Source organism: Mycobacterium sp. NTMscope_MAC_12 (assembly GCF_976985675.1).
The window spans coordinates 974632-1205317 of the sequence record NZ_CDRJYY010000001.1 but is presented as its reverse complement, the minus strand read 5'-3'; the positions used below and the strand labels follow the sequence as shown (position 1 = coordinate 1205317).

Genomic DNA, 230686 nt, shown 5'->3' with positions numbered 1-230686 from the left:
GGTGTCGCGGCCGCGCAGCAGCGATTGCAGCGCCGCGGAGTCGAACGGCTTCGCCGACTGGGCCGCCTGAATCTGCGAGCGTGCCGCGTCGTCGTAGGTGGGCCTGTTGATGTTGCGGAAGATGCCCAGCACCGTGTGCTCGAGGTTCTGATCCGACAGCCGTGACAGGGCGAAGGCGTAGGCCGAGTTGTCGCTGTGGGCGTCGTGCACCACGATTTCGTCGACGGAGACGTCGGCGGTCTTGGCCACCTCCAGGCCGAACCCGGACTTCACGACGCAGTATTCGCCGTTGGCGCCGAACACAATTGGTTCGCCGTGGCGGACGTTGATGACCCGCTCCTCGGCGCCTTCCTTGCGCAGCGCGTCGAACGAGCCGTCGTTGAAGATCGGGCAGTCCTGCAGGATTTCGACGACGGCGGCGCCCCGGTGCCCGGCGGCCGCGCGCAGCACCTCGGTCAGTCCGTTGCGGTCGGAGTCCAGAGCGCGGCCGACGAAGGTCGCCTCGGCGCCCAGGGCCAACGACACCGGGTTGAACGGGTGGTCCAGCGACCCCATCGGAGTCGACTTCGTGACCTTGCCGACCTCCGAGGTGGGCGAGTACTGGCCCTTGGTCAGCCCGTAGATCCGGTTGTTGAACAGCAGGATGGTGATGTTGACGTTGCGGCGCAGCGCGTGGATCAGGTGATTGCCGCCGATCGACAGGGCGTCGCCGTCACCGGTGACCACCCACACCGACAGGTCCTCGCGGGCCAGCGCCAGGCCGGTGGCGATGGCGGGGGCGCGCCCGTGGATCGAGTGAAATCCGTAGGTCTCGAGGTAATACGGGAAGCGGCTCGAGCAGCCGATGCCGCTGATGAACACGATGTTCTCGCGGCGCAACCCGAGGTCCGGCAGGAAGTTCCGGATGGTGTTGAGGATGACGTAGTCCCCGCAGCCCGGGCACCAACGCACCTCCTGGTCGCTGGTGAAGTCCTTGGACTTCTGGGGCTGGTCCTCAGCGGACAGCGTGGGGACCCCGTCGTTCTTGGTCAACTTCGGGGTCACACCGAGGTCTTTGCCCGCCAAATTGCCGATCAGGTCAGTCACGAGCGCCGCTCCTCCTCATCGCTTCGCTCTGCATTGACGCCGGCGCGAATCATGCGCCGGCCCCAACCGTTGCCGCCGCCATTTTGGCGACCATCGTCTTGTCGTTCTCGACTTCGGCCAATGTCCCGCCCAGCGCGGCGCGGATGACGCGGCCGATCTCGTCGGCCAGGAATGCGACACCCTGCACCTTGCTGACGGACTGGACGTCCACCAGGTACTTGCCGCGCAGCACGAATGCCAGTTGGCCCAAGTTCATTTCGGGCGCCACCACCTGCGGGTAGCGTCGCAGCACCTCGCCGAGGTTGGCCGGGAACGGGTTGAGGTAGCGCAAGTGCGCGTGCGCCACCTTGATGCCCTTGCGGCGCGCGCGCCGGCAGGCCTCGCCGATCGGGCCGTAGGAGCTGCCCCATCCGATCAGCAGCAGCTCGGCGTCACCGGTCGGATCGTCGACCTCCAGGTCGGGAACGGAGATGCCGTCGATCTTGGCCTGGCGCAACCGGACCATGAGGTCGTGGTTGACCGGCTCGTAGGAGATGTTGCCCGAGCCGTTCGCCGCTTCCAGACCGCCGATGCGGTGCTCGAGCCCCGGGGTGCCCGGCACGGCGAACTGCCGGGCCAGCGTCTCGGGGTCGCGCGCGTAAGGCTGGAACGGTTCGTCCGGCTTGGCGAAGGCGTGCGTGATGCGCGGCAGCGTGCTGACGTCCGGAATGCGCCACGGCTCAGAGCCGTTGGCGATCGCGCCGTCGGACAGCACGATCACCGGGGTGTGGTAGGAGACCGCGATGCGCGCGGCCTCGAGCGCGGTCTCGAAGCAGTCGGACGGTGACCGCGGCGCGAGGATCGCCACCGGTGACTCGCCGTTGCGGCCGTACAGCGCTTGCAGCAGGTCGGCCTGCTCGGTCTTGGTGGGCAGCCCGGTCGAGGGGCCACCGCGCTGCACGTCGACGACGAGCAACGGCAGTTCGGTCATCACGGCCAGCCCGAGCGCTTCGGACTTGAGTGAAATGCCCGGCCCCGACGTGGTGGTGACCCCCAGCGCGCCGCCGTAGGAGGCGCCGATCGCCGCGCAGATGCCGCCGATTTCGTCCTCGGCCTGGAAAGTGAGGACGTTGAAGTTCTTGTGCTTGGACAGCTCGTGCAGGATGTCGGAGGCCGGCGTGATCGGGTAGCTGCCGAGCAGGACCGGGATGTCGGCGAGCTGGCCGGCCGCGACGATGCCGTACGCCAGGGCGGTGTTCCCCGAGATCTGGCGGTATTCGCCCGTCGGCAGGGTCGCCCGGGACACCTCGTAGGTGGTGCCGAAGGCCTCGGTCGTCTCGCCGTAGTTCCAACCGGCCTTCAGCGCCAGCACGTTGGTCTCCGCGACCTCGGGCTTGCGGGCGAACTTCTCCCGAATGAACTTTTCGCTGGTTTCGATCGGCCGCCCGTACATCCACGACAGCAGCCCCAGCGCGAACATGTTCTTGGCGCGTTGGCCATCCTTCTTCGTCGCGCCGATGGCCTCGACCGCCCCGAGCGTCAACGTCGTCATCGCGACGGAATGCACGACGTAGTCGGACAACTCGTCGGTCTCGAGCGGGTTGGTGACGTAGCCCACCTTGGTCAGGTTGCGCTTGGTGAACTCGTCGGAGTTCGCGATCACCATGCCGCCGCGGGGCAGGTCGCCGATATTGGCCTTGAGCGCGGCCGGGTTCATCGCGACGAGCACGTCGGGCCGGTCGCCGGCGGTCAAGATGTCATAGTCGGCGATCTGAATTTGGAAGGACGAGACGCCGGGCAGGGTGCCTGCAGGCGCACGGATCTCGGCGGGATAGTTCGGCTGGGTCGCCAGGTCGTTTCCGAAAAGCGCTGCCTCGGAAGTGAACCGGTCACCGGTGAGCTGCATGCCGTCGCCGGAGTCACCGGCGAAGCGGATGACGACCTGTTCGAGGCGCTGACGGACAGATCCGTTCGGGGGAGCCCCGTTCTGTGAGTCTGATCCGGCTCCGCTGCCGTTCGGATCCACGTCTTTGCCCTCCATTTGTTCACCGGACAGACAGTTCGCGCAGCTTCAGGTTACGCGTCGGCGAAGGGAGTCTCCGGCCATCACGGTTTTATGTCACTGGCGGTACCAATTATGGCACTGATTTGCGATCGCCATGGCCGTCTCTGCGGCGTCATCTCGGCCGCGTTCGCAGTCAAAAGGCGACGTCAGCGCCATCTACTGATGAGTAGCTCGGCAAACTGTGGCGTTGGTCACGTCTCGCGCGTTATCAACCGTCGTTCGTACCGTGTCGGCCTCCGGATGCCGCGTTTTCCGCGCCGAGTTTGGCCGCCGCCGTTTCCGGCATCGCAACCAGATACAAGACGAACCCGGCCGCGGCCAGAGCACCCAAAAAGACGAATGCGGCGTCGTATCCGGCCGCGACCACGATCGAGCCCGCGACGAGGTTCGACACCGCGGCACCGATGCCCGTCGCGGCCGTCACCGCCCCCAAGCTGACATTGAAGCGACCGGTTCCATGCGTCACGTCCTGCACGACGAGGGGAAACAGCGCGCCGAACACGCCGGCCCCAACGCCGTCCAGCAACTGCACGCTCACCAGCCAACAGGAGTTGTCCGAGAGGGTGTAGAGAAATCCACGGGCGGCCAAGACCGCGAATCCGACCAGGAAGATCGGCTTTCGGCCCCAGGAATCCGCCTTGGCGCCGGCGACATAGGCCACCGGCACCATGACGACCTGCGCGGCCACGATGCAGCCCGCCATCAGGGCGGTCCCGACGTCCTTGTTGTGCAGCGCCAGCCGTTGCCCGACCAGCGGCAGCATGGCCGCATTCGCGAAGTGGAAGGCGATGACCGTGGCGGCAAAGATCATCAGCCGGCGATTGCCCACCAAGGCCGCCAGCCGCGACGGGCTCGGGTGCGGTTGCCCGGGATCGTGGTCCATGCCCCGGGCGACGTCGTGGTCGATCGCGTCGCCCGGAATCCACAGCGCCGCAACCACGCTGGCGGCGGCCATGACCGCGAGCACCCAGAACACGACGACGGGCCCGAAGAAGTAGGCCAAGCCGCCGGTAATCGCCGCCGCCGTGGCGTTCCCGGCGTGGTTGAACGACTCGTTGCGCCCGATCCGGCGGGAGAAGCGACGGGAGCCGACCAGCCCCAGGGTGATCGCGGCCAGCGCCGGGGCGAAGACGGATCCGGCGATGCCGGTGAGCGCCTGCAGCACCGAGATCGAAGAAAACCCGGGAAACAACGGCATCGCCAACGACGCCGCGGTGATCGTCAGCGCGCCGCCGATGACCAGTGCCCGCTTGGCGGTGCTCCGGTCCACCAGGGCGCCGGCCGGGGCCTGCGCGACGATCGCGCCGATGCCCCCGACCGCCATGACGAATCCGATTGAGCCCTGGTCCCAGTGGTGGGTCAGCAGCAGGTAGATCGACAGGTACGGGCCCAGCCCGTCACGAACATCGGCGAGGAGGAAGTTCAGCAGGTCCAGCCCGTACGCAACACGCGGTGGGATCACGTCAGCGCTGTCACGCGGCGTGCTGGGAGGCTCCCGGATCTAGTTAGGCGCTCTTATCGCGGCGCTCGGTGCGCGACGGCTTGCGCGGCACGATCGTCGGCAACACGTTGTCCTGCACGGTCTCCTTGGTCACCACGACCTTGGCGACGTCGTCGCGGCTCGGGATGTCGTACATCACGGGCAGCAGGACCTCTTCCATGATGGCGCGCAGGCCACGCGCCCCGGTGCCGCGGTGGATCGCCTGATCCGCGATCGCTTCCAGGGCGTCATCGGTGAACTCGAGCTCCACGCCGTCCATCTCGAAGAGCCGCAGGTACTGCTTGACCAGCGCGTTCTTCGGCTCGGACAGGATCTTGACCAGCGACTCGCGGTCGAGATTGGTGACCGACGCGACCACCGGCAGCCGGCCGATGAACTCGGGGATCAGGCCGAACTTGATCAAGTCTTCGGGCATGACCTCGGCGAAGTGGTCGGTGGTGTCGATCTCGGCCTTCGAGCGGACCTCGGCGCCGAAGCCCAGGCCACGCTTGCCGACGCGCTCGTAGATGATTTTCTCCAGGCCGGCGAACGCCCCCGCGACGATGAACAGCACGTTGGTGGTGTCGATCTGGATGAACTCTTGGTGCGGGTGCTTGCGGCCGCCCTGCGGGGGAACCGACGCCTGGGTGCCCTCCAGGATCTTCAGCAGGGCCTGCTGCACGCCCTCCCCGGAGACGTCGCGGGTGATCGACGGGTTCTCGCTCTTGCGGGCGATCTTGTCGACCTCGTCGATGTAGATGATGCCCGTCTCGGCCCGCTTGACGTCGTAGTCGGCGGCCTGGATGAGCTTGAGCAGGATGTTCTCGACGTCCTCACCGACGTAGCCGGCTTCGGTCAGGGCGGTGGCGTCGGCGATGGCGAACGGGACGTTGAGCATCTTGGCGAGCGTCTGGGCCAGGTAGGTCTTGCCGCATCCGGTGGGTCCGAGCATCAAGATGTTGGACTTGGTCAGCTCGACCGGCTCGTGCCGCGAGTCCCGGCCCTTCTCGCCGGCCTGAATCCGCTTGTAGTGGTTGTAGACCGCGACCGCCAGCGTCCTCTTGGCGGTGTCTTGCCCGATGACGTAGCCCTCGAGGAACTCCCGGATCTCGATGGGTTTGGGAAGTTCATCGAGCTTCACGTCGTCGGCGTCGGCGAGCTCCTCTTCGATGATCTCGTTGCAGAGATCGATGCACTCATCGCAGATGTATACACCGGGGCCAGCAATGAGCTTCTTGACCTGCTTCTGGCTCTTCCCGCAGAACGAGCACTTCAGCAGGTCCCCGCCGTCTCCGATGCGTGCCATGGTGCGTCAGTGCCTACTTCCTCTTCGCCGTTGGACTTCCCTGTCCCGCATGTATTCACCGACGCTACCCGCTTGATCGGGCCCGCCGCGACCATAAACGCCGAATCGCGCCGATGGTATTTGCGGGAGTTCATGCCCCTTCCGTATGGAGGAAAGATATAGCCACACGATGCCCGTCGCTCGCGAAAGGCGCGCTTTGCGTGTCTTTGGCGTGTCGCGGTCGTAATGCGACCGAGTCCGGCGCCCGTCCCATCCCACCTCCGACGGAGGTGCCGACCCAGCCCCGGATAGTCACACGAGGCCTGGGCGAATCCCCCACGAAATCACCCTACAGTGGCCACGTGGGTTTGGCCGTGGGCTTCGCCTGGCCCAGCGGAACCGTGGTGCTCGATGGCGGGTTGGCCACCGAGCTCGAAGCGCGGGGTCATGACCTGTCCGACCGGTTGTGGTCGGCCAGGCTGCTCGCGGACGCTCCGCGCGAGATCGTCGCCGTCCACGCCGCCTACTTCCGCGCCGGGGCCACCATCGCGACGACGGCCAGCTACCAGGCGTCATTCGAGGGTTTTGCGGCGCGCGGATTGGATCGGCGGGAAACCGTCGGGCTGCTGCGCCGCAGCGTCGAGCTCGCGAAGGCCGCGCGGGACGAGGCCGGCCGTGGCGAACCCGCGGGTCTCCTCGTCGCCGCCTCGGTCGGACCCTACGGCGCTGCGCTGGCCGACGGCTCGGAGTACCGCGGGCGCTACGGCTTGTCGGTCGCGGCGTTGGCGCGATGGCATCGGCCCCGACTGGAGACCCTGGCGGACGCCGGAGCCGACGTCCTCGCCTGCGAAACCGTGCCCGACGTCGACGAGGCGGAAGCGTTGGTCGGCCTGGTCCGCTCGGTCGGGATGCGGGCGTGGCTGAGCTACACGATCGACGGGGACCGGACCCGTGCCGGACAACCGCTGGCCGACGCGTTCGCGGTGGCCGCCGGCGTCGACGAGATCGTGGCCGTCGGGGTCAACTGCTGCGCGCCCGACGACGTGTTGCCGGCGATCGCGAGCGCATCGGTGCTCGGCAAGCCCGTCATCGTCTACCCGAACAGCGGGGAACGCTGGGACGGTCGCGGGTGGGCCGGCCCGCGCACGTTCGCGACGGGGCTTGCGTCGCAATGGGTTTCGGCGGGCGCTCGCATTATCGGCGGCTGCTGCCGGGTGGGGCCGGCGGACATCGCCGCCGTGCGCCGAGCGTGCAATCAGGGCGAAGAATCAGCCGAAAATTCGCCGTGAGTGCACGTTCGGCGAAAGGGGCTAGGCGCTCTGGGCGGAAAGCTTGCGGTACTCCAGCACGGTGTCGATGATCCCGTAGTCCTTGGCCTCATCGGCGGTCAGGATCTTGTCCCGGTCGGTGTCCTTGCGGACCGTCGCGGCGTCCTTGCCGGTGTGGCGGGCCAACGTGGTCTCCATCAGGGTGCGCATCCGCTCGATCTCGGCGGCCTGGATCTCCAGATCGGAGAACTGGCCCTGGATCACACCCTGCAGCGACGGCTGGTGGATCAGCACCCGGGCGTTGGGCAGCGCCATCCGCTTGCCCGGGGTCCCGGCGGCCAGCAACACCGCGGCCGCCGAGGCGGCCTGCCCCAGGCACACCGTCTGGATGTCGGCCCGCACGTACTGCATGGTGTCGTAAATCGCCATCAGCGAGGTGAATCCGCCGCCGGGCGAGTTGATGTACATGGTGATGTCGCGGTCGGGGTCCAGCGACTCGAGCACCAGCAGCTGCGCCATGATGTCGTTCGCCGACGCGTCGTCCACCTGGACGCCGAGGAAGATGATGCGCTCCTCGAACAGCTTGTTGTAGGGATTGGACTCCTTGATCCCAAAGCTGGAGTGCTCGATGAACGACGGCAGGATGTAGCGCGCCTGAGGCTGGGTTTCGGGGTTCATCGGGCTTCTCCATTGGTGATGTGGGCGGCGCGGGTGATGATGTGGTCGACGAAGCCGTATTCGAGGGCCTCCTGCGCGGTGAACCAGCGGTCGCGGTCGGAGTCGGCCTCGATGCGTTCGATCGACTGGCCGGTGAATTCGGCGTTGAGCCGGAACATCTCCTTCTTGATGACGTGGAACTGCTCGGCCTGGATGGCGATGTCGGCCGCGCTGCCCGTCACCCCGCCGAGCGGCTGGTGCATCAGGATGCGGGCGTGCGGCAGCGCGTAACGCTTGCCCTTGGTGCCCGCCGCCAACAGGAACTCACCCATCGAGGCGGCCATGCCCATCGCGTAGGTGGCGATGTCACACGGCGCCAGGACCATGGTGTCGTAGATCGCCATGCCGGCGCTGATCGATCCGCCGGGCGAGTTGATGTAGAGCGAAATGTCTTTGGTGGAGTCCTCGGCGGCGAGCAGCAGAATCTGCGCGCACAGCCGATTGGCGATTTCGTCGCTCACCTCCGAACCCAGGAAGATGATGCGCTCGGACAGCAAGCGCTCATAGACGGAGTCCGTGAGGTTGAGACCCTGCGAGTTTGAACGCATGTCAGTCACGACCGGGTTACCTGCTTTCTGTCAGATCTGTCTTCACCGACACTAACCAACCGGGCCCGCCGTTTCGCGGCCACGCACCCCCGAAACGGGCGCGTTCGCTCACAGCGTCATCGCACGGTCACTCCCCGGCGTCGGCCGCCGTGGGTTCTTCGACGTCACCGGCGACGTCACCCGAGGCGTCCGCCTCCGCGCGCTTGCCGAAGAACTCATCGGTGTCGACGGTGTTTCCGGCGGTGTCGGTGACCGTCGCCGCGCGGATCACCTCGGCGATGGCCAGCGCCCGGCGCACATCGGCGAACATGGCCGGCAGCTGGTTGTTCTCCTGGAGGTAGGCCAACAGCTGCTGGGGCTCGATGCCGTACTGGCGAGAGGTCGCGACCAGCCGCTCGGTCAGGTCGTCCTGGCCGACCTGGACCTGCAGCTCGTCGGCGAGCGCGTCGAGCAGCAGCTGTCGTTTGACGTCCGTCTCGGCGGCGGTGCGCGTCTCGGTCTCGAACTCCTCGCGCGACTTCCCCTGCTGGGCGAGCACCTCGTCGAGCTTGGATTCGTCGTGGTCGAGGCTGTGCAGGGCGTTGTGCAGCGCGCTGTCGACCTGCGCCTTGACGATCGCTTCGGGCAGCGGGATGTCGACCTGCTCGAGCAACGTGTCGATCGCGGCGTCGCGAATGCTTTCGGCCTGCTGCGCGCGCTTGGTCTGGCCGACCTGCTCGCGCAGGTTGGACCGCAGCTCCTCGATGGTGTCGAACTCGCTGGCCAACTGGGCGAACTCGTCGTCGGGCTCGGGCAGCTCGCGCTGCTTGACCGACTTCACCGTGACGGTCACCTGCGCGTCTTTCCCCGCATGCTCGCCCGTCGCCAACTGCGCGGTGAACTCCTTGGATTCATCGACGGACAAGCCGACCAGCGCCTCGTCGAGGCCCGCGATCAGCCGGCCGGAGCCGACCTCGTGGGACAGCCCCTGCGCGGTGGCGCCCGGGACCTCTTCGCCGTCGATAGTGGCGGACAAGTCGATGGAGACGAAGTCACCGTCGGCGACCGGGCGCTCCACCCCGGTCAGGGTGCCGAATCGGGCACGCAGAGACTGCAATTCGGCGTCGACGTCGTCGTCGCTGACCTCGATGGGGTCCACCGAGATCGTCACGGAGCCCGGGTCCGGCAGGGTGAGCTTGGGGCGGATGTCGACCTCGGCGGTGAACGCCAGCTCCTCGCCGTACTCCTTCTTGGTGACCTCGATCTCGGGCTGGCCCAGCGGGTGCACCTCGGACTCGGCGACCGCCTGTCCGTACCGCGCGGGCAGCGCGTCGTTGACGACCTGGTCGAGCATCGCCTCCCGGCCGAAACGGGCCTCCAGCAACTTCGCCGGCGCCTTGCCCGGCCGGAAGCCGGGCAGGCGCACCTGCCGGGCCAGCTCCTTGTAGGCCCGCTGGAAGTCCGGCTCGAGTTCGGAGAAGGGGACCTCCACATTGATGCGCACCCGGGTGGGGCTCAACTGCTCGACGGTGCTCTTCACGGGTGTGCTCCTCGGTGCTCGTTCCTGGTGGTCGGTGGGCCGCGCGCAGCGCGCGGGCCGGTCGTGCTGGTCGGGGTGACAGGATTTGAACCTGCGGCCTTCCGCTCCCAAAGCGGATGCGCTACCAAGCTGCGCTACACCCCGCGCTGACCTCGATGATCCTAAGGCCCCGCAAAGCCAGGTCCGTCACAGGCTTGGGCAGCGACCTCGCGGACCTCACACAGAGATCACAAAGCCGCGTCGATTAGATTTGATCTTCGTCGCCAGCTACAGTCACGCTCGACTAACTACATGCGGGCGTAGCTCAATGGTAGAGCCCTAGTCTTCCAAACTAGCTACGCGGGTTCGATTCCCGTCGCCCGCTCGGGCTAACTATCTGCTCGATAGAGAGGCGCCATGAGCGACCTGACGACGGACGCGTCGATCCACGGCTCATGCGCGTCGGATTTCGTCGGGGTTCGCGACGCGTTCGAGCGCAATTTCACGCAGGGCAACGACGTCGGCGCGGCCGTCGCGGTGTGGGTCGATGGGTCTCTCGTCGTCAACCTGTGGGGCGGCTGGGCCGACGCAGCCCGCACCCGGCCCTGGCAGCAGAACACCCTGACCACGGTGCTGTCCGGCACGAAGGGCCTGTCGGCCACCTGCGTGCACCAACTGGCCGACCGCGGCGAGCTGGACCTGCAGGCGCCGGTGGCCCACTACTGGCCGGAGTTCGCCCAAGCGGGCAAACAGGACATCACCCTGGCGATGGTGATGAGCCACCGCTCCGGCGTGATCGGGCCGCGCACCCGGATGCGCTGGGAACAGGTCGCGGATTGGGACTACGTCTGCGAACAGCTCGCCGCCGCCGAGCCCTGGTGGAAGCCGGGCACCGCCCAGGGCTACCACATGACCACCTTCGGCTTCATCATGGGCGAGGTGTTCCGCCGGGTCACGGGCCGCACGATCGGCCAGTACCTACGGACCGAGATCGCCGAACCGTTCGGCGCCGACGTCCACATCGGGTTGCCGCTGGCCGAACAGCGCCGCTGCGCCGAGCGGATCAACAAGCCGCACGCCCGGGACCTGCTGGCCGACGCCAAGGCCCCAGGCCGGCCGACCAGCCTGGCCGAGCACCCCAAGGCGGGCCTGTCCATCTCGATGGGGTTCGCCCCCGACGACGAACTCGGCTCACACGATCTGAGCCTGTGGCGCGAACTCGAATTCCCGGGCACCAACGGGCAGGTGTCGGCGCTGGGATTGGCGACGTTCTACAACGCGCTCGCCCAGGAGAAGGTGCTCAGCCGCGAGCACATGGACCTGGTGCGGGTCTGTCAGGGCGGGCTGGAGACCGACCTGGTGCTGGGGCCGCGGGTCGCCGACCACGGCTGGGGGCTGGGGTACATGCTCAACCAGCGCTGCGTCAACGGACCCAACCCGCGGATCTTCGGCCACGGCGGGCTGGGCGGCTCGTTCGGATTCGTCGATCTGGAGCACCGCATCGGCTATGCCTACGTGGCGAATCACTTCGACCCCACCAAGGCCAACGCGGACCCGCGCAGCCTGGTCCTGTCGAACGCGGTCTACTCCGTGCTGGGTGTCAGCTAGCGACGCCGTTAGTGGCCGCCGCCACCGCCGTGTCCACCACCGCCCGGACCGCCGCCGCCGGGACCACCTGGCCCGCCCAGCCCACCGGGACCGCCGGGTCCGCCGGGGTTCAGGTACGGATTAGGTCCGGATCCGCGCCAATTGTCGTGGCAGTTCCCGGTGTCCCAGTTGTCGCCCCAGCCCGGGTCCCAGAAATCACCGGGGCACCACTGCGGGAACGGACCGGGACGCGCCTGCGCGTCGATCGCGACGCCCAGCCCCGCCAAGCCCAGACCCGCGATGGCGGAAATCGTTGCAGCCGATCGAGCGAGAGTCTTCATGGACTCAACACATGCCCACCCCGTTTGAATTCAAACCGGAGGCGGCGATGTTTCCCCGTTATTTTTGGCAGGTCGGGCACCAGAACACGTTGCGGCCCTCCAGCACGGTCGTGCGGATCGCGTCTTTGCACACGCGGCACGGTTCGCCGGCACGCCGGTAGACGTAGGTGCGGGGGCGGTCGGGGCGATACGACGGCGCGCCGTGATCGTGTTCGGGCCGCACCACGATGATCTTGCCGCGGCGCAAACCGACCTTCATCAGTGCCACCAGATCGGTCCAGGCCGCATCGAACTCGTCCTCGCCGACGTCGCGGCCGGGGCGGAACGGGTCGATGCCGTGGCGGTACAGCAACTCGCTGCGGTAGACGTTACCCACGCCGGCCATGACGGCCTGATCCATCAACAGCGCGCCAATGGGCCTGCGCGACTTGGCAATTCGTTTCCACGCCCACGACGGATCGGCGTCGCCGCGCAACGGGTCGGGACCCAGCCGGGCCAGCACGTCGCTGACCTGCCCTTCGTCGATCACTTCGCACACCGTCGGGCCGCGCAAGTCCGTGCCGTAGCCGGCGCCGATCATGCGCATCCGCACCTGACCCACCGCCTCGGGAAACGACCCGTCGCCGGGACGTTCCCATTCGGTGAAGGCGCCGTACAGGCCGAGATGCACATGCACGATCGGGCCGTCGGCGTAGTGGTGAAACAGGTGTTTGCCCCAGGCGCTGGTGCGTTGCAATACCCGGCCGTCGACCGCCGCGGCCGCATCGGCGAAGCGGCCCTGCGGGCTCGACACCGACACGGGCGCGCCGGCGTAGCGGCGTTGATGCAGCCGGGCCAGCCGGTGCAGGGTATGCCCTTCGGGCACGCGCAGACCTTTCCGGCGTCAGCCCGCCGCGCCGGGCACCGGCGGGGCTTGGTGGGTGCGTTCGTATTCGGCGAGGATGTCGATACGCCGTTGGTGGCGTTCGGCTTTCGACCACGGCGTGGTCACGAAGGCGTCGACGATTTCCAGCGCCTCCGCCACCGTGTGCATGCGGCCGCCGATGCCGATCAGCTGCGCGTTGTTGTGTTCGCGGGCCAGCGTCGCGGTTTCGACGCTCCAGGCCAGCGCGCACCGCGCCCCGGGGACCTTGTTGGCGGCGATCTGCTCGCCGTTGCCCGACCCGCCCAGCACGATGCCCAGGCTGTCCGGGTCGGCCACCGTGCGCGTGGCGGCGGCGATGCAGAACGCTGGGTAGTCGTCGTCGGCGTCGTAAGTGAAGGCGCCGCAATCGATCGGCTCGTGGCCTGACTTCACGAGGTGCTCGATGATCTGCTGCTTGAGCTCGAATCCGGCGTGGTCAGAGCCGAGGTAGACGCGCATGGACGCCATCCTTACACAGCCGCGCGACGGCCCGACCGCGCTAGGCGAAGTCGGGCTTCTCGGTGCGGCTGCGCTTGAGCTCGAAGAAGTGCGGGTAGGACGCGAAGGCCACCGAGGCGTCCCACAGCTTGCCCGCTTCCTCACCGCGCGGAATCTTGGAGAGCACCGGACCGAAAAACGCCACATCGTTGACGTGGATGGTGGGCGTGCCGACGTCATCGCCGACCGCGTCCATCCCGGCGTGGTGGCTCTTGCGCAGCGCCTCGTCGTAGGCGTCGCTGTTCGCGGCGTCGGCCAGCTCGGCCGGCAGGCCCACCTCGGCCAGCGACTGCTTGATCACGTCATCCAGTTCTTTGTTGTCCTCGTTGTGAATCCGGGTTCCCATCGCGGTGTACAGCGGTGCCAGCACCTCGGCGCCGTGGGCCTGTTCGGCGGCGATCGCCACCCGCACCGGACCGAATGCCTTCGCCAACCGTTCACGGTATTCGTCGGGCAGGCCCTCGCGGTTTTCGTTGAGCACCGCCAGGCTCATCACGTGGAAGTTCACCTCGATGTCGCGGACCTTTTCCACCTCGAGGATCCAGCGCGAGGTGATCCACGCCCACGGGCACAGCGGGTCGAACCAGAAATCGGCTTTGTTCTTCGCGGGCGCGTTGTCGGGCATGGCGAGTCCTCTCGTCGGTTGCAAGTCTGGTCTGCACAACCGTAGGCCTCTCGCTCCTGTTCCCGGGTTGCCCAACCCGTAAGTTGGACACGTGGCACTCCCCAACCTGACCCGCGAACAAGCCGTCGAGCGCGCCTCCCTGATCACCGTCGCCAGCTATCAAATCGATCTCGATCTCACCGACTCCCACGGCGGTCCCGGCGAACGGACCTTCCGCTCGGTCACCACGGTGGTGTTCGACGCGCTCGCCGGCGCCGACACGGTCATCGACATCGCCGCCGACACGGTGCGCGCCGCCACGCTCAACGGCCGCGACCTCGACGTCTCCGGATACGACGAATCGACCGGCATCGCCTTGCGCGGGCTGGCCGACCGCAACGTCGTCGTGGTCGACGCGGACTGCCGCTACTCCAACACCGGCGAGGGTCTGCATCGGTTCGTCGACCCGGTCGACGACGAGACCTACCTGTACTCGCAATTCGAGACCGCCGACGCCAAGCGCATGTTCGCCTGCTTCGACCAGCCCGATCTCAAGGCGACCTTCGACATGCGGGTGACCGCACCGAAGCACTGGAAGGTGATCTCCAACGGCGCGACGGTGTCGGTGAACGACGGCCTGCACACCTTTGCCACCACCCCGCGGATGAGCACCTATCTGGTTGCCCTGATCGCCGGCCCGTACGCCGAGTGGAAGGACGCCTACACCGACGAACACGGCGAAATACCGCTGGGCATCTACTGCCGGGCGTCGCTGGCGCCACACATGGATGCCGAGCGGCTTTTCACCCAGACCAAGCAGGGATTTGGCTTCTACCACAAGAACTTTGGCTTGCCCTACGCCTTCGGGAAATACGATCAGCTGTTCGTCCCCGAGTTCAACGCCGGCGCAATGGAAAACGCGGGCGCGGTGACCTTCCTGGAGGACTACGTCTTCCGCAGCAAGGTCACCCGGGCGTCCTACGAGCGGCGCGCCGAGACCGTGCTGCATGAGATGGCGCACATGTGGTTCGGGGACCTGGTCACCATGGCATGGTGGGACGACCTGTGGCTGAACGAGTCCTTCGCGACGTTCGCGTCGGTGCTATGCCAAAGCGAGGCAACCGAATTCACGGAGGCCTGGACGACGTTCGCCACGGTCGAGAAGTCGTGGGCCTACCGCCAGGACCAGTTGCCCTCGACCCATCCGATCGCCGCCGATATCCCGGACCTGGCCGCCGTCGAGGTGAACTTCGACGGCATCACCTACGCCAAGGGCGCTTCGGTGCTCAAGCAGCTCGTCGCCTACGTCGGGCTGGAGCACTTCCTGGCCGGGCTGCGCGACTACTTCCGCACCCACGCGTTCGGCAACGCCACGTTCGACGATCTGGTCGCCGCGTTGGAGAAAGCGTCGGGGCGCGACCTTTCCGACTGGGGTCAGCAGTGGCTGAAGACGACCGGGCTCAACACGCTGCGGCCCGATTTCGACGTCGACGGTGACGGCAGGTTCACCCGGTTCGCGGTGACCCAGAGCGGGGCCGCCCCGGGCGCGGGCGAGACCCGGGTGCACCGGCTGGCCATCGGCATCTACGACCTGGATGCTTCAGACGGGTCGGGAAAGCTGGTCCGGGTGCGCCGCGAAGAGCTCGACGTCGAGGGCCCGGTGACGGAAGTTCCTGCGCTGGTTGGTGTTTCGCGGGGCCAGCTGGTTCTGGTCAACGACGATGACCTGACGTATTGCTCGTTGCGGCTGGACGCCGAGTCGCTGCGCACCGCGCTGGGTCGCATCGCCGACATCGCCGAGCCGTTGCCGCGCTCGCTGGTCTGGTCGGCGGCCTGGGAGATGACGCGCGAGGCCGAACTGCGGGCCCGCGATTTCGTGGCCCTGGTAGCGGGCGGCGTGCACGCCGAAACCGAGGTCGGGGTGGCGCAGCGGCTGCTGCTTCAGGCGCAGACGGCGCTGGCGTCCTACGCCGAGCCGGGCTGGGCGCGCGAGCAGGGCTGGCCGCAGTTCGCCGACCGGTTGCTGGAATTGGCGCGCGCCGCGCAGCCCGGATCGGATCACCAGCTCGCCTTCGTCAACACGCTGTGCTCGTCGGTCCTGTCGACTCGCCATGTCGTGGCGCTGGCGGATTTGCTCGACCGCTCCCCCGCCGACCTGGGACTGCCGGGCCTCGAGATCGACACGGATCTGCGATGGCGGATCGTCACCGCGCTGGCCACCGCCGGCGAGATCGACGCCGAGGGACCGGCGACGCCGTTCATCGACGCCGAGGTTCAGCGCGACCCGACCGCCGCCGGCAAGCGGCACGGCGCCCAGGCCGCGACGGCGCGGCCCCAGCTGCAGGTCAAGGAGGCGGCGTGGACCACGGTGGTCGAGGACGACACCCTGGCCAACATCACCGCCCGCGCGATCATCGCGGGCATCGCCCCGCCGGCCCAGCATGAATTGCTCAAGCCGTTCACCACGCGGTATTTCGAGGCGATCTCCGGGGTCTGGGCGCGCCGATCCAGCGAAGTGGCCCAGACGGTGGTGATCGGCCTGTATCCGCACTGGGATATCAGCGAGGACGGCATCGCCGCGGCCGATGAATTCCTGTCCGACCCCGAGGTCCCGGCCGCGTTGCGGCGGCTGGTGCTCGAGGGCCAGGCCGGGGTGAAGCGTTCGCTGCGCGCGCGCCGTTTCGACGCCGCCGAGGCTTAGGCCGGGGAGATCCCCGCGCTCAGCACCCGGATCGCGCTGACCAGCCCGTCCACCAGATCGCCGCGCTCGAATGCCGAGGAGGCGGCGGCGACACCCAGCGGTGCGGCCGACTCGGCGCCGCGCCCGCGGACGGCGGACCCGTAGACCACCTCGATGACCCTCTGGTCGGGCGAGACGGCCAGCAGCACCGCATTGTCCGGCGTCGGCACGTCGGCCAGGATCTCGCGGGCCCGCGCGGCCGTGTCGCTGCCCAGGTCGCCCAGGTAGATCGCAAAGCGCGTCTTGGAGGACCGCGACCCGAATTTCAGAGCGTCGTCCACGGCCACGAGATCTTTGGTCGAAAACGGGAAATGCACCGAGAGTTCGCCGGGCTCGGTGACGCCGGAGATCCGTCCGCTGGTGGTGATCACCGAGCCGTACGGCAGCTCGGCGGGTTCCCTCGTCGCTACCTCACCACGTGCCACTGGCGCCACCTCCGACCGAGAATTCCGACGTGCCGTGCCCCCCATGCCCGCCGTGGGGGTGGCCGACCTCTTCACCGATGGCGGCCCACAGGATCGGCGGATGCGTCCACTTCTCGCCCAACTTGTAGGACGCCGGGTGCGGCCCCTTGCGGGACCAGATCAGCACCGACAGCGCGACCACCAGCAACAGCGGTATGCCGACGATGAACAGGTGAAGATGCATAGGACTCACGACGCAAACCGTATCCCACCACGCGATCCGCCGGCGCGACCGGACACCGGATTGGCGGTCAGGCGGCGCCTTCACCGAGGTATCGGGCCCAGGCCGGGTCCAGCTCCTTGACCGTCGACAACAGCCGCCAGTGCTGCCCCGTCGGCGGCATCGGCGCCCGGCGCAGCGCCCAGCCGAGCTCGCTGAGCAGCTTGTCGCCCTTGCGGTGGTTGCAGGTCGAGCAGCAGGCGACGCAGTTCTCCCAGGAATGATCGCCGCCGCGGCTGCGGGGCACCACGTGGTCGACGGTGTCCGCCTTCGCCCCGCAATAGGCGCAGCAGAACCGGTCGCGGTGCATCAGCGCGGCGCGGGTCATCGGGACGCGCGCCCGGTAGGGGACGCGGACGTACGACCGCAACTGAATCACCGACGGCACCACGATCGAGCTGGTCGCCGAGTGGATGACCGGGCCGGCCGGGTCGTGGTGCACCACGTCGGCCTTGCCGCAGATCACCATGACGATGGCGCGCCGCATCGGCAGCGCGGTCAGCGGTTCGTAGGTGGAATTCAGCAGCAGCACCCGCCGCCGACTCCAGATGGAAGCGCCCTCCGGGCGGGCGGGCGGATGGATCTCAACACTGTGCAGCGATGACACGGTTGTGGGCCCGGTTAACCCTGCCGCGGCCACCTGACTACTGCGGTGGCTGCGGCGTCTTTTGCCCTGCGCCATAGATCCTCCGCGAACAGTCCACCATGATTCGTCGCCAATCGCACCCCTATTGCAGGTGAAACGCCGTGTCCAGCCGGTGAACAGCGGGAGCGTGATCGGGCCGCCTCCGCTCGCCGCCGCGGCGATGCCCCACAATGGACGGCGATGGATGAGGTAGGACAGTCCTTCTACGACGCTGTCGGCGGTGCCGAGACTTTCCACGCGATCGTGTCGCGCTTTTACGCTCAGGTGCCCGAGGACGAGATTCTGAGCGAGCTGTATCCGCTGGACGACCTCGAGGGCGCCGAAGAGCGCTTGCGGATGTTCCTCGAGCAGTATTGGGGCGGCCCGCGCACCTATTCTGACCTGCGGGGACACCCCCGGCTGCGGATGCGGCACGTCCCGTTTCGGATCACTCCGCTGGCGCGCGACGCGTGGCTGCGCTGCATGCACACGGCCGTCGCCTCCATCGATTCGGCGACACTCGACGACGAGCATCGCCGCGAGTTGCTCAGCTATCTCGAGATGGCCGCCGACTCACTGGTCAACTCCTCGTTTTGAAGCCCAGCGAACCGAACGGAGCGGCATGAGCCCGGCAGCGTGGTGGTCGAGCGCGGTGTTTTATCAGGTGTATCCGAGGTCGTTCGCCGACAGCGACGGCGACGGCGTCGGCGACCTGGACGGGCTGACGGCCCGCCTGGATCACCTCGAGCGACTCGGCGTGGACGCGATCTGGCTCAACCCGGTCACGGTCTCCCCGATGGCCGACCACGGTTACGACGTCGCCGATCCGCGCGACATCGACCCGTTGTTCGGCGGGATGGCCGCCATCGAACGGCTGATCGCCGCGGCGCACCGGCGGGGCATGAAGATCACCATGGACGTGGTGCCCAACCACACCAGTTCGGCCCATCCGTGGTTTGCCGCGGCGCTGGCGGCCGGCCCGGGCGCCGACGCGCGGGAACGGTACTTCTTCCGCGACGGCCGCGGCGCCGACGGGGAGCTGCCGCCCAACAACTGGACCTCGGTCTTCGGCGGACCGGCGTGGACCCGAGTGGTCGAACCCGACGGCCATCCCGGCCAGTGGTATCTGCACCTGTTCGACACCGAGCAGCCGGACCTCAACTGGGAGCACCCGGACGTCTTCGACGATTTCGAGAAGACGCTGCGCTTCTGGCTGGAACGCGGCGTGGACGGATTTCGCATCGACGTCGCGCACGGCATGGCCAAGCCGGCCGGCCTGCCGGATTCGCCCGACCTCGAGTCCAAGGTGTTGCACCACACCGACGACGACCCGCGCTTCAACAACCCGAGCGTGCACGACATCCACCGCGACATCCGCAGGGTGATCAACGACTATCCCGGGGCGGTGACCGTCGGCGAGGTCTGGGTCACCGACAACGCCCGCTGGGCGGAGTACCTGCGGCCCGACGAACTGCACCTCGGGTTCAATTTCCGGCTGACGCGGATCGACTTCGACGGCGCCGCGATCCGTGACGCGATCCAGAACTCGCTGGCCGCCACCGCCCTGCAAGACGCCGTACCGACCTGGACGCTGTCCAACCACGACGTCGGCCGCGAGGTCACCCGCTACGGCGGCGGCGACCTGGGGCTGCGCCGGGCCCGCGCGATGGCGATGGTGATGCTCGCCCTGCCGGGCGCGGTGTTCATCTACAACGGCGAGGAACTGGGGCTGCCCGACGTCGAGCTGCCCGACGAGGTGCTGCAGGACCCGACGTGGGAGCGCTCGGGACACACCGAGCGCGGACGCGACAAATGCCGGGTGCCGATCCCGTGGTCGGGCGACGACCCCCCGTTCGCGTTCTCGTCGTGTGCCGACACCTGGTTGCCGATGCCGAGGCAATGGGCGGCGCTGACCGTCGAAAAGCAGAGCGCCGATCCCGACTCGACGCTGTCGTTCTTCCGGCGCGCGCTCGGATTGCGCAAGCGGCGAGTCGAATTCGACGGCGACGGTGTCGAGTGGCTCGACGCGTCCGGCGATGCGGTGACCTTCCGACGTCCCGGCGGCCTGGTGTGCGCGCTCAACAGCAGCGCACAACCCGTGCCCCTGCCGCCGGGGGAACTCATCCTGGCGAGCGCGCCGCTGCTCGACGGGAAACTCCCCCCGGACTCCGCGGCCTGGCTGGCGTAGCCGGCTCGGGGCTTACCGGCCCGGGACCCGGTGGGCGTTTCGCCGCGCACTGCTCTATATGTGGTGCATGACTTCCTACGCGTGGGCAGTGATCGGTGCCGGGCCGGCGGGCGTCGCCGCGGTGGGGCGGCTGCTCGATCACGGGATCGCGGCCGAAAGGATCGCCTGGGTCGATCCCGCCTTCGCCGGCGGCGACATCGGCCAAAAGTGGCGGTCGGTGTCGAGCAATACCCACGTGGGCCTCTTCCTCGAATACTTCAACGGCTCCAAGTCATTTCGATTCGAAGAGGCACCACCCATGCCGCTGCGGGAAATCGACCCCCGGGAAACCTGCGCCCTGGGGCTGGTGGCCGAACCGCTGGTGTGGATCACCGGGCATCTGCGTGAGCAGGTCGCCACGTTCACGACGTCCGCGACGGCGCTGTACCTGGAAAACCGGCGGTGGCGGATCGAGACCGAACACGACGACATCGTCTCCACAAACGTGATCCTGGCCGTCGGGGCGACCGCCAAGAAGCTTTACCACCCCGAGCTCGACGAAATTTTGGTGGAGGTCGCCCTCGATCCCGAGAAGCTCGCGCGGGAGCCGCTGCAGGGCGCGACGGTCGGCGTGTTCGGCTCATCGCACTCGTCCATGATCGTGCTGCCGAATTTGCTGCGCCATCCCGTCAAGCGGGTGATCAACTTCTACCGAAGCCCGCTGAAATACGCTGTGTACTTTGATGATTGGATCCTGTTCGACGACACCGGGCTGAAGGGCCAGGCGGCGGTGTGGGCGCGGGAAAACATCGACGGGGTGCTTCCGGAACGACTGGAGCGGTGCTGGGTGTCGAGCCCGGAGTTCTCCGGGCAGCTGGCCCGGTGCGACCGGGTGGTTTATACCGTGGGCTTCGAACGCCGACGATTGCCCGAGACACCGCAGTGGGGCCCGCTGGACTACAACCGCACCAACGGAATCCTCGCTCCCGGCCTGTTCGGGGTGGGCATCGCGTTTCCTCAGTACGCGCAAGACCCCTACGGGTACGGGCAATTCCGGGTGGGGCTGAAGAAATTCATGGACTATCTGGACGCCGTTCTGCCGCTGTGGCTGCGCTACGGGCCCTGATCTTCGGCGACCGCCGGAGCGCCGGCGGCCGCTTTAAACTCAGGCTGATTTCGTTCGTCTCCCCGGCGGGCCTTGAACTCAGCCCAGTAGCAGCGCGGGATCGCCGCGGCGGCGATACACCGAACCGAACCTCGCGTCCACACGCAGCCACGTCGGCGTGATGCGGACCCGGATCAGCTCTTCGGCGTCGACCGCATCGGGTGACTGCGGCAGGAAGCCCATCGCGGTCAGTGCGAACACGCAGCGCATCGGCAACCCCACGTGGACGTCGGCGGCGCTCACCTGAATGACCTCCTGGTCGAGCAGGGAAACCGGCGGGCCGTGAGAGCTGCTGTGCTCCTTGGCAAGTCGCGCGCCGCTTTGCGCCAGGCCGAGCACCACCCTGGCCGGGATGTCCTCGATGTGAGTGAATCCGGATTCCGGCGGCAACGCGCCCCGCCACGCCGAGTCCATCGCGAAGCCGGGATCGACGTAGCCGGAGTCGTCCATAGCGGACAGGCCGCGCGCCAGCGCGTCCGCGCCCACGGACAGATCCCCGGGCCGGACCTCGCCTGCCACCACCCTGCTGGCCAGCACGTCGAAACCCGTTGCGACCCAGGCGGTCAGAAGCCCCTCGGATCGGGTCCGCAAGCGGATGATCGCCGCCTCATCGAGTCGCAGCGCGCGGTCGAGGAACGCGGCCAGGTCCCTGCGGTGCTCGGCCCTGGATTGCGCGCCCAGCCACAGGCCGCGGTCGGCTACCTGATCCACCGCTGCAGGTACTCCCGATGCTGTGGCGAAAGCCGCACCAGCCGCTCCTCCTCGATGTGGACGGCGGCCAGTTGCGACTCGGCGATGACGGCGGGCTTCGAGTCCGGATCCGCGCTGACCGAACGGACTTCGTAGCCCAGCGTGAAGTCGACCGCCCGCAACCGCTTGGTCCACATCGTCACCTGCAGCGGCGAATCGACCAGCCGAAGCTGACCCTTGTAGATCACCTTGACCTCGGCGATGAGCAACCCGATCGTCAAGATGTCCACCTCGAATGCCTCGCGCAGGAACTGGACCCGCGCCTCTTCGAGGATCGTGACCATGGTGGCGTGGTTGATGTGCTGGTACATGTCGATGTCCGACCAGCGCACCAGCACGGGCGCGACGAAGCCGATGCTCAACTCGATGAACCTCTTCCGCTCGTGCGGGTCATGCGACGGATTTGTCGCGCGGCGACGGACAGCGTCGCGAGATCCTTGTCCCCGCTTTCCTGGATCTCGATCAGTGTCCGGCGGGCCCGCTCGACCCTGGAGGCGGACAGGTGTTCCCACTCGGCGATCTTCTCTTCACCGCTTTCGTCGGGCTCCCCCACGGCGAGCACATCGAAGCACAGCGAGCGCAGCGAGGCGTAGATGTCGTCACGGATTGCCAAGCGCGCCAACGAATGCCAGCGGTCCCTTCGTGGCAGCTCGGACACCGCGGTCAGCAGGCCGTCGGTGCCGAGCCGGTCCATCAGGGCGAAATAGGTGTCCGCGACCTCGGCGGCGTCGATGTCGTTGATGTCGCCGATATCGATGATGTCGAGCAGGCTGAAGTGGTAGAGGCCGGCGGCGACCGTGTAGGCCAGGTCTTCGGGTGCGCCCTGGGAGGCGAATTCCGCGGCTTCCTTCTCCACGATGGCCTTGTCGTCACCGCGCAGCCATTCCGACATGCGCGGCGTCAGCGCCTTCACCTTGGCGGCGAACCGGTTGATCTCGGCGCCGACCGCCAAGGGCTGCGGACGGTAGTTGAGCAGCCAGCGTCCGGCGCGGTCGATCAGCCGCCGGGTGTCCAGTGTGAGCCGATCCGACAGGGCGACCGGCAGATTCGCCGCGCGGATGCGCCGCCAGATCTCCCCCACGCCGAAGATGGCGTCGGTGGCGACGTAGGTGCGCACCGCGTCGACCGATCCGACGCCGACGTCCTCGACGATCCGGAAGGCGTAGCTGATGCCGGCGGCGTCCACCAGGTCGTTGATCAGCATGGTGGTGACGATCTCGCGGCGCAGCTGGTGCGTGCGGATCTCCGGAGTGAACCGTTCCCGCAACGGTTTCGGAAAGTACAGGGGTAACCGGGAGGCGAACACGTCCTGTTCGGTCAGTTCGGTTTCGAGCATCTCCTCTTTGAGCCCCAGCTTCACGTGCGCCATCAGGGTGCACATCTCCGGTGAGGTGAGCCCGATGCCGGCGTCGGACCGGCGCTGGATCTCCTTTTCCGAGGGCAGCGCTTCCAGCTCCCGGTTGATGCCGCGCTCGTCCACCAGGTACTGGATCAGCCTGGCGTGCACCGGAAGCAGGCTGGCCGCGTTCGCGCGGCTGGTGCCGATCAGGTCGTTCTGGTCCTCGTTGTCGGTGAGCACCAGTTGGGCGACCTCATCGGTCATCGACTCCAGCAGCGGTTTGCGTTCCTCCGGCTTGACCTTGCCGGCGGTGATCAGGGAGTCGATCAAGATCTTGATGTTGACCTCGTGGTCGGAGCAGTCCACGCCGGCCGAGTTGTCCATCGCGTCGGTGTTGATCCGGCCGCCGGCAAGATCGAATTCGACGCGGCCCAACGCCGTCACCCCGAGGTTGCCGCCCTCGCCGATCACCTTGGCGCGCACCGCAGAACCGTTGACGCGCACCGGATCGTTGGCGCGGTCACCGACGTCGGAATCCGATTCGGACTCGGCCTTGATGTAGGTGCCGATCCCGCCGTTGAACAGCAGATCCACCGGCGCCTGCAGGATCGCCTTAATCAGGTTGGGCGGGGTCATTTCGGTGACCTCACCGCCGATGCCCAACGCGTCGCGGACCTGGGGGCTGACCGGAATGGACTTGTGCTCCCGGCTGTACACCCCGCCGCCCTCGCTGATCAGCGACTTGTCGTAGTCGTCCCAGCTGGACCGCGGCAGGTCGAACATCCGCTGGCGTTCGTCCCACGAGGCCGCGGTGTCGGGGTCCGGGTCGAGGAAGATGTGCCGGTGGTCGAAGGCGGCGAGCAGCCGGATGTGCTTGCTCAGCAGCATGCCGTTGCCGAAGACGTCGCCGCTCATGTCGCCGATGCCGACCACGGTGAAGTCCTCGGTCTGGGTGTCGACGTCCATCTCCCGGAAGTGCCGTTTGACCGCCTCCCACGCCCCCTTGGCGGTGATGCCCATGGCCTTGTGGTCGTAGCCGACCGACCCGCCGGACGCGAACGCGTCGCCCAGCCAGAAGCCGTAGGACTTGGCGACGTCGTTGGCGATGTCGGAGAACGTGGCGGTGCCCTTGTCCGCGGCCACCACCAGGTAGGCGTCGTCGCCGTCGCGGCGGATGACTTCCGTTGGCGGGCTGACCTTTCCGGTCGCGTGGTCGACGTTGTCGGTGACGTCGAGCAGGCCGGAGATGAACAGCTGATAGCAGGCGACGCCCTCGGCGCGGGTGGCGTCCCGATCGGCGGCGGCGTCCCCGGTGGGCAGGGGCGGCCGCTTGAGGACGAACCCGCCCTTGGCCCCGACCGGCACGATGACGGCGTTCTTGACCGCTTGCGCCTTGACCAGACCCAGGATTTCGGTGCGGAAGTCGTCTCGACGGTCCGACCAGCGCAGGCCGCCGCGGGCCACCGGGCCGAACCTCAGGTGCACGCCTTCGACCCGCGGTGAATAGACGAAGATCTCGTACCTGGGGCGCGGCAGCGGCAGCTCGTCGACCAGCTGGGCGTCCAGCTTGATGGCCAGCACGTCGCGGACCCGGGCCGAACCCTCGCGTGTCACAAAGTAATTGGTCCGCAGCGTGGCCTGCACCAGCGACGCGAAGGCGCGCAGGATGCGGTCGGTGTCCAGACCCACCAGCGCGTCGATGTCGGCGGCGACCGCGGCGGCGGCCGCCTGCGCGTCACGACCCGTAGCGGCACTCGACGGGTCGGGGTCGAACAGCGCCTCGAAGAGCGCGACCAGCGACCGCGCGGTCGAGGGGTGTTCGTTGAGCACCGATTCGATGTAGGACTGGCTGTAGGGGAAGTTGGCCTGCCGCAAGTACTTTGCGTAGGCGCGCAAGAGCACGACCTGTTGCCATCGCAGCCCCGCGCGCATCACCAGTTCGTTGAAGCGGTCGATCTCGAGGCGTCCCTGCCAGATCGCGGTGACGGCGTCGGCGAATCGCTCGGCCATCGCGTCGCGCTCGGCTTGCGTCGACGCCAACCTGATGGTCGGGTGCGGGGAAATCTTGAACTGATAGATCCACACCGGCAGCCCGTCCGACCGGGTGACGGTGAACGGCCGCTCCTCGAGCACCACCACGCCCATGCTCTGCAGCATCGGCAGCAGCTGGCTCAGCGAGGCGGTGCGCCCGCCCAGGAACCAGGTCAGCTGGGCGGATCCGTCCTCGCCTTCCAGGAACACCAGCTTGACCGAATCGTCGTGCAGCTCTTTGATGATCCCGATCTGTTCGATGGCATCGGCCGGCGTGACGGCCTGCTTGTAGACCTCGGGAAACGCGTCGGCGTAGTACTCCGCGTCCGCGTGCCCGACGGAGCCTTCGGCGGCGGCGGCGATCATCCGGTCGGTCCAGGTGCGCGCCGCCTCGCTCAGCAACCCCTGGATGCGGATCCGGTTGTCCTCGGAGACGTCGACGTGGATGGCGCCGGGGTCATCGGAGGGCAGGCGGACCATGAAATGCATGAGCGCCCACGGTGATTCGCTGACCCTCGCGGTGAATTCCAGTCGCGTGCCGCCGAATTCGTGGACCAGGATGTCTTCGATCTGCAGCCGCACCGCCGTGGTGTAGCGGTCGCGGGGCAGATACACCAGGCAGGAAACGAAGTACTGCAGGCTGTCGGCGCGCAGGAACAACAACGCGTTGCGCTGCGGGCCGAGATCCACCACCGCTTTGGCCATCGCCAACAACCGTTCGGCGCTCAGCGTGAACAGTTCCGAGCGGGGAACGGTTTGGATGACGTCGAGCAGCAGCTGGCCGGGGTGGATCGGGTCGCTGTCGGCCATCGCGAGCGCGTCGCGGACCCGCCGCGAGATCGTGGGGATCTCCAGGACGTCGGCGTTCATGGCGGCGACCGTGAACAGCCCGACGAAGCGGTGCTCGAGCACGCCGCCGTCGGCGTATTCGCGGACCGCGATGGCGTACGGGTAGGCGCCGTACCGCAGGTAGCTGCCCACCACGGATTGCGCCAGGACCAGCAGCCGGTCGTCGTCGGTCAGCCGGGGGCGGGAGCCGGTGCGGGTGCGCAGCACGCCGAGGCCGGGGGTCCCGTCGCCGGACACCCGCCCGTCGTGCACGTGGCAGCGTTGATAGCCCAGCAGCAGGAAGTTGCCGTTGCCCAGCCAGCGCAGCAGCGCCGCGACGTCGTCGCGGTCCGGCGCCGAGAAGCGATCGTCGGGGTTGGATTCGACCTGTGCGGCCAGATCGGTCAGGGCGGCGATCAACGCCGACGCGTCGCTGGCGACCTGTTGCACATCGGCCAGAACGCGGGGCAGCAGCCGTTCGACCTCGGTGAGTCCCTTGCTGTCGACGGTCGGCAGGAGCTGCACGTGTATCCACGCCTCGCCGGCGTATTGCGACGCGCCCTGGGGCTTCGCTTCGACGCTGAGCAGGTCGCCGGCGGGGTTGCGGCGCACGTCGAACACCGGCGTCATGATCGCCGTGTACGGAACGCCGAGCCGGTGCAGCAGCACGGTCACCGAATCCATCAGCATGCCGCCGTGGTCGGTGACGACCTGCAGCGCCGGCCCGAACCCGGCGGGGTCCTCCGCGGGGTAGACGGCGACTCGGCTCTCGCCGTCGGGACGGTGCTGGCCGAGCCGGTAGTGCGCGCTCAGCATGGCCGGGGTGACGATCGCCGCCGGGACGGTCAGGTCGATGGGCCTGGTCTCGGCGCCCCCGGACTGGTCGTTATGCGGACCGCGATAGCTCTCCACATAGGCTTTCGAGATCCACTTGGGAATGTCCTGCTGCTGGGTGAAGGTCGTCCATGGCTTGAGATCCTGTTTGGCTCCGGGATCGATCGTCATGCCGACTGCTCCCAACTGGCGACGGTTGTCAATGCGCTCAAACGCCCCGGTCCCGCGCGGCGGGGGCAGAGCCGACACTAGTCGCGCGTCAGCTTGCGGTGGGTCACTCTGTGCGGCCGGGCGGCCTCGGCGCCGAGCCGTTCGACCTTGTTTTCCTCGTATGCACCGAAGTTGCCCTCGAACCAGAACCACTTGGCCTCGTTGTCGTCGTCACCCTCCCACGCCAGGATGTGCGTGCAGGTGCGGTCCAGGAACCACCGGTCATGCGAAATCACCACCGCGCAGCCGGGAAATTGCTCGAGGGCGTTCTCCAGGGAGCTCAGGGTTTCGACGTCGAGGTCGTTGGTGGGCTCGTCGAGCAGGATGAGGTTGCCGCCCTGCTTGAGCGTCAGCGCGAGGTTGAGCCGGTTGCGCTCGCCGCCCGAAAGCACACCGGCCGGCTTCTGCTGGTCTGGGCCCTTGAACCCGAACGCCGAGACGTAGGCGCGCGACGGCACCTCGGTCTGGCCGACGACGATGTGATCCAGGCCGTCGGAGACGACTTCCCAGACGTTCTTTTTGGGATCGATGCCGGCGCGGGTCTGGTCGACGTAGCTCAGCTTGACCGTCTCGCCGACCTTGACCGTGCCGCTGTCCGGCTGCTCGAGTCCGACGATGGTCTTGAACAGCGTCGTCTTACCGACACCGTTGGGGCCGATGACCCCGACGATGCCGTTGCGCGGCAGGGTGAACGACAGGTCCTTGATGAGGGTGCGGCCGCCGTAACCCTTGTCGAGATGGTCGACCTCGACCACCACGTTGCCCAGCCGCGGACCGACCGGGATCTGGATCTCCTCGAAGTCGAGCTTGCGCGTCTTCTCGGCCTCGGCGGCCATCTCCTCGTAGCGCTGCAGCCGCGCCTTGCTCTTGGCCTGGCGCGCCTTGGCCCCGGAGCGCACCCAGGCCAACTCCTCGGTCAACCGCTTCTGCAGCTTGGCGTCCTTGCGCCCCTGCACCGCCAGCCGTTCGGCCTTCTTCTCCAGGTACGTGGAGTAGTTGCCCTCGTACGGGTAGGCGCGGCCGCGGTCCAGTTCCAGGATCCATTCGGCGACGTTGTCCAGGAAGTACCGGTCGTGCGTGACCGCCAGGATCGCGCCCGCATACGAGGCGAGGTGCTGCTCGAGCCACTGCACGCTCTCGGCGTCCAGGTGGTTGGTGGGCTCGTCGAGGAGCAGCAGGTCGGGCTTGGACAGGAGCAGCTTGCACAGCGCCACCCGGCGGCGCTCACCACCGGAGAGCTTGGTCACCGGCTCGTCGGGCGGCGGGCAGCGCAGCGCGTCCATGGCCTGCTCCAGCTGCGAATCGAGGTCCCACGCGTCGGCGTGGTCGAGCTCCTCCTGCAGCCTGCCCATCTCCTCCATCAACTCATCGGAGTAGTCGGTGGCCATTAATTCGGCGACCTCGTTGAAGCGGTCGAGCTTGACCTTGATCTCGCCCAGGCCCTCTTCGACGTTGCCGCGAACGGTCTTCTCCTCGTTCAGCGGCGGCTCCTGCAGCAGGATGCCGACGGTCGCGTCGTTGGCCAAGAAGGCGTCACCGTTGTTCGGCTTGTCCAGGCCCGCCATGATCCGCAAGACGCTCGACTTGCCGGCGCCGTTGGGCCCAACGACACCGATCTTGGCGCCTGGATAGAAGCTCAACGTGACGTCGTCCAGGATCACCTTGTCGCCGTGCGCCTTGCGGACCTTTTTCATCGTGTAGATGAACTCAGCCATGCCGCGGTTGTGCCTTTCTGGTTGCGAGTGATCTCGCGGACCATCCTAGGCATCGCCCGGCGGGCCCGGGCCCGCAGCTAAGCCGACAGCGACAGCGGTGCTGCGTCGTCGGACTCGTCGCCACCGTCGGCACCGGCGCCCTCACCCGCGGTGTCGGCCGCAACCGCCGGCGTTGCGTTGGCGTCGGCGGGAGTCGGACCGGTGTAGCCCGGCCGCTCGATGCGCACGATCGCGCGGGACACGTCCGGCCCGACGGAGGTCGCCCGCATCTCCAGTGACGAGCGGCGGTTGCCGTCGCGGTCCTCATACTCGCTGGTGTAGACGTGGCCCACCACGATCACCGGTGCGCCCTTGCCCAACGCGGCCCCCACGCCGGTGACCAACTTGCCCCAGCAATTGACGTTGATGAACAGCGAGTTGCCGGCCTCCCAGCCGCCGTCAGCCGTGCGCCGGCGCGAATTGCTGGCCACGCGGAACTTGATGACCTCCTGGGTGCCGACCTGCCGACGCTCCGGGTTGTTGACGATATGGCCCACGACGGTAAGCGGTGTTTCGAACATTGGCTGATCCCTTCTCGATTGCTTGCTGTGACTCGATGGCCACCAGTAAGCGCGGCGGTACCGACGGGTCGGCGGCGCGACGGGCGCCGGCCCACCGGTCCTGTGGAAGGAACCGGGACTGTGGATCGATCCGCCCGCATGATGCGAACGCGGGCATGCGGACCAGGCTGAGCGGTACCACACCTAGTCGGTTGCGGACTCCTCGCGCGGCTTGTCACGCGCCGGTCCCGACCGCTCGCGCTGCGCCAGCCGGCTCAGCATCGCGTTGTAGGCCGCCAGCTCGGCGTCATCGTCGCGGTCGGCGGCGCGGTCCAATCGTTTGGCGGTGCGACGGTCGCTGCGTGCCCACTGCACCAGCAGCGCCAGCATCACGATCACCAGCGGGAATTCGCCCGCCGACCAGGCGATACCGCCGCCCAGCCGCTGGTCACCCAGCAGATCGGTGTGCCAGCTCAGACCCAGTGAGCGGTAGTAGTCGGCGCCGAGCACCTTCTTGGTGCCCATCAGCACCACCCCGAAGAACGCGTGCAGCGGCAACGAGGCGAACACCACAGCCACCTTGGCCAGCGGCGGGATCGGTCGCGGCGTCGGGTCCACGCCGATCACCACCCAATAGAACAGGTAGCCGCTCAACAGGAAGTGCAGGTTCATCGCCAAGTGCCCGGCGTGACTGCTCGCGGTGATGTCGAAAAGGTCGGACAGATACAGCCCGTAGAACCCGGCGACGAACAGCACGGTGGCCACCACCGGGTGGGTGAGGAACCGCGAGAAGCGGCTGTGCAGCGCGGCCAACAGCCACTCCCGCATGCCCGGCGGATCGTCCCGCCCGGCCGCGGGCAGCGCCCGCAACGCCAGGGTGACCGGAGCCCCCAGCGCCAACAGGATCGGCACCAGCATCGACAGGCACATGTGGACCACCATGTGCATGCTGAACATCGCCGGCATGTAGCGGCCGACACCCGACGACGTCACGAACAGCAACGCCAGGCAGCCGAGCAGCCAGGAAGAGCTCCGGCCCGGCGGCCACTTGTCGCCGCGCCGGCGCAGCCGCACCAGCCCCGCCACATACAGCGCCGCCAAGACGATGGCCGTGGTGCCGAAGATCAGGTCGAAGCGCCAATGGAAAAGAATGCGCGCCACGGTCGGGGGCCCGTCGAAGTCGTAGCCGATCTCGGCTTCGGCAACCGAGGGCAGCCGGGCCGGCGGGGGCGGCGGCGCGGTGCGGCTCAGCCCGACGGCAATACCGAACGTGAGGCCGAACAGCGCCGCCTCGATCAGCGCCAGCCTCGCCAGCGCGGCGCGTGCCCGCGGCGGGCCCGGATCTGCCTGCAGCCCAGCCACACTCACGCGCCGCTGGCGCCAGCCGACGCCGCCCAACAGGCACAGCGCGACGAACTTGGCGACCACCAGGCGCCCATAATCGGTGGTGAGCAGGTCGCCCGGCTGGACGCGCACCAGGGCGTTGACCAGTCCGCTCAAGGCCATCGCCACCCAACACCACAGCGCGATCGACGAGAAGCGCCGCGCCGCCAGGCCCGTGTGAGCGCCGCCGCGCAGGGCGTGGGCGAGCAGGGCGAGCAGGCCGCCGGCCCACAGGCTGGCGGCGACCAGGTGGATCAGCAGGCCGTTGGTGGCCAGGTCGTGCGAACCGCCGGCCGACGAATGCCCGGTCAGGCCGAGCGGGATCAGCGTCAGCACCGACGCGGCGAGCAACACCGGGGTCCAGGACCAGCGCAGCACCGGCAGGCTCGCCACCGTGATCGCGGCGGCCAGGATTGCGGTCCAGCGCCAGGCCGAGGCGGTGGCGATCAGACCCGCCAACGACCAGATCCGCGCCGGGCTGATGTCGACGACCGCGTGACCGGACACGTCGGAGATGGTCAGCGGGACCAGCAGCGCGGCACACACCGCCCACACACCCGACGCCACCGTCCCCAGTCGAAGCGCTCGGTAGCCGTCGGCGTCGAGGACGCCGCTGCGTTGCGGCGGCACCAGGAAGGCGGCGAACAGAAACGACCCGACCGCGAGCACCGCGCCGATCTCCCCTGCCGCCCGAACGAACGGCAACCCCAAGGTGGTCACCGGACCCGGGTCGGGCAGACCCGTCGCGGTCAACACGCTTGCCAGCGAGAGCGTCCCGATGCCGGCGGCCGTGCAGCCCGCCAGCACAGCCACGCCGCCCAGCACCGGCCACACCAACGCGCGGCGCTGGGATGAGGCCGCGGTCGGGGCGTTGCCGGCCGGCGGGGCGACGGTCATGCACCCAGGGTATGGGCGGGCGGGCCGGCTACAGAGTTTGGCTGTCCAGCCGGTCCTGACGCGCCTTGAACTCGCGGGCCACGAACTGATCCCGCGCGATCCGTCCGACGTAGTTGGAGTCCCGCAGGATGTCGCGCAGTTCGTGCAGGAAGGCCACTCGTCTTTCGGCCAGGTCCGGGGCGGCGGCGATCAGGTCCTGATCGTCGACGACCTGGCGCGCGGTGGCGAACAGCAGCGTCGACACCGATTCGCTGCTGCGGATCCGGGTCTGCGCCACGTATTGCCGCCCGACGCCCAGCGCCAAGTCGGTCAGTTCCCGGTGCCCGATGTCCGCCGGGGCGTCGCGCAGCACGTCGGCGACGATCTCGTAGGCCTCGAAGAACACCCGCAACATCGCGTCGGCCATCAGCGGACGCTTGGCGAACAGCAGCCCTTCGATCTCCTCGCCGCCGGCGGCGACGTGGTCTTCCCAATTGTCGTGCCACGCCATCTCTTCGGCGATGTGGTCCCGGAAGGTCGCCGAGTCCGCGAAATAGAAGTCGAACTTCAGCAGATCGCGCAACCGCATCGCCTGCGCCCAGAACGCCGCCATGCGGTCGCCCTCGGCGTGCCTGGCGTGTGCGAGCGCGAGCTCGACGATCGAGGTCTCCAGGAAGGCGTGGATCACGGAGTTGCGGTAGAACGCCGCGGCGTGCTGCTCTTCGGACGCGATGTGCCACACCGGCTCCCGGCCGCCGTCGACCCGGGTGATGGGGTGCCCGTTGGAGAGCGCGTCGACGGCCGCACGGACGCCGTCGTGCGAGCGCAGCCGCAATGCGCTGGTCGACATCGGATTCTGTTTGCGTTCCAGATAGTCCAGCGAGTCCTGCAGCGTGTGGTGCAGCTGGTCCAACGTCAACGCCGCGCCGCGCGTGGTCAGCAGCAGGGCGCACACCAGACCCGTCGCCGTCACCGGTGTGGCCTGCAGTATCCGCCACGCGACTTCGAACGACATCTTCTGCAGCGCAAGCCGTTTGGCATCCGGGTCCTGCGACAGCGGGCCGTGCGGGGCGCCGAGGTACTGGCGCATCGACACGGCTTCGGGGAACCGGACGTAGATCTTGCCGTAGTTGCGTTCGCCCTGCGCCCTGATGAAGTTGTACAACCAGCCGACACCCTCGGGTGTCTTCTCCCCGCCGCGGGCGTAGGCGGCGTACTCGGCGGTCTCGTGCAGCTGATCGAAGCTGATCGAAACCGGTTGCAGCAGAATGTCTTCGCTGCGACCGTCCAGGTAAGCGTCGGCGACGTAGGCCAGCAGACCGAGCTTGGGCGGCAGCATCTTTCCGGTGCGCGAACGGGTGCCCTCGATGGACCAGCTCAGGTTGAACCGCTTTTCGACGATGTAGCCGACGTATTCGCGCAGCACGTACTTGTAGAGCTGGTTGTTGCCGATGTTGCGGCGGATGAAGATGACACCGGAACGCCGCAGCAGCGGGCCCATCGCGCCGAACGACAGGTTGATGCCGGCGAACACGTGCACCGGCGGTAACCGGTTCTCCTGCATGGCCACCGGCACCACGGCGCCGTCGATGTAGGAACGGTGGGAAAACAACAGCACCGCCGGGTGGGCGTCCAGACCGGTGCGCATCGCGGCAACCTGGTACGCGTCATAGTCGATCTCGGGATCGAACCCGCGGCTGATCATCCTGCCGAGCACCGAGACCAGGTCGACCGACGCCCTGCTCCACCCGGTGGCGAGTTCGTCGAGCATCTTTCCGGCCTCGTCGACGGTTGCGCCCGGGATCTTGGCCAGGCCGGCGCGAAACCGGCTGGACGCCAAGATCTCCGGCTTCACCAGCCGCGGCGATTTGTACTGCGGCCCGAGGATTCGGTACTCGACGCGCTCCATCGCCAAGATGGCGCGGCGGATCACGAATTGGGCGAAGTCGCTCTTGTCGTCGCCGACGGTGGTGTCACGCCACTGCCGGCGGAGTTCGGAGACGGTGGCCGATTCGCCGGCCACCACCCGCGCCCGCTGGGGAGCGCTGCGCAGGATCTGTGTTTGCAGGCGCTGGTTGGGGTGGTAGGGATCCCGGCCGGGCAGCAGCCCGGCCAGCCTCGCGAGCCGCCCGCGATCCGGCGGGGGCAGCCAGAACACCCGCACCGGCACGATCGAACGGCCTTCTCCGGACTCGAGCTGCTCGGCCAGGGATGTCATCGCTTCCGGCGGCGCGTCGAGCGCGGGAAGTGGGACCAGGTCGAATTTCGCGCCCGGGTGGCCGGCACGTTGTTGGTCCAGCCACGTCGTGACCAGTTCCATCTCGAGCGGAGAGGCCATCGACGCCAAGACCAGCGAGTCGGTTCCGGCAAGGATGGCGCTGGTATCTGCCGCCGGTTCGGTCACGGATGCCCTCGGGGCGGCGATTCCGGTGATTCGGCGCCGACGGTTCCGCCCGCGGCGGGCTGTTGTACCTCACCGTCCTTGAGCGCAACCTCGGATGCGTTCGGATTCGCCTTGGGCGCAGCCTTTTTCGCGCGGGGCTTGCTCGCCGACTTCGCTGGGGCCTTTTTCGCCGCGGCCTTCTTGGCGGTGGTTTTGGTGGCCCGGCTGCGGGCTTTGGTGGCCGCCTTCTTCTCGGCGTACAGGTCGACCTCGGGCAGTTCGCCGACGGGCCAGTGGGCGAGCGTGTCCAAATACAGCTGGCGGACCTCGGCGATGCGCTCGGTAAGCGTGTCAACTGTCCAGTCCTGCACCGAGATCGGAGGAAAGACCGCGACGTCGACGGTGCCCGGATTGATGATGGCCGAGTTCCTGGCGGCAACGAGCTCGGCGTTGCGGATCACGATCGGGACGATCGGGATGCCCGCGGCCATCGCGAGTCGGAACGGCCCCTTCTTGAACGGGCCGACCTCGGTGGTGTCGAGCCGGGTGCCCTCCGGAGCCATCAGAATGGAAAGGCCGTTCTTGGCTCGCTCTTCGACCGTGCGCATCGTCTCGAGCGCCGAGGCCGAATCGTCGCGGTCGATGAACACTCCGTCCAACGCCTTACCGAGCAGGGCCATGATCGGGTTCTTCTGCAGTTCCTTCTTGGCTACGGCCACCCAGTTGTCGTTCACCAGCGCGCCGGCGATGACCGGGTCAACCTGGTTGCGGTGGTTGTAGATAAAGACGGCCGGACGTTGCGCGGTCAGATTCTCTTTGCCGACGACATTGAGATGCACTCCGGTGGTCGCGAGCACCGTTTGGGAGAACACGGAGGTGAAGAAGTTGGCGCCGCGGCGCCGGCTCCCGGTCAGCACACCCATTGCCACCGCGCCGGCCCCGACTGGGACGATCGAGCCGAGGCCGGCAAGCGTGCGCACCTGCCGCCGCAAACCCACCGGACCGCGGCTGCTGAACCGCAGGATCGGCCAGCCGCGGCGCTTGGCCACCGCGGCCATCTTGCCTTCGGGATTCGTCGGCCGCGGATTGCCGACCAGATACATCAGCGCGACGTCCTCGTCACCGTCGGCGTAGAAGTAGCTGTCCTTGAGATCGATGTCGTGCTCGGCGGCAAAGCGTTGCACCGCAGCGGCTTTGCCCGGGCCCCACAGGATCGGCTTCTCAACGCCACCGGTGAGTATGCCGTCTTCGGTGGTCTCGAATTTGTTGGTCAGCGTGTTGGGGATGCCGAGGAACCGCGCGACCGGATTGACCTGAATGGTCAGCGCCGACGAGCTGAGCACCACGGTGTGGCCGCGGGCCATGTGGGCGCGCACCAGCTCGCGCATCTCCGGGTAGATCCGCGACTCGATGCGCTGGACGAACAACCGCTCGCCGATCTCGTCCAGGTCGTCGAGCAGCCGACCCGCCAGCGCCGCGGCGGCCTTGCCGATGAGGTCCTCGAACTCGATGCGCCCCAGCGTGTGGCTCAGCCCGGCCTGCACCATGCCGAGCAACTCCCCCACACCCATGTCACGGCGCAGCAGCCGCTCCTGGGTCAGGATGACCGCGGTGAACCCGGCGACCAGGGTGCCGTCCAGGTCGAAGAACGCACCGATTTTCGCGCCGGCCGGGCTGGCCATGATCTCGGCCACCGAGCCGGGCAGCCGCATGTCCGCCCCGCTTTCTGGGGTGTCGTCGGCCCGTTCTTTGGACGCGCTCATGAGCCCGACGCCGATCGAGACGACACGGCGGACTCGGTGAACGAGGCGGGTACCGCGCGCGTCGGAGGATCACCGGCCAGCGCCAGGATTTCGTCGAAGCCGTCGAGCAGGCACTGGGCGAACAGCGCGTCGTTGCGCACCGAGGCCCTGTCGTAGCGCACGGTGATGGTGCACCACCCGCCACGCGAGATCAGCACCACCATCATCGCCACGCCCGGCAGCGGTCCGATACCGTACTGCCGCAAGACTTTTGCGCCAGCGAGGTAGGTGTCTCCCGGAAAGACCGGGAGATTGCTGGCCTGCACGTCCGAGCCGATCACCGAGCCGGTGAGTCCTTCCAGCACGGCTGTGGGCAAGACGCTGAGCACCGGGGCAAAAGAACCGATGATGTTCATCGCGGGCTCGTCGCGACGCTGGGTCATCTGCGCGCGGATCTTCTTCATCCGGGAGACCGGGTCGACGGTGCCGATCGGCGCGGCCAGGTTGACACCGGTGAACCGGTTGCCGCCGGCGTTGTCCGCTTCGGCCCGAAGGTTGACCGGCACCGCCATCGGCAGCGTGCTGATCGGCACGCCGAACGCCTCGTGGTAGCGGCGCAAGGCTCCGCACAACCCGGCGAGATAGGCGTCGTTGATCGATCCGCCGCCGGCTTTGGCGGCCTTGTGCAGGTCGGACAGCGGGATGTCGATCGCTTCGCTGCGGGTGGTCAGGCTGCGGCGGCGCAGCAGCGGCGACGGCTCGGCGGCCCGGTTGAGCACCCGCATGCCCGACATGGCGTACCCGACGATTCCCGAGACGGTGGCCGTCGGTTCCAGCACCACTCGCCCGGCCGCCGACACCGCCCCGGACAGCGCGGCCAGGACGCCGCCGACCACGGCGAGCGGCAGGTGGTTAATGCCTTGGCGCATCAGGTCATTCGACGTCAGGTCCTGCGGGATGGGCAGCGGCAGCGTCGGCTTGGCGGGCGGGTCGCGCTCGAGGTCATAGATTTCGGCGAACATCTGGACCCCGCCGACACCGTCGGTGACGGCGTGGCTGACATGCAGCAGGGTCGCCGCCTTCCCGTCGGCCAAGCCCTCGACCAAGGTGGCCGTCCACAGCGGCCGGGAGATGTCCATCGGTGACTGCAGGGTGACCTCGGCGAGGTCGAACACGTCACGCAGCGTGCCGGGTTCGGACACGCGCACCCGGCGCACATGGAAATCCAGGTTGAAATCGGGATCGACTACCCAGCGCGGCGCCGCCGTCGGCAAGGTCGGCACGACCACCTTTTGCCGGAGGCGCAGCACCCGTCGGGAGGCGTTTTCGAAGCGGGCCCGGAACTGCTGCCAGTCCGGGGTGGTGTCCAACAGCTCCAGCGCCATGATCCCCGAGCGGGTGCGAGGATTCGCTTCGCCCCGATGCATGAGGTAGTCGACCGGCCCAAGCTCGTCGGACAATTTGATCGCCTCGACGGACTCAGTCATGGCCATCAACTCGACGAACCAACCTTGTCACCGTCGATCACGCCTCCCGCCTTGCACCCGCGAACCCTGATGGTCACCACAACGCTAGTCGGGTTACCCCGCTGGTGAAAGCAGCGGCGAGGACTTATGACCCCGCGCTCACCTGGCCCTCAACTGGCGGAAGTGGCCGACAGCGGCAGCGAATCCAGGACGGAGCTGACACGCCGCCCGTAGACGACACCCAGGAAATCGGCGACGGCGTCGGCGGCCAGCCGCGACCGAACCGTCGGGGTGATGTCGAAAGCGTGATGCGCGTTGGCCAGTTCGGCGTGGGCCACCGTGGGGGCGCCGGCCGCGCGCAGCGCCGCGCAGAACGCGCGGGCCTGGCCGCTGGGAACCAGTTCGTCTTTCTCGCCGTGCAGCACGAAGAACGGCGGCGCGTCGGGGTGCACATAGGAAATCGGTGAGGCCGCGGTGAACCGTTCCGGCTCGTCGGCGTAACGGGCCTTCACCACGAACTGCTCCAGGAACGGCAGCATCAGTTCGTGCATGTTCTCGAAGTCGGTGAAATCGTAGACACCGTAATAGGGGGCGACGGCCTGGACGGTGGTGTCGGCGCCCTCGAAACCGGGCTGAAAGTCGGGATCGTTCGGGGTGAGCGCTGCCAGGGAGGCCAGGTGCCCGCCCGCCGACCCGCCCGTGATCGCGATGAAGTCCGGGTCCCCGCCGTAGTCGGCGATGTTCTCCCGGACCCACGCGATCGCCCGCTTGACGTCGATGAGATGCGCGGGGAAAGCACTGCGCGGGCTCTTGCTGTAGTCGATCGACACGCAGATCCAGCCGAGTTGGACCATGCGGCTCATCAGCGTGTAGGCCTGCGGGCGCCTGCCGTTCAGCGCCCACGCCCCGCCGGGCACCTGGATCAGGACCGGTGCCCGGCACCCGGGCGCCAGGTCGTCGCGCCGCCAGATGTCGAGCAGGTTGTCGCGGCCGCGGGGGCCGTAGGAGATGTCGGAAGTCTGTGCCGCATACCGGCGGTGCGGGCCGGGCCTGCCCAACAGGCCACCGCGCGGGGCGCACACCGCCCCCACCGCGGTCGGGTGACATACCTGGTCACGGAAGTCGGGCCCGAAGGATTCCTCGAGCGCGGTGGTGAGGGTCTGATCCGCCCGCTGGGCGGCCAGCGTCTTGCCGACGCGGCCGATCGACGGGTGCGCGACCCGCGACAGCGCGTGACCGGTGACGACGTGCGGGGGAAACTCCGTGAAAAGCCAGCCGGCGAAACAGCCCAGCGCGAACGGGCCTCCCCGTAGCAACAGGGCGCCGGTCTGATAGGCGCCCCTGGCCTCGGCCGCCAGGCGTGATGCTTGGGCATTAGCCCAGGAATAGCGCGAAGTCAGGTTACTGGCCACGCTCATGACTACGTCACCCCTCGACGTCAGGCACACGCCTCGTTGCGGTTAACGGCCGATGGCCGGCCGATGTTGTACGTGTGTCGAGGCCCATCACGATAACCGATAAACGCGGCGGGGGAAGGCTTTTCGCGCGCGTGGCGGCGGGGAATCGGGCCGGCGGGGGCGGTTGGATAGACTGACCTGCGCATTGCCTCCGTAGCTCAGGTGGATAGAGCAAGGGCCTTCTAATCCCTAGGTCGCAGGTTCGAATCCTGCCGGGGGCACAGTTGTGAGGCAAGGTGTGCGGGCGCGCAGGAATCCCGCCATGACATCAGCGCCCGACGTCCGGGCCGCTCCCATTCCTGCAGCGCTGGCGATCAGCAGCCGACCGGGCCGCCGCCGGCCGGGCAGGTGGGTATGTCAATAGGTATGCAGCTCACCGACGTCGTTGAGACGGCGAACGCGAGCAGCAGCGAAAGCAAGACCTTCTTCCCCCTGGTCATAACCGGAGAGCGTACGCCCGGCCGGGATCCCCCACGGCGGTGTCCGCAGAAATAGGCACAAAATTTTCCAGGATCCGCGAGGCTGGCGGCGCTCCTTCGTCCTTGCCCAGGCGGACGTCGAGGGAATCGTGAGCGAAATCTGTTACGCCACTTGCCGTTGTGGCGTCAGCGCTCCGCAACATACCGCCAGACCGCTTCTCGATTTCCGTTCAGCGCCGGAGTGCACGACATGGTGCCGCCGGTCGCGTTCGGCACCGAACACGGCCGTCCGACCGCCGGTCGATTGAGGTAAGCAACGCCGATGCCGAGACCGACCAGCCCGGCCGTGGCGGCAGCGACCAGGAACAGGCGCAGGCATCCGAGCCGCCGATCGTTCGTCCTCTTGTCCGCCGCGGTCCGCATGGGTCGCTCCTAGCGTCGATGCCGAATGGGCGCTCTCGCGAGCTGAGATGAGCGTGCGAAGTCGGCCTTGGCGGAATCTCAATGAATCCTTGGCCGCAGTCCCGCTCCTCCCGCTGCGGCCGACGGGACGGCGCGTCCCGGCGGCCCGCCCAGAATGGCGTAGTGATGCAGGTCACGGCGTTATTCGCAGATGAAATCGCGGCTTACCAGGCGCCGGATAGGACCGGCGGTAATGGCTATTCGGGCCGGCCCGCATACGTCGGGTGCCCGGGCTTAGTCAAAGTGACTATCCAAAGTTCGAGGATTCAGTATTCTTGGAACAGCGTGTCACGACGAGCAGTTGACGCCCTCGGGGAGATCATTAGTTAGGGCGTCTTCTCTTCGAGGGGTTGGCGATATATGGCGTCGAATGACTGGCAGCCGGTAGTCCGCGTCGGGGAGCCGAGGTTCATAGCCGGCGTGGGTAGTCGAATCAAAGTCGAAGTGAAGACGAGGGGTTGGCTGAGCCGAGATTGGCGATGTTACTTCGGATCTCAGGTTTCGCAGCAACAACTTGATGCCCGGTACTCGTCCTATCCTTGCTGGGACGAAGTCCAGCGGATCGAGGGGTCCTGCTCGGAGCATGACGCGGAGCGCTATATCGAAATGATCGATGCCGCAATCCATTACGCCAACATCAAGTTGCGTAGCAATGCCTTGCCGAGGCCCGCCCTGCAGGGGGCGGGCCGGGATCGGCGGGCGTGTGCGGTGCGTGAGCGTCAGGCCGAACTCGATGAGCTAGCTAAGAAGTTGGCGAAACCCGAGTCCTAGTTTGTCGCAAGTCTCCGCGGATGCCGGGCGAACCGGTGACGGCCGCAATCCCCGCCTGCCCCAAAGCTGGCAGGTTATGCGTTTGCGCTGGTCTTTCCGGGGAGCAGACGAAGAGTCCCAAAGTTGCAGATAATGGCTTCATAAACACAGCATTAGTTGTAGATTCCGAATCCCTCGTGCACCCGCAAAGATTGGCGGGTTTGCGCCACTTCGGGCCGCAGATACTGAGGTGAGCCGTGAATGGCGTTCGGCCGGGGAGATGTCCAATAAGAGCGGTGGCCGTTGTTTCCTTGACGACCCATTCCTGCGCACCGTGCTAATCGCGTTCACACCGGCGATCCCACCCAGCCGGGCGCGCAGTACCCTTACCTCGCCCGTCACGCCGCCGCCGGACGAACCGGTGGGTCAGGCCCGGCCGCAACCCAAACCCCAAGCCGGAGGTGCCCGATATGGCCCAGTCCGATCTGGTCTTGCTCGACGTTGACAACCGCGTCGCGCTCATCACCGTCAACGATCCCGACCGCCGCAACGCGGTGACCGCCGAGATGTCGGGGCTGCTGCGCGCGGCCGTCGAACGGGTCGAAGCCGATCCCGACGTGCACGCCGTGGTGGTCACCGGGGCCGGCAAGGCGTTCTGCGCGGGCGCAGACCTCAGTGCCCTGGGGGCCGCGGGCGGCGGAGCGGCCGAGACCGGCCTGCAGCAGCTTTACGACGGCTTTATGGCCATCGGCAGTTGCCGACTCCCCACCATCGCCGCCGTCAACGGCGCGGCCGTCGGGGCAGGCCTGAATCTGGCCCTGGCGGCCGACGTGCGCATCGCCGGACCCGCCGCCCTGTTCGATGCGCGATTCCAGAAGCTGGGGCTTCACCCGGGCGGGGGCGCGACCTGGATGCTGCAGCGCGCGGTGGGCCCACAGGCCGCCCGCGCGGCGTTGCTGTTCGGCATGCGCTTCGACGCCGACGCCGCCGTGCGGCATGGCTTGGCGCTCAGTGTCGCCGACGATCCGGTGGCCGCCGCGCTGGAACTGGCTGCCGGGCCGGCGGCGGCGCCGCGCGAGGTGGTGCTGGCGACCAAGGAGACCATGCGCGCCACCGTCAGTCCGGGGTCGCTGGACCACGAGCAACACCAGCAGGCCATGCGCGCCGAGCTTGGGCCGCAGGTCCACTCGATCCAGTCACCAGAATTCGCGCAGCGGCTCGCCGCGGCGCAACGCAAGTAGGTTGGGGCGCGCGTCACAAATCCAGCAGCGCGATCTCGGGTGACTCGATCAGATCCCTTAACTCGCAGACAAATTGGGCCGCCTGTGCGCCATCGGCGATGCGGTGATCGAACACGCAGGTCAGCGACATCGTCGGGCGCACCACGATCTCGGCGCCCAGGGCCACCGGCCGCGGCTTGATCGCTCCCATCCCGAGGATGGCCGCTTCGGGGTGATTGATCACCGGCACGCCGTCGTCGACACCCAGCGCCCCGAAGTTCGACACGGTGAACGTCGAACCCGTCAGCTCGTTCGGCGTCAGGGTGCCCGCACGCGCGCCGGCGATCAATTCGGCTGCGCGAGCAGCTAATTCGCGTGTCGTCTTGGCGTGGGCGTCGGCCAGCACCGGGACGAGCAGCCCGCGTTGGGTGGCCGCGGCGATGCCCAGGTGCACTCGGTGGTCGACGCGCAGCTGCGGGCCCTGCGGCGAGTCGACCCAGGTCGAGTTCAGAATCTCGTTGTGGCGCAACGCGATGACCAGCAGCCGCAGCGTCAGCACGAAGGGTGTTATTTTCTGATCCTTCGTGCGGAGCCGATCGGACAGCCGCACCAACTCGGTGCAGTCCACCTCGACGGTGACCTTTGCGGGCGGAATCTCCTTGTGCGACAAGGCCATCTTCTCCGCCATCCGGGCCTGCACGCCACGAATCGATCGGACATCGGCCCCGTTCCCGGTCCCGCCGGCCGCCGCCAGCACATCCTCGCGGGTGATGACGGCCCCGGCGCGGTGCGGCAACGACGCCAGGTCGACCATCAATTGTTTGGCGAGTTTGCGCACCGGAGGGGCGGCCAGCGGACGCCCCGTCCGCCGGCTGCTGTCGACGCCGGCATCGGCACCGTAGCCGACCAATGTGGGCGGCGCCGTCGCGGCCGCCGGCGGCTCGCCGCTTCCCGGTGCCGTGTCGATCTGCACCAGCACCGCCCCCACCTTGAGCACATCGCCCTCGGCGCCGTTCATTTCGACGACCCTCCCGGCGTGCGGGCTGGGGATCTCCACCTCGGCCTTGGCGGTCTCCACCGTGCACAACACCTGGTTGAGCTCGACGTCGTCGCCCACCGCGACGTTCCAGTGCGTCACCGTCACTTCTTCGAGCCCCTCGCCGAGGTCGGGGACCCGAAACGGCTTGACCCGCTCTTGCGCGGACGGGCCGGTCATGGCTGTTCCAAAGCGCGCTCGACGCAGTCCAGTAGCCGGTCGGGGCCCGGCAGCCACCACTTCTCCAACCGGGCCGGCGGGTAGGGGGTGTCAAACCCGCACGCGCGCAACACCGGCGCCTCCAGCTCGTAGAACATTTCCTCTTGTATGCGGGCGGCCAGCTCCGCCCCGAACCCGAGGGTGCGCGGGCCCTCGTGCATCACCACGCAGCGCCCGGTCCGGTGGATCGACGCGGCGACGGTGTCGAAGTCCAGGGGCGCCAGTGACCGCAGGTCGATGACCTCCAGGCTCCAACCACGCTGGCGCTGGGCCTCGTCGGCGGCGCCGACGGCCGTGCCGACCAAGCTCCCATAGGTCACCACCGTCACGTCGGTGCCCGGCCGGCGCACCATCGCCCGCCCGATCGGTGGTTCGGGCCGGGTGGCGTCGACCAGGCCGCGGCCCTGGTAGCGCCGCTTCGGCTCCAGGAACATCACCGGGTCCGGGCAGGCGATCGCGTGGCGCAGCAGCCAATACGCGTCGGAGGGGCTGGACGGCACCACCACCTTCAACCCGGCGGTGTGCGCCCAATAGGTCTCGGTGGAATCCGAATGGTGTTCTGCGGCACCGATTCCCCCGAACGACGGGATCCGGACGGTCACCGGCATGTTGATCTGGCCGCGGGTGCGGGTACGGTACTTCGCCAGGTGGCTGACCACTTGGTCGAAGGCCGCGTAGGAAAACCCGTCGAACTGAATCTCGGGCACCGGCACGAAGCCACGCAACGCCAGCCCCACCGCGATCCCGATGATGGCGGACTCCGCCAGCGGCGTGTCAAAGCAACGACTCTCGCCGAACGCCTCGGCCAGTCCCTCGGTCGCGCGGAACACCCCTCCCGCGACCGAGACGTCTTCGCCGAACACCAGCACCCGATCGTCGGCGGCCATCGCGTCGTGCAGGGCGCGGTTGAGCGCCTGCACCATGGTCAACGGCTGCGCACCAAGCGCCACGCTTTCCACTGCCGCGGTGCGTGTTTCGTCATGGCCGGCCGGACGATCAGCGAGCTGAGTCATTGACGCCTCTCAATCACTTCCGTCGAGTTCGGCCCGCAGCTGCTGGCGCTGCGCCTGCAATCCCGGCGTGATATCGGCGTACACCGAGGTGAACACCTCGTCGATGTCGAAATCGGGCGCATCGACCATCGCGTCGCGCAGTTCGGTGCGCATTCGCTGTGCCCGGCCAATGACCCGTTCCTCCAAGCGTTCTGACCACAGGCCCTGGGCCCGCAGATAGGCGCGGTACCGCGGTATCGGGTCCAGCGCCAGCCAGTGATCGACTTCGCCTTGTGTCCGGTACCGGCTGGGGTCGTCGGAGGTGGTGTGCGGGCCCAGGCGGTAGGTGACCGCCTCGATCAACGTCGGGCCGCCGCCGGCGCGGGCGCGGGCGGCGGCCTCGGCCGTCACGGCGTAGCAGGCCAGGACGTCGTTTCCGTCCACCCGAATTCCGGGCATGCCGTAGCCAATCGCCTTGTGCGCCAGCGAGGGTGCGGCGGTCTGCTTGTCGATCGGCGTCGAGATCGCCCACTGGTTGTTCTGCACGAAGAACACGCAGGGCGTGGTGAACACGGCGGCGAAGTTCAGCGCCTCGTGCACATCTCCCGTGCTGGTGGCGCCGTCGCCGAGGAAGGCCAGCGTCACCGAATCTTCGCCCAGCCGTTGGGCGGCCATCGCCGCGCCCACGGCATGCAGGGTCTGGGTGCCGATCGGAATGGAGAACGGGGCGCAGCACTTCTTGGTGAAGTCCAGGCCGCCATGCCAGGTTCCGCGCCACACGGCCCCTACGTGCCCGGGCGGGATGCCGCGCACCAAAAAGGCGCCCAGCTCCCGATATTGGGGAAACAGCCAGTCGGTTTTGCGCAGGCACGCCGCCGCACCGATCTGGGCGGCCTCCTGGCCGCGGCAGGATGCGAAGAGGCCCAGCTCGCCCTGCCGCTTGAGGTTCACGAATTCGGCGTCGAGTTCCCGGGTGATCACCATCATCTCGTAGAGCCAGCTCAGCGTCTCGGCGGGAAGGTCACGGCCGTAACGGCGTTCGGATGTCGGCGAGCCATCGGCGGCGACGAGTTGCACCGGTTCGAGGTCGACCGCCATGGGCATCTGAGACATCTGCGCCACACCGCCTCCCTCGCCGGGCGCCGCGTGGCCCCACGAGCCACAGCGGGTCCCAGCAAACGGTCAGCCGAGACCTACCGCGAGCGGAAGTCGATCGCCAGCTACACGAAAGGCTTCGCTCGCCGCGACACTGGCGTATTCCCCATTATGCCCTCAAATCAGAAGAGACCGCGCTGATTGCGAAGACTGCGGAACGTGTCGCGCTGGGCCGCGCCGGGCGGTGTCGCTGAACAGCCGGGGCCGTCAGTCGGGGACGGCCTCACCCGCCCTGCGCAACGTCATGTGCGCGTGTTTGAGCACCGGCGAGTCGACCATCTGCCCTTCGAACGCGAAGACCCCTCGCTCGCTGCGCGCGGCCGTCAACACTCGTCGCGCCCAGTCCAGCCTGTCCTCACTGGGGCGATACGCCTCGCGCACCACCGGGATCTGGCTGGGGTGGATGCACACGGTCCCGCCGAACCCCAGCGCGACGGCGTCCTCGGCCTCGGTCCGCAAGCCGTCGAGGTCGCGGATATCCAGGTGGACCGCGTCGAGCGCCACCCGGCCGAAGGCGGACGCGGTGAGCAGAGCCGTCGAGCGCACGTGGTGCGCGACATCCCGGTATGTCCCGTCGGCCCAGCGGCTGGAGCTACCGCCGAGCGTGGCAACCAGGTCCTCGGCGCCCCACATCAGCGCCACCGTGCCCTGCGCCGCCGCGATTTCGGTGGCGAACACCGCGCCGCGCGGCGTCTCCAGCAGCGCGATCACGTCGCGCGGGGCCAACGCCTCCACCTGCGCCGCCGATTCGGTCTTGGACAGCATCACCGTCGTGTAGGCGGTCTCGGCGAGGGCCTCGAGGTCGCGGGGGTATTCGTCGGTGTCGGCCGCGTTGATCCGCACCACGGTGCGCTCGGGATCCAGCGGCGTCCCCTGCAACGCCTCGCGGGCGGCGGGCTTGTCCGCCTCGGCCACGCCATCCTCGAGGTCGAGGATCACCACGTCGGCCGCGGCGGCGGCCTTCGCGAAACGTTCGGGCCGGTCGGCCGGGCAGAACAGCCATCCGGGGCCGGCGGCGTGCAGGTTCACTTGGCCTCCTGGTCGGCCGGGCGCTTCTGGACCAGCGTGGTGCGCACGGCGCGCGCGACGACATCGCCGTGCTGATTGCGCCCGGTGTGCTCGAGGGTGACGATGCCCTCGCCGGGCCGGCTCTTCGACTCGCGCTTGGCCGTGCACACGGTTTCGGCGTAGAGGGTGTCGCCGTGGAAGACGGGCTTGGGGAAGGACACCTCGGAGAAGCCGAGGTTGGCCACGATGGTGCCGAGCGTCAGCTGCGACACCGAGAGCCCCACCACCGTGGACAGGGTGAACATGGAGTTCACCAGCCGCTCGCCCCGAAAGCCCGGCTGCTCGGCCGCCCAGGCGGCGTCGAGGTGCAGCGACTGGGTGTTCATGGTCAGCGTGGTGAACAAGACGTTGTCGGCTTCGGTGACCGTGCGGCCGGGCCGGTGCAGGTAGGTGGTGCCGATCTCGAACTCTTCGAACCACAGGCCCCGCTGGACAATGGATTTGCCCGCTTGGTCCGGCGCGCTCACGACAGGCCCAGCGAACGCGCGATGAGCATCAGCTGCACCTCGGTGGTGCCCTCACCGATTTCGAGGATCTTGCTGTCGCGGTAGTGACGCGCCACCGGATACTCGTTCATGAAGCCATACCCTCCGTGGATCTGCGTTGCGTCGCGGGCGTTGTCCATCGCCGCTTCCGACGCGATCATCTTCGCGATGGCCGCCTCCTTCTTGAAGGGCTTGCCCGCCAACATCTTTGCAGCGGCATCGTAGTACGCCGTGCGGGCGACGTGGGCACGCGCTTCCATTCGCGCGATCTTGAAGCTGATCGCCTGGTAGGAGCCGATCGGCTGGCCGAACGACTGGCGTTCCTTGGAATACTTGACGCTCTCGTCGACGCAGCCCTGCGCCGCCCCGGTCGACAGCGCGGCGATCGCGATGCGACCCTCGTCCAGGATCGACAGGAAGTTCGCATAGCCCCGCCCACGCGCGCCGAGCAGGTTCTCCTCCGGGACCCGGGCGTCGGCGAAGCTCAGCGGATGGGTGTCCGACGCGTTCCAGCCCACCTTGCTGTAGACTGGTTCGACGGTGAATCCCGGTGTGCCACTGGGCACGATGATCGTCGAGATCTCCTTTTTGTCCGCCCCGACGGTGCCGGTGACGGCGGTGACGGTGACCAGGGAGGTGATGTTGGTGCCCGAGTTGGTGATGAATTGCTTGCTGCCGTTGATCACCCACTCACCGCCCTCGAGCCGGGCCGTGGTGCGGGTGGCGCCCGCGTCGGAGCCGGCACCGGGCTCGGTGAGCCCGAAGCCCGCCAGCGCCCGGCCGGCGGTCAGGTCCGGCAGCCACGTGCGCTTCTGTTCCTCGGTACCGAACCGGTAGATGGGCATCGAGCCCAGACCCACCCCGGCCTCGAGCGTGATCGCCACCGACTGGTCGACCTTGCCGAGTTCCTCGAGCGCCAGCGCCAGCGCGAAGTAGTCGCCGCCCATGCCGCCGTACTCCTCGGGGAACGGCAGGCCGAACAGGCCCATCTCCCCCATCTTGGCGACGACTTCGTACGGGAAGCTGTGCTCCTCATCGTGTTTGGCCGACACGGGGGCGACGACGGTGCGCGCGAACTCGGCGACGGTGTCGCGAAGGTCTTCGTATTCCTTGGGGAGCGTCCCCGCGGTGATGGATGTGGTCATGTCTCGTCCTTGCTTTCTTCTTCCGGGATCAGCCGGGCCAGCACCTGATCCACGGTCACTTGATCACCCACCGAGACCAGCACCTCCACCTGTCCGGACACCGGTGCGGCCAGCGAGTGTTCCATCTTCATCGCCTCGACGACGACCACGACGTCGCCTTCGGAAACGGCGGTGCCGGAGGGGGTTTGGACGGCGATGACGCTGCCCGGCATCGGACTGAGGATTTCGGCCCGCTGCGCCCCCGCGGCGCGGTGGATCTTGTTCTCCTCGGCCTCGCGCAGGTGCCAGGTGCCGCGCTCGTCGGCGATCCACAGGTGGCGGTCGGCTTCGGCGCATCGGTAGTCGCGGCGCAGGCCGTCGATCACCGCGCTCATTCGTGCGGGTTCGACTTGCACAGCGGCCGAACAGGTTTCCGCGTCGCCGACCTGCACCGTGGCGGCTTCGGGAAGCCCCCACACCGACACGGTCTCGCTGCGCAGCGGGGTGCGCATGTCGGTGCGAACCGGCGCCGCGCTGCCGCCGACGCGCCATCCCGTGGGCGCCGCCCAGGGATTGCCCGCGAAACGGTGGGCCCGGGAGGCGAGAGCCGATTGTCGGTAGAGGCCGGCCGCGGCGAGCACGTCATCAGGGGCCGGCAGCGGCGCGAAGTCCGCCAGCCGCTCATCGAGCAGGGCGGTGTCCAGGTCGCCGGCCCGTACCCGCTCGTCGGCGAGCAGGAACCGCAGGAACTCGATATTGGTCTGCACGCCCAGGATTGCCGTTTGGCTCAGCGCCCGGTCGAGTTTCGCCAGCGCCTCGTCACGGTCGTCCCCGTGCGCGATCACCTTGCTCAGCATCGGGTCGTAGTCGCTGCCGACCAACGTGCCGGGCAGCAGCGACGAGTCGACCCGCACCCCGTCGCCGGAGGGCTCGAAGACCTGCAGCACCCGGCCGCCGGTGGGCAGGAATCCGCGCGCCGGATCCTCGGCGTACACCCGGGCCTCGATCGCGTGCCCGCGCAATTCGATGTCGTCCTGGGCGAACGTGAGCTTCTCGCCGGCGCCGACGCGCAGCTGCCACTCCACCAGGTCCAGCCCGGTGACCGCCTCGGTCACCGGGTGCTCGACCTGCAGGCGGGTGTTCATTTCCATGAAAAAGAACTCTTGCGCACGGTCGGCGGAGACGATGAACTCGACCGTGCCCGCGCCGACGTAGTCGACGCTGCGCGCCGTGCTGCAGGCGGCCGCGCCGATGCGCGCCCGGGTCGCCTCGTCGAGCAACGGCGAGGGCGCCTCCTCGACGACCTTCTGATGGCGCCGTTGCAGGCTGCACTCCCGCTCGCCGAGGTGCACGACGTTGCCGTGCGTGTCGGCGAGCACCTGCACCTCGATGTGCCTGGGGCGCAATACAAACCGTTCCAGAAAGAGCGTGTCGTCGCCGAACGACGAGGCGGCCTCGCGTCGGGCACCCACCAGCGCCTCGCGCAGCTTGGCCGGTTCGTCCACCAGGCGCATGCCCTTGCCGCCGCCGCCCGCCGACGGCTTGATCAAGACCGGGTATCCGACCTCGCCCGCGGCGGCGACCAGGTCGTCGTCGCTCAGTCCTGGTTTGGCCACGCCGGGGACCACCGGGACGTCGAAGGCGGCGACCGCGTTCTTGGCGGTGATCTTGTCGCCCATCACCTGAATCGCCTGCGCGGGAGGCCCCAGGAACACGACACCGGCCCGCTCGCACGCCGCCGCGAAATCGGCGTTCTCGGAGAGGAATCCGTATCCCGGGTGGATCGCCTGAGATCCGGTGCGCACGGCCGCGTCGACGACCTTGTCGATGTTCAGGTAGCTCTCGCGGGCCGCGGCGGGCCCCAGCCGCACCGCGTCGTCGGCCTCGAGGACGTGCCGCGCGCCGGCGTCGGGGTCGCTGTAGACGGCCACCGACCGGATGCCCAGCCGGCGCAGCGTCCGGATCACCCGCACCGCGATCTCGCCGCGGTTGGCCACCAATACTGTCTCGAACATTGCACTCACATCCGGAAGACGCCGTAGGAGACGGGTTCCAACGGTGCTTGGGCGCACACCGAAAGGGCAAGCCCGACAAAGGTTCTCGTATCGGCTGGGTCGATGATCCCGTCGTCCCACAGCCGGGCCGTCGAGTAGTAGGGGTTGCCCTGGTCCTCGTACTGCCCGCGGATGGGCGCCTTGAACGCCTCTTCCTCGTCGGCTGACCACGGTTTGCCCGCCGCACTGAGCTGCTCACCGCGCACGGTGGCCAGCACGGAGGCGGCCTGTTCGCCACCCATCACCGAGATCCGGGCGTTGGGCCACATCCACAGGAATCGCGGCGAATACGCCCGGCCGCACATCGAGTAGTTGCCCGCCCCATAGGATCCGCCGATCACGACGGTCAGTTTGGGCACCCGGGCGCAGGCGACGGCGGTGACCATCTTGGCGCCATGCTTGGCGATGCCGCCGGCCTCGTAGTCCCGGCCGACCATGAACCCGGCGATGTTCTGCAAAAACAGCAGCGGGATCTTTCGCTTGTCGCACAATTCGATGAAATGTGCGCCCTTCAAGGCGGATTCGCTGAACAGCACCCCGTTGTTGGCTACGATCCCTACCGGGTGGCCGTGGATGTGGGCGAACGCGGTCACCAGGGTCTTGCCGTAATTGGCCTTGAATTCGCTGAATTCGCCGCCGTCCACCAGTCGCACGATGACCTCGTGCACGTCGTAGGGCACCCGCGGGTCCGGCGGCACCACGTCGTAGAGCTCCGTCTGCGCGCACCGCGGCGAGACGGGGGGCTGCACCTCCCACGGGCTGGGCTCACGCGGCCCGAAGGTCGCCGCGATCGAGCGGACGATCCGCAACGCGTGCTCGTCGTCGTCGGCGAGGTGGTCGGTGACACCGGAAACCCGCGAGTGCAGGTCGCCGCCGCCGAGGTCCTCGGCCGACACGATCTCGCCCGTCGCCGCCTTGACCAGTGGCGGGCCGCCCAGAAAGATCGTGCCCTGCTCGCGCACGATGACGGCCTCATCGCTCATCGCCGGCACGTAGGCGCCGCCCGCCGTGCACGAACCCAGCACCGCGGCGACTTGCGGAATTCCCTTGGCGCTCATGGTTGCCTGGTTGAAGAAGATGCGGCCGAAGTGCTCCCGGTCCGGAAAGACCTCGTCTTGGCGCGGCAAGAAGGCCCCGCCGGAGTCCACCAGGTAGATGCATGGCAGCCGGTTCTGCAGCGCCACCTCCTGGGCGCGCAGGTGCTTTTTGACCGTCATCGGGTAGTAGGTGCCGCCCTTGACCGTCGCGTCGTTGGCGACGATCACGCACTCGCGCTCCGATACACGGCCGATTCCGGTGATGATGCCGGCCCCGGGAGATTCGTCGTCGTACATGCCGTCGGCGGCCAGCGGTGAGAGCTCCAAGAACGGGCTGCCGGGGTCGAGCAGGCGGTCCACCCGTTCGCGTGGCAACAGTTTCCCGCGGCTGACATGGCGTTCCCGCGCCCGCTCGTTGCCGCCGAGCGCCGCCGCGGCCAGCCGGGCGTTCAGTTCGCCGACCAGCCGGCGGTGCTCATCGGCGAACGACGCCCCGGGAGCCTTCGCGGGCGAGGTCATCACGTTGTCCATCGCCGCAGCAGCCTCCTTGCCCTCGGGCGGTCCAGCTGAGTTAATGCTCATTAACTCGGGGCTTGAGAATACCATTACCGCCGTTGCCGGTCCAGCGGCACCGCACCCGGCGAATAATGCGAGTTAATTGCGAATAACTCGTGCTACGTTGGTGACGATTCATCACACGGAGGTCCGTCATGACAACGCCTGCCTCCGAAGGCCAGGCCGGCGGCGCCGAGGCCCCAAATCGGCGGAGCCAGTTGAAATCCGACCGCCGCCTGCAACTGCTGTCCGCCGCCGAGCGGCTGTTCGCCGAACGCGGATTTCTCGCCGTACGACTGGAAGACATCGGCGCCGCGGCCGGCGTCAGCGGTCCCGCCATCTACCGGCATTTCCCCAACAAGGAATCGCTTCTGGTCGAATTGCTGGTGGGCATCAGCACCCGGCTGCTCGCCGGCGCACGGCAGGTGCGGACCCACAGCTCGGATGCCGCGGCCGCGCTCGACGGCCTGATCGACTTCCATCTCGACTTCGTCCTGACCGAACCGGACCTGATCCGCATCCAGGATCGCGACCTGGCGTACCTGCCCGAACAGGCCGAAAAGCAGGTGCGCAAAGCGCAGCGCCAATACGTCGAGGTCTGGGTGGGGGTGCTGCGCGAGCTGAACCCCGAGCTGGCCGAGGCCGACGCCCGGCTGAGCGCGCACGCCGTGTTCGGCTTGCTGAATTCGACGCCGCACAGCATGAAATCCCCCGACGCGTCGCGCAGCAAGAGCGTGCGCGCCGCACGATCGCGCGCCGTCATGCGGGCGATGACCGTCGCCGCCCTCGCGGCCGGAAATCGGTGCCCCTGAGCTCCCCGTCGCACCGTGAGTAAGCGCTTCAGCGCCCCGCCCAGGTACCCTGCAAGCCATGAGGTGGACATGAACGATTCACGTCCCACCGAGCGGTTTAGTCCATCGCTACCGGGGCCGCAGCAGCCGGGGTACGCCCCGCCCGCCGATCCCGCATACGCCGATCAGACGCCGTATGCCCCCACCTATGGCGGGACGATGTCGCCCTGGGCGCCCACCGCCAACGAGACCAACACGACAAGGCCGCTGCCGGCGTATTGGCAACGGGACGTCCCCGCGTCGGACGACCCGCACTCCCACGGCCTGGCTCCCCCACCGCCCGAAGGGCCGAAATCGCCGCGCTGGCTGTGGGTCGCCGCCGGCGTTGCGGTGCTGCTGGTCGTCGCGCTGGTGATCGCACTGGCGCTCGCCAACGACGCGATCAAGACCCAGACCGCGGTCCCGCCGTTGCCGGCGATGCCGGAAACGACAACGGAGAGCCCCACCCCGTCGGCGCGTAAGTCGCCCACCCTCGTCCCCGCGCCGATACCCCCGACGAGCGGCCCGGAGCTGCCCACCTCGACGACCGGTCCGGCGGCGATGCAAGATGTCGTCTACACGGTCACGGGCGAAGGTCGCGCGATCAGCATCATGTACATCGACACCGGCGACCTCATCCAGACCGAATTCAACGTCGCGCTGCCGTGGAGCAAGCAGGTCAGCCTTGCGAAATCGGCCGTCCACCCGGCCAACGTCACGATCGTCAACATCGGGCACAGCGTCACCTGCACCGTCACCGTCGACGGAGTTCAGGTCAGCAAGCGCGTCGGTGGCGGGCTGACCATCTGCGACGCCAGGGGCTGAGCCCCGCTTCGCGGCGCGGACGTGAATATCGCCGACGCTCGAGGCGGCGACCCGCTTACGAGAGTTCGGTGACCGGCTCGCCGCGCTGCGGAACGCGGACCACGAGCATGGCCAGCAGCCCGGCGATCAAGACCAGTGAAATCCCGCCGAGGCCGGCACGCACGGCGCCGAATACGTCGACGAACACCGAGAACAGCCACGGCGCCAGGAACGCCACCGCCCGACCGGTCATCGTGTAGAGCCCGAACGCGACGCCCTCCCTGCCGTGTTTGGCCATCTGCAGCAGCAGGGCGCGCGACGATGACTGCGTCGGGCCGATGAACATGCACAGCAGCAGCCCACAGACCCAGAAGGCCACCGGTCCGGACGACACCATCAAGGTCAGCCCCAGGGTGATGATCGCGACCAGCGAGGCCACGATGACCGGCTTCGATCCGGCCCGGTGGTCGACGAACCCGCCCAGCACCGCGCCCACCGCGGCGACCACGCAGGCCGCCACCCCGAAAATCAGCACGTCCGCCTGGGAGATGCCGTACACGTTGACGCCGAGGACCGCACCGAAGGCGAAGATCGCCGCCAGCCCGTCGCGGAACAGCGCGCTGGCGACCAGGAAGTACACCAGGTTGCGGTCGCGGCGCCATTCCGCGGAGACCTCCGTCCACAGCTTCCGGTAACCGCCCAACATGCTCGTGGGCTGATACACCTCGGCCGGCTCGCTCAGTCGTTGCGCCACGAACAGCAGCGGCAGCGCGAACACCGCCAGCCAGGCCGCGGCCACCAGCATCGCCTCGCGGACATAAAGCCCGTCCTGCAAGGGAATTCGCAGCAGTCCGCGCGTCGCGCCCGGTCCCGAGCCCGATCCGGAGATGAATCCGGTGTAGATCACCAGCAACAGCAGGACGCTGCCACCGTAGCCGGCCGCCCAGCCGAATCCGGATATCCGCCCGGCCGTCTGCGGCGTCGAAAGCTGGCGCAGCATGGCGTTGTACGGGACGCTGGCCAGGTCGCCGCAGGCCGCCGTCGCCCCCAACAGCACCAGACCCGCCCACAGGTAGCCGGGCCGGTCGCGGATGAAGAACATCAAGCAGGTCAGCGTCACCGCCGCGGCGGTCAGCACGCTCAGGGCCACCCGCCTGCGATGCGGGGACTCCACCCACACGCCCACGGCGGGCGCGAGCACCGCGACGGTCAGCCCGGCGATGGCCGCGGCTCGGCCCAGCCAGCTCGCCGGCGTGGTGCTGCCCCCGATGCCCACCCCGACGCTGCTGGTCAGATACACGGCGAAGACGAACGTGGCCACGATCGCGTTCAGACCGGTCGAGCCGCAGTCCCACAGCGCCCACGCCACCACGCGAGATCGCATGGGCGCGGCGGAACGCAACTCCGGCTGACTCATGCCCGGCACTCTAGCGGCGCCGGCGATCGCCTGCGGATGGCGATTCGCCGGCTGTCTACGATTGGCGCATGCCGATACCCGCTCCAAGCCCTGAGGCGCGCGCCGTTGTCACCGGAGCTTCGCAGAACATCGGTGAAGCGCTCGCCACCGAACTTGCCGCCCGCGGACACAATCTGATCGTCACCGCGCGACGCGAGGATCTGCTGAAGGATCTGGCCGCCCGCCTGACCGACAAGTATCACGTCACCGTCGACGTGCGACCCGCCGATCTGGCCGACCCGGGCGAACGCGCGAAGCTGTGCGACGAGCTGGCCGCCCGCCCCATCTCGATCCTGTGCGCCAACGCGGGCACCGCGACCTTCGGTCCGGTTGCCACGCTCGATCCGGCCGGCGAGAAGGCTCAATTGCAGCTCAATGTCCTAGGGGTGCACGACCTTACGTTGGCGGTGTTGCCCGGCATGGTCGAGCGCAAGGCCGGCGGCATCCTGATTTCCGGTTCGGCGGCCGGCAATTCGCCGATCCCCTACAACGCCACCTACGCCGCCACCAAGGCCTTCGTCAATACCTTCACCGAATCGCTGCGCGGTGAACTGCGCGGGTCCGGGGTCAACGTGACGCTGCTGGCGCCCGGGCCGGTCCGCACCGACCTGCCCGCCGACACCGAGGCGTCGATCGTGGAGCGGCTGGTGCCGGACTTCCTGTGGATCTCGACGGAACACACCGCTCGGGTGTCCCTGGATTCGTTGGGCCGCAACAAAATGCGCGTCGTCCCCGGCCTGACGTCCAAGGCCATGTCCGTGGCGAGCGGCTACGCACCGCGCGCCATCGTCGCACCCATCGTGGGCGCGTTCTACAAAAAGCTCGGCGGCGGGTAGGCGCCGGGCGGGCAAGCCCCGCGAGCGTGACGTGGCTGCGATTTGCGGCCCGGATTTTCGCAACCAGGTTACGCTCGCGACGTACGGCCCCTGCTACTTTCGGCGGCGACGTCCGCCGAACTTTAGCCTGATGATCTCGCGGATTCCCGTGTTTACTGCGCTTTGTACCTCGCGGTCGTGCCAGAGCCTCTCTAGCAAGCTCGGCCCTTTGGGCTCCGCGGGCTCCGGCATCGGCGGGACGGGGTCGTTCGAAGGGACCGGCGGGTAGTCGGACTGGGCCTGCGGCGGTTGCGCTTGCGTACCCGCCGGGCCGGCCTGGGGCTGCGACGGTTGCTCAACCGTCTTGCCGTACTTCTCCTGCAGCGCACTGCCTTTCGCCGCAGCCTCGATCGCGTCGTTGCCGATCGACGCCATCAGCGAGCGCGGCACCCGCATGCGGGTCCACGCGACCGGGGTGGGAGAGCCCTTCTCGGAGAGCACGGTCACGACGGCCTCGCCGATCCCCAGCGACGTCAACGCCGACTCCAGGTCATAGACATCGGTTTTCGGGTAGGTGCGCACGGTCTTGGACAGCGCCTTCTGGTCGTCGGGCGTGAACGCCCGCAGCGCGTGCTGGATCCGGGCGCCCAGCTGGGACAGCACATCGTTGGGCAGGTCGGTGGGCAACTGGGTGCAGAAAAACACCCCGACGCCCTTCGAGCGGATCAACTTGACGGTCTGCTCGACCTGCTCGAGGAAGGCCTTGGACGCGTCGGCGAACAGCAGGTGCGCCTCGTCGAAGAAGAAGACCAGCTTGGGCTTGTCGATGTCGCCCACCTCGTCCAGGACGGTGAACAGGTCGGCCAGCAACCACATCAGAAAGGTGGAGAAGATGACCGGCCGCAACGATTGTCCGCCGAACTCCAGCAGCGAGATGGTGCCGCGGCCCGCATCGACGCGCAGCAGATCGTTCGGGTCGAGCTTCGGCTCGCCGAAGAACGTGTCGCCGCCCTCGCCCTCGAGGTTCACCAGCGCGCGGAGGATGACGCCGGCCGTCGTCGACGACACACCGCCAAGGGATTTCAGATCGGCCTTGCCCTCGTCGCTGGTCAGGTGGGTGATGGCGTCACGCAGGTTGGCCAGGGTGACCAGCTGGTAGTTCTTCTCCTTGGCCCAGTGGAAGATCAGCCCCAGCGTCGACTCCTGAGTAGCGTTGAGCCCCAACACCTTTGACAGCAGGACCGGGCCGAAACTGTCGACGGTGGCCCGCACCGGCACGCCGAGCCCGCCGGTGCCCAACGACAGGAACTCCACCGGGAAGCCCGTCCCGGTCCAGTCGTCTCCCGTGTCGCGGGCACGCGCCGCGGTTTTGTCGTCGCCCTTTCCCGGTGTGGACAGCCCGGACAGGTCGCCCTTCACGTCGGCCATCAGCACGGGCACGCCCGCGGCGCTGAGCTGTTCGGCGATCAGCTGCAGCGTCTTGGTCTTGCCGGTTCCGGTGGCGCCGGCCACCAGCCCGTGCCTGTTCACGGTCGCCAACGGAATGCGGATCTGCGCCGTCGGGTCGGCGGCGCCGTCGACCACGACGGTGCCCAATTCCAGTGCCTGGCCGCCGACCGCGTAGCCGTCCGCGATCCGGCTCGCCGGTGTCGCCGCTGAATCGGTGCTCATCGTGCTGCGCCCCTCTTCCCCAGTGATTCGGCATGCAGTTCGACAACGCTCACCCTACTTTGCGGGCGGATCCGGGGGCGAGGGCCAGCACGGACGTCGTATGCGCCCGTTAGTGTGAGCCCTGTGCGCGACGAATTGGTGTGGATCGACTGCGAGATGACCGGGCTCGATCTCGGTTCGGACAAGCTGATCGAGATCGCGGCGCTGGTCACCGACGCCGAGCTGAACATCCTCGGCGACGGTGTGGACGTGGTGATCCACGCCGACGACGCCGCCCTCGCGGCGATGGGTGACGTGGTGACCGAAATGCACTCGCGCTCCGGGCTGATCGACGAGGTGCGGGCATCCGCCGTCGACCTGGCGACCGCCGAGGCGATGGTGCTGGACTACATCGGCCAACACGTCAAGCAACCCAAGACGGCGCCGCTGGCCGGAAACTCGATCGCCACCGATCGCGCGTTCATCGTGCGCGACATGCCCGCTCTGGACACGTTCCTGCACTACCGCATGATCGATGTGAGTTCGATCAAAGAGCTCTGCCGGCGCTGGTATCCGCGGATCTACTTCGGTCAGCCCGCCAAGGGGCTCGCCCACCGCGCACTTGCCGACATCCATGAATCGATCCGCGAATTGCAGTTCTATCGGCGCACCGCCTTCGTCTCCCCACCGGGCCCGTCTACCAGCGAAATCGAGGCGGTGGTCGCCGACCTGGACGGCGGAGATGACGCACCGGAACCCAGTGATTCGGCCAGCGCCCCGCCGAGCCGCTAGTATCTACAGTCGCTGCGCGTGCAGGCCTGCGGTCGGCACACAGCCATGGTGGGTGTAGTTCAGTTGGTAGAGCGTCAGGTTGTGATCCTGAATGTCGCGGGTTCGAGTCCCGTCACTCACCCCACTGGTCAGGGAGCATCGTTGCTCCCTGACCTTTTACGGTGGTAGCGACTCCGCGCGCCGCTGTTGCACCCGTGAGTGGAAAGCAGTGAAGAGACAACGTCCCGCCTCGCCCACGATGCGGCCCGCCGTCGCGGCCGTCGCGCTGTTTCTCGCGGGCTGCGGAGGGTCGAGCCACACGTCGACGACGGTCATATCGACCCCGCCGGCGGAGACGAAAACGGTGACGAAGACCGTCGCCCCGCCACCCCCGCCCGGACCGAAGACGTCGATCGAGGCCAACGGCACCTACATCGTCAACAAGGACATCGCGGCGGGCACCTATCGCACCGACGGCGGCAAATACGGCTGCTATTGGGCGAGGCTGCGCAGTTTCGACACGAACGACATCATCGACAACAACGTCGGCGACGGCCCCCAGGTGGTTCGGATCTTGCCGACCGATACCGCGTTCATGACCAGAAGCTGCGGGAGCTGGCACAAGATCGACTGACCGGACCGGTCAGGTGTTGGCGTTGCCCGCTTTCCACTCCGGCCACGGGATGTTCCAGTCACCGAGCCCCTCGGTGCCCGGCAACGTCGGGCCCACCGTGTGCACAACCTCGACGATGTCGCCGCTCTTGCTGTGGTCGTAGAACCATTCGGCGTTGCTGGGACTGACGTTCAGGCATCCGTGGCTGGTGTTGGTGTGGCCCTGGGCGCCGACCGACCACGGCGCCGAGTGCACAAAGACTCCGCTGTAGGACATCTGGGTGGCCCAGTCGACTTCGGTGCGATATCCGTTGGGCGAGTTGACCGGAACCCCATAGGTCGACGAATCCATGATCATGTGCTTGAACCGCGCGCCGACGATGTAGACGCCGTTGGCCGTTGGCGTGCTGTCCTTGCCCATCGACGTCGGCATGGTCTTGACGACTTCACCGTTGACCCGCACGGTCACCGTTTTCGTGGTGTCGTCGGCGGTCGAAATCACCTCGTCGCCAATGGTGAAGTGCGTCTTGACGTTGTCCTCACCGAACATCCCGTCGCCCAGGTCCACCCCGTAGGTGTTGACGGCCACGTCGATGGCCGTTCCTGACTTCCAGAAATGTTCTGGGCGCCAACGTACTTCGCGATTGTTGAGCCAGTAGAACGCGCCCTCCACCGGCGGGTTCGTGGTGATGGTGATGGCCTTCTGGGCCGCCGCCCGGTCCGCGATGTTCTCATCGAAGCGGATCGCCACCGGCTCGCCGATGCCCACCACATCGCCGTCGACCGGACTGACGTACGGCATGGTCAGGTGGGCGGGTGAACTGGTCGCGAAGGTCATCTGCTTGCTGGCCGCACCGCCCAGCCCGGTCGCCTTGACGTTCAGCGTGTAGCGCCTGTTGTAGCCGAGCTGCTCGGTGTTGGACCAGCGCAGGCCGTCGGGGCTCAACTTCCCGCTGATCGACCTGCCGTTTTCGTTGACCATGGTGACCGACGCGAGCACGCCGTCGGCGACGCTCACCGTCACCGGCGCATCCACCGTCACGCCGACGGCGCCGTCGGACACCGAGGAGGTGAGCTTGGGGACCAGCAGATCGGCAAACGGAGTGCCCTTGTCGAAGATGACCTTCGCCGGCGCGGCCGCGTGGTTGCCACCGCACGCGACGGCAAACACGGCAACGGTGGCGATCGTGGCTGCCAGGCACGATCGGCGTCCACGCAAAGACGTCATCCAGTGACCTTCCATTCAATTCTCGAAGTCGGTCACCGCTGACCTAGCTGCAGGCATTCTAAAGGGTTTTGCCGACACCACATGCTCACACCGGCCCGGGCGCCCATTCGGTGTCTTCGCCGCAACGAATTCGTCACTCAGCCGAGGTCAGCGGCGTCGCGGCACGGCGCTAAGCGGGTTCTTGCTGCAGCTGCGCCTCGGCCCTGTCGCGCGTCGCGACGGCCTCGACACGGGCGAGTTTGATGATGGCCGCCGTCATCACCAACGCGGCCGCGACCAGGGCGATCGCCCCGGCGCGGCCCGTGTCCAGCGTTTCGCCGAGGACGACGACGCCCAGCACCGCGGCCACCACCGGCTGTGACATCTGCAAAGTGGGCATGGACGCCGTCAGCGGCCCGGCCCGAAACGCCGACTGGCTCCACGCCACTCCGCCGAGCGCGACGAGGATGCAGGCGTACAGCTCGGGCGTCCGGGTCACCGCCCCCAGCCCGTCACCGAGCCGGGCAACGACCTCCTTGGTGAGCACCGCAAAGATGCCCCACAGCGACCCCGACACGAAGGCGAACAGCACCGCGGCCACCGCCCCACCGCGCATCCGTCCGGCCACCACGCAGCCGACCAGCAGCGGCCCCAGCACGAGGGCCACCGCGGCCCACGTACCCAGCGAGGCGCCCGAATGACCTGCCTGCGGATTGCCGACGATGACGACCACGCTGACCCCGGCCGTCAACAATGCGGCCCACATCCACTCGCCGGCGGTCACCGCGCGATGCGACAGCCTGGCGTTGATGGGCAGCGCGAAGAGCACCGAAAACATCAGCAGCGCCTGCACCAGCAACACCGATCCGCCGCGCAGGGCGGCGGCCTGCAACCCGATGCTTGTCGCCAAAAGCACAGTGCCCCACCACCATCGCTGGCTGCGGAGCAGGTTGGCGAACAATTCGACGGAACCGACCGCGCCGTCGGTGATGCAATGCGCCGCGCGTTGCTGCAGGACGTCGCCGATCGCGACGCATAGCGCCGAGCTCAATGCGAGGAGAGCCGCGATATCCGTTCGGCCCATGGGGATTTCTCCGTCCTGTCCGGCGTCGGTGGCCCGGTGCTTGTCAAAGTCATTGCCTCACAACACACGTCGGATTGTCAGCCGCGCCCGGTCGCGGTCTTGGTGGGCCACCTCCTGATCAATGACCGCCCCTCGTTGGGCGCGTCGCGGGCCCAGCGGCCCCGCCCGACCGCGATTTCGCCGTCTTCACCGGTCGCCGACCGTTCCCTCAGCCAGAGCAGGGGCCGCGGCGCCCACCACGTCCAGCGGCCCAGCAGGTGGATGAACGCCGGAACCAGGACCATGCGCACCAGCGTGGCGTCGACGAGCACGCCAAGCGTGAGGCCGAGCCCCAGCATGCGCATGAACGAGACGTGCGCCGGGATCAGCGCGGCGAACGAAATCGACATCACCACGGCGGCGGTCGTGACGACCCGGCCGATGCCGGCGATGCCCAGCGCCGTGCTCTCGTCGGTGGCGGCGCGCGCCTCGGCCGCGGTGGCCGGCGTCTCCCGCATGGCCTGCGAGGCCAGCCAGTACTCGTGGATGCGCGAGACCAGGAACACCTCGTAATCCATGGCCAGCCCGAAGGCGATGCAGAACAGCAGCACCGGGATGTTGGCGTTCAACGTCCCGTTGGGGGTGGTCCCCAGGGCGCCCAGGTGGCCGTCTTGGAAGATCCACACCATCGCCCCGAACGCCGCCGTCAGCGACAACACGTTGCACACCAGCGCCTGCAGCGGCAGCACCGCGCTGCCGGTCAGCAAGAACAGCAACGCGAACGTGATGAGCGCGATCAGCGCGAACACGATCGGCAGTCGCTGGGTGATCGCGTCGACGCTGTCGCGGTTGATCTGCGCCAGCCCGGTCATCTCCACCGGCTGCCCGGCGGGCCCGGCGACCTGATGCAACCTGCCGAGCTGGGCGTTGGAGGCTGCGAATAGAGCGGCGCGGTGGTCGAGACGGTGAGGAACGCGCTGCCGTTGGCCACGCCGGCGGGGGCAACGGGTGGCCCCACCCGCGCCCCATCGGCGAACGTCCCGGTCGGTGCGCTGACCGCGGACACGTCGGGCACGCGGGACAGCTCGGCGGCGTACCGCTGCAGGTCGGCGGGGGTCACGCCGCGGGCGTCGGGCACGACCACCGACACCCCGGTGCCGAACCCGTTGGCGAAATCGTTGTCCAGCATGTCGGCGACCTGGCGCGCCGACGCGGATTCGGGCAGCACCCGCTCGTCCGGGAAGCCCCACTTCACCCCCAGGAACGGCGCGCCCAGCAACAGCAGCAGCGCGACGACGCTCAGGCCGACCGGCATGGCGTGGCGCAGCACGTACCGCGTCGACCGGTACCAGAACTGCTCCTCGAGCGGCCGGTGCGCGTGGTCGCGGAACGACCGCTGCCCGTGCAGGATGCGATGCATCACCCGCCGGGCGTCCAGCACATGCAGCCGCGGCCCCAGCAGCACGATCGCCGCCGGGGTGACCACCACCGCGGCGATCGCCACGATGATCGCGGTGACCACGATGGTGTAGGCGGACGACTTCAGGAAGTACATCGGGAACAGCGCCATCACCGCCATCGACAGCCCGACGGTCGTGGCCGAGAACAGCACGGTCCGGCCGGCGGTGGCCATGGTGCGGTACAGCGCCCGGTCCCGGTCCTCGGTGCGGGCCAGCTCCTCGCGGTAGCGGGTGATGATCAGCAGGTTGTAGTCGATGGCCAGGGCCAGGCCCATCGCGATGCTCAGGTCCAGCGCGTACGTCGACACGTCGGTGGCGAAGGTGATCAGCCGCAGCACCGACATGGTGCCGACGATGGCCAGGAGGCCGAGGACGATCGGCAGCGTGGCCGCCACCACACCGCCGAGCACCCAGACCAGCACCGCGAAGCTCAGCGGGATCGCGATGGACTCCATCAACAGCAGATCTCGCTGGTTCTGCCCGTTGATCTGCGCGTACGCGACGGCCATGCCGCCGGCGCGCACGGTGGCGCCGTCGCGGTCGTGCACGAGGTCGCTGGTGAGCGTGCTGGCGTACTTCTGCGCGTCGTTCTCGCCGCCTTTCAGGCCGGCGACGATCATCCCGGATTTGTTGTCCTTGCTGATCAGCTGGGCGGCGGCCTGCGGCCGATCGGGTGGCATGGTCCACGCCGACGACACGTTCAGCACCCATGGCGATCGTTTCAGCTGGTCCACGATGTCGGTGGCGACCCGGCGCGCCTGGTTACTGCGGACGCCGTCCGGGGCCGTCACCACGATCAGCATCTGCTGATCGGTTTGGTTGAACTTGCCCCGCAGGACCTCGGTAGCGCGCGCGGACTCCGAGGTCGGGTCCTGGAAACCACCGCCGGAAAGGCTGTTGACCACCGGAAGCCCGAAGACTGCGGCCCCCACCAGCACCAGGAAGGCGAGCCCGACGACGCGGCGCGGGGCGGCAATGGCAAGCCGGGTGATTACCTGCAGCATGGCGTATCGCCTACCCGAAACCGCGCCGTTTGACCCGCCCCACCGCCGATTGTTCGCGCACAGCAGTTATCCGGTGGGCGGCCCTTGAGGTTTGACCTTCTGGTACTCGGGTATCGAATGTAAAAGCACACTCAGCACGTGGATTCGGTGTGCGCAGTGCCGTTTTGCCTGGGCTACAAGCGGATTGGATGTGCAATGAACTCGACGGACGACGGCACCAACATTCGGCATCCAACCGAAGACGACTGGCAGGCGGTCTTTGAAAATCAGGCCCGCACGTTCGGCGATCCGGTGGGTCCGCAGGATCTCGAAGCGTGGAAACGCCGGGTCAACCTCGACGACATCCTCATTGCCGAGGACGTCTCCGAGCCCGAGCATCCGTTTCTGGTGGGAACGTCGATCATCTACCGTGCGCAGCTCACCGTGCCTGGTGGCACCGCCCTGCGCGCCGCGTGGCTGACGATGATCGCCGTCGCGTCGACGCATCAGGGCAAGGGGCTTTGGGCCCAGCTCAGCGCGAAGGGACTCGGGATCCTGTTGGACCGCGGCTATCCGATCGTGTGCGGCGTTCCGACGCAGACCGCGATGTACGACGGTTTCGGCGCCGGGGTGGCCAGCTATAGCCACACCTATTCGATCGACCGCCGCTTCGCGAAGTTGCGGGCCGCGCCGGACGGGAGCCGGGCGCGCGAGCTCAACGCCGCCGAAGCGAGCAGCCGCTTGCCCGAAATTTACGAACGATGGTGTGCCGCAACGCATGGCGCGATCACCCGCGACGACGCGTGGTGGGCCGACTACATGGACGACAGGGAAACGCAGCGGGGTAACGGGTCGGCGCTGCATTACACGGTCCATCCCGATGGCTTCCTGACGTATCGGGTCGTCGGGTCGCAACAGCATGCGTTTCGCCCACCCCTGGGCACGGTGGTCGTCGAGGACTTCTGCCCTATCACCGATGAAGCTCACACCGAGCTGCTGCAGACGCTGTTGGTGCTGGAGATGTTCTACCGCATAGAGATCGATGTGCCGGGCGACGATCCGCTTCCGCTCAAACTCACCGATCAACGCGCCGCGGAGATCAAGGGCGTGAGCGATTTCCTCTGGGTGCGCATCAACGACGTCCCCGAGGTGCTCGGCGCCCGCACCTACGCCGCCGACACCGACCTCGTGCTGGAAGTCACAGACCCGCTGCAGCTCGCGGGCGGACGGTTTCAGCTGCAGACCCGCGGCGGCGCCGGGAAGTGCACGCCGCATGACGGGCCCGCGGACATCGAGATCGGCCTGGCCGACCTGGCCACCATCTACATGGGGGCGCACCGGGCTTCCCAGCTGGCCCGGGCCGGCCGCATCGCCGAAGCGCGCGCGGGTGCGTTGGCTGAGCTAGACGCCGCCTTCGCCACCGACCGCGCGCCGTTCTGCGGCACGGTGTTGTGAATGCGGCTGCGCGACAGTGCGTTTCGTCTTCCATGCAGACCGGGCGGCGAACAGTTGACGACAGCGGGACGACGGCCCGGCCCGGCAACGCCCACCTGGGTGCGCGGGCACGCTATCCTGGGAAATGGTCGGGATTTCACTCCGCGGTAGGACGCCTGTTATTGTCGCCTACGCGGTCTCGCCGACCACAAGCGCCGTTAGCTCAGTTGGTAGAGCAGCTGACTCTTAATCAGCGGGTCCGGGGTTCGAAACCCTGACGGCGCACAGCTCACCGAATAGTTCATCGTTCGGTGGCTTTTGCTTCCACACTGGCGCCAGTGTCTCGGAACTCCCTTTCCCGTGGCCCCCGGGGCGTCTTACCATCGCAGCGACGGTGTTTGTCCAGAGGGAACCTGTGAAAACCGAGCTGAAGTGGGTCGAACCCCACGAGGGCCACTTCCACGCCAGCATCGATGACCGCAGCGAGTACCGCGTCCACGCGGTCTCCACGGGCGGCTTCCGCGCCGAACGGGTCGATGACGGCTTCGTGCACCACGATCTCGGCCGGGCAGCCGACGCCGCCGAGGCGCAGGCGATCTGCCAGGGCCTGCACACGCGGGCGAGGCGGCGCGCGGCATGGGAGGCGTACATGGCCGAAAATGACCCGCCCGGGTGGGAGTAATCGGGGCGGCTGATCAACCTCCACAAGCCATTTGCCGTCGTATCACCCCACAAAAGCCGCTCATGTAGGTAGTTTCTTGCTGACGCCGATACGTCCCCCTGGAGACGGGCCGCGTCGAAGGAGCTGCCATGGGGTTCATCCGGCCCAATCTGCCCGTCGTCGACGTGGCCGACTGGAGCGCACGACCACGCGCCGAACGCATCGTGCCGATGGCACGCCACATCGCCCAGCACGGGTTCGGCACCCCGCTGGTGATGCACGTCATGTACGGCGTGAAGATCGCGCTCTACATCCTCGGCGGCTGGATCTTCGCGTGGTCCACGCGAGGCATCGGCGGCTTCACCCAGGTCAGCGCATGGTGGGCGGAGCCCGTCGTGTTCCAGAAGGCCGTGCTCTACACGATGCTGTTCGAAGTCGTGGGCCTCGGATGCTGCTTCGGGCCGCTCGCCGGGCGCTACTTCCCCCCGATGGGTTCGATCCTGTACTGGCTGCGACCCGGCACCATCCGGTTGCCGCCCTGGCCCGATCGGGTACCGCTGACCAAGGGCAACAACAGAACTCCGTTCGACGCGTTGCTCTACGGCGTCCTGCTGGCGCTACTTGTGTTCGCGCTGGTGTCCGACGGCACCGGCCCGATTCCCGCCCTGGACACCGCGATTGGCGTGCTGCCGCGGTGGCAGACCGCCGCCATCCTGGCGGTCCTGGCCCTAATCAGCTTGCGCGACAAGGTGATCTTTCTGGCCGCGCGCGGCGAGGTGTATGCGCCGCTGGCGCTGACGTTCCTGTTCGCCGGGGCGGACATCGTCGTCGGGGCCAAGGTCGTCTTCATGGTGATCTGGCTGGGCGCGGCGACGTCGAAACTCAACAAGCACTTCCCCTTCGTGATCTCCACCATGCTGGCCAACAATCCGTTCATCCCGTCGGGACCGCTCAAGCGGTCGATGTTCAAGCGCTATCCGGATGACCTGCGGCCCAGCGCGCTGGCGGGTTTCATCGCCCACTTCTCGACCGCGGTCGAAGGGCTGGTTCCGCTGGTGCTGCTGTTCTCCCACGGCGGCTGGCCGACGGCACTCGCCGCGTTCGTGATGATCGTGTTCCACCTGAACATCCTGCTGGCCTTCCCGATGGGCGTGCCGCTGGAATGGAACGTGTTCATGATCTTCGGCGTGCTGTGGCTGTTCGTCACGCACGCGCACCTGGGCCTGTCGAGCATCGGCAACCCGTGGCCGATCGCCCTCGTCTTCGTGGTGATCGCCGGGACCGTCGTCGCGGGAAACCTGTACCCGCGCAAAGTCTCCTTCCTGCCCGGCATGCGCTACTACGCCGGCAACTGGGACACCACCCTGTGGTGCGTCCGCCCCTCGGCCGACGAGAAATTCCGCGTCGGCTCACGCGCCCTGGGCCCGATGCAGCACCTGCAGCTCGAGCGGTTGTACGGCAGCAAAGAGGAAACCCTGGTCCCGCTGCACCTCGCGCTCGCGTTCCGCGGCATGAACACCCACGGACGCGCGCTGCTCACCCTGGCCCACCGGGCGATGGCCGACTACGACGAGGACGACTACAACCTATGCGAGGGCGAAGTCCTGTGCTCGATGGTCCTCGGCTGGAACTTCGGCGACGGGCACATGCACAACGAGTGCCTCATCGAGGCGCTGCAGCAACGGTGCGGGTTCGAACCCGGCGAGGTGCGGGTCGTGATCCTCGACGCCCAACCCATCCACCGACAACGGCAGGAATACCGGCTGGTCGACGCGGCGACGGGCGAATTCGAGCGCGGCTACTGCGAGGTCGCCGACATGGTCGTGAATCAGCCCTGGGCCGACGACATTCCGGTCTACGTGCAGAGCGACCGCGTCAGCGGTTCCTGACGCGGCGCACGGTCACCACCACGACGAGCGCCCCGACCCCGGCCAGCGAGGCCAGCACCACAGGTTTCTGCACGAACCCGATCACTTGGGCCTTGAGGTCGTCGGCGAGGCGACGCGGGTTCGCCCGCTCGGCAAGGGAATCGACGGTGGCCGCCAGCTGGTCGCGGGCGACGTCGATGTCTCGCTTGATGGCTTCGGGGTCGCGGTCCGCCACTGTGTCCTCCAAGTCGCCCACTATCCGGCTCATGCACCTGCCCGAACTACCCTAGATCAGCTGGCGGTAACCCCGACGCCCCGGTGAACAGAAAGGGACCCACCTTGACCGAGACCACGCGGCTTGCACCGGGCGACAAAGCGCCCTCCTTCAGCCTGCCCGACGCCGACGGCAACAAGGTATCGCTGGCCGACTACAAGGGCCGCCGGGTCATCGTCTACTTCTATCCGGCCGCCTCCACCCCGGGGTGCACCAAGCAGGCGTGCGACTTTCGGGACAGCCTGGCCGAGCTCAACGGCGCCGGCCTCGACGTCGTCGGCATCTCCCCCGACAAGCCGGAGAAGCTCGCCAAATTCCGTGACGCGGAGGGGCTGACGTTCCCGCTGCTGTCCGATCCCGACCGCAAGGTGCTGACGGCCTGGGGCGCCTACGGCGAAAAGCAGATGTACGGCAAGACCGTTACGGGCGTCATCCGCTCCACGTTCGTCGTCGACGAGAAGGGCAAGATCGCCGTAGCGCAGTACAACGTCAAGGCGACCGGCCACGTCGCCAAGCTGCGCCGCGACCTGTCCGTCTAGCTGATTACGGCGGCCTCCGTGTACTCGGTGATCGGCCGCGCGATCCCCTGTTCGTCGCACACCCGCTGCAGCTTCTCCAGCGTCTCGTCGATGCCCGGTCCGAGCCGCGGGCCGGGGGTGAAGGTCGCCGGAAGGTGCTGCATGCCCTGGATCACGCCGATGGTCGGATAGTGCACGGTGCCCTCGGGGTCGCAGCGGTAGTCGGGCATCCGGTCGAGCACCGCCGTGAGCATCGACTTGAACACGACCCGCGCGACATTGGAGCCGATGCAGCGGTGGATGCCGAGCCCAAAGCTGAAGTGCCGGTTGTTCTTACGAGCAAGGTCCAATCGATGCGGGTCGGGGAACACCGCGGGATCGCGGTTGGCCATCGCCCAGGACAACCACAGGCGGTCGCCCTCCTTGAACCGCGTGCCCGCGATTTCGAGGTCGGCGGCGATCGTGCGACCGTCCCCGGGGGCGGGCGTGAAGAAACGCAGGAATTCCTCGGTCGCCGAGTCGAGCAGCGTGTCCGATTCCCGCCTCAGTAGTTCGCGCTGCTCGGGATTTTCGCCCAGCCATTCGAGCGAGTGCGCCGTCAGCGCCGTCGTCGTGTCGAAACCTCCGCCGATGATCAGGCCGAGCATTCCGAGCAGTTCGGCGTCGGGGGCGGGTTCGCCGTCGATCTTCATTCGTGCCAACGCGTCCACAATGCCGGGGCGCGGGTTCTCCCGAATCTCGAGGAGGTGGTTGAACAGATCGGCTCCCATCGCCATCGTCTGCTCCAAAACCCTTGGGGCGTCCGGGGAATCGACGGGGGTGTAGACATTGGCGTGGGCCGGCTCGCAATAGAGCTGCCACTTCTTCAGCGGAACGCCCATCATCGCCAGCGTCAGGACGGCGGGCACAACGTTCGCGAGATCGTCGACGAAGTCGATCCGCCCGACTTCGATCTTCTCGTCGATGCTCGCCCGCACGATCTCGTCGACGAATGGCTTCCAGCGCTTGATGGCCGCCGGCGACATGTAGGGGTTGAGAATGCGACGGTAGGCGGAGTGCTCAGGTTCATCCATCTCGAGCATGCCGCCACGGACGCCGGTGGCCTGCGGCAGCGTGGGAATGGTGATGCCCTTGTAGCCGGTGCCCTCTCCGGTGACGTCGTGGTCGTTGGACACGTGCGGGCACCGAGCGAGCTCGAAGACCTCCCGGTTGCCCGCGGCCACCCAATGCCCGTCGTAGGTGTCGGTCCACGCCAGCGGGCACCTGGCGTGCATCTCCTCGGTGATCGCGGTGAACCGCTCGCGGTACTCCGGGGTGTGGCGATCAAAGTGGTAACGGTTGGTCTTGCTGACGTTTTCCGTACTCACAGTGGCCTCTCCTGCGGACGAGTGGCTGCGTATAGAAGCAGTATGCAGCGAGACTGTCGGTCTCGTTAAGCATTCAAGCGGCTTGTCGGCTCATCTGGCAGAGATCCTGTCCACTCGGCGATACTGACTTCCATGAGTTCCCTCGCCGAGAAAGCGCTCGCCGGATTCATCCGGTTCCACGATCACGTGTATCGGGGAACTCACGGCTGGATCGGGCACCGGATGATGTGGATGCCCAGCCTGTTGCTGCACACGGTTGGTGCGAAGACGGGCGCGCCACGCACGGCCGCGCTGGCCTATGGCCGCGACGGCGAGGACTACCTGGTAACCGCGTCCAACGGCGGCGCCGCGCGCTCGCCGGGCTGGTACCACAACGTGAAGGCGCGCCCCGAGGTGGAAATCAACGTCGGCCCACGGCGTTTCGGCGCCACAGCGCGTTCCGTCCTGCCCGGCGACACCGAATACGACCGGCTATGGAAGATCGTCAACAAGGTCAACAAGGGCCAGTACGCCAGGTACCAGGAGCAGACGTCGCGCCCGATTCCCGTCGTGGTGCTGACGCCCAACCGCTAGGCCAGGTTCGCCAGCAGCAGCGCCTCGCTGATGGCCGCACGTTCCAGCACGCCGAGGTGCAGGCTCTCGTTGATGCTGTGCGCCTGGGTCCCGGGGTCCTCCACGCCGGTGACGAGGATCTTCGCCTGCGGGAACGCGGCGGCGAATTCCGCGATGAACGGGATGGAGCCGCCCATGCCCATGTCGATGGGCTCGGCGTCCCACGCCTGGCGGAACGCTGACCGGGCCGCGTCGTAGACGTCCCCGCTGGCCTCGATGGCGTAGGGCTCGCCGATGTCGCCTCGGGTGACGCTGATCCGCGCGCCCCAGGGGGCGCGGCTTTGCAGGTGGGCGGTCAAGGCGTCGAGGTGCGCCGTGGCGTCGCCGCCGGGGGCCACCCGCATGCTGATCTTGGCCCGTGCCCGCGGGATCAGCGTGTTCGACGCCTTGTCGATGGGGGTGGTGTCGATGCCGATCACCGTGATCGCGGGCTTCGCCCACAGCCGCTGCGGCACGGAGCCCGAGCCGATCTCGGACACGCCGTCGAGCAGGCCGGAATCGGTGCGGACCCGCTCGGGCGGGTAGTCGGGGTAGTTCAGCGCGGCGATGTCGGTTTCGTGCAGGCCGGCCACGGCCACGTTGCCGTCGTCGTCGTGCAGGCTGGCCAGCAGGCGCACCAGAACGGTGAGCGCGTCGGGCGCCACCCCGCCCCACAGGCCGGAGTGCAGCCCGTGGTCGAGGGTGGCGACCTCGACCACGCAGTCGACCAATCCGCGCAGCGACACGGTCAGCGCCGGGGTGTCGGCGCTCCAGTTGTCCGAGTCGGCGATGACGATCACGTCGGCGGCCAGCGTGTCGCGGTGGGCGGCAAGCAATCGGGCGAGCGAGGGCGAGCCGGATTCCTCTTCGCCCTCGACGAACACGGTCACGCCGACCGGCGGCTTGCCGCCATGCGCCCGAAAGGCCGCCAAATGCGTTGCGATTCCGGCCTTGTCGTCGGCGCTGCCGCGGCCGTAGAGCCGCCCGTCACGCTCGGTGGGCTCGAACGGTGGCGACATCCACTGGCTGCGGTCACCCTCGGGCTGCACGTCGTGGTGGGCATACAGCAGCACGGTCGGCGCGCCCGGCGGCGCGGGATGGCGTCCGATGACCGCGGGCGCTCCCCCTTCGCTGACGATCTGCACGTCGCCGAAACCGGCCTGCGACAACAGATCTGCCACCGCCTGGGCGCTGCGGTGCACCTCGGAACGACGGGCGGGATCGGCCCACACCGATTCGATGCGCACCAGGTCTTCCAGGTCGCGCCGCACCGACGGCAGCACCTCGCGGACGCGCTCTTCTATTGCGCGAGCAGACGCGGAGTCGCATGAATACTCGCCTCCCCGTGCGATTCCGCGTCTGCTCGCGCTCAAGGAGTCTCCAGGATCGCCACCGCGGCGGCGGTGTCCGCCTCATGCGTCAGCGACACGTGAATGATCACGTCGGCCAGGTGTTTGGCGATGTCACCGCTCAACCGCACCCGGGGCCGCCCCCACATGTCGGTGACCACCTCGATGTCGCGGTGGATGTCCTCGGGCAGCACGGGCCGCTGCGCGAACCGAGAACCCGACCAAGCCTTGATCACCGCCTCCTTGGCGGCCCAGCGGGCCGCCAGGTGACGCGCCGCCGACGAACTCTTGTCCGAGGCATCGCGGCGCTCACCCGGGGTGAACGTCTCGGCGAAGACAGTCCCCGGCTGGTCGACCTGCTCGGCGAAATCAGGAATGGAGACGAGATCGATGCCTACTCCGACGATCGCCACGCACCGACCCTAGCCGACGTAAAGGTCGTCTTCGCCCAGGCGGGCGTCGGCGTTGAGCAACATCGCCGCTTCCTGACGCTTCTCCGGCTCGTCGTGGTTGAACCGTCGGTCGGCCGGCTTCTCGTACATCGGGCGCCCACCGGCGATCGCGGAAGCCAGCCGTCGCTGACCGGCCAGCATGCGCTGCGCGGCCCGCTCGCGGTAGCCATCCCGATCGGACGGGTCCAGCGCGGCGATGAACGCCTCCGGGTGCACCAGCGCGATCAGACCCGACACGTGCCCGAAGCCGAGGCTGGTCACCAGGCCGGCCTTGAGCGGGAACTTGCCGCGCAGGTCCAAAGGCTCACGCACCCAGACGAAGTGGCCGGCGGTGGCCAGCTCGTCGTCGACGCAATCCAGGCTGCGGTTGGGCGGGATGACGCCGTCGCGCAGCATCTGGCACAGGCCCATCAGCTGGAACGCTGCCGCGCCACCCTTGCTGTGACCGGTGAGCGTCTTCTGGCTCACCACGAACAGCGGGTTGCCCGGCGACCGGCCCATCGAGTCGGCCAGCCGCTCGTGCAGCTCGGTCTCGTTGGGGTCGTTGGCAAGAGTCGAGGTGTCGTGCTTGGACACGATCGCGATGTCGTCGGCTCCCACGCCCAGCTTGGCCAGCGAGCGGGCCAGCACCGAGTCCTTGCCGCCGCGACCGGCGCCGAGGCCTCCGAGCCCGGGGGCCGGGATCGAGGTGTGCACACCGTCGGCGAAGCTCTGCGCGTAGCCGACGACGGCCAGCACCGGCAATCCCATCTTGGCCGCCAGCGCACCGTTGGCCAGCAGGATGGTGCCACCGCCCTGGGCTTCCAGGAACCCGAGGCGGCGCCGGTCGTTGGCGCGCGAGAACTTCGAATCGCTGATGCCCTTGGCCCGCATCATCTCGGTGTCGGCGGTGGCCGCCATGTCACCGAAGCCGATGATGGCCTCCAGGGTCAGGTCGTCGAACCCGCCGGCGATCACGAATTCGGCCTTGCCGAGCCGGATCTTGTCCACGCCTTCCTCGACCGACACCGCAACCGTCGCGCAGGCCGCGACGGGGTGCACCATCGCGCCGTAACCACCCACGTAGGACTGCATGACGTGGGCCGCAACAACATTCGGCAGCACCTCCTGCAGGATGTCGTTCGGCTTGGCCCGGCCCAGCAGGTTGCCGTGATACATGGTCTGCATCGAGGTCATGCCGCCCATGCCGGTGCCCTGCGTGGAGGCCACCAGGCTCGGGTGCACCCAGCGCAGCAGCTCGGTCGGGGTGAAGCCCGAGGACAGGAACGCGTCCACGGTGGCGACGATGTTCCACAGCGCCACCCGGTCAATGGAATTGGCCATGTCCGGGGTGATGCCCCACACCGTCGGGTCGAACCCGGTGGGGATCTGCGCACCGACGGTCCGGGACAGCTTGGTCTTCCGCGGGACCCGGATCTCGGTGCCCGCCTTGCGGATCACCTCCCAGTCGCTGGAGTCCGGTACCGGTCGGGCCACGGTGTGTTCGGGGTCGAACTCGACGAACGCGCGCGCGTCGGCCTCGCTGGACACCACGAACGAGAAGTCCTTGTCGAGGAACACACTGACCAGAAGCGGTGAGGCGTGGTCGGGGTCGATCGCACCGTCATCCACGAATTCGCGGATACCGCACCGTTCGACGACGGCGTCGTGGTAACGCTCCACGATCTCCGATTCGGGAACCAGCTCACCGGATTCGGTGTCGTACCAACCGGGTTGGGGGTCGTCCTCCCACTTGACCAGTCCGGTGGTCCAGGCCAACTCGAGCACACCGGCGGCCGACAGCTCGCCGGCCACCTCCATCTCGAAGCGGGTCCGCGACGAACCGTAGGGTCCGAGCTCCGCGCCGCCGACGATCACCACCAGGTCGTTCAGGTCGACGTCGAGGTCCGCCCATTCGGGTGCCGGCGCCGGGTCGAAGCCGCGCGGCGGGCACGGCAACGCGGCAATGCTGCCCTCGGCCTCGAGCTCCTCGGGGGCGTCGTCCTCACCCGACGCGGACTGCTCGCGCGCCTTGGCGGCCAGCTCGGCCATGTCGAGGTTGGCCTCACCCAGCCCGCCGGTCAGGTCCGCCTTGATCGGCGCGCTGGCGGCCGCCACCTTCGACTCGATGTCGCAGAGGGCCAACAGCATTGCCGCCATCTCGTCGGTCGAGTACGTGGTGACACCGGCCTCCTCTACCGCGTCGACGATGGCGTCGTTGTGGCCCATCAGCCCGGTGCCGCGGGTCCAGCCGATCAGCGCGTGCGCCAGGCTGACCCTTGCCGCCCACGAGGATTCGGCGTGCCAACGGCTCACCAACGCGTCCAGCGCCGACTTGGCTTCACCGTAGGCGCCGTCACCGCCGAACATTCCGCGGTTGGGTGAGCCGGGCAGCACGACGTGCAGCCGCGACGCGATGTCGCGCTCGGCGCCGATCTTCGACAGCCCGCCGATCAACCGCTGCACCGCCCACAGCAGGACCTTCATCTCCATCTCGGAGCGGGAGCCGGCCTCCGACAGGTCGCCGACGACGCGCGGTGCGGCGAACGGGAACAGCAGCGTCGGGGTCTGGGCGTCCTTGATGTGAATCGACTGCGGCCCAAGGCTTTCGGTCTGCTCGGTGCCGACCCATTCGACCAGGGCGTCGATGTCGGAGTAGGACGCCATGTTGGCCGCGACCACCCACAGCGCCGCGCCGTAACGAGCGTGGTCGCGATACAGGCCCCGGTAGAACGCCAGCCGCTCGTCGTCGAGTTTCGACGTCGTGGCGATGACGGTCGCGCCGCCGTCGAGCAGACGCCCGACGACCGACGCCGCGATCGAGCCCTTGGAGGCGCCCGTCACCACGGCGACTTCGTTGGCGTAGGGGCCCGGATCCGGGTTCTCGGCGCCGGCCGCGATCCGGCCGAACAGCGACGCGTGGATCTGGCGGCCCGCGGAGAGGGCCTTGCCCTGCCACCAGGTGGCCTGGGTGGCCACGACATGGCCTGCGCCCTCGAACCTTTCGGACAGCTCCACCCATCGGGCGTCGATGTCGCCCTCGTCGGTCAGCCACAGCTTGACCAGGTCCTCGCGGGCGCTGGCCCACCGATCGTCGAACAGCACGGCCTTCTTCGGCTCGAACACCGGCGCGACCAGGCGTGGCCAGTCCGCGCCGAGTTCGGCCGTCACCAGGTCGATCAGCTCGGCATCGGTGGCCGCCGGCGACGCGCTGACCGGGTCGTCGAGGCCCAGCTGGTTGAGCACCAAGCGGGCGGCCGACGCCAGCACGCCGTTGCGGCCGGTGATCTGGTCGGTGAATTCGCCCAGCGCGGCCGCGTCGATGGTCGCACCGCCGCCACCACCACCCGACGACGGCTGCGCCACCGCGATGCCGCGGCGCGCGGCGACGGCAGCGACCGCGGCATCGATGGCCTTGTCGACGGCGGCGGCGTCGGCCAACGCACCCTCATGGAGGTGACCCATGGCACCGCCACGAACACTGGTGCCTTCGCGGGTTCCCAGCGCGACCTCGACCGTGACGTGCTTGGCCCAGCCCTCGCCCAGCTCCCAGGTCTTCTTGACCCGCTCGGCGATGGCGGCGGGCCGTTTGCCCGACGGCCCCAGCACCGTGCGCAGCTGGTCGTTGATCGCGTCGGAAAGCACTGGGCCGTAAGGCTTGTAGGTGCGCGCCAGCTTGGTCACCTGGGCGCGCAACCCGGCCAGGTCGGCTTCGGCGGCGCCGTCGATGGCGCCCAGGTTCAACTCCGAACCCAGGTCCACCAGAAGCTGGTTGCGCCGCGACGAGGCACCATCGGTGATGGATTCGATGGAATCCAGCTCCTCGATCTGGTCGATGCGCATCTTGGCCGACAGCGCGATCAACGCCAATGTCGCGTCGGCGGCGTCGAATCCGATGTCGTCGGGGCGTGGAGCACCCGACGGAGCGGCCGCCGGTGCGGGGGCGGCCGGGGCGGCCTCCACCTGCGAGGCGGATGCCTCTGGCGCTTCGACCGCAACCTCTTCGGCCTCGGGCTCCGGCTCGGGATCGGTGTCGGTCGCGAACAGCACCGCCGCGTCGCGCTCGGCGTTGAGCACTTCGACTGTGCTGTGGGCATATTCGGGCAGCTTGAGGGTGTTGGTGGCCAGCCCCGCGACGGTCGGCGCGGACTTCACGCCGATCTCGACGAACCGCTCCACACCCAGACCGCCGGCGGCCTCCTCGGTGAACAGCAGGTCCTGGGTCTCGATCCAGCGCACCGGGCTGGCGAACTGCCAAGCCAGCAGCTCGATCAAGACGATGCGCGCCATCTCGATGCGGCGCTCGGCGAGCCAGGTGTCGTAGTCGGCGAGGATCGGGTCGAGCGGCTCGGCCGGCACCAGGTCGCGAATCTCCTGGATGAAGTCGCGGTCCAGGGTGAAGGGGCGGGGCACCAGGTTGGGGATGTAGCGCCCGATGATGACGTCGGGATCCTTGTCCCGCGGCATGACTCGGTCGAGCGAGCGCCGGAACTCCGCGACCCCCACCCGCAACACCCGCGAGTGGAACGGCACGTCGATGCCCGGCACCAGGATGAACGAGCGCTTGCCGCCGGTGATCTCGCGACGCCGCTCCACCTCGGCTTCCAGCGCCTCGAGGCCACGGACGGTGCCGGCGATCGCATACTGCGACCCGCGCAGGTTGAAGTTGACGATCTCGAGAAACTCGCCAGTCTTCGCCGCAATATCGGCGACGAATCCCGGGACCTCGTCATCCGGCAGGTCGATCTGCGACGGCCGAATCGCCGCCAGCCGGTAGTTGGACCGGCCCAGCTCGTCGCGGGGCACGATGTCGTGCATCTTCGATCCACGGTGAAACACCGTCTCCAGCAACGCTTCCAGCTCGTAGATGCCCGTCACGCAGGCCAGCGCGGTGTACTCGCCGACGGAGTGCCCGCAGGCGATCGCGTCTTCGACGAAGGCGCCCTGCTCACGCATCTCGGCAACCTGCGCCGCCGCCACGGTGGCCATCGCGACCTGGGTGAACTGCGTCAGGTAGAGCACGCCCTCGGGGTGGTTGTAGGGCACACCGCTGGCGATGATGCTGGTCGGGTTGTCGCGCACCACGTGCAGCACCGAGAAGCCCAGCGTGTCGCGGGTGAACTTGTCCGCCTTGTCCCACACCTTGCGGGCGGCCTTGGACCGGGCCCGGACGTCCATGCCCATGCCCTTGTGCTGAATGCCTTGGCCGGGGAACGCGTAGACGGTGTGCGGGGCGGCCAGCCGCGCAGTCGCCGACATCACCAGGTCCGATCCGATGCGGGCGGCGACTTCCAGAACCTCTGCGCCCTGGTCGATTCCGACGCGCTCGACGCGGAAGGAGACCTCGTCGCCCGGACGCACCATGCCCAGGAAGCGGGCGGTCCAGCCGATCAGCCGCGCCGGTGGGCGGGCCTGGCCGTCGGTGGCGGTCACCGCGTGCTGGGCGGCGGCCGACAGCCACATGCCGTGCACGATGGGCGATTCCAGGCCGGCCAGCAGGGCGGCGGCCCGGTCGGTGTGGATGGGGTTGTGGTCGCCGGACACCATCGCGAACGGGCGCATGTCGACCGGCGCGGTGATGGTGACGTCGCGGCGGCGCCGACGCGGTGTGTCGGTGGCGTTTTCCGACACCGCGCCGCCGGCGCGCACCGGGTCGGTCAGTTCGGCCGCGCCGGTGCGACCGAGGATCGCGAAGCGCTCGTCGAGGGTGGCGATCACCTCACCGTCGGCGCCTGCGATGGTGACCGACACGGGCACGACACGTCCCATGTCGGTGTCCGCGGCCGCCAAAGCCGTTGCGGTGATGGTCAATTGAGCCGGGGTCTTCGGCAGTGCGCCGACCATGTGCGCGGCGTGGTCGAGATGCACCAGGCTCAGCAGGCCCTCCACGACCGGAATGCCGGTGTCGGTGACCGCCGAACCGATTGCGGAGAAGACCGCGGGCCAGCACGGGCCGACGAGGGCGTCGGGCACGGTGGAGAGGCTGGGGGCCAACGGTTCCCCGAAGGTGGCCGTGACTCCGGTGTGGTCGGCGACGCGCTCGGGGTCCCAGTCCACCGTGACGGTGGCGGTTCCGTCGGTGACCGCCGGCATGAATTCGGGACCGTCGACGCCGGCCGCGATCGCCAGCACCGCACGCATGGCCGTGGCGGCATCGTCGGTGGAGACCACCGGCGTCGCACCGTCAACGGTGTTGGGGGGCAAGGTGAATGGGATCTCGATCCACACCCCCGACACCGGGACGCTGAGAACGACCCGGTCGTCGTCGACGGTGAGGCGCGCCCCGGTGGACGAGTGCGTGGCGCGGCGGCTTTCGGGTCCTTCAGAGTCTCCGTGCACCAGCCATTCGGAGGGGTCGGCGATCCGGTGGACCGGGTTGATCGCGGTGCGGCCGGCCCACTGCACGTCGGGGGCGTCCAGCACCACGGCCAGCGGTCCGGTCACGTCCGCGCGGCCGGTCCGGCGCGACGTGACGGCCGTCGGCTCCATTCCGGCAGCGAGCGCCTCGTCGACGGCCGCCTGCTCGAAGCGGTCCAGCAGTTCACCGACGGGTTCGTCCATTCGGGTGATCCCCGCGACGGCCGCGGTGCCCGGGATGATGCACACCTGGTCGGCGTCGTAGCGGGCGTCGTGGGCCTGCCACAGCGAATCACTGCGCCACCAGCGCCGCACATCCTTGTCGATGACCGGCACGAAGTTGACCGGCTTGCCCGGCGTCTTGCACAGGGTGACGAAGAACGGAACGTCGGCGGGGTGCAGTTGGACCGTCTCGGCGTCGGGGTAGCGGTCGAGCAGCAGATCGATCGCCGCCTCGGGGTTCTCCAGCAGACTCTCGTCGTTGTAGAGCGTCTCGATGGGGCCGAAATCCTGTGGGTGCAAACGCGCTTCGGCGCGCTGCAGCATCTGCTGGAATCGGTCGCGCCACGTGTCGGCCAGCCACGGGCTGCCCGGTGAGGCGGTGTCGGCGGTGGAGTCGCCGTCGCCGATGGCCAGCTCGACGTAGCGCCGCAGCCACTGCAGGTAGGTCATCTCGCCGGCGTCGCCGAAATACGGCTTGGCGGTGGTGGCCATCGCCGCGATGATCTCGTCGCGGCGTTCGGCGACGGCTTCGGCGTCACCGGCGACCTCGTCGAGCAGCCGTCCGCAGCGCGAGGCGCTGTTGTCGATCTCGTGAATGTCCGCGCCGAGCTGGCTGCGGCTGGACGCCATGCCGCCGGAGGCTTTCCCGGCGCCGATCCACTGGTCGGTGCCCTGGGTTTCCACCAGCATCCGCTTGACCGACGGCGAGGTGGTGGCCTCCTTGGCGGCCATCGCCGCGGTGCCGACCAGGATGCCGTCGATCGGCATCGGCGGGAAGCCGTAGGCCTGCGCCCAGCGCCCCGACAGGTAGTCGGCCGCCCGCTCGGGCGTGCCGATGCCGCCACCGACGCAGACGGTGATGTTGGAGCGCGACCGCAATTCCGAGTAGGTCGCCAGCAGCAGGTCGTCGAGGTCTTCCCAGGAGTGGTGGCCGCCGGCGCGGCCGCCCTCGATATGCGCGATCACCGGTTTGGTGGACACCTCGGTGGCGATGCGGATGACCGAACGGATCTGCTCGACGGTGCCGGGCTTGAAGACGACGTGACTGATGCCGACGTCGTTCAGCTCCTCGATCAGATCGACGGCCTCCTCCAGCTCGGGGATGCCGGCGCTGATGACCAGGCCGTCGATCGCCGCTCCGGACTGACGCGCCTTTTGCACCAGCCGCTTGCCGCCGACCTGCAGCTTCCACAGGTAGGGGTCCAGGAACAGCGCGTTGAATTGGTAGGTGCGACCGTCTTCGAGCAGCCCGGAGAGCTCCTCGATCCGGTCGGCGAAGATCTCCTCGGTGACCTGACCGCCACCGGCCAGCTCGGCCCAGTGCCCGGCGTTGGCGGCGGCGGCCACGATCTTGGCGTCGACCGTGGTCGGGGTCATGCCCGCGAGCAGGATCGGCGAGCGCCCGGTCAGGCGGGTGAACTTCGTCGAGAGCTTGACCCTGCCGTCGGGCAGGCGAACCAGCGTCGGGGCGTAGCTCGACCAGGCCCGCGCCACCTCAGGGACGGCGCCGACGGTAAAGAGGTTGCGCTGGCCGCCGCGGGTCGCGGCGGGCACGATGCCCACGCCCAGGCCGCGGATCACCGGCGCGGTGAGCCGGGTCAGGATGTCGCCGGGGCCGAGGTCGAGGATCCACCGGGCGCCGGCGTCGTTGACGCGGGTGATCTCCTGCACCCAGTCGACCGGACGCACCAGAATCGATTCGGTCAGTTCCCGGGCCAGGTCTACGTCCAGGCCCACCTTCTCGGCCCAGTTGCCGACGATGTCGATGCCGTCGGCCAGCCGGGGCGTGTGGAAGCCCACCTCGACTTGCACCGGATCGAACACCGGCGAGAAGACGTCGCCGCCGCGCAGCTTGTTCTTCCGGTCGGCCTCCTCTTTCTCCGAGATCTGCTGGCAATAGAGCTCGAAGCGGGACAGCTGTTCCGGGGTGCCGGTGATGACGACCGAACGGCGGCCGTTGCGGATGGACAGCACGGGCGGCAGCACGGTCCGCACGTCCTGCGCGAACTCGTCGAGCAGCTGGCTGATGCGGTCGGGGTCTGCATTGGTGACCGACACCATCGGCGGCCGGTCGCCCAGCACGGAGATCCCGCGCCGGCGGGCCACCAGCGTCCCGGCCGCGCCGATCAGCTGGGCCATCGCCAGCAGCTCGACGTCGCGAGCGCCCCCGCCCTTGAGCGCCTCGACGGCGAGCACGCCCTGGGAATGTCCGGCGACGGCCACTGGCGGCGTCGCGCTCAGATCCATGCCCTGCCGCGCCAGCGCGCGCACGGCGGCGATCTGGGTGAGCAGCACGCCAGGGATCGATACCGCGGCCGAGGTTAGGTGCTTGGTCGACGGGGTCGGGTCCTCAGCGGCCAGCGCGCGGACCCACGTCAACGGCTCGAAGCCGATGGGACGCACCACGACCAGCTCTTTCGCCACCGGTTCGAGGAGCAGTTCCACCTCACCGACCAGCGCTGCGAGATCGGACTCGATGCCGGCAGACGACACCAGCTCTTCGAGGTTCTCCAGCCAGGCGCTGCCCTGGCCGCCGAACGCCACGGCGTAGGGCTCACCGGCCGTCAGGCGGTCGACGAGAGCATGGGTGTCCCCGGCGGGGCGCTTGCCCCCCTGCGGGCCGTGCCCGTCGTGGTCAGCGGACACCCGGTCATGCTCGTGGATCGTCACCTTCTGCGTCTCCCCTGGTATGCGTCTTTTCGTATCGGTTCGTGTGGGCGGTCACCACCAGAGGGTGGGCCTCGCCGGTGCTCCTCGATGCGGCGTGGTTCAGCGTCGAATCACAGCCGGGATACGGCTGCCGGTGCGTTGTCGGCGGACCGCCCGGATGGAGCTGAGCGGTGCGACGGACTTCATCGGCTGTACTAAGAGTGTCATAAGATTCGACCCCCGTTTTGCGTGGTGATCGGTTACTGGCGAGTTCTACGCATGGGTAACCGTGTTGTGGGTAACACGCGGTTTGACCGGCGGCCCGCATGCGATTCGCAAACCCGCTGCATGCAGGTGGTTACGGTCGAGTAGCTATAACTGCGCAGATCAAAGCAGTTTTGTTATCGAATCGTTACATAAAAATTTTGAGCCGTGGAGCGCCGTTCACGCGGCATCGGCGTCGTCGTCCGCCGGGCGCGCGCGTCCGCCCCGCCCGGAAATGAGCGAACGAGTGTTTGCTGGGGTTTCTAAGAGTCCGAGTCCCGGTCGGAACGGACGGCGATGTGGGCCGCTAGGCCCACTGCCCGAATTGGGGTTTGAGGATTTCGTTGATGTCCACGCCGACCCCGCCGACGCTGCGTTTGTCGATTTCAACTTGGTGCAAGTTGGCGGCGGGATGAGCGTACCCCTTGGGGGAACCCCAGTTGTGCTGCCAGAAGTAGGAGCCCAAACCGTCGTGCAGTGCCCAGTCGATGGTCTTCGAGTTGGCGTACACGCCTGTGCGCTGATGGCCGATCACCGACTCCCACGACCGCAGGTACGGCGCTACCTGGCTTTTGTACTGCTCATAGGAGGGGTCGTCGTCGATTGAGGCATAGATGGGCGCGCTGGCGGGCCCGCCGGCCGCGGCATGCAGTTGCATCCCGCGCTGCGCGTGCTGCAGGCCGGCGTTGGCGCCGCCCAGCCAATCCGCGGTATTGCCCTTGCCGTACTGGTAGCAGGAGACGATCTTGAGACCGTTGCTGTGGAGGTCGCGCGCTTCGGCGACCTGGATCGGCTTGCCGAGCATCCACGTGCCGCCCGGCCGGCGGTCCGAGACGTACCGGATCGATCCCACGGCGCCCGCAGCCCGGATCTGGCTGGCCGGAATGACGCCGGCCGCGTAATCCAGCAGGGTACCCAGCGACGCCGAGGCCGGCGCGGCGCGCAACGACGCACCCGCGACGCCCAGACCCACCAGGGCCGGCGCCGCGGCCGCGTATTTGAACAGGTCGCGGCGCGAAACTGATGACACAAGCCACAGGGTACGACAGAGACCTCAAGTGGCACATTGATCACACTGGTCACAGGTGTGTTGCAGTGCCGTATCGGCGCTGCAGCGCGCCCACTGCGCCCAAAATCGCGTACGGGCCGGTCACCGCCATCAGGCTCAGCAGCGAGCGAACCCTGGGATCGCCGCGCTTGAGGCGTCTCAGCTCCATCAGGGCGTTGACGTTGTCCAGCGTGTCGACCATCAGGCCGATGTATTGCCAGCGCCGGCGGTTGGGTTCGTCGCTGCTGAGATAACCGACGCCCAGGGCCAGGGCGCGGGCCCCGAATATGCGGATCAGGTACTTGAGCTCCGTGGACAGCAGGTGATCCGGCACGCCGTTCATGCGCGTCTGGGACGCGGGGTAGGCGAATGCGGTGGCGCCCAGCAGGATCCGGCCGACGGCGGCCGCGGCGAAGGCGCGGCGCAGAACCGTGGGCTGCGGCGGCAACGTTGGTGTCGGTGATGTGGTCATGACATGCAGTCTTCGCCGCCCAGGTAACTACGTCGATTACCTTCGAGGTAGTGGTATAGGCCCACCCACGGCGTTAGGTTTTTCAAGATGGCTGGGGGCATAGCGGGTACCGCGGTGCGGGAGTGGCGCACTCGTCGGCGATTGAGCCAGATGGAACTCGCGCATCAGGTCGGCGTCTCGCCCCGCCACCTCAGTTTCGTCGAGACCGGCAGGGCCAATCCCAGCCGTGCCTTGTTGCTGCGCGTCGGCGAGTCCCTGGATCTTCCGCTGGCTGCGCGCAACCGACTGCTGCTCGACGGCGGCTACGCACCGGTGTTCGGCGAGCACACCTTGGATGCCGAACGAATGAGGCCGGTGAAGGAGGCCGTCGACTCGGTATTGGCCGGCCACGCCCCGTACCCGGCCATCGTCACCGATGCCTGCTGGAACCTGATCGCGGGGAACGTGGGTTGCGTCGTGCTCGCCGAAGGGGTTGACCCCGAGCTCCTGCGCCCACCGATCAACGTCATGAAGTTGTGCCTGCACCCGCGGGGGTTGGCGCAGCGCTTGCTCAACCGTGCCGAGGTGCACGCGGCCATCCTGGGCCGGGTTCGCCGGCACGCGCGGGCCACCGCGGCGCCCGACATCCGCAGGCTTTGCGAGGAACTTTCGAGTTATCCGGCGCCGGAGGGAGCCGACCGCGGCGAGCGGACCGGCGAGCTGTACGTGCCGTTTCGGATGCTTACGCTCGACGACACCGAACTCCGGTTCATCAGCACCATCGCAACGTTCGGCAGCCCGCTCGACATCTCGGTGGAGAGCCTCATCATCGAGTCGTTCTTTCCCGCGGACCCGGCCACCGCCGACTACCTGCGCGGTCTCGACAGCGATCGGCGTCTGCGAGCGATCGCGCAGCAGCACCCGCAGGTGCTTCCCTACATCGGCTCGCGCTAGCGCGTGGACCTTAATTTATTATCACTATAAAGTTAGTAGAGTTAACGCGAGCGCTCGACTGCAACCGGAGTTCAGATGGAACGCGACCAGCTCATCGACCTGACCCGCCGTGCCTTGAAGTTGGCGCGCGACAAGACAACCGACCTCGCGCCGAGCGAGCATCGGGTCGACGCGCGGGACTACACCAGCCCCGAGCGCCACCGCCTCGACCGGGCCATGCTGCTGGCCAGCCCGCAGTTGGTCGGCTACGTGTCCGAACTTCCCGCCCCCGGGGCGTATTGCACCAAGACGGTGATGGGGCGGTCCATCCTGTTGACCAGAACCTCCGATGGATCGGTGAAGGCGTTCGACAACGTCTGCCTGCATCGGCAGTCGCAGGTGGTCACGGGATGCGGCACCGCCAAGCGGTTCACCTGTCCCTACCACGCGTGGACATACGACAACACCGGGCGGCTGGTGGGGGTGCCGGGGCGTGAGGGTTTCCCGGACGCGGCGCTGCGCTCCGACGGTCTGGCCGAGCTTCCGGCCACCGAATTCGCCGGATTCCTTTGGGTCTCACTGGATCCCGGTACGAAGCTGGACGTGGCCGCGCACCTGGGGCCGCTCGCCGACGAGCTCGACTCCTGGGGTATCGGGCGCTGGTCGCCGTTGGGCGAGAAGGTTCTCGACACTGCGATCAATTGGAAACTGGCGATCGACACGTTCGCCGAGAACTACCATTTCGCGACCGTCCATCGGCAAACCTTCGCCACCATCGCACGCAGCAACTGCACGGTGTTCGACTCCTTCGGCCCGCATCATCGGCTGATCTTCCCGCTCAACACCATCCTGGAACTCGACGACATGCCCGAGGAGCAGTGGAATCCGTTCCACAACATGGTCGTGATCTACGCGCTGTTCCCCAACATCGTGCTGTCGGTAACCATCGCCAACGGCGAACTGTTCCGCGTCTACCCGGGTGTTCAGCCCGGCAGGTCGATCACCGTCCACCAGAACGCCACACCGCAAGACCTGTCCGACGAATCGGTGGCCGCCGGCGCTCAAGCCGTCTTCGAATACGCACACGCCACCGTGCGCGACGAGGACTACCGGTTGGTGGAGGGGCTACAGGCCAACCTCGAGTCGGGGGCCCGCGACCACCTGGTGTTCGGTCGCAACGAGCCGGGATTGCAGCACCGCCACATCACGTGGGCCGAGGCGCTGGCGGGCTCAGCTCGCTGACTCGTCCGCCGACAGCACCGCCACCAGGTCGTCCAATAGCGTTGCCAGCACGCCGGTTTGGGCGGGTCGCGCCGCGCTGAGCAGTTCGATCGCCTCGCGCCGACGCCCGGCGGCCACCAACGGCACCAGCTGATCCACGGTGGTCTGCAGGTCGGGATCGGACGGTCCGGTATTGGTAATGGTGGTGGTGAGCACCTCGACCAGCTCCCAATCCCGATACAGCGCGAGCGATCGTTCGTTGAAGGCGAACGCGGTCACCGGCTGGCCGCCCAGCGTCCCGCGGTAACGGTAGGGCCCTTCCATGTATTCGATCGGCAGGCCGTGCGCGGGTGCGGCCACAACCGGCTCGCCGACGATGTCGAGTCCCAGTGTGGGACAGGTGATCCGGTGGCGGTCGGGCATGTACCGGGCCGGGGCGAGCGGACGCACCAGGGGCCGCACCGTCTCCGGCCACCGGACGTAGCTGTTGATCGTGACCTCGATGTCTTCGGCGCATTGCGGCGATGTGGCGGGATCGGGATAGCTCGCGGTGACACCGGTGAACGGCTGCAGGGCATTGTCGTTCATGCGGTCGAACTGTCGCCAGATGCTCAAGTCGACGCCGTTGTCGAAGTTGATGGTGCGCCATTCGTGCGACCTGGCCCTCGGATCCCCAGCGGTTCCCCCGCCGCCGGCGTATTTCGGGAACCATTGCCGATCGACATGGCCGCTGCTGCCGGAGACCTGGTGGACCTCCTCGCCCCAGCGCAGGGTGCCGGTCATCGCCATACCGGTCTGGAAGTACGAGTAGGTGTCGTCCTGGCCGAAGCAGACGATCTTGCCGTTGTAGGTCGAGGCGCCCACCGGAGTCGGTGCGCGCGTGGGGGTTACGGCCAGGTCCAGCCGCATGCGCCGGCCGGAATGATCCTCCCCCACCAGGCTGACGCGGTAGGTGTAGGGCAGCAGACCCCCGTCGCCGTTGCGGCAGGTGATCCAGGACGCGGTGCCGGCACCGCTGGCATAGCTGATGTCGAGGTAGCCGGTGGCGAGCTCCAGCTTGCGCGAGGCGCCCGGTTCGAGGTTGGTCGGCGGCATGTCGTAATCCGTGTAGGTGCCGTAATCGCCGGTATCGAGGTCGAAGAGCGCCATAGTGTAGAAGTCGGCGACGATCGTTCCGCCGGGCCGGTTCTTGTTGAAGATGGTCAGGAAGGCAAATGACCGGTCGGTCTCGGCGGCGTCGAGTTGGCCCGCGATGAACCAGGTGTCCGACTCCTGGTCGGGGTGTTCACCTTCGGCGGCGGGGAACTCGAGCTGGCCGTCCCCGGGAACCAACTGGAATGGATAACTGCGCCAGTCGCTCTTCATATCGCGCCTCGCCTCGACATCGTCGCTGATGATCCACCCGCGGCTGCTACTCGTTCTATTTTGGCTATGTTAGCGTCAATAGCGAATCACGGTCACGGTCTCGTCCCGTACCCACCGCTGCCTCGAGGAGGCGCCCCGATGACGAAGAATGCCGACCATCGTTGTTATGACGAAGTGTTCATCGGAGGGCAGTGGCGCAAGCCCGCCGATCCGCATCAGCTCGATGTGATCTCGCCGCACTCCGAAGAGCCGGTCGGCCATGTCCAGGCGGCCGGGCCGGAGGACGTCGACGCCGCGGTCGTCGCCGCGCGGCGCGCCTTCGATCACGGACCGTGGCCGCAGATGAGTCATGCCGATCGGATGGCCAAAGTCGAACAGCTCGCCGCGATCTACGCCGGCCACAGCGACGAGATGGCCGACCTGATCACCGACGAGATGGGCTCGCCGCGCAGTTTCAGCCGGATGGGCCAGGGCGCGGCCGCCGCAACGCTGATCCACCTCGCGCTGGCCGCCGCCCGCGACTTTCCATGGACCGAACGCCGCCAGGGGGTGCTGGGCGAAGTGCACTTGCGCCGGGCCCCCGTCGGGGTGGTCGGGGCGATCGTGCCGTGGAACGTGCCGCAGTTCTTGATCATGCCCAAGCTGATCCCCGCCCTGATCGCGGGCTGCACCGTGATCGTCAAGCCCGCACCCGAAACGCCTTTGGACGCTTTGTGGTTGGCCGAGATGATCGAGCAGCTCGACCTGCCCGAAGGCGTGGTCTCCGTCCTGCCCGGCGGCACCGACGTGGGCGAGGCCCTCGTGCGCCACCCGGGCGTGGACAAGATCGCGTTCACCGGCTCCAGCGCCGTCGGGCGCCGGATCGCCGCCCTGTGCGGGGAACAGCTGAAGCGCGTGAGCCTGGAGCTGGGCGGCAAGTCGGCGGCGATCATTCTCGACGACGCCGACATCGACAAGACCGTGGCCGGATTGAAGAGCGCCGGCCTGATGAACAACGGTCAGGCGTGCGTCGCCCAGACCCGCATCCTGGTCAGCGACCGGAAGCACGACGAGGTCGTCGACGCGCTGGCCGGCATGATGTCAGCGCTCAATGTCGGCAACCCGGCCGACGAGGCAACGGACATCGGACCGCTTGTCGCCCAACGACAACAGCGCCGCGTCCAGGACTACATCCAGTCCGGCCGCAGCGAAGGCGCCCGCCTCGTCCTGGGTGGCGAACAGAGTCCGTCCGAGCGCGGCTGGTACGTGCAGCCGACGCTGTTCGCCGACGCCACCAACGACATGCGCATCGCCCGGGAGGAGATTTTCGGGCCGGTGCTGACGGTGCTGCGCTACCGCGACGAGGATGACGCGATCCGCATCGCCAACGAGACCGACTACGGTCTGGCCGGTTCGGTGTGGACATCCGACATCGGGCACGGCCTCGACGTCGCGGCCGCCGTCCGCACCGGGACCTACGGCATCAACATGTACACGCTCGACATCGGCGCGCCGTTCGGCGGATTCAAGCAATCCGGCATCGGGCGCGAGTTCGGCCCCGAGGGCCTGCACGAGTACGTCGAGCTGCAGACGCTGGTATGCAAAGGACAGCTGCCGCCCCTATGAGGTCTCCGGCCGCCAGCAGGGATCGCGGCCAAGGCGCGCCAGAAGCCTTGCCTGCGCGTCGGTCTCGTCGCGCAGCGTAATCGGTGCACCGAACATTCCGGACGTGCCCAAGTCCAGGGGATCCGTCGGTAGGCGGGCGCAAAACATCTCACACCACTCGGGGTCCAGTCTGGCGTCGGCCCCCACCGCACGCGCGAGGTCCCAGGTATGCACCAGGACATCGCGGGTCAGATTCGGGATCAGCGGGTAGGCATCGAGCCGTGTTGCCACGCCTGAGGTAAAAGCCTCCGTCAGCGAGTGGTAGGTCAGTTGCCACCGCCGCTGCGGATCTTCGTGCGGGCGTTCGGGTTTGAGTCCCAGCGGCCGCAAAAGAAGTACATCGTGAAAGCCGATGACGTGCTCGAGCACTCCTCGGGCATCCCAGGCATCGCAGGGGGTTTGACGGTCCCAATTGCCATTCGCCGAGGCGACCGCCGCACCGAACCGCCGACACACCGCCAAATGCAACTCGACCGCGTCATCCATCGCCGTGGGGTGGGGATACGGGCATCTGCAAGGTCAGCTCGACCGGGCAGCACAGCGCGCCGTGCTGATTGGTCACCTGGATCTCGACGTCGACCAGGCAGCGTGGCGGGTCCACCGAGGTGTCCCGCCGTTTGGCCACGGCCCGGCCGCGGCCCGTCATCGTGTCACCGGCGTACACCGACCCGGTCAGCCGCATGGAGCGACGCACCACCCGGCTGCGCGGTCCCGCCCACTCGGTCGCGACGCGGTCGGCGAAACCGGCGAGGTGCATCGTGTTGACGTAGATCGTCGGATTGCCCTGGGCCTGGGCGTAATCCGGATCGAAATGGCCGGGAAAGTAGTCCCACGTAGCCCCGGCGTTCTCCACCACGCGCTGGTAGCTGATGTGGTCAACCACTTCGGGCAGCTCGACCGGAACGGTGATCCGGTTCCAGTCCAGGCCGTCGGCGGTCACGAGGACGGTCCGGGGGTGAAACGGAACAGGGTGTTGCGGGAGGTGGCGACCACGGTGCCGTCCTGGCGGCGGTAGGTCTCCAGCGTCTCGACGAAATGACCGACGCCCAGCCTGGTCCGCTTTTCCGGCGACACCGATACCAGCTCGTCGACGACGGTCAGCACGTCGCCTTCGACGATGGGGTGGGGAAACTCAACGTCGTTGGCCGCGTTGATGAATGTGGTGCCCGGCAGCGGCACCCGCAAAGCGATCAATGAACCGGACCCTCTCCCTCCGGGCTGCCAGGGCGGCGCGATCAACCATCCCATCAGCAGAGCGGGCGGCGCGAGCAGCCCTCCCCACTGCTGACGAGCGAACTCGGAATCCCAATAGGACCGATTGCCGTCGCGGACCATCGCGGCGAACAATTGGATGCGCGCGGCGCTGACCGCCGTGGCCGCGGTGCGGGGTTCGCTTTTCGCGCCGACCATCCGCAGCGCATCTTCATAGGTGCCGAAGGCCAGCCGCTGGCTGAAATCCTGATCCACGTATCGATGCCGCTCACATCACGAGCGGGTGCCGGCTAGGGACCGAATCCCACTGCAACGTACGGGATGTGAAGTACCAGCCGCCGCGCTCGTAGACCAGAGTGTCGCGGAAGATTCCGGTGGCCCGCAGTGTGGTGTCCTCGAACATGGTCGCGAAAAGCATGGCGACACAATGCTGGTCGGCGTTGACCCCGTCGACGGTGATCTCGTGGTCGACCGTGATCAGCCGTTGCCCGTCGCCGCCGTCGAAGGCCGCGCGCAGATCGGTGAACGTCTCACCGTCACGGGTATAGCTGGCGCCGGAATGGCGGAAGGTGGCGATCCAGCGCTCGCGGTCGCCGCCCGAATAGGCCCGATTGTGCCGGGCATTCAGGTCCAGGATGGCGGCGCGGCCGGTGGCGGCGTGGAGCAGCTGCTGTTCCTGATAGGTCATGGTCATTTCGCTTCGCAGCCTCTCTCACAGTGATGGGCAACGTTACCGGGCAACGATATACCCCTCTTTCTCGCGATCCCATGCGTCCGGATTCACACCTTGGTTGCGCAAGAGGTCTTTGCGGATGCGCCCGACGATGTTCTTCGGCAGTTCGTCCACCACCTCGACGTATCGCGGCACGCAGAAGTACGGCATCCGGGCCGCGCAGAAGTCGAGCAACTCCGCGCATTCCAGCGTGGCCCCGGGACGCAACGTCACGACCAACAGGATGTCGTCTTCACCCAACTCGCTGGGGACACCGACGGCCGCGGCCTCGAAAACCGCCGGGTGGCGCATCACGACCGCCTCCACTTCGACCGAGGAGACGTTTTCGCCGCGCCTGCGCAACGAGTCTTTGACGCGGTCCACATATGTCAGGTTCTGATCGGCATCGAGTCGCCCAAGATCACCGGTGCGGAACCACTCCGGGTGCGGGTCTACCCGCAACCCCTCGCTCACATAGCCTTCGCTCATCACGTGCGCCCGCTTGGGCCGGCAGGCGATCTCCCCGACGGCGCCGGGCGGCAGCGGATCGCCGCGCTCGTCGATGATGCGTACGTCGAAATCGGGATTGGGCCGACCCGAGGTTCCGGGTACGCCCTCGTCGGCCACGGCCTTGAGGGCAATCGGGAATGCCTCGGTCAACCCGTACATCGTGACGATGCGGCAGCCGTAACGCTTTTCGATGTCGCGGTAGGAGGCAGCGTCGATGGGCGCGGCCGAGATGAACCGCAGCGGCAGCTGCGCATCACGGGCATCCGCGGGCAGGTTTTGCAGCATCGACACCATCGCGCCGGCTCCGGCGAAACCGATAGCGCCGTGGGCGCGTATCTCGTCCCACACCTCTGCGGGGTGAAAGGCTTTCGCCAACACCGTGGTTCCGCCGACCAGCATCGGCGCCAGCACGCTGGGCGCCGCGCTCAAATGGAACAGCGGCATCGCCGTCCACAACACCTCCCCCGCGCCGAACTCCCACGCCGACGCGACGGTCGCGGCCACCGAGAACAGGTAATGCCACGTCGTGGCAACCGCTTTCGAGGGCCCGGTCGTGCCCGATGTGTAAAACAGCACCCCCACGTCCGCCTCGCCCGCGGGACTGTCGCTCACGGGGTGAACGGGCGTGCTGAGCAACGCTTCGGTGAGCGAATCATCCAGCACCACAACGTCGGTCACCGCATCCAGGCGGCCGGCGACCTCGTCGACCCGGGGCGCCCGCTCGGCATCGGTGAGGATCACCTTGGCGCGCGACAATTCAAGCGTGTGCAGCAGAAAATCACCCTTGTTCGCGGCATTGACGGCCGCGCTGACCGCGCCGATGCGCGCCGCGCCCAGCCAGAAGTACACCCATTCCGGGCACGTGGCGGTGAACAACGCCACGCAGTCGCCGCGGCCGACACCCAAGCCGGACAAGATGTTTGCCGCCGCACGGGACCGTCGCCGCATCTGCTCGAAGGTCACGTCCACACCGGCGATCGACATCATCACCCGGTCGGGATGCTGCTCGGCCCGCCGATCCAGCACGGCCGGCACGGTGAAACCGTCGACACCGAAATCGGCGGGCCCAGGCATCAGGGTTTCGTCAGGCTTCCGACGCCGCCGGGTCGGGCTCACCGTCGGCGCTGTAGCCGAAATCGGACGGCGACGGTTGCGTTCCCGGATAGAAGCGGTGCGCCCAGCGGCGAAGGGCCGCGTAATCGTGCGCCTCTTCGGGAGCCAGATTCGGCTTCTCCAGATACTTCATGTTCTCCCAGGTGAAGAAGTCCTGCTTGATGACTTCTTGCTGAAGCGCGAGGAACCGGGCGGCGCGTCCGGTGGGCACGTCACCGGTGTCCCCCGGCTCACGAACGGAAGCCTGTGTGTAGAAGTAGTCCGTGTAGTCCTCGTCGACCGGCGTCTGGCCGGTGACCTGAACGGTGGCCACCAGCTCGCTGGGGAATCGCACCACACCCAGCCCCAGCGAGTAGTTGTCGTAGATGATCTTGGCGTCGACCGGTCCGTTCGGCGTCAGCCACGTCTGCGCCCGGCCCCCGCCGAAGTGGGCGTTGACCGTGGCGTGCAGGTGGTATCCGGCCACCTCGAACGACGCGGTAGTGGCCGGATTGGCGGCCTTGTGCACGTACTGAACGTGATACGGGTCTGCGGCGTTCTCGATGATCATCTGCGGGTGCACCTTGACCCGGTTGAGCATCTGGGTGTGCGGGTGCAGGGGGTAGTACTCGTTCGTCTCCAGCTCGGGCAGCACCGGCGGCTGCCAGTACGGCGCCCGCCCGTGCCGCTCGTGCCAGGCCAGGACGAAGCCGTACCACTCCATGCTCGGATAGGTCCGGATGCGGACATTGTTCTTGCAGCCGATCTTGCTGTAGGGAATCAGCGCGTTGCTGCCGTCGCCGCGCCATTGCCAACCGTGCCAAGGGCAGACGATGTGCTCGCCCTCCACGGTGCCGCCGACGGCGAGGTTGGCGCCGAGGTGCTGACAGTAGGCGTCCATCACGTGGACCTGGCCCGACTCGGTGCGGAAGAGCACCAGCTCCTCACCGAAGTAGTGCGCGCGCTTGACCTGACCGGGAGCCAGGTCGGAGCCGAACGCGACGATGAACCAGCCCGTCGGGAAACGGTAGGTCGACAGCGCGATGCCGGCCTGCCCGAACTCTCGTTCTGAGGGGTCCTCGGCCGACTCCGGGGCCGAGTCCGAAACTGTTCGCGTCACGAGCACTCCAGTTCGACGACTAGCTCTATTTTTACTATCTTAGGCATAGAACGTCAACGCGGCGCTCACCGGTTGTCGGTGCGTCGCCGCAGAACGGGGCTCGGCGATGACGGCTGCAGCGGTCGACCTGTCCGATCGGTCTTTGTGGTACAACGGCTTTCCCGACGACCTGTTCGCCGAGCTGCGACGCACCAGCCCACTCTTCCGGCACGACCTGACGCCGGGGGTGGCCCAGGCCGTGCACCGCGATTTCTGGATGGCGACCAAACACCGGCACGCGGTCCGCCTGCACCGTGACACCGAGTCGTTCACCGCGGCCGACGGCCCGCTCATCCAGCCGGTCGCCATGTTCTCGTCGTTCCCAACAATCATCACGTTGGACCCGCCGGACCTGAACAGGCGCCGCAAACTCATCTCCAACGCGTTCAATCCCCGCGCCATAGCCAAACTCGAGGAGGGAATCCGCGCGCGTGCCGCGCGGATGATCGACGACCTGCTGGCCGCGGGCGGCGGAGATTGGATCGAGGACGTCGCCGACGCGTTGCCGATGACGGTGATCGGCGACATCATCGGCATCCCGGACGAGCATCGGCCGCGAATCTTCGGCATCTTCGACCAGATCTTGAAAGCGCTTGCGCCCGAGGCACGCCCGAGCGGGCAGGTGGAACTCGATCTCTTTGCTTCGGTCTTCGGGTACGCGATGGAGCTCACCGCCGAAAAGCGCCGCAATCCCACCGACGACATCTGGAGCACCCTCGCGACCGCGGTGATCACCGGCGACGACGGCGAGCGATTCAGCCTGCCCGAGAACGAGCTCGAGTTCTTTTTCTTCGTGCTGGCGTTTGCCGGCAGCGACACCACCAAGAACGCGTTGGCCATCGGGCTGCAGGCGTTTATGCGCAATCCACAGCAGATCGAGCGGTATCGCGCGCAGGAAGCGTTGCGGCCGTGCGCGGTCGAGGAGGTGCTGCGCTGGGCGTCGCCGGTGGCGTATTGGACGCGCACCGCGAAGGTCGACGTCGAGATGGACGGCCAGCGCATCGCCAAGGGCGAACGCGTGGTGTCGATGCTGCGCTCGGCCAATCGCGACGAGGAAGTCTTCGATGCGCCGTTCGCCTTCGACATCGGCCGCCAGCCCAACCCGCACGTGGCGTTCGGGGGCGGCGGACCGCATCATTGCCTGGGCGCCATGCTGGCCCGCGCGGAACTGCGCGCGGTCTTCGACGAACTGCTGCTGCGCTGCGATGACATCGAAATCGGCCCGGCCAAGGCCGCGCATCCCAACCTGACCACCAACATGTCGATCTACGACGAGATGGCGATATCGCTGCGCGAGCGCCGCCGAGGCTGATTGCCCGACTCCTCACTCGCGCCGTTCCGGCGCTCGCCGTCGCCGGGCGAGGCTGATTGCCCGACTCCTCACTCGCGCCCTTCCGGCGCTCGCCGTCGCCGGGCGAGTCAGTCCTCGACCAGCCGCAGCGCGGCCTTCGGGCACTGATCCACCGCGGCGCGCACGTCGATTTCCAGCCGGGCCGGCACGGGGCCGTCCGCGATCTGCACCACGTCGGCGTCCCCCAACTCGAACACGTCCGGTGCAAGCGATTCGCAAAAGCCGTTGGCCTCGCACAGGTTCTCGTCGACCGTTACGCGCATCAGATGCCCTCCACTTCTCTTACAGACCCTTGGGGCGGGTCCCGATCACCCCGCTGGTCGCAAGGCGTGTCAGTTCTTCGTCGGTCAGCCCACACCGATCGCGCAGGATCTCTTCATTGTGCTCGCCCAGCTTGGGCGGCGGTCGCAGCAGCCATCGGTCCTGGCCGTCGAGCAGGGCGAACGGCGGGCACGGGTAAAGGCCGAGTCCGGTGCTGCGATGATGCAGCGCCTCGAAAAAGCCGCGCTCGCGCAACTGCGGATTGTCGGTGACCAGCGACGGCGACACCACGGGCGCGGCGGGAATTCCCGCGTCGGCCAAGCGTTCCACCGTCGATTCAAGGGTTTGGTGGACGAACCAGTCCGCCAGCCGGGCATCGACCTCGTCGGCTCGTTCGTGGCGCCCGGCAACGGTGGACAGGGCCTCGTCCTCGCACCACCCGGGACGATCCATCACGTCGACCAGCGCGTGCCACTGCGCATCGTCGCGGACGGTCACGGCGATCCAATCGTCGTTCTTGTCGCCGGAGCCGGCGCAGCGGTAGATGTTCTGGATCGCCGCGCCGTGTCCGCGGTTGCCCCGGCGGCTCAGCGTGACACCGAAGACCTCGGACTCGATCGCCTGGATCGCGGTGGCGTTGAGCACCGTTTCGAGCATCGGCAGCTCGACCAGCTGGCCCGACCCGGTGCCCTCAGCGAAGCTCAGCGCGGCGAGCACGGCGAACGCGGCGTGGACACCGGCCAGTGGGTCGCAGGCCCCGCGCGGGGCCACCGGCGGAGCCTCGGGCAGCCCGGTCACCCAGGCCAATCCGGCGATCTGTTCCATGGTGGGGGCGAAGCCGACCCGATCCCGCCACGGACCCTCGACACCGAATGCGGGCATCCGGGCGAACACGAGTTCGGGGTTGACGCCGAGCAGCACCTCGGCGGTGAGGCCGAAGTGCTCCATCACCCGCGGCGAGAAGTTCTCGATCACGACGTCGGCGCCGGCGACCAGTTCGGTGAACAGGCGACGGCCCTGCTCGGATCCCAAATCCAGTGTGACCGAACGCTTGTTGGTGTTCATCGCGTGGAACACCCAGCCGTACTCCCACCAGTCGTCCACGTCGGTGCGCATGCCGCCCGAGTAGCGGATGCCGTCGGGCCGCTGGATCGATTCGATCTTGACGACGTCGGCGCCGAACGCGGCCAGCAGGTGGGTCGCGGCCGGCCCGGCCCAGAACGCGGTCAGGTCGATGATGCGGACACCGGCCAGCGGTAACCCATCCAGCGCCGGTTCGGATTCGTATTCATCACGGCGCCAAGGCGATTCGCCATCGGCCTCACCGAGCCGGGGCGTGGCGCCCACGCGAGCCGGCGCGCAGGCCGACATCAGCCACGGTGGGCGGGGCTGGTGAAAACCGGCCGGGTTGTGGATGAAGGCCTCGCGCTGGCGCACGTATTCCAGGTCCCGGATGGTGGAGCCGTTGCCCAGCGCGGCGATCGGCAACCGGAACAGTTGTCCGAGCTCGACGATTTCCGCGACGGTCCGTTCGGCCAGCCAGGGATGGATCTGTTCGCGGATCAAGTCGCGGTATTGCCACCGGCCGATCTGAAACCGCAGTTGCTCGATCTCCTCCAGTTGCGGGCATTCCACCATCGCGGCGAAGTCGAGCCACTGCTGCCCGGTCACCATGGTGATCCCGACGTAGCCGTCCTTGGCGGGCTCGATCGACGGCACCTCGGTGGTGCGGCGGACCGGCGGGACGCGCAGCAGTTGCGAATGCAGCCATTCGCTGCTCTGCATCGTGGTGAGCGCTTCGAGCATGGACAGGTCGAGATGCTCGCCGGGCCCGCCGCGCTCGACGCGGCGGCGCACGGCCAACGCGCCGAACGCCGCGAACACACCGCCCATGTACTCGCCCAGATCGCCGCCGATGGAAATCGGGGGCCCGGCGGGATCGCCGCGGAAGCCGGGCGAGCCGGCCCACGCTTGCAAGGTGAACTCGCTGGCGGCGCGGTCCGCGTAGGGTCCGGCCCAGCCGAAATCGGAGATCGTGACGATGACGGCCCGCGGCGAATGTTCCAGCAGTTGCCGCGGGTCGATGCCCATCGCCGCGGCCTGCGCCGGGCCGGCGGTGACGACGACGACGTCGGCGGCGCCCAGCATGGCGCGCAGTCGCGACGAATCCGAGCCACCGGGGGCGAACGTCATGCTGCGCTTGCCGGCGTTGAGGTAGCTGAAAAAAGGCGCGGTGCCGTTTTCGGCGACCGGCGAGCCGCTGGCGGTATACCGCCGCAGCCAATCCCCTTGCGGCGGTTCGATTTTGTAGACCTGAGCGCCCGCGTCGAGCAGCAGCTTCCCGCAGTAGCTGCCCGCTATCCGGTCACTGATCTCGACGACACGCAAATCGTGTAGCGGTGTCGGCCGGCTTTCGGACCGCTCGCTCACTTGCACCCGCCCTTCCGATCGACGCGCGATCAGAGAAGCTATTTATATCATTACTGCTAAAATAGCTAAGCCAGCGAGTTGATTTGTTCGAGGATCGGATGACCGCCTTGGGAATTGGCCCCGACGCCCGGCGCCGGTTGTCGGCGCCGCGGATCGCCGAAATCGTAGCCGATGAGTTGCGCCGTCAGATCATCGACGGCGACCTCGCCGATGGCGATCTCCTGCCGCGGCAAGAGGTGCTCGTCGAACAGTTCAACGTGAGCTTGGTGTCGCTGCGTGAGGCCTTGCGGATCCTGGAAACCGAGGGCCTGGTGTCGGTGCGGCGCGGGAACCGTGGCGGCGCCGTCGTGCACGCCCCGGCGAAGACCAGCGCCGCCTACATGCTCGGCCTGTTGCTGCAGAGCGAGTCCGTCGAGGTGGCCGATCTCGGTATGGCGTTACAGGAACTCGAGCCCGCGTGCGCCGCGCTGGCCGCCCGCCGCCCGGACCGGGCCGAGACCCTGGTGCCCGAACTCACGCGGATCAACGAGTCGATGGCCGAACACCTCGAAGACGGCCGCCGGTTCACCGAAATCGGCCGTGAATTCCATGATCTCGTCGTCCGCGGCTGCGGCAACCACACGATCATCGCCGTCGTGGGCAGCCTGGAGACGCTGTGGACCAGTCACGAACGGCAGTGGGCCGACGAGAGCGCGTCGCGGGGCACCTACCCTTCGCTGGCTCAGCGCCGCGCGGTGCTCACCACCCACGTCAAGCTGACCGAGACGATCGCGGAGGGCAACGTCGACCGGGCCCGTCGTATCGCCGGGCGCCACCTTGCCGACACCCAGACCTACGTGCTGTCCGGTCAGCACGATCAACGCATCTATGCGCTGTCCCCGCAGGCCTTGTCGCGGTCGCGGGATATTCGGCAATCCTGAAGGGCGGCCTGCAACGGTCATGCGAACCGCATTGGTCACCGGCGGCAGCGGCGGGATCGGAAAAGGGTGCGCCCGCAAGCTGGTTGAGCGCGGCTACGACGTGGTGCTCTCGGCTCGCCGGGAAGGCCCGCTGCGCGCCGCGGCCGAGGAGATCGGTGCGCGTCATGTGGTGGCCGACGCCTCCGATCCGCTCGGATTCCCCACCGCGATAAGCGCATTGGGGGAAATCGACCTCGTTGTCCACGCGGCGGGAACGCTCGGCGGAACCTACGCGCGCAAGCAGACGTTCGAGCAGTGGCAGGCCATCATGTCGGCGAACCTGGATTCGTGCTTCGTGGTGACGTCCGCGGTGCTGCCCAGGATGAAGCCGGGCTCGCGGCTGGTGTTCATCTCGTCCTCGGCGGCACACGAGCCGATGCCGGCGCGCACCGCCTATTCCGCCTCAAAAGCCGGCATGAACGCGTTCGCGCGGGCCCTGGCGCTCGAAGTCGATCGCGACGGCATCAGCGTGCATGTCGTCACGCCGGGCCCGGTGGCCACCGAGATGCTGCAGGACGTTCCGTTCGAGATGTACGCGATCGCGGTCTCCGACGTCGCCGAAGCGGTCGTGTGGCTGGATACCGTTGACCCGTCGGTCGACTTGCCGGAGATCCGCCTGTCCGCGGTGGAGCGCGGCCCTTTCGCGCGACCGCCGGTCGTGCCCACCGAGGCCCGCCGCCGCGCGCAACGGGGTTGACGCCTACGGCGCCGGAAAGGGCTTGATCACCGATTCGCCGAACTCGTGCAGGGAGTCCGGTGCGGCGAAGTCGGCGAACCAGACATAGAACCGCTCGACCCCCTGGCCGGCCAGTCCGGTGAAGTGCCCGAACAGCTCGTCGGCAGCCCCGCAGATCAGTCCGGATCCCAGGTTGCCGAATCGGCGGGTGCTCACCTCGCGCACGGCATCGGGATCGGTTCCCGACCGAACAAAGCCCACCATCTGCTGGGTCGACAACCGGGCGGTTCCCGCGGCCCCGGCCAGTTTCGGCAGCTTGTCGAGCTGATGCGCCGGCAGATTCCACCAATCCGCGTATCTGCGAACGAGTTCCATCATCCGGGGACCGCTGCCACCCAGGACCAGCGGTATCGGGTGCGACCGTCGCGGCGCCTGCGGCGCCGACTCGCCCTCCCCCATCCCGTCGCCCCAGTACTGCCTGAGCAGCTTCAGGTGGCGGTCGAGTTGAGCGACCCGTGCTTTCGGATCCTGCTGGCCGACATCGAATCTGGCGAACTCCGCGGGCCACGACCCCGACCCCAGGCCGAGCTCGAATCGGCCGCCGGACGCCTCCGAGAGGGTGACGGCCTGTTTGGCGAGCACCGCGGGGTGGCGGAACGCGTCGCAGAGCACCAGATGACCGATCCGCAGCCGTTCGGTCTTGGCGGCCACCCAGGTGGCGATCCCCATTGCCTCCCAGATGCTTTCGTCGGGCAGCCCGGGCGCCTCGAGGTGATCGATGAACGCGATGCCGTCGAAACCACTGGCCTCGGCGTGGCGCGCCCGCTCCGCGATGTCGGCCGCCGACAACCGGACCTGCGGCAGGAACAGATACCACTCGACCATGCGCCACCTATGCGTGTGATTCGGTGCGATTGCACCGGCCGGGCTAGTTTATTATCTTTACTATGTTAGAGGTCTTATGGATGTAGGGCTGAACTCGGAACAGTTGTCGCTGCGCGACGCCGTACGCGACATATTACGTACGGAGTGCCCGCCTGAGGCCGCGCGTCAAGCGATCACCGATCCGGAGCGCTGGCGCGCCCTGTGGAAGACGGTCGTCGACCTCGGCTGGACCGAACTCGCCGCCCCCCAAGCAACCGACTACGGGCCGGTCGAGCTGGCCGTGGTGCTCGAGGAATGCGGTGCCGCGCTCGCGCCAATCCCGTTGCTGAGCAGCGTCGGTCTGGCCGCGGGCGTGCTGCGGGCCGCCGGCCTCGACTCCGTCCTGGCCGACATCGCCGGTGGCGCCGTGGCCACGTTGGCCGTCCACGCACCCGGGTCGCGACTGCCCGGCGCGCCGATGACACTGCGTGACGGGCGGATGCGCGGCCGCGCCGTCGCGGTCCCCCACCTGTCGCGCGCCGAGCTGGTCGTCACGCTCGCCCGCGACGACGCCGGTGACACCGTGGCGGCGGTCGTCCGTGGCGGCGACGGTGTCACCGTGGTGCCGGCGGCTGAACCCACCGACCCCGCCCAGCCATTGGCTGCGGTCGACATCGACGCCGTGCCCGCGGCCGCCGCGAGCGTCGACGTCGAATCGGCGCTGACGGCGCCGTGGGTGGCCTGCGCCGCCGACCTGGTCGGCGTGGCGAGCGCCGCGTTGCACCGCTCCGTCGAGCACGCGAAGTCGCGGCGCCAGTTCGGCCAACCGATCGGCGCATTCCAGGGAATCAAGCACGCGCTGGCCGACAACTACGTCGGCCTGGAACGCGCCCGCAGTCTCACCTATGCGGCCGCGGCGCGCCTTTCCGACCCGGCCGCGACGCCCGGCGATGCGTGGACCTCCGCCGCCCTCGCGAAAGCGGCGGCCGGTGACGCGGCCGCCGCGTGCGCGCGCACCGCGGTCCAGGTGCACGGCGCGCTCGGACAGACCTGGGAACACGACGTGCACCTCTATGTCAGGCGCGCTTGGCAGGGCGCCGCGCTGCTGGGCGACAGTCGCGCGCTCTATCACGAGGTGGGCCGCCGATTCTGCGGAGGCGCCGCGTGAGCCGCACCGGCGACGATGCAGCGGGGGCACCTCCCGCTTGCGGGGGACGCAGCGATGAGGAGGAGCGGTGCCGATGAGCATCGTCGTTGAGGAATTCGGTCGGTGGCTGACGGAGTTTCTGCCCGACGACTACTACGAGAAGTACCGGCAGTACCGGTGGGACCTGGGCCTGCGGCGCGACTACCAACGGGCCGCCTTCGAGGCCGGGTGGATCCAGCCGACCTGGCCTCGCGAGCACGGCGGCCGGTCCCTGGGCTTGCGCGACGCCATGGAGGTCCGGCTCGAGGCCGCGCTGCGCTCTGCGCCCAAACTGCCCAACATCGCCGGCCCCAACGTCGCCGCGCCCGGCATTCGTCAGTTCGGCACCGCCGCCCAGGTCGAGCGGCTGCTCGTTCCGCTGTTACGCGGTGACGAGTGGTGGGCGCTGGGCATGTCCGAACCCGAGGCCGGGTCCGATTTCGCCGGACTGCGCACCCGCGCCGAACGCTGTGGCCCTGATGGAGACGTGTTCCGGGTCAACGGTCACAAGATCTGGACCACCCAGGCCCACGAGTCGCGGTGGTGCACCCTGTATGCGCGCACGGATCCCGATGCGCCGAAACACCGCGGCATTTCGTGCCTCATTTTGGACCTGCACGCGCCCGGCGTCAGGATCGAGCCCATCCGCATGGCCTCGATCTCCGACGAAACATTCTGCGAGGTCTTCCTCGACGACGTCGAGGTGCCGGCCGACAATCTGCTGGGGCCGCTCAACGGCGGCTGGAATGTCGCCCTGTCGTCGCTGCAGCATGAACGCCAGATGATCTGGATCATGAACTGGGTCGAGATCAAACGCGGGCTCGACGCGGTTCGCTCCGGCACGGGCCTGGGCCGCGACGCCTACGCCGAGCTCGGCTCGCTGCTCGCCGACGCCGAAGCCTTGCGGGCCACCGGATATCGCGCGCTGGGCAACGAACTGGCCGGGCGGCCCAGCCCGGAAGCCGACACCATGAAGCTGCTCGGATCGCTTACGTTGCAGCGTGTTTGGGAACTGGGCGCGGCCACGGCGGGCCCGGAGTCGGCCGCCGACCCGGACCTGCTGTTCGAACGTCAGGACGCGCTGGCCGCGACCATCTACGGCGGCACGTCGGAGGTGCAGCGCAACATCATCGCCGAGCGGCTGCTCGGACTGCCGAAGGGATGACCACGATGGACTACGACCTCGGCGACGACGCCGGACAACTGCGAAGCCACCTGCGCGAGCTGGTAGCCAACCACATCCCCGCCGACTTCCTCGGCGCGTGCACCGAAAACCCGCAGGACCTCGCCACCACCGAGACGTTCTGCAAACTACTGGCCACCGAGGGACTGCTCGCGCTGGCGTGGCCGAAAGAGCATGGCGGCGGCGGTGGTTCGGTCTGGCAGCAGACGGTGCTGCGCGAGGAGATGTGGGCCCAACATGAGCCCCGCGGTCCGCAGTACATGGGGATCAACTGGGTCGGTCCGGCGCTGATGCGCTACGGGACCGAGGAACAGAAAGCCAAGCACCTGGCGGCCATCGCCGCCGGGGACGTCATCTGGTGCCAAGGCTTTTCGGAGCCCGAGGCCGGCACCGACCTGGTGTCGTTGCGCACCCGCGCCGTTCCCGACGGCGACGGTTGGCGCATCACCGGCCAGAAGGTGTGGACGTCCTATGCGCTGATGGCTTCTTGGTGCGTGCTGGCGGCGTGCACCGACCCAGACGCCCCAAAACACCAGCGGCTCACCCTGTTTCTGATCCCGATGGACCGCCCCGGTTTCACCGTCCGGCCGATCCCGTCGATGCTGGGGCCGCACCACCTCAACGAGATGTTCCTCGACGACGTGCAGGCGTTTCCCGGCGACGTGCTCGGTGAGGTCGGTGACGGGTGGCGGGTGATGCGCGAAGCGCTGGCCTTCGAGCGGGTGGGCATCGCCCGGTACGCGCGGTGCGAGTCGCTGCTCGAACGGATGCGCAGCCGGCTCGACGACGAATGGGACGAGCTGCCCGAGACGATTCGCACCCGGTGGGTGCGGGCGCTCGTCGACCTGCGCGTCGCCCGGCTGCTGGCCTATCGCGCCGTGTCACTGCAGGACGATCCGGCGGCGGGCGCGGCCGCCAGCGCCGCCCGCATCGTCACGACGACCCTCGATCAGCAGGTCGCCGAGCTGCTGTTCGACGTGCTGGGCCCCACGGCGCTGGACAGCGGCAGCTCCGCGCCACTGCACGGGGCGATCGAAGACCATTGGCGTTACGCACAGGCGGCCACCGTGGCATCGGGCACCATCGAAGTGCAGAAGATGCTGGTGGCACGGGACGTGTTGGGAGGAAGTCGATGAAAACCGATCTGCCACAAGACATCAGCGATTTCGCCGCGGTCGCGGGCAAGCGACTAACCCGATTGGGTGGACCGCCGGCCGCGCTGCGCGCCGAGGCCGACGACACCGTCCGCGACGCGGCGCGCGCCGCGTTGAACGAGGTGGGCGCGTTCGACCTCGACGTGCGCTCGGCCCCGGACGATCTGCTGGCTGCCGCGGTGCTGTGCCAGGCCGCCGGCGCCACAGTGCTGCCCTATCCACTGGTGGAGGAGCTGCTGTCGATCGACGGCGCGCGCCTGGCCCTGGTGAATCCGAAGGCCCCGCGCATCGACCACGGAGATCTGGCCGGCGACTGGATCGCCGCGGACCTGGACGGCAACCGGTACCGGCCGCAGCCGGCGGCGCGGACCGGCGCCAAGCTGGGGCCGTTCCTGGTTCCGGCCACCCTGGGCGCACCCGAGGGAAGCGTCGGAGCCGCCGACGTTAATCTTCATCTCGTGCTGGGATCATGGCGGATTCTGGGAGCGGTGCAGCAGTCGTTGCAGATTGTCACCGAACACGTGCGCGCCCGGATTCAGTTCGGCAAGCCGCTCGCGGACTTTCAGGCCGTCAGGTTTGCCGTCGCGGACGCCGCCGTCGCGGTGCGCGGGCTGCACGAACTCGCGAAATATACGATCTGCCGACCCGAATCGCTGCCGTCGCAGATCCATTCGGCCGACGCCCTGGTCCTTCGGCTCAAAGCCGCCGACACCGCGCGGCAGGTGATGCGCACGTCGCACCAGTTACTCGGAGCCCTGGGTTTCTGCGACGAGTCCGACGTCAGCGTGCTCGACCGGCACACCCAGCCGCTGATCCGGTTGCCGCTGGGCACCGAGGAACTCGCCCTGCGCCTGATCCCCAGCGTGTCGGACGGGTCGCTGGAGACGCTGTTCAGCGAGCCGGTATCCGCGTGAGCCGCCGCACGACGATTGAGGAGGAACGGCGCAGGTGAGTAGCGAACCCGTCGCGGCCGACGCGGCGGAAAACCCGTTCGCGGACGGAGTTCCGTTCGGAACCAAGCTGCAAGAGCTCGCCGAACAACGTCCGGACGATACCGGCGTCACGATCGTGGCGCTCGACGGCACCGCGCAAACGCTGACATTCGGTGAGCTCGACGCCCGCGCCAACCAGTGGGGCCGGGCCCTTGCCGCCAACGGCGCCGCGACCGGTTCCCTTGTCGCCCTTGCCATCCCGAACTCCGCGCATCTTGTGCTGGCGACGCTGGGGTGCTGGAAGAGCGGCGCGGTTCCGGTGCCCATGCACTGGGATCTTCCCGAGTGGGAGCGCGACCGGGTACGCGAGGTGATCGATCCCGTCGTCGTCGTCGACGAAAAGAGCCGCTGGGAACTCGACACCCGCGCGGCCGGCGAGTCCGACGGTCCCCTGCCGGTGGCGGTCTCCCCCACCGCCAACGGAATCTGCAGCAGCGGTTCCACCGGCGTGCCCAAGGTGATCCTGAACCTGGCGCCGTCGCTGTGGATCCCCCAGCAGGGCGAACCGTTCCTGTCGAACTGGACACCGGTTTCCCAGCCGCAGACGATCATGGTGCCCGCGCCGATGTATCACACCAACGGCTTCGCCACCTTCCTCATGCTGCTGGCGGGCGACCATCTGGTGATACTCGAAAAGTTCGACGCCGCATTGGCTCTCGACGTGATCGAGCGCTTCCGGATCACCAATTTCACCGCGACGCCCACCATGCTGGCGCGCATCGCGGCCCGGCCCGACGTCCGGGAGCGCGACCTGTCCAGCATCGTGTTCATCCTGCAGGGCGCCGCGGTGATGCCGCCGTCGCTGCTGCACACCTGGTTCGAACTGCTCAGCCCGGAGCAGATCGTGACGGCGTACGGCATGACCGAAAACCTGGGGCTCACCGCGCTGCGCGGCGACGAGTGGCTTGCCCACCCGGGCAGCGTGGGTCGCGGTTTCCGGGACACCGAGATCCGCATTCTGGACGCCGAGAAGCGGCCGCTGGGACCCGGCGAGGACGGGGACGTGTACCTGCGAGCGCCGATGAGCGCGGGGTACCGCTACCTGGGTGGGGCGCCCCCGCTTCCGTCGACGGAGGACGGCTTCCGCTCCGCCGGGGACATGGGCCACCTCGACGAGGACGGCTTTCTCTACATCGTGGACCGCCGCGTGGACATGATCGTCAGCGGCGGCGCCAATGTCTTTCCGGCCGAAGTCGAGTCGGCGCTCGCCGGCCACCCCGGAATCGCCGACGTCGTCGTGATCGGCCTTGCCGATCCGCAGTGGGGGCGCCGCGTGCACGCGGTGATCCAGCGCGCCGACGCCGACGGCGCCGAGCCCCTCACCGAACGGGACGTGATCGCGTACGCCAAGAGCCGCCTTGCCCCCTACAAGGCGCCCAAGACGGTCGAATTCGTCGACGCGATACCGCGCACCGCCGCGACGAAGGTCAACCGCTCGGCGATGATCGAGGCCCGCGGCGGCTGAGCGTCGGACCGTTGGTCGGCAACGGCAGTGGCGGGCACACCTGCGCATCCGGCCGGCATATTCGCCCGCGTCGAGAATTTCAATGACCGCAAAATCAAATGTGACGTCAACAAACGCACCGTGAAAATGGCGGTCGGCCCGGTCGATTTGCGTGCGGCGGGGCGGTGCACCGCCACCAGGGAGGACGGCGTCCGGTCTGGGCATCGCGGACACGCCACGAAGCGCGGTAACCTCATTCTCGGAGCGCAAGGATTGCGCCACGGAAGGGACCAGCGCCGATGACCGCCCCTAATGACGAAGCCGAAGTGACGCGCGGCGACCGCTTCATCAAGACCGCCGTCGCGATTCTGGGGGAAACGGGACGCACCGACTTCACCGTGCAGGAGGTCGTGGCACGCTCCAAGACTTCGCTGCGGGCCTTCTACCAACACTTCGCCAGCAAGGACGAACTGCTGCTGGCGCTGTTCGACCGAACCATCGCCCAATCGGTGCAGGCGTGGCGCGCCGAGACCGAGGGGCTGGACAGCACTTCGGCCTTGAAATTGCTGATCGACCGGCTCAGCCAGCAACCGGAATCGAGCACCCAGGACAGCCTGAATCGGGCGCTGACCCTGTACAACCAGCACCTGGCCGAGACCCGTCCCCGCGATTACGCCCGCGTGCTCTCACCGTTGCACCGGCTGATTCGCGACATCGTCGGGCAGGGCATCACCGAAGGGGTCTTCAACCCCGGATTGGACGTCGGCGCGTCGGCCGCCATCGTCATGCAGACGGTGATGGGCGCGCAGCGATTGCATTGGCTGGGTTCGGAATTGAACGGCGCACCCGTCGATACCGGCCACCTCTACGACTTCTGCAGCCGCGCCCTCGGCATCCGCGAAACCGACGAAGAGTCGACGGTCCCGTCGCTGGCCGAGCTGTTCGCTCAGATCGGCATGCGCCCGGGAAGCCACAACGGTGAATTCGCCATGACCATGCCGGTCAGCCCGCAGGTGGTCAACACGTCCGGCGCCCTGCAGGGGGGCCTGATCGCGACGCTGGTGGACGTGGCGGGCGGGCAATTCGGGCTGGAGTATTTGGAGCCCGGCACCACGATGACGACCTCGGATCTGTTTGTCCGCTACCTGCGACCCGTCCGGCAGGGCGCGGCGTTCGCGGTGCCCAAGGTGTTGCGATCCGGACGGCGGGCGATGGTGATGCAGGTGGACATCTTCGGGGACGGCGACGACGAACTGCTCGCCACCGCCACCGTGAACTTCGCCATCATCAACGGCACAACGCCGACCATCGGGCCGCAGGCGGACGGGTAGGCGCGGGTATACCTCGTTGCCCAGGAGTGGTAACGTCGTTACCGGGCAGTGAGAATTCAGAATCTTTGCAAGGAGATCGCCATGCCGTCTCGCGAGCTTCCCTTCCCCGTTTTCGACGCGGACAATCACATGTACGAGCCGCAGGAAGCGCTGACCAAGTTCCTGCCGGACAAACGCAAGAACGTCATCGACTACGTCCAGGTCCGCGGCCGCACCAAGATCGTTGTGCGCGGCCACATCAGCGAATACATCCCGAACCCGACGTTCGAAGTGGTGGCCCGCCCGGGCGCCCAGGAGGACTACTTCCGCCACGGCTCGCAGGGCAAGAGCTACCGCGAAATCCTCGGCGAGCCAATGAAAGCCATCCCTGCCTTCCGCGAACCGGGCGCACGCCTGGAGGTCATGGACGAACTCGGCATCGACTTCGCGCTGATGTTCCCGACACTGGCCAGCCTCGTCGAGGAGCGCATGAAGGACGACCCGGAGATGACCCATGACGTCATCCACGCGCTCAACGAGTGGATGTACGAGCAGTGGTCGTTCAACTACCAGGACCGCATCTTCGCCACCCCGGTGATCACCCTGCCGATCGTCGACCGCGCGCTCGAGGAATTGCAGTGGTGCCTGGAGCGCGGCGCCCGCACCGTCCTGGTGCGTCCGGCGCCGGTGCCCGGCTACCGCGGCAGCCGGTCGTTCGGGCTCGAAGAGTTCGATCCGTTCTGGCAGGCCTGCGTGCGCGCCGAGATCCCCGTTTCGATGCACGCTTCGGATAGCGGCTACTCCGAGTTGCTCAACATCTGGGAGCCGGGCGACGAGTTCCTGCCGTTCAAGCCGACCGCCTTCCGCAGCCTGGCCATGGGCCATCGCCCGATCGAGGACGCGTTTGGCGCCCTGATCTGCCATGGCGCGCTGACCCGCAACCCTGACCTGCGGATACTGTCGATCGAGAATGGCGCCGACTGGGTGCCGACCCTGTTCCGGGGCCTCAAGGGCGTCTACAAGAAGATGCCGCAAGCGTTCGCCGAGGACCCGATCGAGACGTTCAAGCGGTGCGTGTACGTCAGCCCGTTCTGGGAGGACCGGTTCACCGAGATCGTCAACATGGTGGGCACGGACCGGGTGGTCTTCGGATCGGACTGGCCGCACCCCGAGGGCTTGAAAGACCCGATCACCTTCGTCGACGAGCTGGCCGACTTCAGCGACGAGGACAAGGCAAAGATCATGGGCGGCAACCTGATGAAGCTGATGAAGGTTTCCGCGCCGGCTTCAAAAAAGCCCGTCTCGGCCTGATCGGGTGCCCGGCGCCGTCCGGTAGGTCGGCCGAAATATTTTGTGCGCCTGTAGTTTTGGGTGACCCATCGCGAACTCGCTCGCCCGGCAACGCGTAACCGGCCTTCCGGAATGCACCTGCGGACACGGCGCGACGAATTCGCATGACGCTGCCGATGACGCACTCGGGCAAGCCCTTTCCGCACGCGCGCACCCGCGTCGACGGCTATCGCGATTTGCGGCGACGTCAATTTTGCCTGTCGCCGGATTCGGCGATATAACACTCCGGTATCAAACCGTTGCGGTATGCAACTAATACCATTGCTAATCTGAACACCTACGTGCGCTGAATAAGTCAACTCATTTGACCCGGTTTACGACTCTGATTGCCCGCAGGCCCGTCGAAACTGCGAGGAGGAACGGCCAGATGGTGGCCGAAAAGGACTGGGACAGAACCGTTGGTGCGGCCGACGATGTACGGCGCGTCTTCGAGCATGTCCCCATGCTGTTGGTCGGGCTCGAGGGGCCCGACCACCGATTCGTCGCGGTCAACGCGGCTTACCGCATCCTCAGTCCTCCCCTCGACTCGATCGGCCTGCTGGCCCGCGACGTCTATCCCGAGCTTGTGAGCCAGGAAATCATCCAGATGTTCGACCGGGTGTACCAGACGGGCGAGCCGCAGTCAGGAACAGAGTGGCGGGTCCAAGCCGACTTCGAAGGCGCGGGCCGAGCGCAGGAACACTTCTTCGACTTCATCGTCTCGCCGCGCCACGCCCAGGACGGCACGATCGAGGGCGTGCAGCTCGCGTTCACCGACGTCACGGACCGGGTGCAAATGCGGATGGCGGCCGAAGCGCGCCTCGAGGAGCTGTCCGAGCGGTACCGCAACGTCCGCGATTCCGCCACCGTCATGCAGCAGGCGTTGCTGGCGCCGTCGGTGCCCGTCATTCCCGGCGCGGACGTGACCGCGCAGTATCTCGTCGCCACGGAAGACACCGCGGCCGGTGGCGACTGGTTCGATGCGATTCCCCTGGGGGACAGGCTGGTTCTCGTCGTCGGTGACGTCGTCGGCCATGGTGTCGAAGCGGCCGCGGTGATGTCGCAACTGCGGACCGCACTGCGGATGCAGGTCGTTGCGGGATATCCGATCGCCGAGGCGCTCGAGGCCGTCGACCGATTCCGCAAGCACGTGCCCGGGTCGAACACGGCCACGATTTGCGTCGGAGCGCTCGACTTCGGCACCGGCGAATTCCGGTACTGCACCGTTGGTCACCCACCACCGCTGCTGGTGACGTCGGACGCGACCTCGCGCTATCTCGAGCCCTCCGGCGCGGGCCCGCTCGGCAGCGGCACCGGCTTTCCGGTCCGCACCGAATTCCTTGACGTGGGCGACTCGATCCTGCTGTACACCGACGGCCTGATCGAGCGACCCGGCCGGCCACTGGGCGCCAGCACCGCCGAATTCGCCGAGCTGGCCGCGAATATCGCCGGAGGGCAACGCGGCTTTGTCATCGCATCATCGGAGCGACCGGTCGACCGAATCTGTTCGGAGACACTGGAATTACTGCTGCGGTCGACCGGCTACAGCGACGACGTGACGCTCCTTGCGGCGCAGCGCCGCACACCGCCCGCGCCGCTGAACATGACGCTGGACGCCACGCTGCAGACCGCCCGCACGGTACGCAATCGGCTGCGGCAGTGGCTGTCGGAGATCGGCGCCGACGCGGACGACATCTCCGATGTCGTGCACGCGATTTCGGAGTTCGTCGAGAACGCGGTCGAGCACGGGTACGCCACCGAGGTCTCCGACGGCGTCGTCGTCGAAGCGACGCTGTCCGGCGATGGCGATCTGCACGTCTCGGTGATCGACCGCGGACGGTGGAAGGATCACCGCGAAGGCGAGACCGGCCGCGGCCGCGGCCTCGCCATGGCCGAAGCCTTGGTGTCACACGCGCACGTCAGTCACGGCCCCGATGGAACGACCGCCAGTGTGAGGCACCACCTGTCGCGGCCGGCGGACTTCGTCACGGACTCGCTGATCAGCCGCGCGGCCGGTCGTCGGGCACACGACTCCGAGTTCGTCTCCGCGGTCACCGAACCGGGCCGCATCGTGGTCAGCGGCGACGTCGATTCCAACACCGCGTCCACCCTGGACCGTCAGATCGCGGTCGAAAGCCGTTCCGGCGTCGCACCGTTGACCATCGATCTCAGCGCCGTCACCCACCTCGGATCGGCGGGCGTCAGCGCTCTCGCCGCCGCGCGGGAGCGGGCGCAACGACAGGGCAGCGAGTACGTGCTGGTGGCCCCGCCAGGAACCCCTGCGCACCACGTCTTGTCACTGGTGCAGATCCCGGTGGTCAGCGGTCTCGCCGAGAACGTCGTGGCCGAAGGCTAAGACCGCTCGGATCGCTCGCCGTGCCGCACCTGGTTGAACGGCACCCCGCGATCGGCGGCATATTCACGGGGGAAGCCCAGCACCCGCTCGCCGATCACGTTGCGGGCCATTTCCGTTGTGCCGCCGCCGATCGCGACCGTCTGCCGGGACAAGTAACGCAACCCCGCCTCCAGGCCGGCGCCCTGCTCCCCCACCACGCCGGCGCTTCCCACGATCTCCAACGCGGTGTCGACATCCGTGGTCACGGTCTCGGAGTGAAACAATCTGATGAGCGTTCCGGCCGCCGGCGGCAGGACGCCGTCCCTGACACTGCGGTACACATGGCCGATCAACTGCTCGGCGACGGCACGGTGCACCAGGACGCGGCCGGCCTTCTCGCGCACGCGTTGGTCGTCGGCTTGTCCGGTCTTCTCCACGAGGCTCACGTAATCGACCGGGATCGCGTTGCCGCCCTCGCTGCCGCCACCGCTGGCGAACTCCGAGCCCTGCCCCACCGCCCGCCGTTCGTGATACAGCTGCCGCGAGGCCACCGCCCAGCCGCCGTTGACCTCCCCGACAACGGCGTCGTCCCCAACGTCGACTCCGTCGAGGAACTCCTCGCAGAATTCGGTGGAACCACTCAGCATGGTGATGTGCCGCAACGTGATTCCCGGATGAGCGATGGGCACCAGGAACATGGTCAGGCCTTCGTGCTTGGGCACATCCCAATTCGTGCGGGCCAGGCACAGGCCGTAATCGGCGGCGAACGCGCTCGTGCTCCAGGTCTTGGCGCCGTTGATGATCCAACGGTCGCCGTCGCGTTCGGCCCGGGTGAGCACGCCGGCCAGATCCGATCCGCCGCTGGGTTCGCTCAACAATTGCACCAGCACCTCTTCGCCGCGCAGCGCCGCGGCGATGTGCTGCTTCTTCTGGTCTTCGCTGCCGGTGTCAAGCAGCGTCGCACAGCAGATGGTGAACGTCGGGGTGTTGAGGATCAAGGGCATTTCGTAGTCCAGGGTTTCGGCGTCGAATGCCTGCTGGTATTCGTAGTCCAGCCCCAGCCCGCCGTACTCGCGGGGAAAACAGATGCCGGCGAAACCGCCGTCGTACAAGCGCTTTTGCAGCTCTCGCGCCCGCAGCCACGCCCGTGCATCGTCACGCGGGGCCGGTGGCGGGGAGTCGCGGTCGATGGCGGGCATGTTGTCGGCCAGCCATGCCCTGGCCCGGGCGGCGAACTCTGCGACGGATTCGGTCTGCGTCATCTGTCCGAACGACCCGCCTTTTCGAACTCGTACACCCGCAGGTTATGTTCCTCCGGCGTCCCAAACATGCCGCGGTACAACGCAACCCGGCGAAGATACAGGTGCAGGTCATGCTCCCAGGTGACGCCGATGCCGCCGTGCATCTGCACGCAGGCCTGGACGATCTGGCCGGCCATCTCCCCCACGTAGGACTTCGCGATGCTGGCCGACAAACCCGCTTGCGGCGCGCGGGCGGCCACGTCGTCCACCGCCGCCCACGTGGTGGCCCGGCAGGCCTCCAGCCACAGCTTCATATCGGCGAACTTGTGTTTGAGGGCCTGATACGACGCCAGCGGCCGGCCGAATGTGTGCCGGTCCAGCGCCCACTGGGTGGTGAAGTCGAACACCGTCTGCAGGACGCCGACCACCTCGGCGCATTGCAACACCTGGGCTATCTGGCTTTGTCGATCGACCAGCGCGGCCGTCTCGTCGGCGGTGCCGACCGCCGCGGACCGTGGTACGACGACACCGTCGAAACGCACGCGCGCGTATTGCTTGACCAGGTCCACCGACTGCTGGGGCTCGATGCTGACGCCGGACGCGTCCGTCGGGACCAGAAACTGGCGAATCTCAGCGGCATTCGCCCCGCTGCGCGCCACCACCAGCAGCGCCGCGCTCTGGGCGCCCGCCTCGACGCGGTCCTTGATGCCGTCGATGCGGTAGCCGGCGTCGGTCTCGGTGGCCGTCACCGAGGGATCGAGCGGCGCCCACCCCTGGCCGGGCTCACAAACCGCCCACGACGCCACCGTTTCACCCGCTATCAGCGCCTCGATGGCGTCGCTGTGCGCGGCCGAGTTCGTGCAGTCGGCGAGCGCCGACAGGACGGTGCTGACCGGATACAGCGGCCCGGGCGCCACCGTCTTTCCGAGTTGCTCGGCGACCGTCGCCAGGTCGGCAAACCCGCTCTCCGACACGCTTCCCCCGCCCAGCTCCTCCGGGACGAGCAGCCCCGCCCAGCCGAGCTCCGCGGCGCGCCGCCACCACGCGGGGTCAAACGACGCGCCCTCGGCGTGTAGCTCCCGCACCCGACGCAGCGGCGCCTCCTTTTCGAGAAAGGCTTGGGTGGTCGAGGTGAAAAGGATCTTTTCGGGAGAGTCGATGGTGGTCATGGCGCCGAGGGGATCCTTCTTGACATTCGATCGCTGCGGGTGCAACGGAAACGGTTTGGGTATTTGATCATCCGCCCGATCGGTCCTCGGTTGGCTGGCGATTCCGATGTTAGCAACGGGCGATACGGTAAGAGATACCGGAGTTCGGTCGGTAAAAACCGTGCCGAACGTGCGCCTCGGGGAATCGCGGAAACCGCCCGGGTCTACCCGGACGAGCCCTTCCTACATGGCGAACACACGGCGTACCGCCTGGGCGTGCAGCGCCCGGTTCTCCTGGGAAACAATCCAATCCGGCACCATCGAGTCGAAGCCATTGAAGGTCGCCGCAATCACATGCAGTTCGGTGTGGACGTAGGCATGCAGCAGCCGATTGGCGTAGTCGATGGCCTCGTCTCGGCAGGGATCGATTTCGGAGCAGCTGACGAACGTGGGTGGCAGCCCCTCGAGGTTCGCCCGGTGCGCGGGGACGTGTTGCCCACTGGCGCTGGCGTGGCCGAGGTAGTGGTTCCAGGCCCGGCTAACGGCCGGACCATTGAGACCCGGGGTGCGCTGGAACTCGCGACGCGACGGCGTGGCATCGGAGTCGAGCATCGGCTGATGCAGGATCTGCATCAGGATGGGTGGACCTTCCTGGTCGAACATGCGCTGGGTCAGGCTCGCGACCAGCGCCGCGCCGGCGTCCCGGCCCATGACCGCGATGCGGCTGGCGTCGGCGTCCAGCTCCGCGCTGTGGTCGACCGCGTAGCGGAAGGCCGCTTCGACGTCGTCCAGCGCGGCCGGACACGGATTTTCGGGCGCCAGCCGGTAGTCGACGGAAACCACCAGACAGCCGCCGTCGCGGGCCAGCTCCACGCAGTGCGCATGGTCTGTCTCCAGGTTCCCGGTGACGAACCCGCCGCCGTGCGCGTACACCACCAGGGGCGCGGCGGATTCGGTGCGGCCGCGGTACAAACGAAGCCCCAACTGGCCACCCGGCCCGGCAATGGATCGGGAGTCGATCAAGACGCCAGCGGTGTCGGCCGCCGCGGCGCGCTGGGCGGCCAGCAGGTTGGCGTGCTCCCGCTCGGCGGCCAACGTCTCGGCGCGGAACTCGAAGACGCCTAACTCAACGGCGGCATCGCGCAATACCGGGTCGATGCGGGTGAGGCCATGGGGCCGGGCCAGGTTCGTCTGTGTCATACCTACTCAATTTCTCCGGCTCGTCATGCACGCTAAACCACCTTCAAGGTAGACCTGAGCTTTTCGCCGGAGGCAGACGAGGTAGGCATCGGCGCGAGAAGACTCCCGACGCGACGATCGCAGCAAGCCGTTGGGCTTCGTTGCTATTTATACTATGATAGCTAAATTCCGCTCGGTACAAACCCGCCGTGGACTAGCGGGCGGTCGTCAATCGGTCCGCGCGAACGGCCTTACTCGGTTGTTTCCAGGAGGAAGCGCTGATGACGCTCAGCACTGACCCGAACGGTCAGCCCGTGGTCCCCCCGCTCGACTTCACCGGCGAAACCAGCCCCTATCCCTTTTTCGAATACATGCGGCACACGGACCCGGTCTGGCATGGCTCCCTGGCCGATTCCGGGCAGCTGCCGGAGGAATTGCGGCCCGACGACGAATGGGTCCTGTTCGGTTACGACGGTGTGTCCCAGGCTTTTCGCGATGACCGGGTCTTCACGTCGGCCGCCTACGACAAGACCATCGGGCTGGTGATGGGACACACCATTTTGGCGATGGGCGGCAGGGAACACCACGACCATCGCAATCTGGTGGCCAAAGCCTTCCGCGCCACCGCCCTGGCGCGGTGGGAGCCATCGGTCATCGGGCCGGTGTGCGATCAGCTCGTCGAAGAAATCCAAAACGAGGGCCAGGCGGACCTGGTGAAGGCGGTGACCTTCGAGTTCCCGACGCGGATCATCTCCACGCTGCTCGGTCTGCCCGCCGAAGATCTCGACCTGTTCCGCCGCCTATCGCTCGACCTCATCTCGATCCCGACCGACATCGAGGCGGGGTTGAACGCCGCCACGGAGCTCTACGACTATTTCCTCAAACAGGTCGAGCAGCGCAGGCGCAAGCTCACCGATGGCATCATCGGCGACCTGGTCGCCGCGGAGATCGACGGCGAGAAGCTCACCGACGAGGCCATCATCTCCTTCTTGCGATTGCTGCTTCCCGCCGGCCTGGAAACCACGTACCGTTCGTCGGGCAATCTGCTCTATCTGCTGCTGACCCACCCCGAGCAGCTGGCGATGGTCCGCCGGGACCGGTCGTTGCTGCCGATGGCGATCGAGGAGGGCCTGCGTTTCGAAACGCCACTGACCATGGTCATGCGCACCACGACCGAGGAGGTCGAAATCGGCGGTAAGACAATCCCGGCCAACGCCCAGATCGACATGTGTATGGGTTCGGCCAATCGCGACGAGAGCCGCTGGAGCGACCCCAACACGTTCGACATCTGCCGCCCGCGCCAGGCCCACATCGCCTTCGCGGGCGGCATTCACATGTGCCTCGGCATGCATCTGGCGCGACTGGAAACGCGGGTCATGTTGAACAGCCTGTTCGACCGCGTCGAGGATTTGGCGTTCGTGCCCGACGACGGAACCGGGGAGGAGTCCAAGATCGTCGGGCTCACATTCCGGTCGCCGAACAAGCTTCCGGTCACCTTCACGCCCGCCGCATGAAAAGCCGCGCAGCGATCCTGCACGACGTTGGCGGCCCGTGGTCCGTCGAAGATTTCGAACTGGACCCGCCCAAGGCCGGCGAAGTCCTGGTGCAGATGGCCGCCGCCGGCCTGTGCCACTCCGACGACCACATCCTCAAAGGCGACATGTCGGCGCCCAATGAGGTGATGCGATCCCTCGGGCTGCCGACCATGTTCCCGACGATCGGCGGCCACGAAGGCGCCGGCATCGTGCGTGAGGTCGGCCCCGGCGTCACCGATGTCGCGCCGGGTGACCACGTGGTGATGTCCTTCGTCGCCGTGTGCGGCCAATGCCGTTGGTGTGCCAGTGGAATCGAGTACCTCTGCGACCAGGGCATCGGCACCATGGTTCCGGGAATGCCGACCGACGGCACGTTCCGCCACCACACCGCCGACGGCCGGAAGTTGGGTCATATTTCCAAGATCGGCGCCTTCGCCGAACACACCGTGGTCTCGACGAATTCACTGGTGAAGATCGAGCAACATCTGCCACTGACGTCGAGCGCGCTGTTGTCCTGCGCCATCCCGACCGGATACGGTTCCGTCGCCAACCGGTCCAACATGCGTGCGGGCGATACCCTCGTGGTGATCGGCGTCGGCGGGATCGGCACGGGCGCCATCCAGGGTGCCCGCATCAACGGCGCCGCCCAGATCGTGGCCGTCGATCCTGTTGACTTCAAACAGAAATCGGCTTTGCAATTCGGTGCGACGCACAGCGTGGCGACGACCGCCGAGGCGCTGGACCTGGTGCGGGGTCTGACCTACGGGGTGATGGCCGACGCCGTGGTGGTCTCACCGTCGTTGATCACCGCCGACGACGTGCGCGACGCGGTGCGGCTCACGCGCAAGGGCGGCACGTGTGTGCTCACCGGCATGACGTCGCAGTTGACCCGGTCCGTCAAGATCGACTTGCAGGATTTCATCCTGACCAATAAGACGTTGGCGGGCACCATCTTTGGCTCATGTAACCCGAAGGCCGACATCGCCAGGTTGGCGAGGCTGTATGAGACAGGTCAGTTGCAGCTCGACGAGATGATCACCAAGCGCTATCACCTTGACGAGGTCAACGACGCCTACGACGATCTGCTCAACGGCAAAATCGTCCGGGGCATCATCGATTTCGGGATCGGCTGAAGCCCTGCTTACATCTTGATCGCGGGGATCAGCCTACTGAGATTCCAGACCCTGTCTCGTCGCGACGACAGGCAGGAGATCGCCAGTGCGGCAGCGGTTATCCCGGCCAGCACGATGATCGCCTGCCATAGCCGCGCGTCGATGCCGCCGAGGATCAGCTGCCGGAGCCCGTTGACGCCATAGGTCATCGGGTCGAAGCGGTGCAGGATCTGGAATGGCCGTGACGTGGTTTCCACGGGATACATGCCGCCCGCGCTGACGAGCTGCAACATGAGTAGAGCCATGATCAGCACCCGGCCCACCGCTGGACCGACAAGCGCGTTGATCGCCTGCGTTGCGGCTACGAACGCACTGGAAATCAGCACCATGAACCCCAGCATGGCCGCCGGATGGACGGCGTGCATACCGAGGGCGAACCGGACCACGCAGTAGAGAATGACCGCTTGGAATAGCGCGATCGCGGCGGCGGGCAGGTAGCTGGCGAGGACCACGCGGAACGCGAGCACTTCCGCCGCGATCGCGCGAGACTGCAAGGGCCGCAGCACCATCCACAGCACCAACGCACCGAAGAACAAGGCGAGCGTGAGGAAGAACGGAGCCATCCCGGTGCCGAAGTTGGGCGCGGCATTCTCATGCGAGGCCTCGAGTTGCACCGGACCACCAATTGTGTCGGCAACCGCATCCTTTTGCTGGCTTGTCCAGTTGGGTACCTGCTTGGCCCCGTCGGCGAGTTTGGTCGCCAGCTCGGCCGATCCCGCCTTGAGCTGTCGTGCCCCGTCGTCGAGCTTGGCAATGCCACCGGCCAATTCGGCGTTGCCGGTGGCGACTTGCTGGGCTCCGTCGCGCAGCTGGGTGAGCTTGTTCGTCAGCTCCTGTCCCTTGCTGCCGACCTGGTCGAGCGCCGACCCGAGGGGGCTGCCTGGGTTACGCAGCCCCGATGTCATGGCGATCGCCGCGTTCTGCGCATCGGTGAGTTGCTGGCGGATCTGGGGTGTGAACTGGTGACCCCGGAGCTGATCCTGGATGCCGCGCAGGTTGTTCGCGAGCGGATCCTGTCGCGCGGAGAGCTGATCGATCACCGATGACAGCGAGTTTGCGGCGGCATCCTGCGCCGCGGCGATGGTACCGAGCTGGTCGTTGGCCTGCGCAAGTGCGGCTGCGCCCTGTTGCAATTGCTGCGTGCTGCCGCCGATTTGCGACACCGCCTTGGTCACCGCGAGCAGCGGGTCGGTGGCCTGGTTGATTCCGTCTGACAGTTGCTTGGCACCAGCGGCAAGCGTTGCCGAGCCGGACCGCGCGGTGTCCAGGCCGCCCACCAGCTGGCCCGCGCCGTCATCGAGTTGCGCGGCCCCGTCTGCGGCCTGCTTGATACCTGATCCCGACGAAACCACCACCGACAGCATCTGATTGACGGCCTGTCCCGAGATCCGGCTGGATACCGCGTTGAGCACCTGGCCGATGGCGGTACGACCGATACTCGTCGAGATGTAGTTGTTGGCGTCGTTGTAGACGGCGATCAGGTTGGCCTTCTTGGGTTGCCCGGTCACCGGCGACGCGACGGCCGCGCTGAAATCTGGCGGTAATTCGACCATGAAGTAGTACTTGCCGTGGTCGACTCCGTTGCGTGCCTCCGGTAAGTCCACGACGTGCCAGTCAAGGCCGCCGTCCGCGGTCAGGCTCTTGGCGATCTCCGCGCCGGCATTGAACTGCTGCCCGGATACGACGGCGCCGCGGTCGGAGTTGACCAGCGCCACCGGCATCTTGTTGGTGTGGCCGAACGGATCCCAGAACGCCCACAGGTACAGCGCCCCGTACACCAGGGGCAGCAGCATCAGTACGACGATGGCCACGCGCGTCAATCGGCTACGGCCGAAACGTTTGATCTCCGAGCCAAAGGCCAGTCCAGCCAACATCGTTCAGCCCTCTCCGGTCGGGATGCGGTGATCGTGTAGTTCGTGGTCGGGCGAGTCCGTGCCGAGCGGGTTGGTCACCCCGACGACGACGGTGCGCTGCTCCGCGATCACGCCGAGCCTGTCGACCGCGACCGTTCGCCGGGAATTGTCACGAACCTGTTCGAGGTCGCCGACCACCAGGATCGGACGATTCGACAACAACGCGAGCGTGATGCGCAGCAGAAACAGTTCGAGGTCTGACAATTCGACGATGTAGGTGTCGCCGGACGGGGGGGTCATCTCGCCGAAGACCTCGGTCAGCTCGGCCGGACCCGATTGAAGCGGCACCGATGAATACCACGGCGCCAGCCACCGTCGTTGCTCGGCGAGCACGGTCTCCACGGTCACCGAATCCTCCAGCTCGTCGATGTCGTCGAAGGCCGCGATCGAGCATTGCCGGCGGATCGCGCGCGGGGTTGTTTCGCCGAGGACGGTCAGCGTGCCGTGGCTCGGCCTGAAACGCCCCGCGAGCGTCAGCAGCAGCGTGGTCTGCCCCGGCCCGCCGGGCATCTGGATAGCGTGAAAACCCGGTGTGAGGGCGAGATCGATATCCGAAAATAGGGGGCCGTGCTCGCCGTCGACGCCTAACCCGCGGGCGATGATCACCGGCGCCACCGCGTCCGGCCCGTCATTCGCATCCATGGTGAGGTCCTTCCTGACCGGCGGAAGCCCGGATAGATTCCAGCACCGCGGTGACCAGCTGCGCTAGCAGGTCGGGGTTGATGGTCCCGGGACGCAGGACCTCTTCCATCGCCACGCCGAGGTTGATCGTGACGACGAGCTGGGCGAGGTCGGCCAGCTCTCGATCGGACGCCACGGACGGGCTCGATTTGACGATGTGCACCGCTTGGTCGGCGGCGGCGGCGCGGCGGCGTTCGATGAGACGCTCGCGCAGCTGGTGGTCACGCTGGGCGCGCAGCCAGTATTCGACGAACAGCACGTAGAAGTCGGAATGGTCGCGAACTGCGTCCAGCCATGACCGGCTCAATTCCCGTGCGGCCGCACCGGTGTCGCCACCGCTGCTGTCCAGCGCTGTGGCGATCTGCTCACCGCGGAGCTCGAACTCGCGGTCGAGCAGGGCCAAAAACAGCTCGTCTTTGGATTCGAAATTCGAGTAGACCGCGCCCTTGGTGAAACCTGCGGCCTGGCCGATGGCATCGATGGTGGCCCCGGCGAAGCCTTCGGCGGCGAAAACCTTCGACGCTGCGTCCAGGATCCGGTCGCGAACCTCGCCGCGGGTGGGGCGGGTTCGGTGCGGCTTGACAGGGGACATGGTCAGCAGCATACTCGACGGTATCGAATGGATACTAGCAAGTATCGAAGGGGATGGTGCTAAGGGAGCTTGGCCAGGGCGTGATCCCAGAGTTGGCGCGCGAGGATCGGATCGTAGGCCGCCCGATTGGCTTTGGCGACTTTGCCTTTCGCGTAGTATTCGCCGACCGTCCAGTCGACGCCGGGCACGCTGGTCGCCAACCAGACCAGCTGATCGGCGCCATCATCCGCGGACTTGATCATTCGGCTAGCGGGCGTGCGTTGCATGGTCGTCAGAAACCGCGAGCCGGACGAATGACCGATGTTGGTGTTGACGAAACCGGGGTGAACCACTGCCAGCGAAAGACCATCGGCCCGATAGCGCCGATCTAATTCCTTGGTGAACAAGATGTTTGCCAACTTCGCCACCGCGTAGGCGGTGCTGGGCCGGCGCCGTTCCGTCGTGTCGAAATCGGCGAGCTTGACATTGCGCAGCAGCCGCTGTGACGAGCTGGACGTGTTGACGATCGTGGCATGCGAGCCGATGAGCACGTCCAGCAACAGCGTGGTGAGCAAGAACGGCGCCAGGTAGTTGACCTGAAAAGTGATCTCATGGCCGTCGGGGGTTCTCCGGAGCTTCGAGAACACTCCTCCGGCGTTGTTGCCCAATACGTCGATGCGCGGGCAGGCGGACCGGATTTTGTCTGCCAGCGCCCGAACTTGGGACAGGTCGGCGAAGTCGGCCAGGAAATAGTCGGCGCCCAACTCCGCGGCCATGGCCGCGGTCTTGCTTTCCGACCGCCCCACCAGCACGACGTTGTGCCCGCCACGGCTGATCCGGCGGGCCGCCGCCGCACCGATGCCGTCGCTGGCGCCCGTGATGACGATCGTCTTTGACGTCACCGCAGGAGTGTATCGATCACCGCCGCAGTGAGTAACGAACCGGCAGGTGCTTGAGCCCGCCGACGAAGGTCGTGGCGACCAGCTCCGGGTCGCCGGTCAACTCAATGGATTCCAGGCGTGGCAGCAGCTCTGAGAAGAAGCTGCTGACCTCCATGCGGGCCAGCGCCGCGCCCATGCAGAAGTGCACGCCATAGCCGAAGGCCAGGTGCTTGTTGGGGTCGCGACCGACGTCGAAGCGGAAAGGCTCGTCGAAGACTTCCTCGTCGCGGTTGGCCGACACGTAGGACAGCAGCACGGATTCGCCTGCGGCAATGGGGACTCCGCGCACGACAGTGTCGCTGGCGGCGGTGCGCATGAACTCCTTGACCGGCGTCACCCAGCGGATCATCTCGTCGGTGGCCAGTGGCATCAGGTCGAGGTTGTCGCGCAAGCGGTGCAGCTGGTCGGGGTTTTCGATGAGCGCCTGCAGGCCACCGGAGATGGTGGCGCTGGTGGTGTCGTGGCCCGCGGTGGCGACGATCAGGTAGTAGGAGACGGTGTCGATGTCCGACAGGGGTTCGCCGTCGACGCGGGCGTTGGCGATCGCCGAGGCGAGATCCTCGGTCGGGTGTTCGCGGCGGGACGCCGTCACGCCGTTGAAGTATTGGAACATGTCGAGCAGCGCCGGCAGCTGGTCCTCGTTGGAGCTGCCGCGCTTGAATTCGGAGTCGTCGCTGCCGAACAATTCCTGCGTCAGCTTGAGCATGCGGGGAAAGTCGGCCTCGGGCAGGCCCAGCAGCGACATGATCACGTAGAGCGGGTAATTGACGGCGACTTCCTGAACGAAGTCGCATTCGGGACCGACCGCCATCATCTTGTCGACGTAGATCTTGGCCAGCTCGTCGACGCGAACCTTCAGGGCCCGCATCGCCTTTGGGCGAAACCAGTCGGAGCCGATCGCGCGCACCACCCGGTGCTGCGGGTCGTCCAGGTGGATCAATGTGCGCACGCCGACGGCGGCCTGCATCTCGTCGCCTTCGGCGGTCGTCAACACCGGTCGCGGCCAGTTGGTGAAGAGCATGTTTTCCCGCTCGATGTCCATGATGTCGGCGTGTTTGGTGATCGCCCAGAACGGCCGGTAATTCGGCACCTCCACCCGCGACACCGGAGCGTTGGCGCGCAGGTGAGTCAGCGCCGCATGCAGCCGCTGCTCGTCGGTGTACGCCAACGGGTCCGTCAGCAGGTTGGCGGCCTCGTCCATCGTGGTGGTGCTCACTGGTGAAACTCCTCGATTCGGGGCGTCCCCGCCGGCGAAAGACGGACCTCGAGGGACGGGGCATCAGGACTGCGGGTAACTTTACCGTAAGCAATCCAGTATGTGACCCCGCAACGTGGCGATCGCAAGCGCGGCGTAGCCGGCGCCGGGGGCACCTCCCGCTTGCGGGGGACGGGTCGCCACCATAAGGACTGCTCGCGCGACGAATCCTCTATGAGGTAGGACATAGGCATGCCGAAAGCCCAGGACTGGGGAGAAACGCTCGACGATCTCGAGCGACGCCGTCAGCACGCGCTCGAAATGGGCGGGCCGGAGCGGCTCGACAAGCACCGCAACAAGGGCAAGCTCGACGCCCGCGCTCGGATCGAGTACCTCCTCGACCCGGGCACGTTCCGCGAGCTCGGCACCCTGGTCGGCGGTGAGACCGCGGCCGACGGCCTGGTCGTGGGCTCCGGCGAGCTCAACGGCTCACCGGTGATGCTGGGCGCCGAGGACTTCACCACCCTGGCCGGCAGCATCGGGCCCGGCGGCAATTCCAAGCGGTACCGCATCGCCGAACTGGCGCTGCGCGACAAGATCCCGCTGATCATGCTGCTCGAAGGCGCCGGCTTCCGCCCCACCGGCGGGCATTACGGGCGCACCCCGACCGACCTGCTCGCGCAGGCGCAATGCTCCGGGCGCGTCCCGACCGTCGCCGCTGTCCTCGGCCCCTCGGCCGGACACGGCGCACTGGTGGCACCCGTTTGCGACTTCCGGATCATGAGCCGGCAGGGCGCGATCTTCACCGCAGGGCCCCCCGTCGTCAAAGAGTCGACCGGAGAAGACATTTCGAAAGAGGACCTGGGCGGGCCGGGCGTCGCGTTGCCCAGCGGCGTGATCCACAATGTCGCCGAGGACGACGAAGCGGTGCTTGACGACGTCCGCCGCTACCTGTCGTACTTCCCGCCCAGCGCGTGGTCGTACCCGTCGCCGCAACCGTCCGGTGCGGCCTGCGCACCGCGGCCGACGCCGGAGCTGCTCGACATCGTCTCCCGGGACAACCGCCGCGTTTACGACATGCGCGCCGTGCTCGATGTGGTCTTCGACAGCCCCGACTGGTTCGAAGTGCAGCCCCAGTTCGGCAAGGCGATCATCTGCGCACTCGCCCACCTCGGCGGCCACCCCGTCGCGGTGGTGGCCAACCAGCCGCAGGTGCTCGCGGGCTCCATCGACGCCGACGCCGCCGACAAGGCGGCCCACTTCATCATGGTGGCCGATTCCTTCCACCTGCCGATCGTGTTCCTCGCCGACAACCCCGGGATGCTGCCCGGCAGCCGATCCGAACGCACCGGCGTGCTGCGGGCCGGCGCGCGGATGTTCGCCGCGCAAACGGCCGCTACCACGTTGAAGCTGCACCTCACACTGCGCAAGGCGTACGGCTTCGGGTCGATGGTCATGTCGCTGTTGGGTTTCGACCATCAGGTCGCGACCTTCGCCTACCCCGGTGCCACGATGGGCGCCATGAGCGCCGCGGCCCTCAGCCGCGCCTCACACGCGGGCGAAGACCTTTCGGCCAAGCTGCGTAACGCCGAGCTGGAGGCCTCCTACCGCTCGGCCGAGCACATGGGGTTCGACGAACTGATCGATCCCCGCGAGACACGCGACGCCCTGCTCGCGTCCTTGAAGCGCGGCCTGTCGAGCAGGCAGGCCGCCGCCGAGCCGGTAACCCGGACCGTCATCCTGCCTTAGAACCGCCGCGAGAGTGCATCTACCGACTGCGCCTCTCGGGCGGTTTCACGCGGTGGATGCAACGGTGGGTGGTTTGGACAATAGTTCGTTGAGGGCTTCGGCGGGTGTATTCCAGTCCAGGGTTTGGCGTGGTCGTCCGTTGAGTTCGGCGGCGACGTAGTCCAGGTAGCCGGCGCCATAGACCGATAGGTCGGTGCCTTTCGGAAAGTATTGGCGCAAAAGCCCATTGGTGTTCTCGTTGCTACCGCGTTGCCACGGCGAGTGTGGATCGCAGAAGTAGATATCCAAGTCAGTGGCGTCAGCGATGGCGAGGTGGTTGGTCAACTCCTTGCCCTGGTCCCAGGTCAACGAGCGGCGTAGATGGTCGGGCAACTCGGCCATTTTGGCCACGATGGCGTTTTGCACCGCCAGGGCGCCGTGGTCATCGGGCAGGTGCAAGAGCATGACAAAACGGGTGGTGCGCTCAACCAGAGTGCCAATCGCGGACCCCGATTTGGTGCTGCCCAGGATCAGGTCGCCTTCCCAGTGACCGGGGACGGCACGGTCGGCGACCTCGGGTGGGCGTTGGCTGATATTGACCATGTCGGGGATACGTCCGTGGCGGCGGGCCCCGGGCTGGTGCTGGGATCGGCGCACCGCGCGTTTGGTCCGCAGGCACCGATGCAGCTCGCGGCGCAACGAGCCGCGGCCCTGAACGTAAATGGCCTGGTAAATGGCCTCGTGGGACACCCGCATCTCCGGATCATCAGGGAAGTCGCGGCGCAGCCGCGCGGCTATCTGAGTTGGGCTATGCAACTGTTTTAACCGAGTCTGCACTTCGGCGTGCAGCCTGTCATTGATCGCGAGCTTGCGGGTCTTGGGGCGCCGCGCCCGATCAGCGGCACGGTCATGCGCCGACACGGCCAGATAGCGCACGCTCGCGGTCTTGCCGCTTTGGCGGGCCCCGAACGCCTCTTTGCGCCGATACCCCGATTTGCAGCCCGTATGGCGGTTACGCAACTCGCAGTTGCTGTCGATCTCACGCTTAATCGTCGATGCTGGCCGGCCCAACCGGCGCCCGATCGAGCGCAAAGATTCCTGGGCATGCACACCGGCCTGGATCTCGATGCGTTCCTGCAAGCTCAACCGCGGCCGGGGACCGCAGATATTCGGTGTCCTGAAACGGGGTTTCACCCCGCCAGCCTCACGGAACCACTGCCGACCCGTGCCTTGCGACACGCCGACGGCCACGCCCGCCGAGCCCGGATCAAGGCCCCGCCGAACACATTCCCAAAACACCGGAACCCGCGACCGCAACGTCCCATTGGCCATCGCAACACTCCTCACTCAGAAGATGTGTTGCATCCATCCCTTGAAATCAAGTCGGGAAACGCGTCGCCAGTTGCACTTTCGCGGTAATAGGTCACGATCGGCTCGAGCTCGTCGGGGGTGGCGCCATGCATGATGACCGCGTCGGCCCCGTAGTCGAACTCCTTGCGGATGCGGTCCACGCACTGTTCGGCCGTCCCGGTCGCCGAGGGCTCCAGCCATTCGTCGGGGATCAGCGTCGCGATGTGCTCGATCTGCTCGGGCGTGCCCTTGTGGTCGATCCCGCCGGCGATCGACGTGACGACCGGGTCTTCGCGGAACCGTTGCAGCACAGCGGGATCCCAGTCATTGGTTTGGACGAGCAGGTCGCCGTAGCCCTGTAGATAAGTGGCCAGCCGCGCGACGGTCTTCTTCAGCCGCAACTCTTCGGGCAGGTGGTCGCCGACGGTCGCGAAGCACGACCACACCCGTACACTGTCGGGGTCGCGGCCCGCCTTCTCCGCGGCCGCCTTCACGGTTTTGACGCTGCGCTGCAAGGTTTCCGGGGTGAAGTAGGTGTGCAGTATGACGTCGTCGAAGGCCCGGCCTCCGAGCGCGAGCGTGTTAGGGCCGAACGCCACCAGGGCCAACCGGATGTCTTCGTTGAAGTCCGGATCGAGAAACAGGATGGGGTACTTGCCCATCGGGCCGTCGTGGTTGAAGATCAGCTCGCCGTGCCACAGTCGGCGCATGACCTGGGCCCAATCCTCCATTTGCGCCGTCGTCACCGCCGGTATGCCGAAGGCCCCGTAGATTGCGGCGATGCCCCGGCCGACGCCCAGGGTGAATCGGCCGCCGGAAAGGCGATGCATCGTGGTCGCCCACGATCCCGTGATCAGCGGGTGGCGGGTGTTGTGATTGGTTGCGGCGGTGGCGATCTGCATGCGGGTGGTCACCGCGCACGCCGCCCCGACGAGCGACGACGCCTCTTTGACGTTCCACCGCTCGGAGATGAATCCGGTGCCGAAGCCGAGTTCCTCGCCGCGACGGGCCTCGTCCATCAATGCAGCCGGGCCCTCACCCCCGGCGCCGGCCAGCAGATAGAAGCCCAATTCATCAAGCGTACGGTCACTCAATTCCAAACCCCTTGCTGGTAGCCGCAGTTCCACACCTCGGTAATCTTGCCATCGACCACGCGGAACACCTCCATGCTGGCGATGTTGGTTTGGGTGCCGTCCTTGGTCCTGATCGTCGAGTCGTAGACGATCGCCACGTGTTCGCCGTCCTCGCCCTCGATGACGACATTGAGGTCGAAGTGCAACGATTCGGCCACCTGCCACATGTCCACCACCCGCTGGACCGCTTCGGCGTGGGTCAGCGTGCGCGAAGCACCGACCTCGTGCCGAATGACGGTGTCGCCCAACAGCTCCTCGGCCAGCTCGATGTTGCGCTCATTCCACACGACGAGGTTGTAGAGCTCGACCACCGTCCGTGCCGTCCAGGTCGGCGCCATCAGCCGGGCACCGCGTCGCGCAGGAATCGGTCGGTGATGCGCTGCACGCGCCGGGAGAAAATGTGCCCGACGTGGCTGCCGTCGTACCAATACAACTGGCCGGCCCAGCGTTCCTGCAGCGCGTTCGTGGGCTCACGCATCGCCATCCGGTCGTGCCACGCCCCGACGATGAGGCGGCGCTCCGGTGGCGGCGAGGGTGTGACCGCCAGGGGGTCGATCACCGAGGTCAGCTGGGTGACCACGGGAGATTCCAGCAACTCGCGGAATCCGTCGCGCGACGGCCCCCACCGCTGAAGGTGTCGCGCGATCATCGCGTTGAGCCCCAGGATGGGCGTGTACAGGGCCACCGCATCGATCCGCTTTTCCAGGTGCGACACCAGCGCGGCCACCGGGGTGCCCATCGAAATCCCGGCCACCACAACGGCGGTGGCTTGCGCCTGCGCCCAGCGCACCACGGCGCGCACCTCCGAGACGACCCGCATCATTCCCGCGACGTTGCCGAGCGGATCCATGTCGGGATAGGCCGGCCAGTGGCCGCGTCGGCACCCGTGGCCCGGCTGCACCGGCATCGCGATGTTGAAGCCCAGTTTGCGATGTATCCGGCCGATGCCGGACATCAGCAGGTCTTCGGTGCCGCCCTGACCGGCGCCGTGCACCCATACCAGCCACGGTCTGGGCCCGTCGCGGTGCCGGCACACGTGCACCACCGCTCGCGCCGGCCCGCCCAACCCGTCGGCCTCCAGGGTCGGCGGCAGGGCCGGATCGTGTTCGAAGGTCAGCCGTTCGTATGCCAGGCCGGCGATACGGCGCCGGCGTATCGAGGCGGCCCGCAACGGTTTCGGCTCGGCGTGCGCCCGGTCGATGCCGAGCGTCGAGAGCTCCTCGGCGGCCGCGGTGCACGCATCCAGCGGGCGCATCGCCGCGGGGCTGCCGCCCAGCAGCGAAAAGCCGCTCAGCACAAGCTCGTCGAGCATGACCTCACCGAACTGGCGGACACCGCGTGGCGACAGCGGGGACCAACCGGTGGACTCCTGCAGACCGGCCACCGTTCGCGGCACCAGCATTGCGAGTTCCCGGGCCACATCTTTGGCCAGGCTCAGCCCGTTCAATGCCTTCGCCATGTCGCTCACCTTCAACAGCTAAGCCAGTTTGAATCCGGTGTATCCGCTTGCCGCGATTTCGTCGCAGCGCCGCCGGTATTCGGGGATTCCGCCGGTGTAGCCCATATACATCCGTTTCTTGCCCGGCACGTTGCCACCGTTGTACCAGGAGTTGCACGACGAGTGGACCAGAACCGTAGGCGCGACGAGCGCCGTGGTGTGGTCGATCCACTCCTGCTGAGCGGTGCTGAGCGCCTCGATGGTGCGGATGTCGTTGGCGCGCAGATACGCGAGGCAGTCGCCGATCCACTCCACGTGCTGTTCGAGGGCGGCGACGAAGTTCGTCGCGGCGCTCGGGCTGCCCGGGCCCTGAACCGTGAAGAGGTTCGGGAACCCGGCGACCGCCAGACCCAGGTACGACAGCGGGCCTTCGGTGGCCCAGAATTCGCCGAGCGAGACACCGCCGCGGCCACGGACGTCGATGCGGCTCAGCGCGCCGGTCATGGCGTCAAAACCGGTGGCGTAGACGATGGCATCGAGTTCGTGCAACCGGTCCTCGGTGCGGATGCCGGCGGGTGTGACTTCGCGGATCGGCGACTTTCGCAGGTCGACGAGGGTGACGTTGTCTCGGTTGAACGTCTCGTAGTAGCCCTGGTCGATGATCGGGCGCTTACAGGCGAAGGGGTGCACGGGAACCAGGGAGGCGGCGGTGTCCGGGTCCTTGACGATCCGGGCCACCGCCTCGCCGTACAACTTGGCGGCCATCCGGTTGGCGTCGATGTCGAAGAAGATGTCGCCCCAGTTCAGTGCGCCCATGACGCCGTTCTCCTCGATGGCGCGCAGTTGCTCTTCGCGCGTCGCCGACTTCAGTGGCGGCCTGCCGAGCATTTCGAGCAGGACGGAAAACGCGCTCAGCCGGGCCGCGCCGATCGGGTGGGCGCGCTGGGCCGCACGGATTTCGCCGTAACGGGCCTTCATGTCGTCGAGCTCGCCCGGCTCGAAGCGATGCACCCGCCACGGCAAGGTGTATGCCGGTGATCGCTGAAACACCGACAATTGCAGGGCTTCTCGGGCGACGACGGGGATGAGTTGCACGCCGGTCGAGCCGGTGCCGATGACGCCGACGCGCTTGCCGGTGAGGTCGACGCCGCCCTCGGGCCAGCGGCTGGTGAACAGCGACGCCCCGGCGAACGTGTCCATCCCGGGGATGTCCGGCTCCAGCGGTACGGACAGGATGCCCGAGGCGGCGACGACGAAGGGAACCCGGAAAATGTCGTCGGATTCGGTGCGCACCGACCACATCGCGGCTTCGTGGTCGAACGTCATCGCGACGACCTTGGTGCCGAATTGGATGTCGCGGCGAAGGTCGAGCCGGTCGGCCACGAAGTTCAGGTAGGCCTCGATCTCCGGCTGGGCCGGCATCGACTCCGTCCACACCCACTCCTGCTGGATCTCTTCGGAGAAGCTGTAGGAGTATTCGATGCTCTCGATGTCGCACCGCGCGCCGGGATAGCGGTTGAAAAGCCAGGTGCCGCCCACGCTTTCGGCCATCTCCAGCACGCGGGTACGTAGCCCGAGTTGCCGCAGCCGGTGCAGCATGTACAGCCCGGAGAACCCGGCGCCGATGACGAGGACGTCGTAGGAGGTATCAGCTTCAGCCATCGTCGCCGCCGGTTATCTTCAAGATGGTTCGGCTCAGGTTTCCCCCGAAGCCCCCCATCACCATCGGTGCGAAGTTCCCCACCCCCTCGATCGGGGGCGCGGTCTGAGGGTCGGCACCCGCGGTGGACACCGCCATGTCCAGCGTCACGACCACGTCGGTGGTGAACACGTCGCACCAAGACTCCAGGTCTTCGGTGTCCAGAAAACGGCAGTAGCGCGCCTTCAGTTGCCGGATGGCTTCCAGCTCGTCAGCCGCTGTCGTCATGTCACTCCTTGCCGCGCGCGGGCCGGACTGCTGAAATCTATACTGTAATGGATTTAGTATCAACGATCACGGGAGGCACTGGCGTGAAAGTTCCCTTCACCTGGAAGGTCACCGGCTGGTTCATGGTCGGCTGGTCCCCGGAGTTTCCCGTCGGCGAGGTCCGGCCGCTGCGCTATTTCGGGGAGGACCTGGTGGCCTACCGGGATGAGCAGGGTGAGCTGCATGTTTTGGAAGCGCACTGCAAGCATCTCGGCGCCCACATCGGCCACGGCGGCAAGGTGGTCGGCGACTGCGTCGAGTGCCCCTTCCACGGCTGGCGCTGGGGGCCGGACGGCTGCAACAAATACATCCCGTATCAGCCGGACCGGCCCAACCGAGGGCTGCGGCTGAAGGTGTATCCCGTCCGGGAGCAGTACGACTGCGTGTTCATCTGGCACCACCCGGACGGCAAGGAGCCACAGTGGGAAATGCCGGATATCTTCCGCAAGTTCCCGCAATTCGAGACCGATCCTGCCCAGTACTACCGGGCGTATCCGGAGTTTTCCCGGCGCGCGGAGCGCGAACCGGTGCATCCGCAGATCGTGGCCGAAAACGCACCCGACAGCGCCCATTTCGAGTACGTGCACCACGCCACGGTGACGCCCCGGGTGCTCGACTGGAAGATCGTCGACCACGAATGGCAGTTCATCGCGGGCTGGCCGGACGCAACTAGCGACAATCCCGACGATCTCGCGTTACGGTTTCACAGCCACCTGTTCGGGCTCGGCGGGGCGATCAGCGTCTTCGAGGGCGCGCAAAACCACCGGCTGATCTTCACCTGCACGCCGGTCGACGACGAGTGCTCGGACCTGTTCTACTCGATCTGGTGGCCGCGAATCCCCGGCGACACGGCGGACGTTCCGGAAGGAAAACTGCGCGACGTCATCGAGAAGCAGTTCCTGTCCACGGTGTTCGACGACCTGCAGATCTGGCGCTACCAGAAGTATGTGGAACACCCGGCACTGTCGAAGACCGATGCGAAAGGCTATATGGCGCTGAGGAAGTGGGCGACGCAGTTCTATGACGTCGCGCCGGTGGGCGCCCCCGCATGACGGACCGGCTGGCGGGACTTGTCGCACCTGAGCACACCGCGATCGTCGCCCAGGAGTGCCAGGGCGCGGTGATGGGTCCCGACGCCGGACTGGCGATGCTGGCCGAGGAAGCCCGCCGCGAGGCGTTGCCCAACATCGCGCGCCTGCTGCCCGCGGCCCGCGCGGCCGGGGTGCGGGTCGTGCATTGCCTGGTGCAGCGGCGGCCCGACGGGCTCGGCTCCAACCACAACGCGAAGATCTTCGCGATGGGCGGCGGCAACCAGGTGGACATCACCCCCGGCACGCCGGGTGCGGAGGTGCTGCCCGAATTAGGTCCGGAGCCTTCGGATTTGGTCTTGCGCCGCTGGCACGGCGTGGGGCCGATGGGCGGCACCGATCTGGACGCGGTGTTACGCAATCTCGGCGTCTCGACCATTGTCGTGGTGGGTGTTTCGCTGAACATCGCGATCCCCAACCTCGTCATGGACGCGGTCAACGCCGCCTACCGGGTGGTCCTGCCCCGCGACGCCGTCGCCGGCATACCCGCCGACTATGGTGCAGCGATGATCGCCAATACGCTGTCGCTGCTTGCCACCATCACCAGCACCGACGATCTGCTCCGGGCCTGGGACGAGGAAGCGCGATGACCGACACAGCGCCGGAAGTTCGCGGCGGATTCCCCGACGTCAAGCCCGTCGAGGACGCTCCCGCGGAACTGGGCCCGTTCGTCGCCGCACTGCGCCGACTGCAGGACCTGACCGTGTCCACCAAGCCGGACCCCGCGCTGTGGGCCGCCGCGACCGCGCACCTGGAGAACGCCTGCGCGCTGCTGGATGGCCACCAGGTCCCCGAGGTCGAGGCGGTGGCCGGCCGGGTGCTGAGCCTGCCCGGGCTGGCCCATCCCCTACTGCCGCCCTGGATGGTGACCGATGCCGGTGCCGACGGCGTCACGATGGCCGGTCATTTCACCACCTCGCACATCGGCGGGAACCGGGCCGTGCACGGCGGCATGATCCCGCTGTTCTACGACTGGCTGTTCGGCATGGTCGTGTCCACCGCGGACATCCGGCCGACGCGCACGGCCTATCTGCACGTCGACTACCGGCAGATCACCCCGATCGATCAGCCGCTGACCGCTCAGGGCCGCATCACCGACGTCGACGGCCGGAAGGTTTTCATTGACGCTACTATGACAGCCGCCGACGGTACGCTGCTCAGCGAAGCCAACGGCCTGATGGTTCGCCTGCTACCCCACCAGCCGTGAGCGGACCCCGGTTTGGCGAGCAGACGCAGAATCGCACCGCACGAGCCTTGCGCATGCGATTCTGCGTCTGCTCGGCGGAAAGGAAATAGTGGACACCACAACAACATTCACGGTTCCTGCCGTCGCGAAGGCCGTCGCGGCCGCCATCCCCGATCGGGAGCTGGTCATCCAGGGCGATCGCCGGTACACCTACGCGCAGGTGATCGACCGCTCGAACCGGCTCGCCGCCTACCTGCACTCGCAAGGTTTGGGATGCCACACCGAGCGCTCCGCGCTGGCCGGCCACGAGGTGGGCCAGGACCTGCTCGGCCTCTACGCCTACAACGGGAACGAATTCGTCGAGGCGCTGCTGGGCAGCTTCGCGGCCCGGGTGGCCCCGTTCAACGTCAACTTCCGCTACGTCAAAAGCGAGCTCCAGTATCTGCTGGCGGATTCGGGGGCCACCGCGCTGCTCTACCACGGCGCATTTGCGCCACGGGTCGCCGAGATCTTGCCGGATCTTCCGCAGCTACGCGTGCTGATCCAGATCGCCGACGGCTCGGGCAACGACTTGCTCGAGGGCGCAGTCGATTACGAGGCCGCTTTGGCGTCCGTGTCGCCGGAACCGCCGCCGGTGCAGCACTGCGCCGACGACCTGTACGTCCTGTACACCGGGGGCACGACGGGCATGCCGAAGGGCGTGCTGTGGCGCCAGCACGACATCTTCATGACGTCCTTCGGCGGGCGGAATCTCATGACCGGCGAACCCTCGGCGTCCATCGACGAGATCGTCGAGCGGGCGGCCTCGGGTCCCGGCACCAAGCTGATGATCCTGCCCCCACTGATCCACGGCGCGGCCCAGTGGAGCGTGATGACGGCGATCACGACGGGGCAGTCCGTCGTTTTCCCCACGGTCGTCGACCATTTGGACGCCGACGACGTGGTGCGCACCATCGAGCGGGAAAAGGTCGCGGTGGTCACCGTGGTGGGTGACGCGATGGCCCGCCCGCTGGTTGCCGCGATCGAAAAGGGGACCGCCGACGTGTCGTCGTTGGCGGTCGTCGCCAACGGGGGCGCCCTGCTGACCCCGTACGTCAAGCAACGCTTGATCGAAGTGCTGCCGAACGCCGTTGTCGTCGACGGCGTCGGGTCGTCGGAGACGGGTGCCCAGATGCATCACATGTCCACCTCGGGCGCGGTAGCCACCGGCACGTTCAACGCCGGGCCGGACACCTTCGTCGCCGCCGAGGACCTGACGACCATCCTGGAACCCGGCCACGACGGGATGGGCTGGCTGGCCCAGCGAGGTTACGTTCCGCTCGGCTACAAGGGTGATGCGGCCAAGACCGCCAAGACTTTTCCGGTGATCGACGGCGTTCGCTACGCCGTTCCCGGTGACCGCGCCCGCCACGGCGCCGACGGCTCCGTCGAACTGCTCGGCCGCGACTCGGTGACCATCAACTCCGGCGGCGAGAAGATTTTCGTCGAGGAGGTCGAAACGGCCATCGCGTCGCACCCCGCCGTGGCCGACGTGGTGGTCGCCGGACGGCCGAGCGAGCGGTGGGGCCAGGAGGTCGTCGCGGTCGTGGCGCTGGCCGAGGGCGCCAGCGTCGAGGCCGACGAGCTGGTCGCCCACGCCTCAACCACTTTGGCGCGCTACAAACTTCCGAAGGCGATCGTCTTCCGTCCGGTCATCGAGCGCAGCCCCTCGGGCAAGGCCGACTACCGGTGGGCTCGTGAGCAAGCCGTGAATGGTTGAGCGATGTCGTTGCTGCAGAAGGACGAGACGCTGACGGCTTCGACTGAGGTACGCGCCTCCGCGGACCGGATCTACGCCGTCGTGTCCGACGTCACGCGGATCCCGGAGTGGAGCCCGGAGACCGTGCGTGCGCAGTGGCTGGCTCCGGACCGTTTTCGGGCCTGGAACCGTCGGCGACTGGGCCGGTGGCGGACCGAAGCCGCCATCGTCGAAGCGGTGCCGGGACAACGGTTCTCGTTCGTCGTTCAGGCCATGGGTGGGGACTGGACGCAGTGGACATATCTCATCGAACCCGGTTCCACCGCCGCCACATCGCGTCTCACCGAAGCCGTCCGGATGTGCGTCCCGCTGCCTTTCGGGGCCGTGCTGTTCGAACACCTCTTTCTGTTCATCCGGGATCGACGTAGCGATCTTCAAACGAACCTCGAAACCTCGGTGGGCCGCATTCGCTCGATTGTCGAGGCGGAAAATTCATGAACTACCAAGACCGCGTTGCGGTAGTCACGGGTGCCGGCTCCGGCATCGGCCGCGCATTGACGCAGATGCTCACCCAGGACGGGGCGCATGTCGCGGCGGCCGACATCGACGACAAGGGTCTCGCCGAGACGCAAACATCGTGCCGGCCCGGCCAGGTCACGCCGTACCGGGTCGATGTGGCGGACCGGGATGCGGTGTTGGGTTTCGCCGAAGACGTGCACCGGCAGCTCGGGCCGGCCTCGATGTTGTTCAACAATGCCGGAGTTGACCTGTTCGCGAGCGTGGCTGACATGTCGTGGACCGATTTTGATTGGCTCATCGGGATCAACGTCGGCGGCGTCGTCAATGGGACCAAGGCGTTCCTGCCGCAACTCATCGAATCGGGTACTTCCCAGCGCCCGGCGCGGCTGGTCAACCTGTCCAGTGCCTTCGGGCTGATCGCGGTGCCCTACCAAGGGGCTTACAGCACGGCGAAGTTCGCGGTGCGGGGTTTCACCGAGGCGCTCCGGCAGGAGATGATCATCGAACGCCACCCGGTGACCGTGCACTGCGTGCACCCCGGGGTGGTCCGAACCAACTTCGGGACCAACATGCGCGCCGCCGATACGGAGGATCCCGACCAGGCGGCCAAACTCTTTGCGCGCGCGGCGCTCACCTCACCCGAGAAGGCCGCTCGGGTCATTCTGCGCGGCGCCGAGAAGAACCGGGCCAGGATCCTCATCGGGCCCGACGGGCGCGTGATGGCGGCGATGCCCCGGCTACTGGGCGCGCACTACGCCGCTCTGCAGGCCTACGCCGCGAGGGTGACGAATTCGCGTTCGGGACGCGCCGACCGCTGACGCGAGCCTATTGAGGCGGGGCGATTCTTCACCGCGACTCCCGGAGTCGCCGGCTCTCACCGCAGGCGCATAAACATCTGACGTTTCAAAACCCAACCGAACGCACCGCAGGTTGGCGTCAGCGTCCAGCTATACCTCTAGAGGTTTATTCCGATCGCTGCGAGTCGCCGCGGCAGTCCGCGCATCTGATGCCGCGAAAGACGGTGGCGCGCAGCCGCTGCCGATGCACGACCACACCTCCGAGGGCGCCCCGCACAACCGAGATCAGACCTTCGGCCTCCAAGATGCGCAAGGCCTCCCGCAACGACGGCCGCGACACATCGAACCGTTCGAGCAAGTCAGCCTCGGTGCCCAGTAGGTCACCTTCGTCGAGTCCGCCGGTGATGATCAGTCCACGCAATTCGTCGGCGATCTGCTTCGGCTTGCCCGCTGTCTGGGCCTCCACCGCCGAGCCCGTCAGCGTTGTGCGCTTAGCCACGTCTCTCCCTACCGCACGACCGGCCACTATTCCAGCACACTCGCGAGATTGACTGTCCGGCAATCTCGGTCAGCGTCGCCCCATGAGTTCGGTGCCCATTCTTCCCAATACGGGCCAAACAGGTCGCAAAGCCCGGACGCAGTCGACGCCGGGATGGTGGCTCATGCGGCTTTACAAACGATACATCTAGAGGTTTAAATGGCGCTAGACCGCCGCCCGGTCCAGGCCGGCGACGATCGGTGAACCGTCGGCCGGATCGACAGGTCGGTAATGCCGGGTCCAGGCTCTCGCGTCCGGATCTAGCCCGCAGGAAAGGCACGAGCCGCCTGAAATGAGACCTCGATGAAAACGAGAGCAGCAGTCCTTCATGGTGTCGGTCAGGACTGGGACGTCACCACCATCGACATCGATCCCCCGCGGGCGGGAGAGGTGCTGGTGAAGATGGCCGTTGCGGGCATCTGCCATTCGGACGACCATTTCGCCACCGGTGACAGCGTGCCCGACCAGAATATGGCCGCTGCCATGGCAACCGTCGGAATGCCTGTGCCCCAATGGTTTCCGCTGTTGGGCGGTCACGAAGGCGCCGGTATCGTCGAAGAGGTCGGCCCCGGGGTTGACCCCCGTCGCCATGATGATGACACGTAAGGGCGGAACGTGCGTGCTGACCGGAATGACCCCGCTATCGGAGATGAACGTGCCGCTCATCCTGGCCGACATGGTCAACTCCTGCAAAACCCTCAAAGGCTCCTTCTACGGGGAGATGAACCCTCGGGCAAGCATGCCGATGCTGCTGTCGATGTACGAGGCGGGCGATCTCAAGCTCGACGAACTCGTCACCCGGCGATACAAGCTCGACGAGATCAACGACGCGATCAAGCATTTGCGCGAAGGATGCAACATCCGTGGTGTCATCGACTTCACCGGCTCGTGAGCGCAGCAAGAGAAAACCTATGCGCCACACCGGAATAAGCCCGACCCCAACAGCGGCCTAGCCAGTTCGGCCAGAAAGTAGAGGTGAGTTGAATGCCGGATCGCATCGACTTCGAAGTACAGGTAGCGGTGCCTTCACTGGACCACTATCGGCGCGAATGGGTGCCGGGGCCCGATGTGGGCCTGGCGGGAATGTGATCGGCGCGGTTGTCAGCGACGCGTCGGGACAGGACTACTGGGGGTTACGGGGAGCCGACGACTTCCTCGTTGGGATGACCCACGTAGTGTCGCCGATCACCGGATTCAAGGCACTGCAGAAAACGTTCGACGCCGATCCGCCCCACCTGTTCGCCGAATACTCCTCGATCGACTGGTTCGAGCCACTCGAATACGTCGACAGCGGAGGCGCGGTGCAACTGAACTACTACAGCGGCCGCATGGAGCGCGACGCCGATGGCTTTCACTGGTCCGACGCGAGCGAGCGCTGGGAGATACACGGGAAGGACGCCACCGACATCTTCACCGTCCACGTGCCGGCGCAAGACGGAATCGACAATGAGGTCTATTACCGTCACCAACTACTCTGGGCCACAGGACAAGTCAATGGGACGCAGGTGTCGGGATACCTCCATCAGGACTACGCCTACGGCCCACCCGGAATGGTCTACCCGGAACTTCCGATCGCCCGCCAACTGCAGGGCATGTGGGTGTCCTGGCTGCACCAGTACGATGACGGCGAGCTGGGCGGCGGCTGCTTCTGGCAAGGCCGAGACGGGGTGGCTTTCGGACCCGGCTATCAGCTCAAGGGCGGGATCACCTCGGCGCATGACGACGTCGTGGCCAAACCGACGTTCGACGAAGACAACAAGCTGGTTGCGCTGGACGTATCCATCGGCTCGGACGCATACTCGTTCGCCTTCGACACCAGCGGCAGCCCCATCCATTTCTTCGGCCGCCTGACGAGCAGCTCGACGGGTAAGACCCCGGCTCGCAGCTGGTGCTGGGTCGAGTACGCCGGAGGCATGCTGACCCCAGAGCTCCTCGATTACATGATGCAGCGCTTCCGGCTCGCCCGCGGTCGCTGACGCCGCATTACGGCAGCACCCGCACCGGGACGTTGTTCCAGCCGGCGACGTTCTGCATGTTGACGCGACGGCAGCCCGCCCAGTCCACCTCATAGCGCGGCATGTGGTCGAGCAACTTCTGCAGTGCGACAGAGCTTTCCATGCGTGCCAGCGCCGCCCCGAGGCAGCTGTGGATCCCGTAGCCGAATCCCAGGTTCTGTGCTTCGGCGCGGTCGCGGTCGATGTCGAAGACCTCTGGCTTCGTCCACGCGTCGGGATCACGGTTGGCCGAGCCGAGCAGCAGGAACACCGGCTTGCCGGCCGGGATGGTGACGCCGTGCAGGGTGACGTCTTCGCGCGAACAGCGCACGTTGTACTGGTTCGGGGATTCGTAGCGCAGCACCTCTTCGACCGCGGCGGGGACCCTGCTGCGGTCGTCGAGCAACTTATGCCATTGCTCGGGATGGCGCGCAAACAACACCACCGCGTTGGCCACCAGCTTGGTCACCGTCTCGGCGCCCGCCCCGCCCAATAGCACGGCGAACTGGGCGATTTCGATGTTGTCCAACGCGGTGAGCTCGCCGTTCTCGCGCTCCACCTGGGCGGCCACCAATGCGCTGATCATGTCGTTGCGCGGGGCGGCCCTGCGCTCCTTCACCAGCTGGTAGTAGGCGATCGCCATTTGGGTGGCGGCCTGCACACCCGCCTCCGACATCTCGACCTCGCCCGGTTCGCGGTGCAGGAATTCGTCGAGCCACAGCCGGATCTGCTGGCGATCCCCCTCCGGCACCCCGAGCATCGTCGTGATGACTTCGACGGGGAACAGCGCCGAGAAATCCTGAACGACATCGAATCCCGCGGGGTCGGTGGCGCCCAGATAGCGATCGATCAGGCCGGTCACCAAGGGCCGCATCGATTCGATCGCGCGCGGGGTGAAGACCTTGTTGACCAGGCCGCGCATGTGCCGGTGTTCGGGCGGGTCCATCATGATGATCGACTTGTGCCCCATGGGCTCCTCGGAGCGCACCGCCGCGAGGTCCACACCTCGCGCCGACGAATACGTCTCGAAGTTCTTATACGCCGCGGCGACATCGACGTGGCGGCTCAGCGCGTAAAAGTCGTACCGTTCGCTGTAGTAGACCGGGGCTTCCTCACGCATCCGACGATACGTCTCGTAGGGCCCGTTGAAGAAGTCCTCCGAGAACGGGTCGAATTCCAGTTCGGCGACGGTCATTTCGCAACCTTCTTTAGCCGGCGGTGCGTGCGGGCCCGCGCGATCCGCAGGGCGGTATTGGCGTAGAACCGCAACGAACTGCCGAACGGCGGCGCCGCGGTCCCGGTGATGCTGAACGGCAGGTCGTTGCCGACCACGGTGCGGTAATGACTGAAGGTGTCGAAACCGGCCTTGCCGTGGTAGGCGCCCATCCCGCTGCGGCCCACTCCCCCGAACGGGGCCGCGGACGGGATCATCTGCGCCGCAAAATCATTGCGCGCGACGCCGCCGCTGCGGGTATTGCGGACAAAGGTGCGGAAATCGTCGTCGTCGGGACCGTACCAGTAGGCCACCAGCGGCGCCGGCCGACGGTTGATGTAGTCGATCGCCTCGTTCAGCCGGGAATACCCCATGACGGCCAGCACCGGGCCGAAGACCTCCTCGTCGGCGATCCGCATCCGGTCGTCGATGTCGCGGACAATGGTGGGCGCGATTTTGCGACTGGCGCGGTCGGGTAGCGACTCGCCCTCCGGGGCAATCGTTTCCACGCGAGCACCGTGCGCCCGCGCATCATCGATCAGCCGCACCACCCGGTCGAAATTGGCCTGGTTGACGCTGGAGCAGTAGTCGGCGTTGGCGATGACCGTCGGGAACATCCCGCGCAGGGTTTCGCGGGCCGTGTCGACGAAGGCGTCGAGGTGGGCGTCGGGCACCAGCACGTAATCGGGGCAGACACAGACCTGTCCGCCGTTGACCATCCGCGCCCGGGCGATGCGCGCCGCCGACCGCGCGATGTCGGCGCCCGACGCAACGACCACCGGGTTCTTGCCGCCGAGTTCCAGCGTCACCGGAACGAGGTTCTGGGCGGCCGAGCGTTGCACCAGCGCGCCCACCGACGGGGACCCGGTGAAAAACAGGTGATCTAACGGCAACGCCGCGAACTCGGCCGCGACGTCGGCGCCGCCGGTGACGACGTCGAGCTCAGTCGGGTCGAAATAGTTGGGCGCCGTCGCCGCCATCAGATCCGCGGTGTGCGCGGTGATCTCCGACATCTTGATCATCACCCGGTTGCCGGCCGCGAACGCCGCCGACGCGGGCAGCACCACAAGATTGACCGGGAAGTTCCACGGACCGATCACGCCGACGACGCCGAGCGGGGTGGGCTGGACTTCGGCCCGCAGGCCACACAGCCGGGCGGCGGGCATCAGTTTGGCCGGGCGCATCCATTGCGCCACATGGGATCTGGTGTGCTCGACCACCGAGGTGATCCCGATGATCTCGGTGAACAAAGAGGCCGCCTTGGACCGGGTGCCGTAGTCGGCGGCCATGGCGTCGATGAATGCGTCGCTGTTGTCCAGCAGCAGCGCCATCAATCGGTCGATGCGGTTGCGCCGGACCGCGGCGGTGGGCGGCCCCTCGGCCAGAAACGATCGCCGTTGTCGGTCCAGCATCGCCTGCAAATCGGTCTGCTGCCGCGCCGGCGGACTGTCAACCTGTTGGCCAACTGAACCCATGGCTGCACAGCTTACGGCAGCCGTGGCCGCGTCGATATAGTCTACTGTAATCTTTACAGTACGACCGTGTACCCGAGCCGGAGAGCAGCCGTGGAAAGTCAGCTTCAGGATGCCGTCACCGGCGAAAAGCCGGGCGACTACCTGCGCGACCCGTACCCCTACTTCGCGCAAAAGCGCACCGAGGGCGGGGTGTTTCGCGGCACCGTCATGGACTATTCCAAGACCCCCGAGTCGCTGCGCCCCAAGCGGTCTTTCGCGGCGGTGTCCTTCGACGCCGTCAACAAGGTGTTTCGCGACGGCCGGGTGTTCAGTTCGGCCATGTACGACACCACCATCGGCCTGTTCATGGGGCCGACGATTCTGGCGATGGAGGGCAAAAAGCACCGCGATCATCGCAACCTGGTGTCGGCAGCGTTCAAGTCCAAGGCGCTGGCCCGCTGGGAGCCCACGGTCGTGCGCCCGATCTGCAACGCCCTCATTGACGAGTTCATCGCCGAGGGCCAGGCCGATCTGGTCCGCCAGTTCACGTTCGAGTTTCCGACCCGGGTCATCGCCGCGCTGCTGGGCCTGCCCGACGACGACGTGCCCATGTTCCACCGGCGCGCGGTGGAATTGATCAGCTACGCGGTCCGCTACGAACGCGCCTTTGAAGCGTCGGCGGCGTTGAAGGACTACTTCCTCGAGCAGATCGAAGCGCGCAAGGCCAATCCGACCGAGGACATCATCGGCGACCTGGTCACCGCGGAGATCGACGGCGAAAAGCTCAGCGACGAAGCCATCTACTCGTTCCTGCGGCTGCTGCTGCCCGCCGGGCTGGAAACCACCTACCGGTCCTCGGGCAATCTGCTGTTCCTGTTGCTCACCCACCCCGAACAGCTCGCCGCAGTGCAGGCCGACACCACGTTGATCGCCCCGGCGATCGAGGAGGGGCTGCGCTTCGAGACGCCGTTGACCACGGTGCAGCGGTTCACCGCCGAGGACACCGAATTGGAAGACGTCAAGATCCCGGCGCGGTCGGTGGTCGACGTGTGCATCGGCTCGGCGAATCGCGATGGAAGCCGCTGGGAGAGCCCGGAAGAGTTCGACATCTTCCGTCCGCACATGCCCCACATTTCGTTCGCCGCCGGCGAGCACACCTGCTTGGGACTGCACCTCGCGCGCATGGAAACCCGGGTCGCGCTCGAATGCCTGCTGGATCGAGTGACCAACGTCAACCTGCTCACCGATGACGATCCGCATATCCACGGTCAGCCGTTCCGTTCGCCGACGGCGCTTCCGGTTACGTTCGACGCGAAGTAGGGTCCCGGGAATGGTGAAGGTAATGCAGGGCTTTCGGGTCCTCGAGGTTGCGCAGTTCACGTTCGTCCCCGCTGCGGGCGCGATCCTTGCCGACTGGGGCGCCGACGTCATCAAGGTCGAGCACCCGGCGCGCGGCGACACCCAGCGTGGCTTTGTCAACATGGGTGGCTTCCAGCTCAATCCTGACCGGCATCCGTTGATCGAGCATCCCAACCGGGGCAAGCGCAGCGTCGGGATCGACGTCTCCACCCCGGGCGGCCAGGAAGTGATCTACGAGTTGGCCAAGACCGCCGACGTGTTCCTGACCAACTACATGCCCGCGCAGCGGCAGAAAAACAAGTTCGACGTCGAGCACATTCGCGCCGTGAACCCAAACATCGTGTATGCCCGCGGCAGTGCGTACGGCGACAAGGGGGCCGAGCGGGACGTCGGCGGCTATGACGGAACGGCGTTCTGGACGCGCAGCGGGGTGGGGTACGCGCTGACCCCCGAGGAATTGGGCGGCGCTCTGGGACAGGGCATTCCCGCATTCGGTGACTCCATTGGCGGCATGTTCATCGCCGGCGGCATCTCGGCCGCGCTGCTGCACCGCGAGCGCACCGGCGAGGCGCTCGAGCTGGACGTGTCGTTGCTGAGCACGGCGTGGTGGGCGGCGGGCGCGAGCGTCACGCAAGGCATGGAGACCGGGGAGGTCATGCGCACCCCGATGCCAGGATCCGCGGCCGCATCGGTGAATCCGTTTCTGGGCAACTACGAAACCTCCGACGGCGGCACGATCAACCTGTGCATCGTCAGTCCGACGGGCTACATTCGCGACACGTTCGAGCACCTCGGCATCCCCGAGGCGGCCGACGATCCCCGCTTCTCCGACGTGCTGCCGTTGATCCAAAACGCCGACGCGGCCGCCGAGCTGATCGCAAAGGCCTTCGCCGGCAAGCCCTTCGACTACTGGCGACAGCACCTCAAAACGATGAAGGGCCAGTGGGCGCCGTTCCAGAGCCTCATCGATCTGGCCGACGACGAGCAAGCGATCGCCAACGACATGATCGTCGAAGTCGAGGCCAACGACGGCGGTGCGCCGTTCAAGGTCGTGCGCGGGCCGGTGCAGTTCAACCACGAACCGCTCGTCACCACCCGGGCCCCGCAGGCCTCCGAGCACACCGAGATCGTCTTGATAGAACTCGGGATGGACTGGGACCGCATCGCCGAACTCAAAGGAGCAGGAGCCATCGCGTGAATCGCGCCGACGACGACGCAGAACGTAGTGATGAGGAGGAGTGGCGCAAATGAATGACGTCGCAATCATCGGCGTGGGCCTACACCCCTTCGGTCGCTTCGAGGGCAAATCCGCGATGGAGATGGGCGTCGACGCCATCCGGCTCGCGGTCGACGACGCGGGCGTGCAGTGGAAGGACATCCAGGCCGCCACCGGGGGCAGCTGGACGGTCGCCAATCCCGATGCGATCGTCGGCATGGTCGGACTCTCGGGCATCCCCTTCACCAACGTGTTCAACGCCTGCGCGACCGCGGCCAGCGCCGCCAAGGCGTGCGCCGACGGAATCCGGCTGGGCGACTACGACATTGGGATCGCCATCGGCCTGGACAAGCATCCGCGCGGGGCGTTCACCGAGGACCCGGCTCTGGTGGGAATGCCGCGCTGGTATGCCGAAAACGGGCAGTACCTCACCACTCAGTTCTTCGGCATGAAAGCCAACCGATACCTGCACGAGCATGGCATCTCCCAGCAGACGCTGGCCAAGGTGGCCGCCAAGAACTTTCGTAACGGCGCGCAGAATCCGAACGCGTTTCGGCGCAAACCGATTCCGGAAGACGAGATCCTCAACTCGACGATGCTGAACTACCCGCTCACCCAGTACATGTTCTGTGCGCCCGACGAGGGCGCCGCCGCGGTGGTCATGTGCCGCGCCGACATCGCGCACCGCTATACCGCCAAGCCGGTCTTCGTGCGGGCGGTCGAGGTGCGTACCCGCCGCTACGGCGCCTACGAGGTGAACACCACCTTCGCCCCGGTCGACGAGGACGTGGCGCCGACCGTGTACGCCGCCAAGTCCGCGTTCGAAAAGGCCGGAGTGGCACCGGAAGACGTCGACGTCATTCAGTTGCAGGACACCGACGCCGGCGCGGAGATCATCCACATGGCCGAATGCGGGTTCTGCGCCGACGGCGAGCAGGAGAAGCTGCTGGCCGACGGTGCCACCGAGATCACCGGCTCGATGCCGATCAACACCGACGGCGGGCTGATCGCCAACGGCGAACCGATCGGGGCGTCCGGCCTGCGGCAGATCCATGAGCTGGTGCGCCAGCTTCGCGGCGAGGCGGGCGATCGTCAGGTGGCCGGTGAACCGCGCGTCGGGTTCGCTCAGCTCTATGGCGCGCCCGGCACCGCCGCGGCGACAGTCCTGACGACCTGACCCCGCGAGCAGACGCAGGGCTAAGAACCAGCGCTAGGAAGCTTTCTGCGCGACCGGCGCGTAAGCCGGCTTGCCCAAGCCCAGCATGTACTGCGCGATCATGTTGCGGAACACCTCGAGGGTGCCGCCGTAAATGCCCACCAGCGGCGCGAACCGGAATACGTACTCCGAGGCGCCGTCGTCGGCCGCACCGTCGGTGCCGATCGGCAGCGTGGACGCCGTGCCGAGGATGTCCATCAGGTCCGGGGAGATGTCGCGCATCGTCTGTGCGAGGGCGACGCGCCCGAAGATGCCGGGCGCACTGAGCGCCGCTTCCATTCGCGCGGCGCTGCGTCCCAACCGGTACGCCACGGCGGCATCGTCAATGAGCCTGCGCCCGTTCGGGTCCCGCTGTGACACCTTGCCCGCGGCCTTGTCCAGCGCGTCGGCCATGAAACCGGCCTGATGCATCATGATCGACACGTCCTGCAGCCCGTCGGGGGCGGCCGCCACCGCGCCGTGCTCGACGTTGAGCGGCTCGCGCAGCACCGTCCAGCCCGCGTTCACGTCGCCCAGCCGATACCTGTCGTCGACACGCACGTCGCTGTAGTAGACGATGTTGGTGCGATCGCCGTCGACCGTGCGGATGCCCTGAATCTCGATGCCCGGCGAGTCCAGCGGAACCAGAAACATCGTCAGGCTCTTGTGCTTCGGGGCGTTCGGATCCGTGTTGGTGATGAGGAACACGTACCGGCAATTGTGCGCCCCGGTGGTAAACATCTTGGACCCATTGATAATCCACGTTGATCCATCCGCCTCCCGCACCGCCCGCGTCTTGCAGGTGGCGATGTCGGATCCGCCCTCGGGTTCGGTGTAGCCCAGGCACAGCCGGACATGTCCGCTGAAGACGCCCGGCAGCACTTCGTCCTGCAATTCGCTCGACCCGAACCGCGCGACCGAACGCGCCACCATGGCGGTGGTACCCCAGGTCACCCAGGGCACGTGGGCGCGCCGCTTCTCCAGCTCCCAGATGCGGCGACGCACGCGGCTGAAGCCGCCTTCGGCTTCCGGCTTCCATTCGCGTTCCAGGTAGCCGGCGGCGCCCAGCGCCAGGTGCACCCCTTCGTCGAAGTTGTCGCCGGTTTCGCGGTCCCGACGCTTGACGTCGTCGGTCACGTGGGTGCGCAGGAATTCGCGCGCTTCGTCGAGGAATCGCTGATCGTCGTCGGACAGCGTGACTCGCGAGAAATCCACTATGCGCCCCTTCCGCTTTCGCGTGCGGCGACGAGCTCGCCGATGTACTTCGCGCTGGCGCCGGGATCTCCGCCCGCCAGGGCCCAGCCGCGGGCACGCACCAGATAGGCCGTCGCCGCCGCCTCCGCCGAAACACCAAGACCGCCTTGCACATGCACCGCCATGGTCGCGGCCTTGGCCGCCTCTTCCGCCATGAACACGAACGCCGAGGGCGCCAACTCGGGGCGTTCGTCGGGCTCGTTGTCCAGGAACCAGGCCGCACGCCGCGCCAGATTGCGGCCGCCCTGCACGGTGATGGCGATGTTGGCCAGTGGATGGGAGATGCCCTGCAGCGTCGAGATCGGCACGCCCAGCGTGTAGCGGGTCTTGGCGAATTCGGCGGCGATCGTCATGGTCTCTTCCACCAAGCCCACCAATGCCGCGGCCGACAGCACGCGCCACTCATCCAGCGCGCGTTGATATTCCGCCGCCGCGCCGGGCCCGCTGGCTAGCACGGTGCGGGTGTCGGCGGCCGTCGGATCCACCCAGGCCATCGGCAGGCGGCCGATGTTGTCTACCTTCGTCGGGCGGGTGCCGAAGGTCAGCGCGATGACTTCCGCACCGTCGCGCACGATGATCTGGTCGGCGATCGACCCGGTGGGCAGGAGCCGCGTCCCGGAGGGGCTGTCGTGCTGCGGATCGAACGCGGCCAGTCGCTTGCCTTGGACCACATCGGGTTCCACCGCACCGAGCCGGGCCAGCAGACGCGCCGCGCAGACCTGGTCGATCCACGGCACCGGCGCCAGCGACCGGCCGATCTCCTCGGCCACCAGGGTCAGGTCGACGAGCGTCGCGCCGTCGCCGCCGGCGGATTCCGGCAGGGCCATCGTCGTTGCGCCCATGGCGCACAACCGCTCCCAGAGGTTCTTGTCGAATCCGGTCTCCTCCGCGGCGCGCACGGTCTCGATCGGGCAATGGATCTTGAAGAAATCGCGGTACGCGGCCTGCAACGCCTCGTGATCCGACGTCAGGCTGTAGTCGAGCCTGCGTAGTTCGTAACGGTCCATACTCAGCGTTCCTCCTGGCCACCGAAAAAGAATTCTTGGGCGTTGTTGTAGAGATAGTTCTCGAGGACGTCGGCGGGCAAATCCAGCGCGGCGGCCTCGGGCACGACGCGGTGCATCTTCAGCACGGGCCAGTCGGAACCGAAGATCACCTTGCCCTTCCCGCGCGTGCGCATGTAGTGCAGCAGGCTCTCCGGTAACCGCTTCGGCGACCACGCCGACGTCATCAGGCGCAGGTTGGCATATTTGATCAGCAGTCTGATCGCGATGTCCCACCACGGATCCGCGCCGTGGATCATGCACAGTTTCAGTTCTGGGAACCGCACGCACACCCGATCGAGGTGAATCGGATTCTGCACCTCGCCGGGAATGGGCGGCCCGGGGATGCCGGTGTTGATGCACAGCGGAAGCTCGAGCTCGGCGCATTTGGTGTACAGCGGGTAATAGACGGCGTCGCTGGGCGGGTACTGGCCGTCCCCCCAAAAGCTCGGCCCCACAGCCGCATACGCCACGGGCAGGTCGCCGGCGACGGCAGAAAGTTCCCGCAGGGAGGGCATCGGCCGCAGCAGGTTCACCCCGCCCATGGCCAGCGCGAACCGCTCGGGCTTCTCCTCGACGAACTTGCGCGCCGTCACCGACGGCTTGGCGAGATTGTCCATCAGGATGGCCTTGCGCACGCCGTGGGCGTCCATTTCGTCGAGCAGCTCGGACAGCTCGACGGGCGCGAACATGGACTCCGGCCCCTTGAAGTAGTCGTCACGCACCCTGAGCATCCAGGTCGGTTGCTTCTCGGTCTCGCCGAAGTGCACGTTGACCAGGCAATCGATCACTTTCATGGGGACACCGGCGCCTTTGCTGTCGCGTGACGTTTCGCCCAACGGTAATCGGCCTTGCCGTTGCCCAAGCGTTGGACGTGCTCGACGAAGAGGAATTCCTTGGGCGCCTTGAACCGTGCGAGTTGCGTGGTGCACAGCGTGTGCAGTTCATCGGCCGTCGCGGCGGCCTCCGCACGGAGTTCGACGAGGGCGACGAGTTCTTCTCCCCAGCGCTCGCTGGGGCGCCCGACCACCAGCGCGTCGGCGATCGCCGGGTGGGCGCGCAGCACTTCTTCGACTTCCTCGACGAAGACCTTCTCGCCGCCGGTGTTGACCACCAGCGAGTCCCGGCCGAACAGCCGCAGCGTGCCGTCGGGCTCCAGGGCGGCGCGGTCGCCCGATATCACCACCCGCTTGCCGTCGATCTCGGGAAAGGTCTTGCGGGTCGCGTCGGGATCGTTGAAGTACCCCAACGGGATTCGTCCTTCCCTGGCGACCCAACCCACCTCGGCCTCGCCCGGACGGAGAAAGCGGCTGTAGTCCTCGGAGAGAACCAGTCCACCCTCCCGCAGGGTGAACGTGTCGGATTGCGTGTCGCGCCGGCTGTGGCCGAATCCCATGTTTCCGGTCTCCGACGAGCCGTACCCGTTGATCACCGTGACCTGGGGGATCAATTCCACCAGGGCGCGTTGGTATTTCGGGTTCGTTGCGGCGCCGCCGGTGCCTATTGCGTACAGCGACGACAGGTCGTAGGAGCCGCGGCGCAGTTCGGCCACCAGCGGCGCGGCGTAGGCGTCGCCGACCATCGTCATCAAGCCGACCCTCTCGCGCTGCGCCGTTTCCAAGACCGTTCGCGGGTCGAGCTTTTTGCCGGTGTCGTACATCACCACGGGCGTGCCGGCCATGATCGCCGAGAACGCCGTCCACATGCCGGCGGCGTGCATCAGCGGCGACACCGCGAACCACGGCGCCCCGGCCGCCCCGCGCACCTTGTCGTGAATCTCCTGGGCACAGGCGTGGTCTGCCCCCACCATCGACGAGACATAGATGTCGGACTGCCGCCACAGCACACCCTTGGGCCGACCGGTTGTGCCCCCGGTGCAGATCATCAGCAGGTCATCGGGCGATGCGATGACGCGCTGGTCAGTTTCCCCTTGCGCCAGAGCGTCTTCCAGCGACATCGCGCCCGGTAGGTCGGGTGCGTCGCTGCCGTCGTCGACCGTGATCAACAGATCGACGCCCGCACGGGCGAGGACGTCGGCGAACTTGGCGCCCAGCGCGCGGTGGTAGATGACCACCCGGGGCTGTACGTAATCGAGAAGTTCACCGACCTCGCGCGGCGTGTAGTAGTGGTTGATGTTCACCGGGACGGTGCGGGCCTTGAGGCACCCGATGACCATGTCGGGGTACAGGTCGTTGTGCATCACCAGGGCAACCCGGTCCTGCCCGCATTCCCAGTTCTGCAGGTCCGCCCGCTCCCGGTGTGCGCCGAACCCCTTGCTGGCCAGGAAGTTCGCCAGCCGGCGGGTGCGGTCCGCCGACTCGGCGAAGGTGCTGCGACGGTCGCCGCACACCGTCATCGTCCGGTCACCGATGACGTCGGCGATCTCGTCGAGCACCGCCCCGATGGTCCATTCGCTCACGGAAGTAACCGGGCCCCGATGATCAAGCGGCCGAGCCGACTTGGACGCCCAGGAGGTCGAGGGCGTTGTCTCGCATGATCTTTCGGACGTCGGACTCGCTGAAGCCTTTCAGCTCATCGGCGAACGACACCGGCGATTCGAGGCCCTCCCCGTGCGGCCAGTCGGAACCGAACAGGATCTTGTCGACGCCGATGACTTCGGCCAGCTCCGGTAGGTCGTCCTCGTAGTAGGGGGCGATCCACACGTTGTTGCGCAGCTGCTCCACCGGGTCCTCGGGGAAATACTGGGGCTGGGTGTTGGCCGCCTTCTTGAGTCGCTTGATCAGTCGATGCACGAAGTAGGACCCGTTTTCGATGCTGACGGCCTTGAGTTTCGGATGGCGGGTGAACACGCCGTGCACGATCATCGAGGCCATGGTGTCGTGAATGGCCCGGTCGTCCAGGAGCACCTGATCCAGCGGATCCTTCGCGCCGAAGCCCTCGAAGGTCGACTTGCCGCCCCATAGCGCGGCGATCGCCAGGTAACCGCTGTCAGACAGGTGGAATCCCACCGGCACTCCCGCTTCGGCCAGCCTGGCCCACACCGGATCGTGGCTGGGATCGCCCAGCGACCGCGGCTTGACCAGCCCGGGCACCGGTGCGGGCCGCACCAGCACCAGCTTGGCGCCGCGCGCCAACACGAACTCGACCTCTTCGACGGCTTTGACCGGATCGGCCAGCGAGACGATCGGGGCGGAGATGATGCGATGATCGGGACGGTCGAAGCCCCAGTCCTCGTCGAGCCACAGGTTGAACGCGTGCACCGAGGCCATTGTCGCCTCGATGTCGTGTTTGAGCGCCTCTTCGACCCCGCACGCGAATGTCGGCAGCATGAACGCCGTCTCGATGTCCTGGGTGTCCATCACCGCGATCCGGGCGTCGCGGTTCTGGTACTCCGGGTGCTCGGCGAGCCGCTCGACCTTCATCAGCGACGCCGGGTCGACGCCCTCCGGGATCTCGCCGCGGAACAACAGGTCGAGGCAGCCGGGCACGATGATCGGGTCGAAGGTGACGTTCGGGATGAAGTGGTTGATGCGGTCGCCCATCAACGCCCAGCTGCGTTTGCCGTCGCTGACTATCTGGACACCGCGCCGTTTGAATCGCTTGTCCAAGTGGCGGGTAAACGAGTCCAACGGCTCGTAGTAGTGATTGTCGACATCGATCGCTTGATAGTTCAGGGTGGTCATGATGTTCCTTTCCGGCTGGTTAGGTGGCCAACGGCGGGAACCGCGCTGGCCGCTTCTCCAGGAAGCTCGTGATGCCTTCGACGACGTCGGGCCGCAGTAGCGACTCGTGCATGAGTGTTTCGGCGCGGGCGCTGACGTCGGCGACATCGCGCAGCGCATCGCCGTAGGCCTGCCGCTTGATGACCGCCAGCGACGCCGGCGAACAGCTGCGCGCGATGTCCTCGGCGTACGCCATGGCGCAAGACAACAGTTGTTCGGGCGCGACGACGTCCTTGACCAGGCCGAGTTCCGCGGCCTCCTCGGCGAAGAACGTGCGCCCGCTCAGCAGCAAGTCCATCGCCGCGCCCCAGCCGGCGAGCCGCGGCAGGATCCAGGAGATCCCGTACTCGGCGATCAAGCCCCGCCGGGTGAACGCGGTGGCGAATTTGGCCCCGGCGGCCGCGAACCGGACGTCACACATCAGGGCGTGGGTCAGGCCGATGCCGACGCAGGCGCCGTTGACCGCGGCGATGATCGGCTTTCGCAGCTCGGTGAGGAAGTGCGGGTGGCGGTCGCCGACCAACTTGGTGACGTCGGTGTCGCCGTCGCCGAGTTTTTCGTCGATGGATCCCGCGCCACCCAGGTTCGCCCCCGCGCAGAATCCCTTGCCGGCACCGGTCAACACGATCACTCGGACCGCGGGGTCGGCCTCGGCACGGTCGATGCTCGCGTAGAAGCCCCGCGAGAGGTCGGGGCCCCAGGCGTTGAGCCGCTCGGGGCGGTTGAAGGTCACGACCGCAACACCGGTTTCGGTGGTTTCATACAGCACCGCCTCATCGGTGACCACACGGTCGGCGGCGCCCATATGACCGTCCCCTCATAGCTGACCAACTGGCGAGTTTGTACCCATACTGTATACCTATCGGTACCGCATTCCACAACTGCGTCCGCACCCCCGTGAACGGCGACTAAACAGCGATTTTGGGCGTCGGCTCGGCGCGGCGACCGCCCCGCGGGTCGGGCGTTGGCGACGGTTGTGGCCATCGACACGCTGACCCATGTTTGCCTCGACCCCGTGATCGGGAACGCGTTAAGAAGCCAATCATCACATCCGGGAAGGAGAGGCAATGGTTGACACCAAGAGCGGTCCGGTCGAATTCGTTCGGGGCATCGTGGAAGAGGTCCTCGGAAAGACCAAGCAGGTCGTCGGCATCATCATCGGCCACAACGACCTGATCGAAGAGGGCAAGGCCCAGCAGGACAAGGCGGATGCGCAGCGCAGCGCCGGGAAAAAGGAAGCCGCCGCCGAGAAGGCCCGCGGCAAGGCCAAGGCGTACGAGGAACGTGAGCGGGCCGAACAGCAGTAATCGGTCGGCTGAGCGAGCGGGCCCGGTTATCCACCGGGCCCGCTTCGCGTTGTAATCCGTTCTACTGCAACACCGTTTGGATCAAACCCAGGCGCTGGTAGGCGTTCTCGATCTGGGCCTTCGCCTCGGCGGGCAATTCGGCCTGCGGGGGGCGGGAATGCGGGTAGGCACCGATCGGCAGCCCCAGCAGGGAAGCGGCGTACTTGAACGCGCCGCCCCAGTGGGTGAAGTAGTCCGCGCGTCCGGGGTAGCACGTCCACCACGATCCGACGTCGAGGTCGAACTGATCCAGCCCGGACTCGCGACCGTAGTCCATGGCCTCGATGAGCTTGTCGCTCTGCACCAAATCCCAATATTCGGAATATATTCGCCGTTCGGGCGTCTCGAACAGGTAGCCCGCGGTGCCTAGTTGTGCCGGGCACACGATCCCGTCACGCAGCCACCCGGCCCGGTACACCGTCTTGTCGCATTCCCATACCGCCAGGCCGGGCGCGAGCTCATGCAGCAGGCGGCTGCCGGCCGGCCGGAAGGCGCCCTCCTTGGTGGCGCACACCGCGGGCACCTCGTCGTAGATGCGTGCGCTCTCGGCCGGGGTCAACACGTAGCCCGACGACGGCGAATTGAACATGCCCAGAGCGATGTTCGTGCGCGCAGCCACGTAGTGGAAAAAGCGCAGCACGCCTTCTCCCCCGTGGGCCTCCATCATCGGCGTCTGGATGTAGACGATGTCGGCGCCCGCCTCCTGGGCGTGCAGCGTCAAATCCAGACAGTCCTTCGCCGACATGGCCGCCGTGCAGGCCTGCACCACCACACCGGGGTTGATGCTGCGCGCCTCCTCGACCGCGACCTCCAGCAGGCGCTTCCGCTCGTCGAGGGTCAGCGACCAGAACTCCGCAATGCCACTGGTGCACCACAACATCGGGTGCCCGAGGTCACCGACGCAGTAGCGCACCAACGTCCGATAGGCGTCCCAGTCGATGTCGTCACCCTCGGTGCCGCAAAACGGGGTGTAGAGGGAGTCACCGATCCCCCGCAACGCGCCGGGCGCCCACGCCCGAGCCTCTGCTGCCGTAGCCACACTCGACTCCTTCTGTCTGTCAATCGATTTCATCGACCTGTGGTCAGGTGAAGTCAGGTGAAGTCTGAACCACCGTCGACGTTGATGTTGGCTCCGGTCATGTAGGAGTTACGCCGCGAGGCCAGGAACGCCGCGACCGGGCCTATTTCTTCGGGAAGGCCCGCCCGCGGCATGTGCGCGGGGTGACCGAAATGCTTGCCGATCGCCTCCATCAGGGCATACGGATCGTGGCCGTCGACACCCACCGAATCCGCCCAGCCGACCAGCGATTCCGATGCGATGCTGCCCGGCGATACCACGTTGACCAAGATCTCGTCCTTGGCCAGCAGCAGGGACAGGTTCTTCGAAACGCTCGTCAACATCGATTTCGCCGCCGTATATGCGGGCAGCATGACACTTTGTCGCTGAGTCGAGTGGGCCGAGAAGTTGACGATCCGCGCCCATTGCGCCTTACGCAGCAGCGGAAGCGCCGCCCGCACACAGCGCACCATGCCCAGCACCCCGTCTTCGACCGACTGTCGCCATTGGTCGTCGGTCAAATCCTCGAAGGTGCCCGCGGCGCCCGGCCCCACCGTGATGACCAGAGCGTTGAGTTCGCCGCCCCAGCGCTGGGAAAGCTCACCGAACACCGTGTCGACCGCGGCGTCGTCCCCGATGTCGGCGGCGAGCCCGAGTGCGTCAGGGCTACCTCGTTGGGTGAGATCGGTCACCGCGGAGTCCAGCGCGTCACGGCTACGGCCGACCACCGCGACGCGGGCCCCCTCGTCGGCGAGGCAGCGCGCGGTGGCCAGACCCATACCGCGGCTACCGCCGACCACCACCGCGGTGGCGTTCGCCAGCCCTAGATCCATTGCTTAATCCGTAGCTCTAACCTGGTCATTTTCGCCTGTCCAGCCGATTTACCAAAAAGCCTACGATAGGTATTACAGTAGCAGAGGGAAAATACGACACGAAAGCGTATACGCAGGTCAGAACAGAACAGCCGGTAAATTCGACTTTACCTGCAGCACGGCTGGCAGACCGAATGCACGAAACAGATTTTGATGGAGGTGCCCGTAGTGGCAAAGCAGGCAACCGCCGATAAGCGCCAACGACGCGAGCGCGGGTCCATCAACCCCGACGACATCATCAGCGGCGCATTCGAACTCGCGGAAGAGGTGTCGATCGACAACCTCAGCATGCCGCTGCTCGGCAAACACCTCGGCGTGGGCGTGACGAGCATCTACTGGTACTTCCGCAAGAAGGACGACCTGCTCAACGCGATGACCGACCGCGCCCTGAGCAAGTATGTGTTCGCCACTCCCTATGTCGAAGCCAGCGACTGGCGTGAGACCTTGCGCAACCACGCGCGCTTGATGCGTAAGACGTTCATGGGCAACCCAATTCTGTGCGACCTGATTCTGATCCGGGCGGCGCTGTCCCCGAAAGCGGCACGGATGGGCGCACAGGAGATGGAAAAGGCGGTCTCCAATCTGGTGGAGGCCGGCTTGTCGCCGGAGGACGCGTTCGACACCTATTCGGCGGTCTCGGTTCACGTTCGCGGATCGGTGGTGCTGCAACGCCTTTACGAAAAGAACCAATCGTCGGATATCGGACCCCGCGCCATCGAGGACGCCGTCGCCATCGACCCCGAAAAGACCCCGCTGCTTTCTCAAGTAACCCGAATCGGACACCGGATCGGGGCCCCCGACGAAACCAATTTCGAGTACGGCCTCACCTGCATCCTCGATCACGCCAGCAGGCTGATCGACGAGAGCAACGCATCAAAAGGCAAGGCCGCCGCGGCGGGCCGCCAGCGCAAGGCCTCGACCGCGCGAGGGCGGTCCAAGGCGCCGGCGAGTCGCTAATCCCGCCCGAAACCGCTTGTTACGCCTCGGGTTCGGGCACGTGGAAGTGCTCGTCCCGTAGCCGGAACGCCTCCCTGGCGCCGTGCTGCGCACGGGTCTTGACGAAGTTGAATTCGCCCGGCCCGAATTGCAGGTTGGTGCCGAAGGCGTGGAACAGATAGCTGGCGACCTCCTCACCCTGGTACACCTGGCTCTGCTCGACAAGCCGGAACGCCTCCTTGGCGATGACGACACCATCGGCCGGCATCTTCGCCGCCTTCTCGGCCCAGTAGCGCGCCCGCGCCGTTACCGCACCGGGATCGCAGGTGTCCGTGAAGATTCCGAGGTGTTCGACCTCGCCCGCCTCGATGATGTCACCGGTCAACAGCAGGCGCCGGGCCAGCACCGGGCCGAGCCGGTGGAAGAACATGTGCAGGCTGCCCAGCGCGGGGCCCAGGAAGCGGGTTGCCGGCATGCCGATCTTGGTGTCGCGCGCGATGACCGAGATGTCGGTCATCAGGGCCATCTCGAAGCCGCCACCGAGCGCGTAGCCTGCGATCTCCCCCACCGTGACCTTGGGGAAGCCCATGAAATTGTGGTAGAAGCCAAAAGACTTGCGGTCCACGGTGAGTCGGCGCCGCTGACTCGGGCGACGTTTGGCCGCCGCGTCGTCGGGCGGCCTGGACTTGTCGCCGTACCACCCGTACGCATTGTTCATGTCGGCCCCGGTGGAAAAGACCCCCTCGGCTCCGCGCAACAACACCACCGTGAGGTCGTCGTCATCGGCGACCCGGTCCAGGCAACGGGCGATGGCCTCGCGCATGCTGGCGTCATAGGAGTTTCGCTGTTGGGGATTGTTCAGCGTGACCGTCGCGATGCGCCGGTCGGGATCGATGTCGAAGAGCACGCGATCGTCAGAGGTGCTCGAAGCGGTCATTTGTCGGACTCCTTTCGGCGCCTGCCGAATCGCGATCCGGCAAGCTTTTCGGGCCGTGACGCCAACGTGTTGACCTCGCCCGTACACAGCACTTCGTCGTCGAGCAACAGTCGCGCGGTCGACGTGATGCCCCGTTCGCTTTCCGAGCGCACGATGTCGAATCGCAGGTCGGTCAACACCGGTGTGGGTCTGCGGAAGGTCACCGCCAAGGACCGGGTTTTGCCGGAAAGGCCGGTGACGCAATTGTGGTGCTGGATGACGCAGTCGAAGAAGACGCCGAGGAATCCGCCGTGCACCAATCCCGGTGGCCCTTCGTATATCACGGGGAATTCGACGCCTCCCGTTGCTTTCTCGGCATCGAATTCGGTGAACCGGTACTCGGGAAAACACGGGTTGTAGGCGCCGATGTCGGTCGCGTGATTGAGATACACGCGCCGGGGATCGTCCGGCAGGTCGCCGATGCGCGGTGCGTTGTCCGCCGGCGCGGCGGCGGACAATTCGCCCTCCCACTCGGTGAACTTGTCCAACATGGCGTCCACCGCGGGGTGCGGATGCTCCATCGACACCAGCAGTGAGCTCAGGCGGCGCATGGCGGCGGCCGCGGCCACGGTCTGGGCAAGCGGCGCCTCGCCGAATCTGGCGTCGTCGCCACGCGTCGACGCGTGCCCCTCCGGCAGGGTCATAGGCACCACTCCTCCTCATCGCTGCGTCCCCAGCAGGCGGGAGGTGCGCCCGCCGCATCATCGCCGGCGCGGGCCATGATTCCCTCTTTCACCTCAGTAGTTTCGCAGGCAGCGTATCCTTGCTAACTTATACAGCGTATCAATCGTATTGCCTACTGTATGGGTAACCGTATCGGCGGAGAGAGGCCGGATCGACGGTGAGTCAAGGGGCCGGCGCGGCCGGAGTCGAGGGTTCGGTGACAGTGCACCGAGAGGGTGCGGTGTTACTGGTGACGCTCGATCGCCCATCACGGCGTAACTCGTTGACGCAGTTGATGATCGGGGCCCTGGTCGAGTCGCTGACCACTGCCGCGTCCGACGACTCGCTACGCGCCGTGCACATCCGCGGCGCGGGAGACGATTTCTGCGCCGGCGCCGACTGGGTGGCCGCCAACGATCCCGGCGGCCAACGCCCCCGCGTCGGCGATCTGGTGCGGCGGATTCCCCATGCCGCTCACCGTGTGATCGAACTCGTCGCGGGCATTCAGCTGCCGGTGGTGTGCAGCGTGCGGGGATGGGCGGTGGGATTCGGTTGCAATCTCGCGCTGGCCGCTGACTTCACCGTGGCCGCCGGCGATGCGGTGTTCTGGGAGCCGTTCCTCGACCGCGGATTCAGCCCCGACTCCGGGTCCACCTGGCTGCTACCCCGGCTCGTCGGCCTGGCGCGGGCCAGGCGGATGCTGCTGCTCGGCGAGAAGGTGAGCGGGCACGACGCGGCCGAGTGGGGGCTCATTCACCAGGCGGTGAGCGGCCCCGACGTCGACCGCGCCGCCGAGGAGCTGGTCGGCCGGCTGGCCTCCGGACCCACGGCGGCGATCGGGCTGGCCAAGCAGGCCCTGAACTTCGGGCAGCATGCAACGCTGAGCCAGTCGCTGAACCAGGAGTTGTTCAATCTGGAATTGTCTTGCCGGACGGTCGATTTCAAGGAGGGCCTGGAGGCCTTCCGGCAGCGGCGGGATCCGGACTTTCGTGGACGCTAGGCCTTGGGCGTCGAATGTGGGCCCTGCGCACGGAAACTGCCTCGAATTCGCCCATATGCCCCACGCGACGTTCGATACAAAGCGAAGGAATGACTGATGCCCACTGATTCGTTCGACACGATCAAGTACGACGTCGACGGGCACACCGCGACGATCACTTTGAACCGCCCAGACGCCCTCAATGCGCTCAGCCCGCACATGATCACCGAACTGCGGGCCGCCTACGACGAGGCCGAAAACGACGACAACGTCTGGCTGACCATCGTCACCGGCACCGGCCGCGCGTTCTGCACCGGCGCCGACGTCAAGGAGATTCCCGAAGACGGCAAGGTGATCTACGAGCGCCCATACCTGTCGACGTACGACCAGTGGGAGGCGCCGCAGGAGGGCACGCCGCCGTTCCGCACCACGGCCAAGCCGGTGCTGACCGCGGTGAACGGGATCTGTTGCGGCGCCGGCATGGATTGGGTCACGACGACGGACATCGTCATCGCCTCCGAGCAGGCGACCTTCTTCGATCCGCACGTCAGCATCGGACTGGTGGCGGGCCGCGAGTTGGTGCGGGTGTCTCGCGTGCTGCCCCGCTCCATCGCCCTGCGCATGGCCCTGATGGGCAAACACGAGCGGATGAGCGCAGAGCGCGCCTACGAACTCGGACTGATCAGCGAAGTCGTCGAGCACGACCGGCTGCTGGACCGGGCCCATGAGATCGCCGACATCGTCAATTCCAATGCACCGCTGGCGGTTCGGGGTACCCGGCTGGCCATCCTCAAGGGCCTGAATGTGCCGCTGCACGAGGCGGAGATACTCGCCGAGACGTTCCGCGAACGTGTGCTGCGGACGGAGGACGCGGCCGAAGGACCCAAGGCCTTCGTCGAAAAGCGCAAACCGAATTGGCAGTGTCGATGAGCGAGCCGATGAAGTTCGAAACGATCCTCCTCGAGGCCGACCCCGCCGACCACGTCGCGACCATCACGTTGAACCGGCCCGAGCAGCTGAACGCGTTCAACCGCACGATGTGTGAGGAAATGGCCCGCGCCTGGCGCACGGTCAAACTCGACGAGTCGGTGCACGCGGTGGTACTGCGTGCCGCCGGCGACCGGGCATTCAGCGCGGGGCTGGACATCAAGACGCCCTACGGTCAGCCCGAAAACATCTGGAACCACGAGGATCCCGGCGAGGCTCTGAGCCCCAAGTGGCAGAAGATGTGGAAGCCGGTGGTCTGCGCGGTCCAGGGCATGTGCACCGCGGGCGCGTTCTACTTCATCAACGAATCCGACGTGGTCATCTGCTCGGAAGACGCCACGTTCTTCGACTCCCACGTGTCGGCCGGTCTAATCTGTGCGCTGGAGCCGATCGGTCTGATGCGCCGCGTCGGCCTCGGGGAGACGCTGCGCATCGCCCTGATGGGCAACGATGAACGGGTCAGCGCCGACACCGCGCTGCGGATCGGATTGGTCTCGGAGGTCGTCTCATCCGATCAGCTCTGGGACCGCGCCCACGAGATCGCGGCGACCATCGCCGCCAAGCCTCCGACGGCGACTCAGGGTACGGTGAAGGCGATTTGGGAATCGCTGGACAAGCCGTATCGCGCCGCCCTGGAACAGGGCCTCATCTATACCCGGCTGGGAAACCCGCTCGGCACCGCGGAACTGGCCGCGCAGCAGGGCGCCCGCGTCCGGGCCACCAAGCCCACACCGAAGATCCGCTGATGCCGCGTCACCCGCTCATCCAACGCATCGCCGACGTGCTCGACCTCGAGCCCCACTCACACGCCATCGAATATGGCGGCCAATGGATCTCGTGGGGCCAGATCGACGCATTGGCGCGGCGCATCGCCGGCCTGGCCGCCGGCGCCGAGGTCGGGATGCTGCTGCGCAACCGGCCGGGGCATGTGGCGGCCTTTCTTGGCGTGCTGTTAGGCGGTGGGACCGTCGTGGTCATCAACCCGTCGCGCGGCGACGAGCGCACCAAGGCCGACATCGCGCGACTGCAGCTTCCGCTGATCGTCGGCGAGCGCGACGATCTGGCGTCGCTGGTGACGGTGGGCACCCCGACGGTCGCGATTTCGGGACCGGCAGACGACGTCGACGTGTCCGGGCAACCCGGCGTCGGGGCGGGTCCACCGACCGGTGTCGCGGTGCGCATGCTGACCAGCGGCACGACGGGACCGCCCAAACGAATCGACCTGAGCTACGACATGTTGGCGCACAGCGTGATGGGCGCCGAACCCGACCGCGCACCCGCGCCCACCGAGCTGCGGCGCGGCGTCGCCATCGTGAACTCGCCGCTGGTGCACATCGGCGGCGTATTCCGGGTGCTGCAATGCATCGCCGAGGCCAGACCGTTCGTGCTGTTGGAGCGATTCGAGCTCAACGCATGGGCCGAGGCGGTGCGCAAGCACCGGCCCCGCGCCGTATCGCTGGTACCGGCGGCCCTACGCACCGTCTTGCACTCGGATGTGCCGCCCGCCGACCTGGACAGCGTCCGGGTTGTCACCTGCGGGACGGCGCCGCTGTCGGCCGACGACGCCGACGCCTTCACCGACAAGTACGGCATCCCGGTGCTGACCTCCTATGCCGCAACCGAGTTCGGGGGCGGCGTGGCGGGCTGGACCCTTCCCGACTATCAGCGGTACTGGCGGGCCAAACGGGGCAGCGTCGGCCGGGCCAATCCGGGCGCTCAGCTGCGGGTGGTCGCCGACGACGGAACACCGCTAGGCCCGGACGAAGTCGGCCTGCTGGAGGTCAAGCCGGGTCAGCTGGGGCCGGAAGCGCAATGGATGCGAACCACGGATATGGCGCGCATCGACGCCGACGGGTTCCTCTGGATTGTCGGCCGCGCCGACCAGGCGATCATCCGCGGCGGCTTCAAGGTGATGCCCGACGACGTTCGCGCCGCGCTGGAGAGCCACCCCGCGGTGTCCGGCGCGGCGGTGATCGCCCGGCCCGACGAGCGGCTCGGCGAGACGCCGGTCGCCATGGTCGAACTGCGCGAATCGGATGCCGCCGACGCCGACGTACTGGTGGAGCACCTGCGAGAGCGGCTGGCGCGCTACGAGATTCCGACCGAGATCGCGATCGTCGACGCCATTCCGCGAACGCCGTCGGGCAAGGCCGATCTCGGCGCCATCCAGGACTACTTCCGCGAGCCCGCGGCGCCGCGCAACCATGGGCGCTGATTGTTTGACCGTCGCCGCGACGTTGCGACACCAGGCCCGGGTGCGCGGGGATCACCCGCTGCTGGTCTGCGACGACGACCGCATCGGATACGCCGAAGCCGACCGCCGGTCGGCGGAGCTCGCCCGCGGTCTGATGGCACTCGGCGCCGGTAAGGGAACCCATGTGGGCCTCCTCCATCCGAACGGACCCGACTTCGTGGTCGGCATGCTGGCGGCGGCGCGGATCGGCGCCGTGGTCGTCCCGTTCTCCACTTTCGTCACCGCCCGAGAACTGCGCGAGCAGCTGGTCGACAGCGACGTCGAAATCCTGTTGAGCGCCACATCATTTCGGTCTCACGACTACATACAGCGACTGTCCGAGGTTCTTCCGGGGGCCGATTTCGATTCCGGCGATCGCTTGTTCTGCGCCGCAGTGCCGCAACTGCGCCGCGTGGCGTTCGCTCACGAGACGCTGCGCGCGCTGGCCGGCAGAGTCGAACCGCCGCTGTTGCGGGCGACCGAAGACGTTGTCTACGACTGCGATCCGCTGGCGATCGTCTACACGTCCGGATCGACCAGTGTCCCCAAAGGGGTGGTGCATACGCATGCCGCGCTGCTCGGACATCAGCGGAACCTCAATACGATCCGTGGCCTGACCGCTTCGGACAAGCTGTTCTGCAATTCGCCGTTCTTCTGGATCGGCGGATTCGCGTTCGGCCTGCTGGCCACCGTGGTGGCCGGATCGACCCTGGTCTGCTCCAACGCCATCGACGCCGGGGCCACACTCGACCTGTTGGAGGCCGAAAGGCCCACCATGACCAACGGGTTCGCCGCCGGGGTCGCTCACCTCGCCGACCACCCCAGCTACGCCGAGCGTGATCTGTCGTCGATGCGGCGCGGTAACCTCTACCCGATCATGGCCCCCGACAAAAGGCCGGCCGACCCGGAGTTGCGGCACAACATGCTCGGGATGACCGAGGCCGGCAGCGTCGTGCTGATCAGCGAGGACGAATCCGACCAACCCGAAACGCGGCGCGGGTCATACGGTAAGCCCGCCCCCGGCTTCGAGACGATGATCGTGGACCCGGACACCTCCGGAGTCGGTGAGCTCTGCATCCGGGGACCGTACGTGATGCAGGGCTACTACAAGCGCAGCCGCGAGGAGTGCTTCGACGCCGACGGCTGGTTTCACACCGGCGATTTGGTGCGCACCGACGCCGACGGCTTCGTCTACTTCGTCGGCAGGCTCGGCGCGATGGTCAAGACGGCGGGCGCCAACGTGTCGGCCGCCGAGGTCGAGCAGGCGATCGCCAGGGTCACGGGCGCCGAGGCTTACGTGGTGGGCGTCCCCGATACCCAACGGGGAGAGCTGGTCGCCGCGGTCGTTGTCCAACCGGATTTCGACGAATCGGCCGTGCGGGAACGGCTCAAAGGCGAGCTGTCGTCGTACAAGATTCCCAAGCGGTTCCTCGCCCTCTCCCGCACCGACCTCCCGCTGTTGTCCAGCGGCAAGGTCGACACGCGACGGCTGAGAGAGCTCTTCGATGCCTAGCACCATCGACCAACTGGTGAGGTATCGGGCCCAGCACAATGCGGACACACCGATGGTGATCGATCCCGCGTCGCGGCTCAGCTACCGCGAACTCGACGTCACCACAAGCGATTTGGCCGCGGTGTTCGTCGAGGCCGGCGTGGGCAAGGGCACGCGAGTCGGATTGATCATGCCCAATGGCACCCGCTGGATACAGATCGCCGTCGCGCTGACCCGCATCGGCGCCGTCCTGGTGCCACTGAGCACGCTGCTGCAGCCCCGCGAACTCGTCGCGCAACTGCGGGTCGCCGCCGTCCAGTTCCTGGTGAGCGTCGAGGAATTCCGCGGCCATCGCTATCTCGACGACCTGCGGACCGTGGGGAGACCCGAACTTCCGGCGTTGCAGCAGGTTTGGTCGACCGATCGGCTCGACAGCGCACCCGCGAGCGACCGGGCCCGCCGGATCATCGACGCGATGACCGAAACGGTCACCCCCGCCGACCCACTGGTGATCATGTTCACCTCGGGCAGTAGCGGATCGCCCAAGGGGGTCCTGCACTCGCACGGCAACGCGTTGGGCGCCGTGCAGTCGGGGCTGGCGGCGCGCTGCATCACCGCCGAAACCCGCCTGTATCTGCCGATGCCGTTCTTCTGGGTGGGCGGGTTCGGCAGTGGAATCCTGTCCGTCCTGCTGGCCGGTGCCACCCTGGTGACCGAAGAGATCCCCCGGCCCGAAACCACCCTGCGACTGCTGGAGCGCGAACGAGTCACCCTGTTTCGCGGCTGGCCCGATCAGGCCGAGGCACTGGCACGGCACGCCAACTCGGTCGGCGTTGATCTCTCGGCGCTGCGACCCGGCAGCCTGGAAGCCCTGTTGCCGCCGGAGCAGCGCGCTCAGCCCGGGGCGCGCGCGACGCTGTTCGGCATGACCGAGGCATTCGGGCCGTACTGCGGCTACCCCGCCGACACCGATATGCCCACGACCGCGTGGGGAAGCTGCGGAAAGCCGTTTCCCGGCATGGAAGTCCGCATCGTCGACCCCGGAAGCGGCAAGCCCGCCACGGCGGGAACCGCCGGCATGATCCAGATCCGCGGACCGCACACCCTGCGCGGCATCTGCGGCCGCCGGCGCGAAGAACTCTTCACCCCCGACGGCTTCTATTCGACCGGTGACCTCGGCCACCTCGACGAGCAGGGATTCCTGTTCTACCACGGGCGATCCGACGACATGTTCAAAGTCAGCGGCGCGACCGTCTACCCCAGCGAGGTCGAGCGCGCGCTGCGCACCATCGACGGCGTCGGCAACGCCCTCGTCACCAATGTGCCCGGCGCGGCGGGCGAACGGGTCGGCGCGGCGGTGGTGTGCGACGACGCGCTCACCCCCGAGCAGCTTCAGACGTCGGCCCGAAAGTTGCTGAGCGCCTTCAAGGTACCCACAGTGTGGCTGCTGCTGAACTCCGACGACGACGTTCCCCGCGGCGGCACCGGAAAGGTCGACGTCCGCCGGCTGCGGGAGATGTTGATCGACGCGAACCGGCCCTAGGGGACCCGCGTCCAGGGTTGACAGTTCTGCGACTCGAAGGCCTTGACGGCGGAATTGATGTTGGCGTACATCGGGCCGATGGAGGTATTCGTCTGCAGCACATGGTCCTTGTTCGCATCAGGGGTGCTGTAGGTGAACCACGAACACATCGAGTCCTGCGTCGGCACATTGTTTATCCACACGCCGAAGGCCGAACCCGAGCCGCCCGTGTGGTAGAGGCCCGGCGCGATATCGGGCCCCACGACAAACACACCGTTGCCGGGGATCGGGTCGATTTGGTCGGCGCGGGCCGGCGCGGCGACGGCGAGGCCTGTCAGCGTTGCAACGAATAGGGCCGATGCGCGAAGCGTTGCGGGCATCTTGTTCTCTCCGTCCGTCGCCCACCCTGATCGCAGCGTAGGCCGAGCCCGGCTGTGCGACAAGGGATGGTGGTGGCTATTCCTCCACCACCACACCGCGCGCGACGAGGTGATCGATCAACGGAACCGCGCCGGCGGCGAGATGTTCCGACATGGCCGCCCGCGCCAGCTCGCCGTCACGCTTTTTCAGCGCGGACAAGATCCGCCGATGGTCCTTCATGGACTGCTCGGGCCAGCCCTCGATGGCGGGAAACACCGATTCGGGTGCGTAGCGGGTGATCTGCGACATCAGCTGCGCCAGCTTCGGCGAATTGGCGGCGATGTTGATGGCCCGGTGAAATTCGTGGTTCAGGCCCACGGTGTGCTCGTGCTCATCGCCGGCATAGGCATCCTCCAGCTGCGCCTGGATCTCCTTGAGCTCGCGTAGCTGGTCGGCGGTGATGTTGAGCGCGGCCCGCGCGGCCAGCTCACCGCCCACATGCGCCTGCACGTTCGCCACGTCCGTGACGTCGCGCCCGGTGACCGGCAACACCACGAAACCGCGGCGCGGCTGCTGGGCGATCAAGCCTTCGGCGCGCAACGCGAACAGCGCCTCACGCACCGGTGTGACACTGATGCCCAGCTCCGCAGCCAGTTGATCGAGCCGGACGTACGACCCGGCGGCATAGGTGCCATCGAAGATCCTGCTGCGGATCAAGCGCGCAACGTCCTCGGAAAGTTGAGGGCGCGCAGCGAAATCCGGAACGCTCATGGTTTCACACCTGATATTCGGCGAGCAGTCGCTTGCTGATGATGTTCTTCTGGATCTCGCTGGTTCCCTCGCCGATGAGCAGGAACGGCGCGTCACGCATCAGCCGCTCGATCTCGTATTCCTTGGAATAGCCGTAGCCGCCGTGGATCCGGAAGCTCTGCTGGGTGACCTCGGCGCAGTACTCGCTGCACAGGTACTTGGCCATTCCGGCGGCGACGTCGTTGCGCTCCCCCGAGTCCTTCAGCCGCGCCGCGTTCACCATCATCAGGTGTGCGGCTTCGACTTTGGTCGCCATCTCCGCCAGCTGGAAGGCGATGGCCTGATGCTCGGCGATAGGCTTGCCGAAGGTCTCGCGTTGTTGTGCGTAGCGCACCGCGAGCTCGAAAGCGCGAATCCCGACCCCGCACGCGCGGGCCGACACGTTGACACGACCGACCTCGATGCCATCCATCATCTGGAAAAAGCCCTGCCCCGTCGCCCCGCCGAGGACGTCATCGGCGCTCGCCTGGTAGCCGTCGAAAATCATCTCGGTGGTATCGATGCCCTTGTAGCCCAGCTTGTCGATCTTGCCCGGAATGCGCAGGCCCGGAACGACTTCGCCGAAGCCGACCGGCTTCTCGACCAGGAAGGCGGTCAGGTTGCGGTGCGGCTTGTCCGAGCCCTCGTCCGTGCGCACCAGCGTCGCCACCAGCGTCGAGGTGGCACCGTTGGTCAGCCACATTTTCTGGCCGTCGATCGTGTAGGTGCCGTCGTCGTTGCGTCGCGCCCGGGTCCGGATCGCGGCAACGTCCGAGCCCAGCTCGGGCTCCGACATCGAGAAGGCGCCGCGAGTCTCACCGGCCGCCATGCGCGGCAGGAACCGTTGCTTCTGCTCGTCGGTGCCGTGCTGGCGCAGCATGTACGCCACGATGAAATGGGTGTTGAGCACCCCGGACACGCTCATCCACCCGCGCGCAAGCTCTTCGACGCACAGGGCGTAGGTCAGCAGCGATTCCCCCAGGCCGCCGTACTCCTCGGGAATCATCAGACCGAACAGGCCCATGTCACGCATCTGGTCGACGATGGCCTGCGGGTAGGTGTCGGCGCGTTCCAGCTCAACCGCGTTGGGGATGACTTCCTTTTCGACGAATTGCCGTACGGTGGCGATGATCTCGGTCTGGACGTCGGTCAATCCAAGCGTCTGGGCGAGTTTGGTCATGTGCGTGGTTCCCTTCCGGCCGCTCAGCCCGCGATCGTCTTGGCGTCCGTCAGGCGCTCGACGTCGGCGGTGGTCAGCCCCAAGACCCGCTGGAGGACCTGGGCGGTGTCTTGTCCCAAAGCGGGCGCGGGCGCGCTGGCGGGATGGGCGCCGTCGAACGCGGCCGGCAGGCCGGGCGCGAAGTAGTCGCCGAGACCCGGCTGATGCAATCGCGAAAACAGCGGATTATCAGCGACTTTCGGCCCCGCCGCGACCTCGGCGAAGGTTCGGTACCGCTCGAACAGCACCGTGGTCTCCGACAGAGCGGCGGTGACCTCGTCGGCGCTGTGATCGCTGAACCAGGTGGCGAACAGCCCGGACAGCACATCCTGGTACCGGTACCGATCGCCTTCGGATCCGAAATCCACCTCGAGCGCCCCGGCGAGCGCCGACACCGCGGCGCCGGTACCCGTGACCTCGACCAGATCGCGGAAGTGCCGCTTGGTGAGGGTGACGACCATGAACCGGGCGCCGTCACGACAGGTGAAGTCCTGCCCGTACTGGCCGTAGATGGCGTTGCCCAGCCGTTCCCGTTGCGTCCCATTGACTTGCGGCTCGGTGAGCAACCCCAAATTGGCGGCGGTGGCCAGCGCCACGTCCTCCAGCGCCAGGCTGATTCGCGTCCCCGCCCCGGACTTGTCACGGCGGTGGACGGCGGTGACGACGGACAGCGCGGCGTACAGTCCGCAGCACACATCCCAGGCCGGCAAGACGTGATTGATCGGACCGGCATGATCGGCGGGGCCCGTGACGAGCGGATAGCCCAGCCCTGCGTTGACCGTGTAATCCACGCCCGTAGAACCGTCACCGCGCCCGAGTAACTGGACGTGGATGACGTCGGGGCGCCGGGCCGCCAGGACGTCGTGGCTCAGCCAGGACAGCCCGGCGGCGTTGGTCACGACGATGCCGTCGCCCTCGACAATCAGCCGCTGAACCAATGCCTGGCCGTCTTCGGAGCGCAGATCGATGGTGGCCGAACGCTTTCCCTTGTTCAGGCCCGTCCAATAGATCGACGTACCGTCCGCCGACAGCGGCCAGCGTTGCACGTCGGACGCGCCGCCGATCGGGTCGACCCGGATCACCTCTGCGCCAAGCTGATTCAGCGTCATGCCGCATAGGGGCGCGGCGACGAAGCTGGACACCTCCACGACGGTGAGGCCGTTCAGAGGTAACCCGGGTTCGGTCATCTCGATGCGACCCGTTCGAAGACGGCGGCAAGTCCCTGGCCGCCGCCGATGCACATGGTCTCCAGCCCGTAGCGCGCCTGCCGGCGATCGAGCTCGCGCGCCAGCGTGGCGAGCATCCGTCCGCCCGTGGCGCCCACCGGGTGGCCCAGCGAGATTCCCGAACCGTGCACATTGGTGCGCTCATGGTCGGCCGCGCCGAAATTCCATTCCCGCATCACCGCAAGCGCTTGCGCGGCAAAGGCTTCGTTGAGCTCGATGAGATCGATGTCCGACAGCGCCAGGTTCGCCTTGGACAGCGCCACCTCCGTCGCGGGGACCGGCCCGATGCCCATGATGTTGGGCGCCACCCCCGCCACCCCCCAGGACACGAGGCGCACCAACGGCGTCAGTCCGTACGCGTCGGCTTTCTCCGGTGTGGTCACCACGCACAGGGACGCCGCGTCGTTCTGCCCGCTGGAGTTGCCGGCCGTGACCGTCGCCTCCGGGTCCTCCTTCAGCAGAACGGGTTTGAGCTTGCCCAACGACTCCACCGACGTGTCCGCGCGCGGGTGCTCGTCGGTGTCGATGACTTCCTCGCCGCTGCGCGTGGGGACGGCAACCGGAATGATCTCGTCAGCCAGGATGCCATCCTTTTGCGCCGCCACCGCGCGCTGATGCGACCGCACCGCCAGCTCGTCTTGCTCCTGGCGCGAAATGCCGTACTGGCGGCGCAAATTCTCGGCGGTCTCCAGCATTCCGCCCGGCACCGGGTAGTGCCGCCCGCCGGCCGTCGTGCGTCCGCGCGCCAGCCCGTCGTGGACCTGGACGCCACCGCGGGCTCCGCCCCAGCGCATATCGGTGGAGTAGAAGGCGACGTTGCTCATGCTTTCGCAGCCCCCGGCGACGACGAGATCGTGGTCGCCATTCCCCACCTGCAGGCACGCCTGGATCACCGCTTGCAGGCCCGAACCGCAACGCCGGTCGACCTGCATGCCCGGAACCGTCACCGGCAGACCGGAATCCAGCGCCACCCCGCGCCCGATCGCCGGCGCATCGCTGTTGGGATAGCAGTGGCCGAGGATCACGTCTTGCACGGCGTCGGGCGCCAGCCCGGTTCGCCCGAGCAGACCCTTCAGGGCGGTGACACCGAGATCGACGGCGCTGAGCGCCTTGAACATTCCGCCGTAGCGGCCGATCGGCGTCCGCACCGGCTCACAGATGACGGTTTCACGCATTGTGACTCCTGTCCTGATGCCGAGCAGACGCAGAATCGCATTGATGCGGCAAGATTTGTGCGATTTTGCCGGGGGCACCTCCCGCTTGCGGGGGACTGCTCGCGGGGGTTCTCACAGGTGTCGGCCGCCGGTGATTTCCATGACGGTGCCGGTCATGTATGACGACAGGTCGGAGGCCAGGAACAGCGCAACGCTGGCGACCTCGCTCGGCTCACCGGCCCGGCCCATCGGCACCTCGGCCACCTTCGAATCCCAAATGCGCTGCGGCATGGCCTCCGTCATCGCCGACCGGATCAAACCGGGGGCGATCGCGTTGACCCGCACGCCCAGGTACGCCAGCTCTTTGGCGGCCGCCTTGGTCATGCCGACGATGCCGGCCTTGGCCGCCGAGTAGTTGGTCTGGCCGACCATGCCGACCTTGCCCGACACCGAGGACATGTTGATGATGGCGCCGCGCTTGTTTTCCCGCATGATGGCGGCGGCCAGCCGGGTGCCGTTCCAGGTCCCTTTCAGGTGGACGTTGATGACCTGGTCGAACTGCTCCTCGGTCATCTTGCGCATCGTCGCGTCCCGGGTGATCCCGGCGTTGTTGACCATGATGTCCAGGCCGCCGAACCGCTCGACCGCGGTCTGGATCAGGGTCTCGACGTCGGATGACTGGGTGACATCGCAGCGCACCGCGATCGCGACGTCGTCACCGCCCAGCTGCTTGGCCACCACCTGGGTCTCCTCGAGATTGACGTCGCCGAGAACGACCCGCGCCCCCTCGGCGACAAAGCGCTCCGCGATGGCCAGACCGAGTCCCTGCGCTCCGCCGGTGATTACCGCGGTCTGACCTGTCAACAACGCCACCTGGATCACACATCCTTCTCTGTTATCGCCGCCATCGGGCACCCTCAAGGCAAATATCATATTTGATATAGGATCCTCCCCTGAACCGGGGTGCCCCGGATCGGGAGAGGAGCGTGGAGCCGATGGCCACCGCCGAAATCGCCGAAGTCTCCGACGAGGACTTCCGCGAGATCCTGGCTCAGACAAGGCAATTCGTGCGCAGCGCGGTCGTCCCCCGCGAGCAGGAGTTCCTCGACGACGACCGCGTCCCCGACGACCTGCGCGATGAGGCCAAGAGGATGGGCCTGTTCGGCTACGCGATCCCCCAGGAATGGGGCGGCCTCGGCCTCAACCTGATGCAAGACGTCGAGCTGGCGATGGAGCTGGGCTACACGTCGCTGGCGCTGCGGTCGATGTTCGGCACCAACAACGGCATCGCCGGACAGGTCTTGGTCGGGTTCGGCACCGACGAACAGAAGTCGCGCTGGTTGGAGTCGATCGCGTCCGGCGACGTCGTCGCCTCCTTCGCGCTGACCGAACCCGGCGCCGGATCGAACCCCGCCGGCCTGCGCACCAAAGCGGTTCGCGACGGCGACAATTGGGTGATCTCCGGGCAGAAGCGGTTCATCACCAACGCGCCAGTCGCCAACCTTTTCGTGGTGTTCGCCCGCACCCGCCCGGCCGACGACAAGGGACCCGGGATCGCGGTCTTTTTGGTTCCGGCCGATGCCGCCGGCGTGCAGGTTGGTGCCAAGGACGCCAAGATGGGCCAGGAAGGCGCGTGGACCGCCGACGTCGTCTTCGACGATGTCCGGGTGGACGACGGCGCGCTGATCGGCGGCAGCGAAGACATCGGCTATCGGGCGGCGATGACCTCGCTGGCCCGCGGCCGGGTACACATCGCCGCCCTCGCCGTGGGCGCCGCCCAACGCGCGCTCGACGAATCCGTCGCGTATGCCGCCACCGCGACGCAGGGCGGGGCGCCGATCGGAAGCTTCCAGTTGGTGCAGGCGATGCTCGCCGACCAGCAGGCCGGCGTGATGGCCGGCCGCGCGCTGGTGCGGGACGCGGCGCGGCTATGGGTCACCGATCAGGACCGCAGGATCGCCCCGTCGGCGGCCAAGCTGTTCTGCACCGAAATGGCCGGCAACGTCGCGGATCTCGCGGTGCAGATCCACGGCGGCAGCGGCTACATGCGTGGCGTTGCGGTCGAGCGCATTTACCGCGACGTGCGCCTGCTGCGGCTCTACGAGGGCACCAGCGAGATTCAGCGTCTGATCATCGGATCGAACCTGGTCAAGGCGGCGGGGCGGACCAGCACAACGAAGGAGCGTTAATGGCAGGCAGGCTTGCCGGAAAAGTGGCATTGATTACCGGCGCGGCGCGCGGCCAGGGCCGGGCACACGCGGTGCGCATGGCCTCCGAAGGCGCGGACATCATCGCCGTCGACATCGCCGGCAAGCTGCCGTCCTGCGTACCTTACGACCCGGCGAGCCCGGACGACCTGAGCGAAACCGTTCGCCTGGTCGAAGAATCGAACCGCCGCATCATCGCGTCGGTCGTGGACACGCGCGACTTCGACGGACTGCGAAAGGTCGTCGCGGACGGTGTCGCCGCGCTGGGCCGGTTGGACATCATCGTCGCCAACGCCGGGGTCGCGGCGCCGCAGGCATGGGACGACATCACGCCGGAAGACTTCCGGGACGTCATGGACATCAACGTGACCGGCACGTGGAACACCGTGATGGCCGGCGCGGACAAGATCATCGACGGCGGCCGCGGCGGCTCCATCATCCTGATCAGTTCCGCTGCCGGGATGAAGATGCAGCCGTTCATGATTCACTACACCGCCAGCAAGCACGCCGTCACCGGGCTGGCGCGGGCGTTCGCCGCCGAGTTGGGCAAGCACTCGATCCGGGTCAACAGCGTCCACCCGGGCCCGGTGAACACTCCGATGGGGTCGGGTGACATGGTCACGGCGGTGGGCAAGACGATGGAGACCAACCCGCAGCTGTCGCACGTCCTCACCCCGTTCCTGCCGGACTGGATCGCCGAGCCGGAGGAGATCGCCGACACCGTGTGCTGGCTGGCCAGCGACGAGTCCCGCAAGGTCACCGCCGCGCAGATCCCCGTCGATCAGGGCTCGACGCAGTACTGAGACCAGCGCGGCGGGAATAGATCGCGGAGCATCCGCGCTTTCACGCCACATGAAAGCCTTCACCGAGACCGAACGTCAGGAGTTCCTGGCCGCCAAGCACGTCGGCGTCCTGTCCGTCGCGGCCACCGATGGCCGGCCGCCGGCTAGCGTCCCGATCTGGTACGACTACACGCCCGGCGGCAACGTCCGGATCATGACCGGCGCGTCCAGCCGCAAGGCGCGGCTCATCGAGCGGGCGGGGGTGGTGACGCTCGTCGTCCAGCGCGAGGAGCCGCCGTACCAGTACGTGGTGGTCGAGGGCGCGGTGGTCGAGACCACCAAGCCGGCCCCGGCCGATCTGCAGGAAGCCATCGCCGTTCGCTACCTCGGCGAAGAAGGCGGGCGGGCGTTCGTCCAAAGCATGGAAGGCGTCGAGGAGGTGCTCTTCACCATCCGGCCCGACCGCTGGCTGAGCGCCGACTTCACCGGCGATCTGTAAACCGCCGGAAATCTACGCGCATCCGCCGATGTTTTGCGGCGTGCGCCCGGCCCATGCTGGCTAACATGAGCGAGATCGAGTGGAGCGACCTGGGCGTAGGCGAAGCGATGAACGAGCCCCTGCCGACCGGCACCGTGACGCTGCTGCTGGCCGACGTCCAGGGCTCGACGCAGCTGTGGGACTCCCAGCCGCAGGAGATGACCGCGGCGATCGCCAATCTGGATCAAACGCTGGCCGAGTTGGTCGGGGCCCATCGCGGAATCCGCCCGGTCGAGCAGGGTGAGGGCGACAGCTTCGTCATCGCGTTCAGCCGCGCGTCCGACGCGGTGGCGTGCGCGCTCGCGTTGCAACGGGCGCCATTGGCACCGTTGCGACTGCGGATCGGTGTGCATACCGGCGAGGTTCAGCTGCGCGACGAGAACAACTATGTGGGGCCGGCCATCAACCGCACGGCGCGACTCCGCGAGCTCGCGCATGGCGGCCAGACGGTGTTGTCGGGCACCACCGGCGATCTGGTCGCCGACACGCTCGCCGACGACGCCTGGTTGACCGACCTCGGAACCCATGAGCTGCGAGATCTGCCGCGCCCGGAGCGGGTGGTGCAACTGTGCCATCCCGACCTGTGCAACGAGTTTCCGCCGCTTCGGAAACGCGAATCTGTTGTCTCTCAACGCCTTCCCGCGCAACTGACCAGCTTTGTGGGGCGCGAAGCCGAAATGCGCGAGGTGCGAGACATGCTCGCGCAGAACAGGTTCGTGACGCTGACCGGCGCCGGCGGCGCGGGCAAGACCCGGCTGGCCGTTCAGGTCGCCGCCAGTGTCGCCGGGGACTACGCCGACGGAATCTGGTATGTGGACCTGGCTCCGCTCACCGACCCCGACCTGGTGTCGCTCACCACCGCCCGGGCGTTGGGGCTACCGGATCAGCCCGGGCGATCCCCGGAGAAAAGCCTGCTGCAGTTCATCGGCGACCGGCGCATGCTGGTGGTGCTCGACAACTGTGAGCACCTGCTGGACGCCAGCGCCGCGCTGACCGGTGCGCTGCTGGGCGCCTGCCCGCGGTTGACGGTGCTGGCGACGAGCCGCGAGCCGATCGGGGTGAGCGGCGAGGTGACGTGGCGGGTGCCGTCCCTGTCGTTCGACGACGACGCCGCGCGGCTGTTCGCCGACCGCGCCGGGCACGCGCGCCCGGGCTTCAACCTCGAGGACGGCAACGCGGCCGCCGTGCAAGAAATCTGCCGCCGCCTCGACGGCATGCCGCTGGCGATCGAGTTGGCCGCGGCACGCGTACGCGCGTTGTCGCCCAACGAGATTCTCGCCGGCCTGCAGGACCGGTTCCGCTTGCTGACCGGCGGATCGCGGACGGCGGTGCGCCGCCAGCAGACGCTGCGCGCCTCGGTGGACTGGTCGCACGCGCTGTTGACCGAGCCGGAGCGGATCTTGTTCCGCCGGCTCGGCGTGTTCATGGGCGGGTTCGACCTCGACGCCTGCCGAAAGGTGGTCTGTGACAAAGGCCTGGCCCAGCACCAGGTGCTGGATGTGCTGGCGCTGCTCATCGACAAGTCGCTGGTGACGGCCGAATCCGCCGGCGGCCCAATGCGATACCGATTGCTGGAGACGTCTCCAGTATGCGCAGGAAAAGCTCAGCGAATCCCCGGAAGTCATCGCTGTGCGGCAACGGCACCGTGACCATTTCACCGCGCTGGCGACGGCGCTCGACGTTCCGGGGGACATCGGCCTGGAGCCCCTGCTCGATCGAGCGCAGACCGAAATCGACAATCTGCGTGCCGCCTTCGCGTGGAGCCGGGAGAACTCCGACACCGACAGCGCATTGCAGCTGGCGACGTCGCTGCAGCCGCTGTGGCTCACCCGGGGCGGCCTCCGGGAGGGATCGGACTGGCTCGACGCGGGTCTTGCCGACGCGGAGCGTCCGGGCGCCGACGTGGCTCTCCACGCGATCGCGCGGGCGCTGGCCGACAAGGCATTCCTGGACAACATGCGCGACGCGGAAGGCTTTGCCCGCGCGCAGCGTTCGCTGGCCATCGCGCGCGAGCTCGACGATCCGGCGCTATTGGCGCGGACCCTCACCGCATGCGGACGCCTCGCCGCCTTGGACGCCGAACTGGCCCGGCCCTACTTATCGGAGGCGGAAAACCTGACCCGAGCGATGGGCGACCGGTGGAGGCTGAGCCAGCTCCTCTACAGCCAGGCGCTCGCCGCCCTGCTCGGCGGCGGGGATCTGGACGCCGCCGCGGCGGCAGCGACGGAAGGCCGTGACCTCGCCGACGAGGCCGGCGACCGGGGCTACTCGCGCGCATGCCGGTGGTGTCTCACCGGCGTGCAATGGGTGCGGGGCGACGTCGCGGGGGCCGAAGCGGGGCATCGCGAATTGATGATCGAAGCGGATGCGGCACACGCCCTGATCTGGCAGGTCAATGCCCGCGCGGCCCTGGGCCACGTGCTGGCCCACAGCGGACAGGCGGACGTGGGGCGGGCGCTTGCGCTGGAGGCGCTCGACGACGCCGCGGGGATCGGCCGCTACCAGGAAGGTGTCGTCTACGCGGCGCTGGCGTTCGCAGCGCTCGCCGGTGGCGACGTGGGCGCGGCCACCGATGCCAGCAATGCGGCGCGCGAGCGGTTCGCCGGCTTGCCGCTGGCGAGCCCTGCCAACAAACCCTCGGCACAGGCCGCGCTCGCCCGGGGCGATCTGACGGCCGCGCGTCGCTTCGCCGAGGAAGACGTCGCGACGGGGGTGGGCTGGTTCACGGTGCAGGCGCCGCTCACTCGGGCGCGCGTGGCCCTGGCGGAAAACGAGCCCGGGCGAGCCGAACGCGATCTCCATGACGCGCTGACCCGCGCCGCGGACACGCAGGCCCACTTGTTCGTTCCCGACCTATTGGAGTGCCTCGCCCGGGTGGCCGGAGACGCCGGCAGCCACCCGGAAGCGACGCGGCTTCTCGGCGCGGCGCACGCCGTCCGCGAGCGCACCGGGATAGTCCGCTTCCGGGTGTACGACGCCGACTACCAGGCGTCGGTGGAAAAGGCCCGCGACGCCTTGACGGACAAGGAGTTCGATGACGCCTGGACCGCAGGAGCCGCTCTGTCCACCGACGAGGCGATCGCCTACGCCCGCCGCGGGCGGGGTGAACGCAAACGCCCGCCCAGCGGTTGGGACTCGCTGACCCCGACCGAGCGCGATGTCGTCCGCCTCGTCGGCGAGGGACTGGGCAACAAGGACATCGGCGAACGCCTCTTCATTTCCCCGCGCACCGTACAGACGCACCTGACCCACGTCTACGCGAAACTCGGGCTCACGTCGCGGATGCAGCTGGCTCAGGAGGCAACCCGGCGATCAGTGCTCGATTAATTCGAGCGTGCCCAGCTCGCGGATCGCCTGACAGCCGCGGCTGAGCATGGCCAGCACCATGTCGTCGCCACGCTCGGTCGCGGCGGCGAACGCGAATCCCAGCGCCGAGATCAGCGGCGCCTGCAGGACCCCGAGCCGGTAATCGCGCCAACATGTTTCGCGGTCGTAGTCGCTGACACCGCCGGCGGTCAGCGCGCGATGGTAGTCGGCGACCAGCTCCTCCTCGATGGCGGCTCGCAGCTGCGAATTGAGGCTGGTTGCGGTGAAGTACGCGAGATCCCGGGTCGGCAGGCCCACCCCGAGCGTCTGCCAGTCGACCACGCTGACCCGGGTCCGGTCCGGATCGAACAGCAGATTGTCCAGCCGGTAGTCGCCGTGCAGCAGGGCGAACCGGTCGTACTCGGACAGCAGCCACGGTGTGATCACACCCATGGCCGCGCTGAAGGTATCGCGGTCTTCGGCCCTCATGCGAGCGCCCAGCTTCTCCAGCGTGATGTCGGCGCTCATCTTCGCCACTTCGCCCATGCCGGCTGCGCCGGACTCATCGGGGCGCCCAAACGCGATGCCGGGGAAATCGAGCCAGGCGGGGTCACACCAGGTCGGCGCGTGCAGGCCGGCCAGCGCGTTCACCGCCAGCCGCGCTTCGGCTTCACCGCAACCGATGAGCTGATCGCCCTGCACGGCCGGCGCCTGATCGGCGAGCAGCAGGGCGAAATCCATTGCATCCTCGGTGATCTCGGAGTAGAAGCAGCGCGGGGTCGGCACCTGCACCCGATCCGCCACCGAGGAGTAGAACGCGCATTCGCTGCGGTAGCCGATGACCACCCTGTCGCGCACGGTGTCGTCCTGGGCCGGCAGTTTGATCACAAAGGTCCGCGGCAGGTCACCGGGATCCGTCGCATAGCGGGCGGTCACCCGGTAGGTCGCCCCGGTCTGCCCCGTTCCGATCGCGACCACGTCCACCTCGGCGACCTCCACCGGCGCGCCGCGCCCACTGAGCGCGGCCGACAACCATGCCGGGGTCACGTCGCCGGGGTAACGCGGTATCGACGACAGCACAGCACTCATAAGCGGCACGCCTCCTGTACGGGGACAGCTCGGTTCGACTGACCAACTGTAAGGCATACCGCAAGATTTGCGGTCAACCGCGGTGATTTAGTCGGCCAGAATGCGCCATTCGGCGGCCTCGTGCTGCTGGCGCCAGAATTCGTCGAAACGCCCGCCCGCAGCACGCAATTCGTCGACCGTGCCGTCCTCGACCACCTGGCCGCTGTCGAGAAACAGGACGCGGTCGGCGTGACTGATGCTGGCCAACCGGTGCGCGACGATCACCTGGGTGCGCGATTGCGGGTCGGCGGTCAGCGCGTCGACCACGGCGGCTTCGTTCTCGGTGTCCAAAGCGCTGGTCGCCTCGTCCACCAGCAGTATCGGCGCGGGTTTGAGCAGCGCACGGGCGATGCTGACGCGTTGGCGTTCACCGCCCGAGAGTGCCGAGCCGCCTTCACCGACGACGCTGTCGGAGCCGTCGGGCAGGCGTGCGACGAGCTCGTCGACGCGGGCGAGCGCCACCGCCCGCGCGAACCGGTCATCGCCGGCGCCCGGGTCCCCGGCGAACACGTTGTCGCGGATCGACCCGTGGAACAGGTAGGGATGCTGGAACACGACGCTGCTTGCCGCGCGCCGGGCGTCGGCGTCCAGCGTCGCCGCGTCGACACCGTCGATCAGCACCCGGCCGCGGGTGGGCTCGTGCAGCCCGGCGATCAGCGCCAGGATGGTGCTCTTGCCGGATCCGGACGGTCCGACGATCGCCGTCGTGCTTCCCGGCTCCAACGAGAAACTCACCCCGTCGAGCACCAGGTCGGTGGCGCCACCGACAGCTGGGTACCCGAACGTCACGTCGTCGAAGTCGATACGCGGCGCCGTGGCGCCCGGCAGCGTCGCGGCGCCGGCGTTCATCAGCGGCGCGGTGAGCACCGAGCGGATGTTGTCGAGCGTGGCGCGGGTGCTCTCCAGCGCCGGCGCCAGCTCGCTGATGGTGGTGAACGGCTCGAGGTAGCGCACGATGACGACGATCAGCGCGATGGCCTCGGCCACCGACAGCGTTCCGTTCACCGTCAGCGCGGTGGTCGCCCCGGCGAGCAGGATCAAAGCCAGCTGGCTGGCGAGGCTGAACAGCAGCTGACCCGGGACCTGCATGGAGAGCAGCCGCATGGTCGCGCCGTGTTGGGCGGCCAGCGCGTCGCCGACCAGGCTCCTGGCCGGTTCGACGCGCCGCGCGGCGCGCAACGCCTGCTGGGTCCGGGCGAACTCGATGATCCGCTCGGTGAGCGCGCTATTGGCCTCGGCCGCAGTGGAATCGGCGCGACGCGCCAGGCGGGCCGACGCCCACAGCGCGCCCAACATCAGGGGCAGTCCGCCCAGGGCGGCCAGTCCCAGTTGCCAGGAGACCGGCAACAGGACCACCGCGATGGCGGCGGGCAGCAGCACGGCCGAGATCAACGGCGTGAGCAGGTTGACGACGAGGCCGACGAGTTCGGGGCCGGTCGCCGCGATCGCCTGCCGCGCGGTCGCGGTGTGCTCGGCGGTGAACCAGTCCAGCCGAACGCCGGGCAGTCGGTCGGCCACGTCATGCTGGCTGTGGTCCAGCACCGCGAAGCCCAGGTTGAAGCCGATACGCGCCGTCGCGGTGTCGATCACCCAGCCGAGCGCGGTGGCGGCGGTCAGCCAGCCCAGCCACACCATCGCGCGCTGCGGGGTGTCGCTGAACAACGCGCCCACCAGGGGGACCAGCAGCACGGTGGCGACCGCCCGCACCACCACGGAGATCAACGCCAGCACCGTGTAGGCGACGACCCGGTTGCGGCGATCCGCCGGGACCAGGCTCAACCACGTGCGGATCATCGGGCACCCTCCCCGGCCGCGCCGGCGGCCACCCGGTCGCGGCGGCCGCCCTCCCACAGCCGCCGGTACCGGCCGTCGGCGGCCAGCAACTCGTCGTGGGTGCCGCGCTCGACGATGCGGCCGTGGTCGAGCACGACGATCTGGTGGGCCCGGGTGATGGTGTGCAGCCGGTGCGCGATCACCAGTACGGTGCGGTTCTGGGTCAAACGGTTGAGCGCTTGCTGCACAAGGTATTCCGACTCCGGATCGGCGAACGCGGTGGCCTCGTCGAGGATGAGAATCTCGGTATCGGCCAGGATCGCACGGGCGATGGTGAGGCGCTGGCGCTCCCCGCCGGACAGGCCGGTGCCGGCGCCCAGCATGGTGTCGTAGCCGTCCGGCAGGCGCATGATGCGGTCGTGGATCTGCGCCTCGCGCGCCGCCCGTTCGATCTGCGCGGCGGTGGCATCGGGTGCGGCCAGCGCGATGTTTTCCGCCACGGTGCCGTGCACCAACTGCGTCTCCTGTAGCACGAAACCGACCTGGGCGTAGAGCTGGTCGGCGGTCATCGACCGAATGTCTTGTCCCCCAACGCGTATCGAGCCCCCGTCGACGTCGTGGAACCGGGCCAGCAAGGCGGCCAGCGTCGACTTGCCGGATCCCGACGGGCCGACGAGTGCGGTGACCGTGCCGGGGCGCAGGGTCAGCGACACGTCGTGGATCACGGGAACGCCGGGGCGGTAGCCGAAACTGACGTTGTCGAACACCACCGCCTTCGACGACTCCCCCGCGGGTTCGCCGTGATTGCGCACGGCGAGTTCGGGTTCGTCGAGCGTGTTCTGCAGGCGCCGGGCGGCCAACATGCCGGCGCGGATGCCGCCGAGGCCGTAGGCGATCCCGAGCAGGCGTGCGCCGAAGGTGGTTCCCAGCAACAAGAATGGCAGCAGGTTCACCGGATCCATCCGCCCCCCGACCACCAGCAGGGTGCCGGTGGCCGCGATGAGCCACAGGAACGTCGACGGGCGGGTGACCAGATCCATGAACGTCTTTTTGCCGGCCAGCGGGCGCTGCCAGGCGACCAGGAAGCCGACGTACTCGTCCAGGCGCCGCCGGAAACTCGATGCCGCGGCCCCGCCGAAGACGCGGATCACCGGCTGGCCCTCCAGGTAGGCGCCGGCCTCGCCGCTCATCGTCTCCGCCCAGCGCTGCGACTGCGGGATGCGCGGACCCGACTGAATCGTGAGCGACGACGTCAGCACCAGGTAAACCAGGACGGGCGCAAACAGCACCAGCGCCACCCGCCAGTCGACGACGAACAGGTAGACCAGCACCGCAACCGGCGCGACGGCCGCGGCGACGGCGTCCGGGATGGCGTGGGTGACCAGGTAGTGCAGGGACAGCGTGTCGTCCTGCAGCAGCTGCTTGATGGACCCCGATCCGCGTGCGGTGAACCAGCCCAGCGGGAGCCGAGACAGCTTGCGCAACAATCCCGTACGCAAATCGCGGGCGAAGCGCGCGTCGACCAGATGGAGCCACAGGGTGAGGGCCGCGCCCAGCAACGCCCCCAGGCCCAGCAACGACACCGCGGCGATGCCCACGTTCCATAGCCGCGACGCGGGCGCCCCGGATACCAGGAGCCGGGCCAGCTCCACCAGCAGCACGAACGGCGCCAGCTGCACCAGCGTGATCACCGCCTGCAACACACCGGACAGGATCAACGCCGAACGCAGCGGCGCGAGCAATCGGCCGGCCGCCTGGGCGCGCCAGTTCCCGCGGGACACCGGGGCGGGCGTCGTCTCCGGGACCCGTTGAGCCGACTCCAGCTGCGCCGCAACCTCTTCCGCAGAGACGGCGGGTGCGACGCTTTCGGATCCCTCGGCCTCGTCGCCGCGGCGGGTGCCCATCGCGCGCCCGGCGCTCCAGTAGGCCTGAGCGTGCACCTCGGATTTGGGGAATCCGAATTCGTCGCGCAGCCGGGTCCGCACCTGCTTCAGGGTCGTGGCCTCCGGCGTCGCCCACGCATACCAGTCGGACCAGTCCCGGCTTTCGATCGCCGCGGCAAGGGATTTCTCGTCATGACGGGCGACCCAATGCAGTCGCAGACGGGGGTGCGGCGCGATCGGGATCAGTGTGTCGTTGTCGTCGTGCTGTTCGAGGTACATCTCGATCGGGACGTCGTCGGGGACGACGCCGATGATGCCGTTCATTCCGGGGATGGAAGCCGAGTCGCCGATGAGCAGATATCCGGCCGGCTGCTCGTCGGGCATGTCGAACCGCGACGAACCCATCAGCGCCATGACGGCGATGGTGGCGCCGGGCTGCACGGTGCGCGCCCACTGCGACGCCGGACCCGCGGGATCGTGCAGCACGATGTCGACCGCGAAGCGGCCGGCCGCAACGTCCGCTTCCGAAATCGTGTAGGCGCGCTGGAACTCCGTTTTCGATCCGTCCGGATCCGGGAACCAGAACCGCAGCCAGGCGGCGGGTTCGGCATCGACGTCCTCGAACAGCGTCGGCGACGTCATGCGCACGCGGACGAAGTGCGGTGCGATTCGGACGGTTTCGATCACCGTCGCGGTGTGATCGCGCGCGCCGAAGCTGCGCAACATCACACCGGAGAATCCGCGTGCCATTAGCGGTCCTTTCTCGCGGCGCTCCGCGCCGCGGCGGCGATCTGACGATCCGGCGGGATCACCGCCACGAGGCCGCGGATCGATGCGGCCGGTGAGGACCGCACACACTGTGGATTCGACGCCTGCCACGATCCCGCGCGGGCGGCACCCCGCCGCGGATCACCGGCCAGCCGGTCACGACTCGGTACGTTACCCCCACAAACTAAGGGTTGCCTTACCATAGGTCAACCTCGGTCGCTGTCCACGCTGCGCGGCGGTCAGTAACCTGGGAATATGAGCGGTGAGAGCGGCGAGTCAGTGGCCCCGGTCCTGCTGTACGACGGTGTCTGCGGGTTTTGCAATCGATCGGTCCGCACGATAATCCGTTTCGATGCCGCCGGTCCGCTGCGGTTTGCGGCCCTGCAGAGCGTGTTCGCCAAGGCGATCGTCGAGCGGCACCCGGAGATCGGCAACGTCGACTCGATGGTGTTCGTCGACGACCCCGGCCAGCCGTCGGAACGGGTGGCTGTCCGATCCGAAGCCGCGCTACGCGTCGCGGATTACCTCGGCGGGGCATGGCGGGTGCTAACGGTCGCCCGCATCCTGCCGGCTCCCCTGCGCGACTGGCTCTACGACAGGTTCGCCGCGATCCGCTACCGGGCTTTCGGGAGGTACGACAGCTGTCCGCTGCCGTCGCCGGAGGTTCGCGCCCGCTTCGTGGAGGACTGAGGCGCGTCCGCTGCTGACGGGCGTTGAAGATCTGTGCGGGCGGAGGGACTCGAACCCTATTCAGCTATCCTGTTCAATCGCTCAAGTCCGAACTGACCTGCTCTTTAGGGTCAGATGGGTTCAAATGAATTATGTGCAACTCCGCTGAAGTTGTGCTCAAAATGTGCTCACGAGTGTGATTGCTCGCGACGTGCAACGTAGCTGGGTCCGATCTGCGATAGTGGACAGATGCCCGCGCAAGCATGGGTGACGCTGATCGTCGGGGGCTTAGCGACCATCGGCGTCATCGTCACGTGGCAACAGAAGAATCAGGCCGACAGGCGCAGTGAGTGGTGGAGGCGCACACAGTGGGCATTTGAGCGTACGTTCACCACTGAGTATGACGAAGCCGTAGTTGGCTGGAAGATGCTCTCTAAGCTGGCGGCTTCTAAACTGGCGACTAAAGACGATTCCGAGATCATTCAGATCATCGCGGAGCAGACGGCATTGGGCGGGACGTGAAGGGGATGAAGATGACAACGGAACACACATCGGATAACGGCCCCCGAACCGAGCAACGCAGCCTCGACGTGCGCAAGGCCGCCGCGCAGGCGGCGGTAGCTGCCAGTGAAAAGACGGGCCGCGAGGTCGATCCACGAGTCAAGGAACTCGCCGAATCGTAGTGCCCGCGCAATCCCCTCATAAACCAGAACTCACCAATTCGGGGACAGCGCGGCGCTCAGACTTGGTGCGTGGTGACTAGACACCCTGGCTCAACGCAACGCTAGGGTGTTTTCGTCGGCGTGGGACAGACGCCGACGTGTCGGCGTCAAATCAACCGTGGACAACTATTGAAGCCGCCGCGTTGCAGGGTCATGAATTCGATCCTGCCCCCGCCGCCACATGGTACGAGGATCGGCTCGGGCGTGACCCGATAACGCTGCCATAGTGGCCGCGCTGGACCGGGTGCGCGAAGTGTTGCGAGACACGCCGGTGGCATACCACTTCCGTATGCCCACTATCCGGCGCTAGCGTCGCCAGGCATGACCGCCAAGCCCCCGGTGCACATCCACGATGTTCCCGAATCCGACCGCGCGATTGTTCCGGCCTCTGCCGTGCAAGTAGGCGACTGCCTGTTTGACGTGTTCAATGATCAATGGGTAACAATCGAGCGCGTCCGGGACGGTTCGTCGCGGTCGTGGCGGATCGACCGCGATGACGCAGGCCGTTGGACGTTCACGATTTTCTTCGAAGGCGAGCCGCAGCCGGGGCCAGGCTGGGCGGCGGGCAATGTGATTCGCCGCAAGGCGAATTGAGCAAAAATCCGCATGGGACGTGATGATGCCCGTTTGTTGCTCAAAGCGCTGTGTAGCGTCGCCGCAATACTTGCGGCCACCGTGTCGGTTGGGCAACACACCGGCAGCGCCGCCATCGGGTGGAATGCACATTGGCTCTTTGTCCGACATTGCTTACTCAGCCGGAAAAACATCGCCGTCGAAATCCAGGCGATGGGGGCGCTGGTCGCTTTCTATGGTTTGCTCCGCGCCTATGTCCGAGCAACGTATGCCCAATCCGTCTCGGTGCGAATTGTCAACGGGATCAAGATGTTCTGGGGACGGCTCTTGCGCCTGCCCCAAACGATCACTGTCCCAACTATCCAGTCAACGGCAAAGTTTGGGCGCGTGGGTGTCACGCAAACGCCGCCGGCGCACATCATCGACATCACCCAGAGCCTCGACGAGCAGGTCAAACGCCTTGTTCAGTACGTGAACGACAGAACCGGCGAGGCATCGGAGATGGCGATCAATATCACCAAATTGAGGCTGGATATCGATGGGGTCAAAGATACCGTGACGGAGTTAGAGCGAAACATGAAGGCACACACGGCCACTCAGATCCAGACATTCGACCGGAACCTCGACAGCCGACAAGCACTCGACCTGACCTGGGCGATTTGGGGACTTCTTGTTTCCTTTGTGGGTACCGCAAGCGGCTTCGGGACTTAGGTTTGTTGCTCATGAAGTAGGTCTAAGGTCCGTCGGGACGATCTACTCAATTCTCAGCTCGGTTCACCACCACGGCGCCGAGAACCTGCAGGCGCGGTACGCGCCGAAGGCGAACGCCAAGACGGTGTTTGCCACAGCGACCACGCGCGTTTGAAGTGTGCTCATAGTGTGACCACGGCTGGCCAGGATGGAGCCGAAAACACCACCTGAACTGCATAAACATCAGTGCGGGCGGAGGGACTCGAACCCTCAAGCTCTTTCGAGCAATGGCACCTAAAACCATCGCGTCTGCCAATTTCGCCACGCCCGCGGCTTGCCGATCGTATCGCTTGTGACATGGCCAACTTATTGGCGACGGGCGCTTACTGGCGCGCGGTACGGTCAAGAGGTGTCCACTACACACCGTCGCAGACCCGCGCTGATCGCGCTGGTGATCGTCGCGGCGTGCGGCTGCCTGGCCCTGGGCTGGTGGCAGTGGACCAGGTTCCAATCCGTCTCCGGCTCGTTTCAGAACCTCGGCTACGCGCTGCAGTGGCCGCTGTTCGCCTGGTTCTGTGTGTACGCGTACCGCAAATTCGTGCGCTACGAAGAGGAACCACCACAGCCGCGCAGCAACGACGCCATGACGGAGATACCCGCCGGGCTGCTGCCCGAGCGACCCACGCGCACGCCCCAGCCGCCCGACGACCCGGCGCTGCGGGAGTACAACAACTACCTGGCCGAGCTCGCCGCGCAAGACGCCGAAAAACAAAAGAGGACAACCGCATGACCACTCCGCAGACGCCCGGCGGATCAGTGCCCGCAGTGCCCGCCGACAAGATCCGCACCGCCTTGCTCGGCTACCGGATCATGGCCTGGACGACGGGTCTGTGGCTCATCGCGCTGTGCTACGAGATCGTCTCGCACCTGGTTTTCGACCACGAGATCCGGTGGATCGAAGTGGTCCACGGCTGGGTGTATTTCATCTACGTGCTGACCGCGTTCAACCTGGCGATCAAGGTGCGCTGGCCGATCGGTAAGACGGTCGGCGTGCTGCTGTCGGGGACCATCCCGCTGCTCGGGATCATCGTCGAGCACTTCCAAACCCGAGAGGTCAAAGCCCGCTTCGGCTTGTAGGCCGCACCCGTGACCCGTGTGGCCCATGCCTCGCAAGGGACCGGGGATTCAGCCCTCGGACCGGGCCAGCGTCTCGAGCGACGGCAACAGCAGCCGCAGCGCGCGACCGCGATGCGAGACCGCGTCCTTCTCACTCGGGCTGAGCTCGGCCGCCGTGCGCTCGCACCCGTCGGGCACGAAAACCGGGTCATACCCGAAACCGCCGTCGCCGCGCGGTTCCCGGGCGATGCTGCCGGGCCATTCGCCGCGCACGACGACCTCACCGGCCCCCGACACCAGCGCGCAGGCGGACACGAACGCCGCGCCGCGCCGTTCATCGGGCACGTCGCGCATTTGCGCCAGCAGCAAGGCGGTGTTGCCGGCGTCGTCGCCGTGGTTGCCCGACCAGCGCGCCGACAGCACTCCGGGCATGCCGTTGAGCGCGGCCACCTCCAGCCCGGAATCGTCTGCCACACTGGGCAACCCGCTCGCGGTGAACGCGTCACGCGCCTTGGCCAACGCGTTCTCCTCGAAGATCGCGCCCGTCTCCGGCGCCTCCTCGAACGGGGCCACATCGTCGAGCGACACCAACGTCAAGCCCGTCAGGCCGGCGGCGTCGAGCACCCGGCGCAACTCGACCAGCTTCTTCGTGTTGCGGCTGGCGACCAGTAGGCGTGACGGGCGCGGCGGGTCGTCACCATCGGGCACGGTCAGCTGCCGAACGCCTTCGGCGCCGGAGCTCCCTCGGGGAGCTCACCGGGGTACGGCTGCGCCAATGCCTCGCGCTGGGCGGCGAACAACTTGTCGCAGGCGGCCAACGCCACGTCGAGCAGCTTGTCCAACGTCGAACGCGGGAAGGTCGCCCCCTCGCCGGTCCCCTGGACCTCGACGAGGGTCCCGGTGTCGGTGGCGACGACGTTCATGTCCACCTCGGCGCGGGCGTCCTCCTCATAGGGCAGATCCACCCGGACCCGGCCGTCGACCACTCCGACGCTGACCGCCGCGATGGCGCACGACAACGGTCGGGGATCGGACAGCTTGCCCGCCGCCCCGAGATACGTCACCGCATCGGCCAGCGCCACGAACGCACCCGTGATGGCCGCGGTGCGGGTACCCCCGTCGGCCTGCAACACGTCACAGTCGACGGCAATTGTGTTCTCCCCCAACGCCGCCAGGTCGATGCACGCCCGCAGCGACCGCCCGATCAGCCGGCTGATCTCCTGGGTCCGCCCCGACAGCCGCCCCTTCACCGATTCGCGGTCCGAGCGCGTATGGGTCGCCGACGGCAACATCGCGTACTCCGCGGTCAGCCACCCCAGACCCGAACCCTTGCGCCAGCGCGGCACACCCTCGGTCACGCTGGCGGTGCACATGACCTTGGTCTGGCCGAATTCGATCAGTACCGAACCGGCGGGGTGCTCGGTGAAACCGCGGGTGATGACGACGGGCCGAAGCTCGTCGTCAAGGCGGCCGTCTTCTCGTCTCGTCACGACGCAACCCTAACGTGGAGTACTCAGACCCTCTCGGAGCGGCGGATATCGAACGTCTCACCGCACACCACCGCATGCACGGGACCGTCGAACTCGGCCTTGGCCTCGCTGATCACGTCCTCACGCGAGGTCCACGGCGGGATGTGCGTCAGCAGCAGTTCGCGAACGCCGGCCTCGGCCGCGGCCCGGCCAGCCTCGGTCCCCGACAGATGCAGCGCGGGCGGCCGGTCCGCCGAATGCGTCCAGGAGGCCTCGCAGAGAAAGACGTCGGCGTCGCGCGCCAGCTCGACGAGCTGATCGCAGGCGCCGGTGTCACCGCTGTAGACGAACGATGCGCCCGAGGAATCGGTGATGCGCAAGCCGTAGGACTCGGTCGGATGAGCCACCACCCGCGGCGTCACCGTCAGCGCCCCGACCGTCACCGGCTCGCCGTCGACCCAGTGGCGAACGTCGAAGATGTCCGAACAATCGTCGATCTCACCGCCGTAGGGTGAGGACGCCGCACCCAGCCGCGACCAGGTGTCGCCGGGGCCGTACAGCAACGCCTTCCCGAGCGGGCGCGTCGGGTGATAGCGCCGCCACACGAACAGTCCGGGCAAATCGAGACAGTGATCGGCGTGCAAATGCGACAACAGCACATGCACGGAACCGGGGTCGGCGTAGCGCTGCAGTGCGCCGAGAACACCCCCGCCGAAGTCGATGACCAACGGCGGCGTGTCCGGTGCCCGGAGCAGATAACCCGACGCAGGCGAATCCGGACCCACCACGCTGCCCGAGCAGCCGAGCACGGTTATTCGCACGGACACTACTGTGCCATGCCCGACGGGGCCATGACGAAAACATGGCCGCATTGGTGTGACGAGAATCTCGCCCGGCCGTCAGTCAATGCGCACCTGTTGAACAGGCCGTACTCCGGAGACGGCGGGACCGAGGAATCGGGCCGCCAATGTCGTGAATGCCTCGGGGTCGCCGGTGGCTTCGAAGACCCGAGTCGCGGGCGACACGTCATGAGGGCGAAGCAGATCCCGCTCGGTGAGCACCCGAAGGACTTCCTTGGCGGTTTCCTCCGCACTGGACACCAGCGTCACGTGCTCACCCATCGCCAGCTGGATGAGGCCCGACAACAGCGGGTAGTGCGTGCATCCGAGCACCAGCGTGTCGACCTGCGCGCGCTGCAGCGGCTCCAGGTAGCCCTCGGCCAGTCCGAGCACCTGACGCCCGCTCGTCACGCCGCGCTCGACGAAGTCGACGAACCGCGGGCAGGCCACCGCGGTGATCTCGGTGTCGCGGGCGGCGGCGAACGCGTCCTGGTAGGCGTGCGAGTTGATGGTCGCCTGGGTGCCGATGACGCCGATGCGTCCGTTGCGCGTGGTGGCGACGGCGCGGCGCACGGCGGGCAGGATCACCTCGACGACGGGCACGTCGTAGCGTTCGCGAGCGTCCCGCAGGCAGGCCGCGGATGCCGTGTTGCAGGCGATGACCAACGCCTTGACGCCGCGGCCGACGAGGTCGTCGCCGATGGCCAACGCGTGCGCCCGGACGTCGGGGATGCTCAGCGGACCGTAGGGCCCGTGGCCGGTGTCGCCGACGTAGATGATGTCCTCGTCGGGCAGCTGGTCGATGATCGCCCGCGCGACGGTGAGTCCCCCGACACCGGAGTCGAAGACCCCGACGGGAGCCAGTGGTCCGCTCATGTCTTGGGGCGCGGCGACGCGGTGCCGGCCGTCCTTCCCGTCCGGGCCTTGCGTTCCGGGGCGGACAGCCAATATGCGGCCACGACGCCGGCGATCGCCCCGCACAAATGCCCCTGCCAGGACACGCCACCGCAGACTCCGAGCACCGGCATGGCGCCGAACAGGACGCCGCCGTAGGCGAACATCACGACCAGCCCGATGATGATGTTGGACACGCGGCGGACGAATATCCCGAACACCAGCAGGAAGGCCAGCCAGCCGAAAATCAGGCCGGAAGCCCCGATGTGGTCGGTGGGGCCGCAGCTGCTGCCGACGTCGCCGATGAGCCAGGTGCCCAGGCCGCCCAGGATCCACACGATGGCGGTCGCCCAGACGAACCGGGACAGCCCGGCCAGCGTCATGAGGAATCCCAGCACCAGCAGCGGCACCGTGTTGGCCATCAGGTGCTCCCAGCTCGCGTGCAAGAGCGGGGAGAAGACGATCCCCCACAGGCCGTCGAGCTCCAGGGGCCGGATGCCGTTGGCGTCCAGCGAATGCCGGCTCATCTGGTCGATCAGCTCGACGAGGTACAGCAACACGACGAAGGTGAGGATCGTGGCGGCGCCGACGATCGGCGTGGACCGCTTTTTCGCCTGGGCGGCGGGTGCCCTCGGCGCGGTCTTACCCATAGCTGCCCTTCCAGCGCGTTTCCAGCATGGTCAAGGCTACCGGCGTGGCAGGCGGATTCCTCACCGGCCGAACGCGCCGGGCAGCACGTCGCGGTAGCTCGGTATCCCGGCGATCGATTCGGCGGCCAGCACACCGCCGAGCACCGCTTGCGCCAGGCAATCGGCCGCCGCGACGCCGACCTCGGTGACGAGCCGCGTTTCCGGGGAGAACGCGGCCGGCACGGGTTTCGAAGCGGCCGACGGGGGATCGACCTCGACCGCCCCGGTGGCCAGGACGAACACCGTGTCCCCGTCGACCGGCGTGTGCGCCGGCCGGATGCTGCGGGCCAGGCCGTCGTGGGCCGAGATGGCCACCCGCCGGCACGCCGCCGGGCTCAGGGCGGCGTCGGTGGCGATCACCGCGATGACGGTGTTGAGGGGGTTGTCCATCGGGTCCGACGGCGACGGCAGCTGGGCGAGCGCGTCGATCTGCTCGGGCGGTGGCGGCTGGAGCCCGAACGCCTTGGCCAAGTCCGCCATCCACGGCAAGCCGGTCGCCCGGTCGAGAACCTCGCCCGCGCAGTTCACCACCGCCACCGCGCCGACGGTCACGCCGCTCGGCAGTGCCGTCGAGGCGGTGCCGACGCCGCCCTTGAGCGCCCCGGCCCGGGCCCCCACCCCGGCGCCGACGTTCCCGACGGTCATCGCCGCGCCTTGCTCGGCGGCCGCACAGGCCAGGTAGCCGAACTCGTCGCTCGGGCGGCACTGCCAGCCGCCGACCGGCAGATCGAAGATCACCGCTGCCGGCACGATGGGCACCACGCCCTCGCCTATCGCCACGCCGCGTTCCTGTTCTTCCAGCCAGCGCATGACGCCGTCGGCGGCGGCCAGGCCGTAGGCGCTGCCCCCGGCGAGCAGCACCGCGTCCACGAACCGCACGGTGTTGGCCGGGTCCAGCAGGTCGGTCTCCCGGGTGCCGGGAGCACCGCCGCGGCAATCGACCGCGCCGACGGTCCCCGGTGGCGGGAGCACCACGGTGACGCCGCAGGCCCAGCCCGCACCCAACGCGGCGTCGGGGTCCAAGCGTTGGTAGTGGCCGACGCGGATCCCCCCGACGTCGGTGATGGCGCCCATCGCGGTCACCGGGACCCCATCAGCACCAACACCAGGTACTCCTGCAGGACGGTCAGCCACTGATAGACGTCGAAATGCACGGCCAGCGGATGATCGGCCGGCAGCCGCTCCGGGCCCTCCGGCCCGACCTCGAGCATGACCCCCAACGTCAGCCGGATGTCGTTGACCGCCCCGACCCAACAGTTTGCGTCGTCCTCACTCAGCTCGAACCGGCCGCCGTCCTCGGGGACGGTGCTCAGCAACCTCTGTGCCGCAACGCGTTTGGCCTCGACGATGCCCGGCTCGTGCAGGCTGCGCAGCGCGGCGTTCAGGCTGTCCGCGGCATCGGGAGGCGCGGTGTCCTGGTCGTCGTTGCGGTAGAAATCCGGCAGCAGCCGGCGCAGGGTCGGGTCCTTCGGCGGTTCGGCGTTGCCGGTTTTGATGCCGGTGATCTCCTCGAGTTCGTCTGCCGGCGAAGAGGATTCACGCTCGTTGAGCAGACCGATCATCGCGGTGGCCAGGTTCTTGAGCAGGGCCGCCTCGTGGGACGCCAGGGCCGACCGGAAATGGGGACCGTCCGCGGTCTCGACGCGCTTCCATTTGCGCACAGGGATTCGCCAGCGCCTCGAGCGTCAGCGGTCCTGCTGCAGTGTCGCCCACAAACCGGCGGCGTGCAGCTTGGACACATCGACTTCCATGGACTCCCGGCTGCCGGCGGACACCACGGCCTTTCCTTCGTTGTGCACCTGCAGCATCAGCTTGGTGGCATGCGGCTCGCTGTAGCCGAACAACTTCTGGAACACGTATGTCACGTAGGTCATCAAGTTGACCGGGTCATCCCAGACGATCGTGACCCAGGGACTCGCCGTCACCTCGACCGGAGCGGACTCGCGTTGTCCTGTAGTGCCCGGCTTAGTGGGCGCTGACATAACAACCATGGCCTCCACGATACCGAGGGATGGACGACGTTACCGAGCCCAGCGGGCAGCCGATACCGTTATGGAATGAACGACCCGGTCGTCACGGGCCTGCTGACCGACAAGTACGAGTTGACGATGCTGGCGGCGGCGCTGCGGAACGGCAGCGCCAATCGGCGGACCACCTTCGAACTTTTCGCCCGCCGCCTTCCCGAGGGCCGTCGTTACGGCGTGGTCGCCGGAACCGGACGGCTGCTCGAGGCGCTGCCGCAGTTCACCTTCGATGACGAGGCCTGCCAGTCGCTCGGCCAATTCCTCGATCCAGATACGTTGCGGTACTTGCGCGATTTTCGGTTCGGCGGCGATATCGACGGCTACGCCGAAGGCGAGCTCTACTTCCCCGGGTCCCCGGTGCTGTCGGTGAGCGGGACGTTCGCCGAATGCGTGGTGCTCGAAACGCTTGCGCTGTCCATCTTCAACCACGACACCGCCGTCGCCTCAGCCGCCGCGCGGATGGTGAGCGCGGCGCGGGGGCGCCCGCTGATCGAGATGGGGTCACGGCGCACCCACGAGCAGGCGGCGGTCGCCGCCGCCCGCGCCGCCTACATCGCCGGCTTCGCCGCGTCCTCCAACCTGGAGGCTCAGCGCTGCTACGGAATACCGGCCGAGGGCACCTCCGCGCACGCGTTCACCATGCTGCACGCCCGCGCCGACACCCCCGCGGAATCGACCGAATTGGCGGCCTTCCGGGCCCAGGTCGAGGCGCTCGGCGTCGACACCACCCTGCTGGTGGACACCTACGACGTGACGGCCGGCGTGGCCAACGCGGTGGTCGCCGCCGGCACCGGGCTCGGCGCTGTGCGCATCGACTCCGGCGAGTTGGGCGTGCTGGCCCGCCAGGTGCGCCAGCAGCTCGACCGGCTGGGCGCCACGAATACCCGCATCGTGGTCTCCGGCGACCTCGACGAGTTCTCCATCGCCGCGTTGGCCGCCGAGCCCGTGGACAGTTACGGCGTCGGCACGTCGCTGGTGACGGGCTCGGGCGCCCCGACGGCGAACATGGTGTACAAACTCGTCGAAGTGGACGGCCTGGCGGTGCAGAAGCGCAGCAGCCACAAGGAATCCCACGGCGGACACAAAGAGGCGCTGCGCACCTCGCGCAGCTCCGGCACCATCACCGAGGAGATCCTGTATCCGGTCGGCCGTCAGCCCGATGTCGGTGAACCGGCCCGGGTGTTGACCGTCCCGCTGGTCCGCGGTGGCGAGCTGGTGTCCAAACCGAACCTCGCCGCGGCGCGCGAGCTGGTAGCTTCCGGGCTGCGCAGTCTGCCGTGGGAGGGTTTGAACTTGTCGCACGGCGAACCCGCGGTCACGACGACGCAGATCCGGGCCTGACCGAGGGAGTGACCACGTCCGACGTGTCCGTGCCCGAGCTGCTGGCCACCGCCGTGGCCGCGCTCGGCGGCAGTGAACGCAGCGGCCAGCAGGAGATGGCCGCCGCGGTCGCGCGGGCCTTCGCCACCGACGAGCACCTCGTCGTGCAGGCCGGCACCGGCACCGGCAAGTCGCTCGCCTATCTGGTGCCCGCGATCGTGCAGGCCCTCGGCGATGACTCCCCCGTCGTCGTGTCGACGGCCACCATCGCCCTGCAGCGCCAGCTCGTCGACCGCGATCTGCCCCGGCTCATCGATGCCCTGGCCGACGCGCTGCCGCGCCGCCCGCAGTTCGCCTTGCTTAAGGGACGACGAAATTACTTGTGCCTCAACAAAATTCACAACGGCGGGGCGGCCGACGGTGATGACCCCGACGGGCGGCCGCAGGAGGAACTCTTCAACCCCATGGCGGTCAGCGCCCTGGGCCGCGACGTGCAGCGGCTCACCGAGTGGGCGTCGACCACCGAATCCGGCGACCGCGACGACTTGAAGCCGGGCGTCCCCGACCGATCCTGGTCTCAGGTCAGCGTGTCCGCGCGGGAATGCCTCGGGGTGGCCCGCTGCCCGTTCGGCACCGAGTGCTTCTCCGAGCGGGCCAGGGGCCTGGCCGGCCGCGCCGACGTCGTGGTCACCAACCACGCGCTGCTGGCCATCGACGCGGTGTCCGAATCCGCGGTGCTGCCCGAGCACGCGCTGCTGGTGGTCGACGAGGCGCACGAGTTGGTGGACCGGGTGACCTCGGTGGCCACCGCGGAGCTGACGTCGGCCGCGCTCGGGGTCGCCTCGCGGCGGATCAGCCGGTTGGTGAGCCCGGAACTGGTCCAGCGCCTCGACGCGACGACGGCCAACTTCGCCGCCGCCATCCACGACGGCACGCCGGGGCGCATCGACCGCCTCGACGAGGACATGACGACCTACCTCGCCGCGCTGCGGGACGTCGCGACCGCGGCGCGCTCGGCGATCGACACCACGAACGACGCCAAGGCGGCGTCGGCGCGCGCCGAAGCGGTCGCCGCGCTCAGCGAGATTTCGGAGACCGCGTCGCGGGTGCTCGCGTCGTTCGGACCGGCCATCCCCGACCGCACCGACGTGGTGTGGCTGGAACACGAGGAGAACCGGGGTTCACCGCGCCCGGTGTTGCGGGTGGCCCCGCTGTCGGTCGCCGGCCTGCTGCGTCAGCGCGTGTTCTCGCGCTCGACCGTGGTGCTGACGTCGGCGACGCTGACGATCGGCGGCTCGTTCGACGCCATGGCCGCGGCGTGGGGTCTGACCGCTCCCGCGAGCGACGACGACGGCGGAGACGCGCGATGGCGCGGCCTCGACGTGGGATCGCCGTTTCAGCACGCCAAGGCCGGGATCCTGTACGTGGCGGCGCACCTGCCGCCACCGGGGCGCGACGGCGTCGGCTCGGCCGAGCAGCTGACCGAGATCGCCGAGCTCGTCACCGCAGCCGACGGGCGCACCCTGGGGCTGTTCTCGTCGATGCGGGCGGCCCGCGCGGCCGCCGAGGCCATGCGCGAACGGCTCTCGACGCCGGTGTTGTGCCAGGGCGACGACAGCACGTCCGCGCTGGTCGAGCAGTTCAGGGCGGAGCCGCAGACGTCACTGTTCGGCACCCTGTCGCTGTGGCAGGGCGTCGATGTGCCCGGGCCGTCGCTGTCGCTGGTGCTGATCGACCGCATCCCGTTCCCCCGCCCGGACGACCCCCTGCTGGGGGCGCGCCAGCGGGCGGTCGCCGCGCGGGGCGGCAACGGCTTCATGGCGGTCGCGGCCAACCACGCGGCGCTACTGCTGGCGCAGGGTTCCGGCCGTCTGTTGCGCCGCGTCACCGACCGCGGGGTGGTCGCGGTGCTCGACTCGCGCATGGTCACCGCCGGGTACGGCGGCTACCTGCGAGCCTCGCTGCCGCCGTTCTGGCAGACCACCAACGGGGCGCAGGTGCGCGAGGCCCTGCGGCGACTGCGTACCGCAGCGGAAGACCTGTCGGCCTGAGGCGTCCCGATCACCGGGCCAGCGTGACCAGACCGAGCTCGTTGCCGGCGGCCAGCATCGGATGGCGGGGCAGCACACGCACCGTGTACCCGACCGATCCCGCCAGTGGCAGCGGCGTCGTCGTCGAGAACACCTGGTTGCCGCCCTCGGCGGTGCCGGTGTACGACATCTCGACGGTGACCGGTTCCAGCAGCGCATCGCTGGCGTCGACCCGGCCGACCACCGCCTGGACCGTGACCTCGTCGGGCGCCAGCCCGGCCAGCTGCACGGTGGCGGTCAGGGTCAGCTTGGAACCGAGCACCGGACTGTCCGGCAGGCCGGTGCTGTCGACGTCGGTGATCACGATCTTCGGCCACGCCTCGTAGGCGCGCCGGCGATAGGCCGCCAGCTCGCGGGCGGCGCCGAACTCGCCGCCGCCCGCCGCGTCGTCGGGTGCGATCGTCTTGCGCAACGATTGGGCCGCGGGCGTGTAGTACTGCTCGACGTAGTCGCGCACCATGCGGGACGCAAGGACTTTCGGGCCGAGCGTCTGCAGGGTGTGGCGCACCATTTCGATCCAGCGGGGTGGCACCCCGCGTTCGTCGCGCTCGTAGAACTTCGGTGCCACGGCTTCTTCCAGCAGCCGGTAGAGCGCGCTGGATTCGAGGTCGTCGCGGCGCCCCTCATCGGCCACACCATCGGCAGACGGTATCTCCCAACCGTTTTCGCCGTCGTACCATTCATCCCACCAGCCATCGCGGATGGACAGGTTCAGCCCCCCGTTGAGTGCGCTCTTCATTCCCGAAGTGCCGCAGGCCTCCAACGGCCGCAGCGGGTTGTTCAGCCAGACGTCGCAGCCCCAATACAGCAGCCGGGCCATGGACATGTCGTAGTCGGGCAAAAACGCGATGCGGTGCCGCACCTCGGGCCGGTCGGCAAACCGCACCACCTGCTGGATCAGCGCCTTGCCGCCGTCGTCGGCGGGGTGCGACTTACCGGCGACGATCAGCTGAATCGGCCGTTCGCTATCCAAAAGCAGCTGTTCCAGCCGATCCGGATCCCGCAGCATCAGCGTCAGCCGCTTGTACGTCGGCACCCGCCGAGCGAACCCGATGGTCAGCACTTCCGGATCGAAAGCCGTTGCTATCCAACCTAATTCAGCATCCGAGGCGCCACGCTCCAGCCATGAGCGGCGCAGCCTGCGCCGCACGTCGTCGACCAGCAGAGACCTCAATTGCGAGCGAATCCACCACAGGTGGCCCGCATCGACCTGCTGCAGGCGCAACCACACCCCCGGATCGCTGAACGAATCCGACCCGGCCAGCTCGTAGCCCAGCTGCAGCCACTGCGGCGCCGCCCAGGTGCGCGCGTGAACTCCGTTGGTGATCGACCCGATCGGCACCTCGCCGGCGTCGAATCCGGGCCACAGTTCGTTGAACATCGCCCGGCTCACCCGGCCGTGCAGCGACGAGACGCCGTTGGCCCGCTGGGCCAGGCGCAGACCCATGTGCGCCATGTTGAATTTGGCCGGGTCGTCCTCGGCCCCCAGCGCCAGGATGCGCGCCGTCGGCACCCCGGGCAGCAACGCGGGCGCGCTCGTGGCATCGGCCGCCGCGCCTTTCTGGCCGGATTCCGATTCGTCGCCACGATGGTCGTCGAAGTAGAGCCGCACCATGTCGATGGGGAAACGGTCGATGCCGGCGGGCACCGGGGTGTGGGTGGTGAACACGGTGCTCGAGCGCACCACCGTCAGCGCGGTGTCGAAGTCCAGCCCCGGACCGGTCATCAGCTCGCGAATGCGTTCGGCGCCCAGGAACCCCGCGTGCCCCTCGTTCATGTGGAACACCTCGGGTGCGGGCAGGCCCTGGATGGCGGTGTAGGCGCGGATCGCCCGCACCCCGCCGATGCCGGCCAGGATCTCCTGCCTCATCCGATGTTCCTGATCGCCCCCGTACAGGCGGTCGGTGACGCCGCGCAGATCATGCTCGTTCTCGGGGACGTCGGAATCGAGCAAGAGCAGCGGGACCCTGCCGACCTCCGCGACCCAGATCCGGGCGTGCAACTGCGCGGAGTCCGGCAGCATCAGCTCGACCAGGGCGGGATCGCCGGTGGCATCGGTCAGCAGCCGCAGCGGCAGCCCCTGCGGGTCCAGCGACGGGTAGTTCTCGTGCTGCCACCCGTCGGCGGTCAACGACTGCCGGAAGTAGCCGGAGCGGTAGTAGAGGCCCACCGCCACCAACGGCACGCCCAAATCCGATGCGGACTTCAGGTGGTCACCCGCAAGGATTCCCAACCCGCCGGAATAGTTCGGCAGCACTTCGGCGATGCCGAACTCCATCGAGAAGTAGGCGACGGCCGCCGGCATTTCGGCCCCGTGTTCCTGCTGTTGCTGGTACCACAGCGGGCGGGTCAGGTAATCGTTCAGATCGGCGGTCAGCTCGTCGAGCCGGCGAAGGAACGCCTCATCGATCGCCAACGCGTCGAGCCGCGCCGGGTTCACCGCGCCCAGCAACGCCACCGGGTCACGGCCACACCGGTCCCACAGGTCGGGGTCGATCGTCGCGAAGAAATCCTGCGTCGGCTTGTCCCACGACCAACGCAGGTTGGTCGAGAGCTGGTCCAGCGCGGTCAAACGCTCGGGAAGATGAGCACGGACGGTAAACCGGCGGAGGGCTTTCACGCGTCCCTACCTTACTGAGGATTCCGCCCCGCGCACGGCGGCGGGAAAGACCGCTTTTCCGCAGCGGGGTGTGACCGAAGACTAGGGTGGGTATCGGTTAGTTATCGGGGTCGCAACGATGCCTCCCCGCACAGAAAGTTCCCCACGACAGGAAGTTTCCCGACGAGCGGCGTTCCGCGGGGAGCACACCCGGATTGGCCGCACACAATCGGAACGCACCCGGTGACGATGCGGCCCGCGGCGCGGGGCGCGGAGGAAGCGGGAAAATCGGAACGGAGTGGTGGTGCCCGGTCGTGTCGAGATCGATAGCGTCCAGCCGGTCGTTTCCTGTGGCGCGTATCCCGCGAAAGCTGTGGTCGGCGAGGTCGTGCCGGTCAGCGCCGCGGTATGGCGAGAAGGCCACGAGGCCGTAGCGGCAACCCTGGTCGTGCGCTACCTCGGGCCAGGCTATCCGCAAGTAACGGAGACTCGCCGCGTCAAAGCGGTTCAGGCCCCGGCAAAGCCGGTCACCGACCGCGACGGCAAGGCTGACCAGCAACGGATCAAGCCGCTGGCGTTGCCGATGACGATGGGTCTGGAACCCTATGTGTTCCACGGCCAGTTCACCCCCGACCAGGTCGGGCTGTGGACTTTCCGCGTCGACGGGTGGGGCGATCCGATCCACTCCTGGCGGCACGGGTTGGTCGCCAAACTGGACGCCGGTCAGGGCGAGAAGGAACTGTCCAACGATCTTCTCGTCGGTGCCGGGTTGTTCGAGCGCGCCGCCGCGGAGGTGCCGCGGGCCCGGCGCGAACCGCTGCTGGCCGCCGCCGCAGCGCTGCGCACGCCTGGGGACCCGGTCACCCGAACCGCGCTGGCGCTGGGCCCGGAGATCGAAGAGATCCTGGCGGACTACCCGCTCCGCGATTTCGTCACCCGGGGCGAGCAGTACAGCGTCTGGGTGGACCGGCCGTTGGCCCGGTTCGGCTCCTGGTACGAGATGTTTCCCCGCTCGACGGGCGGGTGGGACGCCGACGGCAACCCCGTGCACGGCACATTCGCCACGGCAACCGCCGCGCTTCCGCGCATCGCGGCAATGGGATTCGACGTCGTCTACCTGCCGCCGATCCATCCGATCGGCAAGGTACATCGCAAGGGGCGCAACAACTCCCCCACCGCCGCCCCCGGAGATGTGGGGTCCCCCTGGGCGATCGGCAGCGACGAGGGCGGCCACGACGCCGTCCACCCGGATTTGGGCACGATCGAGGACTTCGACGCGTTCGTCGCCGCAACACGCGAATTGGGCATGGAGGTGGCGCTGGACCTCGCGCTGCAATGCGCTCCGGACCATCCTTGGGCGCGTAGCCACCGCAACTGGTTCACCGAATTGCCCGACGGCACCATCGCCTACGCGGAGAACCCGCCGAAGAAGTATCAGGACATCTACCCGATCAACTTCGACAACGACCCGGCCGGCCTCTACGACGAGGTGCTGCGCGTCGTCCGGCATTGGATGGACCACGGCGTCAAGTTCTTTCGCGTCGACAACCCGCACACCAAGCCGCCGGATTTCTGGGCGTGGTTGATCTCCGCGGTCAAGGCCATCGACCCCGATGTGCTGTTTCTCTCCGAAGCTTTCACGCCACCGGCCCGCCAGTACGGGCTCGCCAAACTGGGATTCACGCAGTCGTACAGCTACTTCACCTGGCGCACGGCGAAGTGGGAGCTGACCGAATTCGGCACCGACATCGCCGCGCTCGCCGACTTCCGCCGGCCGAACCTGTTCGTCAACACCCCCGACATCCTGCACGCGATCTTGCAGCACAACGGGCCCGGCATGTTCGCCGTGCGCGCGGTGCTGGCCGCGACCATGGGGCCCGCCTGGGGCGTGTACTCGGGCTACGAGCTCTTCGAGCACCGCGCGGTGCGGGAAGGCAGCGAGGAGTACCTGGACTCGGAGAAGTACGAATTGCGGCCTCGCGATTTCGCGGGTGCGCTCGCCGAAGGACGCTCGCTCGAGCCATTCATCACGCAGCTCAACGCGATTCGCCGGGTCCACCCCGCGCTGCAGCAGCTGCGCACCATCCATTTCCACAGCGTGGACAACGACGCGCTGCTCGCCTACAGCAAGTTCGACCCGGCCACGGGCGACTGCGTGTTGGTGGTGGTGACCCTCAACGCGTTCGGCGCCGAGGAAGCGACGCTGTTTTTGGATATGGCCGCACTGGGTATGGAGCCCTACGAGCGGTTTTGGGTGCGCGACGAGATCACCGGCCAGGAATTCCAATGGGGGCAAGCCAATTACGTTCGCATCGATCCTGGGCAGGCGGTCGCGCACATCATCAACATGCCGCTCGTGCCGCGTGACGCTCGCTTGACACTGCTGCGCAGGCATTGAGACGGGACATGAAACGGACCGGAGGCGATAGGGACATGAGCCAAGCCGACCAACTCGCTCGGACGCACCTGGCGCCCGATCCTGCCGATCTGTCGCGCCTGGTCGCCGGCACACACTACAACCCGCACGGCGTGCTGGGGGCACACGAATACGGCGACCACACCGTCATTCGGGCGTACCGCCCGCACGCGGTCGAAGTCGTCGCCCTCGTCGGCGATGATCGATTCCCGATGCAGCACGTCGAATCCGGCCTGTTCGCCGTGGCGCTGCCGTTCACCAACCTGATCGACTACCGCCTACGCATCACCTACGAAGGTTCCGACCCGCACGTCGTCGCCGACGCTTACCGTTTCTTGCCCACCCTGGGCGAGGTCGATCTGCACCTATTCGCCGAAGGGCGCCACGAGCGACTCTGGGAAGTCCTTGGCGCACACCCCCGCTCGTTCACCACCGCCGACGGCGTCGTCAATGGGGTGTCGTTCGCGGTGTGGGCGCCCAACGCCAAGGGCGTCAGCCTGATCGGCGAGTTCAACGGCTGGACCGGTAACGAAGCCCCGATGCGGGTGCTGGGCTCGTCGGGTGTGTGGGAGCTGTTCTGGCCCGGCTTTCCGCTCGAGGGGCTCTACAAGTTCCGCGTCCACGGCGCCGACGGAGTCGTGACCGAGCGCGCCGACCCCATGGCCTTTGCCACCGAGGTGCCCCCGCACACGGCCTCCCGGGTGACACGCAGCAAGTACACCTGGGAAGACGCGGACTGGATGGCCCAGCGCGCCGGGCGCAACCCGGTGTTCGAGCCGATGAGCACCTACGAGGTGCACCTGGGTTCATGGCGACCCGGCCTCAACTATCGCCAGTTGGCCCGCGAGCTGACGGATTACGTTGTGGAGCACGGCTTCACCCACGTCGAGCTGCTGCCGGTCGCCGAACATCCGTTCGCCGGTTCCTGGGGCTACCAGGTGACGTCGTACTACGCCCCGACGTCGCGGTTCGGCACGCCGGACGAGTTCCGCGCCCTGGTCGACGCCCTGCACCAGGCCGGCATCGGCGTGCTGGTGGACTGGGTGCCGGCGCACTTCCCGAAGGACGCGTGGGCGCTGGGACGGTTCGACGGCACCCCGCTCTACGAACACTCCGACCCGAAACGCGGCGAGCAACTCGACTGGGGCACTTACGTATTCGACTTCGGACGACGCGAAGTGCGCAACTTCCTGGTGGCCAACGCGTTGTATTGGCTCGAGGAATTCCACATCGACGGCTTACGGGTGGATGCGGTCGCGTCGATGCTGTACCTGGATTACTCGCGTCCCGAGGGCGGCTGGACGCCGAACATCTACGGCGGGCGGGAGAACCTGGAGGCGGTCCAGTTCCTGCAGGAGATGAACGCCACGGCGCACAAGACCGCCCCGGGCATCGTCACCATCGCCGAGGAGTCGACCTCGTGGCCCGGGGTCACCCGGCCGACAAACCTTGGTGGCCTGGGCTTTTCGATGAAGTGGAACATGGGCTGGATGCATGACACGCTCGACTACATCAGCCGCGATCCGATCTATCGGAGCTATCACCACCACGAGATGACGTTCTCGATGCTCTACGCGTTCAGCGAGAACTACGTGCTGCCGATCAGCCATGACGAGGTGGTCCACGGCAAGGGAACGCTGTGGGGACGCATGCCGGGCAACAATCACGTCAAAGCCGCCGGCCTGCGCAGCCTGCTCGCCTACCAGTGGGCGCACCCGGGCAAGCAATTGTTGTTCATGGGACAGGAATTCGGCCAGCACGCGGAGTGGTCCGAAGAGCGTGGCCTGGATTGGTGGCAGCTGGACGAGCAGGGATTCTCCAACGGGATCCTGCGCATGGTGCGCGACATCAACGCCATCTACCGCAGCCACCCGGCGCTGTGGAGCCAGGACACCGTGCCCGACGGCTACTCCTGGATCGACGCCAACGACTCGGGTAACAACGTGTTGAGCTTCCTGCGTTACGGCAAGGACGGCTCGGTGATGGCGTGCGTGTTCAATTTCGCCGGCGCCGAGCACGGCGGATACCGGCTCGGCCTGCCGTCGGCCGGCCGCTGGCGCGAGGTGCTCAACACCGACGCAACGGTCTACAACGGCACGGGAATCGGCAACCTGGGCGGCGTCGACGCCACCGAGGACCCGTGGCACGGGCGCCCGGCCTCGGCGGTGCTGGTGTTGCCGCCGACGTCGGCCCTGTGGCTGGAACCGGAGTAGGGCTACTTACCCGGCGCCGAACGTGGACCAGTTGCGTGATTTCGGCGCTGTCGGCCGCCACAACTCGACGTTCGTTGAGCTGAGATGCGCTCTAGTACAGCGCGTTGGCGAGGTTGCGTCGCCCGGCGACAACCTCGGGATCGGCCGGGTCGAAGAGCTCGAACAACTCCACCAGGCGCGTGCGCACCAGGGCGCGGTCATCACCGGATGTGCTGCGCACCAAGGCAATCAGACGCTCGAACGCGGCGGCGACATCCTGGTTGAGGATTTGCACGTCGGCCGCCGCGAGCGCGGCTTGGATGTCGCCCGGCGCCGCGTCGGCGACCGCGACGGCGTCCGGGCGCTGCGCGGTAGCGCGCGTGAGGAAATCGATTTGGCGGATCGCGCCCTTGGCCTCCACGCTGGCCGGATTGGCATCCAGGATCGACTGATACGACGCCTTGGCGGCCTCGAAGTCGCCGTCCTCGAGCTGCTGGCGGGCCGCGGCCAGCTCGGGGTCGACGACGTCAGACTCCGCGGAACCCGTTGCCCCCCTGAGCTTCCCGGCCGTCGCGGAAAGGATCTGGTCCAGCCAGCCGCGCAATTGCTCGGCCGGCTGCACGCCTTGGAAGCTCGAGATCGGCTGCCCGGCCGCCAACGCCACCACGGTCGGGACCGCGTCGACACCGAATATCTGCGCGACCCTGGGCGCGACATCGACGTTGACGGTCGTGAGCGACCATTTGCCGTTGTCCTGGCCGGACAGCCCGGACAGCGTGTCGAGAAGCTGGACGCACGCGTCGCTGCGCGGCGACCACAGCAGCACGACGACCGGCACTTCCTCGGACCGCAGCAGAACCTCGGCCTCGAAGTTGGCCTCGGTGACCGCGGTGATGCCGGCGCCGCCCTCGGCAGTCGACGGCGCGGGCCCGCCGGGAGCGGCGCCGGGCGGCTGCGCGCGCTGCTTGAGACCGGACAGATCGACAGCACCCGCCAGTGCGGGGCCGATGGAAGGTCGCGGACGCGTCACGCCGTCAAGTTTGTCATGCGCGCGGGCTACCGATCCACCCGGTGGCGGCGGCGTTCGGGCAGGGGGTGGACGGGGCCCGAAATCACCTCAAAATGGGGTGTGATCGGCCCGTATGACGAAGATCACACAATTCTCCAGGCCGCACCGCCCCAGCAACGTCGCAGCGAACCCCGATCCCTGGCTAACTCGCCCGCAGGATCAGGGCGTCGCCCTGCCCGCCGGCCCCACACAGCGCCGCGACGGCGTAGCCGGACCCGCGGCGGGCCAATTCCAGGGCCGCATGCAGCGTGATGCGCGCTCCCGACATTCCGATGGGATGCCCGACCGCGATCGCACCGCCGTTGACGTTGACGATGTCGGGATTCACGCCGAGTTCGCGGGTCGAGGCCAGCGCCACCGCCGCAAACGCCTCGTTGATCTCCACGACATCGAGCTGGTCAACCGAGATGCCCTCGCGGCTGATCGCCTTCTTGATCGCGTTGGCCGGCTGCGACTGCAGGGTGGAATCCGGGCCGGCCACCACACCGTGCGCACCGATCTCGGCCAGCCAGCTCAGCCCCAGCTCCTGCGCCTTGGCCTTGCTCATCACCACGACCGCTGCCGCGCCATCGGAGATCTGAGAAGCCGAACCGGCGGTGATGGTGCCGTCGCGGCGAAACGCCGGCTTGAGGCCGGCCAGCGACTCCGCCGTGGTGTTGGCGCGGATGCCCTCGTCCTCGGTGAACTGCAGCGGATCACCCTTGCGTTGCGGGATGTTGACGGGCACCACTTCGTCGGTGAAGACGCCGTCCTTCCACGCCGCGGCCGCCTTCTGATGCGAACCCGCAGCGAACTCGTCCTGCTCCTGGCGGGTGAATTTGTCGATGTCGTTGCGCTGCTCGGTGAGCGCGCCCATCGGCTGGTCGGTGAACACGTCATGCAGACCGTCGTAGGCCATGTGGTCCAAGACCGTGACGTCGCCGTACTTGTAGCCCGAACGGCTGTCCATCAGCAGGTGCGGCGCCTTGGACATGGACTCCTGACCGCCGGCCACCACCACGTCGAACTCCCCGGCGCGAATGAGCTGGTCGGCCAGCGCGATGGAGTCGATTCCGGACAGGCACATCTTGTTGATGGTCAGCGCCGGCACGTCCCAGCCGATGCCGGCGGCCACGGCCGCCTGGCGCGCCGGCATCTGACCCGCCCCGGCCGTCAACACCTGGCCCATGATCACGTAGTCGACCGCGGAGGCCGGCAGATTGGCCTTCTCCAGCGCGCCGGCGATCGCGATGGCACCCAGATCGCTGCCCGAAAAATCCTTCAGCGAACCCATCAACTTGCCGATGGGTGTACGCGCTCCAGCAACGATCACCGACGTCGTCATGACTACTCCTAAGGCCTGCTGGGCGCTCCCCCGACGGCCGTTTCGGCCTCCCGGAGAAGCGCAATCTTTGCCGCCAGGTTACCGTTATGTGATGACGACCGATCAAGTTGACGCCCGTCAGATCCTGGCCACCTCGCTGGTGACGGCGATCGATCACGTCGGCATCGCAGTCGCCGACCTGGACGCCGCCATCGCCTGGTATCACGACCACCTCGGCATGATCCTGGTGCACGAGGAAGTCAACGAGGAGCAGGGAATCCGCGAGGCCATGCTGGCGGTGCGGGGTGCCCCGGCGGGCACCGCACAGATCCAGTTGATGGCCCCGATCGACGACTCCTCGACGATCGCGAAGTTCCTCGACAAGCGCGGGCCGGGCATCCAGCAGATGGCCGTTCGGGTCAGCGACCTCGACACCATGGTCGAGCGGCTCCGCGAGCAGGGCGTGCGGTTGATCTACGACACGCCCCGTCGCGGCACGGCAAACTCCCGGATCAACTTCATCCACCCCAAGGATGGCGGCGGAGTTCTGATCGAGCTCGTCGAACCGGCCGCCTGAGACCCGATACTCAAGACCACCTCCTGGTGGGACCGCGGGTAGCGCGGTGCGCCCAGCACGGCGTGTGCCAATGGCGGCGGTCCTCGACGTGACCCGCGTCGCCCCCGCTGATCGAATCGATCGGCCACACCACCAGATGTGCTGAGCCGGAGCGGATTTCGTGATCGCAGCCGGGGCACCGATACGTCTTGACCGCACGGGCCGCCGCGACGGGACGAACTTCGTACTCGTGGCCGTCGGGCCCGACCTCCACCCGGCGCAATGCCGGCGGCGGCACTGACGGGCGCTGCCGACGTGGCGGTGGGCGGCGCCGAGGCATGCGATCAGTCTAGTGACGAGCCCTCAGAACAGCCGGTATTCGTCGCTGTCCATGCCGCGCATCTTGTCGTAATCCAATGTCACACAACGGATCCCGCGATCGACGGCGAGGGTGCGCGCCTGGGGCTTGATCTGCTGGGCCGCGAAGATCCCTTGCACCGGCGCCAGCACGCTGTCCCGGTTGAGCAGCTCGAGGTAACGCGTGAGCTGCTCGACGCCGTCGATCTCGCCGCGTCGCTTGATTTCCACTGCCACCGAGCCGCCGCGTTCATCGCGGCACAGCAGATCGACGGGGCCGATGGCGGTCATGTACTCGCGACGTACCAGCGTGTACCCCTCGCCGAGCAGCTGCACGTGCTCGGCGAGCAGCGCCTGCAGGTGCGCTTCAACGCCGTCCTTGACCAGCCCCGGGTCGACGCCGAGGTCGTGGCTGGAGTCGTGTTCGATCTCCTCCACGGTGATGCGCAGTTGTTCGCCCGCCTTGTTTTCGACGACCCACACCGGTGCGTGATCACCGGCCTGTTCGCTCAGCCAACAGGGCGGGCTCATCCAGTTCAGCGGCTTGTAGGCGCGGTCGTCGGCGTGCACACTGACCGATCCGTCGGCTTTGAACAGCAACAGCCTGCGCGCGGAGGGCAGGTGCGCGGTGAGCCGGCCGACGTAGTCCACGGTGCATTGAGCGATCACTAGACGCACCCGACTCACCTTAGAGCGTGACCGACAAATTAGGCTGACGCCACCATGTCGGCCAACACGTCCTTGGCGCAACGAATAGGCCGGGTGCTCGAGCGCGTCACCCGTCAGAGCGGCCGTCTTCCAGAGACGCCGGCGTACGGCTCCCTGCTGCTCGGGCGGGTGTCGGAAAGCCAGGGCCGTCGCCGGGTGCGCATCCAGATCATCATGACGGTGCTGGTGCTGGGGGCGAACCTGATCGGCATCGCCGTCGCGCTGTTGTTGGTGACGGTCGCCATCCCGGTGCCGAGCGTGTTCGACGACGCGCCGGCGTGGCTCACGTTCGGTGTGTCACCCGCCTACATCGTGGCGGCCTCGGCGTGGGGCACGTATTGGATCACCCGGCGGACCGTGATCGCCCTGCGCTGGGCGATCGAAGAGCGCAAGCCGACTGCAGAGGACGAGCGCAACACCTTTGTCGCCCCGTGGCGCATCGCCCTTGTCGACCTCGTGTTGTGGGGTGTCGGCACGGCGCTGCTGACGACGCTGTACGGCCTGGTCAACACGCAGTTCATTCCGCGGTTTCTGCTCGTCGTGAGCTTTGGCGGAGTGGTGGTCGCCACCGCTAGTTATCTGCTCGCGGAATTCGCGCTGCGGCCCGTCGCCGCGCAGGCGCTCGAGGCCGGGCCACCGCCACGACGGTTGGCGGCGGGCATCATGGGCCGAACGATGGTGGTCTGGTTTCTCGGTTCGGCCGTGCCCGTCATCGGGATCATGATGCTGGCCTTCTTCGAGCTCGTGCTGCGGAATCTGACCCAGACTCAGTTCGCGGTGGGCGTGCTGATCGTGTCGATGGCCCCGTTGATCTTCGGATGCGTCCTGATGTGGATTCTGGCCTGGCTCACCGCGACACCGGTGCGGGTGGTCCGCGCGGCGCTGGCACGCGTCGAGCGGGGCGATCTGCGAGGGAACCTCGTGGTCTTCGACGGCACCGAACTCGGTGAGCTGCAACGCGGTTTCAACACGATGGTCGATGGCTTGCGGGAGCGCGAACGTGTCCGTGATCTTTTCGGCCGCCACGTCGGGCGCGAGGTCGCGTTGGCCGCGGAGCGCGAACGGCCGAAGCTGGGCGGCGAAGAACGCCATGTGGCCGTCGTTTTCATCGATATCGTCGGGTCGACGCAGCTGGTGACGAGCCGGCCTCCGGCCGAAGTCGTTGCGGTGCTGAACCGTTTCTTCGCGATCGTCGTCGAGGAGGTGGACCGCTACTGCGGGCTGGTCAACAAATTCGAAGGCGATGCGTCGCTGGCCATCTTCGGAGCGCCGAACCGCCTGGACCGCCCTGAGGATGCGGCGCTGGCGGCCGCGCGGTGTATCGCCGAGCGACTGGCCGACGAAATGCCCGACCTCGAGGCCGGCATCGGCGTGGCGGCGGGCCAAGTCGTCGCCGGAAACGTCGGCGCCAAAGAACGATTCGAATACACCGTCATCGGTGAGCCGGTCAACGAGGCGGCCCGGCTGTGCGAGCTCGCCAAGTCGCACCACCGACGGGTGCTTGCGACGGCCGACGCCCTCGAGGGTGCGAGCGAAAACGAGCGCGCCCGTTGGTCATTGGGCGACACCGTCACCCTGCGCGGGCACGAGCGTCCCACCCGGCTGGCGTCACTCGTCGACGCCGCTCCGCCCGCTCAGTAAATTTTCGGCGGGCTCAGACCGCCACCTGGCGGTGGCGACTTTGGTTGCCGCCGCACCGTTTGGCTTCATACATCGCGGTGTCGGCCTGGGCCACCAATTGGTGGAACGCGTGCTCGGCATAGTCCGAGACGACGCCGCGCAACGCCAGGGTGGCGATTCCGACGCTGGCGGTGACCGATGCGTTCATCGCGGCAATCGCGTCACAAAGGTCTCGGCCCCACTCCGGCAGTTGTTCTGCGGTGACGATGTCGGCGACCAAGAATTCCTCACCGCCGACGCGGCCGACGATGGCGGTCTCACCGCAGGCGGTCGTCAGGGTGCCGGCCACCTCGATGAGCGCCTCGTCGCCGGCGGCGTGCCCGCGGGTGTCGTTGAGCTCTTTGAAGCGGTCCAGGTCAACCATCGCGACCGCCAGGAACATGTGATGGGCGCCGGCGAGCATCCGCCCGACGATCGCCCTGTCGCAGGCGCGCCGGTTCAGCAAGCCGGTCAACGGGTCGCGGTTGGCGCGCGAAAGATCCACCCACAGCGCGCGCACGACGACCTGAATGGCAAGCGGAACGACGACGTTGAGTTCCAGGACCAAGAAGTAGCCGGTGAAGGCCAACACCGCCTGGCCCTCGGCCGCCAGGCGCACCGCTTGCCAGGCCCCGATCGCGCTGGCCACACAGAAGTTCAGCGCCATCAGCCTGGTGGTGTGGAAGAACGCGATATAGCCGCCGGTCACCGAGAGCGCCGAGCAGGACATCAGCCCGACGAGCGGCTGGGGCTGCCACAGGCAGCCGCCGCCAATGGATACGCAGCCGGTCATGATGTAAAAAATGGACTGGCGCCGAGTGGGCCACCCGCTCAACCACAGCACGGTCATGCCCAGTCCGATCACGGCGGACACGAGGGAAACCGTCAGCGCCACATGGGGATACAACGGGGCGGGGCCCCAGTACACGTTGACGGGCACCAGCACCAATGAGGCCGCCACCACGGCCAGCACTCTGCGGGTGTTGGTGCTCAGCCCATGCGCTTGCAAATAGCCTGTCAGCCAATCGAAGTGGTCGTCCTGCCCCCACCACGTCGCCAGCCGCTTCATCGTTCGCCTTTCCCCGAACTCACCCCGTCGGGTCACGCCGTTAGAGCCGGCGAGTTGGCTCACAGTAAATACCATCGCGTGCACTAAGTACCTCGAATCGACAAGAAAGCCGGTCCGAGGTGAGGCCGACCAACGCCGAAGCGCCGCCCCGGCGCACCCGCCCACCACGATGTCGCTTTCCCGCTAGTTTTGTCGGTGCGCGGGTGTAAGTCTGGAAGCGTGCACGACGATTTCGACCGCTGTTACCGCGCCGTCCAGTCCAAGGACGCGCGGTTCGACGGCTGGTTCGTCACCGCGGTGCTCACCACCGGGATCTATTGCCGCCCCAGCTGCCCCGTGCGTCCGCCGTTCGCCCGCAACGTGCGGTTTTATCCCACGGCGGCGGCAGCCCAGCGCGCCGGCTTCCGGGCCTGCAAGCGGTGCCGCCCCGACGCCTCTCCGGGGTCGCCGGAATGGAACGTGCGCGGCGACGTGGTGGCGCGCACGATGCGGCTCATCGCCGACGGCACGGTGGACCGCGACGGCGTCGGCGGTCTGGCCGCCCACCTCGGTTACACCACTCGGCAGCTCGAACGGCTCCTGCAGGCCGAGGTCGGCGCCGGCCCCCTCGCGCTGGCCCGTGCGCAACGCGCACAGACCGCCCGTGTGCTGATCGAAACGACGGACCTGCCGTTCGGCGACGTTGCATTCGCCGCGGGCTTTTCCAGCATCCGTCAGTTCAACGACACCGTGCGTTCGGTGTTCGAAGGCTCACCGAGCGCGCTGCGCCAGCGCGCCGCGGCACGGTCCGCGTCCGAGGCCAATTCGCCTGGCACCGTGTGCCTTCGGCTCCCGGTTCGCACACCCTTCGCCTACGAGGGCGTCTTCGGCCATCTCGCGGCCGGCACCGTTCCCGGTTGCGAGGAGGTCCGCGACGGCGCGTACCGGCGCAGCTTGCGCCTTCCGTTCGGCAACGCCATCGTGACCCTGGCGCCCGCCGTCGACCATGTCCGTTGCGTCCTCGTGCTCGACGACTTCCGCGATCTGACCACGGCGATCGCCCGCTGCCGGCGGCTACTGGACCTCGATGCGGACCCGGAAGCGGTCGACGAAGCGCTGGGCGGGGACGCCGAGCTGCGTCCCGTCGTGACCAAGGCGCCCGGGCAGCGCATCCCGCGCACCGTCGACGAAGCCGAACTCGCGGTGCGCGCGGTGCTCGGACAGCAGGTGTCGACCAGGGCCGCGAGCACCCATGCCGGCCGCCTGGTCGCCGCGTACGGACGCCCCGTCACCGATGCCGGGGGAACCTTGACCCACACCTTCCCCTCCGTCGAGGATCTCGCCGAGATCGACCCTGTCCATCTGGCGGTGCCCAAGGCCCGGCGGCGCACGGTGAGCGCATTGGTCGCCGGCCTCGCCGACGGCAGCATCGTGCTGGACACGGGATGCGACTGGGACAGTGCCCGCAGACAATTGCTCGCCCTACCCGGGGTGGGCCCCTGGACCGCGGAAGTGATCGCGATGCGCGGCCTCGGAGATCCGGACGCCTTCCCCGCCAGCGATCTCGGGCTGCGCCTGGCCGCCAAACAGCTGGGGTTGCCGTCCGACGAATGCTCCCTCGTCGAACGCGGTGCCCGTTGGCGCCCCTGGCGTTCGTATGCCACCCAATACCTTTGGACCACCCTCGCGCATCCGGTAAACCATTGGCCGCCACAGGAGGTCGCATGATCGAGTACCGCACCGTCGACAGCCCCATCGGCTTGCTCACCCTGGCCGGTCGCGGCTCGGTGCTGACGAACCTACGGATGGTCGACCAGACCTACGAGCCGAGCCGCGCCGGCTGGTCGCCGAACCCGCGGGCGTTCGGCGCTGCCGTCGAGCAGCTGGCCGCCTACTTCGCCGGCGAGCGCACCGACTTCGATTTCGAGTTCGATCTGCATGGCTCCGAGTTTCAGCGGCGCGTGTGGAACGCGCTGCTGACAATTCCCTATGGGGAGACGAGGTCTTACGGATGGATCGCCGAGCAGATCGGCGCTCCAGGGTCCGCGCGCGCCGTGGGGTTGGCCAACGGGCATAACCCGATCGCCATCGTCGTGCCGTGCCACCGGGTGATCGGCGCGAACGGCACCCTCACCGGCTACGGCGGCGGCCTGCAGCGCAAACGCGCCCTGCTGGACCTGGAAAAGGTCCACAGTTGCGCAACGCTGTTCGATTAACCGCCGGGCGCGGTCGCGTTTCTTTTGCGAGGTCCGTCGTACGACGCTATCGTCCATATTTGTGGACGACAGTGCGAAGGATCCGGCGGTGGTGCTGCCGTATCTGGTCGGTCGGCCCCTGGCGGCCACCGAGGTCTACGAAGCGTTCGGCTACCGCAAGTCCGCGTACTACAAGGCGGCTCGCGAGGGCAGGCTGATCACCGCCGACAACTTGATCAGGGCGGCCAAGTATTTGGGGTTGAACCCGATTGACCTGCAAGTCCGCTATGGCTTGATCGACCCCGACTCCGTCACCGAGTACCTGGAGTCCCAGGCCGGCCCGCCCAGGCTGCGCGACCTTCGCCCCGATCCCAACAGTCCGCCCGTATGAGCGGCACTGCCGGGACCGTCTGAATGATCAAAACCGCACTGATCATCGCCACCCTGGCCGCCCTCGCGTGCAGCCTGTGGATCCGACGCGACACCTGGCGCTCCCGATGGGAGGCCGGCGCGACCCGCAACATCGCCCTGCATGGCTGTGCCGTGCTGCTGATGTCGCACTGGGCGGCGGCCGCGCTCGGACCCCCGCTGCACCGCATCTTCGGGCTGTGGAACGTCCAACATCTGCTCGGCCACATCTGCTGGATCTTCGCGGTGACGGCGATCATCCGGCACGGGCTCATCCGCCTGGTCGACGAAACCCACGAGAGCGAACTGTTGCGCAAGCACGTCACGCGCCCGCTACGCATCGCGGTTCCGCTGCTGGTGGTGCTGTTCGTCATCGCCGACGAAGGCCATCACCTCGACTTCTTCGCGGCCCCCGCCGACTTCTGGCTGCTGGCCTATTGGCTGGTCCTGGGCGCCCTGATGATCTACCTCCTCTCCTACGCCGGGCGAGTGCTGCTGATCCTGCGAACGGATCCCCGCTCCACGACGACCGTCGACCTCTACCTGATCTCGGCCGGATTCGGGGTGGCGGCGAGCGTGATTCAAATCGGCACCGCCTGGGCGGGCACCGATATCGCCTTGCCCGTCTGGTTGTGCGCCTGCCTGAGCGCCATCGGCTTCGCCTACGGATCCGCGCGATCTTGGCAGGCCAAGGTCGCCTGGTTCACGTCCGGCGAATAGGCCACCCCGCGCCTTCGGCAACCTGAGCGTTTATCCGCCCACCACGTGCCGTGCCACGACCATCGGACGGAACCCGTACCGCTGTCCGACGATCTTGCCCCCGGCCCCCCGGCCCGTGCCGGACAGCGGTATGCCGCGGAGCAACCCGCTTCCCTTGGCTTCGGGGCCGGCGCCGACGCTGCTGACCGCTGGCGGCGCTGTTTCCGCGCTTGTCGCGGGAGCCGCGGCGGCCCAACTCTGCGGCACCGACAAGTGGCCCACCGTGGCCGCCCTGCCCAGACCCGCCGAGACCGTCGAGGACGCGCCCGAGGGCATCGGGCCACCGCCCAGCGTTCCACCCATACCGCGCAAGGTGGCGGCGGCCGCCAGGCCTTTGCTGTCGGCGGCGGCCGGCACCACGCCTTCCCAGATCTTCATCATGTGCTCCCAGTCGCCCAGGTGGTTGTAGGCCATACCAAGGTGGTTGGTATACAGTCCTGTCCACTTCTTCCAGGACTCCGACGCGGACGATCCGGTTGTCCCGGCGGATCCCTCCACCGCTCCGCCGGCGGCTAAGCCGGAGTTTGCCAGCCCCGAGGACGTACCGGGCTGGGCGCTTGTCTCGGCGGCTGTTTCGGCCGCGTGGGCGACCGCCGCGGCTTGACCCCCTTGCCCCGCCGGGTTGGTGGTGGACGGCGGCTGGTCGAACGCGGTCAACGTTGAGGCGCCGGCCGACGCCGCGGCGTAGGCGTACATCGCGGCTGCGTCCTGGGCCCACATTTCGGCGTAGTGGGCTTCGGTGGCAGCAATCGCCGGCAGGTTCTGACCAAAGAAGTTCGTTGCGATCAACGTCATCAGTTGCGCGCGGTTCGCCGCGATCACCGGTGGCGGAACCGTCATCGCGAACGCCGCCTCATAGGCGCCCGCGGCGGCCTTCGCCTGGATGGCCGTCTGCTCAGCCTGTGCGGCGGTCGCGGTCAGCCACGCCGTGTACGGGGCCGAGGCGGTGGCCATCGTCGCCGACGCCGGACCCACCCACACGCCCGTGAGTTCGGCGATCAACGAACTGTAGGAGGCTGCCGTGGTGTACAGATCGATGGCCAACCCGTCCCAGGCTGCGGCGGCCGCCAGCATCGGCCCCGAACCCGCGCCGACGTACATCCGCCCGGAGTTGATCTCCGGCGGAAGCGCCCCGTAATCCACTAATGGGTCCCCTCGTCTTTTCGACGGCTGTCACACGCACACCAACGCCGCCCGAAACTGTGGTCAGATACTGGTGCGCGGGTACCGTCCGGCGCAGCCGACACCGTCGGCGAGGGAGTCACGAACGCGATGCCGTTCTTCGGCCGCGGCGGCTGTGTTTCATGAGTGGGCGTTTGTACACATATGTGATCGTAGGAACATATATGTACGTCATAGTTCACGAATCTGAACTGAATCTAGCTGAAGATGAACATTTGTCTTGGCCCATACACTATTGGGCGCGCAGCACTTAACCTCGCGGAGGAGCGGCTTTTAGCGGCCGTTCAACACCGTTGAAACCGGAACCAGCGAGGAGAGAATTCACCGTGTCCTTCGTGACCACCCAGCCGGAAGCGTTATCCGCCGCAGCCCAGAACCTGGCTGCCATCGGCGCGGCGCTGGCCGCACAGAATGCAGCGGCATCGGCGCCGACGATGGGAGTGGTTCCCGCGGCGACCGATGAGGTCTCGGTGCTGGTTGCCGCCCAATTCGCCACGCACGCCCAGATGTATCAGACCGTCTGCGCCCAGGCCACGGTGATTCACGACAGCTTCGTGAGGATGTTGCACTTCGGCGCCGGTTCGTATGCGGCAACCGAAGCCATCAACGCCGCCGCGTCCAGCTGAGGAGGGCGATACATGCTGGATTTCGGAGCGTTACCCCCGGAGATCCATTCTGGGCGCATGTATTCCGGCCCCGGCCCGTCGTCGATGATGGCCGCGGCATGGGCGTGGAACATGCTGGCCGCGGAGTTGGATTCCGCAGCCAATGACTACGACACGATCATCACGCAACTGGTCAGCGAAGAGTGGATGGGTCCCGCGTCGGCACAAATGGCCGAGGCTGCCAAACCCTATGTGACGTGGATGCGCACCACCGCCGTGCAGGCCGAACAGGCCGCCATCTCGGCCAGGGCCGCGACGGGCGCTTACGAAGCCGCGTTTGCCGCCACGGTGCCCCCGCCTTTGATCGAAGCCAACCGCACCCAGCTCGCCCAGGCGGTGTCGACCAACGTGCTGGGCCAAAACACGCCGCTGATCGTGCAACTCGAGGCGCAGTACGCCGAAATGTGGGCGCAAGACGCCACCGCGATGTACGGGTACGCCGGCCAGGCCGCACCGGTGACCCAAGTGACGCCGTTCACCCGGCCGACGGAGACCACCAATCCGGCCGGCGAGGCCATGCAAGCCGCCTCGGTCGCCCAGGCGGCCGGCACCTCGGCCGGCGCAGAGTCGACGCAGGCGCAGCTGCTGTCCTCGGTACCGCCCACGCTGCAGGCGCTCGCGTCGCCCGCGGCGAACACGCCGCCGCCGCCGATCACCGAGGTGCTCGAACAGAATCCCGTGTTCGACATGTGGGCCGAATACGCCAGCCCCGCGCAGAACACGCTCGCGATGATGTATCGCGTTACCGGGATGTCGACCCATTTCCTCTCGCTCTCAAAGGGTTTGGCGCCTGCCGCCAAGGCGGCCAGCGAGGGAGCCAAGGCTGCCGCGGCCCTGCCCACCGTTGGCGCGTCGCTGCGCGGCCTCACGGGTGGTGGGGGCGCCATATCGGCAAGCCTGGCTTCTGCAGCACCGGTCGGTGGGTTGTCCGTGCCGCCCACCTGGTCTGCCGCGACCCCGGCGGTCCCTTCTGGGGCATCATCAATTCCGGTCAGCCGCTTCATCACCACCCCGGACACGTCAGGGCCCGGAAACCTGTTGGGCGGGATGCCGCTGGCGGGTGTCGGCGGAAGTTCGGCCGGCACTGGCCCGCGCTACGGGATCCGTCCGACGGTGATGGCGCGCCCTCCGTTTGCCGGATAGCCGGACGGCGACACCTCGTAGTTTGGTCGAGACCCGGTTCAGGGCAACGACGTTCGATCGACCAGACGGGCGCTGCGTGCGCACGTCGACACGCGGTGTGGCGACGGAGGTTCGGATGCTGCGCGGTGGTCCGCCCACCGCGCACCCCGTGTCGCCGGCCAAGGCAAACCGCACACTGCGATCCCTCGCGCGCGTCGACATATGTCTATAAATGCCGGCGCCCCAATGGTTTTGGGCGCAAATGCAAAAACACCCCCGTTGCCGGGGGTGTTTTTGTGTATGTTCGGCGGTGTCCTACTTTTCCACCCGTAGGGGCAGTATCATCGGCGCTGACAGGCTTAGCTTCCGGGTTCGGAATGGGACCGGGCGTTTCCCTGTCGCTGTGGCCGCCGTAACTCTATTTAAATTTGTTTGGTGGAGGGGTGCGGTGTCGAAGCTTTCCGCAGCAAATTGCCGCGGAAATGGACTGTGGTTGCGATTGTGTGTTGGTAAGTTTTCGGCCGGTTAGTGCCAGTTCCCTGCACTCATTACTGAGCTTCCAGGTCTGGCCTATCGAACCCGTAGTCTGCGGGGGGCCTTATCCCTCTAAAAGGGTGAGAAACCTGATCTTGGAGAAGGTTTCCCGCTTAGATGCTTTCAGCGGTTATCCTGTCCGAACGTGGCTATCCAGCCGTGCTCCTGGTGGAACAACTGGTATACCAGAGGTTCGTCCGTCCCGGTCCTCTCGTACTAGGGACAGGTTTCCTCAAGTTTCTGACGCGCGCGGCGGATAGAGACCGAACTGTCTCACGACGTTCTAAACCCAGCTCGCGTGCCGCTTTAATGGGCGAACAGCCCAACCCTTGGGACCTGCTCCAGCCCCAGGATGCGACGAGCCGACATCGAGGTGCCAAACCATCCCGTCGATATGGACTCTTGGGGAAGATCAGCCTGTTATCCCCGGGGTACCTTTTATCCGTTGAGCGACACCCCTTCCACTCGGGGGTGCCGGATCACTAGTCCCGACTTTCGTCCCTGCTTGACTTGTAAGTCTCGCAGTCAAGCTCCCTTGTGCACTTACACTCGTCACCTGATTGCCGTCCAGGTTGAGGGAACCTTTGGGCGCCTCCGTTACATTTTAGGAGGCAACCGCCCCAGTTAAACTACCCGCCAGGCACTGTCCGTGAACCCGATAAGGGTTCGACGTTAGGTGTCCAATACGATCAGAGTGGTATTTCAACAACGACTCCATACAAACTGGCGTCTGTATTTCACAGTCTCCCACCTATCCTACACAAACCGTACCGAACACCAATACCAAGTTGTAGTGAAGGTCCCGGGGTCTTTTCGTCCTGCCGCGCGTAACGAGCATCTTTACTCGTAGTGCAATTTCGCCGAGTCTATGGTTGAGACAGTTGGGAAGTCGTTACGCCATTCGTGCAGGTCGGAACTTACCCGACAAGGAATTTCGCTACCTTAGGATGGTTATAGTTACCACCGCCGTTTACTGGGGCTTAAATTCTCCGCTTCACCTTACGGTTAACGGGTCCTCTTAACCTTCCAGCACCGGGCAGGCGTCAGTCCGTATACATCGTCTTGCGACTTCGCACGGACCTGTGTTTTTAGTAAACAGTCGCTACCCACTGGTTTCTGCGGCCGAATCCCGCTCCCACCGCAAGGGTGTTCACGGTATTCCGGCCCCCCTTCTCCCGAAGTTACGGGGGCATTTTGCCGAGTTCCTTAACCATAGTTATCTCGTACGCCTTGGTATTCTCTACCTGACCACCTGTGTTGGTTTGGGGTACGGGCCGTGTATGTGCTCGCTAGAGGCTTTTCTTGGCAGCAGAGGATCACCGAATTCACCTCAATCGGCTATGCATCACCTCTCAGGATTAATGAGCGACGGATTTGCCTATCGCTCTCCCTACAGGCTTGCCCCAGTATTACCACTGACTGGTACGGCTACCTTCCTGCGTCACCCCATTGCTTGACTACTACCAGCGAAGGTCCCACGCAGCCCCGAAACTCCATGCCCCCGAAGGGGAATGGTCGATCCGGTTTTGGGTGGTTAGTACCGCTGATTCATCAGGGACGCCCATACACGGGTACGGGAATATCAACCCGTTGTCCATCGACTACGCCTGTCGGCCTCGCCTTAGGTCCCGACTCACCCTGGGCGGACTGGCCTGGCCCAGGAACCCTTGGTCTTACGGCGGGCAAGGTTCTCACTTGCCTTATCGCTACTCATGCCTGCATTCTCACTCCCCCATCCTCCACCACCGGTCACCCGGAGGCTTCGCTGAATGAGGGACGCTCCCCTACCCACATCCACCGTACGGTGAATGTGCCGCGGCTTCGGCGGTGTGCTTGAGCCCCGCTACATTATCGGCGCACAATCACTTGACCAGTGAGCTATTACGCACTCTTTCAAGGGTGGCTGCTTCTAAGCCAACCTCCTGGTTGTCTCTGCGACTGCACATCCTTTTCCACTTAGCACACGCTTAGGGGCCTTAGCCGGCGATCTGGGCTGTTTCCCTTTCGACGTACGGAGCTTATCCCCCGCCGTCTCACTGCCACGCTTTACACCACGGCATTCGGAGTTTGGCTGACGTCAGTAACCTAGTAGGGCCCATCGGCCATCCAGTAGCTCTACCTCCGTGGTGAACCACGTAACGCTGCACCTAAATGCATTTCGGGGAGAACCAGCTATCACGGAGTTTGATTGGCCTTTCACCCCTACCCACAGCTCATCCCCTCAGTCTTCAACCTAAGTGGGTTCGGGCCTCCACGCGGTCTTACCCGCGCTTCACCCTGGCCATGGGTAGATCACTCCGCTTCGGGTCCAGAACACGCCACTACACCCCAAAGGGGATGCGCCCTATTCAGACTCGCTTTCGCTGCGGCTACCCCGCACGGGTTAACCTCGCGACGTGTCCCTGACTCGCAGGCTCATTCTTCAAAAGGCACGCCATCACCCCACAAGGAGGCTCTGACGGATTGTAGGCACACGGTTTCAGGTACTATTTCACTCCCCTCCCGGGGTACTTTTCACCATTCCCTCACGGTACTAATCCGCTATCGGTCATCGAGAAGTATTTAGGCTTACCGGGTGGTCCCGGCAGATTCACAGCAGATTCCACGGGCCCGCTGCTACTCGGGAATTGATACAAGGTAGGTGACGGGTTTTCGCGTACCGGGCTCTCACCGTCTACGGCAGACCATCCCAGGCCACTTCCGCTAGCCACGACACTTTCTGACTACCCCTCAGCCAGGTAGAGCTGAGATGTATCCTCCCACAACCCCGCACACACAACCCCTACCCGGTATCACATGCGTGCGGTTTAGCCTGTTCCGCGTTCGCTCGCCACTACTTACGGAATCACAATTGTTTTCTTCTCCTACGGGTACTGAGATGTTTCACTTCCCCGCGTTCCCTCCCGCACCCTATATATTCAGATGCGGGTAACACGACATCACTCGTGCTGGGTTTCCCCATTCGGAAATCCTCGGATCAATGCTCGGTTGGCAGCTCCCCGAGGCATATCGCAGCCTCCTACGTCCTTCATCGGCTCTCGATGCCAAGGCATCCACCATGCGCCCTTAAACACTTACTTACACACAAAAACCAAAAAAGAAATTACACATTTTGATAAACGCATCAGCCACAAGGACTATGCGCTCATCTAGATGCTCGCAACCACTATCCAATACTCAAACACCACACCCCACCACCAAGATGGAGGGACTCCACACGGATCGACCGAGTGTTGTCTCAGGGCCCAATAGTGTGTCTGGCAATCATTTGCTGTTGTGCACCCGGCTCCCATCCACTACAGACGAGAACCCCTCACGGCTCGCACCCCACCAATTGGAGTGCTTTTCGTGGTGCTCCTTAGAAAGGAGGTGATCCAGCCGCACCTTCCGGTACGGCTACCTTGTTACGACTTCGTCCCAATCGCCGATCCCACCTTCGACAGCTCCCTCCCAAAGGGTTAGGCCACTGGCTTCGGGTGTTACCGACTTTCATGACGTGACGGGCGGTGTGTACAAGGCCCGGGAACGTATTCACCGCAGCGTTGCTGATCTGCGATTACTAGCGACTCCGACTTCATGGGGTCGAGTTGCAGACCCCAATCCGAACTGAGACCGGCTTTAAAAGGATTCGCTTAACCTTGCGGCATCGCAGCCCTTTGTACCGGCCATTGTAGCATGTGTGAAGCCCTGGACATAAGGGGCATGATGACTTGACGTCATCCCCACCTTCCTCCGAGTTGACCCCGGCAGTCTCTCACGAGTCCCCGGCATTACCCGCTGGCAACATGAGACAAGGGTTGCGCTCGTTGCGGGACTTAACCCAACATCTCACGACACGAGCTGACGACAGCCATGCACCACCTGCACACAGGCCACAAGGGAACGCCTATCTCTAGACGCGTCCTGTGCATGTCAAACCCAGGTAAGGTTCTTCGCGTTGCATCGAATTAATCCACATGCTCCGCCGCTTGTGCGGGCCCCCGTCAATTCCTTTGAGTTTTAGCCTTGCGGCCGTACTCCCCAGGCGGGGTACTTAATGCGTTAGCTACGGCACGGATCCCAAGGAAGGAAACCCACACCTAGTACCCACCGTTTACGGCGTGGACTACCAGGGTATCTAATCCTGTTCGCTCCCCACGCTTTCGCTCCTCAGCGTCAGTTACTGCCCAGAGACCCGCCTTCGCCACCGGTGTTCCTCCTGATATCTGCGCATTCCACCGCTACACCAGGAATTCCAGTCTCCCCTGCAGTACTCTAGTCTGCCCGTATCGCCCGCACGCTCACAGTTAAGCCGTGAGATTTCACGAACAACGCGACAAACCACCTACGAGCTCTTTACGCCCAGTAATTCCGGACAACGCTCGCACCCTACGTATTACCGCGGCTGCTGGCACGTAGTTGGCCGGTGCTTCTTCTCCACCTACCGTCAATCCGAGAAAACCCGAACCTTCGTCGATGGTGAAAGAGGTTTACAACCCGAAGGCCGTCATCCCCCACGCGGCGTCGCTGCATCAGGCTTGCGCCCATTGTGCAATATTCCCCACTGCTGCCTCCCGTAGGAGTCTGGGCCGTATCTCAGTCCCAGTGTGGCCGGACACCCTCTCAGGCCGGCTACCCGTCGTCGCCTTGGTAGGCCGTCACCCCACCAACAAGCTGATAGGCCGCGGGCCCATCCCACACCGCAAAAGCTTTCCACCAAAAGACATGCGTCTAAAGGTCCTATCCGGTATTAGACCCAGTTTCCCAGGCTTATCCCGAAGTGCAGGGCAGATTGCCCACGTGTTACTCACCCGTTCGCCACTCGAGTACCCCCGAAGGGGCCTTTCCGTTCGACTTGCATGTGTTAAGCACGCCGCCAGCGTTCGTCCTGAGCCAGGATCAAACTCTCCAAACAAAAACTCCTCGATGAACGAGGCGAATTCACAATCAGAGAAAATCTGACCTAACAAAAAGACACCAAAAACTGGCATCAAAAATTGCCATACCCACACACGGGGGGTGTTAGGTATGGCCAAAAAACAACAACAAATAAAAAGACCAAACACACTATTGAGTTCTCAAACAACACTTGTTTCGCCCGTTTTGGGGCAACCCTGCCAGCTTAATACAAGTCCGGCAGTGGAGTCAACTCCCAGTTTTTGGTCTTCCAGAGACCGTGTCGGGAGCAGCCGTGCCAGGCTAGTACCAATCCAGCGAGGGAGTCAAGGCCCCGCTCTCGTCCACCTTCGCGTTGGTGATCGCGCTTGTGGGGCACTGACTTTGGTTACTCTACCCGCTCGATCTCCGCTCCCAAAATCGCCAGGTTTTCCACGAACAACGGGTAGCCGCGATCGATGTGAAAGACGTCGTGGACCTCGGTGTCGCCGTCGGCGACAAGCCCCGCCAACACCAGGCCGGCGCCGGCCCGAATGTCCGAACACCACACCGGCGCGCTCGACAATTGCGGCAGTCCGCGCACGACGGCGTGGTGCCCGTCGGTGCGGGCGTCGGCGCCCAGCCGAATCATTTCCTCGACGAAACGAAAGCGCGCCTCGAATACGTTCTCGGTGATCATCGACGTGCCGTCGGCGATCGAGGCCAGCGCGATCGCCATGGGCTGCAGGTCGGTGGGAAACCCGGGAAAAGGCAGCGTCGCCACGTTGACCGCCTTCGGCCGCTCGTACTGGGTCACCCGGAAGCTGCTTTCCGTTTGGGTGACCGTGGCGCCGGCGTCGTGCAGCTTGTGCAGCACCACCTGCAGGTGCCCCGGGTCGACGCCGGTGACCGAGATATCTCCGCGGGTCATCGCGGCGGCGATGCCCCACGTGGCGGCGACGATGCGATCCCCGATGACGCGATGTTCGGTGGGGTGTAGCCGCGGGACGCCGGTGATGGTCATGGTCGGCGAACCGGCGCCTTCGACCTGGGCGCCCATCTGGTTCAGCATCGTGCACAGATCGACGACGTCGGGTTCGCGCGCAGCATTGTGGATGGTGGTGACGCCTTCGGCCACGACCGCGGCCATCAGGATGTTCTCGGTGGCCCCCACCGACGGAAATTCCAACTGAATCTCCGCGCCGCGCAACGTATCAGCCTGCGCCACCACGCATCCGTGCTCGATGTTGCATTGCGCGCCCAACTGGCGCAGGCCGGCCTGGTGCATGTCCAGCGGCCGCGAGCCGATCGCGTCTCCGCCGGGGAGTGCGACGCGGGCGCGCTTGCACCGACCGACCAATGGCCCCAGCACGCACACCGAAGCCCGGAACTGTCGCACCGCGGCGAAGTCGGCATCGTATTTCGGCTCGTCGGGCGAGGTGATTCGGGCGACGTCGCCGTCGAGTTCGACGGTTGCGCCGAGGCCGCGCAGGACCTCCGCCATCAGCGGCACATCGAGGATGTCGGGGCAATTGGTGATGGTGCTGGTGCCCTCGGCCAACAACGTCGCGGCCATGAGCTTGAGCACACTGTTCTTTGCGCCCCCGACCGCGACTTCGCCTGACAACCGGTTGCCGCCGGTCACCACGAATCGCTCAGCCATCCGCGTCAGTCTAGTGAAGCGGTATCGGCTTGTCAGTCGGCCAGCTTGGTGACGATGCGCTCCGCGCAGCGGAGTGCGGAGGAGCCAAGCCATCGGGGCCACGTGGCGACGATGCGCACCGCGCAGCGGAGTGCGGAGCAGCGAGCACTCGAGGCAAGTCCCGGCCCCTTTACGCGCCGCAGTACCGTTTTGCTCATGGCAGTGCACCTGACTCGCATCTACACCCGGACCGGCGACGACGGCACCACGGGATTGAGCGACTTCTCGCGGGTCCCCAAAACCGACCCCCGCCTCGTGGCCTACGCCGACTGCGACGAGGCGAACTCGGCGATCGGCGTCGCCGTCGCCATCGGTCAGCCCGGCGACGAGCTCAGCGCCGTATTGCGCCAGATCCAGAATGACCTCTTCGACGCCGGCGCGGATCTGTCCACCCCGGTGGTCGAAAACCCCGAGTATCCGGCGCTGCGGGTCACCCAGCCCTACATCGACCGGCTCGAAAAGTGGTGTGACACATATAACGAGTCGTTGCCGAAGCTGAATTCCTTTGTGTTGCCTGGGGGTTCGCCGTTGTCGGCGTTGCTGCATGTCGCCCGCACCGTGGTGCGTCGGGCCGAGCGCTCGGCGTGGGCGGCGGTCGATGCGGCGCCGCAACAGGTCAACGTCCTGCCCGCGAAGTACCTGAACCGCCTGTCGGATCTGCTGTTCATCCTGTCGCGAGTGGCCAACCCAGACGGCGATGTGCTCTGGAAGCCGGGCGGCGGGAAGGATGCTCCGAGCTAGCCGAAACGGCAACACGTTTGGTGATGCGGCCTAGATGCTGCGCCGGCGCGAACGCGGCGACGGACGCGACTCCAGCCAGGACAGGAACGCGGTCAACGCGCCCTTGTCGAACGCGATCTCGTAGCCGGACCGGCGGTCCTGGGTGGTATCGCGCAGCTCGATGACGACGATCTCGTCGGTCATGATGTCGAACTCGTCGCCGCGCGGCGCGCGCCTGGCCACGATCTCCACGCCCCGCCGGCTCAACCGTCGGTCCGGCCACAATCGCAGACTGGAAAGCCGGTAGAACGCGGCTTCGCCGCCGCGGTAACGGATTACCCCGTGTCGCCACCCGTGACCACCCACCGCGGGGATGTCTCGCATGATCCCGGCGGTGCCGCCCTGACGCAGCTTCCACAGCCGATAACTCAGCGCGACAACGGCGGCCGCCAGCACGACGACGAGCACGACCATGGCGGTCATGGGCGCGCTCATCGGCGGTTAGTCGATCGCGCCGACGGCGCGCAATCGGGCGCGCCCCCTGGCGGCAATACGCGGATCGTCCGACTCAGAAGCCTCTCTGGCCGCGTGCTCGTCGATTTCCGACTCGAACTCGGCGGATTCCGCGAGGATGGTCACCGCCTCCTCGGTGACCGACAGGAATCCGCCGTCCACCGCGATCCGTAGATCGTCGTCGCCCTCTCGTTCGACGCGCACCATTGCGTCGTTGACCAATTGCGCCACCAATGGGATGTGCCGGGGCATGATGCCGATCTCACCGACGGTGGTGCGGGTGAACAGGAAGGTTGCCTCACCCGACCAGATCTTTCGGTCAACGGCGACGATCTCAACGTTCAATTCGGCCATGCCACAGACCCCTTCGATAGCTTGCGGGCCGGTTTCGGCCCGGCTGCAAGTTAGAGCTTGGCGCCAAGGCTCTCTGCTTTCTTGGCCAAGTCGTCCAGGCCACCGATCAAGAAGAAGGCCTGCTCGGGCACGTGGTCGAACTCGCCCTTGGTCACGCGGTCGAACGCCTCGATGGTCTCCTTCAGCGGTACCGTCGAACCCGGCTGACCGGTGAACTGCTCGGCCGCCATCATGTTCTGCGACAGGAACCGCTCGATGCGCCGTGCGCGCTGCACGAGCTGCTTGTCCTCTTCGGACAGCTCGTCGATACCGAGGATCGCGATGATGTCCTGAAGGTCCTTGTACCGCTGCAGGATTCGGATGACTTCCTGCGCCACGCGGTAGTGCTCGTCACCGACGACACTCGGGTCGAGGATCGTCGAGCTCGAGGCCAGCGGGTCCACCGCGGGGAAGATGCCCTTGGAGAACACCGAACGCGACAGCTCGGTGGTGGCGTCCAGGTGCGCGAAGGTCGTCGCCGGCGCCGGGTCGGTGTAGTCGTCGGCGGGCACGTAGACCGCCTGCATCGACGTGATCGACCGGCCACGGGTCGAGGTGATGCGCTCCTGCAGCTCACCCATCTCGTCGGCCAGCGTGGGCTGGTAACCGACCGCCGACGGCATACGACCGAGCAGCGTCGACACCTCCGAACCGGCCTGAGTGAACCGGAAGATGTTGTCGATGAACAACAACACGTCCTGGCCGGCCTCGTCACGGAACCACTCGGCCATGGTCAGCGCGGAGAGCGCCACCCGCATACGAGTGCCGGGCGGCTCGTCCATCTGACCGAACACCAGCGCGGTGTCCTTGAGCACGTTGGCTTCTTGCAGCTCGACCCAGAGGTCGTTGCCCTCACGGGTGCGCTCCCCCACCCCGGCGAACACTGACGTACCACCGAAGTTACGGGCAATACGGTTGATCATCTCCTGGATGAGCACGGTCTTGCCCACGCCCGCACCACCGAACAGCGCGATCTTGCCACCACGCACATACGGGGTGAGCAGGTCGACGACCTTCAGACCCGTTTCGAGCATCTCGGTGCGCGGCTCGAGCTCTTCGAACGGCGGCGGCTTGCGGTGAATCGACCAGTGCTCGAAGTCTTCTCCGTAGCCCGGCTTGTCCAGGCAGTGCCCCAGGGCGTTGAACACGTGGCCCTTGACCTCCTGGCCGACGGGCACCGAGATGGAACGACCGGTGTCGGTCACCTCGACCCCACGCACCAGGCCGTCGGTGGGCTGCAGCGAGATGGTGCGCACCAGGTTGTCCCCGAGGTGCTGGGCGACCTCGAGCGTGAGCGTCTTCGCCAGTTCCTCGAACGTGATCTCCGCGTTCAGCGCGTTGAACAGTTCCGGCACGGACCCCCGCGGGAACTCGACGTCGACGACCGGCCCGGTGACCCGTACCACCCGGCCGCTGGTGTCGCTCTTGGCCGACTTCGTGGACTTCTCGTCGGTTGCTGTCGTAGCAGGCATATTTTCTTTCGCTTCCTAGTGGTGCTACCTAGCGGGCGTCGGCGAGCGCGTTTGCGCCACCGACGATTTCGCTAATCTCCTGGGTGATCTGGGCCTGCCGCTCGCGGTTCGCCATCAGCGTCAGGGCCTTGATGAGGTCGTCTGCGTTGTCGGTGGCCGACTTCATCGCGCGCTGGCGCGACGCCAGCTCCGATGCCGCCGATTCGAGCAGCGCCTCGTAAACGCGGGTGGTCAAGTACCGCGGCAGCAGCGACTCGAAAAGCGTTGTCGCGTCCGGCTCGAACGAATACAACGTCCGCACTTCGGGCTGTTCCTCGACGTATTCGACCACCATGGGGGCGATCCGGTGGGCGACCGCCGCCTGCGACAACATCGACTTGAACTCGCTGTAGACGATGTGCAACTCGTCGACACCCTCGGCGTCAGACTGACCGTCGTCCTCGTCGCCGGTGCCCAGCATGAATGCTTCGACCAACGTCTCGGCGATCTCGGCGGCGTTCTCGTACTGCGGTTGCTCGGAAAAACCGGTCCAGGACCCTTTGATGTCCCAGTTGCGGAACGTGTAGTAATTCAGCGCTTTACGGCCGACGGCGTACAGCACCGGCGTCTTGCCCTGTTCCCGCAGCAAGGAGAAGAGCTCCTCGGCCCGGCGGAAGATGCTCGCGTTGTAGGCACCGCACAGACCCCGGTCAGAAGTCACCACCAGCACGCCCGCACGCTTCGGCTCGGACCGCTCGACGAGCAACGGGTGGTCCAGCGCGGCCTCGGCGGCCAGCGTGGTGAGCATCGCGGTGATCTGAAAGGCGTACGGCCTGGCGGAGTCCAGCCGAGCCTGCGCCCGACCGATCCGCGATGTCGCGATCAACTCCTGGGCCTTGGTGATCTTTTTGATCGACCCGGCCGAGCGGATGCGTCCGCGTAATTCACGAAGTGTGGCAGCCATAGGTTGCTACTTCTTTGCCTTCTTGGGTGCAGGCTTCTTGACCTTCACCGATTCCTTTTCCAGCTCGCCCTCATCGAGCGCCTCGACGTGCTCGTCGGGCACCACCGATCCCCCACCGGTGGCAGCGAAGCCCTTCTTGAAGTTGTTGATCACCTTCTCGAGTTCTTCGGCCGCCTCGTCGGAGAGCTTCTGGGTGTCGCGGATCCCCGACAGGATCTTCTCTTCGGAGGCCCGCATGTGGTCCAGCAGTTCGGTTTCGAAGCGCCGGACGTCCTCCACCGGCACCGAGTCCAGGTGACCACCGGTGCCGAGGAAGATCGAAATCACTTGCTCCTCAACGGGCATGGGCTGGTACTGCGGCTGCTTGAGCAGCTCCACCAGCCGTGCACCGCGGTCGAGCTGAGCCTTCGACGTCGCGTCGAGGTCGGAGGCGAAGGCGGCGAACGATTCCAGTTCGCGGAATTGCGACAGGTCCAAACGCAGCGAACCCGCCACCTCCTTCATCGCCTTGATCTGCGCGGCACCGCCCACGCGGGACACCGAGACACCGACGTTGATGGCCGGCCGCACACCCTGGTTGAACAGGTCGGACTCGAGGAAGCACTGCCCGTCGGTGATCGAGATGACGTTGGTGGGGATGTAGGCCGAGATGTCGTTGGCCTTGGTCTCGATGATCGGCAGGCCGGTCAACGAGCCGCCACCGAGCTCGTCGGAAAGCTTGGCGCAACGCTCCAAAAGCCTTGAGTGCAGGTAGAACACGTCACCCGGGTAGGCCTCGCGGCCGGGCGGGCGGCGCAGCAGCAGCGAGATCGCGCGGTAGGCCTCGGCCTGCTTGCTCAGGTCGTCGAAGACGATCAGCACGTGCTTGCCGTCGTACATCCAGTGCTGGGCGATCGCCGAACCGGTGTAGGGCGCAAGCCATTTGAACCCGGCGGAGTCCGACGCCGGCGCCGCGACGATGGTGGTGTAGTCCATCGCGCCGCCCTCTTCGAGCGCGCGCCGCACCGAGGCGATCGTGGTGCCCTTCTGGCCGATGGCCACATACACGCAGCGCACCTGCTTTTGCTCGTCGCCGGTCTCCCAGTTCTGCCGCTGGTTGAGGATGGTGTCGACGCAGACGGCGGTCTTGCCGGTCTTGCGGTCACCGATGATCAGCTGGCGCTGGCCGCGGCCGATCGGCGTCATCGCGTCGATGGCCTTGATCCCGGTCTGCAGCGGCTCTTTCACGCTTTGCCGCTGAACCACCGAGGGCGCCTGGATCTCCAGGGCGCGCCGGATGTCGGTTTCGATGTCGCCCTGGCCGTCGATCGGCTGGCCCAGCGGGTTGACCACACGGCCCAGGAACGCATCGCCGACGGGGACCGAGAGGACCTCGCCGGTGCGCTTGACCTGCTGGCCCTCTGCGATCTTCTCGAAGTCACCCAGGATCACCGCGCCGACGCTGTGCTCGTCGAGGTTGAGCGCCACGCCGAGCACGCCGCCGGGGAACTCGAGCAACTCCTGGGTCATGACGGACGGCAGGCCTTCGACGTGGGCGATGCCGTCACCGGCGTCGACGACGGTACCGACCTCTTCGCGGGCGGTGTCGGAGGTGAAAGAGCCTACGTACTCCTCGACGGCGCTCTGAATGTCATCAGCGGAGATTGTCAACTCGGCCATGGCTTTTCGTCTTCCTACTTGATCTTCGTAACGCTTGTGTCGGAATGGTTTGTGATTGGTCAGGTGGTCAGTCGGGCAACTGCGCCTCGGCCGCGGTCAGACGGGACGCGAGCGTCCCGTCGATCACTTCGTCAGCCACGGAGATGAGCAGTCCGCCCAGCAGTTCGCTGTCGACCTGCAGCTGCACCGCGACCGGATGACCGTAGATGCGACCGAGCACGTCGGTGAGGCGGGTGCGCTGGGCGTCACTCAGTTCGGCTGCCGCGCTGACGTGCGCAACGACTTCGCCGCGACGCGCCACCGCAACCTCGGCGAGGAACCGGACGGCCTCCTCGGCGGGCTGGCCCCTGAGCAACTCGATCGTCTGGGTCAGCAGTGCGGCCACGATCGGCTGGACCCTGGCGCTCGCGCTGTCGAGCACCTTGCGCAGCAGCGCAACTCGGCCTTCCACCGGAACGGCGTAGTCGCCCAGCAGGATGGCCAGTCGCGGTTGCGCGTCCAGGATGCGGGAGAACCGGAACAGCTGTTCCTCGACGTCGTCGACTTTGTCCTCACGTTCGGCAACTTCGAGCAGCGCCTGCCGCGACACGTGCTCGAGGGCGTCGATGAGGTCGGAGTTGGCCGACCAACGCTCCGATACGGCAGCGCGCAGAACGTCGAGGGTCGGGTCGCCGACCTTGCCGGCGAGCAACCGCTCGATCAATCGGGCTCTGGGCGCCCCATCCTCGGCGGGCACGGTGAGATACCGCGTGACAACGATTTCGCGATCCAGCGTCTGGGCCACGGCGACGAGTTCACCGGACAGGGTGGAAAGCCCCTTGTTGTCAAGGTCTTTGGCGAGGGTGCTGAACCGCTCCTGCAGGTTGGTCAGCGCGACGCGGCTCGACGAGCGCATCTTGGTCATCAGCGGATACTGGACCTCGGCCGAGGCGGGCGCCATCGCGTCGAGGTCGTCGAGGAATCGATCCACCGTGGCCGATTGCTGTGCGGCGTCGGCGACGAAGTTACGCACCAGCTCGCCCGCCTGGCGCACCGCTTCGTGACCGAGCTCCAAGCGGAGCTGACGGCTCAGCTGGGTGCGCAGCAGGTCGACCTGGCGGCCGCCCTGCGACTTGATGCGTTCCGCCTCGACGCCGGCCTGGTTCCCCAACTGTTCGGTGATGCGCTTGGAGTCCGACTCCGCCTCTTCGACAACGCGTTTCGACTCGGCCTTGGCGTCCTCCACGGCCTTGCTGTGCGCGGTGGTCGACTCGGTCAACCGATCGCTCGCCGCGGCCGCGTCCTTCAATTGTTGGCGCACCGCGGCTTGCCGCGCGGCCATCAAGCGACGCACCGGCGGCACGACATAACGCACCACCAGGAACACGATGGCCGCAAAGCCCACCAACTGGCCGATGAAAGTCGACATACGTGATTACCGTCCGGATGTCTTGGTTGCGGATGTGGTCGCTGCGGCGGGGGCGACATCGACGCCGAGGATTCGGCTGGCCAACGTCGCCGCCATGGACGCCACGTTGGCACGCAAATCCAGTTCCACGGCGTCCCTTTCCCGCTTCAATTGCTGGGCGGCCAGCTGCAACGTCGAGGACACCTCTTGCTCGGCCCGGGCGCGCGCGTCTTCCAAGACCTTACGGCCCTCGGCGCGCGCGTTGTCGCGCAACGACGACGCCTGCACTCGGGCTTCGGTCATGGCTTCTTCGTAATCGGCCTGGGCGGCTTCGAACTGCTCGGCCGCCTTCTTGGTGTCGGCGGCCGTCTTGGCGACCATGGCGTCGCGCTCGCGCAACACCTTCATGACCGGCGGCACGACGAACGTGCCGATGACGGCCAGCACGATCAGGAAGATGGCCAGCACGAAGAAGAAGGTGCCGTTGGGAACGAGGAAGTTGTTGCCTCCCTCTGCCACCACCTGGCTGGACGCCAGAACGCTCAGGCTCGCGTCACCCATCACAGCGAACTAGGTGCCGACGGGCGTGGCGAAGACGAACAGCGCCATGAAGGCCAGGTTGATGAAGTAGGCCGCCTCAACCAGACCGACGGTGATGAAGAACGGCGTAAACAGCCGGCCTTGCGCCTCGGGCTGCCGGGCGATCCCGGAAACCAGCGCGTTGCCGGCGATACCGTCACCGATACCGGCACCGATCGCGCCGCCGCCCATGATGAGTCCACCGCCGATGAGTGCAGCGGCAGCGACTTGGGGGTCCAGAGCCATTCTTATCCTCCTTGATATCTGGTAGGGGTCTACCAGGCCTCTGTAATGGTGCGTGGGACAAAACAATTCATGCTGGCTTTAGTCATGGTGATCCTCGATCTCCATGGCTTGACTGAAGTACAAGATGGTCAGAATCGAGAAGATGAAGGCCTGGATCGCCCCGACGAACAGGTCGAAGGCTTTCCAGATCGCGTTGGGCGCCCACATGATGTACGGCGGGAACAGCGCGATCAGCGCGACCAGGATGCCGCCGGCGAAGATGTTGCCGAAAAGTCGGAGTGACAACGAGATTGGCTTGGCCAACTCCTCGACGACGTTGATCGGCGCCAGGAACGCCACGTGGCCTTTGAGCACGGCGAGCGGGTGTCCGACGACGCCGCGGCGCCAGATGCCGGCCACGTGGTAACAGACAAAGACGAAAAGGGCCAGCGCCAGAACGTAATTGATGTCCGCCGCCGCCGACTTCAGCAACTCGGTGGTGTGCCCGGCGGCGTCGGTGTATTGCAGCGGGAGCACCGACAGCCAGTTGGAGATCAGGATGAACACAAAGATGGTGACCGCGAGCGGCAACACGAACGGCGCGATGCGCATGCCCACCGCGGCCTCGATCTGATCGCGCATCTGGACCGTGATGGCCTCCCAGAACAACTGCACGCCGCTCGGGACGCCGGTCGAGGTGATCTTCGCCCGTAGGAAGAAGGCCAGCGCGAGCACGATCAGCGCGGCGATCCCCGTCGACAGGATGGTGTCGGTGTTGACGGTCATGCCGAGCCAGGTGGCGTGGCTGTGTTCGCCGACCTCGATCGCGCCTTCGGCCAGGAACGTCGTCTCAGGCATCGGTGGTGTTCCTTCCTTCCGTACCTTCCGTTCCTGCGTTGCTTCCGGCACCGTCCGCGGATTCCGCCCAGTCGCCGGCGCGCAGCTTCTTCCACACCGGCAGCGCCGTCGATGCCACCAAGAGGATCTGGAACAGCGCCAGCCCGAACACCACGCCCAGGCCGGCAGGCCGGAAGACGTAGGCAATGATCAGCCCGACGATGGTGATGATGGCCAGCCGTGACGCCGAGTTGACGGCCAACGACCTTTTCAGCGGGTGGTCCTTCGCGGTGATCGACTCAACGGAGCGGCGCACCAGTACCGCGTTGAGCAAACCCAGCAGCAGCCCGATCCCGAAGAAGACGCCGACCATCAGGTGACCGGACAATCCGGCGGCGAGCACCGCCACCGCCGTGATGGCAATGCTGATCGCGAAGAGCCGAACCGGACGGAAAGCAACAGAGGGAAACACCAACGGCGCGTCCTGCGCTGGTGTCGTCACTGCAGCACCTCAATCCCAGGTTGGTGATACGGGAACCCCTCGACCGACTGATCGGTGGCCCGCCGAGCGTATCGCACGTCACAGTTGAATCACCCAAGGGGTATCTCCCGAGGCCGGTCTTGAACCAGCCCGATCGGATTAGCCTCCGAGGGGCCGGTTGCCTGTGCGGCTTTTTGGGGTTCTACCTGGACCGTACCACACAACAGGCCCCTACTACTACTCCTCGTCGTAGTACTCGTCGCGCCGCCGCAAAAGCGGGATCGCCGTGGCGACACCGGCGACCACGATGGCGCCCAGCATGACCGCGGCGGTGTCGCGGGGGCGGAAAAAGATCGTGCTCGCCGCGCCGAACGCGACGATGCCGACCCACAGATAGATCAGCAACACCACGCGGCGGTGCGAATGGCCGATCTGCAGCAACCGGTGATGCAGGTGCATCTTGTCGGGGCTGAACGCGCTGCGGCCCGCGCGGGTGCGACGCACGATCGCCAGCAGCAGATCGAGCATCGGCACGAAGATCACCGCCGCCACCAGCAGGAAGGGTGACAGCAGGGCAAACACGTCGCGGGCGCCGTAGGCGTTCTGCGAAACGGGGCCGGCCGCCGTCGTGGACGCGGCGGCGAGCATCAGGCCGATCAGCATCGAGCCGGAGTCGCCCATGAAGATCTTGGCGCGATGAAAGTTGTGTGGGAGAAAGCCCAGACACGCCCCGGCGAGCACCACCGAGATCACCGCCGGCGGATAGAACAGGACGTCGCCGCCGTGGTCGCGGAGCAGCCCGACCGAGAACATGCAGATCGCCAGCGCGGTGATGAGGCCCAGCCCGGCGGCCAGCCCGTCGAGCCCGTCGACGAAGTTCATCGCGTTGACCACCGATACGGTCAGCGCCAGTGTCAGCAGGATCGACGAGGCCTGGTCGAGCACGATGGTGCCGACCCCGCCCATGGGGATGTACAGGACGCTCCAGGCCACGCCCATGGTGACCAGCACGCTGGCCGCGGTGATCTGGCCGGCGAACTTGGTCAGGGCATCCAGACCCCAACGGTCGTCGATCAGCCCGATCCCCAGGATGACCGCGCCGGCCACCAGGACCGCGGGCATGCCGGTGGAGTAGACGAACCCGCGGGTGAGCGCCGGAAGCTGGGAGGCCAGGAACACGGCGGTGACGACGCCGAGGAACATCGCCAGCCCGCCCATGCGCGGGGTGGGCGTCACATGAACGTCGCGTTCCCGCGGATAGGCGACGGCGCCCAGCCGGGTCGCCAGCACGCGGACCGGTCCGGTGGCGAAATAGGTGATGATCGCCGCGGTCAATCCCACCAGCGCCAGCTCGCGCAGCGGAACACCGGCGCCGCGATCAGAAAGGGCGAGCAAACCACCGGCAAGGTTGGTCACATCGCTGGACACCAACGAGACCGTAGTGCACCAACCTGGGAGCTCGACAACCGCTCCAGTCAGGCCTGGGCGGTCAGGGTTTCCGGATCGATGCCGAGCACCTCGGCGATGCGCTCGGCGCTCACCGGGCCCGGCCGCAGGATGCGC

At 67.1% G+C, this 230686-nt stretch carries 196 protein-coding genes, 6 tRNA genes, 3 rRNA genes and 3 pseudogenes (2 of these 208 running past the window's edge); 83 read left to right on the top strand and 125 right to left on the bottom strand.

Annotated features, from left to right (window positions below; all coding sequences use genetic code 11):
• The 4 genes from AC0KS4_RS05720 to clpX all read right to left on the bottom strand — a co-directional run.
• Nucleotides 1–1086, bottom strand: partial view of a 2-oxoacid:ferredoxin oxidoreductase subunit beta gene (locus AC0KS4_RS05720; protein WP_014379675.1) — the 5' portion only. The gene continues 15 nt to the left of window position 1, outside the view; the window shows 1086 of its 1101 coding nt (coding positions 1–1086); its start codon is at nucleotides 1084–1086; the stop codon falls past the left edge of the window.
• 49 nt (nucleotides 1087–1135) lie between these two features.
• Nucleotides 1136–3091, bottom strand: coding sequence for a 2-oxoacid:acceptor oxidoreductase subunit alpha (locus tag AC0KS4_RS05715; protein WP_238958006.1), 1956 nt, complete (start codon nucleotides 3089–3091; stop codon nucleotides 1136–1138).
• A gap of 247 nt (nucleotides 3092–3338) precedes the next feature.
• Nucleotides 3339–4592, bottom strand: coding sequence for an MFS transporter (locus AC0KS4_RS05710; protein WP_238957517.1), 1254 nt, complete (start codon nucleotides 4590–4592; stop codon nucleotides 3339–3341).
• A 43-nt stretch (nucleotides 4593–4635) separates the two neighbouring features.
• Complete coding sequence (clpX, locus tag AC0KS4_RS05705; protein WP_008255183.1) at nucleotides 4636–5916, bottom strand: ATP-dependent Clp protease ATP-binding subunit ClpX; 1281 nt, start codon at nucleotides 5914–5916, stop codon at nucleotides 4636–4638.
• Between the two features lie 380 nt (nucleotides 5917–6296).
• Between clpX and mmuM the strand changes: the two genes are divergently transcribed.
• Nucleotides 6297–7184 (top strand): homocysteine S-methyltransferase, encoded by an 888-nt coding sequence (gene mmuM / locus AC0KS4_RS05700; protein WP_425326391.1) that lies wholly within the window; start codon nucleotides 6297–6299, stop codon nucleotides 7182–7184.
• 21 nt (nucleotides 7185–7205) lie between these two features.
• Here mmuM and clpP2 read toward each other — a convergent pair whose 3' ends face one another.
• From clpP2 to AC0KS4_RS05680, 4 genes are all read right to left on the bottom strand, one after another.
• Complete coding sequence (gene clpP2 / locus AC0KS4_RS05695; RefSeq protein ID WP_225327092.1) at nucleotides 7206–7841, bottom strand: ATP-dependent CLP protease proteolytic subunit ClpP2; 636 nt, start codon at nucleotides 7839–7841, stop codon at nucleotides 7206–7208.
• Nucleotides 7838–8428, bottom strand: coding sequence for an ATP-dependent CLP protease proteolytic subunit ClpP1 (gene clpP1 / locus AC0KS4_RS05690; protein WP_067171178.1), 591 nt, complete (start codon nucleotides 8426–8428; stop codon nucleotides 7838–7840). The genes clpP2 and clpP1 overlap by 4 nt, the downstream gene beginning before the upstream one ends.
• A 127-nt stretch (nucleotides 8429–8555) precedes the next feature.
• Nucleotides 8556–9947 carry a trigger factor gene (tig, locus tag AC0KS4_RS05685; RefSeq protein ID WP_425326383.1) on the bottom strand — a complete coding sequence of 464 codons (1392 nt, stop codon included), beginning with the start codon at nucleotides 9945–9947 and terminating at the stop codon, nucleotides 8556–8558.
• A gap of 67 nt (nucleotides 9948–10014) precedes the next feature.
• Nucleotides 10015–10091, bottom strand: a tRNA-Pro gene (locus tag AC0KS4_RS05680).
• A gap of 149 nt (nucleotides 10092–10240) precedes the next feature.
• On the opposite strand from AC0KS4_RS05680, the gene AC0KS4_RS05675 reads away from it, so the two are divergent.
• Both AC0KS4_RS05675 and AC0KS4_RS05670 read left to right on the top strand, forming a co-directional pair.
• A tRNA-Gly gene (locus AC0KS4_RS05675) sits at nucleotides 10241–10311 on the top strand.
• A 32-nt stretch (nucleotides 10312–10343) separates the two neighbouring features.
• Entirely contained in the window at nucleotides 10344–11534 is a 1191-nt protein-coding gene (locus AC0KS4_RS05670) for a serine hydrolase domain-containing protein (RefSeq protein WP_238957515.1), read from the top strand.
• Between the two features lie 8 nt (nucleotides 11535–11542).
• On the opposite strand, the gene AC0KS4_RS05665 is transcribed toward AC0KS4_RS05670, so the two are convergent.
• From AC0KS4_RS05665 to AC0KS4_RS05650, 4 genes are read right to left on the bottom strand one after another with little or no spacing between them, the layout of a single operon-like run.
• Nucleotides 11543–11854 carry an Mtp family mycobacterial-type pilin gene (locus AC0KS4_RS05665; RefSeq protein ID WP_225327090.1) on the bottom strand — a complete coding sequence of 104 codons (312 nt, stop codon included), beginning with the start codon at nucleotides 11852–11854 and terminating at the stop codon, nucleotides 11543–11545.
• A gap of 58 nt (nucleotides 11855–11912) precedes the next feature.
• Nucleotides 11913–12719 (bottom strand): Fpg/Nei family DNA glycosylase, encoded by an 807-nt coding sequence (locus AC0KS4_RS05660; protein ID WP_225327089.1) that lies wholly within the window; start codon nucleotides 12717–12719, stop codon nucleotides 11913–11915.
• A gap of 18 nt (nucleotides 12720–12737) precedes the next feature.
• On the bottom strand, nucleotides 12738–13217 hold the full coding sequence (locus tag AC0KS4_RS05655) for a ribose-5-phosphate isomerase (protein ID WP_225327088.1): 480 nt from the start codon (nucleotides 13215–13217) through the stop codon (nucleotides 12738–12740).
• A 40-nt stretch (nucleotides 13218–13257) separates the two neighbouring features.
• Nucleotides 13258–13881 (bottom strand): mycothiol-dependent nitroreductase Rv2466c family protein, encoded by a 624-nt coding sequence (locus AC0KS4_RS05650; protein WP_201407320.1) that lies wholly within the window; start codon nucleotides 13879–13881, stop codon nucleotides 13258–13260.
• A 91-nt stretch (nucleotides 13882–13972) separates the two neighbouring features.
• Between AC0KS4_RS05650 and pepN the strand changes: the two genes are divergently transcribed.
• Nucleotides 13973–16561, top strand: coding sequence for an aminopeptidase N (pepN, locus tag AC0KS4_RS05645; RefSeq protein WP_238957514.1), 2589 nt, complete (start codon nucleotides 13973–13975; stop codon nucleotides 16559–16561).
• Here the strand turns inward: pepN and AC0KS4_RS05640 are convergent.
• The 3 genes from AC0KS4_RS05640 to AC0KS4_RS05630 all read right to left on the bottom strand — a co-directional run bounded on the left by AC0KS4_RS05640 (nucleotide 16558) and on the right by AC0KS4_RS05630 (nucleotide 17966).
• Nucleotides 16558–17025 (bottom strand): DUF5130 domain-containing protein, encoded by a 468-nt coding sequence (locus tag AC0KS4_RS05640; protein WP_225327086.1) that lies wholly within the window; start codon nucleotides 17023–17025, stop codon nucleotides 16558–16560. The two genes, pepN and AC0KS4_RS05640, sit on opposite strands and share 4 nt — an antisense overlap.
• The gene (gene ctaJ / locus AC0KS4_RS05635; protein WP_225327169.1) at nucleotides 17012–17248 is read right to left on the bottom strand and encodes an aa3-type cytochrome oxidase subunit CtaJ; all 237 of its coding nucleotides are present in this window, start codon (nucleotides 17246–17248) and stop codon (nucleotides 17012–17014) included. The genes AC0KS4_RS05640 and ctaJ overlap by 14 nt, the downstream gene beginning before the upstream one ends.
• Nucleotides 17249–17315: 67 nt before the next feature.
• Nucleotides 17316–17966, bottom strand: a complete 651-nt coding sequence (locus AC0KS4_RS05630; RefSeq protein WP_238957513.1) for an HNH endonuclease — start codon at nucleotides 17964–17966, stop codon at nucleotides 17316–17318.
• Between the two features lie 144 nt (nucleotides 17967–18110).
• Here AC0KS4_RS05630 and AC0KS4_RS05625 point away from each other — a divergent pair, with 144 nt between their 5' ends.
• The 3 genes from AC0KS4_RS05625 to AC0KS4_RS05615 all read left to right on the top strand — a co-directional run bounded on the left by AC0KS4_RS05625 (nucleotide 18111) and on the right by AC0KS4_RS05615 (nucleotide 21202).
• Nucleotides 18111–18506, top strand: coding sequence for a globin (locus AC0KS4_RS05625; protein WP_225327084.1), 396 nt, complete (start codon nucleotides 18111–18113; stop codon nucleotides 18504–18506).
• A gap of 25 nt (nucleotides 18507–18531) precedes the next feature.
• A complete protein-coding gene (locus AC0KS4_RS05620) occupies nucleotides 18532–20097 on the top strand; it encodes a glycoside hydrolase family 13 protein (protein WP_238957512.1) in 1566 nt (521 codons plus the stop codon).
• An 88-nt stretch (nucleotides 20098–20185) separates the two neighbouring features.
• The gene (locus tag AC0KS4_RS05615; protein WP_238958005.1) at nucleotides 20186–21202 is read left to right on the top strand and encodes an FAD/NAD(P)-binding protein; all 1017 of its coding nucleotides are present in this window, start codon (nucleotides 20186–20188) and stop codon (nucleotides 21200–21202) included.
• Between the two features lie 78 nt (nucleotides 21203–21280).
• Here the strand turns inward: AC0KS4_RS05615 and AC0KS4_RS05610 are convergent, their stop codons facing one another.
• The 10 genes from AC0KS4_RS05610 to lipQ all read right to left on the bottom strand — a co-directional run bounded on the left by AC0KS4_RS05610 (nucleotide 21281) and on the right by lipQ (nucleotide 38755).
• Complete coding sequence (locus tag AC0KS4_RS05610) at nucleotides 21281–21952, bottom strand: DUF8010 domain-containing protein (protein ID WP_238957511.1); 672 nt, start codon at nucleotides 21950–21952, stop codon at nucleotides 21281–21283.
• Nucleotides 21940–22353, bottom strand: coding sequence for an acyl-CoA thioesterase (locus AC0KS4_RS05605; protein ID WP_238957510.1), 414 nt, complete (start codon nucleotides 22351–22353; stop codon nucleotides 21940–21942). The genes AC0KS4_RS05610 and AC0KS4_RS05605 overlap by 13 nt, the downstream gene beginning before the upstream one ends.
• Nucleotides 22350–27194, bottom strand: a complete 4845-nt coding sequence (locus AC0KS4_RS05600) for an NAD-glutamate dehydrogenase (RefSeq protein WP_238957509.1) — start codon at nucleotides 27192–27194, stop codon at nucleotides 22350–22352. Before AC0KS4_RS05600 ends, AC0KS4_RS05605 begins: the two co-directional genes overlap by 4 nt.
• A gap of 77 nt (nucleotides 27195–27271) precedes the next feature.
• A complete protein-coding gene (gene ettA, locus AC0KS4_RS05595; RefSeq protein ID WP_225327079.1) occupies nucleotides 27272–28948 on the bottom strand; it encodes an energy-dependent translational throttle protein EttA in 1677 nt (558 codons plus the stop codon).
• Between the two features lie 77 nt (nucleotides 28949–29025).
• Nucleotides 29026–29508: a single-stranded DNA-binding protein gene (locus AC0KS4_RS05590; protein WP_238957508.1), complete on the bottom strand. Its 483-nt coding sequence runs from the start codon at nucleotides 29506–29508 to the stop codon at nucleotides 29026–29028.
• A 183-nt stretch (nucleotides 29509–29691) separates the two neighbouring features.
• Nucleotides 29692–31767 (bottom strand): bifunctional copper resistance protein CopD/cytochrome c oxidase assembly protein, encoded by a 2076-nt coding sequence (locus AC0KS4_RS05585; protein ID WP_238957507.1) that lies wholly within the window; start codon nucleotides 31765–31767, stop codon nucleotides 29692–29694.
• A 28-nt stretch (nucleotides 31768–31795) separates the two neighbouring features.
• A complete protein-coding gene (locus tag AC0KS4_RS05580; RefSeq protein WP_238957506.1) occupies nucleotides 31796–34150 on the bottom strand; it encodes a glycerol-3-phosphate 1-O-acyltransferase in 2355 nt (784 codons plus the stop codon).
• A complete protein-coding gene (locus AC0KS4_RS05575; protein WP_238957505.1) occupies nucleotides 34147–35892 on the bottom strand; it encodes an HAD-IB family hydrolase/lysophospholipid acyltransferase family protein in 1746 nt (581 codons plus the stop codon). The genes AC0KS4_RS05580 and AC0KS4_RS05575 overlap by 4 nt, the downstream gene beginning before the upstream one ends.
• Nucleotides 35889–37358, bottom strand: a complete 1470-nt coding sequence (locus tag AC0KS4_RS05570) for a WS/DGAT/MGAT family O-acyltransferase (protein ID WP_238957504.1) — start codon at nucleotides 37356–37358, stop codon at nucleotides 35889–35891. Before AC0KS4_RS05570 ends, AC0KS4_RS05575 begins: the two co-directional genes overlap by 4 nt.
• A 149-nt stretch (nucleotides 37359–37507) precedes the next feature.
• Nucleotides 37508–38755, bottom strand: coding sequence for an esterase LipQ (gene lipQ / locus AC0KS4_RS05565; protein ID WP_238957503.1), 1248 nt, complete (start codon nucleotides 38753–38755; stop codon nucleotides 37508–37510).
• Nucleotides 38756–38941: 186 nt separating this feature from the next.
• Between lipQ and AC0KS4_RS05560 the strand changes: the two genes are divergently transcribed.
• Nucleotides 38942–39015: transfer RNA gene (locus AC0KS4_RS05560), tRNA-Arg, on the top strand.
• Between the two features lie 93 nt (nucleotides 39016–39108).
• On the opposite strand, the gene AC0KS4_RS05555 is transcribed toward AC0KS4_RS05560, so the two are convergent.
• A complete protein-coding gene (locus tag AC0KS4_RS05555) occupies nucleotides 39109–39234 on the bottom strand; it encodes a hypothetical protein (RefSeq protein ID WP_255641443.1) in 126 nt (41 codons plus the stop codon).
• 165 nt (nucleotides 39235–39399) lie between these two features.
• Complete coding sequence (locus AC0KS4_RS05550) at nucleotides 39400–39636, bottom strand: hypothetical protein (protein WP_225327072.1); 237 nt, start codon at nucleotides 39634–39636, stop codon at nucleotides 39400–39402.
• 399 nt (nucleotides 39637–40035) lie between these two features.
• Here AC0KS4_RS05550 and AC0KS4_RS05545 point away from each other — a divergent pair, with 399 nt between their 5' ends.
• Entirely contained in the window at nucleotides 40036–40446 is a 411-nt protein-coding gene (locus AC0KS4_RS05545; RefSeq protein WP_225327071.1) for a hypothetical protein, read from the top strand.
• Nucleotides 40447–40895: 449 nt separating this feature from the next.
• On the top strand, nucleotides 40896–41666 hold the full coding sequence (locus tag AC0KS4_RS05540) for an enoyl-CoA hydratase (RefSeq protein ID WP_225327070.1): 771 nt from the start codon (nucleotides 40896–40898) through the stop codon (nucleotides 41664–41666).
• Nucleotides 41667–41679: 13 nt separating this feature from the next.
• On the opposite strand, the gene AC0KS4_RS05535 is transcribed toward AC0KS4_RS05540, so the two are convergent.
• From AC0KS4_RS05535 to AC0KS4_RS05500, 8 genes are all read right to left on the bottom strand, one after another.
• Nucleotides 41680–42861, bottom strand: coding sequence for a dihydrolipoamide acetyltransferase family protein (locus AC0KS4_RS05535; protein WP_238957502.1), 1182 nt, complete (start codon nucleotides 42859–42861; stop codon nucleotides 41680–41682).
• Nucleotides 42858–43913, bottom strand: a complete 1056-nt coding sequence (bkdB, locus tag AC0KS4_RS05530) for an alpha-ketoacid dehydrogenase subunit beta (protein WP_238957501.1) — start codon at nucleotides 43911–43913, stop codon at nucleotides 42858–42860. The genes AC0KS4_RS05535 and bkdB overlap by 4 nt, the downstream gene beginning before the upstream one ends.
• Nucleotides 43914–43922: 9 nt before the next feature.
• A complete protein-coding gene (pdhA, locus tag AC0KS4_RS05525) occupies nucleotides 43923–45005 on the bottom strand; it encodes a pyruvate dehydrogenase (acetyl-transferring) E1 component subunit alpha (protein ID WP_225327167.1) in 1083 nt (360 codons plus the stop codon).
• A gap of 249 nt (nucleotides 45006–45254) precedes the next feature.
• Entirely contained in the window at nucleotides 45255–46076 is an 822-nt protein-coding gene (locus AC0KS4_RS05520; protein WP_238957500.1) for an HpcH/HpaI aldolase/citrate lyase family protein, read from the bottom strand.
• Nucleotides 46073–46582: a MaoC family dehydratase gene (locus AC0KS4_RS05515; protein ID WP_238957499.1), complete on the bottom strand. Its 510-nt coding sequence runs from the start codon at nucleotides 46580–46582 to the stop codon at nucleotides 46073–46075. The genes AC0KS4_RS05520 and AC0KS4_RS05515 overlap by 4 nt, the downstream gene beginning before the upstream one ends.
• Nucleotides 46579–47745, bottom strand: coding sequence for an acyl-CoA dehydrogenase family protein (locus AC0KS4_RS05510; protein WP_238957498.1), 1167 nt, complete (start codon nucleotides 47743–47745; stop codon nucleotides 46579–46581). Before AC0KS4_RS05510 ends, AC0KS4_RS05515 begins: the two co-directional genes overlap by 4 nt.
• A complete protein-coding gene (locus AC0KS4_RS05505; protein ID WP_238957497.1) occupies nucleotides 47742–49739 on the bottom strand; it encodes an acetyl-CoA carboxylase biotin carboxylase subunit in 1998 nt (665 codons plus the stop codon). The genes AC0KS4_RS05510 and AC0KS4_RS05505 overlap by 4 nt, the downstream gene beginning before the upstream one ends.
• A 5-nt stretch (nucleotides 49740–49744) precedes the next feature.
• Nucleotides 49745–51334: a carboxyl transferase domain-containing protein gene (locus AC0KS4_RS05500; RefSeq protein WP_225327166.1), complete on the bottom strand. Its 1590-nt coding sequence runs from the start codon at nucleotides 51332–51334 to the stop codon at nucleotides 49745–49747.
• Between the two features lie 191 nt (nucleotides 51335–51525).
• Between AC0KS4_RS05500 and AC0KS4_RS05495 the strand changes: the two genes are divergently transcribed.
• Together AC0KS4_RS05495 and AC0KS4_RS05490 are read left to right on the top strand one after the other, a co-directional pair.
• Nucleotides 51526–52182, top strand: a complete 657-nt coding sequence (locus AC0KS4_RS05495; protein WP_225327063.1) for an SACE_7040 family transcriptional regulator — start codon at nucleotides 51526–51528, stop codon at nucleotides 52180–52182.
• 63 nt (nucleotides 52183–52245) lie between these two features.
• Nucleotides 52246–53025, top strand: a complete 780-nt coding sequence (locus AC0KS4_RS05490) for an MmpS family transport accessory protein (RefSeq protein WP_238957496.1) — start codon at nucleotides 52246–52248, stop codon at nucleotides 53023–53025.
• A 55-nt stretch (nucleotides 53026–53080) separates the two neighbouring features.
• On the opposite strand, the gene AC0KS4_RS05485 is transcribed toward AC0KS4_RS05490, so the two are convergent.
• The gene (locus AC0KS4_RS05485; protein ID WP_225327061.1) at nucleotides 53081–54421 is read right to left on the bottom strand and encodes an MFS transporter; all 1341 of its coding nucleotides are present in this window, start codon (nucleotides 54419–54421) and stop codon (nucleotides 53081–53083) included.
• Between the two features lie 68 nt (nucleotides 54422–54489).
• Between AC0KS4_RS05485 and cmrA the strand changes: the two genes are divergently transcribed.
• Entirely contained in the window at nucleotides 54490–55296 is an 807-nt protein-coding gene (gene cmrA, locus AC0KS4_RS05480; protein WP_225327060.1) for a mycolate reductase, read from the top strand.
• A gap of 93 nt (nucleotides 55297–55389) precedes the next feature.
• Here cmrA and AC0KS4_RS05475 read toward each other — a convergent pair whose 3' ends face one another.
• Nucleotides 55390–56946 carry a helicase HerA-like domain-containing protein gene (locus AC0KS4_RS05475; protein WP_238957495.1) on the bottom strand — a complete coding sequence of 519 codons (1557 nt, stop codon included), beginning with the start codon at nucleotides 56944–56946 and terminating at the stop codon, nucleotides 55390–55392.
• A gap of 123 nt (nucleotides 56947–57069) precedes the next feature.
• On the opposite strand from AC0KS4_RS05475, the gene orn reads away from it, so the two are divergent.
• The 3 genes from orn (at nucleotide 57070) to AC0KS4_RS05460 (ending at nucleotide 58330) form a co-directional block, all read left to right on the top strand.
• On the top strand, nucleotides 57070–57717 hold the full coding sequence (gene orn / locus AC0KS4_RS05470) for an oligoribonuclease (RefSeq protein ID WP_225327058.1): 648 nt from the start codon (nucleotides 57070–57072) through the stop codon (nucleotides 57715–57717).
• Nucleotides 57718–57765: 48 nt separating this feature from the next.
• Nucleotides 57766–57841, top strand: a tRNA-His gene (locus AC0KS4_RS05465).
• 114 nt (nucleotides 57842–57955) lie between these two features.
• A complete protein-coding gene (locus AC0KS4_RS05460) occupies nucleotides 57956–58330 on the top strand; it encodes a hypothetical protein (RefSeq protein WP_238958004.1) in 375 nt (124 codons plus the stop codon).
• A gap of 9 nt (nucleotides 58331–58339) precedes the next feature.
• Here the strand turns inward: AC0KS4_RS05460 and AC0KS4_RS05455 are convergent, their stop codons facing one another.
• From AC0KS4_RS05455 to AC0KS4_RS05445, 3 genes and pseudogenes are all read right to left on the bottom strand, one after another.
• The gene (locus tag AC0KS4_RS05455) at nucleotides 58340–59551 is read right to left on the bottom strand and encodes a L,D-transpeptidase (protein WP_225327057.1); all 1212 of its coding nucleotides are present in this window, start codon (nucleotides 59549–59551) and stop codon (nucleotides 58340–58342) included.
• A 154-nt stretch (nucleotides 59552–59705) separates the two neighbouring features.
• Nucleotides 59706–60599 carry a DMT family transporter gene (locus AC0KS4_RS05450; protein WP_238957494.1) on the bottom strand — a complete coding sequence of 298 codons (894 nt, stop codon included), beginning with the start codon at nucleotides 60597–60599 and terminating at the stop codon, nucleotides 59706–59708.
• Nucleotides 60600–60676: 77 nt separating this feature from the next.
• A pseudogene (locus tag AC0KS4_RS05445) lies at nucleotides 60677–63042 on the bottom strand (MMPL family transporter).
• A 195-nt stretch (nucleotides 63043–63237) separates the two neighbouring features.
• Between AC0KS4_RS05445 and AC0KS4_RS05440 the strand changes: the two are divergent.
• The 4 genes from AC0KS4_RS05440 (at nucleotide 63238) to AC0KS4_RS05425 (ending at nucleotide 67005) form a co-directional block, all read left to right on the top strand.
• Entirely contained in the window at nucleotides 63238–64476 is a 1239-nt protein-coding gene (locus AC0KS4_RS05440; RefSeq protein WP_238957493.1) for a GNAT family N-acetyltransferase, read from the top strand.
• Nucleotides 64477–64667: 191 nt separating this feature from the next.
• Nucleotides 64668–64740: transfer RNA gene (locus AC0KS4_RS05435), tRNA-Lys, on the top strand.
• Nucleotides 64741–64870: 130 nt separating this feature from the next.
• Nucleotides 64871–65137, top strand: a complete 267-nt coding sequence (locus AC0KS4_RS05430) for a hypothetical protein (RefSeq protein ID WP_225327053.1) — start codon at nucleotides 64871–64873, stop codon at nucleotides 65135–65137.
• Between the two features lie 128 nt (nucleotides 65138–65265).
• Nucleotides 65266–67005 (top strand): DUF3556 domain-containing protein, encoded by a 1740-nt coding sequence (locus AC0KS4_RS05425; protein ID WP_225327052.1) that lies wholly within the window; start codon nucleotides 65266–65268, stop codon nucleotides 67003–67005.
• On the opposite strand, the gene AC0KS4_RS05420 is transcribed toward AC0KS4_RS05425, so the two are convergent.
• On the bottom strand, nucleotides 66992–67219 hold the full coding sequence (locus tag AC0KS4_RS05420) for a DUF3618 domain-containing protein (RefSeq protein ID WP_225327164.1): 228 nt from the start codon (nucleotides 67217–67219) through the stop codon (nucleotides 66992–66994). The genes AC0KS4_RS05425 and AC0KS4_RS05420 overlap by 14 nt on opposite strands.
• A 104-nt stretch (nucleotides 67220–67323) precedes the next feature.
• Between AC0KS4_RS05420 and bcp the strand changes: the two genes are divergently transcribed.
• Entirely contained in the window at nucleotides 67324–67797 is a 474-nt protein-coding gene (gene bcp, locus AC0KS4_RS05415; RefSeq protein WP_225327051.1) for a thioredoxin-dependent thiol peroxidase, read from the top strand.
• On the opposite strand, the gene AC0KS4_RS05410 is transcribed toward bcp, so the two are convergent.
• Nucleotides 67794–69143 carry a cytochrome P450 gene (locus AC0KS4_RS05410; RefSeq protein WP_238957492.1) on the bottom strand — a complete coding sequence of 450 codons (1350 nt, stop codon included), beginning with the start codon at nucleotides 69141–69143 and terminating at the stop codon, nucleotides 67794–67796. The genes bcp and AC0KS4_RS05410 overlap by 4 nt on opposite strands.
• Nucleotides 69144–69275: 132 nt before the next feature.
• Here AC0KS4_RS05410 and AC0KS4_RS05405 point away from each other — a divergent pair, with 132 nt between their 5' ends.
• Nucleotides 69276–69716 carry a nitroreductase family deazaflavin-dependent oxidoreductase gene (locus tag AC0KS4_RS05405; protein ID WP_238957491.1) on the top strand — a complete coding sequence of 147 codons (441 nt, stop codon included), beginning with the start codon at nucleotides 69276–69278 and terminating at the stop codon, nucleotides 69714–69716.
• On the opposite strand, the gene AC0KS4_RS05400 is transcribed toward AC0KS4_RS05405, so the two are convergent.
• From AC0KS4_RS05400 to AC0KS4_RS05380, 5 genes are all read right to left on the bottom strand, one after another.
• On the bottom strand, nucleotides 69713–71107 hold the full coding sequence (locus tag AC0KS4_RS05400) for a dipeptidase (RefSeq protein WP_225326593.1): 1395 nt from the start codon (nucleotides 71105–71107) through the stop codon (nucleotides 69713–69715). The two genes, AC0KS4_RS05405 and AC0KS4_RS05400, sit on opposite strands and share 4 nt — an antisense overlap.
• Nucleotides 71104–71496, bottom strand: a complete 393-nt coding sequence (acpS, locus tag AC0KS4_RS05395; protein ID WP_163706636.1) for a holo-ACP synthase AcpS — start codon at nucleotides 71494–71496, stop codon at nucleotides 71104–71106. Before acpS ends, AC0KS4_RS05400 begins: the two co-directional genes overlap by 4 nt.
• A 9-nt stretch (nucleotides 71497–71505) precedes the next feature.
• Complete coding sequence (locus tag AC0KS4_RS05390; RefSeq protein WP_238957490.1) at nucleotides 71506–80763, bottom strand: type I polyketide synthase; 9258 nt, start codon at nucleotides 80761–80763, stop codon at nucleotides 71506–71508.
• A 550-nt stretch (nucleotides 80764–81313) separates the two neighbouring features.
• On the bottom strand, nucleotides 81314–82036 hold the full coding sequence (locus tag AC0KS4_RS05385) for a DUF1906 domain-containing protein (RefSeq protein ID WP_238957489.1): 723 nt from the start codon (nucleotides 82034–82036) through the stop codon (nucleotides 81314–81316).
• Between the two features lie 49 nt (nucleotides 82037–82085).
• Nucleotides 82086–82526 (bottom strand): hypothetical protein, encoded by a 441-nt coding sequence (locus AC0KS4_RS05380; protein ID WP_238957488.1) that lies wholly within the window; start codon nucleotides 82524–82526, stop codon nucleotides 82086–82088.
• 87 nt (nucleotides 82527–82613) lie between these two features.
• On the opposite strand from AC0KS4_RS05380, the gene AC0KS4_RS05375 reads away from it, so the two are divergent.
• Nucleotides 82614–83459, top strand: coding sequence for a helix-turn-helix domain-containing protein (locus AC0KS4_RS05375; protein ID WP_238957487.1), 846 nt, complete (start codon nucleotides 82614–82616; stop codon nucleotides 83457–83459).
• A 75-nt stretch (nucleotides 83460–83534) separates the two neighbouring features.
• A complete protein-coding gene (locus AC0KS4_RS05370) occupies nucleotides 83535–84680 on the top strand; it encodes an aromatic ring-hydroxylating oxygenase subunit alpha (RefSeq protein ID WP_225326598.1) in 1146 nt (381 codons plus the stop codon).
• On the opposite strand, the gene AC0KS4_RS05365 is transcribed toward AC0KS4_RS05370, so the two are convergent.
• The gene (locus AC0KS4_RS05365) at nucleotides 84669–86024 is read right to left on the bottom strand and encodes a lipocalin-like domain-containing protein (RefSeq protein WP_238957486.1); all 1356 of its coding nucleotides are present in this window, start codon (nucleotides 86022–86024) and stop codon (nucleotides 84669–84671) included. The two genes, AC0KS4_RS05370 and AC0KS4_RS05365, sit on opposite strands and share 12 nt — an antisense overlap.
• A 138-nt stretch (nucleotides 86025–86162) precedes the next feature.
• Here AC0KS4_RS05365 and AC0KS4_RS05360 point away from each other — a divergent pair, with 138 nt between their 5' ends.
• Complete coding sequence (locus AC0KS4_RS05360; RefSeq protein ID WP_238957485.1) at nucleotides 86163–87629, top strand: aldehyde dehydrogenase; 1467 nt, start codon at nucleotides 86163–86165, stop codon at nucleotides 87627–87629.
• On the opposite strand, the gene AC0KS4_RS05355 is transcribed toward AC0KS4_RS05360, so the two are convergent.
• Genes AC0KS4_RS05355 through AC0KS4_RS05330 form a run of 6 tightly spaced genes read right to left on the bottom strand, consistent with a single transcriptional unit; the run spans nucleotide 87624 to nucleotide 92314 of the window.
• Nucleotides 87624–88154 carry a maleylpyruvate isomerase family mycothiol-dependent enzyme gene (locus AC0KS4_RS05355; protein ID WP_225326601.1) on the bottom strand — a complete coding sequence of 177 codons (531 nt, stop codon included), beginning with the start codon at nucleotides 88152–88154 and terminating at the stop codon, nucleotides 87624–87626. The two genes, AC0KS4_RS05360 and AC0KS4_RS05355, sit on opposite strands and share 6 nt — an antisense overlap.
• Nucleotides 88147–88608, bottom strand: a complete 462-nt coding sequence (locus AC0KS4_RS05350) for a MaoC/PaaZ C-terminal domain-containing protein (RefSeq protein WP_225326602.1) — start codon at nucleotides 88606–88608, stop codon at nucleotides 88147–88149. The genes AC0KS4_RS05355 and AC0KS4_RS05350 overlap by 8 nt, the downstream gene beginning before the upstream one ends.
• The gene (locus tag AC0KS4_RS05345; RefSeq protein WP_225326603.1) at nucleotides 88605–89135 is read right to left on the bottom strand and encodes an FAS1-like dehydratase domain-containing protein; all 531 of its coding nucleotides are present in this window, start codon (nucleotides 89133–89135) and stop codon (nucleotides 88605–88607) included. Before AC0KS4_RS05345 ends, AC0KS4_RS05350 begins: the two co-directional genes overlap by 4 nt.
• A 13-nt stretch (nucleotides 89136–89148) precedes the next feature.
• Nucleotides 89149–89574 (bottom strand): nuclear transport factor 2 family protein, encoded by a 426-nt coding sequence (locus AC0KS4_RS05340; RefSeq protein WP_238957484.1) that lies wholly within the window; start codon nucleotides 89572–89574, stop codon nucleotides 89149–89151.
• Between the two features lie 36 nt (nucleotides 89575–89610).
• Nucleotides 89611–91176, bottom strand: coding sequence for an AMP-binding protein (locus tag AC0KS4_RS05335; protein ID WP_238957483.1), 1566 nt, complete (start codon nucleotides 91174–91176; stop codon nucleotides 89611–89613).
• A gap of 10 nt (nucleotides 91177–91186) precedes the next feature.
• Entirely contained in the window at nucleotides 91187–92314 is a 1128-nt protein-coding gene (locus tag AC0KS4_RS05330) for an aromatic ring-hydroxylating oxygenase subunit alpha (RefSeq protein ID WP_238957482.1), read from the bottom strand.
• Between the two features lie 106 nt (nucleotides 92315–92420).
• Between AC0KS4_RS05330 and AC0KS4_RS05325 the strand changes: the two genes are divergently transcribed.
• Nucleotides 92421–93665 carry a cytochrome P450 gene (locus tag AC0KS4_RS05325; RefSeq protein ID WP_238957481.1) on the top strand — a complete coding sequence of 415 codons (1245 nt, stop codon included), beginning with the start codon at nucleotides 92421–92423 and terminating at the stop codon, nucleotides 93663–93665.
• A gap of 107 nt (nucleotides 93666–93772) precedes the next feature.
• Here the strand turns inward: AC0KS4_RS05325 and AC0KS4_RS05320 are convergent, their stop codons facing one another.
• Nucleotides 93773–93967 (bottom strand): ferredoxin, encoded by a 195-nt coding sequence (locus AC0KS4_RS05320; RefSeq protein ID WP_009957531.1) that lies wholly within the window; start codon nucleotides 93965–93967, stop codon nucleotides 93773–93775.
• 19 nt (nucleotides 93968–93986) lie between these two features.
• Nucleotides 93987–96401, bottom strand: a complete 2415-nt coding sequence (locus tag AC0KS4_RS05315; protein ID WP_238957480.1) for a CaiB/BaiF CoA-transferase family protein — start codon at nucleotides 96399–96401, stop codon at nucleotides 93987–93989.
• Between the two features lie 92 nt (nucleotides 96402–96493).
• On the opposite strand from AC0KS4_RS05315, the gene AC0KS4_RS05310 reads away from it, so the two are divergent.
• Together AC0KS4_RS05310 and AC0KS4_RS05305 are read left to right on the top strand one after the other, a co-directional pair.
• Entirely contained in the window at nucleotides 96494–97315 is an 822-nt protein-coding gene (locus tag AC0KS4_RS05310; protein WP_225326609.1) for a FadR/GntR family transcriptional regulator, read from the top strand.
• 19 nt (nucleotides 97316–97334) lie between these two features.
• The gene (locus AC0KS4_RS05305) at nucleotides 97335–98051 is read left to right on the top strand and encodes an SDR family oxidoreductase (protein WP_225326610.1); all 717 of its coding nucleotides are present in this window, start codon (nucleotides 97335–97337) and stop codon (nucleotides 98049–98051) included.
• A 3-nt stretch (nucleotides 98052–98054) separates the two neighbouring features.
• On the opposite strand, the gene AC0KS4_RS05300 is transcribed toward AC0KS4_RS05305, so the two are convergent.
• Nucleotides 98055–98915: an LLM class flavin-dependent oxidoreductase gene (locus AC0KS4_RS05300; protein WP_225326611.1), complete on the bottom strand. Its 861-nt coding sequence runs from the start codon at nucleotides 98913–98915 to the stop codon at nucleotides 98055–98057.
• A gap of 76 nt (nucleotides 98916–98991) precedes the next feature.
• Here AC0KS4_RS05300 and AC0KS4_RS05295 point away from each other — a divergent pair, with 76 nt between their 5' ends.
• The 8 genes from AC0KS4_RS05295 to AC0KS4_RS05260 all read left to right on the top strand — a co-directional run bounded on the left by AC0KS4_RS05295 (nucleotide 98992) and on the right by AC0KS4_RS05260 (nucleotide 109848).
• The gene (locus tag AC0KS4_RS05295) at nucleotides 98992–100062 is read left to right on the top strand and encodes an acyl-CoA dehydrogenase family protein (protein ID WP_225326612.1); all 1071 of its coding nucleotides are present in this window, start codon (nucleotides 98992–98994) and stop codon (nucleotides 100060–100062) included.
• A gap of 73 nt (nucleotides 100063–100135) precedes the next feature.
• The gene (locus tag AC0KS4_RS05290; protein ID WP_238957479.1) at nucleotides 100136–101245 is read left to right on the top strand and encodes an acyl-CoA dehydrogenase family protein; all 1110 of its coding nucleotides are present in this window, start codon (nucleotides 100136–100138) and stop codon (nucleotides 101243–101245) included.
• On the top strand, nucleotides 101242–102399 hold the full coding sequence (locus tag AC0KS4_RS05285) for an acyl-CoA dehydrogenase family protein (protein ID WP_238957478.1): 1158 nt from the start codon (nucleotides 101242–101244) through the stop codon (nucleotides 102397–102399). Before AC0KS4_RS05290 ends, AC0KS4_RS05285 begins: the two co-directional genes overlap by 4 nt.
• Nucleotides 102396–103331 carry an acyl-CoA dehydrogenase family protein gene (locus tag AC0KS4_RS05280; protein ID WP_225326615.1) on the top strand — a complete coding sequence of 312 codons (936 nt, stop codon included), beginning with the start codon at nucleotides 102396–102398 and terminating at the stop codon, nucleotides 103329–103331. Before AC0KS4_RS05285 ends, AC0KS4_RS05280 begins: the two co-directional genes overlap by 4 nt.
• 34 nt (nucleotides 103332–103365) lie before the next feature.
• Nucleotides 103366–104874: a class I adenylate-forming enzyme family protein gene (locus AC0KS4_RS05275; RefSeq protein WP_238957477.1), complete on the top strand. Its 1509-nt coding sequence runs from the start codon at nucleotides 103366–103368 to the stop codon at nucleotides 104872–104874.
• Nucleotides 104875–105152: 278 nt separating this feature from the next.
• The gene (locus tag AC0KS4_RS05270; RefSeq protein ID WP_238957476.1) at nucleotides 105153–106184 is read left to right on the top strand and encodes a hotdog fold thioesterase; all 1032 of its coding nucleotides are present in this window, start codon (nucleotides 105153–105155) and stop codon (nucleotides 106182–106184) included.
• A gap of 81 nt (nucleotides 106185–106265) precedes the next feature.
• Entirely contained in the window at nucleotides 106266–107474 is a 1209-nt protein-coding gene (locus tag AC0KS4_RS05265) for an amidohydrolase family protein (protein ID WP_225326618.1), read from the top strand.
• Nucleotides 107475–107880: 406 nt separating this feature from the next.
• Complete coding sequence (locus tag AC0KS4_RS05260) at nucleotides 107881–109848, top strand: SpoIIE family protein phosphatase (RefSeq protein ID WP_225326619.1); 1968 nt, start codon at nucleotides 107881–107883, stop codon at nucleotides 109846–109848.
• Here AC0KS4_RS05260 and AC0KS4_RS05255 read toward each other — a convergent pair.
• The 3 genes from AC0KS4_RS05255 to AC0KS4_RS05245 all read right to left on the bottom strand — a co-directional run bounded on the left by AC0KS4_RS05255 (nucleotide 109845) and on the right by AC0KS4_RS05245 (nucleotide 113416).
• The gene (locus AC0KS4_RS05255) at nucleotides 109845–111089 is read right to left on the bottom strand and encodes an acyl-CoA dehydrogenase family protein (RefSeq protein WP_238957475.1); all 1245 of its coding nucleotides are present in this window, start codon (nucleotides 111087–111089) and stop codon (nucleotides 109845–109847) included. The two genes, AC0KS4_RS05260 and AC0KS4_RS05255, sit on opposite strands and share 4 nt — an antisense overlap.
• Nucleotides 111086–112237 carry an acyl-CoA dehydrogenase family protein gene (locus AC0KS4_RS05250; protein ID WP_225326621.1) on the bottom strand — a complete coding sequence of 384 codons (1152 nt, stop codon included), beginning with the start codon at nucleotides 112235–112237 and terminating at the stop codon, nucleotides 111086–111088. The genes AC0KS4_RS05255 and AC0KS4_RS05250 overlap by 4 nt, the downstream gene beginning before the upstream one ends.
• Nucleotides 112238–112459: 222 nt before the next feature.
• The gene (locus AC0KS4_RS05245; RefSeq protein WP_225326622.1) at nucleotides 112460–113416 is read right to left on the bottom strand and encodes an alpha/beta hydrolase; all 957 of its coding nucleotides are present in this window, start codon (nucleotides 113414–113416) and stop codon (nucleotides 112460–112462) included.
• 260 nt (nucleotides 113417–113676) lie between these two features.
• Between AC0KS4_RS05245 and AC0KS4_RS05240 the strand changes: the two genes are divergently transcribed.
• Together AC0KS4_RS05240 and AC0KS4_RS05235 are read left to right on the top strand one after the other, a co-directional pair.
• The gene (locus tag AC0KS4_RS05240; protein WP_225326623.1) at nucleotides 113677–114909 is read left to right on the top strand and encodes a cytochrome P450; all 1233 of its coding nucleotides are present in this window, start codon (nucleotides 113677–113679) and stop codon (nucleotides 114907–114909) included.
• On the top strand, nucleotides 114906–116063 hold the full coding sequence (locus AC0KS4_RS05235) for a Zn-dependent alcohol dehydrogenase (protein ID WP_238957474.1): 1158 nt from the start codon (nucleotides 114906–114908) through the stop codon (nucleotides 116061–116063). The genes AC0KS4_RS05240 and AC0KS4_RS05235 overlap by 4 nt, the downstream gene beginning before the upstream one ends.
• An 8-nt stretch (nucleotides 116064–116071) precedes the next feature.
• Here AC0KS4_RS05235 and AC0KS4_RS05230 read toward each other — a convergent pair whose 3' ends face one another.
• From AC0KS4_RS05230 to AC0KS4_RS05210, 5 genes are read right to left on the bottom strand one after another with little or no spacing between them, the layout of a single operon-like run.
• On the bottom strand, nucleotides 116072–117976 hold the full coding sequence (locus AC0KS4_RS05230) for a YhgE/Pip domain-containing protein (RefSeq protein ID WP_238957473.1): 1905 nt from the start codon (nucleotides 117974–117976) through the stop codon (nucleotides 116072–116074).
• Between the two features lie 3 nt (nucleotides 117977–117979).
• Complete coding sequence (locus AC0KS4_RS05225) at nucleotides 117980–118657, bottom strand: ATP-binding cassette domain-containing protein (protein WP_225326626.1); 678 nt, start codon at nucleotides 118655–118657, stop codon at nucleotides 117980–117982.
• The gene (locus tag AC0KS4_RS05220; RefSeq protein WP_225326627.1) at nucleotides 118644–119300 is read right to left on the bottom strand and encodes a TetR/AcrR family transcriptional regulator; all 657 of its coding nucleotides are present in this window, start codon (nucleotides 119298–119300) and stop codon (nucleotides 118644–118646) included. The genes AC0KS4_RS05225 and AC0KS4_RS05220 overlap by 14 nt, the downstream gene beginning before the upstream one ends.
• Nucleotides 119301–119347: 47 nt before the next feature.
• Entirely contained in the window at nucleotides 119348–120169 is an 822-nt protein-coding gene (locus tag AC0KS4_RS05215) for an SDR family NAD(P)-dependent oxidoreductase (RefSeq protein WP_225326628.1), read from the bottom strand.
• Nucleotides 120170–120185: 16 nt separating this feature from the next.
• On the bottom strand, nucleotides 120186–121409 hold the full coding sequence (locus AC0KS4_RS05210; RefSeq protein WP_225326749.1) for a cytochrome P450: 1224 nt from the start codon (nucleotides 121407–121409) through the stop codon (nucleotides 120186–120188).
• A 246-nt stretch (nucleotides 121410–121655) separates the two neighbouring features.
• Here AC0KS4_RS05210 and AC0KS4_RS05205 point away from each other — a divergent pair, with 246 nt between their 5' ends.
• A complete protein-coding gene (locus AC0KS4_RS05205) occupies nucleotides 121656–123152 on the top strand; it encodes an acyl-CoA carboxylase subunit beta (protein ID WP_225326629.1) in 1497 nt (498 codons plus the stop codon).
• Nucleotides 123153–123197: 45 nt separating this feature from the next.
• Here the strand turns inward: AC0KS4_RS05205 and AC0KS4_RS05200 are convergent, their stop codons facing one another.
• Genes AC0KS4_RS05200 through AC0KS4_RS05175 form a run of 6 tightly spaced genes read right to left on the bottom strand, consistent with a single transcriptional unit; the run spans nucleotide 123198 to nucleotide 128979 of the window.
• A complete protein-coding gene (locus AC0KS4_RS05200) occupies nucleotides 123198–124463 on the bottom strand; it encodes an IS30 family transposase (RefSeq protein ID WP_238956496.1) in 1266 nt (421 codons plus the stop codon).
• Nucleotides 124464–124474: 11 nt separating this feature from the next.
• Nucleotides 124475–125575, bottom strand: coding sequence for a TIGR03857 family LLM class F420-dependent oxidoreductase (locus AC0KS4_RS05195; RefSeq protein ID WP_238957472.1), 1101 nt, complete (start codon nucleotides 125573–125575; stop codon nucleotides 124475–124477).
• On the bottom strand, nucleotides 125572–125952 hold the full coding sequence (locus AC0KS4_RS05190; protein WP_225326631.1) for a nuclear transport factor 2 family protein: 381 nt from the start codon (nucleotides 125950–125952) through the stop codon (nucleotides 125572–125574). Before AC0KS4_RS05190 ends, AC0KS4_RS05195 begins: the two co-directional genes overlap by 4 nt.
• Nucleotides 125952–127073 carry an alpha/beta fold hydrolase gene (locus tag AC0KS4_RS05185; protein ID WP_225326632.1) on the bottom strand — a complete coding sequence of 374 codons (1122 nt, stop codon included), beginning with the start codon at nucleotides 127071–127073 and terminating at the stop codon, nucleotides 125952–125954. Before AC0KS4_RS05185 ends, AC0KS4_RS05190 begins: the two co-directional genes overlap by 1 nt.
• Before the next feature lie 18 nt (nucleotides 127074–127091).
• On the bottom strand, nucleotides 127092–128714 hold the full coding sequence (locus AC0KS4_RS05180) for a flavin-containing monooxygenase (protein WP_225326633.1): 1623 nt from the start codon (nucleotides 128712–128714) through the stop codon (nucleotides 127092–127094).
• The gene (locus AC0KS4_RS05175; RefSeq protein WP_225326634.1) at nucleotides 128707–128979 is read right to left on the bottom strand and encodes a nuclear transport factor 2 family protein; all 273 of its coding nucleotides are present in this window, start codon (nucleotides 128977–128979) and stop codon (nucleotides 128707–128709) included. The genes AC0KS4_RS05180 and AC0KS4_RS05175 overlap by 8 nt, the downstream gene beginning before the upstream one ends.
• A gap of 83 nt (nucleotides 128980–129062) precedes the next feature.
• Here AC0KS4_RS05175 and AC0KS4_RS05170 point away from each other — a divergent pair, with 83 nt between their 5' ends.
• The 6 genes from AC0KS4_RS05170 (at nucleotide 129063) to AC0KS4_RS05145 (ending at nucleotide 134367) form a co-directional block, all read left to right on the top strand.
• Nucleotides 129063–130070, top strand: a complete 1008-nt coding sequence (locus AC0KS4_RS05170; protein WP_225326635.1) for a Rieske 2Fe-2S domain-containing protein — start codon at nucleotides 129063–129065, stop codon at nucleotides 130068–130070.
• The gene (locus AC0KS4_RS05165) at nucleotides 130067–130696 is read left to right on the top strand and encodes a cysteine hydrolase family protein (protein ID WP_225326636.1); all 630 of its coding nucleotides are present in this window, start codon (nucleotides 130067–130069) and stop codon (nucleotides 130694–130696) included. The genes AC0KS4_RS05170 and AC0KS4_RS05165 overlap by 4 nt, the downstream gene beginning before the upstream one ends.
• A complete protein-coding gene (locus tag AC0KS4_RS05160) occupies nucleotides 130693–131313 on the top strand; it encodes a PaaI family thioesterase (protein WP_238957471.1) in 621 nt (206 codons plus the stop codon). The genes AC0KS4_RS05165 and AC0KS4_RS05160 overlap by 4 nt, the downstream gene beginning before the upstream one ends.
• A gap of 85 nt (nucleotides 131314–131398) precedes the next feature.
• Nucleotides 131399–133051, top strand: a complete 1653-nt coding sequence (locus tag AC0KS4_RS05155) for an acyl-CoA synthetase (protein ID WP_238958003.1) — start codon at nucleotides 131399–131401, stop codon at nucleotides 133049–133051.
• Nucleotides 133052–133054: 3 nt separating this feature from the next.
• Nucleotides 133055–133528 carry an SRPBCC family protein gene (locus tag AC0KS4_RS05150; RefSeq protein WP_238957470.1) on the top strand — a complete coding sequence of 158 codons (474 nt, stop codon included), beginning with the start codon at nucleotides 133055–133057 and terminating at the stop codon, nucleotides 133526–133528.
• The gene (locus AC0KS4_RS05145) at nucleotides 133525–134367 is read left to right on the top strand and encodes an SDR family NAD(P)-dependent oxidoreductase (RefSeq protein ID WP_238957469.1); all 843 of its coding nucleotides are present in this window, start codon (nucleotides 133525–133527) and stop codon (nucleotides 134365–134367) included. The genes AC0KS4_RS05150 and AC0KS4_RS05145 overlap by 4 nt, the downstream gene beginning before the upstream one ends.
• A 145-nt stretch (nucleotides 134368–134512) precedes the next feature.
• Here AC0KS4_RS05145 and AC0KS4_RS05140 read toward each other — a convergent pair whose 3' ends face one another.
• A complete protein-coding gene (locus tag AC0KS4_RS05140; RefSeq protein WP_308193090.1) occupies nucleotides 134513–134845 on the bottom strand; it encodes a FadR/GntR family transcriptional regulator in 333 nt (110 codons plus the stop codon).
• A gap of 342 nt (nucleotides 134846–135187) precedes the next feature.
• Here AC0KS4_RS05140 and AC0KS4_RS05135 point away from each other — a divergent pair, with 342 nt between their 5' ends.
• The 3 genes and pseudogenes from AC0KS4_RS05135 (at nucleotide 135188) to AC0KS4_RS05125 (ending at nucleotide 136860) form a co-directional block, all read left to right on the top strand.
• Nucleotides 135188–135490 (top strand): alcohol dehydrogenase catalytic domain-containing protein, encoded by a 303-nt coding sequence (locus AC0KS4_RS05135; protein WP_472408497.1) that lies wholly within the window; start codon nucleotides 135188–135190, stop codon nucleotides 135488–135490.
• Nucleotides 135459–135776, top strand: a pseudogene (locus AC0KS4_RS05130) (alcohol dehydrogenase); the annotation flags it as partial. The gene AC0KS4_RS05135 and the pseudogene AC0KS4_RS05130, both read left to right, overlap by 32 nt.
• 193 nt (nucleotides 135777–135969) lie before the next feature.
• Nucleotides 135970–136860, top strand: a complete 891-nt coding sequence (locus AC0KS4_RS05125) for a hypothetical protein (protein ID WP_238957468.1) — start codon at nucleotides 135970–135972, stop codon at nucleotides 136858–136860.
• Between the two features lie 7 nt (nucleotides 136861–136867).
• Here the strand turns inward: AC0KS4_RS05125 and AC0KS4_RS05120 are convergent, their stop codons facing one another.
• Together AC0KS4_RS05120 and AC0KS4_RS05115 are read right to left on the bottom strand one after the other, a co-directional pair.
• Complete coding sequence (locus AC0KS4_RS05120) at nucleotides 136868–138073, bottom strand: cytochrome P450 (RefSeq protein WP_238957467.1); 1206 nt, start codon at nucleotides 138071–138073, stop codon at nucleotides 136868–136870.
• On the bottom strand, nucleotides 138070–139566 hold the full coding sequence (locus AC0KS4_RS05115) for an aldehyde dehydrogenase family protein (RefSeq protein WP_275254644.1): 1497 nt from the start codon (nucleotides 139564–139566) through the stop codon (nucleotides 138070–138072). The genes AC0KS4_RS05120 and AC0KS4_RS05115 overlap by 4 nt, the downstream gene beginning before the upstream one ends.
• Nucleotides 139567–139656: 90 nt before the next feature.
• Between AC0KS4_RS05115 and AC0KS4_RS05110 the strand changes: the two genes are divergently transcribed.
• The 3 genes from AC0KS4_RS05110 to AC0KS4_RS05100 are packed head-to-tail and all read left to right on the top strand — an operon-like array spanning nucleotide 139657 to nucleotide 143297.
• Nucleotides 139657–140865, top strand: a complete 1209-nt coding sequence (locus AC0KS4_RS05110; protein WP_238957466.1) for a cytochrome P450 — start codon at nucleotides 139657–139659, stop codon at nucleotides 140863–140865.
• A 22-nt stretch (nucleotides 140866–140887) separates the two neighbouring features.
• Nucleotides 140888–142102: a CaiB/BaiF CoA transferase family protein gene (locus tag AC0KS4_RS05105; RefSeq protein ID WP_225326751.1), complete on the top strand. Its 1215-nt coding sequence runs from the start codon at nucleotides 140888–140890 to the stop codon at nucleotides 142100–142102.
• A 49-nt stretch (nucleotides 142103–142151) separates the two neighbouring features.
• Entirely contained in the window at nucleotides 142152–143297 is a 1146-nt protein-coding gene (locus AC0KS4_RS05100) for a thiolase family protein (RefSeq protein ID WP_225326645.1), read from the top strand.
• 33 nt (nucleotides 143298–143330) lie between these two features.
• Here AC0KS4_RS05100 and AC0KS4_RS05095 read toward each other — a convergent pair whose 3' ends face one another.
• Genes AC0KS4_RS05095 through AC0KS4_RS05070 form a run of 6 tightly spaced genes read right to left on the bottom strand, consistent with a single transcriptional unit; the run spans nucleotide 143331 to nucleotide 150100 of the window.
• A complete protein-coding gene (locus tag AC0KS4_RS05095; protein WP_238957465.1) occupies nucleotides 143331–144530 on the bottom strand; it encodes an acyl-CoA dehydrogenase family protein in 1200 nt (399 codons plus the stop codon).
• Nucleotides 144530–145576, bottom strand: coding sequence for an acyl-CoA dehydrogenase family protein (locus AC0KS4_RS05090; protein WP_238957464.1), 1047 nt, complete (start codon nucleotides 145574–145576; stop codon nucleotides 144530–144532). Before AC0KS4_RS05090 ends, AC0KS4_RS05095 begins: the two co-directional genes overlap by 1 nt.
• Nucleotides 145577–145578: 2 nt before the next feature.
• A complete protein-coding gene (locus AC0KS4_RS05085) occupies nucleotides 145579–146409 on the bottom strand; it encodes an amidohydrolase family protein (protein ID WP_238957463.1) in 831 nt (276 codons plus the stop codon).
• Nucleotides 146406–148031 (bottom strand): acyl-CoA synthetase, encoded by a 1626-nt coding sequence (locus AC0KS4_RS05080; protein ID WP_238957462.1) that lies wholly within the window; start codon nucleotides 148029–148031, stop codon nucleotides 146406–146408. The genes AC0KS4_RS05085 and AC0KS4_RS05080 overlap by 4 nt, the downstream gene beginning before the upstream one ends.
• Before the next feature lie 22 nt (nucleotides 148032–148053).
• The gene (locus AC0KS4_RS05075; RefSeq protein WP_225326650.1) at nucleotides 148054–149256 is read right to left on the bottom strand and encodes an amidohydrolase family protein; all 1203 of its coding nucleotides are present in this window, start codon (nucleotides 149254–149256) and stop codon (nucleotides 148054–148056) included.
• A gap of 19 nt (nucleotides 149257–149275) precedes the next feature.
• The gene (locus AC0KS4_RS05070; protein WP_238957461.1) at nucleotides 149276–150100 is read right to left on the bottom strand and encodes an enoyl-CoA hydratase; all 825 of its coding nucleotides are present in this window, start codon (nucleotides 150098–150100) and stop codon (nucleotides 149276–149278) included.
• Nucleotides 150101–150362: 262 nt separating this feature from the next.
• Between AC0KS4_RS05070 and mbp1 the strand changes: the two genes are divergently transcribed.
• Complete coding sequence (mbp1, locus tag AC0KS4_RS05065; RefSeq protein ID WP_225326652.1) at nucleotides 150363–150602, top strand: microaggregate-binding protein 1; 240 nt, start codon at nucleotides 150363–150365, stop codon at nucleotides 150600–150602.
• A 61-nt stretch (nucleotides 150603–150663) separates the two neighbouring features.
• On the opposite strand, the gene AC0KS4_RS05060 is transcribed toward mbp1, so the two are convergent.
• Together AC0KS4_RS05060 and AC0KS4_RS05055 are read right to left on the bottom strand one after the other, a co-directional pair.
• The gene (locus tag AC0KS4_RS05060) at nucleotides 150664–151680 is read right to left on the bottom strand and encodes a dihydrodipicolinate synthase family protein (RefSeq protein WP_238957460.1); all 1017 of its coding nucleotides are present in this window, start codon (nucleotides 151678–151680) and stop codon (nucleotides 150664–150666) included.
• Between the two features lie 53 nt (nucleotides 151681–151733).
• A complete protein-coding gene (locus AC0KS4_RS05055) occupies nucleotides 151734–152531 on the bottom strand; it encodes an SDR family NAD(P)-dependent oxidoreductase (RefSeq protein ID WP_238957459.1) in 798 nt (265 codons plus the stop codon).
• A gap of 192 nt (nucleotides 152532–152723) precedes the next feature.
• On the opposite strand from AC0KS4_RS05055, the gene AC0KS4_RS05050 reads away from it, so the two are divergent.
• A complete protein-coding gene (locus AC0KS4_RS05050; RefSeq protein WP_238957458.1) occupies nucleotides 152724–153527 on the top strand; it encodes a TetR/AcrR family transcriptional regulator in 804 nt (267 codons plus the stop codon).
• Between the two features lie 19 nt (nucleotides 153528–153546).
• Here the strand turns inward: AC0KS4_RS05050 and AC0KS4_RS05045 are convergent, their stop codons facing one another.
• Both AC0KS4_RS05045 and AC0KS4_RS05040 read right to left on the bottom strand, forming a co-directional pair.
• On the bottom strand, nucleotides 153547–154443 hold the full coding sequence (locus AC0KS4_RS05045; protein ID WP_238957457.1) for an enoyl-CoA hydratase/isomerase family protein: 897 nt from the start codon (nucleotides 154441–154443) through the stop codon (nucleotides 153547–153549).
• Complete coding sequence (locus AC0KS4_RS05040; RefSeq protein WP_225326657.1) at nucleotides 154440–155126, bottom strand: hotdog family protein; 687 nt, start codon at nucleotides 155124–155126, stop codon at nucleotides 154440–154442. Before AC0KS4_RS05040 ends, AC0KS4_RS05045 begins: the two co-directional genes overlap by 4 nt.
• Nucleotides 155127–155323: 197 nt before the next feature.
• Here AC0KS4_RS05040 and AC0KS4_RS05035 point away from each other — a divergent pair, with 197 nt between their 5' ends.
• The 6 genes from AC0KS4_RS05035 to AC0KS4_RS05010 all read left to right on the top strand — a co-directional run bounded on the left by AC0KS4_RS05035 (nucleotide 155324) and on the right by AC0KS4_RS05010 (nucleotide 162379).
• Nucleotides 155324–156145 (top strand): enoyl-CoA hydratase/isomerase family protein, encoded by an 822-nt coding sequence (locus AC0KS4_RS05035; protein ID WP_225326658.1) that lies wholly within the window; start codon nucleotides 155324–155326, stop codon nucleotides 156143–156145.
• Nucleotides 156146–156241: 96 nt separating this feature from the next.
• Nucleotides 156242–157054 (top strand): enoyl-CoA hydratase/isomerase family protein, encoded by an 813-nt coding sequence (locus AC0KS4_RS05030; protein WP_238957456.1) that lies wholly within the window; start codon nucleotides 156242–156244, stop codon nucleotides 157052–157054.
• A gap of 8 nt (nucleotides 157055–157062) precedes the next feature.
• Nucleotides 157063–157857 carry an enoyl-CoA hydratase/isomerase family protein gene (locus tag AC0KS4_RS05025; protein WP_225326660.1) on the top strand — a complete coding sequence of 265 codons (795 nt, stop codon included), beginning with the start codon at nucleotides 157063–157065 and terminating at the stop codon, nucleotides 157855–157857.
• The gene (locus tag AC0KS4_RS05020) at nucleotides 157857–159326 is read left to right on the top strand and encodes a class I adenylate-forming enzyme family protein (protein WP_238957455.1); all 1470 of its coding nucleotides are present in this window, start codon (nucleotides 157857–157859) and stop codon (nucleotides 159324–159326) included. Before AC0KS4_RS05025 ends, AC0KS4_RS05020 begins: the two co-directional genes overlap by 1 nt.
• Nucleotides 159316–160857 carry a class I adenylate-forming enzyme family protein gene (locus AC0KS4_RS05015; protein WP_238957454.1) on the top strand — a complete coding sequence of 514 codons (1542 nt, stop codon included), beginning with the start codon at nucleotides 159316–159318 and terminating at the stop codon, nucleotides 160855–160857. Before AC0KS4_RS05020 ends, AC0KS4_RS05015 begins: the two co-directional genes overlap by 11 nt.
• Complete coding sequence (locus AC0KS4_RS05010; RefSeq protein ID WP_238957453.1) at nucleotides 160850–162379, top strand: class I adenylate-forming enzyme family protein; 1530 nt, start codon at nucleotides 160850–160852, stop codon at nucleotides 162377–162379. Before AC0KS4_RS05015 ends, AC0KS4_RS05010 begins: the two co-directional genes overlap by 8 nt.
• Here the strand turns inward: AC0KS4_RS05010 and AC0KS4_RS05005 are convergent.
• The 6 genes from AC0KS4_RS05005 to fabG form a co-directional block, all read right to left on the bottom strand.
• Entirely contained in the window at nucleotides 162376–162738 is a 363-nt protein-coding gene (locus tag AC0KS4_RS05005) for a hypothetical protein (protein WP_238957452.1), read from the bottom strand. The genes AC0KS4_RS05010 and AC0KS4_RS05005 overlap by 4 nt on opposite strands.
• Nucleotides 162739–162814: 76 nt before the next feature.
• A complete protein-coding gene (locus AC0KS4_RS05000; RefSeq protein ID WP_238957451.1) occupies nucleotides 162815–163489 on the bottom strand; it encodes a GntR family transcriptional regulator in 675 nt (224 codons plus the stop codon).
• 4 nt (nucleotides 163490–163493) lie between these two features.
• Nucleotides 163494–164687: an acyl-CoA dehydrogenase family protein gene (locus tag AC0KS4_RS04995; protein ID WP_238957450.1), complete on the bottom strand. Its 1194-nt coding sequence runs from the start codon at nucleotides 164685–164687 to the stop codon at nucleotides 163494–163496.
• A 23-nt stretch (nucleotides 164688–164710) separates the two neighbouring features.
• The gene (locus AC0KS4_RS04990; RefSeq protein WP_238957449.1) at nucleotides 164711–165913 is read right to left on the bottom strand and encodes a CoA transferase; all 1203 of its coding nucleotides are present in this window, start codon (nucleotides 165911–165913) and stop codon (nucleotides 164711–164713) included.
• Nucleotides 165910–167127 (bottom strand): acetyl-CoA C-acetyltransferase, encoded by a 1218-nt coding sequence (locus tag AC0KS4_RS04985; RefSeq protein ID WP_238957448.1) that lies wholly within the window; start codon nucleotides 167125–167127, stop codon nucleotides 165910–165912. The genes AC0KS4_RS04990 and AC0KS4_RS04985 overlap by 4 nt, the downstream gene beginning before the upstream one ends.
• Nucleotides 167128–167238: 111 nt before the next feature.
• Nucleotides 167239–167988, bottom strand: coding sequence for a 3-oxoacyl-ACP reductase FabG (fabG, locus tag AC0KS4_RS04980; RefSeq protein WP_225326752.1), 750 nt, complete (start codon nucleotides 167986–167988; stop codon nucleotides 167239–167241).
• 113 nt (nucleotides 167989–168101) lie between these two features.
• Between fabG and AC0KS4_RS04975 the strand changes: the two genes are divergently transcribed.
• From AC0KS4_RS04975 to AC0KS4_RS04960, 4 genes and pseudogenes are all read left to right on the top strand, one after another.
• Nucleotides 168102–169295, top strand: coding sequence for an acyl-CoA dehydrogenase family protein (locus AC0KS4_RS04975; protein WP_238957447.1), 1194 nt, complete (start codon nucleotides 168102–168104; stop codon nucleotides 169293–169295).
• Entirely contained in the window at nucleotides 169295–170116 is an 822-nt protein-coding gene (locus AC0KS4_RS04970) for a mycofactocin-coupled SDR family oxidoreductase (protein ID WP_225326669.1), read from the top strand. Before AC0KS4_RS04975 ends, AC0KS4_RS04970 begins: the two co-directional genes overlap by 1 nt.
• A 49-nt stretch (nucleotides 170117–170165) precedes the next feature.
• Nucleotides 170166–170594 carry a pyridoxamine 5'-phosphate oxidase family protein gene (locus tag AC0KS4_RS04965; RefSeq protein WP_225326670.1) on the top strand — a complete coding sequence of 143 codons (429 nt, stop codon included), beginning with the start codon at nucleotides 170166–170168 and terminating at the stop codon, nucleotides 170592–170594.
• 107 nt (nucleotides 170595–170701) lie between these two features.
• Nucleotides 170702–173960: pseudogene (locus tag AC0KS4_RS04960) on the top strand (LuxR C-terminal-related transcriptional regulator).
• On the opposite strand, the gene AC0KS4_RS04955 reads toward AC0KS4_RS04960, so the two are convergent.
• The 3 genes from AC0KS4_RS04955 to AC0KS4_RS04945 form a co-directional block, all read right to left on the bottom strand.
• Nucleotides 173946–175028 carry a phosphotransferase family protein gene (locus AC0KS4_RS04955; protein WP_238957446.1) on the bottom strand — a complete coding sequence of 361 codons (1083 nt, stop codon included), beginning with the start codon at nucleotides 175026–175028 and terminating at the stop codon, nucleotides 173946–173948. The pseudogene AC0KS4_RS04960 and the gene AC0KS4_RS04955 sit on opposite strands and share 15 nt — an antisense overlap.
• Nucleotides 175029–175115: 87 nt before the next feature.
• Nucleotides 175116–176861 carry an ABC transporter ATP-binding protein gene (locus AC0KS4_RS04950; protein WP_238957445.1) on the bottom strand — a complete coding sequence of 582 codons (1746 nt, stop codon included), beginning with the start codon at nucleotides 176859–176861 and terminating at the stop codon, nucleotides 175116–175118.
• The gene (locus tag AC0KS4_RS04945; RefSeq protein WP_238957444.1) at nucleotides 176858–179473 is read right to left on the bottom strand and encodes an ABC transporter ATP-binding protein/permease; all 2616 of its coding nucleotides are present in this window, start codon (nucleotides 179471–179473) and stop codon (nucleotides 176858–176860) included. Before AC0KS4_RS04945 ends, AC0KS4_RS04950 begins: the two co-directional genes overlap by 4 nt.
• Nucleotides 179474–179746: 273 nt before the next feature.
• Here AC0KS4_RS04945 and AC0KS4_RS04940 point away from each other — a divergent pair, with 273 nt between their 5' ends.
• The 5 genes from AC0KS4_RS04940 (at nucleotide 179747) to AC0KS4_RS04920 (ending at nucleotide 182166) form a co-directional block, all read left to right on the top strand.
• Nucleotides 179747–180181, top strand: coding sequence for a thiol-disulfide oxidoreductase DCC family protein (locus tag AC0KS4_RS04940; RefSeq protein WP_238957443.1), 435 nt, complete (start codon nucleotides 179747–179749; stop codon nucleotides 180179–180181).
• Between the two features lie 228 nt (nucleotides 180182–180409).
• The gene (locus tag AC0KS4_RS04935; protein ID WP_225326675.1) at nucleotides 180410–180682 is read left to right on the top strand and encodes a hypothetical protein; all 273 of its coding nucleotides are present in this window, start codon (nucleotides 180410–180412) and stop codon (nucleotides 180680–180682) included.
• Between the two features lie 11 nt (nucleotides 180683–180693).
• Nucleotides 180694–180843: a hypothetical protein gene (locus tag AC0KS4_RS04930; RefSeq protein WP_225326676.1), complete on the top strand. Its 150-nt coding sequence runs from the start codon at nucleotides 180694–180696 to the stop codon at nucleotides 180841–180843.
• 360 nt (nucleotides 180844–181203) lie between these two features.
• The gene (locus AC0KS4_RS04925; protein ID WP_225326677.1) at nucleotides 181204–181476 is read left to right on the top strand and encodes a hypothetical protein; all 273 of its coding nucleotides are present in this window, start codon (nucleotides 181204–181206) and stop codon (nucleotides 181474–181476) included.
• 12 nt (nucleotides 181477–181488) lie between these two features.
• Nucleotides 181489–182166, top strand: a complete 678-nt coding sequence (locus tag AC0KS4_RS04920; RefSeq protein ID WP_238957442.1) for a hypothetical protein — start codon at nucleotides 181489–181491, stop codon at nucleotides 182164–182166.
• A gap of 226 nt (nucleotides 182167–182392) precedes the next feature.
• On the opposite strand, the gene AC0KS4_RS04915 is transcribed toward AC0KS4_RS04920, so the two are convergent.
• Nucleotides 182393–182476: transfer RNA gene (locus tag AC0KS4_RS04915), tRNA-Leu, on the bottom strand.
• Nucleotides 182477–182554: 78 nt separating this feature from the next.
• Between AC0KS4_RS04915 and AC0KS4_RS04910 the strand changes: the two genes are divergently transcribed.
• Nucleotides 182555–182935, top strand: coding sequence for a hypothetical protein (locus AC0KS4_RS04910; protein ID WP_225326679.1), 381 nt, complete (start codon nucleotides 182555–182557; stop codon nucleotides 182933–182935).
• Nucleotides 182932–183282, top strand: a complete 351-nt coding sequence (locus AC0KS4_RS04905) for a DUF3817 domain-containing protein (RefSeq protein WP_225326680.1) — start codon at nucleotides 182932–182934, stop codon at nucleotides 183280–183282. Before AC0KS4_RS04910 ends, AC0KS4_RS04905 begins: the two co-directional genes overlap by 4 nt.
• A 48-nt stretch (nucleotides 183283–183330) precedes the next feature.
• Here the strand turns inward: AC0KS4_RS04905 and rdgB are convergent, their stop codons facing one another.
• The 8 genes from rdgB to clpS form a co-directional block, all read right to left on the bottom strand.
• On the bottom strand, nucleotides 183331–183969 hold the full coding sequence (gene rdgB, locus AC0KS4_RS04900) for an RdgB/HAM1 family non-canonical purine NTP pyrophosphatase (protein ID WP_225326681.1): 639 nt from the start codon (nucleotides 183967–183969) through the stop codon (nucleotides 183331–183333).
• 2 nt (nucleotides 183970–183971) lie between these two features.
• Nucleotides 183972–184751: a ribonuclease PH gene (gene rph / locus AC0KS4_RS04895; RefSeq protein WP_225326682.1), complete on the bottom strand. Its 780-nt coding sequence runs from the start codon at nucleotides 184749–184751 to the stop codon at nucleotides 183972–183974.
• A gap of 23 nt (nucleotides 184752–184774) precedes the next feature.
• The gene (locus AC0KS4_RS04890; protein ID WP_225326683.1) at nucleotides 184775–185557 is read right to left on the bottom strand and encodes a cyclic nucleotide-degrading phosphodiesterase; all 783 of its coding nucleotides are present in this window, start codon (nucleotides 185555–185557) and stop codon (nucleotides 184775–184777) included.
• 72 nt (nucleotides 185558–185629) lie between these two features.
• Nucleotides 185630–186445 (bottom strand): glutamate racemase, encoded by an 816-nt coding sequence (murI, locus tag AC0KS4_RS04885; protein ID WP_238957441.1) that lies wholly within the window; start codon nucleotides 186443–186445, stop codon nucleotides 185630–185632.
• Nucleotides 186442–187113 (bottom strand): rhomboid family intramembrane serine protease, encoded by a 672-nt coding sequence (locus tag AC0KS4_RS04880; protein ID WP_238957440.1) that lies wholly within the window; start codon nucleotides 187111–187113, stop codon nucleotides 186442–186444. The genes murI and AC0KS4_RS04880 overlap by 4 nt, the downstream gene beginning before the upstream one ends.
• Before the next feature lie 60 nt (nucleotides 187114–187173).
• Complete coding sequence (locus AC0KS4_RS04875) at nucleotides 187174–188226, bottom strand: P1 family peptidase (protein ID WP_238958001.1); 1053 nt, start codon at nucleotides 188224–188226, stop codon at nucleotides 187174–187176.
• A 5-nt stretch (nucleotides 188227–188231) separates the two neighbouring features.
• A complete protein-coding gene (gene aosR / locus AC0KS4_RS04870) occupies nucleotides 188232–188813 on the bottom strand; it encodes an oxidative stress transcriptional regulator AosR (protein WP_238957439.1) in 582 nt (193 codons plus the stop codon).
• Between the two features lie 24 nt (nucleotides 188814–188837).
• Nucleotides 188838–189143 carry an ATP-dependent Clp protease adapter ClpS gene (clpS, locus tag AC0KS4_RS04865; RefSeq protein WP_055404466.1) on the bottom strand — a complete coding sequence of 102 codons (306 nt, stop codon included), beginning with the start codon at nucleotides 189141–189143 and terminating at the stop codon, nucleotides 188838–188840.
• Between the two features lie 66 nt (nucleotides 189144–189209).
• Between clpS and AC0KS4_RS04860 the strand changes: the two genes are divergently transcribed.
• Together AC0KS4_RS04860 and AC0KS4_RS04855 are read left to right on the top strand one after the other, a co-directional pair.
• On the top strand, nucleotides 189210–190517 hold the full coding sequence (locus tag AC0KS4_RS04860; protein WP_238957438.1) for a nicotinate phosphoribosyltransferase: 1308 nt from the start codon (nucleotides 189210–189212) through the stop codon (nucleotides 190515–190517).
• Nucleotides 190518–190525: 8 nt separating this feature from the next.
• On the top strand, nucleotides 190526–192547 hold the full coding sequence (locus AC0KS4_RS04855) for an ATP-dependent DNA helicase (RefSeq protein WP_425326369.1): 2022 nt from the start codon (nucleotides 190526–190528) through the stop codon (nucleotides 192545–192547).
• A gap of 10 nt (nucleotides 192548–192557) precedes the next feature.
• Here the strand turns inward: AC0KS4_RS04855 and glgP are convergent, their stop codons facing one another.
• Entirely contained in the window at nucleotides 192558–195206 is a 2649-nt protein-coding gene (gene glgP, locus AC0KS4_RS04850; protein ID WP_238957437.1) for an alpha-glucan family phosphorylase, read from the bottom strand.
• Nucleotides 195207–195489: 283 nt separating this feature from the next.
• Here glgP and AC0KS4_RS04845 point away from each other — a divergent pair, with 283 nt between their 5' ends.
• Nucleotides 195490–197583 (top strand): alpha-1,4-glucan--maltose-1-phosphate maltosyltransferase, encoded by a 2094-nt coding sequence (locus tag AC0KS4_RS04845; protein WP_238957436.1) that lies wholly within the window; start codon nucleotides 195490–195492, stop codon nucleotides 197581–197583.
• A 35-nt stretch (nucleotides 197584–197618) separates the two neighbouring features.
• On the top strand, nucleotides 197619–199814 hold the full coding sequence (gene glgB / locus AC0KS4_RS04840) for a 1,4-alpha-glucan branching protein GlgB (protein ID WP_225326690.1): 2196 nt from the start codon (nucleotides 197619–197621) through the stop codon (nucleotides 199812–199814).
• Between the two features lie 91 nt (nucleotides 199815–199905).
• On the opposite strand, the gene AC0KS4_RS04835 is transcribed toward glgB, so the two are convergent.
• Nucleotides 199906–200823, bottom strand: a complete 918-nt coding sequence (locus AC0KS4_RS04835) for a tetratricopeptide repeat protein (protein ID WP_238957435.1) — start codon at nucleotides 200821–200823, stop codon at nucleotides 199906–199908.
• A 181-nt stretch (nucleotides 200824–201004) separates the two neighbouring features.
• Nucleotides 201005–202186: an acetyl-CoA C-acetyltransferase gene (locus AC0KS4_RS04830; RefSeq protein ID WP_225326692.1), complete on the bottom strand. Its 1182-nt coding sequence runs from the start codon at nucleotides 202184–202186 to the stop codon at nucleotides 201005–201007.
• 88 nt (nucleotides 202187–202274) lie between these two features.
• On the opposite strand from AC0KS4_RS04830, the gene mce reads away from it, so the two are divergent.
• Complete coding sequence (gene mce / locus AC0KS4_RS04825) at nucleotides 202275–202742, top strand: methylmalonyl-CoA epimerase (RefSeq protein WP_238957434.1); 468 nt, start codon at nucleotides 202275–202277, stop codon at nucleotides 202740–202742.
• 10 nt (nucleotides 202743–202752) lie between these two features.
• Here the strand turns inward: mce and AC0KS4_RS04820 are convergent, their stop codons facing one another.
• Together AC0KS4_RS04820 and nucS are read right to left on the bottom strand one after the other, a co-directional pair.
• Nucleotides 202753–203061 carry a hypothetical protein gene (locus AC0KS4_RS04820; RefSeq protein WP_238957433.1) on the bottom strand — a complete coding sequence of 103 codons (309 nt, stop codon included), beginning with the start codon at nucleotides 203059–203061 and terminating at the stop codon, nucleotides 202753–202755.
• A 23-nt stretch (nucleotides 203062–203084) separates the two neighbouring features.
• Complete coding sequence (nucS, locus tag AC0KS4_RS04815; RefSeq protein ID WP_225326695.1) at nucleotides 203085–203756, bottom strand: endonuclease NucS; 672 nt, start codon at nucleotides 203754–203756, stop codon at nucleotides 203085–203087.
• Between the two features lie 45 nt (nucleotides 203757–203801).
• Here nucS and AC0KS4_RS04810 point away from each other — a divergent pair, with 45 nt between their 5' ends.
• On the top strand, nucleotides 203802–205427 hold the full coding sequence (locus AC0KS4_RS04810) for an adenylate/guanylate cyclase domain-containing protein (protein ID WP_225326696.1): 1626 nt from the start codon (nucleotides 203802–203804) through the stop codon (nucleotides 205425–205427).
• A 13-nt stretch (nucleotides 205428–205440) separates the two neighbouring features.
• Here the strand turns inward: AC0KS4_RS04810 and AC0KS4_RS04805 are convergent, their stop codons facing one another.
• Nucleotides 205441–206514: a GGDEF domain-containing protein gene (locus AC0KS4_RS04805; protein ID WP_238957432.1), complete on the bottom strand. Its 1074-nt coding sequence runs from the start codon at nucleotides 206512–206514 to the stop codon at nucleotides 205441–205443.
• A gap of 219 nt (nucleotides 206515–206733) precedes the next feature.
• Between AC0KS4_RS04805 and AC0KS4_RS04800 the strand changes: the two genes are divergently transcribed.
• The 4 genes from AC0KS4_RS04800 (at nucleotide 206734) to AC0KS4_RS04785 (ending at nucleotide 209816) form a co-directional block, all read left to right on the top strand.
• Complete coding sequence (locus AC0KS4_RS04800) at nucleotides 206734–208221, top strand: DNA-3-methyladenine glycosylase 2 family protein (RefSeq protein WP_238957431.1); 1488 nt, start codon at nucleotides 206734–206736, stop codon at nucleotides 208219–208221.
• Entirely contained in the window at nucleotides 208218–208709 is a 492-nt protein-coding gene (locus AC0KS4_RS04795; protein WP_225326699.1) for a methylated-DNA--[protein]-cysteine S-methyltransferase, read from the top strand. The genes AC0KS4_RS04800 and AC0KS4_RS04795 overlap by 4 nt, the downstream gene beginning before the upstream one ends.
• A gap of 61 nt (nucleotides 208710–208770) precedes the next feature.
• Nucleotides 208771–209079, top strand: coding sequence for a hypothetical protein (locus AC0KS4_RS04790; RefSeq protein ID WP_225326700.1), 309 nt, complete (start codon nucleotides 208771–208773; stop codon nucleotides 209077–209079).
• Nucleotides 209080–209102: 23 nt separating this feature from the next.
• Nucleotides 209103–209816, top strand: coding sequence for a hypothetical protein (locus tag AC0KS4_RS04785; protein WP_238957430.1), 714 nt, complete (start codon nucleotides 209103–209105; stop codon nucleotides 209814–209816).
• A gap of 30 nt (nucleotides 209817–209846) precedes the next feature.
• Here the strand turns inward: AC0KS4_RS04785 and AC0KS4_RS04780 are convergent, their stop codons facing one another.
• Nucleotides 209847–210998, bottom strand: coding sequence for a PPE family protein (locus AC0KS4_RS04780; protein WP_238957429.1), 1152 nt, complete (start codon nucleotides 210996–210998; stop codon nucleotides 209847–209849).
• Between the two features lie 365 nt (nucleotides 210999–211363).
• Between AC0KS4_RS04780 and AC0KS4_RS04775 the strand changes: the two genes are divergently transcribed.
• On the top strand, nucleotides 211364–211663 hold the full coding sequence (locus tag AC0KS4_RS04775) for a PE family protein (RefSeq protein ID WP_225326703.1): 300 nt from the start codon (nucleotides 211364–211366) through the stop codon (nucleotides 211661–211663).
• 12 nt (nucleotides 211664–211675) lie between these two features.
• On the top strand, nucleotides 211676–212845 hold the full coding sequence (locus AC0KS4_RS04770) for a PPE family protein (protein WP_275254638.1): 1170 nt from the start codon (nucleotides 211676–211678) through the stop codon (nucleotides 212843–212845).
• A gap of 281 nt (nucleotides 212846–213126) precedes the next feature.
• Here the strand turns inward: AC0KS4_RS04770 and rrf are convergent.
• From rrf to murA, 4 genes are all read right to left on the bottom strand, one after another.
• Nucleotides 213127–213239 (bottom strand): 5S ribosomal RNA (gene rrf / locus AC0KS4_RS04765).
• A 90-nt stretch (nucleotides 213240–213329) separates the two neighbouring features.
• Nucleotides 213330–216438 (bottom strand): 23S ribosomal RNA (locus AC0KS4_RS04760).
• A gap of 282 nt (nucleotides 216439–216720) precedes the next feature.
• Nucleotides 216721–218252: ribosomal RNA gene (locus AC0KS4_RS04755) — 16S ribosomal RNA — on the bottom strand.
• The 16S, 23S and 5S rRNA genes sit together here, the layout of an rRNA operon.
• A gap of 369 nt (nucleotides 218253–218621) precedes the next feature.
• The gene (gene murA, locus AC0KS4_RS04750; RefSeq protein ID WP_238958052.1) at nucleotides 218622–219875 is read right to left on the bottom strand and encodes a UDP-N-acetylglucosamine 1-carboxyvinyltransferase; all 1254 of its coding nucleotides are present in this window, start codon (nucleotides 219873–219875) and stop codon (nucleotides 218622–218624) included.
• Nucleotides 219876–220070: 195 nt separating this feature from the next.
• On the opposite strand from murA, the gene AC0KS4_RS04745 reads away from it, so the two are divergent.
• The gene (locus AC0KS4_RS04745) at nucleotides 220071–220655 is read left to right on the top strand and encodes a cob(I)yrinic acid a,c-diamide adenosyltransferase (RefSeq protein WP_225326705.1); all 585 of its coding nucleotides are present in this window, start codon (nucleotides 220071–220073) and stop codon (nucleotides 220653–220655) included.
• A gap of 30 nt (nucleotides 220656–220685) precedes the next feature.
• On the opposite strand, the gene AC0KS4_RS04740 is transcribed toward AC0KS4_RS04745, so the two are convergent.
• From AC0KS4_RS04740 to AC0KS4_RS04685, 12 genes are all read right to left on the bottom strand, one after another.
• Nucleotides 220686–221129, bottom strand: a complete 444-nt coding sequence (locus AC0KS4_RS04740) for a DUF2550 domain-containing protein (RefSeq protein ID WP_225326706.1) — start codon at nucleotides 221127–221129, stop codon at nucleotides 220686–220688.
• Between the two features lie 6 nt (nucleotides 221130–221135).
• Complete coding sequence (locus tag AC0KS4_RS04735) at nucleotides 221136–221501, bottom strand: F0F1 ATP synthase subunit epsilon (protein WP_238958053.1); 366 nt, start codon at nucleotides 221499–221501, stop codon at nucleotides 221136–221138.
• A 50-nt stretch (nucleotides 221502–221551) separates the two neighbouring features.
• Nucleotides 221552–223012, bottom strand: a complete 1461-nt coding sequence (gene atpD / locus AC0KS4_RS04730; RefSeq protein ID WP_225326708.1) for a F0F1 ATP synthase subunit beta — start codon at nucleotides 223010–223012, stop codon at nucleotides 221552–221554.
• A gap of 28 nt (nucleotides 223013–223040) precedes the next feature.
• Entirely contained in the window at nucleotides 223041–223955 is a 915-nt protein-coding gene (locus AC0KS4_RS04725; RefSeq protein ID WP_225326709.1) for a F0F1 ATP synthase subunit gamma, read from the bottom strand.
• Nucleotides 223956–223961: 6 nt separating this feature from the next.
• Nucleotides 223962–225614 carry a F0F1 ATP synthase subunit alpha gene (atpA, locus tag AC0KS4_RS04720; protein WP_225326710.1) on the bottom strand — a complete coding sequence of 551 codons (1653 nt, stop codon included), beginning with the start codon at nucleotides 225612–225614 and terminating at the stop codon, nucleotides 223962–223964.
• A gap of 67 nt (nucleotides 225615–225681) precedes the next feature.
• Complete coding sequence (locus AC0KS4_RS04715; RefSeq protein ID WP_238958054.1) at nucleotides 225682–227022, bottom strand: F0F1 ATP synthase subunit B/delta; 1341 nt, start codon at nucleotides 227020–227022, stop codon at nucleotides 225682–225684.
• A gap of 6 nt (nucleotides 227023–227028) precedes the next feature.
• Nucleotides 227029–227562 carry a F0F1 ATP synthase subunit B gene (locus AC0KS4_RS04710; protein ID WP_225326712.1) on the bottom strand — a complete coding sequence of 178 codons (534 nt, stop codon included), beginning with the start codon at nucleotides 227560–227562 and terminating at the stop codon, nucleotides 227029–227031.
• 9 nt (nucleotides 227563–227571) lie between these two features.
• Entirely contained in the window at nucleotides 227572–227820 is a 249-nt protein-coding gene (locus AC0KS4_RS04705) for a F0F1 ATP synthase subunit C (protein WP_024636915.1), read from the bottom strand.
• Between the two features lie 84 nt (nucleotides 227821–227904).
• Nucleotides 227905–228663: a F0F1 ATP synthase subunit A gene (gene atpB / locus AC0KS4_RS04700; protein ID WP_238958055.1), complete on the bottom strand. Its 759-nt coding sequence runs from the start codon at nucleotides 228661–228663 to the stop codon at nucleotides 227905–227907.
• On the bottom strand, nucleotides 228656–229144 hold the full coding sequence (locus AC0KS4_RS04695; RefSeq protein WP_238958056.1) for an ATP synthase subunit I: 489 nt from the start codon (nucleotides 229142–229144) through the stop codon (nucleotides 228656–228658). The genes atpB and AC0KS4_RS04695 overlap by 8 nt, the downstream gene beginning before the upstream one ends.
• Before the next feature lie 216 nt (nucleotides 229145–229360).
• Nucleotides 229361–230554 carry a glycosyltransferase family 4 protein gene (gene rfe / locus AC0KS4_RS04690; RefSeq protein WP_225326715.1) on the bottom strand — a complete coding sequence of 398 codons (1194 nt, stop codon included), beginning with the start codon at nucleotides 230552–230554 and terminating at the stop codon, nucleotides 229361–229363.
• Between the two features lie 44 nt (nucleotides 230555–230598).
• On the bottom strand, nucleotides 230599–230686 hold the end of the coding sequence (locus AC0KS4_RS04685) for an L-threonylcarbamoyladenylate synthase (protein ID WP_225326716.1). It continues 572 nt past the right edge of the window; the window shows 88 of its 660 coding nt (coding positions 573–660); the start codon falls outside the window, past its right edge — the gene reads right to left on this strand; it ends in the stop codon at nucleotides 230599–230601.

Bases quoted from the DNA above. Each gene is read 5' to 3' on its own strand.
- clpX (WP_008255183.1), bottom strand. From the start codon at position 5,916: ATGGCACGCATCGGAGACGGCGGGGACCTGCTGAAGTGCTCGTTCTGC.
- clpP2 (WP_225327092.1), bottom strand. From the start codon at position 7,841: ATGAACCCCGAAACCCAGCCTCAGGCGCGCTACATCCTGCCGTCGTTC.
- clpP1 (WP_067171178.1), bottom strand. From the start codon at position 8,428: ATGCGTTCAAACTCGCAGGGTCTCAACCTCACGGACTCCGTCTATGAG.
- AC0KS4_RS05670 (WP_238957515.1), top strand. From the start codon at position 10,344: ATGAGCGACCTGACGACGGACGCGTCGATCCACGGCTCATGCGCGTCG.
- AC0KS4_RS05665 (WP_225327090.1), bottom strand. From the start codon at position 11,854: ATGAAGACTCTCGCTCGATCGGCTGCAACGATTTCCGCCATCGCGGGT.
- AC0KS4_RS05655 (WP_225327088.1), bottom strand. From the start codon at position 13,217: ATGCGCGTCTACCTCGGCTCTGACCACGCCGGATTCGAGCTCAAGCAG.
- AC0KS4_RS05650 (WP_201407320.1), bottom strand. From the start codon at position 13,881: ATGCCCGACAACGCGCCCGCGAAGAACAAAGCCGATTTCTGGTTCGAC.
- ctaJ (WP_225327169.1), bottom strand. From the start codon at position 17,248: ATGCATCTTCACCTGTTCATCGTCGGCATACCGCTGTTGCTGGTGGTC.
- AC0KS4_RS05630 (WP_238957513.1), bottom strand. From the start codon at position 17,966: ATGGCGCAGGGCAAAAGACGCCGCAGCCACCGCAGTAGTCAGGTGGCC.
- AC0KS4_RS05625 (WP_225327084.1), top strand. From the start codon at position 18,111: ATGGATGAGGTAGGACAGTCCTTCTACGACGCTGTCGGCGGTGCCGAG.
- AC0KS4_RS05620 (WP_238957512.1), top strand. From the start codon at position 18,532: ATGAGCCCGGCAGCGTGGTGGTCGAGCGCGGTGTTTTATCAGGTGTAT.
- AC0KS4_RS05600 (WP_238957509.1), bottom strand. From the start codon at position 27,194: ATGACGATCGATCCCGGAGCCAAACAGGATCTCAAGCCATGGACGACC.
- ettA (WP_225327079.1), bottom strand. From the start codon at position 28,948: ATGGCTGAGTTCATCTACACGATGAAAAAGGTCCGCAAGGCGCACGGC.
- AC0KS4_RS05590 (WP_238957508.1), bottom strand. From the start codon at position 29,508: ATGTTCGAAACACCGCTTACCGTCGTGGGCCATATCGTCAACAACCCG.
- AC0KS4_RS05585 (WP_238957507.1), bottom strand. From the start codon at position 31,767: ATGACCGTCGCCCCGCCGGCCGGCAACGCCCCGACCGCGGCCTCATCC.
- AC0KS4_RS05575 (WP_238957505.1), bottom strand. From the start codon at position 35,892: ATGAGCGCGTCCAAAGAACGGGCCGACGACACCCCAGAAAGCGGGGCG.
- AC0KS4_RS05570 (WP_238957504.1), bottom strand. From the start codon at position 37,358: ATGACTGAGTCCGTCGAGGCGATCAAATTGTCCGACGAGCTTGGGCCG.
- lipQ (WP_238957503.1), bottom strand. From the start codon at position 38,755: ATGAGCGTGGCCAGTAACCTGACTTCGCGCTATTCCTGGGCTAATGCC.
- AC0KS4_RS05555 (WP_255641443.1), bottom strand. From the start codon at position 39,234: ATGACCAGGGGGAAGAAGGTCTTGCTTTCGCTGCTGCTCGCGTTCGCC.
- AC0KS4_RS05550 (WP_225327072.1), bottom strand. From the start codon at position 39,636: ATGCGGACCGCGGCGGACAAGAGGACGAACGATCGGCGGCTCGGATGC.
- AC0KS4_RS05545 (WP_225327071.1), top strand. From the start codon at position 40,036: ATGGCGTCGAATGACTGGCAGCCGGTAGTCCGCGTCGGGGAGCCGAGG.
- AC0KS4_RS05540 (WP_225327070.1), top strand. From the start codon at position 40,896: ATGGCCCAGTCCGATCTGGTCTTGCTCGACGTTGACAACCGCGTCGCG.
- AC0KS4_RS05535 (WP_238957502.1), bottom strand. From the start codon at position 42,861: ATGACCGGCCCGTCCGCGCAAGAGCGGGTCAAGCCGTTTCGGGTCCCC.
- bkdB (WP_238957501.1), bottom strand. From the start codon at position 43,913: ATGACTCAGCTCGCTGATCGTCCGGCCGGCCATGACGAAACACGCACC.
- pdhA (WP_225327167.1), bottom strand. From the start codon at position 45,005: ATGTCTCAGATGCCCATGGCGGTCGACCTCGAACCGGTGCAACTCGTC.
- AC0KS4_RS05510 (WP_238957498.1), bottom strand. From the start codon at position 47,745: ATGACCACATCCATCACCGCGGGGACGCTCCCCAAGGAATACGAAGAC.
- AC0KS4_RS05505 (WP_238957497.1), bottom strand. From the start codon at position 49,739: ATGTTCGAGACAGTATTGGTGGCCAACCGCGGCGAGATCGCGGTGCGG.
- AC0KS4_RS05500 (WP_225327166.1), bottom strand. From the start codon at position 51,334: ATGACCTCGCCCGCGAAGGCTCCCGGGGCGTCGTTCGCCGATGAGCAC.
- AC0KS4_RS05495 (WP_225327063.1), top strand. From the start codon at position 51,526: ATGACAACGCCTGCCTCCGAAGGCCAGGCCGGCGGCGCCGAGGCCCCA.
- AC0KS4_RS05485 (WP_225327061.1), bottom strand. From the start codon at position 54,421: ATGAGTCAGCCGGAGTTGCGTTCCGCCGCGCCCATGCGATCTCGCGTG.
- cmrA (WP_225327060.1), top strand. From the start codon at position 54,490: ATGCCGATACCCGCTCCAAGCCCTGAGGCGCGCGCCGTTGTCACCGGA.
- AC0KS4_RS05475 (WP_238957495.1), bottom strand. From the start codon at position 56,946: ATGAGCACCGATTCAGCGGCGACACCGGCGAGCCGGATCGCGGACGGC.
- AC0KS4_RS05460 (WP_238958004.1), top strand. From the start codon at position 57,956: ATGCGGCCCGCCGTCGCGGCCGTCGCGCTGTTTCTCGCGGGCTGCGGA.
- AC0KS4_RS05455 (WP_225327057.1), bottom strand. From the start codon at position 59,551: ATGGAAGGTCACTGGATGACGTCTTTGCGTGGACGCCGATCGTGCCTG.
- AC0KS4_RS05450 (WP_238957494.1), bottom strand. From the start codon at position 60,599: ATGGGCCGAACGGATATCGCGGCTCTCCTCGCATTGAGCTCGGCGCTA.
- AC0KS4_RS05440 (WP_238957493.1), top strand. From the start codon at position 63,238: ATGAACTCGACGGACGACGGCACCAACATTCGGCATCCAACCGAAGAC.
- AC0KS4_RS05425 (WP_225327052.1), top strand. From the start codon at position 65,266: ATGGGGTTCATCCGGCCCAATCTGCCCGTCGTCGACGTGGCCGACTGG.
- AC0KS4_RS05405 (WP_238957491.1), top strand. From the start codon at position 69,276: ATGAGTTCCCTCGCCGAGAAAGCGCTCGCCGGATTCATCCGGTTCCAC.
- AC0KS4_RS05380 (WP_238957488.1), bottom strand. From the start codon at position 82,526: ATGACCACATCACCGACACCAACGTTGCCGCCGCAGCCCACGGTTCTG.
- AC0KS4_RS05375 (WP_238957487.1), top strand. From the start codon at position 82,614: ATGGCTGGGGGCATAGCGGGTACCGCGGTGCGGGAGTGGCGCACTCGT.
- AC0KS4_RS05370 (WP_225326598.1), top strand. From the start codon at position 83,535: ATGGAACGCGACCAGCTCATCGACCTGACCCGCCGTGCCTTGAAGTTG.
- AC0KS4_RS05365 (WP_238957486.1), bottom strand. From the start codon at position 86,024: ATGAAGAGCGACTGGCGCAGTTATCCATTCCAGTTGGTTCCCGGGGAC.
- AC0KS4_RS05360 (WP_238957485.1), top strand. From the start codon at position 86,163: ATGACGAAGAATGCCGACCATCGTTGTTATGACGAAGTGTTCATCGGA.
- AC0KS4_RS05355 (WP_225326601.1), bottom strand. From the start codon at position 88,154: ATGGATGACGCGGTCGAGTTGCATTTGGCGGTGTGTCGGCGGTTCGGT.
- AC0KS4_RS05340 (WP_238957484.1), bottom strand. From the start codon at position 89,574: ATGACCATGACCTATCAGGAACAGCAGCTGCTCCACGCCGCCACCGGC.
- AC0KS4_RS05335 (WP_238957483.1), bottom strand. From the start codon at position 91,176: ATGCCTGGGCCCGCCGATTTCGGTGTCGACGGTTTCACCGTGCCGGCC.
- AC0KS4_RS05325 (WP_238957481.1), top strand. From the start codon at position 92,421: ATGACGGCTGCAGCGGTCGACCTGTCCGATCGGTCTTTGTGGTACAAC.
- AC0KS4_RS05320 (WP_009957531.1), bottom strand. From the start codon at position 93,967: ATGCGCGTAACGGTCGACGAGAACCTGTGCGAGGCCAACGGCTTTTGC.
- AC0KS4_RS05310 (WP_225326609.1), top strand. From the start codon at position 96,494: ATGACCGCCTTGGGAATTGGCCCCGACGCCCGGCGCCGGTTGTCGGCG.
- AC0KS4_RS05305 (WP_225326610.1), top strand. From the start codon at position 97,335: ATGCGAACCGCATTGGTCACCGGCGGCAGCGGCGGGATCGGAAAAGGG.
- AC0KS4_RS05300 (WP_225326611.1), bottom strand. From the start codon at position 98,915: ATGGTCGAGTGGTATCTGTTCCTGCCGCAGGTCCGGTTGTCGGCGGCC.
- AC0KS4_RS05295 (WP_225326612.1), top strand. From the start codon at position 98,992: ATGGATGTAGGGCTGAACTCGGAACAGTTGTCGCTGCGCGACGCCGTA.
- AC0KS4_RS05290 (WP_238957479.1), top strand. From the start codon at position 100,136: ATGAGCATCGTCGTTGAGGAATTCGGTCGGTGGCTGACGGAGTTTCTG.
- AC0KS4_RS05285 (WP_238957478.1), top strand. From the start codon at position 101,242: ATGACCACGATGGACTACGACCTCGGCGACGACGCCGGACAACTGCGA.
- AC0KS4_RS05280 (WP_225326615.1), top strand. From the start codon at position 102,396: ATGAAAACCGATCTGCCACAAGACATCAGCGATTTCGCCGCGGTCGCG.
- AC0KS4_RS05270 (WP_238957476.1), top strand. From the start codon at position 105,153: ATGACCGCCCCTAATGACGAAGCCGAAGTGACGCGCGGCGACCGCTTC.
- AC0KS4_RS05265 (WP_225326618.1), top strand. From the start codon at position 106,266: ATGCCGTCTCGCGAGCTTCCCTTCCCCGTTTTCGACGCGGACAATCAC.
- AC0KS4_RS05260 (WP_225326619.1), top strand. From the start codon at position 107,881: ATGGTGGCCGAAAAGGACTGGGACAGAACCGTTGGTGCGGCCGACGAT.
- AC0KS4_RS05255 (WP_238957475.1), bottom strand. From the start codon at position 111,089: ATGACGCAGACCGAATCCGTCGCAGAGTTCGCCGCCCGGGCCAGGGCA.
- AC0KS4_RS05250 (WP_225326621.1), bottom strand. From the start codon at position 112,237: ATGACCACCATCGACTCTCCCGAAAAGATCCTTTTCACCTCGACCACC.
- AC0KS4_RS05245 (WP_225326622.1), bottom strand. From the start codon at position 113,416: ATGACACAGACGAACCTGGCCCGGCCCCATGGCCTCACCCGCATCGAC.
- AC0KS4_RS05240 (WP_225326623.1), top strand. From the start codon at position 113,677: ATGACGCTCAGCACTGACCCGAACGGTCAGCCCGTGGTCCCCCCGCTC.
- AC0KS4_RS05235 (WP_238957474.1), top strand. From the start codon at position 114,906: ATGAAAAGCCGCGCAGCGATCCTGCACGACGTTGGCGGCCCGTGGTCC.
- AC0KS4_RS05230 (WP_238957473.1), bottom strand. From the start codon at position 117,976: ATGTTGGCTGGACTGGCCTTTGGCTCGGAGATCAAACGTTTCGGCCGT.
- AC0KS4_RS05225 (WP_225326626.1), bottom strand. From the start codon at position 118,657: ATGGATGCGAATGACGGGCCGGACGCGGTGGCGCCGGTGATCATCGCC.
- AC0KS4_RS05220 (WP_225326627.1), bottom strand. From the start codon at position 119,300: ATGCTGCTGACCATGTCCCCTGTCAAGCCGCACCGAACCCGCCCCACC.
- AC0KS4_RS05210 (WP_225326749.1), bottom strand. From the start codon at position 121,409: ATGGACGAGGCCGCCAACCTGCTGACGGACCCGTTGGCGTACACCGAC.
- AC0KS4_RS05205 (WP_225326629.1), top strand. From the start codon at position 121,656: ATGCCGAAAGCCCAGGACTGGGGAGAAACGCTCGACGATCTCGAGCGA.
- AC0KS4_RS05200 (WP_238956496.1), bottom strand. From the start codon at position 124,463: ATGGCCAATGGGACGTTGCGGTCGCGGGTTCCGGTGTTTTGGGAATGT.
- AC0KS4_RS05190 (WP_225326631.1), bottom strand. From the start codon at position 125,952: ATGGCGCCGACCTGGACGGCACGGACGGTGGTCGAGCTCTACAACCTC.
- AC0KS4_RS05185 (WP_225326632.1), bottom strand. From the start codon at position 127,073: ATGGCGAAGGCATTGAACGGGCTGAGCCTGGCCAAAGATGTGGCCCGG.
- AC0KS4_RS05180 (WP_225326633.1), bottom strand. From the start codon at position 128,714: ATGGCTGAAGCTGATACCTCCTACGACGTCCTCGTCATCGGCGCCGGG.
- AC0KS4_RS05175 (WP_225326634.1), bottom strand. From the start codon at position 128,979: ATGACGACAGCGGCTGACGAGCTGGAAGCCATCCGGCAACTGAAGGCG.
- AC0KS4_RS05165 (WP_225326636.1), top strand. From the start codon at position 130,067: ATGACGGACCGGCTGGCGGGACTTGTCGCACCTGAGCACACCGCGATC.
- AC0KS4_RS05160 (WP_238957471.1), top strand. From the start codon at position 130,693: ATGACCGACACAGCGCCGGAAGTTCGCGGCGGATTCCCCGACGTCAAG.
- AC0KS4_RS05150 (WP_238957470.1), top strand. From the start codon at position 133,055: ATGTCGTTGCTGCAGAAGGACGAGACGCTGACGGCTTCGACTGAGGTA.
- AC0KS4_RS05145 (WP_238957469.1), top strand. From the start codon at position 133,525: ATGAACTACCAAGACCGCGTTGCGGTAGTCACGGGTGCCGGCTCCGGC.
- AC0KS4_RS05135 (WP_472408497.1), top strand. From the start codon at position 135,188: ATGAAAACGAGAGCAGCAGTCCTTCATGGTGTCGGTCAGGACTGGGAC.
- AC0KS4_RS05120 (WP_238957467.1), bottom strand. From the start codon at position 138,073: ATGACCGTCGCCGAACTGGAATTCGACCCGTTCTCGGAGGACTTCTTC.
- AC0KS4_RS05115 (WP_275254644.1), bottom strand. From the start codon at position 139,566: ATGGGTTCAGTTGGCCAACAGGTTGACAGTCCGCCGGCGCGGCAGCAG.
- AC0KS4_RS05105 (WP_225326751.1), top strand. From the start codon at position 140,888: ATGCAGGGCTTTCGGGTCCTCGAGGTTGCGCAGTTCACGTTCGTCCCC.
- AC0KS4_RS05100 (WP_225326645.1), top strand. From the start codon at position 142,152: ATGAATGACGTCGCAATCATCGGCGTGGGCCTACACCCCTTCGGTCGC.
- AC0KS4_RS05090 (WP_238957464.1), bottom strand. From the start codon at position 145,576: ATGGACCGTTACGAACTACGCAGGCTCGACTACAGCCTGACGTCGGAT.
- AC0KS4_RS05085 (WP_238957463.1), bottom strand. From the start codon at position 146,409: ATGAAAGTGATCGATTGCCTGGTCAACGTGCACTTCGGCGAGACCGAG.
- AC0KS4_RS05075 (WP_225326650.1), bottom strand. From the start codon at position 149,256: ATGACCACCCTGAACTATCAAGCGATCGATGTCGACAATCACTACTAC.
- AC0KS4_RS05070 (WP_238957461.1), bottom strand. From the start codon at position 150,100: ATGGGCGCCGCCGACCGTGTGGTCACCGATGAGGCGGTGCTGTATGAA.
- mbp1 (WP_225326652.1), top strand. From the start codon at position 150,363: ATGGTTGACACCAAGAGCGGTCCGGTCGAATTCGTTCGGGGCATCGTG.
- AC0KS4_RS05055 (WP_238957459.1), bottom strand. From the start codon at position 152,531: ATGGATCTAGGGCTGGCGAACGCCACCGCGGTGGTGGTCGGCGGTAGC.
- AC0KS4_RS05050 (WP_238957458.1), top strand. From the start codon at position 152,724: ATGGAGGTGCCCGTAGTGGCAAAGCAGGCAACCGCCGATAAGCGCCAA.
- AC0KS4_RS05045 (WP_238957457.1), bottom strand. From the start codon at position 154,443: ATGACCGCTTCGAGCACCTCTGACGATCGCGTGCTCTTCGACATCGAT.
- AC0KS4_RS05040 (WP_225326657.1), bottom strand. From the start codon at position 155,126: ATGACCCTGCCGGAGGGGCACGCGTCGACGCGTGGCGACGACGCCAGA.
- AC0KS4_RS05030 (WP_238957456.1), top strand. From the start codon at position 156,242: ATGCCCACTGATTCGTTCGACACGATCAAGTACGACGTCGACGGGCAC.
- AC0KS4_RS05025 (WP_225326660.1), top strand. From the start codon at position 157,063: ATGAAGTTCGAAACGATCCTCCTCGAGGCCGACCCCGCCGACCACGTC.
- AC0KS4_RS05020 (WP_238957455.1), top strand. From the start codon at position 157,857: ATGCCGCGTCACCCGCTCATCCAACGCATCGCCGACGTGCTCGACCTC.
- AC0KS4_RS05015 (WP_238957454.1), top strand. From the start codon at position 159,316: ATGGGCGCTGATTGTTTGACCGTCGCCGCGACGTTGCGACACCAGGCC.
- AC0KS4_RS05010 (WP_238957453.1), top strand. From the start codon at position 160,850: ATGCCTAGCACCATCGACCAACTGGTGAGGTATCGGGCCCAGCACAAT.
- AC0KS4_RS05005 (WP_238957452.1), bottom strand. From the start codon at position 162,738: ATGCCCGCAACGCTTCGCGCATCGGCCCTATTCGTTGCAACGCTGACA.
- AC0KS4_RS05000 (WP_238957451.1), bottom strand. From the start codon at position 163,489: ATGAGCGTTCCGGATTTCGCTGCGCGCCCTCAACTTTCCGAGGACGTT.
- AC0KS4_RS04995 (WP_238957450.1), bottom strand. From the start codon at position 164,687: ATGACCAAACTCGCCCAGACGCTTGGATTGACCGACGTCCAGACCGAG.
- AC0KS4_RS04990 (WP_238957449.1), bottom strand. From the start codon at position 165,913: ATGACCGAACCCGGGTTACCTCTGAACGGCCTCACCGTCGTGGAGGTG.
- AC0KS4_RS04985 (WP_238957448.1), bottom strand. From the start codon at position 167,127: ATGCGTGAAACCGTCATCTGTGAGCCGGTGCGGACGCCGATCGGCCGC.
- AC0KS4_RS04975 (WP_238957447.1), top strand. From the start codon at position 168,102: ATGGCCACCGCCGAAATCGCCGAAGTCTCCGACGAGGACTTCCGCGAG.
- AC0KS4_RS04970 (WP_225326669.1), top strand. From the start codon at position 169,295: ATGGCAGGCAGGCTTGCCGGAAAAGTGGCATTGATTACCGGCGCGGCG.
- AC0KS4_RS04965 (WP_225326670.1), top strand. From the start codon at position 170,166: ATGAAAGCCTTCACCGAGACCGAACGTCAGGAGTTCCTGGCCGCCAAG.
- AC0KS4_RS04955 (WP_238957446.1), bottom strand. From the start codon at position 175,028: ATGAGTGCTGTGCTGTCGTCGATACCGCGTTACCCCGGCGACGTGACC.
- AC0KS4_RS04950 (WP_238957445.1), bottom strand. From the start codon at position 176,861: ATGATCCGCACGTGGTTGAGCCTGGTCCCGGCGGATCGCCGCAACCGG.
- AC0KS4_RS04945 (WP_238957444.1), bottom strand. From the start codon at position 179,473: ATGGCACGCGGATTCTCCGGTGTGATGTTGCGCAGCTTCGGCGCGCGC.
- AC0KS4_RS04940 (WP_238957443.1), top strand. From the start codon at position 179,747: ATGAGCGGTGAGAGCGGCGAGTCAGTGGCCCCGGTCCTGCTGTACGAC.
- AC0KS4_RS04935 (WP_225326675.1), top strand. From the start codon at position 180,410: ATGCCCGCGCAAGCATGGGTGACGCTGATCGTCGGGGGCTTAGCGACC.
- AC0KS4_RS04930 (WP_225326676.1), top strand. From the start codon at position 180,694: ATGACAACGGAACACACATCGGATAACGGCCCCCGAACCGAGCAACGC.
- AC0KS4_RS04925 (WP_225326677.1), top strand. From the start codon at position 181,204: ATGACCGCCAAGCCCCCGGTGCACATCCACGATGTTCCCGAATCCGAC.
- AC0KS4_RS04920 (WP_238957442.1), top strand. From the start codon at position 181,489: ATGGGACGTGATGATGCCCGTTTGTTGCTCAAAGCGCTGTGTAGCGTC.
- AC0KS4_RS04905 (WP_225326680.1), top strand. From the start codon at position 182,932: ATGACCACTCCGCAGACGCCCGGCGGATCAGTGCCCGCAGTGCCCGCC.
- murI (WP_238957441.1), bottom strand. From the start codon at position 186,445: ATGAGCGGACCACTGGCTCCCGTCGGGGTCTTCGACTCCGGTGTCGGG.
- AC0KS4_RS04880 (WP_238957440.1), bottom strand. From the start codon at position 187,113: ATGGGTAAGACCGCGCCGAGGGCACCCGCCGCCCAGGCGAAAAAGCGG.
- AC0KS4_RS04875 (WP_238958001.1), bottom strand. From the start codon at position 188,226: ATGGGCGCCATCACCGACGTCGGGGGGATCCGCGTCGGCCACTACCAA.
- clpS (WP_055404466.1), bottom strand. From the start codon at position 189,143: ATGGTTGTTATGTCAGCGCCCACTAAGCCGGGCACTACAGGACAACGC.
- AC0KS4_RS04860 (WP_238957438.1), top strand. From the start codon at position 189,210: ATGAACGACCCGGTCGTCACGGGCCTGCTGACCGACAAGTACGAGTTG.
- glgB (WP_225326690.1), top strand. From the start codon at position 197,619: ATGAGCCAAGCCGACCAACTCGCTCGGACGCACCTGGCGCCCGATCCT.
- AC0KS4_RS04830 (WP_225326692.1), bottom strand. From the start codon at position 202,186: ATGACGACGTCGGTGATCGTTGCTGGAGCGCGTACACCCATCGGCAAG.
- AC0KS4_RS04820 (WP_238957433.1), bottom strand. From the start codon at position 203,061: ATGCCTCGGCGCCGCCCACCGCCACGTCGGCAGCGCCCGTCAGTGCCG.
- AC0KS4_RS04810 (WP_225326696.1), top strand. From the start codon at position 203,802: ATGTCGGCCAACACGTCCTTGGCGCAACGAATAGGCCGGGTGCTCGAG.
- AC0KS4_RS04805 (WP_238957432.1), bottom strand. From the start codon at position 206,514: ATGAAGCGGCTGGCGACGTGGTGGGGGCAGGACGACCACTTCGATTGG.
- AC0KS4_RS04795 (WP_225326699.1), top strand. From the start codon at position 208,218: ATGATCGAGTACCGCACCGTCGACAGCCCCATCGGCTTGCTCACCCTG.
- AC0KS4_RS04785 (WP_238957430.1), top strand. From the start codon at position 209,103: ATGATCAAAACCGCACTGATCATCGCCACCCTGGCCGCCCTCGCGTGC.
- AC0KS4_RS04770 (WP_275254638.1), top strand. From the start codon at position 211,676: ATGCTGGATTTCGGAGCGTTACCCCCGGAGATCCATTCTGGGCGCATG.
- murA (WP_238958052.1), bottom strand. From the start codon at position 219,875: ATGGCTGAGCGATTCGTGGTGACCGGCGGCAACCGGTTGTCAGGCGAA.
- AC0KS4_RS04745 (WP_225326705.1), top strand. From the start codon at position 220,071: ATGGCAGTGCACCTGACTCGCATCTACACCCGGACCGGCGACGACGGC.
- AC0KS4_RS04740 (WP_225326706.1), bottom strand. From the start codon at position 221,129: ATGAGCGCGCCCATGACCGCCATGGTCGTGCTCGTCGTCGTGCTGGCG.
- AC0KS4_RS04735 (WP_238958053.1), bottom strand. From the start codon at position 221,501: ATGGCCGAATTGAACGTTGAGATCGTCGCCGTTGACCGAAAGATCTGG.
- atpD (WP_225326708.1), bottom strand. From the start codon at position 223,012: ATGCCTGCTACGACAGCAACCGACGAGAAGTCCACGAAGTCGGCCAAG.
- AC0KS4_RS04725 (WP_225326709.1), bottom strand. From the start codon at position 223,955: ATGGCTGCCACACTTCGTGAATTACGCGGACGCATCCGCTCGGCCGGG.
- atpA (WP_225326710.1), bottom strand. From the start codon at position 225,614: ATGGCCGAGTTGACAATCTCCGCTGATGACATTCAGAGCGCCGTCGAG.
- AC0KS4_RS04715 (WP_238958054.1), bottom strand. From the start codon at position 227,022: ATGTCGACTTTCATCGGCCAGTTGGTGGGCTTTGCGGCCATCGTGTTC.
- AC0KS4_RS04710 (WP_225326712.1), bottom strand. From the start codon at position 227,562: ATGGGTGACGCGAGCCTGAGCGTTCTGGCGTCCAGCCAGGTGGTGGCA.
- atpB (WP_238958055.1), bottom strand. From the start codon at position 228,663: ATGCCTGAGACGACGTTCCTGGCCGAAGGCGCGATCGAGGTCGGCGAA.